General features: G+C 70.6%; 182 protein-coding genes, 1 tRNA gene, 5 pseudogenes and 2 riboswitches (1 of these 190 only partly in view). Of the genes and pseudogenes, 90 read left to right on the plus strand and 98 right to left on the minus strand.

Annotated features, from left to right (window positions below):
* The 4 genes from ABZV42_RS04215 to ssuE all read left to right on the plus strand — a co-directional run.
* A protein-coding gene (locus ABZV42_RS04215; protein ID WP_355979810.1) for an ABC transporter ATP-binding protein crosses the window boundary here: on the plus strand, nt 1-803 show its 3' portion. It extends 79 nt beyond the left edge of the window; only the last 803 of its 882 coding nucleotides appear in the window; its start codon lies beyond the left edge, outside the window; it ends in the stop codon at nt 801-803.
* 25 nt (nt 804-828) lie between these two features.
* On the plus strand, nt 829-2,169 hold the full coding sequence (locus ABZV42_RS04220) for an LLM class flavin-dependent oxidoreductase (protein ID WP_355979812.1): 1,341 nt from the start codon (nt 829-831) through the stop codon (nt 2,167-2,169).
* Between the two features lie 246 nt (nt 2,170-2,415).
* On the plus strand, nt 2,416-3,195 hold the full coding sequence (locus ABZV42_RS04225; protein WP_356050878.1) for an alpha/beta hydrolase: 780 nt from the start codon (nt 2,416-2,418) through the stop codon (nt 3,193-3,195).
* A 61-nt stretch (nt 3,196-3,256) separates the two neighbouring features.
* Nucleotides 3,257-3,814, plus strand: a complete 558-nt coding sequence (ssuE, locus tag ABZV42_RS04230; protein ID WP_355979818.1) for an NADPH-dependent FMN reductase — start codon at nt 3,257-3,259, stop codon at nt 3,812-3,814.
* Nucleotides 3,815-3,968: 154 nt separating this feature from the next.
* Here ssuE and ABZV42_RS04235 read toward each other — a convergent pair whose 3' ends face one another.
* From ABZV42_RS04235 to ABZV42_RS04265, 7 genes are all read right to left on the minus strand, one after another.
* Nucleotides 3,969-5,096: an LLM class flavin-dependent oxidoreductase gene (locus ABZV42_RS04235; RefSeq protein ID WP_356050879.1), complete on the minus strand. Its 1,128-nt coding sequence runs from the start codon at nt 5,094-5,096 to the stop codon at nt 3,969-3,971.
* A 128-nt stretch (nt 5,097-5,224) separates the two neighbouring features.
* Nucleotides 5,225-6,601, minus strand: coding sequence for an NtaA/DmoA family FMN-dependent monooxygenase (locus ABZV42_RS04240; protein ID WP_355979824.1), 1,377 nt, complete (start codon nt 6,599-6,601; stop codon nt 5,225-5,227).
* 18 nt (nt 6,602-6,619) lie between these two features.
* Nucleotides 6,620-7,828, minus strand: a complete 1,209-nt coding sequence (locus ABZV42_RS04245; RefSeq protein WP_356050880.1) for an LLM class flavin-dependent oxidoreductase — start codon at nt 7,826-7,828, stop codon at nt 6,620-6,622.
* Nucleotides 7,829-7,942: 114 nt separating this feature from the next.
* Nucleotides 7,943-8,968 (minus strand): ABC transporter substrate-binding protein, encoded by a 1,026-nt coding sequence (locus ABZV42_RS04250; protein ID WP_355979829.1) that lies wholly within the window; start codon nt 8,966-8,968, stop codon nt 7,943-7,945.
* A gap of 94 nt (nt 8,969-9,062) precedes the next feature.
* The gene (locus ABZV42_RS04255) at nt 9,063-9,848 is read right to left on the minus strand and encodes an amino acid ABC transporter ATP-binding protein (RefSeq protein WP_355979832.1); all 786 of its coding nucleotides are present in this window, start codon (nt 9,846-9,848) and stop codon (nt 9,063-9,065) included.
* A complete protein-coding gene (locus ABZV42_RS04260; RefSeq protein WP_356050881.1) occupies nt 9,845-10,849 on the minus strand; it encodes an amino acid ABC transporter permease in 1,005 nt (334 codons plus the stop codon). The genes ABZV42_RS04255 and ABZV42_RS04260 overlap by 4 nt, the downstream gene beginning before the upstream one ends.
* A gap of 166 nt (nt 10,850-11,015) precedes the next feature.
* Nucleotides 11,016-11,150 (minus strand): hypothetical protein, encoded by a 135-nt coding sequence (locus ABZV42_RS04265; RefSeq protein WP_356050882.1) that lies wholly within the window; start codon nt 11,148-11,150, stop codon nt 11,016-11,018.
* A gap of 154 nt (nt 11,151-11,304) precedes the next feature.
* Nucleotides 11,305-11,450: riboswitch (SAM riboswitch) on the plus strand.
* A gap of 36 nt (nt 11,451-11,486) precedes the next feature.
* Here ABZV42_RS04265 and ABZV42_RS04270 point away from each other — a divergent pair.
* From ABZV42_RS04270 to ABZV42_RS04290, 5 genes are all read left to right on the plus strand, one after another.
* Nucleotides 11,487-11,552, plus strand: a complete 66-nt coding sequence (locus ABZV42_RS04270; RefSeq protein WP_351121255.1) for a putative leader peptide — start codon at nt 11,487-11,489, stop codon at nt 11,550-11,552.
* A 311-nt stretch (nt 11,553-11,863) separates the two neighbouring features.
* Nucleotides 11,864-12,646 (plus strand): cell envelope biogenesis protein OmpA, encoded by a 783-nt coding sequence (locus tag ABZV42_RS04275; RefSeq protein ID WP_356050883.1) that lies wholly within the window; start codon nt 11,864-11,866, stop codon nt 12,644-12,646.
* A gap of 480 nt (nt 12,647-13,126) precedes the next feature.
* Nucleotides 13,127-14,548, plus strand: a complete 1,422-nt coding sequence (locus tag ABZV42_RS04280; RefSeq protein ID WP_356050884.1) for an MFS transporter — start codon at nt 13,127-13,129, stop codon at nt 14,546-14,548.
* 205 nt (nt 14,549-14,753) lie between these two features.
* A complete protein-coding gene (locus ABZV42_RS04285) occupies nt 14,754-15,932 on the plus strand; it encodes an acyltransferase (RefSeq protein ID WP_356050914.1) in 1,179 nt (392 codons plus the stop codon).
* Nucleotides 15,933-16,107: 175 nt separating this feature from the next.
* On the plus strand, nt 16,108-17,067 hold the full coding sequence (locus ABZV42_RS04290; protein ID WP_356050885.1) for an expansin EXLX1 family cellulose-binding protein: 960 nt from the start codon (nt 16,108-16,110) through the stop codon (nt 17,065-17,067).
* Between the two features lie 24 nt (nt 17,068-17,091).
* Here the strand turns inward: ABZV42_RS04290 and ABZV42_RS04295 are convergent, their stop codons facing one another.
* The 5 genes from ABZV42_RS04295 to ABZV42_RS04315 all read right to left on the minus strand — a co-directional run bounded on the left by ABZV42_RS04295 (nt 17,092) and on the right by ABZV42_RS04315 (nt 20,795).
* Nucleotides 17,092-18,351 carry a PP2C family protein-serine/threonine phosphatase gene (locus tag ABZV42_RS04295; protein ID WP_355979846.1) on the minus strand — a complete coding sequence of 420 codons (1,260 nt, stop codon included), beginning with the start codon at nt 18,349-18,351 and terminating at the stop codon, nt 17,092-17,094.
* Nucleotides 18,352-18,442: 91 nt separating this feature from the next.
* Complete coding sequence (locus tag ABZV42_RS04300) at nt 18,443-19,201, minus strand: IclR family transcriptional regulator C-terminal domain-containing protein (RefSeq protein WP_355979848.1); 759 nt, start codon at nt 19,199-19,201, stop codon at nt 18,443-18,445.
* 215 nt (nt 19,202-19,416) lie between these two features.
* The gene (locus tag ABZV42_RS04305) at nt 19,417-19,878 is read right to left on the minus strand and encodes a MarR family transcriptional regulator (RefSeq protein WP_355979850.1); all 462 of its coding nucleotides are present in this window, start codon (nt 19,876-19,878) and stop codon (nt 19,417-19,419) included.
* A 60-nt stretch (nt 19,879-19,938) separates the two neighbouring features.
* On the minus strand, nt 19,939-20,295 hold the full coding sequence (locus ABZV42_RS04310) for a DUF6204 family protein (protein WP_355979852.1): 357 nt from the start codon (nt 20,293-20,295) through the stop codon (nt 19,939-19,941).
* 140 nt (nt 20,296-20,435) lie between these two features.
* Complete coding sequence (locus tag ABZV42_RS04315) at nt 20,436-20,795, minus strand: hypothetical protein (protein WP_355979854.1); 360 nt, start codon at nt 20,793-20,795, stop codon at nt 20,436-20,438.
* Nucleotides 20,796-21,266: 471 nt separating this feature from the next.
* Between ABZV42_RS04315 and sigK the strand changes: the two genes are divergently transcribed.
* From sigK to ABZV42_RS04355, 8 genes are all read left to right on the plus strand, one after another.
* Nucleotides 21,267-21,863, plus strand: coding sequence for an ECF RNA polymerase sigma factor SigK (gene sigK / locus ABZV42_RS04320; RefSeq protein WP_355979856.1), 597 nt, complete (start codon nt 21,267-21,269; stop codon nt 21,861-21,863).
* The gene (locus ABZV42_RS04325; protein WP_355979858.1) at nt 21,860-22,594 is read left to right on the plus strand and encodes an anti-sigma factor; all 735 of its coding nucleotides are present in this window, start codon (nt 21,860-21,862) and stop codon (nt 22,592-22,594) included. Before sigK ends, ABZV42_RS04325 begins: the two co-directional genes overlap by 4 nt.
* Nucleotides 22,595-22,803: 209 nt before the next feature.
* Nucleotides 22,804-23,649, plus strand: a complete 846-nt coding sequence (locus ABZV42_RS04330; RefSeq protein WP_355979860.1) for an MIP/aquaporin family protein — start codon at nt 22,804-22,806, stop codon at nt 23,647-23,649.
* 24 nt (nt 23,650-23,673) lie between these two features.
* Nucleotides 23,674-25,191, plus strand: a complete 1,518-nt coding sequence (gene glpK / locus ABZV42_RS04335) for a glycerol kinase GlpK (protein WP_355979862.1) — start codon at nt 23,674-23,676, stop codon at nt 25,189-25,191.
* 286 nt (nt 25,192-25,477) lie between these two features.
* Nucleotides 25,478-25,969 (plus strand): peptidylprolyl isomerase, encoded by a 492-nt coding sequence (locus ABZV42_RS04340; protein ID WP_355979865.1) that lies wholly within the window; start codon nt 25,478-25,480, stop codon nt 25,967-25,969.
* Nucleotides 25,970-26,388: 419 nt separating this feature from the next.
* Nucleotides 26,389-26,952, plus strand: a complete 564-nt coding sequence (locus ABZV42_RS04345) for a hypothetical protein (protein ID WP_356050887.1) — start codon at nt 26,389-26,391, stop codon at nt 26,950-26,952.
* Between the two features lie 392 nt (nt 26,953-27,344).
* Nucleotides 27,345-27,782, plus strand: a complete 438-nt coding sequence (locus ABZV42_RS04350) for a DUF485 domain-containing protein (RefSeq protein WP_355979870.1) — start codon at nt 27,345-27,347, stop codon at nt 27,780-27,782.
* Nucleotides 27,779-29,389 (plus strand): cation acetate symporter, encoded by a 1,611-nt coding sequence (locus tag ABZV42_RS04355; RefSeq protein ID WP_355979873.1) that lies wholly within the window; start codon nt 27,779-27,781, stop codon nt 29,387-29,389. The genes ABZV42_RS04350 and ABZV42_RS04355 overlap by 4 nt, the downstream gene beginning before the upstream one ends.
* A 182-nt stretch (nt 29,390-29,571) precedes the next feature.
* Here ABZV42_RS04355 and ABZV42_RS04360 read toward each other — a convergent pair whose 3' ends face one another.
* Nucleotides 29,572-31,065, minus strand: a complete 1,494-nt coding sequence (locus tag ABZV42_RS04360) for a long-chain fatty acid--CoA ligase (RefSeq protein WP_356050888.1) — start codon at nt 31,063-31,065, stop codon at nt 29,572-29,574.
* Between the two features lie 283 nt (nt 31,066-31,348).
* On the opposite strand from ABZV42_RS04360, the gene ABZV42_RS04365 reads away from it, so the two are divergent.
* From ABZV42_RS04365 to ABZV42_RS04400, 8 genes are all read left to right on the plus strand, one after another.
* Complete coding sequence (locus tag ABZV42_RS04365; RefSeq protein WP_355979878.1) at nt 31,349-32,350, plus strand: AraC family transcriptional regulator; 1,002 nt, start codon at nt 31,349-31,351, stop codon at nt 32,348-32,350.
* Nucleotides 32,351-32,705: 355 nt separating this feature from the next.
* Entirely contained in the window at nt 32,706-33,758 is a 1,053-nt protein-coding gene (locus tag ABZV42_RS04370) for a 3-keto-5-aminohexanoate cleavage protein (RefSeq protein WP_355979881.1), read from the plus strand.
* A 410-nt stretch (nt 33,759-34,168) separates the two neighbouring features.
* Entirely contained in the window at nt 34,169-35,143 is a 975-nt protein-coding gene (locus tag ABZV42_RS04375; protein WP_355979884.1) for a quinone oxidoreductase, read from the plus strand.
* Between the two features lie 48 nt (nt 35,144-35,191).
* The gene (locus tag ABZV42_RS04380; RefSeq protein ID WP_355979886.1) at nt 35,192-36,100 is read left to right on the plus strand and encodes a TauD/TfdA family dioxygenase; all 909 of its coding nucleotides are present in this window, start codon (nt 35,192-35,194) and stop codon (nt 36,098-36,100) included.
* Nucleotides 36,101-36,133: 33 nt separating this feature from the next.
* Nucleotides 36,134-37,486, plus strand: a complete 1,353-nt coding sequence (locus tag ABZV42_RS04385) for an MFS transporter (RefSeq protein WP_355979889.1) — start codon at nt 36,134-36,136, stop codon at nt 37,484-37,486.
* The gene (locus ABZV42_RS04390; protein WP_356050889.1) at nt 37,483-38,061 is read left to right on the plus strand and encodes an alpha/beta hydrolase; all 579 of its coding nucleotides are present in this window, start codon (nt 37,483-37,485) and stop codon (nt 38,059-38,061) included. Before ABZV42_RS04385 ends, ABZV42_RS04390 begins: the two co-directional genes overlap by 4 nt.
* A 297-nt stretch (nt 38,062-38,358) precedes the next feature.
* Entirely contained in the window at nt 38,359-38,733 is a 375-nt protein-coding gene (locus ABZV42_RS04395; RefSeq protein WP_355979893.1) for a hypothetical protein, read from the plus strand.
* Between the two features lie 206 nt (nt 38,734-38,939).
* Entirely contained in the window at nt 38,940-39,353 is a 414-nt protein-coding gene (locus tag ABZV42_RS04400; protein WP_355979895.1) for a metalloregulator ArsR/SmtB family transcription factor, read from the plus strand.
* A gap of 27 nt (nt 39,354-39,380) precedes the next feature.
* Here the strand turns inward: ABZV42_RS04400 and ABZV42_RS04405 are convergent, their stop codons facing one another.
* Nucleotides 39,381-40,355 carry a helix-turn-helix domain-containing protein gene (locus tag ABZV42_RS04405; protein WP_355979897.1) on the minus strand — a complete coding sequence of 325 codons (975 nt, stop codon included), beginning with the start codon at nt 40,353-40,355 and terminating at the stop codon, nt 39,381-39,383.
* Nucleotides 40,356-40,559: 204 nt separating this feature from the next.
* On the opposite strand from ABZV42_RS04405, the gene ligA reads away from it, so the two are divergent.
* A complete protein-coding gene (gene ligA / locus ABZV42_RS04410; protein ID WP_356050890.1) occupies nt 40,560-42,653 on the plus strand; it encodes an NAD-dependent DNA ligase LigA in 2,094 nt (697 codons plus the stop codon).
* Here the strand turns inward: ligA and ABZV42_RS04415 are convergent.
* Nucleotides 42,641-43,132, minus strand: a complete 492-nt coding sequence (locus tag ABZV42_RS04415) for a GNAT family N-acetyltransferase (RefSeq protein ID WP_355979930.1) — start codon at nt 43,130-43,132, stop codon at nt 42,641-42,643. The two genes, ligA and ABZV42_RS04415, sit on opposite strands and share 13 nt — an antisense overlap.
* Before the next feature lie 283 nt (nt 43,133-43,415).
* Nucleotides 43,416-43,826, minus strand: coding sequence for a Fur family transcriptional regulator (locus tag ABZV42_RS04420; protein WP_355979901.1), 411 nt, complete (start codon nt 43,824-43,826; stop codon nt 43,416-43,418).
* A gap of 592 nt (nt 43,827-44,418) precedes the next feature.
* Between ABZV42_RS04420 and katG the strand changes: the two genes are divergently transcribed.
* The 8 genes and pseudogenes from katG (at nt 44,419) to ABZV42_RS04460 (ending at nt 54,500) form a co-directional block, all read left to right on the plus strand.
* A complete protein-coding gene (katG, locus tag ABZV42_RS04425) occupies nt 44,419-46,641 on the plus strand; it encodes a catalase/peroxidase HPI (protein WP_355979903.1) in 2,223 nt (740 codons plus the stop codon).
* Between the two features lie 128 nt (nt 46,642-46,769).
* Nucleotides 46,770-48,170 carry a dihydrolipoyl dehydrogenase gene (gene lpdA, locus ABZV42_RS04430; RefSeq protein ID WP_355979905.1) on the plus strand — a complete coding sequence of 467 codons (1,401 nt, stop codon included), beginning with the start codon at nt 46,770-46,772 and terminating at the stop codon, nt 48,168-48,170.
* Nucleotides 48,171-48,188: 18 nt separating this feature from the next.
* Complete coding sequence (locus ABZV42_RS04435) at nt 48,189-48,923, plus strand: hypothetical protein (RefSeq protein ID WP_355979907.1); 735 nt, start codon at nt 48,189-48,191, stop codon at nt 48,921-48,923.
* Nucleotides 48,924-49,088: 165 nt separating this feature from the next.
* A pseudogene (locus tag ABZV42_RS04440) lies at nt 49,089-49,376 on the plus strand (ATP-binding cassette domain-containing protein); the annotation flags it as partial.
* A gap of 332 nt (nt 49,377-49,708) precedes the next feature.
* Nucleotides 49,709-50,917 carry a transposase gene (locus tag ABZV42_RS04445; RefSeq protein WP_356050891.1) on the plus strand — a complete coding sequence of 403 codons (1,209 nt, stop codon included), beginning with the start codon at nt 49,709-49,711 and terminating at the stop codon, nt 50,915-50,917.
* A gap of 33 nt (nt 50,918-50,950) precedes the next feature.
* Nucleotides 50,951-51,499, plus strand: a pseudogene (locus ABZV42_RS04450) (ATP-binding cassette domain-containing protein); the annotation flags it as partial.
* 344 nt (nt 51,500-51,843) lie between these two features.
* On the plus strand, nt 51,844-52,566 hold the full coding sequence (locus tag ABZV42_RS04455) for an FAD binding domain-containing protein (protein ID WP_355989922.1): 723 nt from the start codon (nt 51,844-51,846) through the stop codon (nt 52,564-52,566).
* Between the two features lie 356 nt (nt 52,567-52,922).
* Complete coding sequence (locus ABZV42_RS04460; RefSeq protein ID WP_356050892.1) at nt 52,923-54,500, plus strand: MFS transporter; 1,578 nt, start codon at nt 52,923-52,925, stop codon at nt 54,498-54,500.
* Between the two features lie 201 nt (nt 54,501-54,701).
* Here ABZV42_RS04460 and ABZV42_RS04465 read toward each other — a convergent pair whose 3' ends face one another.
* The gene (locus ABZV42_RS04465) at nt 54,702-55,349 is read right to left on the minus strand and encodes a TetR family transcriptional regulator (protein ID WP_355989974.1); all 648 of its coding nucleotides are present in this window, start codon (nt 55,347-55,349) and stop codon (nt 54,702-54,704) included.
* A gap of 252 nt (nt 55,350-55,601) precedes the next feature.
* On the opposite strand from ABZV42_RS04465, the gene ABZV42_RS04470 reads away from it, so the two are divergent.
* From ABZV42_RS04470 to ABZV42_RS04480, 3 genes are all read left to right on the plus strand, one after another.
* Nucleotides 55,602-56,057 carry a hypothetical protein gene (locus tag ABZV42_RS04470; protein WP_355989926.1) on the plus strand — a complete coding sequence of 152 codons (456 nt, stop codon included), beginning with the start codon at nt 55,602-55,604 and terminating at the stop codon, nt 56,055-56,057.
* Between the two features lie 185 nt (nt 56,058-56,242).
* The gene (locus ABZV42_RS04475) at nt 56,243-57,403 is read left to right on the plus strand and encodes a PP2C family protein-serine/threonine phosphatase (protein WP_355989929.1); all 1,161 of its coding nucleotides are present in this window, start codon (nt 56,243-56,245) and stop codon (nt 57,401-57,403) included.
* 133 nt (nt 57,404-57,536) lie between these two features.
* Entirely contained in the window at nt 57,537-59,177 is a 1,641-nt protein-coding gene (locus ABZV42_RS04480) for an FAD-dependent monooxygenase (protein ID WP_355989931.1), read from the plus strand.
* Between the two features lie 34 nt (nt 59,178-59,211).
* Here the strand turns inward: ABZV42_RS04480 and ABZV42_RS04485 are convergent, their stop codons facing one another.
* The 9 genes from ABZV42_RS04485 to ABZV42_RS04525 form a co-directional block, all read right to left on the minus strand.
* Nucleotides 59,212-59,664 carry an NAD(P)H-dependent oxidoreductase gene (locus ABZV42_RS04485; RefSeq protein WP_355989933.1) on the minus strand — a complete coding sequence of 151 codons (453 nt, stop codon included), beginning with the start codon at nt 59,662-59,664 and terminating at the stop codon, nt 59,212-59,214.
* Between the two features lie 776 nt (nt 59,665-60,440).
* Complete coding sequence (locus ABZV42_RS04490; protein ID WP_355989935.1) at nt 60,441-60,998, minus strand: SRPBCC family protein; 558 nt, start codon at nt 60,996-60,998, stop codon at nt 60,441-60,443.
* Between the two features lie 19 nt (nt 60,999-61,017).
* On the minus strand, nt 61,018-61,635 hold the full coding sequence (locus ABZV42_RS04495) for an NAD(P)-binding oxidoreductase (RefSeq protein ID WP_355989937.1): 618 nt from the start codon (nt 61,633-61,635) through the stop codon (nt 61,018-61,020).
* Nucleotides 61,632-62,237 (minus strand): TetR family transcriptional regulator, encoded by a 606-nt coding sequence (locus tag ABZV42_RS04500; protein WP_355989939.1) that lies wholly within the window; start codon nt 62,235-62,237, stop codon nt 61,632-61,634. The genes ABZV42_RS04495 and ABZV42_RS04500 overlap by 4 nt, the downstream gene beginning before the upstream one ends.
* A 52-nt stretch (nt 62,238-62,289) precedes the next feature.
* Entirely contained in the window at nt 62,290-63,114 is an 825-nt protein-coding gene (locus tag ABZV42_RS04505; protein ID WP_355989941.1) for an SDR family NAD(P)-dependent oxidoreductase, read from the minus strand.
* Between the two features lie 152 nt (nt 63,115-63,266).
* Complete coding sequence (locus ABZV42_RS04510; RefSeq protein ID WP_355989943.1) at nt 63,267-63,860, minus strand: hypothetical protein; 594 nt, start codon at nt 63,858-63,860, stop codon at nt 63,267-63,269.
* A gap of 143 nt (nt 63,861-64,003) precedes the next feature.
* A tRNA-Met gene (locus ABZV42_RS04515) sits at nt 64,004-64,077 on the minus strand.
* An 85-nt stretch (nt 64,078-64,162) separates the two neighbouring features.
* Nucleotides 64,163-64,594: a hypothetical protein gene (locus ABZV42_RS04520; RefSeq protein WP_037624344.1), complete on the minus strand. Its 432-nt coding sequence runs from the start codon at nt 64,592-64,594 to the stop codon at nt 64,163-64,165.
* Between the two features lie 206 nt (nt 64,595-64,800).
* Nucleotides 64,801-66,906, minus strand: coding sequence for a DUF1996 domain-containing protein (locus ABZV42_RS04525; RefSeq protein ID WP_355989945.1), 2,106 nt, complete (start codon nt 66,904-66,906; stop codon nt 64,801-64,803).
* Nucleotides 66,907-67,258: 352 nt separating this feature from the next.
* Between ABZV42_RS04525 and ABZV42_RS04530 the strand changes: the two genes are divergently transcribed.
* Complete coding sequence (locus ABZV42_RS04530; protein ID WP_355989947.1) at nt 67,259-68,488, plus strand: SpoIIE family protein phosphatase; 1,230 nt, start codon at nt 67,259-67,261, stop codon at nt 68,486-68,488.
* A 108-nt stretch (nt 68,489-68,596) separates the two neighbouring features.
* On the opposite strand, the gene ABZV42_RS04535 is transcribed toward ABZV42_RS04530, so the two are convergent.
* The 4 genes from ABZV42_RS04535 to ABZV42_RS04550 all read right to left on the minus strand — a co-directional run bounded on the left by ABZV42_RS04535 (nt 68,597) and on the right by ABZV42_RS04550 (nt 72,287).
* Nucleotides 68,597-69,289, minus strand: coding sequence for a hypothetical protein (locus ABZV42_RS04535; protein ID WP_356050893.1), 693 nt, complete (start codon nt 69,287-69,289; stop codon nt 68,597-68,599).
* A 224-nt stretch (nt 69,290-69,513) separates the two neighbouring features.
* Nucleotides 69,514-70,401: a hypothetical protein gene (locus ABZV42_RS04540; RefSeq protein ID WP_356050894.1), complete on the minus strand. Its 888-nt coding sequence runs from the start codon at nt 70,399-70,401 to the stop codon at nt 69,514-69,516.
* A 95-nt stretch (nt 70,402-70,496) separates the two neighbouring features.
* A complete protein-coding gene (locus ABZV42_RS04545) occupies nt 70,497-71,672 on the minus strand; it encodes a DUF2306 domain-containing protein (protein WP_356050896.1) in 1,176 nt (391 codons plus the stop codon).
* Between the two features lie 84 nt (nt 71,673-71,756).
* Nucleotides 71,757-72,287 (minus strand): PadR family transcriptional regulator, encoded by a 531-nt coding sequence (locus ABZV42_RS04550; RefSeq protein ID WP_356050897.1) that lies wholly within the window; start codon nt 72,285-72,287, stop codon nt 71,757-71,759.
* Nucleotides 72,288-72,465: 178 nt separating this feature from the next.
* Here ABZV42_RS04550 and ABZV42_RS04555 point away from each other — a divergent pair, with 178 nt between their 5' ends.
* On the plus strand, nt 72,466-72,783 hold the full coding sequence (locus ABZV42_RS04555) for a hypothetical protein (protein WP_355989957.1): 318 nt from the start codon (nt 72,466-72,468) through the stop codon (nt 72,781-72,783).
* A gap of 142 nt (nt 72,784-72,925) precedes the next feature.
* Here the strand turns inward: ABZV42_RS04555 and ABZV42_RS04560 are convergent.
* Nucleotides 72,926-73,282, minus strand: a pseudogene (locus tag ABZV42_RS04560) (C40 family peptidase); the annotation flags it as partial.
* Nucleotides 73,283-74,816: 1,534 nt separating this feature from the next.
* Nucleotides 74,817-74,988, minus strand: a riboswitch (cyclic di-AMP (ydaO/yuaA leader).
* 499 nt (nt 74,989-75,487) lie between these two features.
* Between ABZV42_RS04560 and ABZV42_RS04565 the strand changes: the two are divergent.
* Nucleotides 75,488-75,718: a hypothetical protein gene (locus ABZV42_RS04565; protein WP_355989959.1), complete on the plus strand. Its 231-nt coding sequence runs from the start codon at nt 75,488-75,490 to the stop codon at nt 75,716-75,718.
* Here the strand turns inward: ABZV42_RS04565 and ABZV42_RS04570 are convergent.
* The 4 genes from ABZV42_RS04570 to ABZV42_RS04585 form a co-directional block, all read right to left on the minus strand.
* Nucleotides 75,715-76,461 (minus strand): alpha/beta fold hydrolase, encoded by a 747-nt coding sequence (locus tag ABZV42_RS04570; RefSeq protein ID WP_355989960.1) that lies wholly within the window; start codon nt 76,459-76,461, stop codon nt 75,715-75,717. The two genes, ABZV42_RS04565 and ABZV42_RS04570, sit on opposite strands and share 4 nt — an antisense overlap.
* 122 nt (nt 76,462-76,583) lie before the next feature.
* On the minus strand, nt 76,584-76,757 hold the full coding sequence (locus tag ABZV42_RS04575) for a hypothetical protein (protein ID WP_355989961.1): 174 nt from the start codon (nt 76,755-76,757) through the stop codon (nt 76,584-76,586).
* A gap of 128 nt (nt 76,758-76,885) precedes the next feature.
* On the minus strand, nt 76,886-77,590 hold the full coding sequence (locus tag ABZV42_RS04580; protein WP_355989962.1) for a beta-glucanase: 705 nt from the start codon (nt 77,588-77,590) through the stop codon (nt 76,886-76,888).
* 221 nt (nt 77,591-77,811) lie between these two features.
* Nucleotides 77,812-78,186, minus strand: coding sequence for a VOC family protein (locus ABZV42_RS04585; RefSeq protein WP_355989964.1), 375 nt, complete (start codon nt 78,184-78,186; stop codon nt 77,812-77,814).
* Nucleotides 78,187-78,435: 249 nt separating this feature from the next.
* On the opposite strand from ABZV42_RS04585, the gene ABZV42_RS04590 reads away from it, so the two are divergent.
* Nucleotides 78,436-79,029 carry a DinB family protein gene (locus ABZV42_RS04590; protein WP_355989966.1) on the plus strand — a complete coding sequence of 198 codons (594 nt, stop codon included), beginning with the start codon at nt 78,436-78,438 and terminating at the stop codon, nt 79,027-79,029.
* A 45-nt stretch (nt 79,030-79,074) separates the two neighbouring features.
* Here ABZV42_RS04590 and ABZV42_RS04595 read toward each other — a convergent pair whose 3' ends face one another.
* Both ABZV42_RS04595 and ABZV42_RS04600 read right to left on the minus strand, forming a co-directional pair.
* A complete protein-coding gene (locus ABZV42_RS04595) occupies nt 79,075-79,638 on the minus strand; it encodes a 3'-5' exonuclease (protein WP_355989968.1) in 564 nt (187 codons plus the stop codon).
* Between the two features lie 203 nt (nt 79,639-79,841).
* Entirely contained in the window at nt 79,842-80,297 is a 456-nt protein-coding gene (locus tag ABZV42_RS04600; protein WP_355989970.1) for a MarR family transcriptional regulator, read from the minus strand.
* Between the two features lie 185 nt (nt 80,298-80,482).
* Here ABZV42_RS04600 and ABZV42_RS04605 point away from each other — a divergent pair, with 185 nt between their 5' ends.
* Nucleotides 80,483-81,937 (plus strand): MFS transporter, encoded by a 1,455-nt coding sequence (locus tag ABZV42_RS04605; protein ID WP_355989972.1) that lies wholly within the window; start codon nt 80,483-80,485, stop codon nt 81,935-81,937.
* A gap of 193 nt (nt 81,938-82,130) precedes the next feature.
* On the opposite strand, the gene ABZV42_RS04610 is transcribed toward ABZV42_RS04605, so the two are convergent.
* On the minus strand, nt 82,131-82,769 hold the full coding sequence (locus ABZV42_RS04610; RefSeq protein WP_355990139.1) for a GNAT family N-acetyltransferase: 639 nt from the start codon (nt 82,767-82,769) through the stop codon (nt 82,131-82,133).
* A 257-nt stretch (nt 82,770-83,026) separates the two neighbouring features.
* Between ABZV42_RS04610 and ABZV42_RS04615 the strand changes: the two genes are divergently transcribed.
* Nucleotides 83,027-85,222 (plus strand): FUSC family protein, encoded by a 2,196-nt coding sequence (locus ABZV42_RS04615; RefSeq protein ID WP_355990200.1) that lies wholly within the window; start codon nt 83,027-83,029, stop codon nt 85,220-85,222.
* Between the two features lie 81 nt (nt 85,223-85,303).
* On the opposite strand, the gene ABZV42_RS04620 is transcribed toward ABZV42_RS04615, so the two are convergent.
* The 4 genes from ABZV42_RS04620 to ABZV42_RS04635 form a co-directional block, all read right to left on the minus strand.
* A complete protein-coding gene (locus ABZV42_RS04620) occupies nt 85,304-85,744 on the minus strand; it encodes an Lrp/AsnC family transcriptional regulator (protein WP_355990140.1) in 441 nt (146 codons plus the stop codon).
* Between the two features lie 44 nt (nt 85,745-85,788).
* Entirely contained in the window at nt 85,789-87,138 is a 1,350-nt protein-coding gene (locus tag ABZV42_RS04625) for a transaminase (protein WP_355990142.1), read from the minus strand.
* A gap of 247 nt (nt 87,139-87,385) precedes the next feature.
* Complete coding sequence (locus ABZV42_RS04630) at nt 87,386-88,462, minus strand: membrane dipeptidase (protein ID WP_355990145.1); 1,077 nt, start codon at nt 88,460-88,462, stop codon at nt 87,386-87,388.
* Nucleotides 88,459-89,886, minus strand: coding sequence for an amidohydrolase family protein (locus ABZV42_RS04635; protein ID WP_356050898.1), 1,428 nt, complete (start codon nt 89,884-89,886; stop codon nt 88,459-88,461). The genes ABZV42_RS04630 and ABZV42_RS04635 overlap by 4 nt, the downstream gene beginning before the upstream one ends.
* A 181-nt stretch (nt 89,887-90,067) precedes the next feature.
* Here ABZV42_RS04635 and ABZV42_RS04640 point away from each other — a divergent pair, with 181 nt between their 5' ends.
* The 5 genes from ABZV42_RS04640 to ABZV42_RS04660 all read left to right on the plus strand — a co-directional run bounded on the left by ABZV42_RS04640 (nt 90,068) and on the right by ABZV42_RS04660 (nt 96,333).
* A complete protein-coding gene (locus ABZV42_RS04640) occupies nt 90,068-90,847 on the plus strand; it encodes an IclR family transcriptional regulator (protein ID WP_355990151.1) in 780 nt (259 codons plus the stop codon).
* Nucleotides 90,844-91,794: an ornithine cyclodeaminase family protein gene (locus ABZV42_RS04645; RefSeq protein WP_355990154.1), complete on the plus strand. Its 951-nt coding sequence runs from the start codon at nt 90,844-90,846 to the stop codon at nt 91,792-91,794. The genes ABZV42_RS04640 and ABZV42_RS04645 overlap by 4 nt, the downstream gene beginning before the upstream one ends.
* A gap of 168 nt (nt 91,795-91,962) precedes the next feature.
* Entirely contained in the window at nt 91,963-92,862 is a 900-nt protein-coding gene (locus tag ABZV42_RS04650; RefSeq protein WP_355990156.1) for an oxygenase MpaB family protein, read from the plus strand.
* A gap of 111 nt (nt 92,863-92,973) precedes the next feature.
* Nucleotides 92,974-95,001: a regulator gene (locus ABZV42_RS04655; RefSeq protein ID WP_356050899.1), complete on the plus strand. Its 2,028-nt coding sequence runs from the start codon at nt 92,974-92,976 to the stop codon at nt 94,999-95,001.
* Nucleotides 95,002-95,238: 237 nt separating this feature from the next.
* Entirely contained in the window at nt 95,239-96,333 is a 1,095-nt protein-coding gene (locus tag ABZV42_RS04660) for a MerR family transcriptional regulator (protein WP_355990162.1), read from the plus strand.
* Nucleotides 96,334-96,437: 104 nt separating this feature from the next.
* On the opposite strand, the gene ABZV42_RS04665 is transcribed toward ABZV42_RS04660, so the two are convergent.
* The 8 genes from ABZV42_RS04665 to ABZV42_RS04700 form a co-directional block, all read right to left on the minus strand.
* Nucleotides 96,438-97,646 (minus strand): cysteine desulfurase-like protein, encoded by a 1,209-nt coding sequence (locus ABZV42_RS04665; RefSeq protein WP_355990165.1) that lies wholly within the window; start codon nt 97,644-97,646, stop codon nt 96,438-96,440.
* Nucleotides 97,647-97,932: 286 nt separating this feature from the next.
* Nucleotides 97,933-98,211, minus strand: a complete 279-nt coding sequence (locus tag ABZV42_RS04670) for a GlsB/YeaQ/YmgE family stress response membrane protein (RefSeq protein ID WP_339127434.1) — start codon at nt 98,209-98,211, stop codon at nt 97,933-97,935.
* Nucleotides 98,212-98,292: 81 nt separating this feature from the next.
* Nucleotides 98,293-99,216 (minus strand): YihY/virulence factor BrkB family protein, encoded by a 924-nt coding sequence (locus ABZV42_RS04675; RefSeq protein ID WP_355990168.1) that lies wholly within the window; start codon nt 99,214-99,216, stop codon nt 98,293-98,295.
* A 234-nt stretch (nt 99,217-99,450) separates the two neighbouring features.
* A complete protein-coding gene (locus tag ABZV42_RS04680) occupies nt 99,451-99,879 on the minus strand; it encodes an ATP-binding protein (protein WP_355990171.1) in 429 nt (142 codons plus the stop codon).
* A complete protein-coding gene (locus tag ABZV42_RS04685) occupies nt 99,876-100,247 on the minus strand; it encodes an STAS domain-containing protein (protein ID WP_355990174.1) in 372 nt (123 codons plus the stop codon). Before ABZV42_RS04685 ends, ABZV42_RS04680 begins: the two co-directional genes overlap by 4 nt.
* A gap of 100 nt (nt 100,248-100,347) precedes the next feature.
* Nucleotides 100,348-100,713, minus strand: a complete 366-nt coding sequence (locus ABZV42_RS04690) for a PRC-barrel domain containing protein (protein WP_355990177.1) — start codon at nt 100,711-100,713, stop codon at nt 100,348-100,350.
* A gap of 211 nt (nt 100,714-100,924) precedes the next feature.
* On the minus strand, nt 100,925-101,296 hold the full coding sequence (locus ABZV42_RS04695) for an STAS domain-containing protein (RefSeq protein ID WP_355990179.1): 372 nt from the start codon (nt 101,294-101,296) through the stop codon (nt 100,925-100,927).
* 321 nt (nt 101,297-101,617) lie between these two features.
* Nucleotides 101,618-101,794, minus strand: coding sequence for a hypothetical protein (locus ABZV42_RS04700; RefSeq protein WP_355990182.1), 177 nt, complete (start codon nt 101,792-101,794; stop codon nt 101,618-101,620).
* A 210-nt stretch (nt 101,795-102,004) separates the two neighbouring features.
* Here ABZV42_RS04700 and ABZV42_RS04705 point away from each other — a divergent pair, with 210 nt between their 5' ends.
* The gene (locus tag ABZV42_RS04705; RefSeq protein WP_355990185.1) at nt 102,005-102,586 is read left to right on the plus strand and encodes a DUF4383 domain-containing protein; all 582 of its coding nucleotides are present in this window, start codon (nt 102,005-102,007) and stop codon (nt 102,584-102,586) included.
* 71 nt (nt 102,587-102,657) lie between these two features.
* Here the strand turns inward: ABZV42_RS04705 and ABZV42_RS04710 are convergent, their stop codons facing one another.
* Both ABZV42_RS04710 and ABZV42_RS04715 read right to left on the minus strand, forming a co-directional pair.
* Nucleotides 102,658-103,101, minus strand: a complete 444-nt coding sequence (locus tag ABZV42_RS04710) for a hypothetical protein (protein WP_355990188.1) — start codon at nt 103,099-103,101, stop codon at nt 102,658-102,660.
* A gap of 223 nt (nt 103,102-103,324) precedes the next feature.
* Entirely contained in the window at nt 103,325-103,678 is a 354-nt protein-coding gene (locus tag ABZV42_RS04715; RefSeq protein ID WP_355990190.1) for a DUF5133 domain-containing protein, read from the minus strand.
* A gap of 310 nt (nt 103,679-103,988) precedes the next feature.
* Between ABZV42_RS04715 and ABZV42_RS04720 the strand changes: the two genes are divergently transcribed.
* Nucleotides 103,989-104,558 carry a DNA starvation/stationary phase protection protein gene (locus ABZV42_RS04720; RefSeq protein WP_355990192.1) on the plus strand — a complete coding sequence of 190 codons (570 nt, stop codon included), beginning with the start codon at nt 103,989-103,991 and terminating at the stop codon, nt 104,556-104,558.
* Between the two features lie 138 nt (nt 104,559-104,696).
* Here the strand turns inward: ABZV42_RS04720 and ABZV42_RS04725 are convergent, their stop codons facing one another.
* Entirely contained in the window at nt 104,697-105,632 is a 936-nt protein-coding gene (locus ABZV42_RS04725) for an anti-sigma factor RsbA family regulatory protein (RefSeq protein WP_355990195.1), read from the minus strand.
* Between the two features lie 381 nt (nt 105,633-106,013).
* Between ABZV42_RS04725 and ABZV42_RS04730 the strand changes: the two genes are divergently transcribed.
* The 3 genes from ABZV42_RS04730 to ABZV42_RS04740 all read left to right on the plus strand — a co-directional run bounded on the left by ABZV42_RS04730 (nt 106,014) and on the right by ABZV42_RS04740 (nt 114,047).
* On the plus strand, nt 106,014-106,895 hold the full coding sequence (locus tag ABZV42_RS04730) for an RNA polymerase sigma factor SigF (protein ID WP_355990197.1): 882 nt from the start codon (nt 106,014-106,016) through the stop codon (nt 106,893-106,895).
* A 357-nt stretch (nt 106,896-107,252) separates the two neighbouring features.
* Nucleotides 107,253-111,530: a HAMP domain-containing protein gene (locus ABZV42_RS04735; RefSeq protein WP_355987327.1), complete on the plus strand. Its 4,278-nt coding sequence runs from the start codon at nt 107,253-107,255 to the stop codon at nt 111,528-111,530.
* A 102-nt stretch (nt 111,531-111,632) separates the two neighbouring features.
* Entirely contained in the window at nt 111,633-114,047 is a 2,415-nt protein-coding gene (locus tag ABZV42_RS04740; protein ID WP_355987329.1) for a SpoIIE family protein phosphatase, read from the plus strand.
* 249 nt (nt 114,048-114,296) lie between these two features.
* On the opposite strand, the gene ABZV42_RS04745 is transcribed toward ABZV42_RS04740, so the two are convergent.
* Together ABZV42_RS04745 and ABZV42_RS04750 are read right to left on the minus strand one after the other, a co-directional pair.
* Nucleotides 114,297-115,040, minus strand: coding sequence for an HAD hydrolase-like protein (locus ABZV42_RS04745; protein WP_355987332.1), 744 nt, complete (start codon nt 115,038-115,040; stop codon nt 114,297-114,299).
* 102 nt (nt 115,041-115,142) lie between these two features.
* Entirely contained in the window at nt 115,143-116,000 is an 858-nt protein-coding gene (locus ABZV42_RS04750) for a DMT family transporter (protein ID WP_355987334.1), read from the minus strand.
* Nucleotides 116,001-116,390: 390 nt separating this feature from the next.
* On the opposite strand from ABZV42_RS04750, the gene ABZV42_RS04755 reads away from it, so the two are divergent.
* The gene (locus tag ABZV42_RS04755) at nt 116,391-117,557 is read left to right on the plus strand and encodes a PP2C family protein-serine/threonine phosphatase (protein ID WP_355987336.1); all 1,167 of its coding nucleotides are present in this window, start codon (nt 116,391-116,393) and stop codon (nt 117,555-117,557) included.
* A gap of 10 nt (nt 117,558-117,567) precedes the next feature.
* Here ABZV42_RS04755 and kstD read toward each other — a convergent pair whose 3' ends face one another.
* Complete coding sequence (gene kstD / locus ABZV42_RS04760) at nt 117,568-119,361, minus strand: 3-oxosteroid 1-dehydrogenase (protein WP_355987338.1); 1,794 nt, start codon at nt 119,359-119,361, stop codon at nt 117,568-117,570.
* 250 nt (nt 119,362-119,611) lie between these two features.
* Here kstD and ABZV42_RS04765 point away from each other — a divergent pair, with 250 nt between their 5' ends.
* On the plus strand, nt 119,612-121,255 hold the full coding sequence (locus tag ABZV42_RS04765) for a GMC oxidoreductase (protein ID WP_355987340.1): 1,644 nt from the start codon (nt 119,612-119,614) through the stop codon (nt 121,253-121,255).
* A gap of 67 nt (nt 121,256-121,322) precedes the next feature.
* On the opposite strand, the gene ABZV42_RS04770 is transcribed toward ABZV42_RS04765, so the two are convergent.
* Together ABZV42_RS04770 and ABZV42_RS04775 are read right to left on the minus strand one after the other, a co-directional pair.
* Nucleotides 121,323-121,802: a carboxymuconolactone decarboxylase family protein gene (locus tag ABZV42_RS04770; protein WP_355987471.1), complete on the minus strand. Its 480-nt coding sequence runs from the start codon at nt 121,800-121,802 to the stop codon at nt 121,323-121,325.
* 9 nt (nt 121,803-121,811) lie between these two features.
* Nucleotides 121,812-122,885, minus strand: a complete 1,074-nt coding sequence (locus ABZV42_RS04775) for a dihydrodipicolinate reductase (protein WP_355987342.1) — start codon at nt 122,883-122,885, stop codon at nt 121,812-121,814.
* Nucleotides 122,886-122,977: 92 nt separating this feature from the next.
* On the opposite strand from ABZV42_RS04775, the gene ABZV42_RS04780 reads away from it, so the two are divergent.
* On the plus strand, nt 122,978-123,598 hold the full coding sequence (locus tag ABZV42_RS04780) for an L-threonylcarbamoyladenylate synthase (protein WP_355987344.1): 621 nt from the start codon (nt 122,978-122,980) through the stop codon (nt 123,596-123,598).
* A gap of 86 nt (nt 123,599-123,684) precedes the next feature.
* On the opposite strand, the gene ABZV42_RS04785 is transcribed toward ABZV42_RS04780, so the two are convergent.
* On the minus strand, nt 123,685-126,078 hold the full coding sequence (locus ABZV42_RS04785; RefSeq protein WP_356050900.1) for a M4 family metallopeptidase: 2,394 nt from the start codon (nt 126,076-126,078) through the stop codon (nt 123,685-123,687).
* A gap of 491 nt (nt 126,079-126,569) precedes the next feature.
* A complete protein-coding gene (locus tag ABZV42_RS04790) occupies nt 126,570-127,421 on the minus strand; it encodes an SMP-30/gluconolactonase/LRE family protein (protein WP_355987349.1) in 852 nt (283 codons plus the stop codon).
* Between the two features lie 275 nt (nt 127,422-127,696).
* Between ABZV42_RS04790 and ABZV42_RS04795 the strand changes: the two genes are divergently transcribed.
* Nucleotides 127,697-129,940 (plus strand): MMPL family transporter, encoded by a 2,244-nt coding sequence (locus tag ABZV42_RS04795; protein WP_355987351.1) that lies wholly within the window; start codon nt 127,697-127,699, stop codon nt 129,938-129,940.
* A 123-nt stretch (nt 129,941-130,063) separates the two neighbouring features.
* Nucleotides 130,064-130,621, plus strand: coding sequence for a GNAT family N-acetyltransferase (locus ABZV42_RS04800; protein WP_355987352.1), 558 nt, complete (start codon nt 130,064-130,066; stop codon nt 130,619-130,621).
* Here ABZV42_RS04800 and ABZV42_RS04805 read toward each other — a convergent pair.
* Nucleotides 130,582-130,818, minus strand: coding sequence for a DUF6296 family protein (locus tag ABZV42_RS04805; RefSeq protein ID WP_355987354.1), 237 nt, complete (start codon nt 130,816-130,818; stop codon nt 130,582-130,584). The genes ABZV42_RS04800 and ABZV42_RS04805 overlap by 40 nt on opposite strands.
* A 188-nt stretch (nt 130,819-131,006) precedes the next feature.
* Here ABZV42_RS04805 and ABZV42_RS04810 point away from each other — a divergent pair, with 188 nt between their 5' ends.
* Nucleotides 131,007-133,739 carry a SpoIIE family protein phosphatase gene (locus tag ABZV42_RS04810; protein WP_355987356.1) on the plus strand — a complete coding sequence of 911 codons (2,733 nt, stop codon included), beginning with the start codon at nt 131,007-131,009 and terminating at the stop codon, nt 133,737-133,739.
* A 13-nt stretch (nt 133,740-133,752) separates the two neighbouring features.
* On the opposite strand, the gene ABZV42_RS04815 is transcribed toward ABZV42_RS04810, so the two are convergent.
* Nucleotides 133,753-135,390 carry an MFS transporter gene (locus ABZV42_RS04815; RefSeq protein ID WP_355987358.1) on the minus strand — a complete coding sequence of 546 codons (1,638 nt, stop codon included), beginning with the start codon at nt 135,388-135,390 and terminating at the stop codon, nt 133,753-133,755.
* A gap of 671 nt (nt 135,391-136,061) precedes the next feature.
* Between ABZV42_RS04815 and ABZV42_RS04820 the strand changes: the two genes are divergently transcribed.
* The 5 genes from ABZV42_RS04820 to ABZV42_RS04840 are packed head-to-tail and all read left to right on the plus strand — an operon-like array spanning nt 136,062 to nt 140,320.
* Entirely contained in the window at nt 136,062-136,916 is an 855-nt protein-coding gene (locus tag ABZV42_RS04820) for an STAS domain-containing protein (RefSeq protein WP_355987361.1), read from the plus strand.
* Nucleotides 136,913-137,353, plus strand: a complete 441-nt coding sequence (locus ABZV42_RS04825) for an STAS domain-containing protein (RefSeq protein ID WP_355987362.1) — start codon at nt 136,913-136,915, stop codon at nt 137,351-137,353. The genes ABZV42_RS04820 and ABZV42_RS04825 overlap by 4 nt, the downstream gene beginning before the upstream one ends.
* Entirely contained in the window at nt 137,350-137,763 is a 414-nt protein-coding gene (locus tag ABZV42_RS04830) for an anti-sigma regulatory factor (protein WP_355987364.1), read from the plus strand. The genes ABZV42_RS04825 and ABZV42_RS04830 overlap by 4 nt, the downstream gene beginning before the upstream one ends.
* Nucleotides 137,760-139,013 (plus strand): ATP-binding SpoIIE family protein phosphatase, encoded by a 1,254-nt coding sequence (locus ABZV42_RS04835; protein ID WP_355987366.1) that lies wholly within the window; start codon nt 137,760-137,762, stop codon nt 139,011-139,013. Before ABZV42_RS04830 ends, ABZV42_RS04835 begins: the two co-directional genes overlap by 4 nt.
* On the plus strand, nt 139,010-140,320 hold the full coding sequence (locus ABZV42_RS04840) for a SpoIIE family protein phosphatase (protein ID WP_356050901.1): 1,311 nt from the start codon (nt 139,010-139,012) through the stop codon (nt 140,318-140,320). Before ABZV42_RS04835 ends, ABZV42_RS04840 begins: the two co-directional genes overlap by 4 nt.
* A gap of 75 nt (nt 140,321-140,395) precedes the next feature.
* Here the strand turns inward: ABZV42_RS04840 and ABZV42_RS04845 are convergent, their stop codons facing one another.
* Both ABZV42_RS04845 and ABZV42_RS04850 read right to left on the minus strand, forming a co-directional pair.
* Nucleotides 140,396-140,704, minus strand: coding sequence for a hypothetical protein (locus tag ABZV42_RS04845; protein ID WP_355987370.1), 309 nt, complete (start codon nt 140,702-140,704; stop codon nt 140,396-140,398).
* A 305-nt stretch (nt 140,705-141,009) separates the two neighbouring features.
* Nucleotides 141,010-141,837, minus strand: a complete 828-nt coding sequence (locus ABZV42_RS04850) for an MBL fold metallo-hydrolase (protein ID WP_355987372.1) — start codon at nt 141,835-141,837, stop codon at nt 141,010-141,012.
* A 256-nt stretch (nt 141,838-142,093) separates the two neighbouring features.
* On the opposite strand from ABZV42_RS04850, the gene ABZV42_RS04855 reads away from it, so the two are divergent.
* The gene (locus ABZV42_RS04855) at nt 142,094-142,651 is read left to right on the plus strand and encodes a hypothetical protein (RefSeq protein WP_355987473.1); all 558 of its coding nucleotides are present in this window, start codon (nt 142,094-142,096) and stop codon (nt 142,649-142,651) included.
* Nucleotides 142,652-142,832: 181 nt separating this feature from the next.
* On the opposite strand, the gene ABZV42_RS04860 is transcribed toward ABZV42_RS04855, so the two are convergent.
* The 3 genes and pseudogenes from ABZV42_RS04860 to ABZV42_RS04870 form a co-directional block, all read right to left on the minus strand.
* The gene (locus tag ABZV42_RS04860) at nt 142,833-143,009 is read right to left on the minus strand and encodes a hypothetical protein (protein WP_355987374.1); all 177 of its coding nucleotides are present in this window, start codon (nt 143,007-143,009) and stop codon (nt 142,833-142,835) included.
* Nucleotides 143,010-143,018: 9 nt separating this feature from the next.
* Complete coding sequence (locus tag ABZV42_RS04865) at nt 143,019-143,363, minus strand: hypothetical protein (RefSeq protein ID WP_355987376.1); 345 nt, start codon at nt 143,361-143,363, stop codon at nt 143,019-143,021.
* Nucleotides 143,364-143,968: 605 nt separating this feature from the next.
* Nucleotides 143,969-144,205, minus strand: a pseudogene (locus ABZV42_RS04870) (ABC transporter permease); the annotation flags it as partial.
* A gap of 304 nt (nt 144,206-144,509) precedes the next feature.
* On the opposite strand from ABZV42_RS04870, the gene ABZV42_RS04875 reads away from it, so the two are divergent.
* Both ABZV42_RS04875 and ABZV42_RS04880 read left to right on the plus strand, forming a co-directional pair.
* Nucleotides 144,510-145,064 carry a hypothetical protein gene (locus tag ABZV42_RS04875; protein ID WP_355987378.1) on the plus strand — a complete coding sequence of 185 codons (555 nt, stop codon included), beginning with the start codon at nt 144,510-144,512 and terminating at the stop codon, nt 145,062-145,064.
* A 386-nt stretch (nt 145,065-145,450) separates the two neighbouring features.
* Nucleotides 145,451-145,735 (plus strand): hypothetical protein, encoded by a 285-nt coding sequence (locus ABZV42_RS04880; RefSeq protein ID WP_355987380.1) that lies wholly within the window; start codon nt 145,451-145,453, stop codon nt 145,733-145,735.
* A gap of 196 nt (nt 145,736-145,931) precedes the next feature.
* Here the strand turns inward: ABZV42_RS04880 and ABZV42_RS04885 are convergent, their stop codons facing one another.
* A complete protein-coding gene (locus tag ABZV42_RS04885; RefSeq protein ID WP_355987382.1) occupies nt 145,932-147,992 on the minus strand; it encodes a restriction endonuclease in 2,061 nt (686 codons plus the stop codon).
* Nucleotides 147,993-148,318: 326 nt separating this feature from the next.
* Complete coding sequence (locus ABZV42_RS04890; RefSeq protein WP_355987475.1) at nt 148,319-148,837, minus strand: tetratricopeptide repeat protein; 519 nt, start codon at nt 148,835-148,837, stop codon at nt 148,319-148,321.
* Here ABZV42_RS04890 and ABZV42_RS04895 point away from each other — a divergent pair.
* Together ABZV42_RS04895 and ABZV42_RS04900 are read left to right on the plus strand one after the other, a co-directional pair.
* Nucleotides 148,754-149,089 carry a hypothetical protein gene (locus tag ABZV42_RS04895; protein WP_355987483.1) on the plus strand — a complete coding sequence of 112 codons (336 nt, stop codon included), beginning with the start codon at nt 148,754-148,756 and terminating at the stop codon, nt 149,087-149,089. The two genes, ABZV42_RS04890 and ABZV42_RS04895, sit on opposite strands and share 84 nt — an antisense overlap.
* Before the next feature lie 469 nt (nt 149,090-149,558).
* On the plus strand, nt 149,559-149,711 hold the full coding sequence (locus tag ABZV42_RS04900) for a hypothetical protein (protein WP_356050902.1): 153 nt from the start codon (nt 149,559-149,561) through the stop codon (nt 149,709-149,711).
* Here the strand turns inward: ABZV42_RS04900 and ABZV42_RS04905 are convergent.
* From ABZV42_RS04905 to ABZV42_RS04925, 5 genes are all read right to left on the minus strand, one after another.
* A complete protein-coding gene (locus ABZV42_RS04905) occupies nt 149,660-150,895 on the minus strand; it encodes a TniQ family protein (protein WP_356050903.1) in 1,236 nt (411 codons plus the stop codon). The genes ABZV42_RS04900 and ABZV42_RS04905 overlap by 52 nt on opposite strands.
* 9 nt (nt 150,896-150,904) lie before the next feature.
* Complete coding sequence (locus tag ABZV42_RS04910) at nt 150,905-151,927, minus strand: TniB family NTP-binding protein (RefSeq protein WP_356050904.1); 1,023 nt, start codon at nt 151,925-151,927, stop codon at nt 150,905-150,907.
* Entirely contained in the window at nt 151,924-153,474 is a 1,551-nt protein-coding gene (locus tag ABZV42_RS04915; protein ID WP_356050915.1) for a Mu transposase C-terminal domain-containing protein, read from the minus strand. The genes ABZV42_RS04910 and ABZV42_RS04915 overlap by 4 nt, the downstream gene beginning before the upstream one ends.
* Nucleotides 153,475-154,016: 542 nt before the next feature.
* Complete coding sequence (locus ABZV42_RS04920) at nt 154,017-154,670, minus strand: TnsA-like heteromeric transposase endonuclease subunit (protein ID WP_356050916.1); 654 nt, start codon at nt 154,668-154,670, stop codon at nt 154,017-154,019.
* A gap of 107 nt (nt 154,671-154,777) precedes the next feature.
* A complete protein-coding gene (locus ABZV42_RS04925) occupies nt 154,778-155,143 on the minus strand; it encodes a hypothetical protein (RefSeq protein WP_356050905.1) in 366 nt (121 codons plus the stop codon).
* Nucleotides 155,144-155,649: 506 nt separating this feature from the next.
* Here ABZV42_RS04925 and ABZV42_RS04930 point away from each other — a divergent pair.
* The 3 genes from ABZV42_RS04930 (at nt 155,650) to ABZV42_RS04940 (ending at nt 158,249) form a co-directional block, all read left to right on the plus strand.
* Nucleotides 155,650-156,591 carry an SDR family oxidoreductase gene (locus ABZV42_RS04930; protein ID WP_355987386.1) on the plus strand — a complete coding sequence of 314 codons (942 nt, stop codon included), beginning with the start codon at nt 155,650-155,652 and terminating at the stop codon, nt 156,589-156,591.
* On the plus strand, nt 156,588-157,583 hold the full coding sequence (locus ABZV42_RS04935) for a 3-oxoacyl-[acyl-carrier-protein] synthase III C-terminal domain-containing protein (protein ID WP_355987388.1): 996 nt from the start codon (nt 156,588-156,590) through the stop codon (nt 157,581-157,583). Before ABZV42_RS04930 ends, ABZV42_RS04935 begins: the two co-directional genes overlap by 4 nt.
* Before the next feature lie 465 nt (nt 157,584-158,048).
* Nucleotides 158,049-158,249: a hypothetical protein gene (locus tag ABZV42_RS04940; RefSeq protein WP_355987390.1), complete on the plus strand. Its 201-nt coding sequence runs from the start codon at nt 158,049-158,051 to the stop codon at nt 158,247-158,249.
* 292 nt (nt 158,250-158,541) lie between these two features.
* Here the strand turns inward: ABZV42_RS04940 and ABZV42_RS04945 are convergent, their stop codons facing one another.
* From ABZV42_RS04945 to ABZV42_RS04955, 3 genes are all read right to left on the minus strand, one after another.
* Nucleotides 158,542-158,883 carry a hypothetical protein gene (locus ABZV42_RS04945; protein WP_355987392.1) on the minus strand — a complete coding sequence of 114 codons (342 nt, stop codon included), beginning with the start codon at nt 158,881-158,883 and terminating at the stop codon, nt 158,542-158,544.
* A gap of 234 nt (nt 158,884-159,117) precedes the next feature.
* On the minus strand, nt 159,118-159,615 hold the full coding sequence (locus ABZV42_RS04950; protein WP_355987394.1) for a hypothetical protein: 498 nt from the start codon (nt 159,613-159,615) through the stop codon (nt 159,118-159,120).
* A gap of 436 nt (nt 159,616-160,051) precedes the next feature.
* Nucleotides 160,052-161,422, minus strand: a complete 1,371-nt coding sequence (locus tag ABZV42_RS04955; RefSeq protein ID WP_355987396.1) for an aminotransferase class I/II-fold pyridoxal phosphate-dependent enzyme — start codon at nt 161,420-161,422, stop codon at nt 160,052-160,054.
* A 116-nt stretch (nt 161,423-161,538) separates the two neighbouring features.
* Between ABZV42_RS04955 and ABZV42_RS04960 the strand changes: the two genes are divergently transcribed.
* Nucleotides 161,539-162,027: a MarR family transcriptional regulator gene (locus ABZV42_RS04960; protein WP_355987398.1), complete on the plus strand. Its 489-nt coding sequence runs from the start codon at nt 161,539-161,541 to the stop codon at nt 162,025-162,027.
* A gap of 349 nt (nt 162,028-162,376) precedes the next feature.
* On the opposite strand, the gene ABZV42_RS04965 is transcribed toward ABZV42_RS04960, so the two are convergent.
* From ABZV42_RS04965 to ABZV42_RS04980, 4 genes are read right to left on the minus strand one after another with little or no spacing between them, the layout of a single operon-like run.
* Nucleotides 162,377-163,156, minus strand: a complete 780-nt coding sequence (locus ABZV42_RS04965) for a recombinase family protein (RefSeq protein WP_355987477.1) — start codon at nt 163,154-163,156, stop codon at nt 162,377-162,379.
* On the minus strand, nt 163,113-163,973 hold the full coding sequence (locus ABZV42_RS04970; protein ID WP_355987401.1) for an ABC transporter permease: 861 nt from the start codon (nt 163,971-163,973) through the stop codon (nt 163,113-163,115). Before ABZV42_RS04970 ends, ABZV42_RS04965 begins: the two co-directional genes overlap by 44 nt.
* Nucleotides 163,933-164,841: an ATP-binding cassette domain-containing protein gene (locus ABZV42_RS04975; RefSeq protein WP_355987403.1), complete on the minus strand. Its 909-nt coding sequence runs from the start codon at nt 164,839-164,841 to the stop codon at nt 163,933-163,935. Before ABZV42_RS04975 ends, ABZV42_RS04970 begins: the two co-directional genes overlap by 41 nt.
* Nucleotides 164,838-165,317, minus strand: coding sequence for a helix-turn-helix domain-containing protein (locus tag ABZV42_RS04980; RefSeq protein WP_355987405.1), 480 nt, complete (start codon nt 165,315-165,317; stop codon nt 164,838-164,840). Before ABZV42_RS04980 ends, ABZV42_RS04975 begins: the two co-directional genes overlap by 4 nt.
* A 175-nt stretch (nt 165,318-165,492) precedes the next feature.
* Between ABZV42_RS04980 and ABZV42_RS04985 the strand changes: the two genes are divergently transcribed.
* Nucleotides 165,493-165,870, plus strand: coding sequence for an STAS domain-containing protein (locus ABZV42_RS04985; RefSeq protein ID WP_355987407.1), 378 nt, complete (start codon nt 165,493-165,495; stop codon nt 165,868-165,870).
* A 33-nt stretch (nt 165,871-165,903) separates the two neighbouring features.
* Here the strand turns inward: ABZV42_RS04985 and ABZV42_RS04990 are convergent, their stop codons facing one another.
* Together ABZV42_RS04990 and ABZV42_RS04995 are read right to left on the minus strand one after the other, a co-directional pair.
* On the minus strand, nt 165,904-166,335 hold the full coding sequence (locus ABZV42_RS04990) for a MarR family transcriptional regulator (RefSeq protein WP_355987409.1): 432 nt from the start codon (nt 166,333-166,335) through the stop codon (nt 165,904-165,906).
* Nucleotides 166,336-166,411: 76 nt separating this feature from the next.
* Complete coding sequence (locus ABZV42_RS04995; RefSeq protein WP_355987411.1) at nt 166,412-166,636, minus strand: hypothetical protein; 225 nt, start codon at nt 166,634-166,636, stop codon at nt 166,412-166,414.
* A gap of 32 nt (nt 166,637-166,668) precedes the next feature.
* Here ABZV42_RS04995 and ABZV42_RS05000 point away from each other — a divergent pair, with 32 nt between their 5' ends.
* Nucleotides 166,669-167,844, plus strand: coding sequence for a PP2C family protein-serine/threonine phosphatase (locus tag ABZV42_RS05000; protein ID WP_355987413.1), 1,176 nt, complete (start codon nt 166,669-166,671; stop codon nt 167,842-167,844).
* Between the two features lie 67 nt (nt 167,845-167,911).
* Here ABZV42_RS05000 and ABZV42_RS05005 read toward each other — a convergent pair whose 3' ends face one another.
* Nucleotides 167,912-168,322 (minus strand): ATP-binding protein, encoded by a 411-nt coding sequence (locus ABZV42_RS05005; RefSeq protein ID WP_355987415.1) that lies wholly within the window; start codon nt 168,320-168,322, stop codon nt 167,912-167,914.
* Between the two features lie 459 nt (nt 168,323-168,781).
* Between ABZV42_RS05005 and ABZV42_RS05010 the strand changes: the two genes are divergently transcribed.
* Nucleotides 168,782-169,996, plus strand: coding sequence for a phospholipase D-like domain-containing protein (locus ABZV42_RS05010; RefSeq protein ID WP_355987417.1), 1,215 nt, complete (start codon nt 168,782-168,784; stop codon nt 169,994-169,996).
* Between the two features lie 113 nt (nt 169,997-170,109).
* Here ABZV42_RS05010 and ABZV42_RS05015 read toward each other — a convergent pair whose 3' ends face one another.
* Nucleotides 170,110-170,814 carry a GAF and ANTAR domain-containing protein gene (locus ABZV42_RS05015; protein ID WP_355987419.1) on the minus strand — a complete coding sequence of 235 codons (705 nt, stop codon included), beginning with the start codon at nt 170,812-170,814 and terminating at the stop codon, nt 170,110-170,112.
* Between the two features lie 264 nt (nt 170,815-171,078).
* On the opposite strand from ABZV42_RS05015, the gene ABZV42_RS05020 reads away from it, so the two are divergent.
* The 4 genes from ABZV42_RS05020 to ABZV42_RS05035 all read left to right on the plus strand — a co-directional run bounded on the left by ABZV42_RS05020 (nt 171,079) and on the right by ABZV42_RS05035 (nt 172,977).
* Complete coding sequence (locus ABZV42_RS05020; protein WP_355987421.1) at nt 171,079-171,339, plus strand: WhiB family transcriptional regulator; 261 nt, start codon at nt 171,079-171,081, stop codon at nt 171,337-171,339.
* Between the two features lie 107 nt (nt 171,340-171,446).
* Nucleotides 171,447-171,881 carry an ATP-binding protein gene (locus ABZV42_RS05025; protein ID WP_355987423.1) on the plus strand — a complete coding sequence of 145 codons (435 nt, stop codon included), beginning with the start codon at nt 171,447-171,449 and terminating at the stop codon, nt 171,879-171,881.
* Nucleotides 171,882-172,064: 183 nt separating this feature from the next.
* On the plus strand, nt 172,065-172,385 hold the full coding sequence (locus ABZV42_RS05030) for a hypothetical protein (RefSeq protein ID WP_355987425.1): 321 nt from the start codon (nt 172,065-172,067) through the stop codon (nt 172,383-172,385).
* A gap of 169 nt (nt 172,386-172,554) precedes the next feature.
* The gene (locus ABZV42_RS05035) at nt 172,555-172,977 is read left to right on the plus strand and encodes a hypothetical protein (protein WP_355987480.1); all 423 of its coding nucleotides are present in this window, start codon (nt 172,555-172,557) and stop codon (nt 172,975-172,977) included.
* Nucleotides 172,978-173,193: 216 nt separating this feature from the next.
* On the opposite strand, the gene ABZV42_RS05040 is transcribed toward ABZV42_RS05035, so the two are convergent.
* Nucleotides 173,194-173,649 carry an ATP-binding protein gene (locus ABZV42_RS05040; RefSeq protein ID WP_355987427.1) on the minus strand — a complete coding sequence of 152 codons (456 nt, stop codon included), beginning with the start codon at nt 173,647-173,649 and terminating at the stop codon, nt 173,194-173,196.
* A gap of 399 nt (nt 173,650-174,048) precedes the next feature.
* Here ABZV42_RS05040 and ABZV42_RS05045 point away from each other — a divergent pair, with 399 nt between their 5' ends.
* The 3 genes from ABZV42_RS05045 (at nt 174,049) to ABZV42_RS05055 (ending at nt 176,168) form a co-directional block, all read left to right on the plus strand.
* Entirely contained in the window at nt 174,049-174,429 is a 381-nt protein-coding gene (locus tag ABZV42_RS05045; RefSeq protein ID WP_355987429.1) for a MauE/DoxX family redox-associated membrane protein, read from the plus strand.
* A complete protein-coding gene (locus ABZV42_RS05050) occupies nt 174,426-174,893 on the plus strand; it encodes a peroxiredoxin (protein ID WP_355987431.1) in 468 nt (155 codons plus the stop codon). Before ABZV42_RS05045 ends, ABZV42_RS05050 begins: the two co-directional genes overlap by 4 nt.
* Before the next feature lie 327 nt (nt 174,894-175,220).
* Complete coding sequence (locus ABZV42_RS05055) at nt 175,221-176,168, plus strand: TauD/TfdA family dioxygenase (RefSeq protein ID WP_355987434.1); 948 nt, start codon at nt 175,221-175,223, stop codon at nt 176,166-176,168.
* 31 nt (nt 176,169-176,199) lie between these two features.
* Here the strand turns inward: ABZV42_RS05055 and ABZV42_RS05060 are convergent, their stop codons facing one another.
* The 5 genes from ABZV42_RS05060 to ABZV42_RS05080 form a co-directional block, all read right to left on the minus strand.
* On the minus strand, nt 176,200-177,669 hold the full coding sequence (locus ABZV42_RS05060) for an FAD-binding protein (RefSeq protein ID WP_355987436.1): 1,470 nt from the start codon (nt 177,667-177,669) through the stop codon (nt 176,200-176,202).
* Nucleotides 177,670-177,845: 176 nt separating this feature from the next.
* Entirely contained in the window at nt 177,846-179,033 is a 1,188-nt protein-coding gene (locus tag ABZV42_RS05065) for an SPFH domain-containing protein (protein ID WP_355987438.1), read from the minus strand.
* Nucleotides 179,034-179,044: 11 nt separating this feature from the next.
* Nucleotides 179,045-179,296, minus strand: a complete 252-nt coding sequence (locus tag ABZV42_RS05070; RefSeq protein WP_355987440.1) for a hypothetical protein — start codon at nt 179,294-179,296, stop codon at nt 179,045-179,047.
* A gap of 130 nt (nt 179,297-179,426) precedes the next feature.
* Nucleotides 179,427-180,308, minus strand: a complete 882-nt coding sequence (locus ABZV42_RS05075; RefSeq protein WP_355987442.1) for a hypothetical protein — start codon at nt 180,306-180,308, stop codon at nt 179,427-179,429.
* 252 nt (nt 180,309-180,560) lie between these two features.
* Nucleotides 180,561-180,797: a chaplin gene (locus ABZV42_RS05080; RefSeq protein WP_355987444.1), complete on the minus strand. Its 237-nt coding sequence runs from the start codon at nt 180,795-180,797 to the stop codon at nt 180,561-180,563.
* 196 nt (nt 180,798-180,993) lie between these two features.
* On the opposite strand from ABZV42_RS05080, the gene ABZV42_RS05085 reads away from it, so the two are divergent.
* Nucleotides 180,994-181,200: a hypothetical protein gene (locus ABZV42_RS05085; protein ID WP_355987447.1), complete on the plus strand. Its 207-nt coding sequence runs from the start codon at nt 180,994-180,996 to the stop codon at nt 181,198-181,200.
* An 82-nt stretch (nt 181,201-181,282) separates the two neighbouring features.
* Here the strand turns inward: ABZV42_RS05085 and ABZV42_RS05090 are convergent, their stop codons facing one another.
* A complete protein-coding gene (locus ABZV42_RS05090) occupies nt 181,283-181,933 on the minus strand; it encodes a DUF4360 domain-containing protein (RefSeq protein ID WP_355987449.1) in 651 nt (216 codons plus the stop codon).
* Between the two features lie 425 nt (nt 181,934-182,358).
* Between ABZV42_RS05090 and ABZV42_RS05095 the strand changes: the two genes are divergently transcribed.
* Nucleotides 182,359-182,901: a hypothetical protein gene (locus ABZV42_RS05095; protein WP_355987451.1), complete on the plus strand. Its 543-nt coding sequence runs from the start codon at nt 182,359-182,361 to the stop codon at nt 182,899-182,901.
* Between the two features lie 183 nt (nt 182,902-183,084).
* Here the strand turns inward: ABZV42_RS05095 and ABZV42_RS05100 are convergent, their stop codons facing one another.
* The 3 genes from ABZV42_RS05100 to ABZV42_RS05110 all read right to left on the minus strand — a co-directional run bounded on the left by ABZV42_RS05100 (nt 183,085) and on the right by ABZV42_RS05110 (nt 185,343).
* Nucleotides 183,085-183,921 carry a hypothetical protein gene (locus ABZV42_RS05100; protein ID WP_355987453.1) on the minus strand — a complete coding sequence of 279 codons (837 nt, stop codon included), beginning with the start codon at nt 183,919-183,921 and terminating at the stop codon, nt 183,085-183,087.
* Between the two features lie 112 nt (nt 183,922-184,033).
* Nucleotides 184,034-184,549 carry a hypothetical protein gene (locus ABZV42_RS05105; RefSeq protein ID WP_355987455.1) on the minus strand — a complete coding sequence of 172 codons (516 nt, stop codon included), beginning with the start codon at nt 184,547-184,549 and terminating at the stop codon, nt 184,034-184,036.
* A gap of 326 nt (nt 184,550-184,875) precedes the next feature.
* Nucleotides 184,876-185,343 carry an ATP-binding protein gene (locus ABZV42_RS05110; protein ID WP_355987457.1) on the minus strand — a complete coding sequence of 156 codons (468 nt, stop codon included), beginning with the start codon at nt 185,341-185,343 and terminating at the stop codon, nt 184,876-184,878.
* Between the two features lie 356 nt (nt 185,344-185,699).
* On the opposite strand from ABZV42_RS05110, the gene ABZV42_RS05115 reads away from it, so the two are divergent.
* On the plus strand, nt 185,700-186,521 hold the full coding sequence (locus ABZV42_RS05115; protein WP_355987459.1) for an SDR family oxidoreductase: 822 nt from the start codon (nt 185,700-185,702) through the stop codon (nt 186,519-186,521).
* 135 nt (nt 186,522-186,656) lie between these two features.
* Here the strand turns inward: ABZV42_RS05115 and ABZV42_RS05120 are convergent, their stop codons facing one another.
* Nucleotides 186,657-188,066 (minus strand): hypothetical protein, encoded by a 1,410-nt coding sequence (locus ABZV42_RS05120; protein WP_355987461.1) that lies wholly within the window; start codon nt 188,064-188,066, stop codon nt 186,657-186,659.
* Nucleotides 188,067-188,365: 299 nt separating this feature from the next.
* Here ABZV42_RS05120 and ABZV42_RS05125 point away from each other — a divergent pair, with 299 nt between their 5' ends.
* Together ABZV42_RS05125 and ABZV42_RS05130 are read left to right on the plus strand one after the other, a co-directional pair.
* Entirely contained in the window at nt 188,366-189,187 is an 822-nt protein-coding gene (locus ABZV42_RS05125) for a helix-turn-helix transcriptional regulator (protein ID WP_355987481.1), read from the plus strand.
* Between the two features lie 3 nt (nt 189,188-189,190).
* Nucleotides 189,191-189,427 (plus strand): DUF397 domain-containing protein, encoded by a 237-nt coding sequence (locus ABZV42_RS05130; protein ID WP_355987463.1) that lies wholly within the window; start codon nt 189,191-189,193, stop codon nt 189,425-189,427.
* A gap of 170 nt (nt 189,428-189,597) precedes the next feature.
* On the opposite strand, the gene ABZV42_RS05135 is transcribed toward ABZV42_RS05130, so the two are convergent.
* Together ABZV42_RS05135 and ABZV42_RS05140 are read right to left on the minus strand one after the other, a co-directional pair.
* Nucleotides 189,598-190,995, minus strand: coding sequence for an FAD-binding oxidoreductase (locus ABZV42_RS05135; protein WP_355987465.1), 1,398 nt, complete (start codon nt 190,993-190,995; stop codon nt 189,598-189,600).
* Between the two features lie 271 nt (nt 190,996-191,266).
* A complete protein-coding gene (locus tag ABZV42_RS05140) occupies nt 191,267-191,782 on the minus strand; it encodes a pep a2 (RefSeq protein ID WP_355987467.1) in 516 nt (171 codons plus the stop codon).
* A 304-nt stretch (nt 191,783-192,086) separates the two neighbouring features.
* On the opposite strand from ABZV42_RS05140, the pseudogene ABZV42_RS05145 reads away from it, so the two are divergent.
* Both ABZV42_RS05145 and ABZV42_RS05150 read left to right on the plus strand, forming a co-directional pair.
* A pseudogene (locus tag ABZV42_RS05145) lies at nt 192,087-192,278 on the plus strand (DUF5133 domain-containing protein); the annotation flags it as partial.
* A gap of 101 nt (nt 192,279-192,379) precedes the next feature.
* A partial coding sequence (locus ABZV42_RS05150; RefSeq protein WP_355987469.1) for a maltotransferase domain-containing protein occupies nt 192,380-193,047 on the plus strand: 668 nt, incomplete at its 3' end.

A 193,047-nucleotide genomic window follows, 5' to 3' on the forward strand; every position in this document is an offset into this window, starting at 1 on the left:
TCAGGGATCTCGAAGTGCGCTACGGACCGCGTCGGCGGCCCCGACGGGCGCTGCACGGCGTCTCGTTGAGCGTCGCACCGGGCGAGACCGTGGGGATCATCGGCGAGACGGGTTCCGGCAAGTCCACCCTGGCCCGGGCCGTGCTCGGTCTGGTACGCGCCTCGGCGGGGTCCGTCGTCGTCGACGGCGAGGACGTCAGCGCCCACGGCCGGCGGCAGTGGCGCGCGCTGCGCCGCCGCGGCCTGGTGCAGTACGTCTTCCAGGACCCCCTGCTCAGCCTGGACCCGGACCTCACCGTCGAAGCCTCGCTGAGCGAACCCCTGCTCGTGCGGGGTGTGTCCCGGGCCGAGGCGGCGCGCCGGGTCCGTGCCTTCCTCGCCCGTGTCCGGCTCTCCGAGGACCTGCTAGGCCGGCTGCCCGGTGAACTCTCCGGCGGCCAGCGCCAACGCGTCGCGGTGGCACGGGCGTTGGTCACCGAACCCCGGCTGGTCATCCTCGACGAGCCCGTGAGCGCCCTGGACTCCGCCAACCGCGTCCAGATCCTGCGGATCCTCGAGGAACTCCGTGACGACGGTGTCGCGCTCGTCTTCATCTCCCACGACCTCGGCTCCGTCGCCGGGATCGCCGACCGGATCGCCGTGCTGTACCGGGGCGAGCTGGTCGAGACCGGCGCCGCCCGCGATGTCATCGGCCGGCCCCGGCACGACTACACACGCCTGCTCGTCCGTTCCGCGCCCACCCTGCACTCCGCCCCGGCCGACCGGGCCGAACGCGCGGCCCTGCGCGCCCTGCTGAACGCCTGAAGCCTCGAAAGACAGGAAGAACACCATGACCCGTACGATCCATCTCGCCCTGCACCCCTACGGCGTCGGCGGTCCCGGCCAGCACGGGCTGTGGAAGGACCCGCGTGTGGCGAAGAACGCGAGCATCGACGTCGACTACTACATCCGGCTCGCAAAGGCGGCCGAACACGCCCTGTTCGACGCGCTGTTCATCGTCGACAGCCAGTTCATCAACGCCACCTATCCGGCCCACTACCTCAACCGCCTCGAACCGCTCACCCTGTTGTCCGCGGTCGCCACCCACACCCTGCACCTCGGCCTGGTCGGCACCGCGAGTTCGACGTACAACTCGCCGTTCAACCTGGCCCGCCGTTTCGCCTCCCTCGACCACATCAGCGGCGGCCGGGCCGGCTGGAACGTCGTCACCAGTTTCGACACCGGCACGTCCCGGAACTTCGGACTCGACGAACACCTCGACTACACGGCCCGGTACGGCCGCGCGCTGGAGTTCGTCCGCGTGGCCAGGGGCCTGTGGGACTCCTACGAGGACGACGCCTTCCCCGCGGACGTGGCCAGGGGAGTCTTCCTCGACCCGGCGAAACTGCACGCGCTCGACCACGAGGGCGAGCACTTCAAGGTGGCGGGACCGCTGAACCTCTCCCGCTCCCCGCAGGGCCAGCCCGTGATCTTCCAGGCCGGGGTCTCCGAGGAGGGACGCGACCTCGCCGCGCAGGTCGCCGAGGGCATCTACGCGCCGGGCGGCACGCTCCAGCAGGCTCAGGAGTACTACGCGGACATCAAGAAGCGCACCGCTTCCTACGGCCGCGACCCCGACCACATCAAGATCTTCATCCACGGGAGCCCGGTCGTGGCCGCCACCGACGAGGCGGCCCGGCGCCGCGAACGGGAGATCTTCGAGGAGGACAACGACTTCGTACGCAACCTCGCCCTGCTCGGACGCTCCTTCGGCGCCTACGACTTCAGCGCGCACGACCTGGACGCGCCCTTCCCCGATGTCGCCCACCTCGCGGAGAAGGGCGGCCGCACCGGGGCGGCGGCACTCATCGAGCGGGCCCGGACAGAGAAGCTGACACTGCGTCAAGTGGCGGAGTCCGTCAATCAGTTCCGCGGCTCACCGTTCGTCGGTGCGCCCGGGACCGTCGCCGACACCATCGAGAAGTGGTTCGACGCCGGCACCTTCGACGGCATCAACCTCGCGTTCCGCACCGAGGACGAACTGAACCTGTTCGTCGACGGCGTCGTCCCGATACTCCAGAAGCGCGGACTGTTCCGCACCGAGTACGCGGCCGACACCCTGCGCGGCAACCTCGGCCTGCCCGTCCCGGCCAACCGGCACACGCGCGAACCGCAGCTCGTGAACGACTGAGGTCCTCGCGGCGGCCGGCCGGTGGAACAAGCCCCCGCCTCCATCGGCCGGTCTCCCGGCAGCCGGCCGGCACCCCCGGCCGGCGCCCTCGGGCCCGGCAACGACCGGCCCCCGAAGGACACACCCGACCGCGGTACCGTCCGCGCCCCGCCCCCGCCCCCACCCTCGCCCCCGGCCGCCGCCGAGCCGGCGCCCCGGGGGCGGTGCACGCGCGCACGACCGAGCCCCCATCCGCAGGAGTATGAGATGTCCCAGTACAACGACCATCACGGCCCGGAGGGCCTCCGTGTCCGCGGCACGATCGTCGTGGTGCCCGGTCGCGGCGAGACCCGGGCGACCTACGACCGTCTCGGCGCACGGCTCGCCGCCGACGCCTATCGCGTCCGGATCCTCGACGCCCCGCCGCTCGACGCCGAGGACCCGGCCGCCTCGCTGACCACGTACGCCGGCCGGCTCGCCGACGCCGTCGAGGGCACCGCCTCCGAGAACGGTGTCGTGCGTCCGCTCGTCCTCGTCGGGGCGGACTCGGGGGCCGCCGCGCTGGCCGCCCTCCTGGGCGGGACACCGGATCCGGCCGCCGCCCCGCGGCCGGACGGGCTCGTCCTGGCCGGCCTCCCCGGCCCGTCCACCGAGGCCGGTACCGCCGTCGGCACGTGGAGCGAAGAGCTCGACCTGCGCACCTCGTGCCCCGCCCACCGCGGCACCCTCACCCAGGATCCCCAGGTGCGGCGCGGGTCACTGGCCGACCCGGTCCCGGACGGGATACTCGCCGCCGCCTACGACGGCGAAGTCCCGGTCCCCACCCTGCTCCTCGTCGGCGACGTCGATCCGCTCGCCGACCACGAGGCGCTCGCCCGCCTCGCCAAGTCGCTGCCCCGGGCCCGGCTCTCGGTGGTGCGCGACGCACGTCACGACGTCCTCAACGACCTCCAGCACCGCTCCGTGGCGGCCGAGACCGTCGGCTTCCTCGAAGCGCTGCGGGAGGGCCTGCGCCCGTCGGTCGCGGTCCGGTCGAGCGCCTGGTGAGCCACCGCCCGCCGCCGAACACCCCCTTCGAACAACCGAATCCCGCACCGGAAGGTCCACCATGGCCGTGATCGTGTCCATCTCCGGAAGCCCCTCCCCCACGTCCCGCACCACACGTCTTCTGCGTCACCTGGACGAGCGACTCCGCCGCCAGGGGCACGAGGTGATCCCGCTCGAGGTCCGCGCCCTTCCCGCCCAGGCGCTGCTCGGGGCGGACTTCCGGCATCCCGCGATCGTCGAGGTCGCGGCCCTGCTCGAGCGGGCGGACGGGGTGGTGATCGGCACACCCGTCTACAAGGCGGCCTACTCGGGCCTGCTGAAGTCGCTCCTCGACCTGCTCCCGCAATACGCGCTGAGCGGCAAGACCGTGCTCCCGCTCGCCACGGGCGGCAGCACGGCCCATGTCCTCGCCATCGACTACGCGTTGCGCCCGGTACTGAGCTCCATGGGCGCCTCGCACATCGTGCCGGGCTGGTTCACACTCGACAAGGACGTGACCGTCACCGAGGAAGGCGCCCCCGCCATCGCACCTGCCGCGGCCCAGGCTCTCGCCCAGGTGACGGACCACTTCTCCGCCGCGCTGGGAGGCCGCACGGCCGCGCTCGCTCCCACGGGCTGAACGCAGGAGGGTCCTCGTACGGAAGGGCCGGCCGGGAGCCGTGAACGCGGCTCCCGGCCGGCCCTTCCGCAGGAGGACCGTCAGCGCGAAGACCCGTCGGTCCGAGGACCGGCCGGTCACGGACCCGTCCGCTCCCGGACGCCGGGGTCCCGGTTCACGTCGTACGCCATTCCTCGGCCAGCAGCTCGTACGACCGGACCCGGTCCTCGTGTTCATGGGTGATGGTGGTGATCAGCAACTCGTCGGCTCCGGTGGCCTCTTGGAGCTGAGCCAACTGGGCGGCGACCCGCCTCGGGGAACCGACGAACCGGGTGTCGAGGCGGTCCTGGACGAGCGCCCGGTCGGCGTCCGACCAGACGTGGGCGCGCGCCTCGTCCGGGGTGGGGTACTCGATGGCTCCCTCGGCCGTACGGATGCTGCGGACCCAGAGGCCGTATCCCGTGGCGAGCTCGCGGGCCCGCTCGTCATCCTCGGCGACCACGACGTCCGCGGACACGCTGACGTACGGCTTGTCGAGGACCTCGGAGGGCTGGAACGCCGCGCGGTAGCCGTCCACCGCCTCCAGCACGGTGGCCGGGCTGACGTGGTAGTTCGCCGCGAACCTGAGCCCTCCGCGGCCCGCGACCTCGGCGCTCTGCCCGCCGCTGCTGCCGAGGATCCAGAGCTCCAGGTCCGCACCCTCGCCCGGGACGGCATGCGCCTCGACACCGTCCGCGGAGCGGTAGGTGCCCGCGAGCAACGCGAGGATGTCGCCGATCTGCTCGCCGTAGTCCTGCGAATCGGCGTTGGGCTGCTGGAGGAGTCCGCGCTGAAGGGCGACCCTCGGAGAGCCGAGCAGGTGCTCGAAGGAGAAGCGGGGCGGGATGCGGAGTCCGTTCGGAGCACGGCCGTCGACCACGGGGGTGGCGGTCACCGGCGGGGTGGCCGGCTTGCCGGACGGCCGGCCGCCGGAACGCCCGAGGCCCAGGTCGAGGCGCCCGGGATGCAGCGCGTCGATCAGGCCGAACTCCTCGACCGTGGACAGGGCCGTGCGGTGGCCGAGCTGCACGGCACCGGCACCGAGCCGGATGACCGAGGTCGCGGAGGCGGTCAGGGCGATCACGACCGCGGGCGAGGTTCCGGCCACGCCCGGGTTGAGATGGTGTTCGGCGAACCAGTAGCGGGCGTACCCGAGACTCTCGGCCCGCCGGGCCAGGTCGATGGAGTGGCGCAACGCGTCGGCGGCCGTGGAACCGGAGGAGATCGGGACGAGGTCGAGAACACCGAGTGGGATGTCGGACATACGGGTCAGCGCTCCTCAGCGATCGGCGGGCACGGGTACGGGCCCGGGTATGAGTACGGGTACGGGTGGGGCGGTGAACGGTTGACCGGGACCGCGTCGGCACGGCTCCCGGGTGAGGTCCGGGCACCTCATGACGCCACCCGGTCGCCGGGTGCCCTCGCGTCGGGATGCGCGAGACCGAGATGGTCGCGCAGGGTGCTGCCCTCGTATTCCGTACGGTGGACGCCGCGCTCCTGGAGGAGCGGGACGACGGTGTCCGCGAAGGAGTCCAGGCCACCCGGTGTGAGGTGCGGGACGAGGATGAAGCCGTCGGAGGCGTCGGCCTGGACGAAGTTGTCGATGGCCGCGGCGACCGTCGCCGGACTGCCCACGAAGGCCTGCCGGCTCCCGGTCTCTATGACGAGGTCACGGATGGACCAGTTGTTGGCCACCGCCCGCTCCCTCCACTCCCGGGCGGTGGCCAGCGGGTCGCGGTACATCCGGACCTGGGCGCGGCCGCGCGCGACGGTGTGTTCGCCGAGGTCCGGGTCGATGTCGGGCAGCGGTCCGTCCGGGTCGTACGCGGACAGGTCACGGTTCCAGACGAACTCCAGGTGCTTGATGGCGGTGGCGCCGCTGACCTGCCGGCGCCGCACCTCGCGGGCGTGCTCCTCGGCCTCGGCGTCGGTGTCCCCGAGCACGAAGGTCGCGGCGGGCAGGATCAGCAGCTCCTCGGGACGGCGGCCGTGGCGGGCGAGGCGCGCCTTGACGTCGGTGTAGAAGGCCTGGCCCTCCTTGAGGGTGGAGTACCGGCTGAAGATCGCGTCGGCGCTCGAAGCGGCGAATTCGCGGCCCTCCTCGGAGTCGCCGGCCTGGAAGATCACCGGGCGGCCCTGCGGGGAGCGCGGGACGTTGAACCGGCCCTCGATGTCGAAGTGCCGGCCCTCATGGACGAACGCTCCGGCCTTGGCGTCGCTCAGGAACGTTCCCGTCCCCTGGTCGGCGACGATCTCGTCCCCGCGCCAGGAGTCGAAGAGTTCGGTCGCCGTGCTCAGGAACTCCTTGGCCCGGGAATAGCGCTCGTCCTGCGCCAGGAAGCCGCCACGCCTGAAGTTCTCGCCGGTGAAGGCGTCCCAGGAGGTGACGACGTTCCAGGCGGCGCGGCCCCCGGAGAGATGGTCGAGGCTCGCGAACTGGCGGGCCACCTCGTAGGGCTCGTTGAAGGTGGAGTTGATGGTGCCGGTCAGGCCGAGGTGTTCGGTGACGGCGGCGAGCGCGCTGAGGACGGTGAAGGTGTCGGGGCGCCCCACGACGTCCAAGTCGTAGATGCGGCCGCCCTGTTCACGCAGGCGCAGGCCTTCGGCGAGGAACAGGAAGTCGAACCTGGCGCGCTCGGCGGTCCGGGCGAAATGCGCGAAGGAGCTGAACTCGATGTGGCTGCCCGCGTCGGGGTCGCTCCATACGGTGGTGTTGTTGACGCCGGGGAAGTGCGCCGCGAGGTGGATCTGCTTGAGCGGCTTGCTCATGGTCGGGTTCCTTCCGGCTCAGGCGGTCGTGGCGTAGCGGTTCGCGGGGCGGGACAGGCCGAGCAGCCCGCGCAGGGTGTCGGCCTCGTAGGCACGCCGGAACACGTCCCGGCGCTGGAGTTCGGGTACCAGAGCCCGGGTGATCGCGGGGAGGTCGTGCCCGACGACGGCGGGTCGCAGCCGGAAACCCGACAGCCCCGCCTCGCTCAGTTCCTGGAGCAGGTCGGCGAGTTGGGCGGGTGTTCCGGCGAAGATCCGGGCGTCGCTGCTGTACGGCCGCCCCGCGAGGGCGTCCAGTCGCTCGCGGCGGGCCTCGGCGGCCCCGGCGTCGTCGTCCAGGAAGACCACGAGGTCGCCGAAGACGTGCACGGTCTCCCCTGCCCGGCCGGCCGCGGTCTGCTCGGCGCGGATCTCCCGGACGATGGCACGGGCCTGGCCGGCGTCGTGCGGGGTGACATAGCCGACGTCGGCGGCGCGGGCCACCAGCCGGTACGGGACGGTGGCATGGGCCAGGGCGCTGACGATCGGCTGGCCCTGCGGCGGCCGGGGCGTGATCGAGGGACCCTTGACGCGGAAGTCCCTGCCCTCGAAGTCGATGTAGTGCAGCTTGTCGCGGTCGATGAAGCGGCCCGTGGTGACGTCGCGGATCTCCGCGTCGTCCTCCCAGCTGTCCCAGAGCCTGCGCACGACCTCGACATAGTCGGCGGCCTCGTCGAAGACGTCGGTCACCAACTTCTGCACGGCGGGTGTCTCGTAGTCCTCGAAGCGGAACGGCGGGAACGTGCGCCGCCCGAAGTGCGCGGCCTCGTTCTGGCGCGCGCTGATCTGCACACGCAGTCCCGCGCGGCCGGAACTCACATAGTCGAGGGTGGCGATCGCCTTGGATATGTGGAACGGCTCGGTGTGGGTGGCCACGACGGTCGGCACCACGCCGATGTGGCGCGTCAGCGGCGCGATCCGCGACGCGATGAGCACGGCGTCGAGACGGCCGCGGACCTGGTCGGTGCGCTCGTCGGGTCCGGTCGGCGAGGAGGACTGGAGGCCGAGCCCGTCCTCGATGGTCACGAAATCGAGCAGACCGCGCTCGGCCTCGGTGACCAGGCCGGTCCAGTAGGCGGCGGTCAGCAGGTCGCGGGGGCGGGCCACGGGCTCGCGCCAGGCGGCCGGATGCCAGCCCGCGCCGTCCAACGCGACGGCGAGGTGCAGGGAAGAGGGTGACGAGGACACGGGAGGTGCCTTCCTGATCGGCCGTACGAGGAGGTCCGGCGCCGGACGCGCCGCGGAACTCCGCCGCCCCGGGACTCCGCCGCCGCGCGACGGAGTCCCCGAGACGGCGATGGTTCAGGAGTTGTCGAGCGGGAGGCCGGGCGGGTTGACCTGGGAGGTCTCCACCGCCTCGTTCGAGAGGTTCCAGGCGGCCAGCCATTTGGCGTACTGGCCGTTCTTGATCAGGTAGTTGATGGCATCGGCGACCGGCTTCGCGAGCCCGCTGCCCTTCTTCGCGGTGGCCGCGATCAGCCCCTGGATCGTCGTGCCCGCGCCGGAGAACTGACCCGCGTTGCGCGTTGGGTTGGGCGACTTGGCGTTCTGGGTGACGTGGTACGCGACGGCGGGGTTCGGGCCGAAGGAGGCGTCGATCTTCCCGCTGTTCAGTGCCAGGGCCGTGGCGTTGTTGTCCTGGTAGTACTTGACGGTGAGCTTCTTGCCCTCCTTGGCCAGCTTCCCCTTCCACTCCAGGAGGATCTTCTCCTGGTTGGTGCCGGCGCCCACCGCGACGGTCCTGCCCGCCAGGTTCCGGTAGTCGCCGTCGAAGTTCCATGTGCTCTTCTTCAGAACCTCGAAGGCGAGGTTGTCCTTCCGGTACGAGGCGAACTCGTACTTTCTCTTGCGCTCCTCGGTGTCGGTGACGTTGGAGAAGGCGACGTCGACCTTGCCGCTGTCCACACCGACGAACAGGTTCTCCCAGGTCGAGTTCTTCACCACCGGCTTCAGCCCGAGGACCGCTGCGACCAGTTTGCCGAGGTCGGGTTCGCTGCCGGTGAGCGTCTTCTGGTCCTGTCCGACGAAGTTCAACGGCGGTGATCCGGCGGGCAGTGCGCCGATGCCCACCACCAACGTGCCTTTCGCTGCGACGGACTTGGGCAGCTCGGCACTGATCGACTTCACCTCGGACAACTTCAGCGTGGCCTCCTTGGCGGCCCCGTTGGAGAGCGCGCCCACGGTCACGGTTCCGGCCGCGTCGGCCTGCGTCCGAGTGGCGGCGTCGCTGTCTCCCCCGCACGCGGCGAGAGTGGCGGCGAGGGAGGCGACGGCGGCGGTGGCGGCGATGCCGCGGAGTGTCCTGCTGTTCGGGCTGAGGGTGCGCATGACTGTCCTTGTCGGGTGTGCGGTGTGAGATGTGGGGGAGCGGTCCCGGCGGGCCGCGGGTTTTCGGGGCGGGAGGGCCGGCCCGGGCTCGGGCTCAGAGCACCTTGCTCAGGAAGTCCCTGGTCCGTGCCTGTCGCGGGTGGTCCAACACCTCGGCGGGCGTGCCCTGTTCGACGACGCGGCCCTCGTCCATGAAGATCACGCGGTCGGCGATCTCGCGGGCGAAGGCGATCTCGTGGGTGACGATGACGAGGGTGGTGCCGCTGTGGGCCAGATCCTTGATGACGGCGAGGACTTCACCGACCAGTTCGGGATCGAGCGCGGACGTCGGCTCGTCGAAGAGGATGATTCCGGGCCGCAGAGCGAGGGCGCGGGCGATGGCGACGCGCTGTTGCTGGCCGCCCGACAACTGCCGTGGATAGGCGCCGGCCTTGTCCGAGAGCCCCACGCGGGCGAGCAGATCGCGCGCCAGCTGCCGGGCCTCGGGCCTGGAGAGCTTGCCGATCGCCACGGGAGCCGCGGCCACGTTGTCCAGCACGGTCAGATGCGGGAAGAGGTTGAAGTTCTGGAACACGAACCCGATGCGGCTGCGCTGGGCCAGGATGACCCGCTCGCTCAGCTCCTTCAGGCGCTCGCCCTGTCCGCGTACGCCGATGAGCTCGCCGTTCAGACGCACATGGCCGGACTCGGGCTTCTCCAGGTGGTTGATCACGCGAAGCAGGGTGGACTTGCCGGATCCGGACGGACCGACGACGACCGTCACCTCACCGGGCCGCACCGTCAACCGCACACCCCGCAGGACCTGTTGGGTGCCGTACCACTTGTGGACGTCGTGCACCTCCACGGCCGCGGGCCGTGGGCTCTTCGTCTCGCCGCTCATATCGCCGTCTCCCTGCGGACCCGCGCCCGTACGTCACGCAGACCGCCTCGCACCTTCTGCAACGGGGTCGGCGGCAGCGTGCGCAGCGCGCCCCGCGAGTAGTGCCGCTCGACGTAGAACTGGACGACGGACACGACGCTCGTGAGGATCAGGTACCAGGCGGTGGCGACGAGGAGCAGCGGCACGATGTCGCCGGGGTAGGTGCTGCCCATGCTCTGCACGGAGCCGAACAGGTCGAGCAGGGACACGTAGAAGACCAGCGAGGTGCCCTTGATCAGGCCGATCAGCTGGTTGACGTAGTTGGGGGTGATGGAGCGCAGCGCCTGCGGGAAGACGATCCTCGCGAACTGGTAGCGCTTCGGCAGTCCCAGGGCGGCGGCCGCCTCGTGCTGCCCCTGGTCGACGGAGAGAATTCCGCCGCGTACCACTTCGGAGGCGTAGGCCGCTTCGTTCAGGCTCAGCCCTACGACGGCGACGGCCATGTCGGTGGCCAGATGGGACTCGTCGAAGGTGAAGAAGGCCGGCCCGAAGGGAACGCCCACGCTCAGCGTCCGGTACAGCGCGCTGAAGTTGTAGAGGAACAGCAGCACCACGATCAGCGGCACCGACCGGAACAGCCAGGTGTAGACCCAGCTCACCGCGCGGAGCACCGGGCTCGGGGAGAGCCTGGCCAGAGCCAGCAGGACACCGCCCAGCAGGCCGAGCACCGCGCTGTAGAAGGCGACTTCGAGGGTGATGAGCAGGCCATCGAGAATGACCGGGCGAAAGAACCAGTAGGCGAAGCGGTCCCACTGGTAGAAGGGGTTGGTCACCAGGCCGTGGGTGACCTGTGCGACCAGGACGAGCACGACGGCCGTGACGATCCAGCGGCCGGGACGCCGGAGCGGAAGAACCCGCTGGGCCGACAGGGGTTCGGACGCGGCGGGGAAGTCGGTACGGGGGATGGCCTCGGCTGGGGGCGCTGATCCGAAGGACACAGCGCTGCCGGGAGGTTGGCTCATGGGGAGCTCCAGCGGATTCGGACAGCCCGGAAGCACGCGAGCGGCAGCGCCGTGCCGAACGGAGACGGCTCGGTACGAGGCGGTGCGCGGTTACACGCGAAACGGGTGCTGGACAGGGAACGGACGCACCGCGACAGCGGTGGTCGTCAGGGACTCGGAGGAACCGTCAGCCCTGACTGATGGGGTGACACGTACCCGTACACAGGGCGCTGTTGACGCGCAGCAGGTCCACGGAGCGGTCGGCGCAGAGCACATCGCGGCCGAGGCGCCGCCATGCGGCCGTCCCGTCAGCTGTGCGCATCGCCGTCACCATTTCTCTCCGGCCCGAAGGCATCCCTTGTGGGCCGCACGTTAGGGCTGCCCGGAAAAGAATGTCAATGCGCGTGACCACCAAGTGAGACCGCGCTACCGGCCTTCTTGACGGCGCGACAGAGCGCACCGAGACTGACATGGACGGTCACGATTGTCAGCGCCCACGGTGCGGGTCCGCCCCGCTCCAGTGGTCATCGGCCCCGGCCCGCTGACAGGCAACCCTTCCGCCGCGACGGGGTGCCCCGGGTGACGACCGGGTCCCGCCGGTGCGGCGGGGCAAGCGCGGTCTCGCTTCTCGCGAGCCCCGGAGTCGGGACCGGTGGGAATGCCAAGGAACGGCTTGACGAGGCGCCTGCACATCGATCTGTTGCGTGTCTCCAGCGCCTACTGATTCGCGACCGGTCCGCCAGGGCCTGTCGTTCGGATCATGTCGCGCGGCGCGGGTGTGACCCGCACTCCCCGAGGCTCTTCGAGCGCGGAGGACCCCAGCGACGGTGTGTCGTAGGTCGCCGACGTCCCCCGCCCCGCGGCCGCACGCACCACACCCCGCTCGGCCCGGCCGAGGGGGCGCCCTGCGTCAGGCCGACCTGATCCGAACGACAGTCCCTGGATCCGGACCGGCGCGACAAGCGCAGTCAATCCGCATCCGGCCGTCGGTGCCCACAAGGCGGCGGTGGCTTCCGTCTTCCTCCAGGGAGAGTCATGCCCGAGACAGCTTCGCGCAATTCCACCACTGCCAGCTCGCGCCCCTGTGAACAGATCTCGTTCCCCTCGGCCCTTCGGCTCAAGCCGGCGGCGACCCCGTCCGCGCTCCCCCACCGCGTCGACAGCCGCATCGGTGTGGGCCTGGCCGGCGGCTTCTACCCCGCTCCGCACCGCTACGAGCTCTACCTGTCACGGAGTTGTCCGCACTCGCTGCGGATCGCCATCACTCTCGGACTGCTCGGCCTGAAGGACTCGGTCGCCACCACCCTCCTGACGGACCCCGCCCGCACCCCCGACGCATTCGCGTCGCTGCGCCGCGCCTACGAGGCCACCGAGCATCACTTCGACGGGCCGCTCACGGCGCCCGCGCTGTGCGACCGCTGGAGCGGACGCATCGTCAGCAACCACACGCCCGACATCCTCCGCGATCTCGCCGGGCTGCTCTCCGGCCACACCACGACATGCCCGTCCACGCTCTGGCCTTCGTCCCTCACCGCCGACATCGAAGCCCTCCGCGATCTGCTGGACCGCGATGTCGTCCCGTCGGCCCGGCCCTCGGAACTCGCGGCGGCCCTGGACCTGCTCGACTGCCGACTCAGCGCGCGGCCCTACGTCCTGGGCGACTCCCTCACGGCGGCGGACGTCGACGTGTGGGTGGCCCTCACCGGTCTTGGCGGGCCGGAGGTCCTCCGCTCGCAACCCCGGCTCCTGGACTACGTACGCCGTCTCGGCGATCACCCCGCCTTTCGGCACGGGAGCGATGCGGCGTCGGACGCCTGACCCTCCCCTCGGAACTGGGGAGGCGGCCGGCCGGGGAGGCCGCCGGGCAGGTGGGCGGGCCCTCGCGCGGACGTCGTGCGCGGGACCGGCCCCGGCCACCGGCTCAGGTGGCCGGCCCCGGTTGTCTGCCCCGGTCCGCCCCGGTCCACCCCGGTGGCCTGTCCCGGTTGTCTGTCCCCAGTCCGCCTCCACCGCCGGGCGGAGCCGGCCGGCCAGAGCGCGGCAGGCCGCCTCCGCGTCGGCGACGTTCTGGCCGGCGCGCACCCGGCGCCCTCGATCGACCACGTCATCCACAGCCGTCCATGGCGTGACTCTGTCCCATCGCCGGGATCGACGCCCGCCCGTTCGGCCCGGAACACCTGCCGCGAGGGTCCACCCGGTCCGCCCCCGCCCACGTGCGGTCCCACGGTGTTCAGCGCACGCTATGAGCGTGGGAGGCCGACTCCCGCATCACACGTCCGGCGGCCAGAAGGAACGACGATGGCTGAAACCGGCCCCGCGAAACGGCCGTCGGCGGCGCAGCGACGAGTCCTCGCCCCGCTCGCCCTGGCCCAGTTCATCTGTAGTTTCGCCGGCTCCAACATGAACGTGATGATCAACGACATCAGCAACGATCTCGACACCACCGTTCAGGGCGTGCAGGTCGCGATCACGATCTTTCTGCTGGTGATGGCCGCGCTGATGATCCCCGGCGGGAAACTGACGGACCGCTACGGACGCAAGCGCTGCTTCCTCGCCGGTCTGACGGTGTACGGCGTCGGCGCCCTGCTGAGCGCCCTGTCCCCAGGACTGGGCGTCCTGATCGTCGGCAATTCGATCCTTGAAGGCATCGGAACGGCTCTGCTCATTCCGCCCGTCTACATCCTCACGACCCTCCTCTTCGAGGACATGACCTCCCGCGCGAGGGCCTTCGGGGTCATCATGGCGCTCGGCGGAATCGGCGCCGCGGCCGGTCCGCTCATCGGCGGGCTCATCACCTCGTGGATCAGCTGGCGGGCCGCCTTCGTGTTCCAGGCTCTCGTCGTCGCGGTCATCGTCGTGCTGAGCAGGCACATCGAGGACCCGCTGCCTGCGGACCCGGAACGCCCCTTCGACACGGTCGGCGCCGTCCTGTCGGCCGCGGGCCTCGTCCTCGTCGTCATGGGCATCCTGGCCGCCGACAACAACGTATGGCTGATGGCCGGACTGCTCGTCCTCGGTGGGCTGACACTGCTGTGGTTCTTCCGCCACGTGCGCGCCCTGGAGTCGGCGGGGAAGGAACCGCTGCTGTCCATCAGCCTGTTCCGCGACCGCACCTCCAACCTCGGGCTCATCACGCAGAACATCCAGTGGCTGCTGCTGATGGGGACCTCGTTCACCGTGGCCGCCTTCCTCCAGGTGGTACGCGGCTACGACGCCGTCGAGACCGGTGTCATCTTCACGGCCGCCACCCTGGGTCTGCTCGCGACCTCACTGGCCGCCCAGCGTCTCGCCGAGCGCCGCCCCCAGCGCTCCCTGATCATCGCGGGCTTCGTCGTCACGATCGCCGGCATCGTCGTGCTGATCGCGATGGTCGACAGCTTCTCCAGCGCCTGGGCCTTCGCTCCCGGACTGCTCCTGGTCGGACTGGGCCTGGGGGTGATGCTGACCCCGTCGGTCAACATCGTGCAGTCGAGCTTCCCCGAGGACCGCCAGGGCGAGATCTCCGGCCTGTCCCGCAGTGTGTCGAACCTCGGCTCCTCGCTGGGCACCGCCGTCGCCGGCACGATCCTCGTGGCCGGATTCACCACCCGTTCCTACGGCGCCGCCATGGTCACCCTCGCCGTCCTCGGACTCATCGGCCTCGCCGCCGCGGCTCTCCTCCCCCGCCCCGCCTCGATCGCACACGACGCGGTGGGCACCCGGGCCTCCGAGGGCGGCTGAACCCGGGCCCAGTGACGCGCTGTCCGCATCGCCGCCCCAGCACAGGCGAAGAGGCCCCGGTCCCTCCGAGAACCCCCACCCCGACGAACCGGTCCAGGCAGGCCATTCGATGGAACCCGCACCTCCCGTTCTCCGGCCGCCTTCGCGGTGGCCGTCCACTACGGCAACGCCACCCGCGTCCGGCGGAGCCGCCGGTCCCCCACGGCTGGGCTGGCTGGACGCGGTGCGCGGAATCGCGGCGCTTCTCGTGGCGGTCGACCACTCGTCATACGCCTTCCTGGCGGAGTCCCGTGAACACCTGATGCCCCAACTGAACATCGGCCGTTACGGCGTCATGCTGTTCTTCCTGGTGAGCGGCTATGTCATCCCCGCCTCGCTCGAGCGCCGGGGCTGCGTCCGGACCTTCTGGACGGGCCGGGCCTTCCGCGTCTACCCGCTGTGGGCCGCCGTGGTGGGAACGGTCGCACTGCTCGATCAGCTGGGCGTCGCGCAGGTGCGTGCCCGCTTCGCCGGGCGGGATCCCGTCACGGTGGCCGTCGCGCACCTCACCCTGCTCCAGGAACTGCTGGGGACACCGAGTGTCGTGCTCGTGCTGTGGACCTTGTCGTACGAGCTGGCCTTCTATCTGCTGGTCGTGGCCCTCTTCACGGTCCGGCTTCACCGTCGGCCGGCGACCGTCGCGGTGGTGCTGGCGATTTCGGCAGCGGTGAGCGCGACGGCGGCGTTCGTGCCACGCCCGTGGGCGCTGTCCTCCGTGATCGGCGCGGGCCCGCTCGTCGCGCTCGCTTCGGCGGCACTGGTGATCGCAGTCCGCCTGGGGAGTTCCGGGTCGTCCGCGCTGCGCGTGCCCGGAGCCGTGGCGGGAGGGGTGCTCGCGCTGGTCCTGGTCGCCTTCAACGGGACCGTTCCCCTCTGGGAAGGCCTGGTGATCCTGGCAGTGATGTTCCTCGGCACCGCCGTGCGGCGGGCGGAGAGCGGGGAGAGCACCTTGCCGCGCCTGGCCCGCACGACCGCCGTGGTCCTGGTCTGCGCGGTGGGGAGCGCGTACGCGCAGGGCGACGGCGACCATTTCGTACGGCGTGGCTGGATCACGGCCTTCCTGCTGGCCGCCCTCACCTTCGGCGTGGCTCTGGCGCTGCGCCGCCGGACGTTCCCGCGCGCGCTGACCTGGCTGGGGACGATCAGCTACTCGGTGTACCTGGTGCATCCGGTCCTGCTGGCGGTGAGCGACAGGGTGATCGGCCGGTGCCGACACGACAGTCTCCTGCTCGAAGCGGCGTTCTTCGCCGTGCTGCTGCCGCTGTCCGCGCTGACGTATCGCCTCATCGAGCTGCCGGGTCTGGCCAGGGGCCGGAGACGGATCAACCGGATTCGCTCGACGTGACCCCGCCAACCTGTCGTCCGTAGTAGACATGTCCCGCCCGTACGGGACGGCGGCGGCCGGAACACGAAGTGGGGCTCGGCGTCCGGTGGGTCCGGCACGGAACGGACGGCGGCCCCTTTCGCCTCCCGCTGGCGACGGACGGGCACACCGGGCTCGATCTCCCGAACGGATGCACATGAAGGAAAACAGGCAGGGCGCGCGGCGGCGGGGACATCGGCCGAGGCTGCAATTCATCGCACCGATCGCTCTGGTCGCGGTGGGCGCTCTGGTCTGTCTGATCATGGCGTTCCGGCCCGGTGCCGGGACCGACGCGGGGAACACCGCGGCGACGGCGGACGCCGGTTCCCGGGGGACCGCGGCTGGCGGCCCGTCGTCTCCGGCCGGAACCGCCTCCCCCTCCGCGTCGCGGTCGCCGAGCCCGGCCGCCTCCACGACCGCGACGGCCCGCCCCTCCACCACCTCGGCACGGCCGTCGGCCTCGGACACCTCCCGGACCCCGGTCACGGCCGCTTCCCTGGCGGGCCGGATCCGCCCGGGAACCGACTACCGGGGAGTGGCGACCACCTATGACGCCGGCACCGGGGACGGCGGCTCATGTTCCTACGGTCCGAGCGCCGACCTCATGACCGCCGCGATGAACCACACCGACTACGAGACCGCCAGGGCGTGCGGGGCGTACGTACTGGTGCGCGCGGCCGGGGGCGCGACCGTGACGGTACGGATCACCAACGAATGCCCGGCGGGCTGCGCCCCCGGGCAGCTCGACCTCAGCGCGCAGGCGTTCGCCCGGCTCGCGAACCCGGCGGCCGGCCGCATCCCGATCACCTGGAAGCTGCTGAGCCCGGCCGACCCGGGCACGATGTCGCTCCGCTACAAGAGCGGGTCCAGCCGCTACTGGTGCGCGGTTCAGGTGCTCGGGCACCGGAATCCGGTGGCCCGGATCGAACTGCGCGACGGCGGCGAATGGCGGCGGCTGCCCCGCACCGGCTACAACTACTTCCTCGCCGAGGACGGCGGCGGCTGCGGCGGTGCGATCAGGATCACCGACATCTACGGTGAACGGCTGACCGCCGAGGGCATCGCGGTGCGCCCCGACGCTGTGCAGACGACCCGGCTCCAGTTCGCCCGGCACTGACCCGTTCCGGCCGGACCGGAGCGGCTACTCCGTTCCCCTGCCGCAGCCCACACCGGCGACGGGCGGCCGCGGCGGAGCGGGGACGCCGACCGAGCCACCACCCAAAGCCGCGGAGTCACCGCCCGCACCGACCGCGATCGCGCGGTCGGCGGAGAGCGGCTTGCGGAGCAGCAGCAGCGCCGCGTCGTCGTGCAGACGCCCTCCCACGTGGGCCTGGAGCTCGGCGTCGAGCGCGTCGAGTGTGGCGGCCGGCTCGTCGGACACATGACGTGCCAGGCCCTCCGCGAGGGCGTAGAACTCGCGCCCGTGGTCGCGGGCCTCGGTGACTCCGTCGGTGTACAGCAGGAGCTGGTCGCCGTCTTCCAGCGGCAGCACCTGAAGGCTCGGGGACTCCCCTGTCAGGGCCCGCAGCCCGAGCGGCGGCGCGGGGTCGACGGGGTCGACCGACACGACACTCCCGGAGGCGCGGACATGCAGCGGAGGCGCGTGCCCGCAGTTGACGACCTCCAGCCGGCCCGGCTCCGGGTACCCGGCGACCACTGCGGTCACGAAGTCGTCGTGGCCCAGGTTGCGCGCCAGGCTCCGCTCGATCCTGGCGACTACGGCGAGGAGGTCGGGCTCGTCGTAGGCGGCCTCGCGGAAGACACCGAGCACGAGCGCGGCCGTCCCCACGGCCGGCAGGCCCTTGCCCCGGACATCTCCGATGATCATTCTGACGCCGTACGGTGTGGGCACCAGGGCGTAGAGATCTCCGCCGATCCGGGCCTCGGCCGCGGCGGCACTGTAGCGGACGGCGACCTGGAACGGTCCGACGTTCGACGGTATGGGCGCCAGGAGTGCTTGCTGGGCCGCCTCCGCGACCGAGCGGACGGCCGCGAGGACCCGCTCGCGGCGCCAGCGCAGCGCGCTGGCCAGGGCGCTGGCCAGGGTCACGGCCGCCAACGCGGACAGCACGGCGATGAGCTCGGCGCCCGGAACGCCGTCCCGGACGCCGAGCATCGCGCTCAGCGTCGCGGCCAGGAAGCCGACGCACAGAACCCCGTACGGCCTGCTGGTTGTGGCCGCCAGCGCGGGCCCGGCGGCCAGCAGCGGCAGCCAGATCATCCCCGCTCCGCCGGCCAGGTCGCCCAGCACGATGGCGCCCACGACCAGGACGGGCAGCGCCGACGTGCCGAGGGCGAGGTGAGCGGCGCGCCTGCGGCCCGCGGCCCCGAGACCGGAGGCTCGGTTCTTGAACGTCCGTCCGTGCCAGTGCTCGTTATCGTGCTCTCGGGCCCGACTCATGCTCGTACGTAGTCCTCACCTGGGTGCATCACGGAAATGTCCGGTTGGTTCAGGAAAGACGTTCGAGGCGTACGCCACAAGCGCGGAGATTTCAGATAGTGAGCGACAGGCCCCTGGTCACCCGGTTCGCGGTCGGGATCAGCCGCGCCAGGACTTCGTCGAGCCGGGACAGCCGCTCGGCGGGGAGCGAGACGCCGAGCGAGCCGAGCGTGTCCCCGCTGTAGACGGGTACGGCGACGCAGACCGTGCCGAGAGCGTACTCCTCCAGATCCGTGACGGCGGGGGCCACCGGCGACATGGCAAGGCGCCGCAGCAGCTCCGACCTGCTGGTGATGGTCCGCGGGGTGAGGTCGGCGAGGGTGTGCCGGGCGAGGTAGTCGTTGCGGGACTCCTCGTCCATTTCCCGCAGGACGGACTTGCCCAGCGCGGTGGCGTGCCCGGCGTCCTCGAATCCGACCCAGAGGTCGACCCGGGGTGCCCGGGGACCGTCGACGATCTCGGCGACCCTGATCTCGCCCTCCTCGTAGAAGGTGAGGTAGGCGGCCGAGGCGAGCTCGTCCCGCAGGGCTGCGAGAGTGGGACGGACGCGGCTGAGCAGGGCCTGCCCGCGGCCCTGGGTCCTGAGCGTCTGCATCTTGTCGCCCAGGATGAACCCGCCGTCGTCGAGCTTTCGTATGTATCCGTCGTGGACGAGGGTCCGCAGCAGGTGATAGGCGGTGGCCAGCGGCAGCTCGGTCTCGCGTGCCAGCTGTTTGGCGGGCGCGCCGGTCTCGTGCGCGCTCACCGCCTCCAGCAGGCGGAAGGCCCGCTGGACGGAGGTGATGAGCGTGGGCCCGTCGCGAGCTCCCATGCCACCAGCGTGCGCCGAGCTCACGGGACAGGCAAGGCGTCACCGGACGGCAGCGGTACCCGCACCCCGACGCGTGACGGAAGCGCAGCGCCCCTCACGCCCGGCCACCACGGTCCCCGTGCGGCCGCGGCCTGGCGGAAGGCCGGCCTCGGACCGACCGCCGGCCCCGGACAAGGCGCCCCGTGGGGCACCCCGTCCGTGACCCCATGGCTCGTTCAGGAGCCGCCGGACTCGCGCCGGGGGGTGAACCCGGTGCCGCCGAGGCGGCCGAGCAGACCGGCGAGCCGCGTCGTCTCCTCGGCCGTCCACGCCGGTTCGGCGAAGACCTCCTCCGCGACCCGCTCGGCGGTGTCGAGCATCTCCGCCAGGCGCTCCCGGCCGGTCTCCGTCAGGGCCGCGTAGGCCACCCGCGCGTCACGGGCGTCCGCGTCACGCCTGACCAGCCCGATGCGCTCCAGAGGCACGAGACCCCGCGTGACACCGGAAGCGGTCAGCCCCAGCGCCTCCGCCAGGTCCACCCGGCGCATGCGGTCGCCCGGGGCCTCGGACAGACGCAGCAGAATCGTGAAGTCCGCCAGACTCACCCCGTGCAGCCCGCCGAGGCTCGCGTCGAACCGCTTCACCAGGGCGGCCTGCGCCCTCATGAGACGCAGTGCCGCGTCCAGCCCGCCACTCATTGACACCTCCTTGACTACTCAAGCATATCCGCACGACGAAGCCCCCTGAGTTCGAGAAGGTCAGGGGGTCTGCGCGATGGCTCGTCGCCGGCGTTTGCCGAGCGGCGCCTGGGAGAGGTCCTCGGCCTGGGACTTGAGCCGCTTGAAGCCGTAGCCATGCTCGGTGAGCCAGGCCGTCGCGGCGGCCTCGGCCCGCTCGGCCGCCTCCAGGATGTCCTCCTCCGCCTCTCCCGAGTCCAGGAAGCGGAAGGTGAAGGCCGGCCGGGCGGCCACGTCGTAGCTGAGGTGCCCCTCGGGGGTGAAGGCCGCCCTCAGGACGTCGTGTTCCGGCGCGTTCGCCAGAAGCCGGTCGCGCTGGTCGGGGCCGAGCCCGTCGAAGACACCGCGAACGGTGATACGGAAAGTACGTGTGGTCATCGGGCGAGCCTAACCAACGGCATCGCCCCTGATCCAGCCCGTTTCCCGCACGCCCACCGTCGGCCGGCTGGGTGGCACCCCGACAAGGGCGGACCGGGAGCGGAGTGGCGCTCCCGGTCCCCACGGCTCGACCGGAGCGGTCAGTGGTCGTGGTGATGCCGGCAGTCCCAGTGCCCCTTGACCCACACATGGTCCCAGTGGCCGGGAACGAAGACCCACTTCATCGTCCAGCCCTGGTGGTGGTGACCGTGGTTCCAGGAGTCCTTGTGAACCCACTTCTTGACCCAGTGTCCGGGCACCCACTTCTTCTCCCAGTGACCCTTCTTCCACTCGCAGCGGTCGTGGTGACCGTGGTGGTCAGGGGCCGTCACCGAAGGCGTGGGCGAAGGTGCCGGGGTCGCGGCCGCCGTACCGGACATGCCCAGAGCGGCACCTCCGGCCAGCAGGCCTGTCGCGGTCGCTCCGGCGAGCAGGCGCCGGACGCTGATGCGTGTGGCCATCGGACTCAACCTCCCTCGAATTTGATGGATACACAACGGGAGCCGGCGTCACGGAAGTTCGCGCCGAAACGGTCGGCATACTCCAAGGCTCTCGAGGTGTGGGACATAAGCCATTCGGAGCAATCAAAGGTATGTATGAGGATAGACCCGGGTAAGTTTCCTCTACGAGTTTTCGGGTGGAGCCGACCGGCGCCGGCCCCTCGGGTGCGGGACCCCGGGCCCGGCACCGGGACTCGTGGCGCTCTTGCCTCATACGCGGGCCGGGGGGCTGCGAATAAACGGTGACGACGCCCGTTTCCTCCGCACACCACGCCGGCGATGTCGCCGGCACGGCGACCCGCGGGCCCCGCGTCGGAGAACGGCCCGGTCGCACCAGCGGAGGAGACCGCCACGACGGAGAGTCGCGCCACACGCGCCAGGCGAGACGGAAGCGACGGAAGCGACGGAAGCGACGGACGGATTCTGTGAGCGATGTCCAAAACCGGCCAGGACCGACACGGTTCGCGACGGCACCCATCGGCGGAACCATGGCTGGACGCCCGACTGGAGCGCGCCGCAGCAGGCGATCAGGACGCTTTCGCCGACGTCTACGACACGCTCGCGCGGCCGGTCAAGGGCCTGATCTGCCGGGTGCTGCGGGACGAGGCGCAGGCGGAGGAGGTGACGCAGGACGTGATGGTGGAGGTCTGGCGGACCGCGGGCCGCTATCGCCCCGAACTCGGCACCGCCCGGGGATGGGTACTGACCCTCGCGCACCGCAGAGCCGTCGACCGGGTCCGGCACGTCCAGGCCGGTACGGCACGTGAACGGCGCAGCGCCCTGCTCGCGGAGGACCCGCCCTTCGACGAGGTGGCCGAGGCCGTGGAGCGGCACGAGGATCATCATCGCGTGCGGCACTGTCTCGCCGCCCTGGAGCGGCATCAGCGCGTACCACTGGTGCTCGCCTACTACCAGGGCATGACCTATCTGGAGGTGGCCGCCTGCCTGGCCACTCCGGCGGGCACCGTGAAGTCCAGGATGCGTACCGGGCTGCGCCTGCTCCGCGCCTGTCTGGAGGCCGGGCGATGACGGCCGCCGAAGACCCGCACCAGCTCGTCGGCGCGTATGTTCTGCACGCCCTGCCGGCGGCCGAGGAAGCCTCCTTCAAGAACCACCTGGCGAGCTGCGCCGCGTGTCGGAACGAGGTGGCGGAGCTGTCCGAGGCCACGCTGCGACTCGCCTCGGCCGAGGACGCCACCCCCTCCCCCGAACTGCGCCGGCGCGTCCTCGACCGGATCGCCCACACACGCCAGGACCGCCTCCCGCCCGCTCTTCCGGTCCGCGAACGGGTGCTCCGGTGGGCTCTGGCCGCGTGTCTGGTTCTCGCGGCCGCGCTCGGCGGTGTCGCAACGTGGCAGCACACCCAGGCGGACGAGGCGCGCGCCGAAGTCGCCGCCGGAAAGGCACAAGCCTCCGTTCTGACCGACCTCCTCACCGCCCGGGACGCCACGATCAGCAGTCAGAAACTGGGCAACGGGGCCGACATCAGCGTGGTCGCCTCCCGGACTCGGGGCCGGGCGGCCTTCATCGCCTCGGACCTGCCCCGCCTCGGCGACGATCAGGTCTACGAGCTTTGGTACGCGGCGAAATCCGGCGACCTGCGCCCGGCGGGCCTGGTCCCCGGCTCAGGAGGCGGGTACACGGAACTGCTCCACGGGTCCCTGGACGACGTCTCCGCCGTGGGAATCACGGCGGAACCGGCGGGCGGATCGCGGCAGCCGACGAGCGAGCCTCTCGGCATCGTCACGGTGCCCGCCTGACACACCGTGCCGTACCGACCACACCAGACATATCGGGGAGCCGACCGCTTCCACCCCGGCGCGCCGATCAAACTTCATCAGCATATAGACCATCAAAACGGGATAGTTAACTTTTGATGCATTTCGTTCTTGATCACTCTATGCTGATGTCAGGGAGGGCTCGGGCGGCGGTCAACAGTCGGTCCTGGACCGGCGGGAAGCGGGCTTCCATGACTGGGCGGTTCAAGAAGTCGGGACTCGTCGGCGAGATGTCCGCCGAGTTTCTCGGCACGATGATTCTCATCCTCTTCGGTTGCGGCGTGGTGGCCCAGGTGGTCGCCGGCGGAGCACTCACGACACCCCCGGGCGGCCTGGGAAACCACGACAGCATCGCGTGGGCCTGGGGCATCGGCGTCACCATGGGCATCTACGTCGCGGCACGGCTGAGCGGCGCACACCTCAATCCCGCGGTGACGGTGGCCCTGGCCACGTTCAAGGGATTCCCCTGGCGCAAGGTGGCGCCCTACGTGGTGGCCCAGACCGTCGGCGCCTTCGTGGCGGCGATGATCGTGCGCTGGAACTACACGGAGGCACTGGCGAAGGTCGACCCCGGCCACACCATCAAGACCCAGGGCGTTTTCTCCACCCTGCCCGCCAACGGCAACCCGAATCTGCCGGTCCACGAGTGGGGCGCGTTCCGCGACCAGATCATCGGCACCGCGATCCTGCTGCTGGTGATCATGGCCGTCACCGACCTGCTCAACACCCCGCCCGGCGCGAACCTGGGCCCGTTCATCATCGGCCTGCTCGTCGTGGGCATCGGCATGGCCTGGGGCACCCTCGCGGGCTACGCGATCAACCCGGCCCGTGACTTCGGACCGCGACTGGCAAGCTTCCTCACGGGATACGGAGGAGCGTGGCGAGATCAGTACGGGAACTTCTACTTCTGGGTGCCGATCATCGGTCCACTGATCGGTGGTGTGCTCGGCGCCGGCATGTACAAGCTCTTCATCGGCCGGTTCCTGCCGATGGCGGAACCCGAACCCCCGGGACAGATCCCGATCCCCAAGGCCTGACACCCCCGGCAGAGGCGGCATCCCATGGCTGACTTCGTGGGCGCGGTGGACCAAGGGACCACCAGCACCCGATTCATGATCTTCGACCAAGCCGGCAACGAGGTGGCGAAGCATCAACTGGAACACGCCCAGATCCTTCCGCGCTCCGGATGGGTCGAGCACGACCCGGTGGAGATCTGGGAGCGCACCAACTCCGTGATCCAGAACGCCCTGCGGCACAAGAACCTGACCGCCGAGGACCTCGCGGCGATCGGCATCACCAACCAGCGGGAGACCACCGTCGTATGGGACCCGCGCAACGGCCGTCCCTACTACAACGCCATCGTCTGGCAGGACACCCGCACCGATTCCATCGCCGCGGCCCTGGAGCGTTCCGGCCGGGGCGACGTCATCCGCCGCAAGGCGGGGCTGCCGCCGGCGACCTACTTCTCCGGCGGCAAGATCCAGTGGATCCTGGAGAACGTCGACGGCGTCCGTGAAGCGGCGGAGCAGGGTCACGCCCTCTTCGGCAACACGGACGCCTGGGTCCTGTGGAACCTGACCGGCGGCCCCGACGGCGGCATCCACGCCACCGACGTGACCAACGCCAGCCGCACCATGCTCATGGATCTGGAGACCCTCGACTGGGACGAGGAACTGCTGGGCTTCTTCGGGGTGCCGAGGGCCATGCTGCCCAGCATCAACCCCTCGTCCGACCGCGAGGCGTACGGCACGACGCGCACCTCCCGGCCGTTGCGCGCCCCCATCCCCATCACCGGTGTGCTCGGCGACCAGCAGGCTGCCACCGTCGGGCAGGTCTGCTACGCGCCGGGCGAGGCCAAGAACACCTACGGCACCGGCAACTTCCTGGTCCTCAACACCGGTACGGAACTGGTCCGTTCGCAGCACGGCCTGCTGACCACCGTGGCCTACCGGTTCGGCGGCGAGCCGGCCGTGTACGCGCTGGAGGGCTCCATCGCGGTCACCGGATCCGCCGTCCAGTGGCTCCGCGACCAGATGAAGATCATCATCAACGCGGCCGAGAGCGAGACGCTGGCCCGCACCGTGGAGGACAACGGCGGGATGTACTTCGTTCCGGCGTTCTCGGGCCTGTTCGCCCCGTACTGGCGCTCCGACGCCCGCGGCGCGATCGTCGGCCTCGCCCGGTACAACAGCAACGCCCACCTGGCCCGGGCGACCCTGGAGGCGATCTGCTACCAGAGCCGCGATGTCGTCGAGGCCATGGAACAGGACTCCGGAGTCCATCTCGACGTGCTCAAGGTGGACGGCGGCGTGACCGCCAACGACCTGTGCATGCAGATCCAGGCAGACGTCCTCGGCGTACCGGTCAGCCGTCCCGTCGTCGCCGAGACCACCGCGCTCGGCGCCTCGTACGCGGCTGGTCTGGCCACCGGCTTCTGGCAGGACACCGACGAACTGCGGACCCACTGGCAGGAGTCCAAGCGCTGGGAGCCGCAGTGGTCCGAGGACCGGCGTCAACAGGGGTACGCGGACTGGAAGAGGGCAGTGGAACGCACGCTCGACTGGGCGAAAGTGGAATAGCCGGAGCGCCGGTCGCGCCGTGACCGGGGGCGCTCCATCCAGCCCCTGACACATGTCGCGTCGGGGGCCGGAGCCTTCGGGGGCTCCCGCTCGTGCGCGGTCGCGAACCGCGCCGGTCCCACCGCGGAACGCCCGGCTCCTCGGGACATCCGGGGCGTATGTCACCGGTGGCCCGCCGTTCCCTCCCTCCGGGCCACAGACCGAATGATCACCCCCGGTCACGCGCCCACCGCCTCAGCTTCTCTATGCTCGGAGGCGAACCTTCGCATCCATGAGGAGCAGAGCAATGAGCCAGAACGTCTTTTTCGAGGTCACCGCCGACGGCAAGCCGCTGGGCCGCATCGAGTTCAAGCTCTTCGACGACGTCGTCCCGAAGACCGCCAGGAACTTCCGTGAGCTCGCCACCGGTGAACACGGCTACGGTTACGAGGGCTCGCCGTTCCATCGGGTCATCCCGGACTTCATGCTCCAGGGCGGCGACTTCACGCGGCAGAACGGCACGGGCGGCAAGAGCATCTACGGCGAGAAGTTCGCCGATGAGAACTTCACGCTCAAGCACACCAAGCCGGGTCAGCTGTCGATGGCCAACGCGGGCCCGAACACCAACGGCTCGCAGTTCTTCATCACCACCATCGCCACCAACTGGCTGGACAACAAGCACGTCGTCTTCGGCGAGGTCGTCGAGGGCATGGACGTCGTGAAGGCGATCGAGGGGTTCGGCAGCGGTTCCGGCACCCCCTCCAAGAAGGTCGTCATCTCCAAGAGCGGCACCGTCTGAGCGGTCCGGCAGCCAGTGCCGGACCTTTCCCACGGACACGTGCCGGCGGGGGCCGCGGGTGACACACCCGCCGCCCCGGCCGGGCGGTCCGCCACCCCTCTCGGGCGATCGGCCACCCCTGCCCGGCGGTCCGCCGCACAGGACTCCGCGGCCACCGGAACCGATCACGCCTCACGCGTCCCGGCGCCTCGAAAGAGTTCGGCCGGATTCGTGGCCGGAACCCGTACTCCAGGGGACCCGCGGTCCCGCGAGGGGTAGCCCTACCCGAACACGCCGAAGCGCGTGAGGGTTGGGGGGAGCTGGCCCGAGTGATGTGGTGGGGGCGGGCACCGGGAAAACGCTTGTCAGGACGCGCGCTGCGGCGATCGGCTGTCCGCCGGCTGCGTGCGGAAGGGGCCTACGGGCCCGTACTTCGTGAAGTGCTGCCCGCCCTCGCGGCGGTCGTCGTCCTCCTCTGCGCGGTCGTCGCCGGCCTCGCCGTCGGTTACCGCGTGGCCGGCATCGGCGTACCTCTCGGCGCCCTGGTGGTCCTGGCCGTCGCCACTCCCGCCGCGATACGGCGGAACCGCCCGCCGGCCCGCCGTCGCCTCGGCTTCTACACACCCGAGGAACTCGCCGATCTCGACACCCAGGGACTGGCCCTGGCCGTCTCCCGGATGCTGCACCGGGACGGCTGGCGCGTGCTCCCGCCGCGCCGGATCGAGGACCGCGTCCGGGTCCGCGCGCGGGACGGACACGGGCGGCGTCTCGAGGTCGCGTTCCGGCCCGTGGCCGAGCCGCTGCCCGACGAGGACACGCCCTCGCGGTCGGGGCGTCCGGGCGGCCCGGGTCCGCCGCTCCGTCTCGTGGTGCACCGCGGGGCCTTCACCCGGCGTGACGTCCAGTGGGCACGGCGCCAGGGCGGTGTACGCCTGATCGACGGCTCGTGTCTGCGGCGCTGGGCGCACGGCACACCGCTGAACGAACTGAGCGGCTCCCCCTGAGTCCGTACGACCCGCCCCCGGCGCCCGCGATCCCCGTGCCGGGGACCACCGCTCCGAACCCGCGTCCGGTGACCCTCCGGACCGCTTCCCGGACCGCCTCGTCGACCTACGCGTACGCCCCCGGCGCCCCGCCCCGCGGCGGGACCCGCACCGGATCCGCGCGCACCGGACGTCCGTGTCACCCACACCACACTCCTCACTCCGAGCCCGGGCGCAACAGCGGTTTCTCCGACAACAGACGAGGTCAGCGAGGTGAACACGTTCCCACCAGGTAGTTGAAGGAAAGCCCTTCGCACGGGCCGACGAGCCGAATAGCGTGCGAGGACCCGAGCCGTCCCCCCACCGTCCCGCGGTCCGTGCACGCCGGGCCCGCACCCCATCAGGAGACCGGCATGTCGTACGACAGCTCCGCCCCCCGGCCCGCGCGACCGCCGCGGGGACACCACAACTCCTTCGCCGACCACGTCCCGGACCCCGCGGCCGCGGAACCATTACGCGGCGGGGCATCACCCCGCACCTGGACCGGGCACCACCGCGATCTGCGCATCCTGCGCCGCGCCTACCGCCGGCAACGGCGTGTGACCACCTTCGCGGTGCTCGGCTGCTTCACCATCTTCCTCGGCCTGTGCGCCGGCTGCCCCGGTCTGATGGACCGTCCCGTCACCGGTGGTCTCTCGACGGGCCTCGTGATCGCCCTCTCCCAGATCCCCGCGACCTGGCTCGCCGTGCTCGTCTACGAGCGCACCGCCCGCCGCTATGTCGACCCTCTCGCCCGCCGCGTGAACCGGAGCGTCCCCTGGGCCGGCAACGAGCAGGAGCGGAAGCGGTGAGCGCCTTCTCCGGCTCCACGCAGTCCTGGTCGCTCGTCGCCTTCTCCATCGCCGTAACGGTCACCCTGCTGCTGTGCGTGCTCACCGGCCCCGACAGCGACGATCTCGCCGAGTTCTACACCGGCTACCGCTCGCTCTCCCCGCTGCGCAACGGACTCGCCATCGCCGGCGACTACATCTCCGCCGCGACCGTGCTGACCATCGGCGGCGTGATCGCCCTGTGCGGATTCGACGGTGTCGTCCTGGCCCTGAGCACCCTGCTGTCCCTGCTGGTGCTGATGTTCCTGCTGGCCGAACCCCTGCGGAACACGGGCGAGTTCACCATGGGCGACGTACTGGCCCGCAGAATGCCCGGACGGTCCGTACGGATCACCGCGTGCGCCGTCACGATCGCCGCTCTCGTACCGATGATGCTCGTCCAACTCGCGAGCACAGGGCAACTGTTGGCGTTCATCCTCGGCTTCACCGACAGTTCCATGAAGACGGGCTGCATCGTGGGCGTCGGCACCTTGATGATCACCTACGCGGCCATCGGGGGCATGCGGGGCACGGCGTTGATCCAGCTCCTGAAGATGGTCGTGCTCCTCGGTTCCGGAATCGTCGTCGCGCTGCTGATCCTCGGCCGGTTCCACTGGAACCCCGGGGCGCTGTTCACCGCGGCCGCGAGGCGCAGCGGGTCACCGGACGCGTTCCTGCACGGCGGACTCCAGTTCGCCGGTGGCCCGCATCCACGGCTCGACATGATCAGCACCCAGTTCGCCATCGTGCTGGGCGGTGCCTGCCTACCGCACGTGACCATGCGGATGTTCACCGCCAACAGCGCCCGCCAGGTGCGGCGTTCGATGTCCTGGGCCGTTTCCTCGGTGGCGTTGTTCATGCTGGTGGCGGGTGTCGTCGCCATCGGCGCGACGGCGATGATCGGCCGGGCCGGCGTCACCGCCGCCGACCCGCGCGGGCACACCGCCTATCTGCTGGGCTCCCGTGCCGCGTTCGGCCCTGTGGTGTCCCGCGCGGAGACCCTCGTGTTCACCACCGTCACCACGGCGATCTTCCTCACCCTGCTCGCCTCGGTCGCCGGGATGACCCTCGCCTGCGCCAACTCGCTGGCCCACGACGTGTTCGCGGGCCGCCGCACCGCCATGTCGCCCCAGCGCGAGACCTCGTTCGCCCGCGCGTCGGCGATCGTCGTCGGCGCGCCCGTGATCGCCCTCGCGGTCCTCGTCCAGAACCGGAGTCTTCAACCGCTCGCTACCATGTCCTTCTGCGTGGGGGCCTCGGCGATCGCGCCCGCCCTGGTCTACAGCCTCTTCTGGCGTCGCTACACACGCGCCGGTCTGCTGAGCACGCTCATCGGCGGCACCCTCGCCGTCCTGGTCCTGATGCCGGGCACCCGGCTGGTGTCCGGCTCCCCGACGTCCGCCTTTCCCACCGCCGACTTCAACTGGTTCCCGTTCACGACCACGGGGCTGGTGTCCATCCCGCTGGGCTTCGCGTTCGGCTGGCTCGGCAGCATGCTGTCCGGACGCCGCGCGGCGGACCGCGAGCGCGGGGTGTACGAGAGTGTCGAGAGCCTGATCCTCGCGGGGCCGCGATCGAAGGGGCGGTGAGGGCGGCAGGGAGCCGTGACGGTGGCTGGGAGCCCTGCCGATGACAGGGAGCCGTGCCGATGGCTGGGAGCCGTGACGGTCACTGGACGCCGTGACGGTGGCTGGACGCCGTGACGGTCGGCGGGAGGCGTGACGGTGGCGGGGGTGCCGCCACCGTCACGAAGTCCTCCGCCGACATCGGTTCAGGGGGCGGCGACCACGATCTCACGCTTGAGGATCTTGCCCGTGGGGCCCTTGGGCAGCTCGGCCGCGATCTCGACGACCCGGGGGTACTTGTACGCCGCGACCCGTTCCTTGGCGTGGGCGCGGATCTCCTCGGCCGTGGCCTCGGCGCCGGGCCTGAGCGTGACCACGGCCGCGACCTCCTCACCGTGCAGGGGATGCGGCACCCCCACGACAGCGGCCTCGGCGACGGCGGGGTGCTCGTACAGCACCTCCTCGATCTCGCGCGGGTAGACGTTGTAGCCGCCGCGGATGATCATGTCCTTCTTGCGGTCGACGATGAAGTAGAAACCGTCCTCGTCCACCCGGGCCAGGTCTCCGCTGTGGAACCATCCGTCGCGGATCGCCTCCTCGGTGGCCTCCGGGCGGTTCCAGTACCCGGTCATGACGTTCTCGCCGCGGATGGCGATCTCGCCCACCTCTCCCGGAGCGGCCACGCCGCCGTCCTCGGCGACGAGCCGCATCTCAACCCCGCGAATGGGCACGCCGATCGAGCCCGCCTTGCGCGGACGGTCCGGGTGGTTGAACGCCGCGACCGGCGACGTCTCGGAGAGCCCGTAGCCCTCCAGCACCGCGGCGCCGAAACGCCGCTCGAATCCGTGCAGGACCTCGACCGGAAGGGCGGCCCCGCCCGAGACGGCCAGGCGCAGCGGGCCGGTGTGGAATCCGTCGGGAAGTTCGGCGTGCAGCAGGGCCGCGTACATCGTCGGCACGCCGAGGAAGACGGTGACCTTGTCCCGGACGAGGATCTCCAGGGCGCTTCGCGGGTCGAACCGGGGCAGCAGCGTCAGTGTGGCTCCGGCGGCGACGGCCGTGTTGAGCGCGCAGGTCTGGCCGAAGGCGTGGAAGAGGGGCAGGCCGCCGAAGAGGACGTCCTCCGGTCCGACCTGGAGGAGGGTCTCCGCCGTGGTGAGCGTGTTGCGGGCCAGGTTGCGGTGGGAGAGTTCGGCGCCCTTGGGTGTTCCGGTGGTGCCCGAGGTGTAGAGGATCAGGGCGGCATCGTCGCCGGCCCGGTCCGGGGTGTCGCGCAGGGGCTCGTGGCCACGCAGCAGGGTGTCGAAGTTCCCGGGGTCGGTGACCAGGCAGTCGGTGCCCGTCTCGGCGGCGGCCTTCGTCACCTCGTCGGCGAACAGCGGGGACACGAGCGCGATCCGCGCTCCGCAGTCGCGCAGGGTGAAGGCGACCTCGCGGGCCTTGAGCAGCGGATTCATCGGGACGACGACACCGCCGGCCCGCAGGATGCCGTAGTAGAGGACCGGGAACAGCGGGACGTTGGGCATGGTCAGCGTGACACGGTCGCCCGGCAGGAGGCCGTGGTCCCGCAGCAGGGCGGCCACCCGCGCACTGGCGTCGTCCAGTTCGGCGTAGGTGAGCGTGCTGTCGTCGAGCCGGACGGCGACGCGCTCGCCGTGGGCCACGACGGTGGCTGCCAGAAGGGTGACGAGGTCGGTCATGCCGGGTATCTCCTTGAGTTCGTCGCGCGGGGCGCGGCGGTGGCGCGCGGTCGGATCACATCGCGAAGCGTGACCCACGGGCGTGCGTGCCTGCGACCCGGGCCGCGTCCGCCTCTCCTGTCATGCTCGCATCCTGTCCGTCAGGTGTTCACCCGCCGGTGAGCGGCCGTCCCGATGGGGGCCCGGCAGGTGAACGGCGCCATGCTAGGTTCCTCGACCACCACCGCGCTTGTCGTGGCGGGACAGAAGACTTGGCTTCTCGGGACATTGCTGGAGCGTGCTCATGAGACCTCTGGTCCGTACCGCCGCGCTGAGCGGCTATGTCGAGCTGTGCCGCTCCCTCGGCATCGATCCTCAGGCGCTGCTCAAGCGGGTGGGTCTGGACACCGCCGCCCTCACCGTCCAGGACCGGTGGATCTCCGGCACGGCGGCCGTGCAGGTGCTGGAACTGTCGGCGGCCGAGTCCGGCCACGAGGATTTCGGCGTGCTGCTCGCGGGGTTCCGCCGCTTCTCCACGCTCGGCCCCATCAGTCTGGTCGTCCGCGAGGAACCGGACGTTCGCAGCGCGCTGGAACTGCTGATCCGTCATCAGTACATGTACAACGAGGTGTTGCACACCCGGCTGTCCGAAGGCGACGGACTGGCCACGCTGAAGGTGGATCTGCGGCTCGGTGAGGTGATGGAGTCCCGGCAGGCGACCGAGCTGGCCGTCGCCGCCCTGCACCGCATCCTGAGCGACTTCCTGCACGCGCGCTGGCAGCCCCTGTCCGTGTGGTTCCGGCACTCCGCACCGGCGGACACCTCGGCGCACCGCCACGCGTTCGGGCCCATCGTGGAGTTCGACCGCGAGATCGACGGGATCGTCTTCTACGCCGACGACCTCGACGCGCCCAACGCCATGGCGGACCCGCTGATGCGCGAGTACGCCCGCCAGTACTTCGACGCGATCGCCGTCCCGAAGGACACCACCGCGGCGGACCGGGTGCGCGAACTGATCGAGGTACTGCTGCCGACCGGCCGTTGCTCGATCGAACAGGTCGCGCGCAGCCTCGGCGTCGACCGGCGCACCGTCCACCGCCATCTGGCCGCGTCGGGCGAGACGTTCTCCTCTCTCCTCAACGTCACCCGCCGCCACCTCGCGGAGCAGTTCGTCGCGAATCCCCGGCGGTCGCTGACGGAGATCTCCGACCTGCTGGGGTTCTCTTCGCTGAGCGGTTTCTCCCGCTGGTTCCGCGAGCAGTTCGGGTGCAGCCCGCGAGCGTGGCGCGAGAGCCGGACTCCGTAGCAACTCCCGCTCTGTGACGGGAGCGACGAGGGAGGCAGGCGCCTCGGCCCTGTGCCGTCCCCGTCGGCGCCACACCCCACCGATGTCCCCAAATGACAAATCATCTGTCCCCTGACGGCAAGCACGGCCCTGAACTCGGCCCTACCTTTGCACCACCGCGCAGAAGACGCGGTCGGCCGTCGGAGGGAGCCGAGCCACTCCCCCTGGCTCCCTCCGGACCGGCCGATCGCGGCGGGCCGGCTCGCGCCCGCTGTCACCGGTGACCCGCATCGATCCCCGCCGGAATTCCCAGGCCCCGCGCAGCACGCGGCGATGCCCCGGCGAGTGATCACCGATCCGACGAAGGAGACGGACCGTGCACTTCCACGACGACTCGCTCTTCCCCGAGAACCAGGAAAAACTCGTCATCCAGGCCGCTCCGTACGGGCCCGAATGGCTTCCCGGCGACGCCGACGACCTTCCCCTGACGATGGACGAGCACGTGCAGGCGGCCGTCGACTGCTACAACGCCGGCGCCACCGTTCTCCACATCCACGTGCGTGAGCTGGACGGCAAGGGCTCCAAGCGGATGTCCAAGTTCAACGAGCTCATGGGCCGGCTGCGCGAGGCCGTGCCGGACATGGTGCTCCAGGTCGGCGGCTCGATCTCCTTCGCCCCCGAGGGTGAGGGCGGTGAGGCGAAGTGGCTGAGCTACGACACCCGTCACCTGCTGGCCGACCTGGACCCCGCGCCGGACCAGGTGACGATCGCGATCAACACCAGCCAGATGAACATCGTCGAGATCATGAACGACGACGATCTGGAGGGCACGTCGATCGCGAAGCCCGACTACTACAAGGCGTACCGCGACATGGTCGTCGAGGCCGGGCCGGACTTCTACCTGGAGCACCTCAAGCGGCTGCACGCGAAGGGCATCCAGCCGCACTTCCAGCTCGCCACCCTGGCCCAGCTCGAAACCGTGGAGCGGCTCATCAGGGCCGGCGTCCACACCGGTCCGCTGGTCCTCAACTACGTGGCGATCGGCGGCGGTTTCGCGGGCCGCCACCCCGCCGACCTCATCGAGTTCGTCCGTCGTGCCCCTGACGGCGCCGTCCTCACGATCGAGAGTTCCATGCGCGCCGTGGCGCCCATGAACGCGATCGGCATCGCGCTCGGTGTGCACGTCCGCGTGGGCAACGAGGACAACCTGTGGCGGCGCAAGGGCGAGCGCATGTCCAGCGTCGAGCAGGTCGAGCAGATGGTGCAGCTCTCCCAGGCTCTCGGCCGTGACATCGCCACCGGCGCGGAGGCCAGGAGGATTTACAGGATCGGCGAGACCTATTCGGGCACCGACGAGACGCTGGCCCAGCTCGGCATGGTGCCGAACCGCCGTCCCGGACAGCGCGGCTTCATGCTCCGCGACGCCTGACCGGAGGATTGGGCGACGCATGCCTCCCGGGGGGCTGCGACGCCGGGGCCGGACCCTTCGCGACGCCGCATCCGGGGGACCGCGACACGGGACCCTAACGTTCCGCAACGCCGGGACCGAACCTTCCGCAATGCCAGGACAGAACATTCCGCGACTCCCGACCCGAAAGCTCCGCAACACCAGGCCCCAAGGTTCCACAACGCCGGGCCCGAAAGCTCCGCAACACCAGGCCCGAACGCTTCGCGACTCCCTGCCCGAGAGTTCACCACCGCGTCGGACCCGACCCGCCACGCCATGGGGCCGCCGGGGCCAGACCCCCCGGCTCCGGCGGCCCCCTGCCCCCCACGTCGCCCCGTTCTCCCCTTCCTTCTCCCTCCCCAGCCACCCGACACGAACAACGGAGCGCCCCCGTGGCACACGCCATTCGATTCAAGGAGACCGGCGGTCCCGAGGTCCTGCGCCGGGAGGAGGTCGTCGTCGGCGACCCCGGCCCCGGCGAGGTCCGGATCCGTCACCACGCCGTCGGACTCAACTTCGCCGACACCTACTTCCGCACCGGGCTCTACCCCGCGCCGCTGCCGGCCGGGCTGGGCGTCGAGGCGGCGGGCGTGGTCGAGGCGGTGGGCGAGGGCGTCACCGCGTTCAGCGAGGGGGACCGGGTCACGTACACCGGAAGCCCACTCGGCGCGTACAGCACGGAGCGGGTCATGCCCGCCGGCTCCCTGATCCACCTGCCGGACGGCATCGGCTTCGAGACCGCCGCTGCGATGACCATGCGCGGTCTGACCTCCGCGTACCTGCTCCGCAGGATCCACCCCCTCGAGGAGGGTGACACGATCCTGCTGACCGCGGCGGCGGGCGGCGTCGGACTCATCGTCTGCCAGTGGGCCAAGCTGCTCGGACTGAACGTCATCGGCACCGTCTCCACCGAGGAAAAGGCCGAACTGGCCCGGGCGCACGGCTGCGACCACGTCATCAACCACAAGAGCGAGAACGTGGCCGAGCGGGTACGCGAACTCACCGACGGCGCCGGGGTCCCGGTCGCCTTCGACAGCGTCGGCAGGACCACGTACGCCTCCTCGCTCGCCTCGCTGCGCCGCCGGGGTCTGCTCGTCTGCTTCGGCACCGCCTCCGGTCCCGTCCCGCCCATCGACGCCATGCAACTCGCCGTCCAGGGCTCGTTGTTCGTCACCCGGCCCGCCCTCGCCGACTACATCGCCGACCCCGCGGAACGGGCGGAACTCGCCGCCGAACTCTTCGGCCACGTCACCTCCGGCCGCATCCGCATCCAGGTCAACCAGCACTACAGGCTCGAGGACGCCGCCCAGGCGCACCGCGACCTGGAGGCAGGACGTACCACCGGGTCGTCCGTCTTCGTCCTCTGAGCCCCGGCACTCCCCTCGGTCGACTCCACTCCCCCAGGAGGAAGCACCATGGAACACACGCTCGCTCCCCCGGAGGGCGCGCCGGTCCGCGCCCACCATCGCGGCTCGATCCGCGTCGAACCGCTGACCTGCACGCTCGGCGCGGAACTGTCCGGGGTGAACCTCGGCGACGCCGCACGTGACGACGACCTCTTCGACGAGATCAGGTCCCTGCTGCTCCAGTACAAGGTGCTGTTCCTGCGCGACCAGGACATCACGCGTGCCGAACACGTGGCCTTCGCCGAGCGCTTCGGCGCGCTGGAGGACCACCCGGTGGCCGGCAGCGACCCCGAGCACCCCGGCCTGGTGCGGATCTACAAGGACCTGGACAGCCCGGCCGAGCACTACGAGAACGCCCTGCACACGGACGGCACTTGGCGTGAGAACCCGTCAATGGGCGCCGTACTGCGCTGTGTCGAGGGACCGCCCGTCGGCGGGGACACAATCTGGGTCGACATGGCCGAGGCGTACCGCCGGCTGCCCGAGGACATCCGTACCAAGATCCGGGGGCTGCGGGCCCGGCACAGCATCGAGGCCACGTTCGGCGCCGTGATGCCCGAGGAGAAGCGGCACGCCCTCAAGGAGCGGTTCCCGGACGCCGAGCACCCGGTGGTGCGCGTCCACCCGGAGACCGGCGAGGAGATCCTCTTCGTCAACGCGTTCACCACCCACTTCGTCAACTACCACACGCCCGAGAACGTCCGGTTCGGACAGGACTTCGCCCCCGGCGCGAGCCTCCTGCTCAACTACCTGATCGGCCAGGCCGCGATCCCGGAGTACCAGGTGCGCTGGCGCTGGACCCCGAACAGCGTCGCCATCTGGGACAACCGTTCCACCCAGCACTACGCCGTACAGGACTACTGGCCCGCCGTCCGTCGCATGGAGCGCGCGGGAATCGTCGGCGACAGACCCTTCTAGACCCTTCCTCCAACTGCGCGTGAGGTGATGACGATGGAGTTGCACACCACTGCCGGCCCCGTCCCCGAGACGGACACGACCGCCTCGTCCGGATGGCCCGTGTCCCGACGCTATGCCTGGGTGGTCTTCGCCCTCAGTTTCGGCCTGCTGCTGTCCGACTACATGTCCCGGCAGGTCCTCAACGCCGTCTTCCCGATGCTCAAGAGCGAATGGCTGCTCTCGGACGCGAGGCTCGGCACCCTCAGCAGCGTCGTCGCCCTCATGGTCGGCCTGCTGACCTTCCCCATGTCGCTGATGGCCGACCGCTGGGGCCGGGTCAGGAGCCTGCTGCTCGCCGCGGCGTTGTGGAGCGTGGCGACGCTCGGCTGCGCGGTCTCCGCGAGCTACGGCCAGATGTTCGTCGGCCGGCTCTTCGTCGGCATCGGCGAGGCGGCGTACGGAAGCGTCGGCATCGCCGTCGTCCTGAGCATCTTCCCGATCGGTCTGCGCGCCACCCTCTCCGGCGCCTTCATCGCGGGCGGTGCCTTCGGCTCGGTCCTCGGCGTGTCGATCGGCGGAGCGGTCGCCCAACACCTCGGCTGGCGCTGGGCGTTCGGCATCATGGGCGTCTTCGGCCTGGTCCTGGCCGCGGTGTACGGCCTGGTCGTCACCGAGAAGAAGCTGGTGCCGGAAGCCGCATCCACCGACGCCGATCCCGATCCCGGACCGCGGGACCGGCTGCGCGCGCTGCTGCCCCGGCTGTTCTCCTCCGTCTCGGTGATCAGTGCCTACGTGGGCAGCGGCCTCCAGCTCTTCATCGCAGCCTCCCTGATGGCCTGGCTGCCCAGCTACTTCAACCGCTACTACGACATGCCCACCGCCAAGGCGGGCGCGACGGCCGGGATCTTCATCCTCGTCATAGGCATCGGCATGATCGGCGGCGGCATCGCCTCCGACCGCATCAGCCGGGCGTTCCCCATCCGCAAGTGGGCGGTCGCCATCGCGTGCAGCCTCGGCTCGCTCGCCCTGCTGATGACCGCCTTCCGGCTGCCGACCGGTGCGCTCCAGCTGGCGGTGCTGGCGGCCGGAGCCCTGCTGTCGGCCGGCACGGCGGGACCCGCGACCGCCATGGTGGCCAACCTGACCCCCACGTCCATCTCCGCGACGGCCTTCGCCACCCTGACCCTCGCCAACAGTCTGCTCGGACTGGCTCCGGGACCCGCCGTGACGGGCGCGCTCGCCGATCACATGGGGCTGCTCGGGGCCCTGCGGATCATCCCGCTCACGGCGCTCGCCGCCACCGTCGCCTTCCTGATCGGCCGCCACTTCTACGAGCGTGATCTGCGCCGTCCGACGAGCGGTCCCGCCCCTGCGGCGGAGCCCGAGGACGCGGTGGTGACCGCGTGAGCACCGCGACCGACCCCGTGATCGTGATCGTCCCGGGACTGCGCGATCACATCGCCGGCCACTGGCAGACCCTGCTGGCGAACCGGCTGGCCGAGGCCGGGCGCACCGTGCGCACCGTCCCGCCGCTCACCAAGAATCCGCTGAGCCGCGAGGCCCGCGTAGCGGCGCTCGGCGAAGTGGTCTCGCAGACCGCGGGCCCCGTGGTGCTCGTCGCGCACAGCGCCGGCGTCATCACCACGGTCCACTGGGCCCACGGAGGCACGGCACAGGTCCGCGGAGCGCTGCTCGTGACACCGCCGGACTTCGAGACCCCGCTGCCCGAGGGCTATCCGACCCCGGAGGCACTCGGCGAGAACGGCTGGACACCGGTGCCCAGGAGCCCGCTGCCCTTCCCCGCCATCGTCGCCTTCAGCTCGAACGACCCCCTCGGCACGCCCGGCCGGATCGCCCGGCTGGCACTCGACTGGGGCGCCACTCCGGTGGAACTCGGCGAGGTCGGCCATCTCAACCCCGCGTCCGGCTACGGCCCGTGGCCGCGCGCGGAAGAACTGCTCCGCGAAGTCGAAGCCGGCTGAAGGCCGCGCCCAGCCCGGGAAGACGACCGCGGCGAGTGCCGTTTCTTCGGCGGACGGGTGAGCCGCCGCGCCGTCGGCCACCGTCCCGCGCGTGTCGCGCCGGTCACCCGGAGGCGACATTCGTGATCACCGACCGGACAGCGACGATCAACTCCAAGCCTCCCGAGGCGCCGTTCAGGACTCCTTCCGTCAGTCCCGAAACATCCCGGCCGCCCGCGGCGGACGGTCCGTAGGGTCCGGGTCACCGGCCGGTCGGGAACTCCTCCGTCCGCGCGGTGACCCGAAGGAGACATCGGTATGGCAAATGTGGAGATCTCCCTCAAGGAGACGATGACGTCGATCGAGGGCTCGCTGGGCGTGGCTCTCGTCGACTACACGAGCGGCATGGCGCTGGGCACGCTGGGGGGCGGCAAGGATCTCGACCTGAACGTCGCCGCGGCCGGCAACACCGACGTCGTACGGGCCAAGGTGCGCACCATGGAACACCTCGGGCTCAAGAGCAAGATCGAGGACGTACTCATCACGCTCGAGAAGCAGTACCACCTGATCCGGCCGCTCACCGGCCGCGACGGCAACGGGCTGTTCCTGTACCTCGTGCTCAACAAGGCGACGTCCAACCTGGCCATGGCCCGCCACCAGCTCGCACGCATCGAAGCCGAACTAGAGGTGTAGACAGCCACGTTCTCCGCGCCTTCGCATGCCCACGACTTGAAGACTTCTTCAATTAGGTACATCCAGATCGAGTCAATCACGTGGGCGTGCGGAGGTGGAGCCGCCAGGATCGGTCCTTCGGGCACCGGTTCGCGGCGGGCACGCGGACAGCCACCGCACCAGCCGGAGAAACAAGCCCGTCCCCAGGCGGCAGGGAGCGAACGATTTTGACCAGGCAGGTTCCCCTCTACCAGGCCAAGGCCGAGTTCTTCCGGATGCTCGGGCACCCTGTGCGCATCCGCGTCCTGGAACTGCTCCAGAGCGGCCCCGTCTCGGTACGCGACCTGCTCACCGAGATCGAGGTCGAACCGTCCAACCTCTCGCAGCAACTGGCCGTGCTGCGCCGCTCGGGCATCGTGGTGTCCATCCGCGAGGGCTCGACCGTCAGTTACGCGCTCGCGGGCGGGGACGTCGCCGAACTGCTGCGCGCCGCCCGCCGCATTCTCACCGAACTGCTCTCCGGACAGACCGAGTTGCTGGCCGAACTACGACAGGCGGACGTCGGCACGGGCCTGCCTCCCGGTCCGCGGGAACCGGACCTGGTCATCACCCGGTCCGGGCCCGCCGTCCGGGAACACTGACGCCCGAGGCGGCGACCGGGCGGACCGTCAGGCCCAGCCCTTGCGCGCGGCGTGCCAGCCGAGCTGGATACGGCTCTCGGCGCCGGCCCGCGCCATGAGTTCACCGATGCGCCGCTGCACGGTGCGACGGGAGACGCCGAGCCGCGCGCCGACCGCCTGGTCGGTGAGTCCCGCGAGCACGAGGGCGAGCATCCGGGCGTCGAACTCGTCTATCGCGTCCGGGCGTTGCTCCACGAGACCGTCCCCCGCCGCCTGGGGCGACAGCGGATACGCCTGGTCCCAAGCCAGCTCGAAATAGGCGACGAGGGCGTCCAGCAGTCCGCCGGGGTGCACCAGCACCGAGGCGGCGGCCGTATTGCGGCCGCTGAACAGCGGAAGCATGGCCAGGTGACGGTCCGCGATCATGAGCTTGACCGGGACGGCGTCGGCGACCCCGACCTGCTGTCCGGCCGCCAGCACCGCGAGGGCCTGGGCGACCACTCCGGGCTCGGTCAGCGCGTCCCGGTGCAGGATCGTCCGGTAGAGCACGCCACGGCGGATACCGGCCCCCTCCGCGGTGTTGTCGTCACGCGACACGACCGTCTGTTCGGGCACCATCATCGACCGCACCTCGTGCCGAGCGGACTCCTGGAGCTGCCGGAACCGGTGCCGTACCGCGTCGATGTCGCTGATCACCTCCACCGCGCCGCCCTCGGCACCCGTGCGGTGCTGCTCCGCGAGAGTGAGCACCGCGTGCTCGGCCGCGCTCAACTCGTCGCGGCGGCGCCGCAGTTCCCCACCGAGCGCGACCGCGGGAGGAGCTGCCACGAACAGGGTGGCCGCGCCCTCGACCGTCTGGGCGACGACGAGGCCACGCCCTGCCAGAGCGGTGAGGATGTCACGCGCCTCCGGCTCGGGGCGGCCGCTGTCGGCCGCGAGTTCCTGGACGGCTGCCCGTCCACGCGCCACCAGGAGACGGTAGACCTCCTCCTCGGCCGGGCCGAGACCGAGCGCGGCGAGCATGGGCCACTCCTTGAAGTCGGCTGACGGAGCCCGGGCGGGACTCCGCGGGACAGACCCGGAACCTGCCCGGCCCCCACGGATACGGCAAGGTCTACTTCACCCCCCGGGCCCCTGTCACCTCCGCGTGACGCTGTTGCCCGTATCGCCCGAGTGCGTGCCCCGTCGAGGGCCGGCGGGAGGGCATTGTCAGTGGTGGCAGGCAGGATGGCGGGTATGACAACACCTGTTGCAGTGATCGTGGATGCCGTCGCCTACGCGCAGGCGGTCGAGGACGCACTGAAGGCATCGGCCGCCTACTACGAGGGCGGCACCTCCGTGCTGGACGACGACGCCTACGACCGGCTGGTGCGCGGCATCGCCGCGTACGAGGCAGCCCATCCCGAGCAGGTGCTGCCCGACTCGCCGAGCGGGAAGGTCGCCGGCGGCGCCGTCGAGGGGGACGTTCCGCACACGGTGCCGATGCTGAGCCTGGACAACGTCTTCTCCTCCGAGGAGTTCACCGCCTGGACGGCGTCGCTCGCCCGGCGGACCGGTCACGAGGTGGAGCGGTACAGCGTCGAGCCGAAGCTCGACGGCCTGGCCGTCGCCGCGCGCTACCGCCAGGGGCGGCTCACACGGCTGATCACCCGCGGGGACGGCACGGCGGGTGAGGACGTGTCGCACGCGATCGGGACGATCGTCGGCCTGCCCGGTGAGCTCGCCGAGCCCCTCACGCTCGAGGTGCGCGGCGAAGTCCTCATGACGACGGCACAGTTCGAGCACGCCAACGAGGTGCGCACCGCGCACGGCGGGCAGCCGTTCGCGAACCCGCGCAACGCCGCGGCGGGCACGCTGCGCGCCAAGGAGCGCGCCTACACCGTTCCGATGACCTTCTTCGGCTACGGCCTGCTGCCGGTGCCCGGCACCGACGCGGATTCGGCCGCCCGGCTCGACGAACTCGCGCACAGCGAACTCATGGCGCGGGCCGCCGAGCTGGGTGTGAACACCACCGCGAGCACGGCGGTCCCCGGCATCACGGCGGCGGACGCCGAGCAGGTGCTGGCCCGGGTCCAGGGGATCGGGGCGCTGCGCGCGGAACTGCCGTTCGGGATCGACGGGATCGTCGTCAAGGCCGATCTCGCCGCCGACCAGCGGGCCGCCGGGTCCGGTACACGGGCGCCACGCTGGGCGATCGCGTACAAGCTCCCGGCCGTCGAGAAGATCACCCGGCTGCTGGCGGTGGAGTGGAACGTGGGCCGCACCGGCATCATCGCCCCGCGCGCCGTGCTGGAGCCGGTCGAGATCGACGGCTCGACCATCACGTACGCCACCCTGCACAACCCGGCGGACATCACGCGGCGCGATCTGCGGCTGGGCGACCATGTGATGGTCCACCGCGCCGGGGACGTCATCCCCCGCGTCGAAGCGCCGGTCGCCCATCTGCGGACCGGCGAGGAACAGCCCGTCGTCTTCCCCGAGGCGTGCCCGAACTGCGGATCCGCCATCGACACCAGCGAGCAGCGCTGGCGCTGTGAGCAGGGCCGCAACTGCCATCTGGTGGCCGCGCTCTCGTACGCGGCGGGCCGCGACCAGCTCGACATCGAGGGCCTCGGCCACACTCGGGTCGTCCAGCTCGTCGAGGGGGGCCTGGTCACCGATCTCGCCGGTCTGTTCGGCCTGACCCGCGAGCAGCTCCTCGGCCTGGAGCGGATGGGCGAGACCAGCACCGACAACCTCCTCGCGGCGATCGAGGCGGCCAAGGGGAAGCCGCTGTCACGGGTGCTGTGCGCCCTCGGGGTCCGCGGCACCGGCCGTTCCATGTCCCGGCGCATCGCCCGGTTCTTCGCCACCATGGACGAGGTCCGGGCGGCGGACGCGGAATCGATGCAGCGGGTCGAGGGCATCGGTACGGAGAAGGCACCCTCGATCGTCTCGGAGCTGGCCGAACTCGCCCCGCTCATCGACAGACTCGTCGCCGCCGGGGTCAACATGACCGAGCCCGGTGCCACCCCGCCCCCCGCGCCCGGCGAGGACGGAGCGGACGCGGAGGCGGGCGAGAGCTCCGGTGGGCCGCTCGCCGGGATGACGGTGGTGGTGACCGGCGCCATGACCGGGGCCCTGGAACAGCTCAGCCGCAACCAGATGAACGAGCTCATCGAGCGCGCCGGCGGCCGTTCCTCCTCCAGCGTGTCGAAGAAGACGACGCTGGTCGTCGCCGGAGATGGCGCCGGGTCCAAGCGTGCCAAGGCCGAGAGCCTCGGGATCAGACTCGCGGCACCGGAGGAGTTCGCCGAGCTGGTCGCCGACTACCTCGCCTGATCGCTCCCCTCGCGGGGCATGCCGACCCGCCGGGCCAGCACCCGGCCCGGCCAGGTCCCGGACAGGAAGGATTCGGTGGAGGTGAACCCCTGGCGCTCGTAGTACGCGACCAGTTCACCCCCGGCGCCCGCCCAGCAGTCGACCCGCAGCAGCTCGACGCCGGCCCGCCGGGTCTCCTCGGCGGCGTGGGCCAGGAGCGCGGCCCCGATGCCATGGCCGGTGTGGCGGCGGTCGGACACCAGCAGCCGTACGTACCGCTCGGGTTCCCCCGCGGGCTCGATCGGCATCCGCGGGCTGGGCCCGGTGTCGAGGACCAAGGCCCCGACGGGTGTTCCGGCCGCCTCGGCGACGAAGGGGGTGTTCTCGGTCAGGTACCGATGGACGCGCTCCGCCCCGCCCGCCGTCTCCGAGTACGGGATCGTGCCCCACTGCTCGGTGTTGCCGCGGGCGTTCATCCAGCGCACCGCCGCGTCGAGCATGTCCAGAACGGCCGGCGCGTCGGCCGGGCCGCCCGGCCTGATCCGTATGGACTGTGAGGTGTCCCGCTCAATCTCGTTCACGCCGGGATCCTAAGGGCTGTCCCGTAATCCCCGGTGGATCAGCGCGCGGCGTCAGATGCGGTGCATCGCAAGGCGGAGGGTCGTCCTCATGCTGGGCGTATTCGGGCGATCCGACAACGCGGCGTGGGGGTACCCCCTGCTCGAAGAGCTTGGGGGAGCCGTAGCTGTCGTCGTGCGCCCGCCGGGGATTACGGGACAGCCCTTAGGCGCACGAAGGGCACAGCCCCCGGTACGTGACCTCGACGGCGGCCACCGTGAAACCGAATCGTTCCGTCGACGGCAGGTCGGCCAGCGGGTTGCCGGTCGGGTGGACGTCGCGGACCGTGCCGCAGCTGGAGCACACCAGATGCTGGTGCGGGTGGTGCGCGTTGGGGTCGTACCGCTTGGCACGGCCGTCGGTCGAGACCTCGATGACCTCGCCGAGCGAGACCAGTTCCCCCAGGGCGTTGTAGACGGTCGCCCGTGAGATCTCGGGCAGCCGCTCGACGGCGCGGGCATGCACCTCGTCGGCTGTGAGATGTACATGGTCGCCGTCGAGGACCTCCGCAACGACACGCCGCTGGGAAGTCATCCGCCAGCCACGCCCTCGCAGTCGCTCCAGCAGGTCACTCATATCGGTTCACCTTTTCAGGATCGGTGGGAACCCGCAGTTTATCGGTGCGCGTCCGGGGTCCGATCAAATATCGGTCTGGTGTCCTTCTTGACTTGGACTCTGTCCATCGTAGGATCGGTTTAGGCACTGGCCAAGGGACACGAAGACTTCGGTACGGGCAGGAGAGACAAAGATGTCGGGACCACCGCCGTGGGACCACACGGCGCCGGTCTGCGGGTGACGGCCGCCGTGACACGCAGCCCGGGACGCTCCCGGAGCCCGGAACCCCCTCGGCGACGACCCGGTCGCCGCCGTGGCGGGCACCCCGGCGCCGTACCTCCCAGCACGTCGCACACAGCCCTCCGTCCGCTCGCCGTGGCGGGATGCGTACCCCGAATCGGACCGGTCCAGCCGGTCCGGCGCGAGCCGTGTACCGCGTCCCGGCCCCCGGCCGTGCGGCCGGCCTCTCCCTTCGCCCGTTCCCGCCCGAACACCAAGGCCTCCCCGTCGACTCCGTCGACGGTTCCGGGGCCGGCCGCCGGGGCCCCGCCCCGGCTGTTCCCCCCACCCGCAGTCGCTGAGCACCGAGATCGGCCCGTCCGGAAGGATTCCCATGTCTGAGAACCATGACGCGATCGTCACCGACGCGAAAACGGAGGGCGCAGGCGGCTGCCCCGTCGCGCACGACCGCGCTCCGCACCCGACCCAGGGCGGCGGAAACCGCCAGTGGTGGCCGGAGCGGCTCAACCTGAAGATCCTCGCCAAGAACCCCGCCGTGGCGAACCCGCTCGGCGAGGACTTCGACTACGCCGCGGCCTTCGAGTCCCTCGACCTCCCTGCCGTGAAGCAGGACATCGCCGAGGTCCTCACCACCTCGCAGGACTGGTGGCCCGCCGACTTCGGCAACTACGGCCCCCTCATGATCCGCATGGCGTGGCACAGCGCGGGCACCTACCGCATCAGCGACGGCCGCGGCGGCGCCGGTGCCGGGCAGCAGCGCTTCGCCCCCCTCAACAGCTGGCCGGACAACGGCAACCTGGACAAGGCCCGCCGTCTGCTGTGGCCGGTCAAGAAGAAGTACGGCCAGAGCCTGTCCTGGGCCGACCTCATGATCCTCACCGGCAACGTCGCCCTGGAGCAGATGGGCTTCGACACCTTCGGCTTCGCCGGTGGCCGCGAGGACGTCTGGGAGTCCGAGGAGGACGTCTACTGGGGTCCCGAGACCACCTGGCTCGACGACGAGCGCTACACCGGCGACCGTGAGCTGGAGAACCCGCTCGGCGCCGTCCAGATGGGCCTCATCTACGTCAACCCCGAGGGCCCCAACGGCAACCCGGACCCGATCGCCGCGGCCCGCGACATCCGCGAGACGTTCCGCCGGATGGCGATGAACGACGAGGAGACGGTCGCCCTGATCGCGGGCGGTCACACCTTCGGCAAGACCCATGGCGCGGGCCCGGCCGAGAGCGTCGGCGACGACCCCGAGGCCGCCCCGATCGAGGCGCAGGGCCTCGGCTGGAAGAGCACGTACGGCACCGGCAAGGGCGGGGACGCCATCACGTCGGGCCTCGAGGTCACCTGGACCAACACGCCCACCCAGTGGGACAACAGCTTCTTCGACATCCTCTTCGGCTACGAGTGGGAGCTGACCCAGAGCCCCGCCGGCGCCAACCAGTGGAAGCCGAAGGACGGCGCGGGCGAGGGCACCGTTCCGCACGCCCACGACTCCTCGAAGAAGATCGCCCCGTCGATGCTCACGACGGACCTGTCGCTGCGCCTCGACCCGATCTACGGGCCGATCTCCCGCCGCTTCCACGAGAACCCCGCCGAGTTCGCGGACGCCTTCGCGCGGGCCTGGTACAAGCTGACCCACCGCGACATGGGCCCGAAGTCCCTCTACCTCGGCCCGGAGGTCCCCGAGGAGACCCTGCTGTGGCAGGACCCGCTGCCCCAGGCGGAGGGCGAGGTCATCGGCGCCGAGGACATCTCCGCCCTCAAGGCGAAGATCCTCGGCTCGGAGCTGACCGTCTCGCAGCTGGTATCCACCGCGTGGGCCTCGGCCTCGACGTTCCGCGGCAGCGACAAGCGTGGCGGCGCGAACGGCGCGCGCATCCGTCTGGAGCCGCAGCGCGGCTGGGCGGCCAACGACCCCGACCAGCTGGCGACGGTGCTGCGCACGCTGGAGAACATCCAGCGCGACTTCAACGCCGGTGACAAGAACGTCTCGCTGGCCGACCTGATCGTCCTCGGCGGCACCGCCGCCGTCGAGAAGGCCGCCAAGGACGCCGGTCACGACGTCGAGGTGCCCTTCACCCCGGGCCGCGTCGACGCGGCACAGGAGCAGACCGACGTGGAGTCGTTCGCCGCGCTGGAGCCGAACGCGGACGGCTTCCGCAACTACCTCGGGAAGGGCACCCGGCTGCCGGCCGAGTACCTGCTGCTCGACCGGGCGAACCTGCTGACCCTGAGCGCGCCGGAGCTGACGGTCCTCGTCGGCGGCCTGCGCGTCCTGGGCGCGACGCACCAGCAGTCCTCGCACGGTGTCCTCACCAAGGCCCCCGGGACTCTGACGAACGACTTCTTCGTCAACCTGCTCGACCTGGGCACGACGTGGAAGGCGACGTCGGAGGACGCGACCACCTTCGAGGGCCGCGACGACGCCACCGGCGAGATCAAGTGGACCGGCACTCGTGCCGACCTCGTCTTCGGCTCCAACTCCGAGCTGCGCGCGCTCGCCGAGGTCTACGCGAGCGACGACGCCGGGGCGAAGTTCGCGAAGGACTTCGTCGCCGCCTGGGACAAGGTCATGAACCTGGACCGGTTCGACCTCGTCTGACGCCTCGGGTGAGGGCCGGCTCCCGCCCGGGGGCCGGCCCTCACCCGTTCCACGGCGCGGGCGGCCACGGGCTCTCACAGCCGCGCCCGTCACCTCGCCGAGGGCGCCGGCGTTCTAGGCTGGCCGCCATGAGCGCACACTTTGACGTGGTGGTCCTGGGCGCCGGCCCGGGAGGATATGTCGCGGCGATCCGGGCCGCCCAGCTCGGACTCAGCACGGCGATCATCGAGGAGAAGTACTGGGGCGGTGTGTGCCTGAACGTGGGGTGCATCCCGTCGAAGGCGCTGCTGCGCAACGCCGAGCTCGCCCACATCTTCACCCAGGAGGCCAAGACCTTCGGCATCCGGGTGAACGGCGAGGTGAGCTTCGACTACGGCGCCGCCTTCACCCGCAGCCGCAAGGTCGCGGACGGACGCGTCAAGGGCGTCCACTACCTGATGAAGAAGAACAAGATCACCCAGTACGACGGCCGCGGCACCTTCCGCGACGACCGCACGCTCGACGTCGCCCTGGCCGACGGCGGCACGGAGACCGTCACCTTCGGAAACTGCGTCATCGCCGCGGGCGCCACCACCAAGCTGCTCCCCGGAACCTCGCTGAGCGAGCGGGTGGTGACGTACGAGGAGCAGATCCTGTCGGACACCCTCCCGGACAGCATCGTCATCGCGGGCGCCGGAGCCATCGGCGTCGAGTTCGCCTATGTGCTCCACAACTACGGCGTCCAGGTCACCCTCGTCGAATTCCTCGACCGGATCGTCCCGTTGGAGGACGAGGAGGTCTCCGCCGAACTGGCCCGCCGCTACAAGCGGCTCGGCATCAACGTGCTGACGTCCACCCGTGTCGAGGCGATCGACGACTCCGGGGACAGGGTCAAGATCATGGTGACCACGGGCGGCCAGCGCCAGACGCTGGAGGCCGGAAAGGTGCTCCAGGCGATCGGTTTCCAGCCGCGGGTGCGGGGCTACGGGCTGGAGAACACCGGTGTGAAGCTCACCGACCGGGGTGCGATCGACATCGACGGACGGTGCCGTACGAGCGTGCCGCACATCTACGCCATCGGTGACGTGACGGCGAAGCTGATGCTCGCCCACGCGGCCGAGTCGATGGGCATCGTGGCCGCCGAGACGATCGCCGACGCGGAGACGATGGAGCTCGACTACGTCATGATCCCGCGGGCGACCTACTGCCAGCCGCAGATCGCCAGTTTCGGCTGGACCGAGGCGCAGGCCCGCGAGCGGGGCTTCGACGTCCAGGTGGCGAAGTTCCCGTTCACGGCGAACGGCAAGGCCCACGGACTCGGCGAGACGGCGGGATTCGTCAAGCTCCTCAGCGACGCGCGCCACGGCGAACTCCTCGGCGCCCATCTCATCGGTCCCGAAGTCACCGAACTGCTGCCGGAGTTGACGCTCGCCCAGCAGTGGGACCTGACCGTCCACGAGGTCGCCCGGAACGTGCACGGGCACCCGACGCTCGGCGAAGCGGTCAAGGAGGCCGTTCACGGGCTGGCGGGTCACATGATCAACATGTGACGCGCGACAATCACCTCCATGAACGACAGATCCAACGACACCGAGAGCCGGCTGGTCCGGATCGAACGGCTCCTGGAGTCCGGCGAACGAGAGGTGGCGCCCGCCTGGCGGAGGGCGACGCACGGTGAGCCGCGCTGGGCGGTGACCGCCGCGGTCCTGGCGGCGGTCGCCCTCCAGCTGAAACTGCCGGAGCGGCTGACCCTGCTGCCGTTCGGGGTGCTGCCGGCCCTGGAGGTGGTCCTGCTGATAGGCCTGGCCGTCGCGAACCCGCGCCGCGTCGAACCCCGGAACAAGCGGCTGCGGTCGCTGGGCCTGGCGCTCATCGGCCTGATCAGCCTCACCAACGGCTGGGCCGCGGCCCAGCTGGTGAGAGAACTCGTCAACGGCAGCGCGGGGTCGGACCCCGCGAACCTGCTGCTGACCGGCGGCAACATCTGGCTGACGAACGTCATCGTGTTCGCCCTGTGGTACTGGGAGTTGGACCGGGGCGGACCGGCGAACCGGATGATGGGCCGGCACCAGTTCGCCGACTTCCTCTTCGTGCAGATGCAAAGCCCCGAATCCGCGCGCCCGGACTGGGAACCGGCGTTCCTGGACTACCTGTACCTCTCCTTCACCAACTCCACCGCGTTCAGCCCGACCGACGTGATGCCGCTCTCCCGCTGGGCCAAGATGCTGATGCTGCTCCAGTCCACCGTCTCCCTGATGACCGTGGTGCTGGTGGTGGCCCGCGCCGTCAACATCCTGAAGTGACCGTCGCCCGACACCGTCGGCAAGCCGCCGCTCGGCCCTCCGGCCGGCACCCGCGTCCCCCGCACCCGCACCCACGCCCCCGTCCGCGAAGCGGACACACGGGCGACAACATGCGCACCCCATCTAATGTGCGAGGCGCGCCGACCGATCGAGGGGAGCCCGGACATGGCACAGGTGCGGACCGAGCCGAACGTCGGGGACAGGGAGACGGTGGTCGCGCTCCGCGACGTGAGCGTCCACCGTCACACGAACCGCCAGGTGATCCTCGCGGAGATCGACTGGACGGTCCGGGCCGGTGAGCACTGGGCCCTGCTCGGAGCCAACGGCGCGGGCAAGACGACTCTGCTGCGCCTGCAGGGCGCTCTGATGCATCCGACGACAGGCAGCGTCGAGGTGCTCGGTTCCCGGCTCGGCCGGGTCGACGTGCGCGAGCTGCGCGCCCGCATCGGCCATCCTTTGTTCTTCGCAGGGAATCCCGGTCTTCAGGCCGGGCGGGAATGCGATCCTCGGCCTGGAGGCGCGAAGCGCCGGAGTTCTCTGCGTCTTGGGGGTGAGGGTCAGGCCGGGCGTTTCTGGTTCTCGATGTACTCCTGGACGATGCTGTCAGCATGTCGTCGTCGAAGACCTCTCGCCGGTACTTCGTGACAAACACCAAGTGTGCGTGGAGGTGGTGGACAAGTGGACAACATGATGTCCCCGGCTGTTGTCCGGTTCTGGTTCCCAGCGTGGTGACATGGGCCATGGGTAGTTAGGGTCGAGTGGACTCGGCTGGAGGGGTGGGCTGGATGATCCGTGCGTACAAGTTCCTTCTGCGGCCCACCGTCCGTCAGGCGCAGGCATTGGCGGAGATGCTGCAAGATCACTGCTCCCTCTACAACGGGGCCCTGCAAGAGCGCCGCGACGCCTGGCGGCACGTTTCGAGGACCAGCGTCGGGTACGGGATGCAGTCCGCGCAGCTCAAGGAGATCCGGGCGTTCGACCCGGAGCGTCAGGGCCGCTGGTCGTTCTCCTCGCAGCAGGCCACCTTGCGCCGTCTGGACAGGGCGTTCGCCGCGTTCTTCCGCCGGGTCAGGTCCGGCGACACCCCGGGGTATCCGCGTTTTCGTGGGGTGAACCGGTTCGACACGGTGGATTTCCCGAAGGACGGGGACGGCTGCCGGTGGGACTCCACCGCGCACGAGGCGGTCACCCGCGTCCGCCTCCAGGGTGTCGGGCATGTGAAGGTCAATCAGCACCGGCCGGTGCTCGGCAGGGTCAAGACCGTCTCCGTCAAGCGGGAGTGCCGCAGGTGGTTCGTCGTGCTCACCGCCGAACAGCCACAGCCGCTGCCGACGACCGGCTCCGTGGTGGGCATCGATCTGGGCATCGCGAACTTCCTCGCCGACTCGGGCGGCGCCTTCGTGCCCAACCCGCGCCACGGGCGTCGGGCCGCCGTCAAACTCCAGGCCGCGCAGCAGGCTCTGTCCCGGTTCCCGCGCTGCAAGGCCAAGGACCGCACCGCCAACCACCAACGTGCTGTGGATAAGGTCGCCCTGCTGCACGGCAGGGTGCGCCGCCGGCGGCTGGACCACGCACACAAGACCGCCCTGGACCTGGTCCGCAGGCATGATGTCATCGCGCACGAAGACCTCAAGATCCGCAACATGAGCACGGCCCCCGCCCCGAAGTCCGACCCCGACCGGGCAGGCGCATTCCTGCTCAACGGGGCAGCGGCCAAGTCGGGACTGAACCGTTCGATCGCCGATGCCGGTTGGGGGGTGTTCCTGAGGATCCTGCACGCCAAGGCTGAGAGTGCCGGACGGGAAGTGATCGCCGTGGACCCCCGCAACACCTCCCGCACCTGCCCCCACTGTGGGCACACCGCGAAGGAGAACCGGCCCAGCCAGGAAACATTCCACTGCGTCGCCTGCGGCCACACCGCGCACGCCGACACCGTCGCAGCCACCAACGTTCTACGGGCCGGGCTGGTCCGTCGCCACGCCAACACGGCATAGCGAGAAGCCCCGTTCTCCAAGACGGGGAGGAGTCACGTGAGTACGGCCCAGCGCGTGCCGCAGGACCTCGACGCGCACGCCGTCGTCCTGACGGGCCACACCGGCACCGTGCAGCCGCTGTGGCGGAAGTACGACGCCGAGGTGCGCCGGCGTGGCCACGAACTGCTCGCCGAGCTGGACATCAAGGAGCTGGCCGACCGGCCGTACGGGGTCTGCTCGGGCGGGCAGCGGGCCCGCGTCCTGATCGCCAGGGCGCTGATGGCCGAGCCGGCCCTGCTGCTGCTCGACGAGCCGTTCAACGCCCTGGATCTGCCCTCGCGCGAGGACCTCGTCGAGGCCATGCAACGGCTGGCCGAGAGCCGTCCGGACCTGGCCACCGTGACGGTCACCCACCATCTGGAGGAGCTGTCCCCGGCCGTCGGCCACACCCTGCTGCTGCGCGAGGGGCGCGTCCTCGCCCAGGGGCCCGTCGCCGAGACCCTGACCGACTCCTGGCTGACGGACTGCTTCGGACGGCGGATCAATGTGGTCCGGCACGGTGGGCGCTGGGCGGCCTATTCGGGTCCCCACCAGGGTAGTTGACAGCGGTACGAAGCAACTCGCGGCGCGGGAAAGGGATATGGCGGGCGCGTCACGGCGCCCAGTGATCTCGGACGACGGGTGCGGGCCGCTCCGGCGCGGCTCCCGGCCAGGACGCATCCGCACGGCGGGGCGCACCAGTTGGGGGAATGTGCCCTGTACGCGCCCCCGGCCGTACGGCGAAAATGCGCCTGTCGACGGTGATTTCGCCAAGACACCCAGGGCCTGCCGTTCGGATCGGGTCGCAGGACGTCGACGGGACCGATCAGACCCCGCGTCCGCGAACCGACCCGAACGCCGGCCCCGATACCCCGCCGCCAAGTCACCAGGAAAGCAGGTCGGCTGTCGTGCTGTTGCGTCTGCCCACGTCCGTGTCCGAAGCACAGGAGTACCTGACCGAGGGGGCGGTGCCGATCGGCGGCGCCACACTGGTGTGGGCCACCTGGCAGAGGGACGGTTTCCCCGACCACGCCATGTCGCTGCGCGACCTCCCGGAGGCCAACACGATCGAGCGCGAGGCCCTGGGCGCCGCCGTGGTGCTGAACCGGATAGACGACCGGGTGCCGGAGGTGCTGCGCGGGGCGGCCGCCGGTGTCGGGACCGGAGCCGTACGCCGGACGGCCACGGTGGGCGGCAACATCGTCGGCAGCACGCTGCGTTGTCTGCTGCCCGCGGCGCTCGTCCTGGACGCCCGAGCGGTGATCCTGGAACCGGAGGGCGTCACCGAGACCGATCTCGCCGAGGTGCTCGCCAAGCGCCAACTGCTTCTGAGCCTGCGGTGGCGCGCACCGATCACCAGCAGTCACCACAAGGGCGCGGCCGAGCCGGGCGGGGCGTCGCCGCTCGTCGTCGCCGCGGCCGTGCACTCCGTGGACGGCGGCACGACGCGCCTTCGCGTCGCGGTCCGTTGCGAGGACGAGGTGTTCAGCGAGAGTGCCGCGTGCCACAGCGATGCCGACGAGGTTCTGCGCATACTGCGGGACAGTTCCTTCGGCCGGCTTCCGGACTCGGCATGGGAGGTCGTCGGCCGCCAGGTGACCGGCCTGCTGGCCCGCCCCGGCATCTCGTAGCCCGGACCGCCGCCCCCGATCGCGGAAACCGGCACGCGCTCGCCCGGGCCCTGGAGCGCGGGGCACGGGGCACGGGGCACGGGGAAATTCAACAGGTGCCGGTCAGTTGCGGCGATCCGGGGGGCGCCGGCACTGGCCCTCTCGTCCCCGGCGGGTCGCCGTTCCGGGCTCCGCGGCCCCGCTGAACGGCACTTCCGCCCGGCTCCGTGGCGAGGGCCCGTGTTCGTACGCGGCCCCTCGCCACCGGCCGTCGGCCCGCCCTCTAATTCATCAACGTGGAAATCGCAGGACGGAGTCCCGACTCTGGGTCCAGGCACCGGGAACCCCCCGGACCGCTCGGACGAAGGACGGAGCACATGCCCTCCACGCGCGCCCCCGCCGCCGGTTCCACACCGGCCGCACGTCACAACCTGGTCCTGGTGGTCACCTGCCTCGCCCTCGGCACGGTGGTCGCCGCCATGGCATCGCTCAATGTGGCGCTGCCCGATCTCGCCCGCGAGACCCACGCCACACAGACGCAGCTTTCCTGGATCATCGACGCCTACAGCCTGGTCTTCGCCTCGCTGCTGCTCCCGGCCGGCGCCCTGGGCGACCGTTTCGGCCGCAGGCGGGCCCTGCTCGCGGGACTGACGATCTTCGGCGCCGGGTCCGCCGCCGCCGCGCTGACGACCGACCCTTCGGCCCTCATCGCGCTGCGGGGCGTCCTCGGGGTGGGCGCGGCGCTGGTCATGCCGGCCACGCTGTCGACCATCACCAGCACCTTCCCGCGCACCCAGCGGGCGCGGGCGGTGAGCGTCTGGGCCGCGGTCGCCGGAGCGAGCGCGCTCGTCGGCCTGTTCGCCACCGGGGCCCTGCTGGAGGGCTGGTCATGGCGCTCGGTGTTCCTGCTGAACGTCGCTCTCGCCCTGGTCGCCCTCATCGGGACCCTGCTGTTCGTGGCCGAGTCCGCGGAACCGAAGCAGCCGCGGCTGGACGTCGGCGGCGCGCTGCTCGCGGTGGTGGGCCTGGTCACGCTGGTCTACTCGGTCATCGAGGCGCCGACCCGGGGGTGGGCCGACCCGGTCACCCTCGCCGGCATCGGTCTCGGTCTGGCCGTGCTGACCGGATTCGTCCTCTTCGAACTGCGCCGCGAGAACCCGCTGCTGGACCCCCGGTTGTTCCGCAACCGCCACTTCGCCGCGGGCTCGCTGTCGATCATGCTTCAGTTCTTCGTGTTCTTCGGGTTCGTCTTCGTGATGATGCAGTACCTGCAACTGGTGCGGGGCGACAGCGCCTTGATGGCCGCGACCGCCATGCTGCCCATGGCCCTGACCATGGTGCCGGTCTCCCGCGCCGCCCCCGTGCTGGTCGGCCGGTTCGGCTTCCGCAGGCCATGGGTGGCCGGGCTCGTCGGCGTCGCGGCGGGCATGGGCGTCCTCTCCCGGCTCGACGCGTCCAGCCCGTACTGGCTGATCGCGACCGGACTCGTGCCGCTCGGCGCGGGGATGGGCCTGGCCATGACCCCGGCCACGACGGCCATCACGGACGCCCTGCCGCGCTCGCTCCAGAACGTGGGTTCGGCCATGAACGACCTGGCGCGCGAGCTGGGCGGCGCCCTGGGGATCGCGGTCCTCGGCAGCCTGCTCAGCGCCGCCTACCGCGACCACCTGAGTCTGCCCGGACTGCCGCAGCAGGTGGCGGACGCGGCCCGCTCCTCGCTGGCCGCCGCCCACGCCGTCGGCGGCCCGGTCTCCGACCGGGCGACGACCGCCTTCACCGACGGCATGCACGTGGCGCTCCTCGGCGCCGCCGCGGCCGCCGTGCTCGCCGCCGTCACCGTCGCGGCGCTGCTGCGTTCCGCTCCGGGTCCCGAGGTGTCCGCCGACGACCACGACCCGGACCACGAAGAGGTGCCGGGTGCCGTGGGCGCGCAGGAGCAGCCCTCGTACAACTGACACACCTCCGCGACACCTCGAAGGGCCCGGACCGGCGTCTCGCACCGTGCGAGGCGCCGGTCTTCGGTGCACGGTGCGAGGCGCCGGTCCTCTGTGCGCCGGGGGCTCGCCGGTCCTCTGTGCGCCGGGGACCTGCCCGTACGACCCCGGCGTACAACCCGCCAGAAGGGACCGGCCCCCGGGCCGGAACCGGGCCGCCGGTCAGGAACGCTGTGTCGGTCGCCCCGCCGGTCGGGCGTCCCGCGCGGGGCGTCCGGGGCCGCGCAGGGCCTGCCGCAGTTGCGGACTCACCAGGCGGACCACGTCGTCGGTCGCCATGGAGACGATCGGCTCCAGGCGCAGCAGGTAGCGGGTGGCGATCAGCCCGGCGACCACGGTGGTGAACGCGGCGGCGCGTTGCCGGGCGTCCCGTCCCGGCACGAGGCCGGCGATCCGCTCGACGATCTCGCGCTCGACAGCCTCCTTCACCAGAGCGCCGGATGCGTCGTCGTCGATCGCGGTCTTCAGCATCGCGATCAGGGGCGGCCCCGTCACGGGGTCGTCCCAGACGGCGACGACCTGACGGACGACCCGTTCGGGGAGCGTGGCGAGGTCGCCCTCCGCGACGGCCCGCGCGAGCAGCTCGGCCGGGTTCGCACCCAGCGCCAGAGCGGCGCCGAACAGCCCCTTCTTGGACCCGAAGTAATAGCTGATCAGAGCCAGGTCGACCCCGGCCTCCAGGGCGACGGACCGCAGGGTCACCGCGTGGTAGCCGTCCGCGAGGAACCGGCGCCGGGCGACGTCCAGGATCGCGGCCCGGGTGTCCGGGCTTCCCGGCCTGCGCCCGCGCTGCGAACCCGGGTTATTCATCACGGACGAATTCTACGGCTCCGACGAGAAGGGTCGCCGTGCGTTCGGACCCGGGCGTTCGGACCCGTCGCTCAGCGGAGCGAAAAATCACCCCGTGTCCTGATGCGTAGCCCTGCGTGCCGGTGTCGTCCGGTTCTCACGAAATGGCATCGTTAATCCGTATGAGTGGTACATCACACACCGAAGCCGTAGCGTCGAGGCAGAGCCGACACGCTGACGGCCACATGACAGAGCGTCCCGCACGGAGCTGATATGCGCACAAACTCGATCCGGACCGCGTTCACCGTCCTCGCGGCCGCGGCGCTCACAGCGGTGATGGGTACCGCCTCCGCAGCACCCGCCGCCCCGCACCCCGTGAAGCAGCGGCAGGCGACCCCCGTACTCGTGGACTGCCTCTGGCACCCGGACGTGCGCCCCACCGATTTCATCCTGGCCTGCGGTGACGGCAACAGCCGCCTCACCTCGCTCCACTGGTCGCACTGGAACCAGCACTCCGCCGTCGCCCAGGGCGTCAACCTGGTGAACGACTGCAAGCCGTACTGCGCGGCGGGCAAGTTCCACTCGTACCCGGTCGTCGTGGTGCTGGACCACGCGCAGCCGTGGAAGAAGAAGCCCCAGGTCCAGCACTACGCGCAGCTGACGCTGATCTACACCCACGACCACCCGGACGGATACGCGCACAAGGTCAGCTACCCGCTGTGGAACTGACGCCGGTTCCGCGCGGACCCGGCATCGCGCACTGACGGCCCCGCCCGAGGCCGCCCGAAGGGGCCCTGGGGACCGACTGTCCCGCCGGACTCGCCGACGGTGGACGCGCCCGGGAACCCCGTAGCCGCAGAAATAGGTACAAAATGGGGCATGTGGGTAACCGGCGCGTGTCAGTGGACCGTCTCGTGGAGCAACCGTCGGGCCGCGGTCTGGTGGCGATCCCGCTCGCGTTGATCGTCGTGATCACCGTGGTGGACATCCGCTCCCCCACCGACGTCCATCTGGGCCCCCTGCTGGTCATCGCGCCGACCCTCACCGCCTCGCTGGCGGGCCCCGGCCTGACGGCTCTGGTCGGCGCGCTCGCCGTCGCCGCCCAGGTCGTCATCGGGGTCCTGCACGGCGGACTCGGCACCACCAATCACATCGCGCAGCTCATCGCCCTGGTGGTGCTCTCCGCGCTGGTGGTGTTCGTGTGTCATGTACGGGAACGGCGCGCCCGGGAGCTGGTACGGGCGCGCTCGATCGCCGAGACGGCGCAACGGGTGCTGCTACGGCCGCCACCGCGCAGGATCGGTCCGCTGCGAGTGGCCTGGCTGTATCTGGCCGCCGATGACGACACCCAGATCGGCGGCGACCTGTTCGCGGTCACCCGGTCCGCCGACGGTTCCACCCGCGTCATCATCGGCGACGTCCGGGGCAAGGGCCTCGCCGCCATCGGCGAGGCCTCCGTGGTCCTTGGCGCCTTCCGCGAGGGTGCCCACCGGTACGCCACGCTGCCCGAGCTGACGGCGGCCCTGGAGGTGAGCGTGTGCCGGGACCTGGACGAGGTCGCCGACACCGAGCACGACCCGGGGGAACACTTCGTGACCGCGCTCGTCGTCGACATCCCCGACGACGGCACACAGGTCGAAATGATCAACTGCGGTCATCCACCGCCCCTGCTGCTGCGTGATCACCAGGTCACCGTCCTGTACGCACGACACCCCGTGCCCCCGCTGGGCATGTGCGAGCTGCCCGCCTCCAGCCACCACACCGACCCGTTCTCCTTCCAGCCCGGCGACTTCCTGCTGCTGTACACCGACGGGGTGATCGAGGCCCGCTCCCCCGACGGCACGTTCTACCCGCTGGCCGATCGGGTCGGTGCCTTCCCCACGTCCAGCCCCGACGTCCTGCTGCGCCACATCCAGGACGACCTCGTCCGGCACATCGGGGACCTGCCGGGCGACGACGCCGCCTTCCTGGTCATCGAACGCACGCCCGCGCACCACCTCCACCTCCCCCACCACCCGGTGGACGGCCATCACCGGCTCCCCACCGACGGATCACCGCCTGCCGCACCGCGCTGAACCCGCGGTGGACCGACATCGAACCGGCGGAGCCCGCCACGGTGCCGGATGCCCGAGTAGCGAGGCCGGTCGTCCCGGGGCCACGATGGGGAGAGATCGACTCGACCCAGGGGGCTTGCACAGGGAGGCTCCCGTGGCGCGCACCTTCGGAACCGACGTCGTGGTGGCGGGTGCGGGCCCGGTGGGTCTGACCGCGGCGGCGGAGCTGCGCAGACGCGGGGTCCGCTGCCGTATCGTCGACCGGCTCCCGGCCCGGCTCCCGTACGCGAAGGCGGTGGGCATCCAGCCGCGCACACTGGAGATCTGGGACCACATGGGGCTCATCCGCACGGTCCTGGAGGCGGCCGTTCCGATGTACGGGCAGCTGGCCTACGTCAACGGCGCCGAACAGGCCCGGATCGACCTCGTCCTGCCGCCCGAAGTACCGTACGGCTTCGCCGCGTTGCCCCAGTACGAGACCGAAAGCATCCTCGAAGGACACCTCGCCCGGTTCGGCACCGGGATCGAACGGGGAACGGAACTGGTCTCGTTCGGCCAGGACTCCGACGGGGTGACGGTCGCCCTGCGGTCGGTGTCCGGGGCCGAGGAAGAGGTCAGGGCACGCTATCTGGTGGGCTGCGACGGCGCGCACAGCGTCGTGCGCAAGCAACTGGGCCTCACCTTCGAGGGCAGCGCGTCCCCGGAGGAGTACATGCTGGGGGATGTGGAGGTGGACTGGGACCTGCCGCCGGGCTACGGCGTCCGCTCCACGCACCGGAACGCCGACGGCGCGGTGGACGACCTCCTGGTGTGCATCCCGCTGCCGGGCCGGAACCGGTACCGCATGTCGATGACCGTCCCGCCCGAGCTCTCCACCACGGGCCGGAACGACCGGCCGGCCGACGGCGTCGTCCACGGCCTCGAGGGCGGACAGGCGCCCTCGCTCCCGGACATCCAGGACGTGCTGGACCGGCTGTCCCCCCGGCCGACGAAAGCCTCCCGCCTGCGCTGGTCCTCGGTCTTCCGCATCAGCCACCGGATCGTCGACCGCTACGGCGACGGCCGGGTCTTCGTCGCCGGCGACGCGGCGCACATCCACCCCCCGACCGGCGCCCAGGGCATGAACACGGGCATCCAGGACGCCTGGAACCTGGCCTGGAAACTCGCCCTCGCCATCGAGGGCGGCGCGAGGCACGACCTGGCGGCGAGCTACGACGCCGAACGGCGGCCCGTCGGCGAGGAGGTCGTCGAGCGCACGGTCCGCCACGCGACCCGGGGAATCCAGGCCGACCGGACCGATCCGGAGACTCTCATGCTGCGCGAGGCCCAGCTCCTCGTCGGCTACCGCGGCAGCCCGCTGGTCGGACCGGCCTTCGAGGGACCGGGACCGCAGGCGGGCGACCGGGCACCGGACTGCGCCGGCCTCGCCACGCACATCGCCGTCTTCCCTCTGCGCCTGTACGACCTGCTGCGCGACCGCGGACACGTACTGCTGGTGTACGGGGACGGCGACCAGGGCGGCCAACTCGCCGAAGCGGCGGACGAGTTTTCCGGAGGACGGGTCGGCACCTGCGTGATCCGGCCCTCCGGCACCGCCATGGAGACCTCGGACCCGCCCGTGTACGTCGACACGCTCGGCGAGTTCGCCCGCCTCTACGGCGTCTCCGACGGACCGACCGCCTTCCTGGTCCGCCCCGACGGATACATCGGCGCCCGCCTCTGCCCGCCGACGGCAAAGGGGCTGACAGCCCAGCTCGCCCGCACCTTCGCCCCCGCCGGCTCCGGGACCGAGTGACGGCCTCGGTCCGCCGGCACCTCAACGGGTCTGATCAGTCCATCAGTTGGGCCGCGAGGGTCGCGCCGAGCTCCCAGCACGCCTCGATGTCGGCCTTGCCCGGCTCGCCCGTAACCTTCACCGCCCCGGCCGCACGGCGCCAGCCGAGGCCCGTCGTCACGGACTCGATGCCGCGCACGGCTCCCGTGACGTCGCTTCCGCCGTGCACGTAATAGCCGAAAGGGCGCGCCGTCGTCGTGTCCAGGCACGGGTAGTAGACCTGGTCGAAGAAATGCTTCAGCGCGCCCGACATGTAGCCGAGGTTGGCCGGGGTGCCGAGTACATAGCCGTCGGCGGCCAGCACGTCCGAGGCGGTCGCCTCCAGCGCCGCGCGCCGCACCACGTCCACGCCCTCGATCCCGGGCGCCGTCGCGCCGGAGAGCACGGCTTCGAACAGCGCCTGGCAGTTGGGCGAGGGCGTGTGATGGACGATCAGCAATGTGGGCACATCCCGCACCCTAGGGGATCCCCGTGTCGGCACCGTCCGTGACGTGCGACGGACGGCCCGGAGGCGGCCGCACGCCCGGCTGCACGATCGGGTGCGCGGTGCAAGGCAGGAAGTAATCCGGAGCTGCTGGAGCCCGGCTGTTTCGGCACACCGCGAGCGAAGGGTGATCCGATGACCAGCCGCCGGAAGAAGGACGGCCGGCACTCCTCCGGGACAGACGCACCCGGCGCCCGGTCCCGGATCCCCGGGGTCGAGCAGGACGTGGACGAACCGGTGGCAGAGTTCACCCTCGCCGAGACCCCGGTACCGACGTCCGCCCAAGTCGCCGGGGCACGCTCCCGGCCGCCGGGCATGCCCTGCGCTCCCGACTCAGGAGCCGCTGAACAGCTGATACGATCCACGCAGAGCACGCGCCGGACACCCGGTGACGAGCCAGGCGTTGGTGGTCCAAGGAAAGACGCCCCGCTTCCTGCGGGGAAATGCAGGTGCAAGGCCTGCCCGGCGCTCCACAGACACCGCCTCCGGTCGATGACCGGAGGCGGTGTTTTTTGTTCAGCCGCCTGCCCTTCGCGTCTTTCGCGCGGCCCCTGCTCTCTCTTCGCGCGGCCCCGGGGCCACGCGTTCCTCGCGTCAGCGACCCCGCGGCCCCGCGCTGATCGTCCTCCCCGCGCGCTGGACGACGTCCGCGAGGCGGTCCAGCCGGTGACCGGCATCCGCAGTCCGCCGCCGGCCGGGTCAGACTCGCGATCGGGGCCCGCAACGAGGGTGCTCGGGTCTCATCCCTGGTCGGGGTGTGCGACCGGCCGGGGGCCGGGTTCGGGGTGGTCGGGAACGGCCGGGCCGGGTTCTGGTGGGGGCAGGATCGTGGTGATGCCGGCCATGAGTTTGCGGCAGAGGGAGGTGACGGCGGGTCGCAGGCGGCGGGGGACGCGGACGACGCGCAGGAGCCGGTTGTCGATGGCCATGGTCCAGGTGAGCCTGGTTCCTCCGCCGGGGAGAGGTTCGAGGAGGAAGTCCTCGGCCCAGCCCTTGACGAGGGGCAGGGTGATGCCGGTGACGCGGAAGGTGGCCCGGCGAGGGGCGTCCCAGCGGTAGTACTCCTCCTGGAGGGTGACCAGGCGGGCGAGGCGGGCGCTGCGGCGGGCACCGGTGGTGTGGGGGCGGGGGGAGAGCCAGGTGGCCCGGTCCAGGACGGCCGTCCAGGAGCCCATGGCGTCGCTGCCCAGGGCGTCCCAGACCTGTTCAGGGCTGTGGGGCAGGTCGATGTGGGCGTTCAGGACCAGGGGGGCGGTGGTCAGGAAGTCGTCGCCGATCGGGGCGAGTGCGCGGGGCATGGCTGTCTCCAAGGGCGGGTCAGGGGTAGAGGCTGTGCCGGTAGGTGGCGGGGTCGTCCAGGGCGGCCAGCAGGAGGCCGACGAGGTCGCGCCGGCTGGTGCGGGCCAGCAGGGAGCGATGGGGGAAGAGCACGGGGGCGAGTGGGTGCGTGGCCGGGCCGTCGGTGAGGATGCCGGGCCGGATGACGGTCCAGTCGAGGTCCGAGGCGGCCAGGACCGCGTCCTGTCGCCGGCGTTCACGGATCACCGGCGCGCTGAACGCCCCGTAGAGCGCGCTGAGCAGGCGGCTGGGGATGCCGCTGGTGTGAGGGCTGTACGCCGCCTCGGACAGCAGCAGCAGCCGGCGCGCGCCGGCTGCCTGCATCGCGTCGGTGATGGTGCGGGTGCCGCGGGAGTAAAGAGGAGTGCGGCGGTCGCCTCTCAGCCCCAGGGCGATCAACGCGGCATCCGCACCGTCCAGGGACTGCCGGACAGCGACGGTGTCGAAGACGTCGCCCCGGATCACCTCGCGGGGTTGGACTCCGTGCAGGCGGGCCGGGTCGCGGACGAACGCGGTCGTCCGGTGACCGGCACGCTCGGCCGCTTCGACGAACACCCGTCCGGTGGCACTGGTGGCACCGAATACGGTGATCTTCACGCGCCGTCACCTCTCTCAGGAGCCGTCGGCGCGGGGCCGGGGCGGGTCAGTGCCGTCACGGCGACACCCAGATCGTGGCGCTGCTGGGCCGTCCATGCTTCGGCGTGGGAGGCGGCTGTGATGTTGCCGTGGGTCAAGGTGAGGATCTGGTCGAGCAGCCGGTCCGCCGGGACCGCCGAGGCGACGTGCCCTGCCTGCTGCGCGCGGCTGATCGCGGTCACCTTCGCGTCCATGGCCGTGACGACGACGGGCAGCGATTCCATGAGTTCCGGGCGCTCCAGTGACTGCCACAGGGCGAGGCGCACCAGGTGGGGGTGAGCGCGGTAGAAGTCGAAGACGCGCTGGGCGTAGCCGGGCAGATCACTCGCGTCCAGGGTGACCGCGTGCTGGGCCATGGTGATGTGGTGTTCCAGGACGGCGTCGAACAGGCCGTCCTTGTTGCCGAAGTAGGCGTAGATCATGCGCTGGTTGGCCTGGGCCGCCGCTGCGATACGGGCGGTGCGGGCGCCGGCCAGACCGAAGGCGGAGAATTCCGCCGTCGCGGCGTCGAGGATGCGGCGGCGGGTGGCCTCCGCGTCCCGGACCGGGGTCTCTTTCTGCATCAGCTGCCTCTCTAGCATCGCGGCATCGAGGTCCGGCAGGCCGCGGGCGCGCTCATGCGTCGACCGTGCGGCTGAGGGCTTCCCACCGGTCGAGTTCGGCGAGGCTCCTCTGCCCGGCGTCACGGATGTAGTCGACGGCGTCTCCCGACAGGGCCAGGCGCAGCGGCGGATCGGCGAGTTCCAGCACGGCGAGGATCGACTGGGCGACCTTCTCCGGGTCCGCACCGAGACCTGCGGCCGGGGCACTGCCGTACAGGTTGCGCATCGGGGCCACCACGTCCCGGTAGGGGGTACTGGGCTCGGGCAGCGACATCGAGGACGCCAGTGTCGTGGCGACCGCACCCGGCTGCACGATCGTCACTTTGACCCCGAACGGCGCCGCCTCCAGGGCCAGCGCCTCCGAGAAGCCCTCCAGTGCGAACTTCGCCGTGACGTAGGCGCCCAGCCCGGGCGCGGGTGCGAGCCGGCCACTGACCGACGACACCTGAAGAATGTGACCCGATCCCTGGGCGCGCAGCACGGGCAGCGCAGCCTTGGAGACGTGGATCGCACCCCATACGTTGGTTTCCACCTGTGCGCGGAAGTCCTCCAGACTGGTGTCCTCGATGCTGGAGACGTTCGCATAGCCGGCGTTGTTCACCACGACGTCCAAGCGGCCGAACCTCTCCACAGCGGCGGCCACCGCACGCTCGGCGGCACCGGCATCGGTGACGTCCAGCTCCACCGCGAGCGCCGCGTCCGGATACCGCTCGACCAGATCAGCCACCGCCTCCGGCCTGCGTACCGCCGCCACCACCTGCTGACCGGATGCCAGTGCCGCCTCTGCGAGCGACCGGCCCAGCCCACGCGAGCTCCCCGTGATCAAAAATGCCTTCACTGCCCTCTCCCACCATCAACGCGGTAACTAGTTACTTACCAGCGTACGACATAAGTGCGGATCCGCTCGGGCGGCACCCTGTCACCCCACCGGCCGGGCTCCGCCCTGGTCTGGGCCCGAGGCCCCGACGGGCGCCCGCACCCCTGCCCGTGTCAGTGCCCGGGAACCACGAGATCCGCGCGTTCCCGGGGGCGGGTCGCGCTCAGGTAGTGCTCCTCCGCCAGGCGCCAGCGGGCCTCCCAGTCGATGGGGCCGTGGTCGTCACCGCGGGCCCTGAGCCGGCGCATGGATTCGTCTGGCGGGGTGTCGACGTAGACGACCATGTCGTAGTGGTCGGCGAGTTCGGGCCGGGCGGTGTACACGCCCTCGACGAGGACGATGCCGTCGCAGGCGACGGCACACACCTCGTCCGTCACCAGGGACCCGCTCGGCCAGTCGTAGCGCCGGTAGTACGCGTCGTGGCCGGTGGCGAGCGGCGTGAGGACCTCGTCGCGCAGCCGCTCCCAGTCGAAGTAGCCGTCGTAGCCCTGGGCAGGGGTCAGCGCGGCGCGCGAGTCCGCGTCCATCGGACGGTAGAAGTCGTCCCCGTGCACGACCACGGCGTCGGCGAGCCGGGCCACGGCCGACGCCAGGGCCGACTTGCCCGAGCCGCCCAGGCCGTCGACCGCGATCAGCACCAGCCCTTGACCGTCGCGGGCACGCACCGCGGCCACGACGCGCTCCGCGACAGTTTCGATCTTCGTCATGGAGGTGATTGTGTCGGCTTCAAGCACTTGGCCTCTGCCGAATGCGCACACTCACATGTTCCGACGGCCCGTGTCTCCGGGCGGTCGGGGAGAGACGAAACGTCAGAGGGGCCGACATGAATGTCGGCCCCTCTGACTTCGAGTAGCGGGGACAGGATTTGAACCTGCGACCTCTGGGTTATGAGCCCAGCGAGCTACCGAGCTGCTCCACCCCGCGTCGGTGAACACAACTCTACGTCATCTTTTCCGGACCCACGACCATGATCGCCCGTCGACGGGCGACCAGGCCGCCCCGAGGTGGGTCACACGTCGGTGGGAAGACCGCTCACCTCGGCGATGCCCCGCAGTTCCTCGTCCTGGCGGTGCCGCTCTCCGATGAAGTCGGCGATCTCCCTGCACCGCTCGGGATCGTCCGCCGTACCCGAGTCCGTGACGACCCGGACGACGCCGATCTCCTCGGTCTCCAGCTCGACGATCCGGTTGTCCAGGCGTCCCGTGACGGCCACGGCGACCACGAGGGACGCCTCGTCACGGACCTCCTGCGGGACGCTCTCGGGTTCCGCGCCGTCGAGACACAGTTCGATGGCTCCCACCCTCTCCTCCCTGATCGCTTCGAGTACGGGCTCGACCATGCGCAGCAAGAGCGCGTAGTCCGCCGGAGCCATACGCAGGCGGAGCATTTCGAGGTACAGGTCGAGGGGCCGGTCATCCGGTGCCTGCTCTGATGCGTCCATGGAGCTTCGCCTTCCCCAATGTGGACGACATGATCGCGTCTCACACCAGCATGCTGTGAATCGGCGCACACCGCCGGTCGAGACGGCCGCCCGGAAGACGGCCGAGGGGGCCCGTGCCCTGTCCGCACAGGCCACGAGCCCCCTCGAAGTCATCCGTCAGGAATCGTCCGTCCCGGTCGGGAATCGTCCGTCCGGGCCTGTCCGCGTCACCCGTAGGTGCGCCGGATCCGGTAGAGCACGAAGATGCCGGCGAGCACGAAGACCCCGCCGATCACGCCCGGCCACAGGTTCGCCCCGGTCTCGGCGAGCCCGCCGGTCCCGACCGCCTGCGGCTCGATCCCCGAAGTGGCGGACGGGTAGGCCCCGGCCGCGGGCTCCGTCTGCGCGGGTGTTCCCACCTCGCCGCCCTGGTCGCCGCCCGGGGTCTCCTGCGAGGCGGACGAACCGTGTCCGGCCGACGACGTCACATCGGACTTCGGCTCCACGCTGACGGGCGGCGTGCCGCCGCCCGCGGGCTCGGTGCCCGGCGCTCCGGCCGTGGGCTCGTCCGTCCCGCCGCCGTTGTCACCGGAGCCCGTGCCGCCCTTGCCGCCCTTGCCGTCGGACGGGGCGTCCGCGGTGGGCGCCGGCTCCTCGGAGGGGTTCTCGGAGGGGTTCGGGGCTGCCTCGGACGGGTTCGGATCCGCTTCGGACGGATTCGGGGCCGCCTCGGAGGGCTGCGGCGGCTCGGCGCTCTGCGACGGCTTCTGCGGCTGGCCGTTGCCCGAGGGGTCGTCCTGCTGTCCGCCGCCGTTGCCGGCTCCGGCGCCGCACTTCCGGCCGCTGTTGATGCAGTCGACCATGTCCTTCATGAGGCCTTCGTCGAAGACGTTGATGAAGTCGCCGTGGTCCGTGACCGGCTTGTGCAGGTTCTCGGGGAAGGAGTCCACCGCGAACAGCGGCGAGGTGCGGCCGCCGTCCTGGAGGCTCGGCGCGTCGATGTCGTAGACGATGCGCTGCACCAGCTGCGGAATGGCCTTGAAATTGCCCGGGCAGTTGCCCTGGGCGTCCGCGAAGGCCACGTGGGTGCGGTGGTTGGCGCTGTCGATGTTCGCGCCGTCCCAGCAGCTCTGGAACTTGAAGGTGCGCACCACGTCACTGCCCTGCGGGCAGAGCGGGTACTTGTCCTTCAGCTGCCGGTCCTCGAAGCCGGTGCAGCTCCAGGAGGCGTTGGCATTGGCGTTGCCGTTGACGAACGCCTTGGCGTCACCGGTGATGATGCGCAGCAGACGGGGCATCGCCGTGACCTTGCCGCGCGGGCTGCCGACGAACGTCAGCGTGACCTGCTTGGGCGTGACGATCTGACCGGCGTTGCCCTCGGTCCCGCCGCCGGGGGCGCCTGCGTCGCGCTCCTGCTTTCCGTTCTGGAGGCGCACCACCGGCCAGTAGTACGTGGACTTGTCGCCCTTGTCCTGGCAGGAGGTGTCGGCCTTGGCCAGGTCGTCGTCACTGGCGAAGGCGTTGTTGGACTGGTTGCCGATGTAGTCGTGGAAGTGGTGGGCGCCGTTGGTGACACCGGGAGCCACGATCACGTTGTCCGAGTTGAACAGGCCGTTGGCGTTCACACCGCAGCTGGAGACGAACTCGCCCCGGGAGGCGTCGGCCTGGGGCTGCGGGTTCTGCACGTTGGGCTGGACGGACTTGATGTCGGCGTAGTCGCCGGCCACGGGCCCGTTGCCGGCCGCGGGGGTGCCCTGCTGGCCGCCCTGGCTCGGGGGCGCGGCGCTCGCACTCGGTGACGCGGCGCCCTGGTTCTGCGGCGCGGTGCTCTGACCGTTGTCCGCTCCGGTGCCGAGCTGGTTTCCGGAGGGGCGCAGCGTGCAGGCCGCGAACCCGTCGAGCCCGCTCGGCGGGTCGCCGGCGGCGTCGATGGCGGCCACGATGCGGCCGATCGACTCCGCCCGCTTCTCCTTCAGCGGATTCATGACGGCGTCGGCGCCGCTGTCGCCGTTCTGCTGCATCTGAGCGGCGTTCGCCTGGAGTTGCTGGTACGCCTCGGCGATCTGCTGGTCCAGATCGGCGAGTTCCTTGTCGACGTCTGCCTTGGCTGCGTCCGGGACCGTCTTCAACTGGTCGCCGACGTCAGGGCAGTCGATGGTGGCGGAACCGGCGGACAGGACGTGCGCGCCCATCGGGTCGCCACCCGCCCCGGTCTCGGTCGCCGATGCGTAGACGTTGACTGCCAGCAGTCCGCCTCCGCCCAATATCAGTGCGATGGCTGCAGAGGTCGCGCGGCGTGCGCCCGTGGGGCGTCTGCGCGTGTTGCGTCCCAAGGTGGTGCTCCTACGCGTCGTGGTCGGCTCGGCATGTAAATCCCCCGGCCCTATACGCACACGGGTCGCGTTGTGTTCAACCGTCTCCAGAATTCACAGTGACCCCGTACGGAGCAACTGGCCGCGGACGTCTCGGTGGACGCCGGGAGACCCGCTCGACCCGTGCGGAACCCCCGGCGTCGGTCCGCGCCGGGCCGGCTCTGCGGTTGCACCGGGCGCGGACCGGTGGCCTGATGGGAACACTGCACCACGGGTACGCCCCGGCCATGACCCGGGCCGGTGGGACAGGCAGGGTGCTCCGCCGCTTCCACCGTGGGCACGGCCAGGGCAGCGGCGTGAGGCGGGTGAACCGGTGACGGGAGCGGAGATCGACTTCGTCGGTGTCTTCCACGCCCTGCCCGGCATGGTCGCCCTGCTCACCCCTGACATGGTCTTCGTGGAGGCCAACGACGACTATCTGAGCAACTCCGGCCGCTCCCGCGAGCAGTTGGTCGGCCGGTACCTCTTCGACGTCTTCCCCGACCGGCCGGGCGACGCGGCCTCCACCGGGATGCGGAACCTGGAGGCGTCGCTGCGCCGGGTGGTGGAATCCGGGGAGCGCGACGCCATGGCCCTCCAGCGGTACGACGTGCAGTCCGTGGAACGGTCGGGTGTCTGGGAGGAGCGGTACTGGAGCCCGGTCAACGTGCCCGTGCTCGACGAGGACGGCGCCGTGGCGCTGGTGGTCCATCGGGTCGAGGAGGTCACCGAGTTCATCCGCGCCCGTGGCGGGCTCGACCAGAGCCGGCGGAGCCCGGTGCTGGAGGCCGAGCTGTACACGCGGGCCCGGGAGCTTCAGGAGCTCAACGATCGCCTGCGGCGCGCGCATGCCCGCGAACGGGAGGTCGCCGTCGCCCTCCAGGACGCGCTGCTGCCCTCCCCCGACCAGGTCGGCACGCACCACGCCGCCGTGCGCTACCGGCCGGCCACGAGTTCGCTGAACGTGTGCGGGGACTGGTACGACCTGGTGGCGCTGAGCGGCGACCGGATGGCGGTGGCGGTGGGCGACGTCGTGGGCCACGGTCTGACCGCCGCCTGTGTCATGGGCCAGTTGCGCAGCGCCCTCAGTGCCGCGTCCCGTGCCGCCGACGGCCCCGCCCGGGCGCTCGAGGTGCTCGGGCTGTACGCGCGCTCCGTCGAGGGCGCCGAGTCGACCACGGCGGTGACGGCCTGGATCGACTGGGAGACCCACACCATCACGTACAGCAGTGCCGGACATCCTCCGCCGGCCCTCCTGCGCCGCGACGGGAGCGTGGAGTTCCTGGACCGGGCGACGGACCCGCCGCTGGGGGCCCGGCCGGAGCATGTGGACCGCCCGGAGGCCGCGACGGACTTCGCCGCGGGCGACACCCTGGTCCTCTACACCGACGGGCTGATCGAACGACGCACCGAGGACATCGACGTGGGTCTCGGACGCCTCGCCGCGGCGCTGACCCACCACCGGGAGTCCGCGTCCGAGGCCCTCGCCGACGCGCTGCTGTCGGACCTGCTCCCGCCCGGTGGTATCACCGACGACACGGCCCTGGTCATCATCCCGTTGTGAACCCGCCCGGCGGGGACGGCCCCGGCCGCCGACGAGCCGCTGCGGCCGACAGATGCCTGCGGCGGTCGGCGTCACACGGTGGCGGCCGAGGGCGACCGCCGGCCCGCGTCACGCGGTGGAGGCCGCCAGGGTGAGGCGGTGGGAGCGGACGACCGCGAGCACACATCCGACGAGGAGAGCCACCGCGAGGCCGGCCAGACCGCGCAGCGGCCCCGCCGTCACCGGCCCGGCGGTCAGGGCATGCGGCGGGACGCGCCCCTCGGGGTCGTAGACGACGGCCACCACGTCCCCCGGCCGGGTGCTCATCCCGCATCCCCGACCTGTGCGGACCTTCAGCGGTGCGCCGTCCCGGGCGACCACCGAGCAGCGATAGCCGGTACGGCCCGCGCCCTCCCGCCCACCGCCCTCGACGGACGTGACGACCATGGGTGCCACCCGCTCCCCGTCGATCGACACCACCTCCGCCGCCGCCTGCGGGGCCTGGAGGGCGAGACAGACGCCGAGGACCGCGACGATGCCGACCAGCGCCCGCCCGGCCCGCAGGAGAACGAGGTGCAGCACGAGGACTCCGGCGCACACGAGGCCCGCCTCACCACTGGCCAGTACGGGCATCCCGGTCCGGTCGCCCGCGACCCCGGCGCCCACGATCGACCCGGCTCCGAGCGTTCCGGCGAGAATCCCCTCCCCGACCAGTCGCCGGGGCGGCCATCCGACGAACTCGGCGGGCCCCCACACCGTGCTCCGCACGTACTCCGTCAGGTCCGGCTCCTGGACGGGCGGAGGACGATCCCACCGGCGCATAGCTGTACCACCCCCGGCAACTCGACTGTCAACGCCTCGTATCCTCCCGCTCGCGCGCGGACCGCGGCCTTGCCTCCGCCCGGAACAGATGACGTGGACAACGTTGCCGGAAGTCGGCAGCGAAGCGCCCCTCCGCGCCTCTCCGGGAACGAGAGGGATCCGCGACGCGCAAGTGACGGGACATCAAATGTCTTTACTTGAAAGGTAGTTGGACTCGCCGGCTCTCAGCCGCGGGGTCGTGCCGCCAAGGGCCTCGCCAGGAGAGCGCGCCCGCCGAGGCCGGCCAGGAGGAGTCCGGCCACCATGGCGACGAGGCAGAGCGCGGGGCCCGAGGACCAGTCGACGGCGGAGGCGCGGCAGGCCAGGACGACGGTCACGGCGACAGCGGTGCCCGGCAGGGCGGTCAGGGCCGGACCGGTGCGGCCGAGGTCGTCGTCGGCGAGCGCGCCGAGGACGCCGACACCGAGGGCCAGTGCCCATACTCCGAGCGCCTGCGCGTCGAGGCGGTTGACGCTCCACGGCACGAAGCCGGCCCAGAATCCGGGCCGGACCAGCAGGCCCGTACCGATGCCGAGCCACGCAGAACCGAGCACGGCCAGCGCCGGCTTCGACCAGCCGGGCAGCGGCGCGCCGCGCGGTCCGGGCGGCCGGCCGGGCGTGAGGTACTGCCGGGCGAGCGCGATCACGGCGCACACGCACAGCGTGCCGAGCACGAAGAGCCAGCCGAGGCTGAACAGCACCGGGACGATGGAGCCGCCCCGGGCCATGTACAGATGCCCCGCGTCGAGCAGGCTCACGGTGAACAGCCCGACCAGGACCACGGCCATCGGCCGGACCAGCGAGCGGGCCTCGTGCCAGGCGCGGGCCCGGGCCACCGCGAAGAGGCCGGGCGCCGTGCCGAGCATGGCCGCGCCGATCAGCCCCGGCGTCAGCGACTCGGGGGAGCGCCACGCGCCGAAGACGTGTCCGGTGAGGGCGACGGCCGCCAGCAGCCCGCCGACGAGGACACTGACCACGGCGACCGCCGTGGCCAGCATCGCCACCCCCGCGGTCAGCGGCCGCCCGCCCGCCGCGACGGGCTCGGGCCTGGTCGGGTCGGACGTGTCGGCCATGGTGACTCCGTTTCCGGACGAGGGGCACGAGGAGGTGAGCGGGGGAATCAGAAGGCCCACGGGGCTGCATGGCCCGCGCAGGGAGGGGCGAGAGGCTACGAGACCGTCGCCGGGACGCGGGGCGGCGAACCGGGCGTGGGCACGGCCCTCTTGAGGACCTCCCGTGCGTACATGACGCGCATGCTCACCATCAGGGTCGCCAGGAACGCCGTCACACCGCAGCCGATCGCAGCGCCCGCGGCCGGCGCCGTGAGCCCGTCGAGCCCCAGGGACCGTTCGAAGAGCGGGGCGGCCCCGACCGACAGCACCGGCGCCAGACACAGGGCCACCCAGTGCAGGCGCCACTCCTCCCGCGCCCAGAGGCGTCCTTCCCGGCCGGCGCGCCGGGCACGCAGAGCTATCACCGCGTAGGTGACGGCGTACGGCAGGAGATAGGCGAGCAGGAGCCGTCGCCCCTGGGCGCCGTGCTCCAGGGAGGCGCGCGCGATCCAGGCCAGCGCGGCCGCTCCGGCCAGGTGCGCGAGAACCAGAACGGGCACGGGGGCCCACGACCCGGTCACCCCGGCGACCTTCGTGCGCCGGTCGAGGGAACGCGAGGCGACCAGGGCGCCGAACGCGACGACCGAGCCCAGGTGCATGGTGGCCACCTGATTGATCTCGGCCATGGACAGTCCGGGCAGGATCAGCGGCAGGCCACCCCACTCGAACCGGAGCAGCGGGGCGGTCAGCAGGAAGCCGTAGCACAGGAGCATCCAGCGCTGGTGCAGGTCGGGAAACCCGCCGACGGCGGCGAGCACTCCGAACGTCACGCTCATCACGGTGCCCACCAGGATGGTGGCGAGCACGATCCAGAAGGCGGCGCCGCTGAAGGCGTCCCGGGGCGCCGTTCGCGCCAGGTACAGCCCGGCGCCCGCCATCGAGGCGTACACCGTGACCGCGAAGACCACTCCGAGGACCCGGTGCAGCCGCGTGCGCCGCCGTACGGCGGTGAGTACCTGCGCGGGCCCCAGCAGCATCAGCACACCGCCGAGCACCGAGTGCACGATCATCGGCACGAGGCTGTGGCGGTACGGCCCGATCCGGGTGGCCAGCGCGTCGGCCACGTAACGCGGCGAGACCACGTGGGCCAGGATCCACTCGCCGAACGCGGGCGCGCCGGGGCTCGCGTACGGCCACAGCTCGGTCATCGCGATCGGCGCGTAGCCCACGCACACGGCCGACACGGCGATGACGGCGAGGCGGCGCCAGGTGGTGCCCGTTGGACGACGCACGACGACTCCCTGCCCGTGGCCGCGACCCGGCCATCAATAGTCTCGTTTGGACTATCGAGACGGTAGGGCCGTCCTCGGCCGGGGTCAACGGTCTGGCGTGTCCTCGTCCCGGCGCTGCACCCACTGCCAGAAATCGATCATCATCCGCTCGTACCGGATTCCGAACTCCAGCGCGTCCCGATGTCCGCGCGTCAGCAACTCCCCCACCGTCTCGGCGAGTTCCTCGTACTGGCCCAGGGTCCTGCGGTGCTCCTCGTGCTGTACCGGGGCCAGCACGTCGGGCGGGCCGCCGAACCACAGCTTGAGAATTCCGCGCTCACGGGCCTCCACCGGGACGAACGCCGGGTCGTCGAGCCAGCCGCGCAGGGCGGCCCTGCCCTCGTCCGTCAGGGTCAGCACCCTGCGGTTGCGGCCGCTCTCCTGCCGCACCTGCGACAACAGACCGGCGTCGAGGAGACGGTCGCACTGCGCGTAGACCTGCGCGTGCGGCACCGACCAGAAGGGCGCGACCGTCCGCGCCGCCTCCCCCTTCACGTCGTACGCGCTGGCCTCGCCCAGCTTGTCGATGATGCCGAGGACGAGATACGAGGCGGTGGTCAACCTAGCGTCAGCCATGGGGCGACCGTATCGCCACGCGATCACCGCACGGCAGGGACCGCCGGGCACGGTCACCACCCGGCGGGCTCCGCCCGACGCGAAGAAGATCCGGGTGCCCGGCACAATGCGGGGTATACGGGCGATCACACCGCCGGCCGCACCTCGGGGCCGCGCGCCATCCGCACTAGGAGTTCCTGTGACCACCTACGTCATCACCGTTCCCGGGACGTTCGTCCGCGGGGCCTCGGACGCTTCCCGTGCCGATGTGGAACGCAGGCTTCGCCCCCAGGACCCGCAGAACACGGACCTGGGCGAGAGCGAGGAGCTGAGCCTGCTGTCCGTGGACGAGGACAACAGGTTCTCCGTCCGGCTCGAGGTCGAGGCGGCGGACCGAAAGAGCGCCGAGGCCGAAGCCGTGCGGCTCGTCTCCGGGGCGCTCCGGGACAGCGGCCTGTCCGCGGACGACGCCCCGCTGGGGCCGGCCGCGGTCACGGGCATCGACCGGGAGTTCTGATGGCGCGCCGCCGTGGCGTCCGCGTGGACGACGGCGGCACTCCACTATCGGCGGTACTGCCCAAACGTCCCGGCGGTAGGGCCCGCAGGTCCTTGCCCGGACGCTGCGGCGGTACGGGCTCGGAGACCGGGCCCGGTCGCCCTCAGACCGGACGCACGACGCTGTGGATGGCCGCCCGCCCGGCATACTCGACCGACTCCTCCGCGATCCGGGCTCCGGGGCTCGGCGCGTGGACCATCATGCCGTCGCCGACGTAGAGGCCGACGTGGCTCACGTTGGCGTGGAAGAAGACCAGGTCACCGGGCTGGATACCGGTGAGGGCGACCGCGGGGCCGGCCTGCGCCTGGTCCTGCGTCGCGCGGGGGAGCATGACCCCGGCACTCTTCCAGGCGGCCTGGGTCAGACCGGAGGGGTCGTACGAACCCGGTCCGGACGCTCCCCACACGCACGGCCTGCCGAGCTGCGCACGGGCGAAGGCGACCGCCTGCGCGGCCCTGCTGTCGGGTCCGGCGGCCTGCGGGGCGGCGGCGACGAGGCTGTCGATGTCGAACCCCGGGTTCGTGCCGACGGCCGCGGGCGCGGCGGGCCACAGCTGTTGCTGCTCGCCGGTCGTCCGCAACGACTGCCGGTATACGGCCGCGCGCGGCGCCGGCTCGTAGGCCGGAGGCTGGGGCGCAGGCTCGCTGACCGGAGGCATGGGGGCCGAAGCGTAGGCGGCCGCCCGGGGCGCGGGCTCGTACGCGGGAGGCTGGGGCGCAGGCTCGTACGCGGGAGGCGTCGGCGCCGGCTCGTACGCGGGAGGCGTCGGCGCCGGCTCGTACGCGGGAGGCGTCGGCGCCGGCTGATATCCGCTGGGCCGGGTCGCCGTCTCGTAGGAGAGAGGCAGGAGCACCGACCTGTACTCGGAGGCCGGGGGCGCCGCCTCGTACGAAAGCGGCAGGAGCACCGACTTGTACTCGGCGGTCGGAGGCGCCGGCTCGTACGCACGGGGCATGGAGCCTGTCTCGTACACACGAGGCATCGAGCCCGTCTCGTAGGCACGGGGCATCGAGCCCGTCTCGTAGGCACGGGGCATCGAGCCCGTATCGAAGACCTGGGGCGTGGGTTGCGCCTGGAACGCGGCGGGCTGGGGTGCCTGTTCGTACGCGGTGAGCTGGGGCGTCGGCTGGAACGCGGCGGGTCTGGGCGCCGACGCGAACGCCGCGGCCTGGGGCGCCTGTTCGTACGCGGTCGGCTGATACGCGGGTGGCTGAGCGGCCGGCTGATACGTGGCGGCCTGCGGGGCCGAAGCGTAGGACGGGAACCGGGGCTCCGCCACCGGGCGGTACTCGATCGCCGGCGGCTGCGGCTGCTGCGGGACGGGCATGCTCTGCCGGGCCGCGTGCCGCGCCATCAGCTCACGCGCGGCGGCGAGCTTGCGCCGGGCGGTCTGCTTCCTGCCGTGCAGCGAGGACTTCTGCGACGCGGCGGCCGGAACGGCCCCCGCCGGGAGCGCCGCACCGGCCCCCGTCCCGGCTCCCGGTACCGCCGGGGCACGATCGGCCATGGTCTCGGCCACCGGACCCGCGGTCAGTTCCAGGACGGGGCGCGCGGCGGGTTCAGAAGCGGGGCCGGCGGTCAGCTCTCGCATCGGGGCCGCCGTCAACTCGGCGACGGGGCGGACGATCTGCTCCAGCTCGTACACCGTCGGAAGGTCGGACGAGGAACCCCTGGAACCTCTCGCGGCCTCCTTCGGCCGGGCGCCTTCGCCGCCGCGGTCCGGCATCCTGTCGGCCGGCAGGATGGCCGGAGCCGAGGGGCCGAACCGGGAACGCGCCCCGTCGAACCACTGCCGCATCAGGTCTTCCTGGGCCGGATCGGAACCCCCGCCACCCTGGGCGGCGCCGCGCCGGGCCGGCCTGCTCTTCGAATTCGCCAAGGCGCGGGTCCCGTTGAAGTTACCGGTGGCTATCTCCGCCTGGTCGTAGAGGGACGAGAGCCGTCGGGCGACTTCTTCGCCACTGGGCGGGGTGCGTTCCGGCGCCATGGAGTGGTGCTCCTTCCGTCGTCCGCCTACCGGGTTAGCTGTCGGGTTCGGGCGGACGATTCCGGAAGGTATGCCCTACGACCCCTGCCCCGAAAGGCAGTTGGCCGATTCACCCCAGGTTCGGTGGGTCCCCGGCTCCCGCTGCCATAAGGACGGACGGGACTCGGCGGAGGCCGCACCGCCCGGCGGGCTTCGCCGGAGGGAGTCGGGCGGCCTGGTCGCCAACTTAGCCATGTTGTGCACCCGATGTGAAGATCGACGTCCCAGATGTCCGATACATTTTCGTGACCTTTATCGCACCACCCCGTAGCGCGACGGTGAGGACACACGCCGTGCTCGAAAAGGCGACTGAGCACGGCCGTTGGGGCCATCAGGACCGGCTCCGCGCCCTCGGGTCCGGCCCGGACCCGCGTCCGGCCGGCCCGCGCCGCTCCGCCCCGATTCCCGTCCGGCCGGCGGACTCGGCCCGACCCGGCCCGTCGGTCGCGCACCCGGCCGTCCCGGATGTGTCGGAAGTGTGCACAGAACTGGCGTTCCCTGGCATGTCGTTCGACATCGACGGTGCCAGTCGGTCACAGCTTGACCGGTTCTGGCCGAACTGGCCGGATGACTGCTGCGGTCACCTACCGGCCGTACCTTCGAGGCACGTCAGACCCCGAGCGAGTCGAGGATCCCCACGTGCACGATGCGCCGATCTACGCCCAACTGATCTCCGAACGCGGTGACATACCGACGCTCGTACGGAGCGAAGCCCGTCGGCTGCAACGCGACTTCGAGTGGATCCTCAGCTGGGATCCGTCGACCGGCGCCCCGCTTCCCACCTCCGCCGCGCGGCCGGCGTCCGGAGCGCGCCGCCCCCTCTCCCCCACCCCGAACCCCGACGACCGGCTCGACGCACGCGGCCCCTAAATCACATCCGGTTCCCCGCCCAACCGTTCGGCGGGGAGCGGGTCGAGGCCGCCGCCGATCCGGGTGACCAGGCCGGCGACCGTCGCGCTCGTGGCCCGGTGCCAGGTCCGCGCCCGCCGGAGCATCGCGTGATCGCCGCCCTCGACCCGCACGGCACTGGCGGAGCAGCCCGACTCCACGGCCCGGCGGACGAGAGCGAACGACTCCGCGGGGTCGGTGATCCGGTCCCGGTCGCCGTGCAGCACGATCACCCGCGTGTCCCGGAGGTGGGCCACGGGCTCACCCTCCGGACACCAGGGCGCCAGCGCCACCACTGCGCGGACCTGCGGTGCGGCCGCGGCCCGCAGGGCGGCACGGCCGCCCATCGAGTGGCCCACGAGCACGACCGGCACCTCCCCGACCAGGGCGGCGAGTTCGTCCAGCGCCCGCAGGACATCGGCGACGGGGTCGGCGTCCGCGCCGTTCCATCCCCGGTGGCGGTAGCGCACCTGCCCGACGAACGTGTCCTCGTCCGGCAGGGCCCGCGCCACGGAGCGCACGAACGGCCGCATCCGGGCACGCGCGACGTTCCACGGCCGCAACGGGGCCTTGCTGTCGGCGCTGCCACCGTGAAGGACCAGTACGGCCGCCCGCGTCGGACCCGACCCGGGCCGGGCGACGTGGCACGGCATCAGCGCCACGGGGGCACCGGTCACCCCGGACCGCGACACGTCATCGCCGGACATCCGCGCAGAGCCTCGCATGACACCTCTCCACCCGCTCGGCGCATCTCCGCGCCTCGCGATCGACCATGAGGAGGGATCGTCTCACCGGCCACGGCTCGTCCGCAGCCGGGCGGGTCGTGCACGGCAACGGCCGCACACCTTCAATCCGCGTTCTCGGGCCGTGCGCGGTAGCCGTTGCGCCACTCCTGGTAGAAGCGCCAGAGACGAGCGGCCTGCGGGCAGCGCCCCGACTCCCGCCGGCACGTACGGCAGTTGCCCACATGGCTCACATAGGCGGTCTCGGGGGCGTCCCGCCCCGGTTGCGGATTCGGCATGACCCTCGGCACCTGTCGGCGCGACGCCCCCGAGCGCGGCGTCGCTTCTGATGCCGTGCTTCCGCCCCGAGGGCCCCGGCGGATGCACCTGCCGAGGACCGATTCCCGGTCGAGGGGCACGATGCGCGTCAGTCGACGAGGCCGGCCTCGTACTCCTCCGTCGCCGGGAACGGCCTGCCGATCTCGGGCCTGCGGACCGTCAGACCGGCCACCTCGAAGTCCATCTCGGAGGCCCCGGGAGGTGGCGGCGGATGGTATCGCCCGGCGCACACGGACAGGTTGACGATGAGATGGGCGTGCCACGATCTGCCCACTCCGCGCCGGTCGTCGAAGACCCGGATCCCGTTGACCCACCACACCACGCGATGGGCGCCGAACTCGACCTTGAGGTCGACCCAGGCACCCGGCCGAATGACGTGGTTCCGGTAGTAGTGCTGGGTGTCGCGTACGTGGTTGGACAGTTCCAGCAGGTCCGGGTTGTCGGGGTGGTACTCGAAGACGTCGATCTCCTGACCGCCGTCCCGCCATGTCCAGACGGCGGGCCAGGCCCCGGTCACCGTCGGCAGTTTGACCCGCGTCTCCAGGACGTCCCCCGCTCGGACCATGAACCCGTCCACGCTGCCCTCGGTGGTCAGCAGGCCCGCGTCCCAGTCGCCGTCCGGTCTTCTGGTGGCCCGGAAGCGGCCCGCCCGGCAGTAGGCGGGGTCGGTCACCAGATGGTCGAGTTTCCCGTCGTCCGGATTGACCGGACCGCCGTCGGGATAGGCCCAGGAACGGCCCGCGACCCATTGCCGGGCCGAGGCGAAATCCGCCGTGAAGACGACATCGGACACGCGGCACTCCTCGATGACGGCGTTTCGCGTACGTCCCACGTTCTCCCCGGACCACCGGCATCCACGCACCGATCTCGACAACCCGCCACAAAACAACCCATCGGGGTGAACCGGCCGTACTCCGGCGCACGGCACGCGTGGTGTACGGCGCCCCGCGCACCGGTCCGGCCGCCTGCCTGGCCGGGCGGCGCGGACCGCGTTCCCGGCCAGGCTCCACCCGGCTACAGATACGGGCGGGTGATCAACTCGATCGCGTGGCCGGCCTGGTCCTTGAAGTACACGCCCCGGCCGCCGTGTTCGGTGTTGGTCTCACCCCGGCGCCGCATCTGGGGATCCGCCCAGTGCTCGATGTCCAGGTCGCGGAGCCGCCGGTACGCGCGGTCGAACAGCTCGTCGTCGATCAGGAACGCGTAGTGCTGCATCTGGATGTCCACCGGGGGCTCGGCGAACTGGAGCAGCACGCCGTCGGACAACTGGACGTTGACGAACGGCCCCCAGGAGGGCGCCTCGGGAAGTTCCAGCAGTTCCCGGAAGAAGCGCGCCGACTCGTGGCGGTCCTTGGCTGCGACGATGGTGTGATTGAAGGTGACTGTCATTCGGCTGACCTCGGCATCGCTCGGCACGGAAAGGGAATCTCGGTGCACGAGCGCTCGGAGGTCCGCGTGCCGGACAGGGACGGTGCCTTCGGGGCACCGACCGCGAGGTCAGCCCTCCACCGGATGGCCGATCCGTGTGTGGCGTGGCGCCGGTCCGGTGTTCACGTCGGGTGACCTTACGCGATCCGGGTTCTTGGCGAAAGCGTGAAAGCGGTGGCCGTGGATCACGTGAACGGCAGACTGGGCGCCATGACTTCACCGGATGCCAAGGCCGACCTTCACCGCTATCTCCAGTCGGCCCGTGACGCCCTGCTGTGGAAGCTCGAGGGTCTCTCGGAGTACGACGTCCGGCGCCCGTTCACTCCGACCGGGACCAACCTCCTCGGCCTCGTCAAGCACGTGGCGACCATGGAACTGGGCTACCTCGGCGACACCTTCGGCCGCCCGTCCGGTGAGCCGCTGCCCTGGCTGGAGCACGCCGCCGAGACGAACGGGGACATGTGGGTCACCGCCGACGAGTCACGCGCGTTCGTCGTGGGGCTCTACCGCCGGGCGTGGACGCACGCGGACGCGACGATCGACGCGCTGCCTCTGGAGACGACCGGCACGGTGCCGTGGTGGCCCGCCGGGAAGAACGAGGTGACGTTGCACCACGCGGTCGTCCGCGTGATCGCCGACACGCAGCGGCACGCCGGGCACGCCGACATCATCCGCGAACTCATGGACGGCGCCGCCGGGATGGACGAGAAGAACGACAGCCTCATGCCGGGCGACTCGGCGTGGTGGGAGGACTATCGGGCCCGGCTCGAGCAGGCGGCCCGGGACGCCGACAAGAACGGGTGACGTCCGGCCGTACGCACCGCGCCGACGGTCCGGGCGCCAAGTCCCTCAGGCCTCCGGCCAGGACCCGCGCCCGGCCAGGCCGAGGACGAGTGCGGCGATGTTCCACGCGTCGTCCTCGCCCCGGTGATGCCTGCCCTCCAGGGGCAGTCGGGCCAGACGCAGCGCCTGCGCCATCCCGGGCCGTCGCCGCAGTCCGTGCGCGGCGGTGAAGGCCGCCTTGGCGTTGGTGTGCCGGTGGCCGAAGGGGTACGGAGTCGCCGTGGCGGCGCACTGACGGGTGAACTGGTGACGGTCGTAGTCGCCCCAACTCGCCCAAGGCCGCTCACCCGCACGATGCCGCGCGGCCAACTCGCGGCAGGCCTCGGCGAATTCGAGGCCCTGCTCGACCTCGTCCTGCGTCAGCCCGGTGAGCTCCGTACAGAAGTCGCCGACGGTCGAGCGCGCGGGTCTCACCAGAATGCGGTGCTTCTCCACCCGGACGCCCTCGTCCAGATCGACGACCGTCAGACCGATCTCGATGATCTCGCTCACCGCTCCGGGCGGGGGCTCGCCGTCCCAGCAGGTGGCCTCGACATCGACGACGTTCAGTAGTCCCTGTGCGCTGTTCATGCGTGTGAGCGTAGAAGCGGGCGCACCTGGGCGTCACCGGCATTTCCGCTCCGCCGCACCGGCCGACCCAGACCTTCGCCGCACCGGCCGACCCAGACCTTCGCCGCACCGGCCGACCCAGGTCTCCGCCGCGCCTGTCGACCCCAGGTCTTCGGCACGGCCGCCTGCCCTGGTCTTCGGCGCGGCGGCAGTCGGACCGCGGGTCAGGGGCGCGGCCAGGGGCGTCCGCCGATGCGCTCGATGTCGGTGTTGAAGCGCCGGAGGTAGGAGGCGAAGGCGGCGATGTCCTCCTCCGGCCAGTCGGCCATGACACGGTCCAGGGAACTGACGAGCCCATCCCGCTCCTCGTCGAGAAGCCGCGCCCCCTCGTCCGTGATGCGGAACTTGCGGGCCATGCCACCGTCGGGGTCGGGGATCCGCTCGACCAGCGCGGCGCGCATCGCCGCCGCCGTCTGCCGGTTGAGGGTGGAGGCGTCGAGACCGAAGGCGTCGCTCAGTTCACCGATCGACATCGGCCCCTGGATCCGGATACGGCTGAGCAGGATGTAGGCGCTGCGCTCCAGGACACCGTCCTTGGTTCGGCCGCCTCTGTGGTTCATCCATCCGTGGCGGCTGAGCAGCATCTGCTCGTACTCGACCTCGTGTGTGGGCCTGACCATCCGCCTGCTGCCTCCCGCCGTCATCTGAGCCGCGCGTCCCGCGCGAAGCGGTGCGGCCCGGCTCCATGCTCCCACATACCCATGCACAAGCCATATCGCATGTATGAGCCACATCACATGCGCAATACATAGGACATGTACGATGCACATCCCTTGCCCCGACAGACAGACCCCGAGGAGTCCCCATGGACGCCCCCCAGCCTTCCGCCCGAGCGGGAGGCGTGGTCGCCACGCTCGCCCTCGCCGGCACCGTGGCGGCGATCATGCAGACACTGGTCACTCCGCTCATCGCCGAGCTTCCCCAGATACTGCACACCACCCCCGCGAACTCCGCCTGGGTGATCACCGTGACCCTGCTGGTCGCCGCGGTCTGCGTCCCGGTCTCCGGCCGCCTGGGCGACCTGCTGGGCAAGCGGCGCATGCTGATCGCCTGTTCCGTCCCGCTCGTGGTCGGCTCCGTCGTCTGCGCACTCTCCTCGTCCGTCGTCCCGATGATCGTCGGACGTGGCCTCCAGGGAATGGGCATGGGCATGGTGCCGCTGGGCATCGCCCTGCTGCGTGACGTGGTGCCCGCGGAGAAGCTGAGCTCCTCCATCGCGCTGGTCAGCGCGTCGATGGGCATCGGCGGCGGCCTCGGCCTGCCCATCTCCGCCGCGGTCGCCCAGTACGCGAACTGGCGTGTGCTGTTCTGGGGCTCGGCGGTCCTCGCCGTGGCGATCGGAACCCTGATCTGGTTCCTCATCCCGGACGTGCCGGCCGGCGCCAAAGGTCAGCGCTTCGACGTCCTCGGCGCGCTCGGTCTCGGCGCGGGCCTGGTCTGCCTGCTCCTCGGGGTCTCCAAGGGTGCCGACTGGGGCTGGGGTTCCGCGATGACCGTCGGGCTGTTCACCGCCGCCGTGGCGCTCCTGATCGCCTGGGGCGCCTGGGAGATGCGCACCAAGGACCCGCTGATCGACCTGCGCACCACGGCCCGCCCCCGGGTCCTGCTCACCAACGTGGCCTCGATCTTCGTCGGCTTCGGCATGTACGCCAGCATGCTGATCATCCCGCAGCTGCTCCAGTTCCCCGAGGCCACCGGCTACGGCCTGGGCCAGTCGATGCTCGCGGCCGGCCTGTGGATGGCCCCCGGCGGCATCATGATGATGATCGTCTCGCCGCTCGGCGGGAAGCTGACGGACGCCCGCGGCCCCAAGTTCACGCTGGTCTGCGGCGTCCTCGTCATCGCTCTCGGCTACGGGCTGGCGCTGGCCCTCATGGGCTCGCCCTGGGGCCTCATGCTGACCGGCATGGTCATCAACAGCGGCGTCGGCCTCGCCTACGGTTCGATGCCGGCCCTGATCATGAGCTCGGTCCCGCTCTCCGAGACCGCCGCCGCGAACGGCTTCAACACGCTGATGCGCTCACTGGGCACCTCGGTCGGCTCGGCGGTCGTCGGCGTCATCCTCGCCCAGATGACGACCTCCGCGGCTGGCTACACCTTCACCTCCGAGGGCGGGTTCCGCACCGGCCTCGTCGTCGGCGGCTGCGTCGCCCTGGTGGCCGCCGCCATCGCCGCGGTCATCCCGGCGGCCCGCGCCGCCGCCGGAGGCGACAGGACCGGCCCGACGGCCACCCCGGAGACGGCCGCGGCCACGGCCTGACGCCCGGACCCCGCCCGTACCGGTTCCGGCGACCCACGGTCGCCGGAACCGGTACGGGCACGCCTGCTCACGGGACGCCGTCCGTGAGCCGTGGTGAGCCCGTGGGAGCCGTGCCGGTACGCCGGGCGCGAAGAGCTTCGACCGGCTCGTCCGACGGAGCGCGCACGCCCCCGCTCACGGTCGGCCGAGGCCTCTACGGTGCCCCCGCAGCGAGAACCGCCGTCGGCCGGCCCAGGTAGGTCAGTGGCCCCGGGTCGTTCACGGGGATCTCGTGGAAGCCGAGACGGTCGTAGAACGCCCGCGCGGATCTGTTCGCGGTGACCATGCCCAGGTGGACCATGGACACCCCACGGCCGTGCAGGGCCGCGAGGAAGGTGTTCATCAGCGCTCTTCCGTGGCCGCGCCGCTGGAAGGCGGGCAGCAGGTCGATGTGCAGGTGCGCCGGATAGCCGGTGAGTTCGGGCAGGATCATGCGCTCGGGGGTGTGCAGCAGCCCGACCATCACCTCGCCGGGCGTGCGGGGCGGCGTGGTGGGCTCGGGGTAGCGGTGCGCGACGCTCGGGATCCAGGTGTCGCGGAACCGCGCGACGAACTCCGCGGTGTCGGCCGTGCCGACGACATAGCCGACGGCCCGGCCGTTCCCGTCGTCGAGGACGAAGGCCAGTTCCGGCTCCAGCCGGCAGTAGGGCGCGGCGAAGAGGGTCGGCATCAGCTCCTCGTCGGGATACAGGCCCCGCGAATCACCTCCCTCGTCCGCGGTGCTCACGCACACGTCGGCGACGGCGGCACGGTCGGTGGGCCGGTAGGCGCGAATGATCGGCGATGGGTCCATGACCGGCATCCTGACGCCTTGGGAGCGCTCCCACAAGAGGTCCCACCCGGACGTGCCGGAAGCACCTCCACGGGATGCGGGAGACGACCGGAACCGGGGCCGGACGGTGAGCGCGGGGCGCCGCTTGATGCCATGCTGAAGTACCGGATCATGACCTGGGAGCAGGGAACGACGGCAGCGTGAGGACAGTGGCACGGCCGAATCGAGCGGCGGTCTGGAACCGGTTCGTGGCATCCGACCCGGGCCTGCTGCGGCTCATGGCCGGACTGCGGACGGTCGGCGCCATCGCTCTCACTCTCGTCGCCCTCGCCCTGCGCGGAGCCGGTCCCAGCCTCATGGTGAGCGGAGCCATGACCGCCATGGTCGCCACCTTCTCCATCAAGGAGAAGCACCGCGGCGAGCAGGCCGTGACCCTGGCGCTCGGACTGCCCGTGGCGATCACCTCGATGTCCCTGGGCGCCCTGCTGAGAAACCATACGGTCGCGGGCGACGCGTGCTTCGTCGCCCTCATCTTCACCGCGGTCTACTGCCGCCGGTTCGGTGACCGCGGCACGGCGCTCGGGCTGATCGCCTTCCAGATCTACTTCCTGTCCCTGTTCGGCGGAGCCTCCTACTCCACCCTTCCCGAGCTGTGCGCGGCGCTGGCCGTCGCCTTCGCGTGCAGTGCCGTGGTGCGCTTCGGCCTGGTCGCCGAGTCGACCGAGCGGGTCCTCAGACGGCTGCGCAAGGCGTTCCGGGCCCGCGTGGCGCAGCTGGTCTCGGTCCAGATCGACCTGCTCGACGCGGGTCCCGACGACGTCGAGAAGGCGCTGGACGACGTACGGCTGCACACCGCGCGGCTGCACGAGAGCGCGTTGATGATCCAGGACCGTCTGGACGAGGGAACCAGCGACAGCGCGACCGCCTCGCTGCTCCAGCGGCGCGTGGCCGAGACCGAGATCGCCGCCGAACGGCTCGGCATCCTCATCCTCACCGCGCGCAGCGCCGAACAGGCCGACACGCTCGCACTGCACCTTCCGGACGCGCCGCTGCCCGCACCGGGTGACCGGCTCCAGGAGCGCGACGACACCATCGCGACACTGCACCGCGATCTCGAAGCCCTGCGGGTGCTCGTGGCCGGTCCGGTCTCCGGTGGGCGCGGCGCCGGGGCGGCCCAGCTGCGCAACCGGCTGCTCGGCTACCGGGACGAGAAGAATCTGCCGTATGCCCCGGCGGCCGTCCAGGACGTCTTCCGCGGCATCGGGGAGGCGGCCCGTGCGGCCCTCGGCCTGCGGCTGGCACTCGACGGCACGGAGGACGAGGCCGACGAGTCCCCGGAGACGAAACGTTCCCGCGAGGAGCTGGACGCCGAGGACGTCTCCATCGCCGCCGAGGGCGAGGAACAGGACGAGCCCCACCCCACGGGTCTTGACCGGCCCACGACCCGGGCCGCCGTGCAGGTGTCCGTGGGTTCGACCCTGGCCATCGTCGGCGGGGAACTGCTCTCACCGCAGCGGTGGTACTGGGCGGTGCTGACCTGCTGGGTCGTCTTCCTGAACACCTCGTCGACCGGGGAGATCCTGGTCAAGGGCTATCGCCGGCTGCTGGGAACGGTCCTCGGCGTCGTCGCGGGTGTCATCCTGGCGGGTGTGGTGGGCAACCACACGTGGACCGCGTTCGCGCTGGTTCTGCTGTTTATCTTCGCCATGTACTTCACCGCCCCGGTGTCGTACGTCCTGATGTCGTTCTTCGTGACGGCGATGCTGGGGCTGCTCTACACGGTGCTCAACACCTACAGTCCGGCGGTGCTCGTCCTGCGGATCGAGGAGACGGCGCTCGGCGCCGTCTGCGGGATGGTCGCTGCCGTCGTGGTCCTTCCGGTGCAGACCGACCGCCGTACGGACGAGCTCCTCGCCACCGTGCTCGTCCGGCTCGGGGACGTCACCGGCGCGGCGGTGGAGCAGCTGAGCGGCGGGATCGCCCTCAATCTGCTGGATCAGGCCCGCGATCTCGACACGGCGCTGGACAAGCTGCGGGGCTCCACCAAACCGCTGACCCATCCGATCACTCCTTGGCGGGCCCGCCGTCGGACCGCCCGCTACGTCGTCGCGCTGCTGGAGACGTGCGCCTATCACGCGCGGTCGCTGGCGGCGACAGCCGAACTCCTCCCGTACAGCAAGTCGGTCGCGGCCGACCCCCGGCTCAAACTGGCGGGCCGCCGGATCAGCCACAACATCGACGCGCTCGTCGCCCGGGTCGCGAACGACTCCGCGAACGGCGTGGCGGAGACCGGGGCGAGCCTCGCCGCCATGCTGGAGCCGCAGGCCCCTGATTCGCCCCGCCACGACCGGGTCACGGGCCGGGTCCTGCGGCATCTTCAGCGTCTGGACGAAGGCGTGATCGGTCTGGCGCGGCCACTGGGCGTACGGATCTCGACGCCCGAGAAGAAGACGGCCCGGAGCGCGGCACAGTAGTCACGGCGGGCACGTCGTACGGGTGACCGCGGCGAGGGCGTGACGCGGCGCCGGAGCCGTGACTCCGGCGCCGTGCGGTGCTCAGCCCACGTTCCACAGGAACCGGTGCGTGTGGATCCCGAAGTAGGGGAACGACTGCACCTGCCGGACGCCTTCGAGCTGCCGTACGACGTCGTTGACGAAGTCCAGCAGATCCCGCGGCCCCGGGCAGACGACCTCGGCGAACAGGTCGAACCCACCCGAGGTCAGCACCGAATAGACGACCTCGGTCCGTTCGGCCAGCGCGTCGGCGACCGTCCGCGGGTCGCCGTCCACGGCGATGCCGAGCAGCGCCATCGCCTGTCCGCCCATGCCCATCGGATCGGTCACGCCGACGACCTGGACCGCCTGCGAGTCGAGCAGGCGTTGCAGGCGCTGGCGGGCCGCCGACGCGGACAGCCCGACCTTGGGGCCGAGTTCGGCATAGGCGATACGGCCGTCGATCTGCAGTTCACGCAGGATGGCCCGGTCGATCTCGTCCACGCTGTTCCTCTCCGGCTGACCGGTCCAAGGTTATCGGCGCCGTTTCAGCCCGCCAGTTCGGCCAGGGCGGCGGCGAAGACCTCGGTGTGCCGGTCGACGTCCTGCTCGGTGGTCGCCGGGCACATGAGCGCCATGTTGTGGAACGGGGTCAGCAGGATGCCCCGGTTGGCGAGATACAGATGGAGGAAGTCCTCCAGCTCCGTGTCGGCCGCCGCGGCCGATTCCGTTCCGGTACGCGGCGCGGGATCGGCGAACCGGTATTCCGTACGGGCTCCGAGCCGGCTCACCGACCACGGCAGGCCCCAGGCGTCGATGCCCGCCCGCACACCGGCCTCGAAGCGCTCGGAGAGCTTCGCCATCGTGTCGAACGCGGCGTCGGTGAGGACGTGTTCCAGGGTCGCGCGGGTCGCCGCGGTGGAGAGGGCGTTTCCGGCGAGGGTGCCGCCGACGCCGCCCATGTCGACCAGGTCCAGATCGGCGCGGCCGAGCAGCTTGTCGGCGAGTTCGGCCGAGAGCCCGTAGGCGCCCGCCGGGATCCCGCCACCGATCGCCTTGCCGATGGTGAGCATGTCCGGCTCCAGGTTCCAGGCGGCGGTGCAGCCACCGGGCCCGGCGGAGAAGGTGTGCGTCTCGTCGTTGATGAGGAGGGTGCCGTACCGGCGCGTCAGGGCGCGGACGCCCTCCAGATAGCCCGGCTCGGGCAGCACGATGCCGATGTTGGTGAGCGCGGGCTCCATGAGGACGGCGGCGACGTCGCCGTGGGCGAGTTCGCGCTCCAGCTGCGCCAGGTCGTTGAACTCCGCGACGCGGCTGGTGAGCGTGACGTCGCAGGGCGCGCCGACGTTTCCGGGGCGGGCCGCGCCGTGTCCGTCCGGGCCGACCACGATCAGCGACTCGTCGACGCTGCCGTGGTAGCTGTAGCTGTTCACCAGGATCTTCGGGCGGCCGGTGACCGCTCGTGCCAGACGGATGGACCAGCGGTTGGCGTCGGTCGCGGTGAGCGAGAAGCTCCAGCGCGCGAGCCCGAAGCGGCGGGTCAGTTCGGCACCCACCCATTCCGCGTCCTCGGTGGGCAGCATCGCGGTCGCGCCGCCGCTCTCGGCGAACCGGGTCCGGACCGCCTCGGCCACCACCTCGGGTGAGTGACCGGCCATCGCTCCCGTGTCGCCGAGACAGAAGTCGATGTACTCGTGGCCGTCGATGTCGGTGACACGGGCGCCGCGCGCGCTGTCCAGATAGCGCGGGAAGGCCCCGGCGGTCTTGTTCATCCAGGTCATCGGGACCCTTCCGAACAGGTGCTCCGCGCGCTCGTACGCGGCCCTGGACCGCGGGTTGCGGCGCTCGGCCTCGGCGCTCTCACGGGCCAGGAGCTGCTGAAGGCGAGTGCGGTCCATCGAGGGCTCCTCTGTCGGTGAACTCGGTCGGCGAACGCGGTCGACGACGTTCAGGACGGCGTGTACGACGACGTGTTCGGCGAGCGGATTCCGCAAGAGTACGAACGCATACGGCGCTGAAGCAAGGCCTGACAATCGATTCAGCCGTTCGAGCAACAGATTCGAGCGTCCGAATGCCGTGTGTTCGCCTGGCGCGGGTGGCGCGGACCGGAGGCCGGTCCGCGCCACCCCGGGCGCCAGAGAACGGCTACCGGTCGGCCTCCGCCCACACCCGGTCGGCGTAGTCCAGGAAGTTCCTGCCGAGGATCTTCTCGATGCGCTCCGAGCCGAAGCCGCGCGCCTCCAGAAGCCGGACGAGCTCGCGGAACTGGTCCACTCCGCGCAGATCGAGAACGAAGGGAAGCGTGTCGTCGCGCTCCCCCGCCGCGCCGACACCGGCCTCACGCCGCAGGGCCACGTGCTCGGCGAGATGTGCGCGGTATGCGTCGAGGTCGTCGATGGACGTCACGGTGCCGTCGGTGCCGATGCCGACGTGGTCCTCGCCGCACACGTCGACCGCGTGGACGATGTGCTCCACGACGTCCGCGGCGGTGGCATGGCCCGAGACGTTCAGGAAGGGCATGAAGTAGATGCCCACGAAGCCGCCGCGCGAGGCCACCAGGCGCAGTTCCTCGTCCGTCTTGTTGCGGGGGAGATCGGCGAGCGCCCGGCACCCGGTGTGGTTGATCGACACGGGGCGCCGCGCCACCTTGGCGGCCTCCAGACACGTGCGCTCACCACTGTGGGAGAGGTCGACCATGAGGCGGTGCTCGTCGAGGGCCTCCACGACGCTCCGGCCGAAGTCGGTCAGGCCCCGGTTCTCCGGCGCCATGGAGCCGTCGCCGATGTGATTGGCCTGGTTGTACGTGAGCTGGACGACCCGGACGCCGAGGTCGGCGAAGGTGGCGATGCGCCCGGTGTCCTCACCCACCGCGACGGCGTTCTGGAAGCCGTAGACGACACCGATCCGGCGCTCCTCCCGGGCCCGGCGGATGTCCGCGGCCGTACGGACCTTGAGCAGGTCGGCAGCGTTGTCACGGATGATCCCGTCCCAGACGTCGATCTCGTGCAGGGTGTGCTCGTAGGGCGGCAGATCACCCATCGTGTAGCCGAGCGTGATGTTCACGGCGGTGAGGCCGGAGGCGTGGGCGTCGGCCAACGTGCGATCGTCGACGGTCAGTTGCTCGCTGGACGGGTTGAGCTGGGCGGCGGCCTCGGCCGACTGGGGAGCGTTCGGATTGTCGAGCTGCCCGAGCGCGTTGATGATCATGGGGAGGTCGGTCATCGGGTCTCCTCGACAGGGTGGGTGGCATCGGCGGGGCGGGCCGCGGCGGCGGGTTCGGCCGGAGCGGGCTCCTCGGTCCCGGGGTGCTCGGCGCCCTCGGGCCGCCCGGCACCCGAGTCGTCGCCCCCGAAGTCCCCGCGTTCGAAGCGCCGGCCGCGCTTGACGGTCAGTGCGACGCTGCGCAGGTTCGCGATGTCCAGCAGCGGATCGTCCTCCAGGACGACGAAGTTGGCGAGCTTGCCCACCTCGACGCTGCCCATGACGTCCTCGGCGCCGGCGCTGCGGGCACCGATCAGCGTGGCCGAGCGCAGCACCTGCGCGGGCGACATCCCGCAGCGCCGCACGAGGAACGCCAGTTCCTCGAAAAGGGCGGGGAACGGGTCTCCGGGGTCGGTCTCGTAGTCCGTGCCGGTCGCGATCTCGACGCCGGCGCGGTGGGCCTGGGCGGTGAGCACGGCGGCGAGTTCGGTGTTGGCCGCCGCGCGCTCGGCGTCCTCGGGCCCCTCGCCCGCGAGGGCCTCGCTCGCCCACATGCCCGCGGTCGCGTCGAGGACCGTATCCCGTCGCCGCATCAGGGCGAAGAGTTCCTCGATACGGGGGTCGTCGCCGTCGGCGAACCGCTCGTGGTCGACCTTCGGCTTGGTCTTGTAACTGGTCAGCGGTTCGTCCGTGCCCTCGAAGGCGAGCAGGGTGACATGGGAGACGCTGTCCGCGCCGGCCGCGACGATCTCGCCGGGCGAGGCAGGGAAGATGGTGGCGTGGGCCCAGACGGGGACGCCCTGGCGGTGCGCCTCCGCGGTGATCGCGGCGACGGTGGCGTGGTCGAGATCCGCGTACACCTTGATCGCGGAGGCATGGGTCCCGCGGGCCAGCGCGACGGCGATCCGCAGGTCGGTGTCCGCCGTGATCGCCTGCATCCACGGAACGGCGCCGGGCGTCTCGCCCTGGGACACCTGATGGGTGCGCGGGTCGTCGAAGAAGCCGGGTCCCGCCATCAGCGCGGCGTAGCGGATGTCGGGGCCGGGGATCTCGCCGACGAGCGTCGCCCGCGCGAGGTCGCCCACCTGGCGCAGGTCGTCGGCCATGTCCCGGATGGCGGTGACCCCGCTGTGGACGAGCCGGCGCAGCACGGCCTCGGCGGCGGGACGGTCGGGTGGCGTCGCGATGTGCTGGTGGGCGTCGATCAGACCGGGGATGACGAAGCGACCGTCGAGATCGAAGACCTGGGCGTCGGCGGGCAGGTTCGCGGCGATCCGGTCATCGTCGCCGACGGCGAGGATGACCGGGCCGTCGATCACGATCGACGTCGACCTCCGGGCCGGGCCGCCGGTGCCGTCGAACAGTGTCGCGCCGCGGTACACCGCGACGGTTCCCTTCACCGCGGGCGCGTGCGGGGCCGGTGCGCCCGAAGTCTCGTCCGTCATCTTCACCTCAGTGGTAGCTCTGTCCGGGTCGGCGGCGGCTTCCGTCCGGGGCAGCGGCGCTGTTCCGGACCGGTGGGCCGCTCGATCGATCTTGTTACGCTCTACGTAACATACGTATCGTCTCTCGCAACATGCGCTACCGTACGCTCGCAGCTCACGACGTCACAAGGAGGGGCCGGAATTGCCCGAGGCACCCCGCACCGCGGTGGACAAGGCTCTGGACCTGGTCGAGGCCGTGGCCCGCGCGTCCCAGCCGCCGCGTCTCACGGACCTCGCCGAGGAGGTCGGCCTGCATCGCGCGACCGCCTACCGCGTGCTCGTCGATCTGGTCCGGCGCGGCTGGGTGCTGCGGGCCGGCGACCGCTATCTGCCCGGCACGGCGGTGCTTCAGCTGTCGTCCTCGGCGGCGAGGAACTCGCTCGGCGCGCTGGCACGGCCGGTTCTCGCGGCACTGTCCGAGCACACGGGCATGATGGTCAACCTTCAGGTGCCCGAGGTCGACCGGTCCCGTGTGATCGACGTCGTGCGCCCCGACCGTCTGGCGATGATCAGCAGTCTGACCGGGCAGGCCCTGCCCGTTCACCGGTTCGCCGGTCCGCTCGCCCTCGTCGCGACGCTCACCCCCGCCGACCGGGTCCCCTACCTGCGCGCCGCGGAGGAGTCCGGGTATCCGCTGGAGGGACCCGGCGGGCTGCTGGCCGACATCGAGGACGCCGAACGCACCGGATTCGCCGTCGAGTACGGGCGCAACGAACAGCCGGTCGCCTCGCTCGCCCGCGCCGTCGTCACCCGTCCGGGCGCGCCCGTCTGCGCCCTCACCCTGGTCGGCCTCGGCACCGACTTCGACGAGGCCCGGCTCCCCGTCCTGCGGGAGGGGCTGCGCGAGGCGACGGACGAACTGGCGCGGATCCTCTCCGGCCCCTCTCCCTCCCCCTCCCCGTCCACCGAAGGCCCGGCATGAGCGAGATCCTCTTCCTCGACGGGGCGCGGACGCGCGCCGCACTCGATCCGCACCGCGTCCTGGACGCCGTGGCCACGGCACTCGTCGCCATCGGCCGGGACGAGGTCTCCGTACCGCCGCGGATCGCCGCGCACACCCCGCACGGGCTCCTCGGCGCGATGCCAGGTCATGTGCCCGGTCTCGGGCTCGCGGCCAAACTGGTCTCCGTGTTCGCCGACCCGGAGCGGCCCGGTCGCAGCAGTCACCGGGGCATCGTCGCGCTCTTCGACGAGACCGACGGCCGCCCCCTGGCCCTGATGGACGCGGAACCCCTCACCGAGATCCGTACCGCGGCGACCGCCACACTGAGCGCCCGCGCCCTGGCCCGTCCGGACGTCACCGAGGTCGCCGTCATCGGAACAGGCGCCCAGGCACGCGCCCAGATCACGCTGCTCGCGGCCGTGGACCCCGAGACCCCCGTCCGCGTCGCGGGCCGCGATCCCGAGCGGGCCGGGAGCGCCGCCGCGCTCCACCCCGCAGGCCGGGTCGCGCGGAGCATCGAGGAGGCCGTGCGCGGGGCAGGCACCGTGTTCTGCTGCACCGGCGCCGTACGTCCGGTGATCGGCCGCTCATGGCTGGCCCCCGGCACGCACATCAGCTCGGTGGGCGGCTCCCACGGGCCGGAACTCGACGCCGACACCGTCCGGGACGCCACCCTCTTCGCCGAGTGGCCCGGCGCGGCCACGACCCGGCCCCCTTCCGGCGCCCACGAACTTCAGGACCTCCCGCCCGGGCGACGCGTGACGCTCCTCGGCTCGGTCCTGGGCGGCGAACACCCCGGCCGGCGCGACGACGGCGAACTCACCCTGTTCAAGTCGACCGGCCACGCCGCCCTCGACGTCGCGGCGGCCCACGTCGCCGACGCCGTGGCCCGCGCCGAGGGACGGGGCACCCGCATCGCCATGTGAGCGGGCGACCCGAAGGCACCGACGCGGGTGCCCGCGGCGGCGCCACCCGTGGGCCACGCCTGCCCGTGGATTTCCTCCCCCGGATCGACCATGCTGAAGGGTGCTTCCACCGGTCCTGGAGAGACCGCGGGCCCGGCGGAGCAGGACGCGAAGGGAGGCCGGCAGCCCATGGGACGGACCGGAGCGAACGGCGGAGTACGGGAGCGGCTGGGCAGCGCTCTGTTCACCCGGGTCGCGGGCCCGGACGGGCCGGAGAACCGCGCCCGAATCCACGGCACTCCCGGACCCCGCTGGTTCGGCCCGGACCGCCCCATCCGCACCGTCCACGGGGACGCGTCGATGTTCATCGGCGGCCTGTCCGCGCTGCTGCTCCAGTCGCTCCACCCGCTCGCCATGGCCGCCGTCTCCGCGCACTCGGGCTTCCGCGGGGACCCCTGGGGAAGGCTCCAGCGCACCAGCACCTTCCTCGCGGTGACGACGTACGGGACCGCCGACACCGCCCAGGAGGCCTGCGACCGGGTACGGGCCGTCCATCAGCAGGTGCGCGGTGTGACCGCGGAGGGCACGCCGTACCACGCGGCGGATCCGCACCTCCTCTGCTGGGTCCACGTCGCGGAGGTCGACAGCTTCCTGCGCGCGCACCGGCGGTACGGGGCGCGGCCGCTGTCCGGGGCCGACTACGACGCGTACGTGGCGGACACCGCTCGCGTCGCCGCCGCGCTCGGTGTCCTGGACCCGCCCACGAACCGTGCCGAGCTCGCCGAGCGGCTGGCCTCGTACAAGGGCGAGGTGCGGGCGACCCCCCAAGCACGCGACGCCGCCCGTTTCCTCCTGCTGAACCCGCCGGTGCCGCTCATCGCCCGCCTGCCGTACGGGGTGCTCGCCGCGAACGCGGTGTCCCTGCTGCCCCCTTGGGCCGCCGCCGAACTGCGGCTTCCCCGGCTCCAGTTGGTGGACAGTGTGTGCGTACGCCCACTCGGCTGCGCCTTCACCTCGGCCGTGCGCTGGGCGATGGCACCGCAGCGCGCCCGAACCGTCGAAGCGGTCACGTCGGGAACCCCCGGGTGAGAGGCGCCCGCACCGGCACCCTCTGACGTCCCTCTCCCGACGGCACACCGGCCCGGCACCAAGTCCGTCAAATCAGCACACAGCGGGGTCCCGGGCCGAAAGACTGTGCGTGTGCTGAGAAATCTGCCGGCGGTTCCTCCCGGTTTCGTCGGTCGCCTGGGAGAACTGGCTTACCTGGACGACGCGTTGCGCGACGAGCGGGTCGTGACACTGACCGGGGCCGGCGGTGTGGGCAAGAGCCGGCTGGCGCTGGAGGCGGCGGACCGGATTCTGCGCGCGGGAGAGCGGGGCGTGGCGTGGGCCGACCTGTGGCCGCTGCGGGACGACCGGCTGCTCGTCGCGTCCGTGGCCGACGCGGTGGACTTCGCGGACCACACGACGAACCAGGCGCTGCACTCCCTGATCGACTGGCTGGCCGCCCGGGACGCGCTGCTCGTCCTGGACTCCTGCGAGCACCTAGTCGACCCGTGCCGCCGTCTGGTCGCCCGCCTCGTCGCGGCCTGCCCGCGCCTGACCGTCCTCGCGACGAGCCGGGAGCCGCTCGGTGTCCCCGGTGAACACGTCGTCGCCGTAGGACCGTTGCCGCCCGCCACGGACGCCGTGGAGATGTTCCGTCTGCGCGCGGCGGCGGCCGGCACCCCGTTGTCCTCCCCGGCGGACATGGTGGCCGTCGCCCGTCTGTGCGCACGGCTCGAAAGCATGCCGCTGGCAGTGGAGTTGATCGCGGGACAGCTGGCGCACCGTACGGTCGAGGAGGTCGAGCTGGAGCTCGGCCCGCGCCTGGACATCACGGCGGACGGCACGCTCCCCGGGCCGCCGCGCCACCGGGCGGTACGGACGACGATCGGCTGGAGCCACGAACTGTGCGCGCCCGCCGAACGCCTGCTGTGGGCAAGGATGTCGGTGTTCCGGGAGCCGGTGGACGCACGCACCGTACGCCTCGTGTGCGGCGGAGGTCCGCTCCCCGCGGACGAGATCGACCTGGCGCTGGCGGGCCTGTCGAGGAAATCGGTGCTGTCGCACGCCGACGGCGAGTACCGGATGCTCGACACCGTCCGGGACTACGGCCGCATGTGGCTCGACCGGGTGGGCGAGAGCCACGAATCGGCGGACCGGCACGCCTGGCATTTCCTGGGGATGGCCCGCGACGCCCAGGACGGCTGGCTGGGAGAGCGGCAGGCGAGCTGGTACAAGCGGCTCGGCTCGGCGCACGCCGATCTGTGCGCGGCGCTCGACCATCTGCTCTCCGGACGACCGGACGACGCGCTCGAGTTGATCGGTCTGCTCACCTTCCCGTGGAGTTGCTGCGGACACCTCAGGGAGGCAGCGGCGTACCTGGAGGACGCCCTGGCACTGTCCGCCGCGTCCGGACCGGTCAGGACACGGGCGCTGTGGGCACTGGGTATCACCCGCGTGCTGCGCGGCGAGCACGAACACGCGGGGCGGCTGGCCGCGTTCTGCCGGGACCGCGCGGAACTCCAGGAAGACGTCGGGGGAACCCTGCGCGCCGCCTATCTCCTGGGCCTGACCCATCTGTTGCTGGGGCGGCCCATGGCGGCCAGGCACGAGGTCGAGACGGCTCTGCGCGGAGCCGGCGGAACGGCGTTCACCTCCGCGGGACACATCATGTGCGGGCTGGTCCGGGTGTTCGCCCTCACCGCGGAGGGACTCCTGGACGAGGCACGCCGGGAGGCGGAGGAACTGCGACGGGGCTGTGCCGCCCGCGGCGAGTGGTGGACACGCTCGTACACCGACTACCAGCTGGCGCTCATCGCCCTCTTCGAGGACCGCGCGGAGGACGCGACCGCCCACGCCCTGTCGATGCTGGACGGCAAGCGGCACATCGGTGACAGTTTCGGCATCGCGCTCGGCCTGGATCTGCTGGCCTCCGCACTCGCCGCGCAGGGGGCGGGCGAACGGGCGGTCGCGGCGTACGGGGCCGGGGAGACGTACTGGGGCGCGGTGGGCCATCCGCAGCGCGGCACGCCCGAGCTGGGCCCCGTACGCGAACGCTACGAGGACACCGCCCGCTCCCTCCTCGGCGACGACGGTTACGAACAGGCGCTGCTGCACTCGGCGCTCACCGACCCCGAGACGATCCTGCACCGCCTCCTGGACGGCCCTCGCCGGGGCTTCTGACACCGGTTCGCTGCATCCGGTGGGGTGCTCCGCGCCGAAGCACGGGTGAGCCCGGTGGACCGGCCGGGTGCCCGACGGCTCCGGAATCGAGGCGAGGCCCGTCATGATCTGCCGCCGCCGTACGTCGGGGCCCTCGGGCCGTGGGTGGGCCACGCCTTCCGCCGGAACGTGGTCCCGTGTTCTTCCGGGGGCGGGGCCGTGGAACTGAGCGCCGACGGGGGGACGGAGACCGCGGGGGTGGGAGTCACCACCGGATTTCTGGCGCGCAGGCTCGGAGTGTCGCCCACGACGCTGCGTTCCTGGGACCGGCGGTACGGTCTGGGGCCCGCCGTGCGGGCGGACGGGCGTCACCGCCGCTGGTCCCCCGACGACGTGGCCATGGTCCAGGAGATGTGCCGGCTGACCGCCGCCGGTCTGCCTCCCGCCGAGGCGGCCCGCGCCGCGAAGGAGACGGCTCGCGACCATGTCACGGCTTCACCGGCCATCGCCTCCCGGACGCGGACCACCGCCCTCACAGGCACCCCCGCCCCTACAGGCACCCCCGCCCGTACGCGCCCAGGCGTCCGGTTCCCGGATCGGTCGTCGAAGGCGGATCCGGGACCGGGGACACGGGGATCGCGGCCGGACACCGGGGTGCCGCCGGGAGACGCGGCGCGGGAGTGCCGGGGTCTCGCGCGTGCCGCCGTCCGGCTGGACGCCCTCGCCGTCCAGGAACGACTGGCGGCGGCCGTCCGCAACCACGGCCTGGCCGGGGCCTGGGAGGACGTGATGGTCCCCGCCCTGCGGGCCGTCGGCCGCAGGTGGGAGTCCTCGGGGGACCGTCACGTCGAGGTCGAGCACCTACTGACCTGGCACGTCTCCGCCACCCTGCGACACGTCTATGTTCGAGGGGCGGACCGCACAACGCCCGGCGCGGCGTCGCCCGTCGTACTCGCCTGCGTCCCGGGCGAACAGCACACCCTGCCCCTGGAGGCGCTGCACGCGGCACTGGCGGAACAGCGGGTACCCGCCCTGACGCTCGGTGCCTCCGTCCCGTCCGAGGCACTCGTCGCGGCGGTGCAACGCGTCGGTCCCCCGGCGGTCGTCCTGTGGTCCCAGGCGTGGTCCACGGCGAACCTTCCGCTCGCCCGCCACCTCGCCGAGACGCGCTGGGGTGTACGGGGGGCACGGACCCGGAGCCGGATCCTGCTGGGCGGACCGGGCTGGGGTACGCAGCAGGGCCCCGGACTCCTGCGCCCGAGGCACCTCGCCGAGGCACTCCGTATGATCACCGCGCCGGACGACCAGCCGGACGACCGGACAACGGGCCCGACGGCCCCGGAGCACTCCTGACCCGACGGCTCCATGGCGCCTCCGCCCCGGCCACACGCGCTCGCGTCCGGCGCCCTTCGGGCATGTCCCGACACCCCGAACAGCGACACCGTGGACCGGAGCACCTAGGACCGCAGGAATTCCGCCAGGCCCTCCAGCAGCCGGTCGACGTCGTCCTTGTCGCTGTACGGCGAGAGACCGACGCGCAGGCCCCCGGCGTCCCCGAGGCCGAGGTGCCGGGACGCCTCCAGCGCGTAGAACGATCCTGCGGGCGCGTGCACTCCGCGGCCCGCGAGGAACACGGAGGCGTCGGCCGCTTCCCGGCCCTCGAACGTCAGCAGCAGCGTGGGCGTGCGATCGGCCGACCGCGAGCGCAGGATGACACCGGGCAGTTCGGCGAGTCCCGCCTCCAACCGTTCGCGCAGGGCTCCCTCGTGTCGCTCGATCGCCGCGAAGGCCGTACGCAGACGGTCCCTGCGCCCGCCCGTCGTGTCGCCCCCGAGTCCGGCGAGGACGTCGATCGCGGCGGTGGTTCCGGCGAGCAACTCGCAGGGCAGCGTTCCCAGTTCGAACCGTTCGGGGACCGTGTCGGTGGACGGCAGCAGTTTGTCCGGGCGCAGTTGCTCCAGCAGCCGCGGGGAGGCGGTCAGGACGCCGTGGTGCGGACCGAGGAACTTGTAGGGGGAGCACACGAAGAAGTCGGCGCCGAGTCGCGCGAGATCCACGAAGGCGTGGGCCGCGTAGTGCACCCCGTCGACGTACAGCAGCGCGCGGGGGTGCCGGTGGACCAGACGGGCGATCTCGGCGATGTCCGGCACGGTGCCCAGCAGGTTGGAGGCGGCGGTGACGGCGACCAGCCGGGTGCGCTCCGTCAGCAGGGCGCCCACCGCGGAGGGCGGGAGTTCACCCGTCTCCGGATCGAAGTCCGCCCAGCGCACCCGGACACCGGCCCGCTCGGCCGCCTGGAGCCAGGGCCGGATGTTCGCGTCGTGGTCGAGACGGCTGACGACGACCTCGTCACCGGGCGCCCAGTCCTTCGCGAGCACGCGGCTGACGTCGTACGTGAGCTGGGTGGCGCTGCGGCCGAAGACGACCCCGGACGGATGTCCGCCCACCAGGTCGGCGACCGCCCGCCGGAACCCCTGGACGAGGTTCTCCGCGTTCACCTCTCCCGGAGTCAGACGCCCCCGGATCGACAGCGGGCCGGTGAGCGCTTCCGCGATCGCCCCGGCCACGCGGGCCGGGGTCTGGGTGCCGCCCGGCCCGTCGAAGTGCGCGACGCCGGACAGCAGGGCGGGGATCTCGGCACGCAGCGCGCCGACGTCGTACGTCACTCGGGCTCCTCACTGGCGGCGTCGCGGCCCGCACCGGCCGGCCGGGAACGGGTTCCGGCGGGCGGTGTCCCGTGACCGGTCGGGCCCGCGCGTTCTCCGGCGATCATGGCAGGCGGCCCGCCGCGGGGGAAGCCGGCGCTGGGGCCGGGCGCGGTCCAGGGCCCACGCCGCTCCCACCGGAGGGACTTGCGCCGATCCATGACGAACGGCCCGGGGCCGGCGACCGGTCACTCCGGTGCCGGCCCCAGGCCGTGAGTCAGGACGCGCCGAAGAGGCCGGGGCCCCTTCACGCGTGGCGGTGCGACCTGCTGTTGCCCGTCAGCACCCGGTACAGAATCAGGAGTATCAGCGATCCCGCGATGGCGGCGATCCAGGTCGACAGGTCGAAGAACCCGTCGATCGAGTCGACACCGAAGATGACCTTGCCCAGCCAGCCGCCGAGCAGACCGCCCGCGACGCCGATCAGCATGGTGATGATGATCCCGCCCGGGTCCTTGCCCGGCAGGAGCAGCTTGGCGATGGCACCGGCAAGCAACCCGATCAGAATCCAAGCGATGATGCCCACAGTTCCTCCGTCGTCCGTCCCTACAGGATGTGACTTCCTCAGTCCGTGTGCGCCGTCCCGGCCGGAACAAACCTGGGAACCTCAGACCGGAGTCCGATCCGCCGCCGCCGCGGCCCTGTTGAGTTCCGCCGTGAACTGGGCCCCGGCCAGCAGAGCGAGGTTGGAGAGCCACAGCCACACGAGGAACACGACGAGGCCCGCGAGGGAGCCGTAGAGCCTGCTGTAGGCGCCGAGGACGGAGGCGTACAGGGCGAACCCGGCGGAGACGGCCAGCCAGAGGAAGGCGGCCAGGATTCCGCCGGGCAGGCTGTGCCGACGACGGCGGGCGGCCTGCGGTCCCGTGTGGAACACGACGAGGACCAGCAGGGCCACCAGACACATCAACAGGGGCCAGCGGAGCAGGTTCCAGGCCAGGGCCACCTGGCCGTCCACGCCGAGGACACGGCCGGCGGCCTCCGCCACGGGGCCGGTCAGCAGCAGGACGAGCGCGCTGACGACGAGCAGCCCGAGAAGGGCCAGCGCGGTCAGCACCAGCCGGTGCGCGGTGCGCCAGGCCGAGCGGTGGTCCGCCACGCCGTGCATGCGGTGCAGGGCCCGGCGGAACACCGCGAGGTAGCTCGACGCGGACCACAGCGCGCTCGCCGCTCCGGTGACCAGCAGCGTCCAGGCGGCGGAGCGTCTGCGCAGCATCTCTCCGAGCGCCTGGTGCAGTTCCGTCCCCGCCTGTGCCGGCGCGTACGCCGTGACGTGCGCGATGAACTGCTCGGCGGTGTCGGGTCCGATCAGGCCGAAGGCGATGACCATGACCAGCAGGGCCGGCAGGACGGCCAGGATCGCGTAGTACGTCAGCGCGGCCGCCCAGTCGGACACGTCGTCGTTCCACATCGAGACGGGGGTGCGGCGCAGCGCCGGCCACCAGAAGGCGGGCAGCCGTGGCCCGTACCGGCGTGGCCGCGCCGGGCGGACCGTGTCGATGACGCCGTTCGGCCGGGACTCAGCGGACATGGGTGGTCCGTCCGTGGCTGCCGCCGTCGCGTTCAGGGCCGGGGCTCCGGCACGGGGCGGCGATGCCTCGTGCTCGCGGGAACCTCGCGACGATTCGTCTGTTCATGCCTCACCTCTCCGCGCCGGTCCGGCCGGCGTTCCCGGCCCCAGGTCCGGCGGGGTCGGTCGAGGCTCTTCTTCCACGCGCGACCGCCCCTACGCCTGCTCACCCGGGAGGTGTCGCGTGAGCCCGGTTCAGGTCAGCGGGACGAACACGTGGACCGTCTTGCCGCCCTCGGGGCGCGGTTCGACGGTGACGGCGCCGGAGAGCCGGATGATCAAGGGCCAGCCGTACCCGTTCGTCCGGTGCGTCCGGGGTATGTCACCGGTGCCGTAGGCCTGGGCGGGGACGGTGTCGCTGTTGTCGCGCACGGCGAGGCGTACGCCCCCGTCGGCCGGCGTCGCGTCGAACCCGGCGAGTCCGTCGCCGTGCCGGATCGCGTTGGTGACCAGTTCCGAGACCACCAGCAGGAGGTCGATGACCGCGTCCGGGTCCGGCCTGCCGGCACCGAAGTGCTCGCGCACCACCATCCGGACGTGGTCGCGTGCGGCCGCGGCGCTGGTGATCGCGCCGCCCGCTCCCGGATCCGGGCCCGCCACGGGTGTGCGGTCGGCCGGCGTCATCGCCCGGTCGCCGGGTCCGGGAGTTCCAGCGCCGCCCCGACGCTGTCCGCGAGGACGAAGAAGCCCTCGGTCCCTGTCACGTCGAAAAGCCTCCGGACGGTGTCGCCGAAGGGCCCGCAGACCACCATGAGAGTGCCGCGGGCCCGGTGTGCGCGCTGTGCTTCGAGCAGGACGTGCAGGATCGACGAGTCGGCGAAGCCGGTCCCCGACAGGTCGACCACCGTGCGTTCCGGGGCCGCCCGGTGCGACAGGCTCAGTGCCTCCTCCAGCCGGAAGGCGCTCTCGTGGTCGATGTCGCCGCCCACGCGCACGACGAACGCGTCCCCGACCGTCCCGTGGGTCACGGTGGCCTCCGGCCCGTCGGACATGTGCACACTCTTTCTCGTACGCTCCCGCGACGGAGCCGGGTCCGCGGGGTACGGCGGCCGGTCACCGCGCGCACTCCGCCACAGGTCACCTGACGACGGCTCATGCGAGCCGCCCCGGTGCAAGGTTTCGATAGTAGATCCCGACGCTGGACAGGTACGCGGGGTCCGAGGTCTCGCGGTCGGTTCTGAACACGGGCGCCGACTTGATCTCCTCGCGGGTGCACGCGACCGTGATCTTCTGGGACTCCGTGTCGATGCCGGCGACGACACCCACGGGAACCAGCACACTCTTTCCGAACACCCAGACTCCCGTGTCGACGACGAGGTGCCGCATCCCCGAGTCGTCGGCCTGACGGTCGACATGCCCGATGGTCCCGTCGGTCGCCTCGACGCTGTAGCCGGCCAGTTCGTTCGCCTCGGGGTGGTCGAACTCCGGCGCGTACGACCAGATGGTGTCGATCGTCATGTGTTCCTCCGTCAACTCGCTCGGTGTCCCCGGCGACGGCCCGCCCTCGGCGGGACGCGGCAGGCGCCGGGGCCCGACGACCGGAATCCGGTTCCGCGTCGTCCCACAGGGCTGCCAATACCCCGCTGTCCGGTGCGCATTCGGCGAAATCCGGCGAGGGACCCGCGAGCGCGGCTCCGTACACCCGAGCGCGCGAGCGGGGCGTACGACGTCAGCCGGCCCCGGGGCTCCGCGCCCCGCCGGACGCGTCGCGCGGCGCGGTGAGGTGCTCCAGCGTTCCCGTGATCTCCAGCAGCCGGTCCAGGCCGCGGGGCCGCCGATCGAGACGCAGGCGCACACCCGCGGCGTCGGTACGGCGCCTGATCATCAGCAGGGTGGACAGGCCCATGGAGTCGATGCTGCCGAGAGCCGCGAAGTCCACACGCAGCTCGAGGAAGCCTCGGAACCGGTCGAAGTTCTGGTCGACGGCCCTCATCAGCTCGTCGCACGTCTCGTGGTCGAGATCGCCGGCGACGTGGATCACGAGCGCGGTGGGCTCGACGTCGACGGTCAGGGTGAAGGCGGGGGGATGTGATGTCGTCATACGGGCTTTCCGGGACCGGGGATCGTGGTGAGCGGCGTTCGTTCTCGGAGGGCCTCCCGCGCGACGGTCTCGGCGTCGGCCGACGACTCCAGCGCGCCGGGGACGACGGCCACGGCACGGCGCTCGTCTGCCTGGTGGACCGCCGACCACGGATGGTCACGGGCCGGACCGAGCGACGGGGCGCCCGGGCGCGGACCGGGCCGCGGCAAGTCACCCCGGCGAGGTCACACGAATGCGACTGTTCCGGCCGGCGTGGTGCCGCCGCGCCCTCCGCGTTCGCGGCACCCGCCGCGTACATCCCGGGCGGGACGCCCACGCCCGTCAGCGGCGGCGGCTGCGCGTCGTCCAGCCCCCGCCGACGCCCGAGAGGTGAAGAGCGAGGAGCGCGAGCCCTATGAGCATGACATTGGTGGACGAGAAGACGTGATTGGTCGAGACCTCACCGGCGTTGATCAGGAACGCGATGAACAGCAGTACGGCGGCGGCGATGCCGAGCATGGGGACTCCTTCGTGAAGATCAGGTGGTCGAGCGATGGAGTCCGGATGCCCCGAGAAAGCCACCCGACACTACGTCGCGTGACGAATCCGCCGTTCCGCCGCCCGGCCGAAGAGTGCAACCACGGGGCGGCCTTCCACAGAAGAGGGGGCGAAAGTACAGGAAAGGGCGCGCCGTGGCAGCGCCCCTCCCGATGGGCGAAAGGACGGGCGATGAAGCTCCAGGACGAACTCCCCCTCGACCACCACCTGGCCGCCGTGTACCGCTGGGGGGCCGCCTTCTGCGGGGTGGTCCTGCTCGTCTTCGGCAGTCTCGGCTTCGCCGACGAACTCAGCCCGTTCGACACGAACGGGAGCGTCGCGGGGATGTCGACCAACGGCGCCCTCAGCCTGGTCTCGGTGACCGTCGGCCTGCTCCTGATCGCCGGAGCCGCCATCGGCGGGAACATCGCCTCCACGCTCAACATGGCGGTGGGAACGCTGTTCCTGCTCAGCGGATTCGTCCACATCTTCATCCTCGACCGGCCCGCCAACATCCTCGGCTTCGGGATGACGAACGTCGTCTTCAGCTTCGTCATGGGGCTGGTGATCCTGACGTTCGGCATGTACGGGCGCGTGTCGAGCAAGCTGTCCCACGACAATCCGTACTGGCAGCACCGCCACCCGCACGAGGCCGCCCGGGAATCCCTGGCCCACAACGGCCGGCGGACACCGGGAGGCGCGCTCACGGCCGGTACGAGGGCGACCGTCGCACGCGGCCCGGCAGAAGGACCCGGCCCGCACCGGGGCGGTTGAACGGTCCGCCCCGGACCCGCGGGCGGCGCTCGACCCGGGTCGCCGGGCAAGCGCCGCCACGGACCACCGCCCTAGGAAACGGTCCCGGCCGAGACCTCCACACGCTCACAGGCGACCGCGGCCTCCACCGGCCCGGTCGCCCGCCACACGCTCTCGTGGTCCTCGGCCAGCCCCAGTCCGGCCAGGCCCTTCAGATGCCCGAGCACGGTGGAGCGGCGGAAGCCCACGGCCGCGGTGAGTTCTGCGACCTCCACTCCCCCGGCGCCCGCTTCCGCCAGCCGCTCCCACGTACGCACGGCGTGACGGCTCAGTCCGCTCTCGCTCACCGTCCTGGACACGGCCTCGGCCCGCTCCCCGTTCTTGTCCTGCCCGGGAATGGGAGGACCTGCCTTCGCCGCCTGCGGGCCGGCCGCCCGCACCTGCTCCCGCACCTCACGCGGCGATCTCCTCGGTCCGACCGGACGGGGCGTCATGTTCACCTTGCGGTGCCTGCGGCCTTTGCTGTGTCGGCTCATCGATTCCTCATCTCCGCCTCGACGATGCTCACAGCAGGAGAACGAGCGAGAGCCGACCAGGTAGTTCAGCCGTTCGAAGGACAGGAACCGGCTGTCGTCGGGCCCTCGCCGCCCGGGCGCCGCCGCCCTCGGGACGGCTTCCCTCGCCGTACGCGGCTTCCCTCGCCGTACGCGCGCAGCGCCACCCGACCGGGCGGCGCCCCCGCGCGTACGCTCACCGCGGTCAGTGGAGCGGACCGGACATACCGACGCCCCGACTGTGCAGAGTCAGGACCTCGTGCGGCTGCGCGAGGGGCGGGGCGGCCGCGGCCGCCTTCGGCGAGACCGCCGGGGACATCCCGCTCCCCAGCAGTGCGGCCTGCCGCGCGCCCCGCCGCTCCTCCCCGGCCACGAGCAGGGCGTCGGCGGCGGCGACGGCCTCACGCACGCGGGTCGTCCCCGTCATCACACAGAGTGTGTACGTGACGTCCTCCAGGCCGCGGGCCGTCTCCGGGGTCTCCTTCTCGGCGTACGCGATCTTCAGGGCCGCGTAACGCGTCAGCAGCCTACGGACAACCTTCGGGTCGGGCACGAGCACGGCGAGGGCTCCTCTCTCGAGTTTTCGTCCGTGTGCCCGGGTTCGCGGCGGTTCATTCGCAACAACCGCCCCAGACAACCTATTTGGCCCAACGTGGCCTCGATGACGAAATCCCGCCCCCTTCAAGGTGTGCGCGGTGCGGACCGGCGTACCGCGAAAGGTGTGACGTAAGGGAAATAGGGCACTTGGGGATTCACGGCCTGTCCGGGCCGGTCCGGCGGCGGGCGCGGCCGCCGGTTGCGCCGGTGGTCGCATCGCGGCTGCCCGCGCCCGAGAACCCGCACGAGAAATCTGTGTGAAGGAAAGGAACATGGCGACTTCCACGAAACCGAATTACACGGTCCCCGGCATCAGCACGCACGACGGCGGCCGGATCATCGAGGTGCTGAGCATGCGACTGCACGCGCTCAACGACCTGTCGCTCACGCTGAAACACATCCACTGGAACGTGGTGGGCCCGCATTTCATCGCCGTGCACGAAATGCTCGACCCGCAGGTGGACCGCGTGCGAGAGATGGCGGACGACACCGCCGAAAGGATCTCCGCGCTCGGCGGGGTTCCGCACGGCACACCGGGGGCGCTCGTCGCCGAACGGACCTGGGACGACTACAGCGTCGGCCGCGCCGACGCCATCGCCCACCTCGGTGCCCTCGACCTCGTCTTCACCGGGATCGTGGAGGAACACCGCTCGGCCGTCGCCGAGGTCGGCAAGATCGATCCGGTGACCGAGGACCTCCTCATCGAACAGCTTCGCGCGCTCGAACATTTCCAGTGGTTCGTCCGGGCGCACCTGGAGAGTTCGGGCGGGTCCCTGTCGCAGGTCGGGGCGCGCACGGAGAACGAGGCCGCGCGATCGGCCCGGCAGGACGCCGCGCGTTAGGACCTGTCCGTCCCGATCAGGCAGCGGACGCGGGAAGCCGGCACGCGCCTGTGGGGCACGACGGCGGTACACGACGGTGCGGGGCCCGGACCGGGAGCGGAGGTCCGGGCCCCGCCGACGCGACCGCCGGGCCCCGTGTCACCCCCGGGCGAGGTAGCTGCGCACGGTCGTTCCGGACTCGTCGCTGTGCACACGTACGAGGTCCGAGAGGTAGTGCACGAGGAACAGGCCCCGTCCGCCGATCTGATCGGGACGTACGGGATGCCGGCCCGCCAGTGGGTCGCTCAGCCGTCCCTGGTCCTGTGCCTCGCACACGATCCGCTCGCTCTCGGCCCAGATCCGCAGGGTCCCCGAACCGCCCCCGTGCACCACGCTGTTGGTCGTCAGTTCCGCCACGACGAGGTTCAGGTCCTCCAGCCGGGCCCCTGACATCCCCCGGCTCCGGGCCTCGGTCAGGGCGAAGTCACGGGCGACGGGCAGGAGTTCGGCGTCGAAGCGGACAGTCGCGGCTCCCGGCGGATGGCGCAGCACCTGATTGAAGCGGGCCAGCACACCGTCCGGGTCGTAGGACGGGCCCGCGCACTGCCTCCCGGCGCCGATCACCACGGGGTGCGTGGCGTGGGCGTCGGCGATCACGTCCGGGGAGAGGGCGAGCGCGTCGTACGGGCAGAGGATCGTTACTTCCCGTCCCGCGAACGCCCGGTTGATCAAGGCTTCGTGCTGGACGCAGGCCGGGTACTCCTCCGCCGTGCGACCCGGCCAGATGGGCTCGCCGATGATACGTACGCGGACGCCTCGATGGGCGTCGGTGAACGCCCGCAGGACCGAGGGGATGATCCGGCCCGGGTTCCGGCCGGCCCGCGCCATGTCGATCCAGCGGACGCCGGCGCCGAGCGGTCCGAGCGCGTCGCGGACGAGTTCGAGGCGCGGGCGGGGAACGGCCACCGCCACCGGCTCCCCCGCGGCTACGCCGTCGGAGACGAAGCGTGTCGTCTCTTCCACGTACTCACGGTCGTCGCGGTAGATGAACGCCGGATGGACGAACGGTTCGCCGTGGAGTGCCGCCGTCGTCATGGCACGACCACCACGGCTCGGGGCCGGTGACCGCGGAGCGATGCCGCGCCGGGGTACGCCAGAGGCGAGCGCGACTGCGCCCGGCCGACTCTCCGCTCGATACCCACGGACTCACCCCGTGGGCCATTTTACGTCGCCGCTCCGACAGCGCGGCAGGCACCCGGCCGTGCCGGCGCCCCGCGACCGCGCCCGGTCCCCGAATGAACGCCTCCATCCCGCATCCGAACGGCGTCCGCGGCGGGAAGCAACCTTGCCCGCCGGTCAGGGGAGGCGAGGCGTTCGCGTCCCGCGGAATTTCGGAAACCGGGTGGCATGAGCGGTGTGATGCGGGGCAGACGGCCCCTGTCATCAATTTCCTGTGGACGATGTGGGGTGGACGGCATGGCAGCCGTGACGGCAGTGAGGGCAACGGACACGGCGCACCGGGCAGCGACGACCGTGGAGGGCACCCTTCCGCAGATCGACGAGCCGCTGAAGGTCAGTCCGAGGGACGCGCGGGAGCTGTCCCGCCAGTTCTTCGACCGGCTCTCCGTTCTGGAGGAGGGCACCCCTGAACACCAGTACGCGCGCAACACCCTGATCGAGATGAACCTCTCCCTCGTCCGCTACGCCGCCGCCCGCTTCCGCAGCCGCAGCCAGGGCGAGATGGAGGACATCGTCCAGGTCGGCACGATCGGGCTCATCAAGGCCATCGACCGTTTCGAGCTGTCCCGCGAGGTCGAGTTCACCTCCTTCGCGGTCCCTTACATCGTCGGTGAGATCAAGCGGTTCTTCCGCGACACGAGCTGGGCCGTCCATGTGCCCCGCCGGTTGCAGGAAGCGCGCGTCGAGCTCGCCAAGGCGACCGAGGAACTGCGCACCCGCCTCGGCCGTACGCCCACGACCCGTGAGCTGTCCGAGCTGATGTCCCTGTCCGAGGAAGAGGTCATCGAGGCCCGCAAGGCGTCGAACGGCTACAACTCCTCGTCCCTCGACGCCGCCCTCACGGCCGACGGCGGCGCGGACGGCGAGGCGGTCCTCGCGGACTTCATCGGTGCGGAGGACCCCTCGCTGGAACTGGTCGAGGACTTCAACTCCCTGGCACCGCTGATCGCCCAGCTCGACGAGCGTCAGCGCCGGATCATTCACCTGCGCTTCGTCGAGGAGCGCACCCAGGCGCAGATCGGTGAGGAGCTCGGCATCTCGCAGATGCACGTCTCCCGGCTGATCACCCGCATCATCAAGCGGCTGCGCACCGGGCTCCTCGACCCCGCGGTCGCCTGACACTCCCGCACGTCACCGCCCGTACGCCGATCCCGTCGGCCCGCCCCGGACTCCGGTCCGGGGGCGGGCCGACGGGATTTTCGTGTACGAGGTCCCGGCGATCCGGACCGAGAGGGTCCTGTGTATCCACTTCACTCCAAGTTATTCCTGCCACCGGCGACATTTTCGGGCCCCTGAAGAATTCCCTCCCGCGCTTTGTTCCGTCCCGGTCGTCTGGGTTAGCCTGCGGCGTATTTTCTTAACGGGACGTCCCGTGATCTGCGGGAATCCCACGGGCAGACGGGGGACCGTCCGTGGGCCCGGCGCGGTTCCGAGTTCCGTGTCACGGGACTCCAGGGGAGCGGAACGAGGGTGGCCATGACCAGGGCAGCGAGCGGGACGTCCGTACGGACGCCGGGTGAGCAGGAGTTGCGGCAACTGCTGGCCGGACTCACCGCCGTGCGCGACGGCGACTTCGGCACCCGGCTCCCCGACGAGGCCGGTGGCCTCCTGGGTGACATCGCCACCGTCTTCAACGGCATGGTCGACCAGTTGTCGGTGTTCACCTCGGAAGTGACCCGGGTGGCCCGCGAGGTGGGCACGGAGGGAACGCTCGGCGGTCAGGCGGAGGTACCGGGCGTTTCGGGCACCTGGGCCGACCTCACCGACTCGGTCAACGCCATGGCGGGAAATCTCACCACCCAGGTCCGCGACATCGCGCAGGTGGCCACCGCGGTCGCCAAGGGTGATCTCTCGCAGAAGATCGACGTGCCCGCGCGCGGTGAGATCCTCCAGCTGAAGGAGACCGTCAACACGATGGTCGACCAGCTCTCCGCGTTCGCCGACGAGGTCACCCGCGTCGCCCGCGAGGTCGGCACCGACGGACGCCTCGGCGGACAGGCCCAGGTTCCCGGGGTCGGCGGCGTCTGGCGCGACCTCACCGACTCGGTGAACTTCATGGCCGGCAACCTCACCGCCCAGGTCCGTAACGTGGCCCAGGTGACCACGGCGGTGGCCCAGGGAGATCTCTCCCAGAAGATCACCGTGGACGCGCGTGGCGAGATCCTGGAGCTGAAGAACACCATCAACACGATGGTCGACCAGCTCTCCGCCTTCGCCGACGAGGTCACCCGCGTCGCCCGCGAGGTCGGCACCGACGGCCGTCTCGGCGGACAGGCCGACGTCAAGGGCGTCAAGGGCACCTGGCGCGACCTCACCGACTCGGTGAACTTCATGGCGGGCAACCTCACCGCCCAGGTCCGCTCCATCGCCCAGGTGGCCACCGCGGTGGCCAAGGGCGACCTGTCGCAGAAGATCACCGTGGACGCGCGGGGCGAGATCCTGGAACTCAAGGAGACCATCAACACGATGGTCGAGCAGCTCTCGGCGTTCGCCGACGAGGTCACCCGCGTCGCCCGCGAGGTCGGCACGGCGGGCAACCTGGGCGGACAGGCCACCGTGCGGGGCGTCTCGGGCACCTGGAAGGACCTCACCGACAACGTCAACGTCATGGCGTCGAACCTGACCGGCCAGGTCCGCTCCATCGCGCAGGTGGCGACGGCCGTGGCCCGCGGCGACCTGTCGCAGAAGATCACCGTGGAGGCGGAGGGCGAGGTCGCGGCCCTGGCCGATGTCATCAACACGATGGTCGACACGCTGTCCGCGTTCGCCGACGAGGTCACCCGCGTCGCCCGCGAGGTCGGCACCGAGGGACGTCTCGGCGGCCAGGCCCACGTGCCCAATGTGGCGGGCACCTGGAAGGACCTGACCGACAACGTCAACTCGATGGCCAACAACCTCACCGGACAGGTGCGCAACATCGCCCTGGTGACGACGGCGGTGGCCAAGGGCGACCTGTCCAAGAAGATCGACGTCGACGCCCGGGGCGAGATCCTCGAACTCAAGACGACCATCAACACCATGGTCGACCAGCTCTCCGCCTTCGCCGCGGAGGTCACCCGCGTCGCGCGGGAGGTCGGCAGTGAGGGCAGGCTCGGCGGCCAGGCCGAGGTGGAGGGTGTCTCCGGCACCTGGAAGCGGCTGACCGAGAACGTGAACGAACTGGCCGGCAACCTCACGCGTCAGGTCCGCGCGATCGCCGAGGTCACCGGCGCCGTGGCCGAGGGCGACCTGACCCGGTCCATCACCGTGGAGGCCTCGGGCGAGGTCGCCGACCTGAAGGACAACATCAACTCCATGGTGGAGTCGCTGCGGGAGACCACGCGCGCCAACCAGGAGCAGGACTGGCTCAAGACGAACCTGGCCCGTATCTCCGGTCTCATGCAGGGATACCGCGACCTGGACGTGGTGGCCGACCTCATCATGGACGAGCTCACCCCGCTGGTCGCCGCGCAGTACGGCGCCTTCTACCTCGCCGAGGAGTCCGCGAAGGGCACGGAGCTCAGGCTGGTCGGCTCGTACGGATATCCCGACGAGGACGGGCGCCCCACCCGTATCCCCCTCGGCCGCTCGCTCGTCGGGCAGGCCGCCCGCAGCCGCCGGGCGATCACGGTGGACGACGTGCCGCCGGGCTACGTCACCATCTCCTCGGGTCTCGGACAGACCGCGCCGACGGCCCTGGTGGTGCTGCCCATCGTCGTCGAGGAGCAGGTGCTCGGCGTCATCGAGCTCGCTTCGGTCACCCGCTTCAAGCAGGGCCACCGGACGTTCCTGGAACAGCTGATGGAGACCATCGGCGTCAATGTCAGCACCATCGTGGCCAACGCCCGCACCGATGAGCTGCTGGGCGAGTCGCAGCGGCTGACCGCCGAACTCCAGGCCCGTTCCGAGGAGTTGCAGGTCCAGCAGGACGAACTCCAGCGCTCCAACGCCGAGCTGGAGGACAAAGCCTCGCTGCTCGCGACCCAGAACCGCGACATCGAGGCGAAGAACCTCCAGATCGAGCAGGCGCGGCAGGAACTGGAGGCACGGGCGCAGCAGTTGTCGCTGGCGTCCAAGTACAAGTCCGAGTTCCTCGCCAACATGAGCCACGAGCTGCGGACCCCGCTCAACAGCCTGCTCATCCTGGCCCAGTTGCTGGCGCAGAACCCCTCGCGCAATCTCACGCCGAAGCAGGTCGAGTACGCCGGCATCATCCACTCCGCTGGCTCCGATCTGCTCCAGCTCATCAACGACATCCTCGACCTCTCGAAGGTCGAGGCGGGCAAGATGGACGTGAGCCCCGAACGGGTCCCGCTGCGGCAGCTGCTCGAGTACGTCGAGGCCACCTTCCGCCCCATGACCTCGCAGAAGAGCCTGGAGTTCACGGTCAGCACGGCTCCCGGGGCCCCGGTCGACCTGCTCACCGACGACTCCCGGCTGCGCCAGGTACTGCGCAACCTGCTGTCGAACGCGGTCAAGTTCACCGAGCGGGGCCGGGTCGAGCTGCGTATCCAGCCGGCGGCCGACCACGAGATCCCCGCGGGTGTACCGCGCGGCGGCACGATCGCGGCCTTCCAGGTCAAGGACACCGGCATCGGCATCCCCGAGCAGCAGCTGGAGACGATCTTCGGCGCCTTCCAGCAGGCCGACGGCACCACGAGCCGCAAGTACGGCGGCACCGGTCTCGGTCTGTCCATCACCCGGGAGATCGCCCACCTGCTCGGCGGGGCGGTCACCGTCGACAGCACCCCCGGACAGGGCAGTACGTTCACGCTCTTCCTTCCGGTCGCACGGCCCGAGTTCGAGGAACTGCTGGCCGGCGGCCACGCGTCCGAGCCGGACCCGGAGGAGGGCACGGTGGCGCGGACCGAACCGCGGCACAGCGTCGCGGGTTCGACCGGCCTGCCCCGCCAACGGCGACGGCGGCTCCTGGTCGTAGAGGAGCGGCCGCGGGGGCTGCTGACGCTGGTGGCCGAGAGCGCGGTCGGGGATGTCGCGCGCAGCCGTGACGAGGGTGACGCGCGGGACAGCGTCGACGTCATCACCGTCGTCGGGGCGCAGGAGGCGGCGAGTGCCCTGGCCGCGGAACCCTGGCACTGCGTCGTGCTCGAACTGGGCATGCCCGAAGGCGAGACGGCCCGGTTCCTCGAAGCGGTCGAGGGGGACTCGGCCCTGGCGACCGTACCCGTCCTCGTCCACAACGGCAGCCGTGTCGACCTCGCGCAGGAACAGGCGCTCCAGTCCCGCTCGGGCGCACGGTCGCTGGAATTCCTGTCCAGCCTGGACGAGTTGCGCGAACGGATCGCCCTGCACCTGTCCGCGGAGCAGCCGGGGGACGTGGTGCCGCTCGTCCGGGCCGAGGAGGCCAGGCACCAGCCCGCGCGGCCGGTCGACGCCGCCTTCCAGGGCCGTACGGTGCTCGTCGTCGACGACGACGCCCGTAACCTCTTCGCCCTCAGCGGCATTCTGGAGCTGCACGGCTTCCAGGTGCTGCACGCGGAGAACGGCAGGAAGGGCATCGAGACGCTGCTCGGCCGGCCCGAGGTCTCGCTGATCCTGATGGACGTGATGATGCCCGAGATGGACGGGTACACCGCGACCGCCGAGATCCGCAAGATGCCCCGGTACGCCGACCTGCCGATCATCGCGGTGACGGCGAAGGCCATGCCCGGTGACCGGGAGAAGAGCCTGCTGTCGGGTGCCAGCGACCACGTCACCAAGCCGGTCGACACCGACGACCTCATCGCGTGTGTCCGACGCTGGCTCGGGGAGTGACATGACGCCCGGTATCCTCCGCCGCGGCCGTCCGGCGGGACACTCGCCGCCGCCGCCTCTCCCCCGCCCGCCCCAGGGTCCTTGCCGAGGAGTGGCCGCCCGATGAACAGTCCCGAGGCAACCGGCCCGGACGTCCCCGACTCCCCGGACGGCGTCACGGACGCCGGGCAGGCCGGCGACCACCCGGGCGTGGCCCGGACGTCCACGGTCGGCCGGCTGGCCGCCACCGTCGAACGGCTGCGCCGCGAGGTGCGGGCCGCCCAGGCGGAAGCCGACGGGCGGGCCCTCATCGAGCTGGCCAAGGGCATCCTGGTCGAGCGGCTGGGCTGCGGACCGGCGCAGGCCGCCCGCCAGCTCACCGAACTCGCCGAACAGGCCAAGGTGCCGCAGCTCCAGCTCGCGGTCGAGATCATCAACCAGGCGGCGCACGACCGGCTTTCGGAGGTGACCAGCGCCTTCCTCTCCACCACCGCGGACCCGCCGAAGGACGACGCTCCCGCCGTACGGCTGCGCGCGGCCGAGAGCGGCGCGCTGGCGGCCGGCGACACCCAGGCGGTGGCCGACTCCCTGCTCCAGCACGCGCTGACCCCGCTCGGCGCGGTCGCGGTGGCCATCTGGGCGGCGGACGCCGACGGCTCGCTCTCGCTGGCGGGCAGCGCGGGGTTCTCGGCGGCCGAGGCCCGGCGCTGGCGTTACGTTCCGCCGGGCGTGGCGACGATGGCACGCCGTGCTCTGTCCGACCGTACGGCGCACTGGGCCGGCTCGCTGGCGGACACCGGGCTGCCGTCGATCGGGCACGCGGAGTATCCGGACGGCGGACGGGTCGCGGTACCGGCGGGATCCGGGGGCCGGCTGCACGGTGTCCTGGAGATCGCCTGGCCCTCCGCCCTCGGACCTCAGCCACCGCAGGTGGTCCGTCAGGTCGAGGCGCTGGCCGAACTGTGCTCGCACACGCTGGAGACCCACCCGCGGCCGGGCGACCACCAGGACGTGCGGGGCACGGCCGACGTCTACGAACTGATCGACCTGGTGGACGGGCTGCACGATCCGGCCCTGGTCCTGGTGCCCCAGCTCGACGACAAGGGACGGCTCACCGACTTCCGCATCCGCCATGTGAACGGGCGCTTCCTCGATCCGGCCGGCCGGCCGCGCGGCACGGTTCAAGGGGCGCTGCTGCTCGAGGCCTACCCGCTGGCCGCAGGGGACAGCGGCCTGTTCCAGTGCGTCGAGCGCGTCTACGCCACCGGAGAGGCCTTCCGGGCCCGGCGCATGGATCTGACGGCACTGGTCGACCAGGTGCGGCTGTCGGCCGTGGCCGACATCAGCGTCAGCCGGCACGGTGGATGTGTGCTGCTCATCTGGCGCATAGAGGACGAGACGGCACGGCTGGCGAGCCTGCTCCAGCACGCCCAGCGGCTCGGCAGGATCGGCGGTTTCGAGGAGAACCTGCTGACCGGCGAGACCATCTGGAACGAGACGCTCCTCGATCTGTACGGCCGCTCCCCCTCGGGCGCTCCCGTCCCGCTGGAGGAACTGGCCGCCCACGCCCACCCCGACGACGCCGTCACCATCGGCCGCTTCCTGCGGACCGTCCTGCACCATCGCCGGCCGGCCACGGCCGCGTTCCGGTTGCAGCGCCCCGACGGGGTGACCCGGCACATCCGCGTGGTGGCCGAGCCGGTGCTGGACTCCGACGACCGGCTGTTCGTGGTCCGCGGGGCCTATCAGGACATCTCGGCGCAGCACTGGACCGAGGTGGCGCTGGCCGTGACCCGCGACCAGCTGGCGCACACCGAACAGCAGGCGCACGAGCGCAACCGGCTGACCCTCCAGCTCCAGCACGCGATCATGCCGCCGGCCCATGCGCCGTTGCGGGCCCCGGGCCTCGACGTGGCGGTGCGCTACCGGCCGGCGGAGACCGAGCAGCTCGTCGGCGGTGACTGGTACGACGCCGTCGTGCTGTCCTCGGGACTGGTCCTGCTGTGTGTCGGCGACGTCGCCGGCCACGGGATCGAGGCCGCGACCAGCATGGTGGTGCTGCGCAACGCGCTGCGCGGACTCGCCGTGACGGGTGCGGGGCCCGGGCAGCTGCTGTCCTGGCTCAACATCGTGGCGCACCATCTGACGGGCGGGATCACCGCCACCGCGGTCTGCGGGATCTACGATCCGCGCAGCCGCGTCCTTCGCTGGGCGAGGGCCGGACATCTGCCGCCGGTTCTGGTCCGGGACGAGGACGCCAATCCGCTGCCGCTCCTCAAGGGCATCCTGCTCGGCGCCGTCCCCGAGGCGACGTTCGAGGAGGACGAGGTGCAGCTGGAGGTCTCCGACACGCTGCTGATGTACACGGACGGTCTGATCGAACGCCGTGACCGCTCGGTGGAGGTGTCGCTGCGCCAGCTGCTCAACGCGGCCCGTACGACGTCCGGGACGCTGGACCATCAGCTCGACCGGCTCCTGACGTACAGCAGGTCCGACACCGACGACGACACCTGCATCGTCGGCATCCGGGTGGAGTAGGCCCGTACGAACGGGTGGATCAGCCCTGTACGAAGGGGTGGAGCGGGCCCGTACGAAGGGTGGAGTCGGCCGAAACGGATGCGGCCCCGCGGGCAGCCGGGGGGAGTGACTGCCTGCGGGGCCGTACAGCTCGGGCTTAGCCAGGGGGGTAGCTTCCCGAGCTGTCCCAGAATGCTGGTGCCCCGGTCTCGGCGAAGCATGCACACGAGTTTCCGGCGGGTTTTCCCCTCGTATGGCCGAGCGACGGGCTCAGGAACGTTCCCGCAGGACCCGCAGCAGCGGCTCCAGGGAGTCCGTGACACACCGCGCGGGGATCCCGGCCTCCTCCAGCGCCCGCGCTCGGTCGGGATGGCGGGCGTATCCGAGGAAGCGGACCCCCCGGCGGTGAGCGGCCGCGTGGTCCGCGGGAGTGCCGCCGATCAGCAGCGAGGCGTCCGGATCGGCCCCCATGGCGCTCAGGGCCAGGTCCAGCGCCGCCGGACGGGGCGTGAGCGTTCCCGGGCCGGGAGTCCGGCCGAATATGTGCGGGGCGAAGCAGGGCGTGAGACCTCGTGCGTCCAGGTACGAGGTGACGGCCGGGGCCGAGGTGCCGGTCGCCACGGCGAGCCTCGCCCCGACGGCCGCCCAGGTGTGGATCAGCGGGTCCGCGTACGCCGTCGGCATCGCGGTGCGCACCGCGTCCAGCTCGGTCCGGGTGAGCCACTCGTCGAGCCGGGCGACGGCCTCGCTGCCGGGACATCGACCGACCACCTCCGTCAGGGCGCGGTAGGGATCCGTACGGCCGCGCTCCTCCTCGGTGAGCACCGCGCGCAGGGCCGGTTCCGTCAGCCGGTCCAGCTGGGCCCGCGCCGCGGCCGTCGCCGAGGGGCCGGAGAACAGCCGGCAGATCGGGCCGTCGAAGCGGAACACGACATACCGGGTCCGCGCGACCAGTTCCCGAACGTTCTCGATCCGACTCGTCACCACCTTGGTCTGTCCAGTCCCGGCAGTCACCAATCGAACGAGTGTCGGCCAGTCACCGCCGACCGTCGCGGCTCCGGCTCCGCCACCGGTCCTCCGACGGGTCCGGCCCGGACGGGCGGGGCCGGGCGGGGGTCAATGGGCCATGTCCGCGAGGTGCGGAACCACGCGGGTCAGCCGCAGGACGCCCCACAGGACGATCCCGGCGCCGATCAGCTCGGGGACCAGCCACCAGCCCGTGCGGACGGTCTCGCCGAAGAGCGTGACACCGAGCACCAGGCTGAGCGTCGCGTCGCCGATGGTCAGCGCGGGCTGCGAGGCGGCCAGCGGGCCGGCCTGAAGGGCGTTCTCCAGCAGCAGGACGGCGGTGATCCCGGTCAGGGCGAATCCGTACGTCTGCCACGCGCCGAGGAACGCCGAGAAGCCGTCGTCCTCGAGCGTGCCCACGGCCGATTTGAGGAGGGCCGCGGTCAGCGCGTTGCTGATGGCCGACGCCGTTCCCAGCACGGCGGCGCGGAAGAGCGGCGGGCGGCCGGGGCGGGCCACGGCGACCGCGGCCGCCACTGTTCCCAGACACAGGATCAGTGCCGGGATCCAGCGCTCCATGGAGGCGTCGGACCGTGCTCCCGAGGGCGCGGCCGACAGCAGGACGAGACCGAGACCGGCCACGACCCCGGCGACGGCCTGCCACGCCGCCCGCGACAGACGGCGGTGCAGCAGCGGGACGGCGATCATCAGGGCGAGGGGCAGCTCCAGGATGAACAGGGGCTGCACCAGCGACAGTGGTCCGTTCGCCAGCGCGAGGGCCTGGAAGAGCGCCGCCCCGATCACCCCGGCGATGCCGATCAGCCAGGGCGGCTGCCGGGCCAGCCGGACGATGAGCCGCAGTCCGCCGCCTTCGGTGAGGCGGGAGGCCGCCTTGCGCTGGAACGCCGTGCCCATCGCGTTGCTGGCGGCCCCGAGGAGGGCGAACAGCACGGCCAGTCCTGTCACCCCTCCACCATGCCCCGGGACCGGTGTCCGGGCCTCTCTGGGCACGGGCCGCCGGGTCCGCCCCGGGACCGCGTCTGATTCAGCCGGCGATGCGGACAGCGGACAGCGGGCAGCGGGCAGCGGGCAGCGGGCAGCGGGTCGGCTGGACGAGGCGCGCCGGGGTGAAACACCGATGACGGGGCACACGCCCTCTGGAGCCCCGTCATCCCATCCCCGTGGTGACGGGGCTTCGCTCCGCTCGCGGCACCGGGGCCTCCCGCGTCGGCCGTCTCCCTTCCCCGTTCTCGAAGTCGCCGCTCCCCGCCCGTTCCGGCCCGCCCGCGTCCCCGGGCCGATCAAAATGCGCGACGGCATGGATGGGAGGAGCGTGGTGGCAAAGGGAGGAGTGCCATGGGCACGAAGGCCGCGCCCGCTCGGCGGGACGACCGCCTGGGATGGCTGCGCGGCTCGCCCCCTCCGCGCTGGGTACGGCTGCTGCCGCCCGTTCTGCTGGTGGGCGTCTGCGCGGGAGAACTCGCGAGCAGTGAGCCGCTGGACATCGGCTTCCTGCTGGGCGCCATCCCCTCCCTGGCCGTCCTCTCCTACGGCCCCCTGGCGACGGCCGCCTTCGGCGCGGTCGTCGTGGTCCTGCTGAACGTCCCCGCACTCCGGCTCAACCATCCGGGCAACGCGGACCTGCTCACCATCGGCTTCATCGCCGTGCTCAGCGTGTTCGTGGCCCTCGTCCGCACCCGCAGGGACGCCCATCTGGTCACCGTGCGCTCGGTGGCGGAGGCCGCCCAGCTCGCCGTGCTGCCGCCGCTGCCCGACCGCGTCGGCGCGGTCCGCTGCACCGCGCTGTACCGGCCCGCGCAGCAGGAGACGCTGGTCGGCGGTGACTTCTTCGACGTGCGGGACGGGCCTTTCGGGGTCCGGGCCGTGATGGGCGACGTACAGGGACACGGGCTGTCGGCCGTGGGAACGGTCGCCTCGCTGCTCGGGGCGTTCCGGGAGACGGTGCTGGACCAGCGTGATCTGGAGGCGGCCGCGGCCCGGCTCGATCGCAGGCTGGTCGTGGACTCCGCGTCGGTCGATCACGCCGAACTGTTCGCCACCGCGCTGCTCCTGGAGTTCCCGCCCGGGACCGGTACGGTGCGGCTGGTGTCCTGCGGGCATCCCTCACCCATGCTTCTGCGCGGCACGAAGGCCCTCGAACTCGACACCGAGCCTGGGTCCCCGCTGGGGCTCGGGTTCTTCGAGCTGTCCCCGCCGAAGGTGCGCACCGTCGAGCTGGAGCCCGGCGACCGGCTGTTCATCGCGTCGGACGGCGTGAGCGAGAGCCGGGACACCACCGGCGCCTTCTATCCACTGCCGGACCGGCTGGCCGGGTTCGTCGAGGAGTCGTCGGACGCGCTCGTCGACCGCGTGTGGGAGGACCTGGTCCGGTTCTGCCCGTCGATCCGCGACGACGTCTCCATCCTGGTCCTGTCGCCATGGCCCCGCGGTGACCGGGGCGGGCGCGCCGCCGGCGACACCGGCGCGGACGAGGACACCGGCGCGGAGGCCGACGGCGGCTGAGAGCTCTTCGTCAGGCCGCCGCGATGTCGAGTGCCGCGATGTACCCGAAGGTCATCGCGGGACCGATCGTCGAGCCCGCGCCCGCGTAACTGTGGCCCATGACGGCCGCGCTGGCGTTGCCCGCCGCGTACAGGCCGGGGATCACCGTGCCGTCCGGGCGCAGGACGCGGGCGCGGGCGTCGGTGCGCAGGCCGCCCTTGGTGCCGAGGTCGCCGGGGACGATCCTGAAGGCGTGGAACGGAGGGAGCCACAGCGGGGCGAGGCAGGAGTCGGGGAGGATCGCGGGGTCCGTGTAGTAGTGGTCGTAGGCGCTGGCGCCGCGGTGGAAGTCGGTGTCCTTGCCGCTGAGGGCCAGGCTGTTGAAGCGGCTGACGGTGGTGCGCAGTGCGGCGGCGGGGACACCGATCCGGCCGGCGAGGTCGTCCAGGGTCCATGCCTTGTACGCGGCGCCCGAGGTGTACCAGGAGTCGGGGAACGGGAAGGTCGGCGCGACGTCCTTGAACAGGTAGCGGTTGCGGTAGTTCTGGTCGACGACCAGCCACGCCGGGATGTCCGGAGCGCTCGGGTTGCGGTCGTACATGGTGTGCACGACGTCGCTGTAGGGCCCGGCCTCGTTGACGAAGCGCGCGCCGGCCGCGTTGACCAGCAGCCCTCCGGGCAGTGTGCGTTCGGCGAGGCAGAAGTAGGGCTGGTCGGGCAGCGGGACGGCCGGGCCCCACCAGGCGTCGTCCATCAGGTCCAGCGCCGCCCCGGCCCGGCGCCCCGCCTGGATGCCGTCGCCGGTGTTCTCCTTGGCGCCCACCGTCCAGGCGGTCCCGATGGGCTGCCGCTGGAACTCGGCGCGCATGGCCGCGTTGTGCTCGAAGCCGCCGGAACCGACGACGACCCCGCGCCGGGCCCTGAACAGGCCGGGCACGCCGTTCTGCGTGACCACCGCGCCCGTGACCGTGCCGTTCTCCACGAACAGGTCGGACAGCGGGGTGTTCAGCCGTACCGGGACCTGGGCGGCGAGCAGGCCGGCGCGCAGCCCGGCGGCGAGCGACTGGCCCATCGTCAGCGGCTTCTGGCCCAGCAGGGCCGCGCTGGTGCCGCGGGCCAGACACGCGGTGGCGACGGCCGCGCCCTTCGCGCTCACGGCGGCGAGGGTGAGCCACTTGTAGTCGGCGCTGAAGACGACCATGCCGGCCGGGACGGCCATGTACGCCGGGTTGAGGTGGGCGAGTTCGGCTCCGAGGATGTTGCCGTCGAGCTGGTCGGGCTCCATGGAGCGGCCGCCGGTCAGGCCGCCGGGGAGCTCCGGGTAGTAGTCGCTGTATCCCTCCATCCAGCGGAAGCGCAGCGGGCTGTTGGCCATGACGAAGGAGATCATGGCCGGTCCGTGGCCGAGGAAGGCCTGCTGCCGGTCGGCGGAGACGTCCGGGCCGACGACGGCCGCGAGGTAGGCGGCGGCCTTCGCCGGGGTGTCGGGGACGCCGGCGGCGAGGATCACCGGGTTGTTGGGGATCCAGATGCCCGCGCCGGAGCGGGCCGCGGAACCTCCGAAGGTGGCCGCCTTCTCCAGAACGACGCAGCTCAGTCCCTGTTTCGCGGCGGTGAGCGCCGCGGTCATCCCGGCGGCTCCCGAGCCGACCACGACGACGTCGTACGTGCCGAGCAGGGGCAGGTCGGCCGCCGTGGCGGAACCGGCGATGCCCGCGGCAAGCGCGAGAGCGGCTCCCGTGGCCGTGCCGAGCACCCCGCGCCGTGTGGGGCCTTGTGCCGGGAAGGAGTCGGTGCGTCCGACGGGGTCCGCGCTCGGGGACATGGCAGGGCTCTCCAGCGGGGCGAGGGAATGTGAGGCGTTCCGTTGCTCCGGGAGCCGACAGGCCCCCGCCGTACCGATTCTGATGCAGCGTCAGGAATGTCGCGCGAGGGTCTTGTGAAGTCAAGGGCAAGTCGGCCAGAGCTCGCCGATCACCGCAAGATCGGACAGAAGTTACCAACCGGTATGTAGTGACTTGACAAGCCGGTGACAGTAGAACCTGTTCCCACTCATCTAGAGTGAGGAGTGTCACGTGGGTGACATCAACCAGCACGAAAAGGATTCCAGAGGTGTCTCGCGCCGACGATTCATAGCTGGAACAGGTTCTATTCTTGGAGCAGTGAGCCTTGCCGGTCGCGCCGTCGCGGCCCCCGCTCAGATCGCCACGGCGGCCTCGGCGATCCCTTCCGGAGCACACGTCCCCGTCCTGGTGATCGGCACCGGGTACGGCGGTTCCGTCGCCGCCCTGCGGCTCGCCCAGGCGGGCGTCGACGTGCAGATGGTCGAGATGGGCATGGCCTGGGACACACCGGGCTCGGACGGCAAGATCTTCGCCAACACGACCAGCCCGGACCAGCGTTCGTACTGGCTGCGCACCAGGACCAAGCAGCCCCTCAGCAACTTCCTCGGCTTCCCGATCGACAAGGACATCCCCCGCTACACGGGGATCCTGGACGCCGAGGAGATGGGCCAGATCATCGTGTACCAGGGCCGGGGCGTCGGCGGCGGCTCCCTGGTCAACGGAGGCATGGCGGTCACCCCCAAACGGGAGAACTTCGGCGCCATCCTCCCGTCGGTGAACGCCGACGAGATGTACGCGACCTACTACCCGCGGGCCAACGCCACGCTCGGCACGGGCCTCATCGACCCGGCGTGGTTCGACACCACCGCCTGCTACCAGTACGCACGCCTCGGCCGCAAGCAGGCCCAGCGCTCCGGATTCCCCTTCGTCTTCGTGCCCGACGTGTACGACTGGGACTACATGAAGCAGGAGGCCGCGGGCAGCGTCACCAAATCGGCCCTCGCCGGAGAGATCCTCTACGGCAACAACTACGGCAAGAAGTCGCTCCAGAAGACCTATCTCGCCCAGGCCGCGGCCACCGGCAGGGTCACCGTCTCACCGCTGCACAAGGTCACTTCGGTCTCCCCCGCGGCCGGCGGCGGCTACACCGTCCTGATCGACCAGCTCAACACCAACGGCGACGCCACGGCTTCCAAGACGGTGACCGCCGACCGGGTGTTCTTCGCGGCCGGAAGCGTGGGGACCAGCAAGCTGCTGGTCAAGCTGAAGGCGACCGGCGCGCTGCCCGGGCTGAACGGCGAGATCGGCCAGGGCTGGGGCGACAACGGGAACGTCATGTGCGGCCGGGCGAACCAGATATGGGACCCGACCGGCTCGCTCCAGGCCAGTATCCCCTGCGGCGGCATCGACAACTGGACCGCGGGCGGCGCCTTCGCCGAGGTGGCACCGCTGCCCACCGGCATCGAGACCTGGGCCTCGTTCTACCTGTCCATCACCAAGAACCCGAACCGTGCCCGGTTCACCTGGAACGCCTCCACCGGCAACGTCGACCTCAACTGGCAGACCGCCTGGAAGCAGCCCGCCATCGACATGGCGAAGACGATCTTCGACAAGATCAACGCGAAGGAGGGCACGATCTACCGGACCGATCTCTTCGGTGTGTACAAGATCTGGGGCGACCACCTCACCTACCACCCGCTCGGCGGCGCCGTGCTCGACAAGGCCACCGACAACTACGGTCGCCTGCAAGGCTATTCGGGCCTGTACGTCATCGACGGCGCGCTGATTCCCGGCAACACCAGCGTCAATCCGTTCGTCACCATCACCGCACTCGCCGAAAGGAACATCGAGAACATCATCGCCGTGGACCTCTGAGGGGCGCGGGCCTCGTGAGAGGCCCGGAGCGGCTCGGCGGGCCTCGGTCGTACGGGTTCGGACGCGGTCAATGGGTCGGCAGCACGCACACGGCGTCGAGGCCGAGCACATGGTTGAGCCGGCCGAACGCCAGCCAGGAGCCGACGCTCATGGTCAGCTCCACGATCTCCCGCTGGCTGTACAGCGCCGTCATCCGGGTCCAGAACTCCTCGTCCAGACCATGGTGATCCAGGGCGTACCGCTCGGCGTACTCGGCGGCCAGTCGTGTCCGGTCGTCGAAGGCGTCGGCGGTACGCCACTGGGTCACCGCGTCCGCGAACTCCTCCTCGACCTTGTCGCCGTCCCGTTCCGTACGCCAGTCGAGGCAGAACAGACACCCGTTGATCTGCGCGATGCGCAGCCGGGCGGCCTCGAACTCGCGCAGCCCCAGCGTCGTGTGCTCGTACACCGACAGGGAGAAGTTCGCGGCGGCCATGCCGATGCCGGGCACCAACTCGCCCCACACGTATCCGATCGGTTCCTGCCCCTCGGGGATGTCGATGCGCAGGGTCATGGGTCACTTCCTTCCCAGTCGGCCGACTGCGGGACGCAGCGGGACGTCGAGTGCGTCGTAGAGCCCCGGTTCCGCGTCCACCAGCCAGTCGATGGCGCCGACCAGGCGGCCGACCGCGGTGGCGTTCCCGCCGGCGGAGCGGTTCTCGCCCTCGTCGGTGGCCGCGACGGTGACCTCGATGCGCGGGCGCCCCTCGATGATCACCCGGTGGGCACCGTCACCGTCCGGCGGCGACGGCCAGTCCGGGGCGCAGGAGGCATGGATCCGGGTGATGTGCTCGATGACGATCCGGGGCTCTCCCCCGACGATTCCCCGCACTTCGAAGCGGACCGCGCCCTGAGTGCCGGCCTCGAACTCGCCCATGGTGCGGGTGCTCACGGTGTCCGTCAGCGGGCGCCGCTCCAACGTCTCGCGGATGTCGTCGAGTTCGACGCCGAGGGCCCGCGCCATGAGCCGTATCTGGCCACCCCACACCATGGTCGGGATCGAGGGGGCGAGCATCGGCGGCTCGTAGTCCATCGGCTGCCCCATGCCGACCAAGTACCGTACGGATTCCTCCTGTTCGTACGTCGAGTAGTCGAAGATCTCCTGGCAGCGGATGGCGTCGATCGTGGTGCCCAGACCGCTGATCAGCAGCGGGAGGACGTCATTGCCCCAGCCCGGATCGACTCCGGAGACGAACAGGGAGCCGCCGCCTTCCGCGATGGCGGCGAGCACGGGGTCGCGGAACTCGGGCGGGGCGCTGCGCTGGTCGTAGAGCGGATAGAGGGCGGGGGTGACGACCACCGCACCGGCCCGGATCGCCCTGCCGATGTCGGCGAGGGCGTCGTCGGGGCGGATGTCGCCGGTGGCCGCGTAGACCACGGCTCCCGGGCGCGAGGCCAGGACCGCTTCGATGTCGTCGCTCGCCGCGACACCGAGGCCGTGGCCGAGTCCGGCGAGCTCGCCCGCGTCGCGGCCCACCTTGCCGGGGTCGTGGACGAGGACGGCCGCGAGTTTCAGTTCCGGGTGGGCCTCGACGGCGCGGATGGCCGCGCGGCCGACATTGCCGGTACCCCAGACCACCGTGGAAATCATGCGGCGGAGGGTAGCGAGAGCGCCGCGAGGTTCCTATAGCCGCGACCGCGGAGAATTCCGTCGAAAATCCGGCCACCCTCTAAGCTCGAACCATGGCCAAGTACTTCGACGTTCACCCGGAAAACCCGCAGCGCCGCATCATCGGCCAAGTGGTGGAGATCGTCCGCAGCGGCGGGCTGATCGTCTACCCGACGGACTCCTGCTTCGCGCTCGGCTGCGCGCTCGGCAACCGGGACGGGATCGACCGCATCCGCTCGATCCGCCAGTTGGACGAGCGCCACCACTTCACGCTGATGTGCGAGGACTTCGCCCAGCTGGGGCACTTCGTACGGATCGACAACGCGGTCTTCCGCACGGTCAAGGCGGCTACGCCCGGCAGTTACACCTTCATCCTCCCGGCGACGAAGGAGGCTCCGCGCCGGCTGCTGCACCCGAAGAAGAAAACCGTCGGGGTGCGGATTCCCGACCACGCCGTCGCGCAGGCGATCCTCGCCGAACTGGGCGAACCGCTGCTGTCGAGCACCCTGCTCCTGCCGGACGAGGACAAGCCGCTGACCCAGGGCTGGGAGATCAAGGACCGCCTCGACCACGTGGTGGACGCCGTCATCGACTCCGGCGACTGCGGCACCGAGCCGACGACCGTCGTCGACTTCTCCGGCGCGGAACCCGAGCTCGTACGCCTCGGAGCGGGTGACCCGTCCCGGTTCGAGTAGCCCCGGAAAGCGGCGTGCGACGTGGGTCGTCCTCACGGAGGACCCACGTCGCGGCCGTTGTGTGGGGGGATACCGGGTACTGAAGGTCAGCTGGTCGTCAGTGCGGTGTCATCCACGACGAAGCTGGTCTGGAGCGAGGAGTCCTCGACGCCGCTGAACTTCAGCGCGACGGTCGAACCGGCGAAGGAGGACAGGTCGAAGGTCTTCTGGGTGTAGCCGGTGGCCTTGTTGAGGTTGGAGTAGGTCGCCAGCGTGGTCGATCCGGCCGTGACCGTCAGCTTGTCGTACGCGGTGCTGGTGGTCGTCTCGGCCGTGTCGATGTGCAGGTAGAACGTCAGCGTGGCCTTGCAGCCGCTCGGGACGGCCACCGACTGGGACAGCGTGTCGGTGTGCGTCGAGCCGTAGCCGTCCATCCACGCCTTGTAGGAGCCACCGTGGGCCGCCTGGCTGCTGGAGTTGGTGATGACTCCGCTGGAGGCGGTCCAGGTGGTGCTGCCCGACTCGAAGCCGGGGTTGCCGAGGAGCTGCGCCGAGGTGCAGGTGCCACCACCGCCGGAGGTGCTGACCGTCCAGGTGAAGGTCGCGGTTCCGGTCGCGCCGGTGCTGTCCGTGACGGTGACGGTCGTGCTGTACGTCCCCGCCGTGGTCGGCGTACCGGTGATGGCGCCCGTCGAGCTGCTGATCGACAGACCGGTCGGCAGACCGGAGGCGGCGTAGGTCAGGGAGCCGCTGTTGGTGCTGCTGGCCGAGACCTGAAGGCTCACCGTGGTGCCGACGGTGGAGGACTGGCTGCCCGGGTTGGTGACGGTCACACCGCTGGTCGGCGGGGTGACGTGGCTGCCGACCGCGATGCCGGCGAACGCGTTCGCCACGCCCGCGTACTGGGTGGAGCTGGCGCCGTAGAGCGCCGTGGCGGCGTTCAGCGCGGCGGTGCGGGCACCCGCGTAGTTTGTGCTCGACGTCATGTACGTCGTCAGCGCCTTGTACCAGATCTGGAGGGCCGCGGCCCGGCCGATACCCGCGACGGCCACGCCGTCGGAGGTCGTGCTGTTGTAGGTGACGCCGTTGATCACCTTGCTGCCGCTGCCCTCGGAGAGCAGGTAGAACATGTGGTTCGCCGGGCCCGAGGAGTAGTGGACGTCGAGGTTGCCGACACCCGAGTACCAACTGTCCGCGGAACTGCCGTCCTTGCTCGGCTTGTCCATGTAACGCAGCGGCGAGCCGTCGCCGTTGATGTCGATCTTCTCACCGATGAGGTAGTCGCCCACGTCGGTCGAGTTGTTGGCGTAGAACTCCACGCCGGTGCCGAAGATGTCCGAGGTCGCCTCGTTCAGACCGCCGGACTCACCCGTGTAGTTCAGGCCCGCGGTGTTGGAGGTGACGCCGTGGCTCATCTCGTGGCCCGCGACGTCCAGCGAGGTCAGCGCGTGGGTGCTGCTGGTGCCGTCGCCGTACGTCATGCAGAAGCAGCTGTCGTCCCAGAAGGCGTTGACGTACGCCGAGCTGTAGTGGACGCGCGAGTAGGCGGCGACGCCGTCGTTCTTGATGCCGCTGCGGCCGAAGGTGTTCTTGTAGAAGTCCCAGGTCATCTGGGCGCCGTAGGCGGCGTCCGCTCCGGCCGTCTGCGTGTTGGAGCCCGCGCCGGTGCCCCAGACGTCGTCCGAGTCCGTCATCAGCGTGCCGGTGCCGGAGGTGCCGTTGTTCAGCGAGTACGTCTTGTGACCACCGCGTGTGGTGTCGTACAGCTGGTACGTCGACCCGGACAGCGTGGTGTTCAGCGTGACCGAACCGCTGTACTGGGTGTTGCCGGTGCCGGTCTCGATGCCCTCGTACCGGGTGAGTTCCTTGCCGGTGGTGGCGTCGGTGACGACGTGCAGCTTGCTCGGCGTACCGTCGTCCTGGACGCCGCTGACCACGGTCTCCCAGGCGAGCCTGGGGGTGCCGTTGCCGGCCCAGATGACCTTGCGGGCGCTCTCCGTGGCGGGCTTGTCCGCCTTGAGCGCCTTCGCCGCCTTGAGCGCCTGGGCCCCGGCGGTGGCCTTGGTGACGGACGCGGCGGTGCTCGCTACCTTGATGGTGTGCCTGTTGTTGAAGGTCGTGCTCACCGTGCCGGTGGCCTGCGAGGCCGGCGGGGTGTGGACCACGATGTCGCCGCCGAGCACCGGGAGGCCGGCGTAGGTGCGCTCGTAACGGGTGTGCAGGGTGCCGTCGTTGTCCTTGACGACGTCCTTGACGACCAGCTTCTCCTTCGAGCCGAGGCCCAGGGTTCCGGCGGTCGCGGTGGTCTGCTTCGATGCCTTCGTCAGCAGCGCCAGGTGCTGGGCCGTGGTGAGCTTGGCCTCAAGTCCCCCCGTGCGCAGGGGGGTTGTGTGGGGGGCGGGCTTGGCGACGGCCGGGACCGTCTGTATGCCGACAGCCAGGAACGCGGCGGTGGCCACCAGGGCTCCGGCCGCGGTCGCCTGACGGGGGAGGTGTCTCACTCGTACTCCTACTGCTTCGGCCGCGGTCGGCGGCCGGTGACAGACCGGGCAGACGGGATGTGCTGTCCGGGAAGAGCTGAGCAGGGGCGCGCGGGAACGCGGCTGTGGGCAGACCATGGACGACCTGTCCCACAGGTGTGGGAAGGATGGCACTTTTGACCTAGGCATGACATGGCCTTGGAGTCGATCGAGGGTTATCCCTACGCCCGCGCGCCGAAACCCCTGCGGCGCACCACGTTCCCCGCCCGCGCCACCGGCACCCACCGCCTCGGCGCGCCCAAGCACCGCGCACCGCACGGCAGTTGCCGCCCGGCACGCGGTTCACGTCATGCGTTGTTCGGCCCCGACGATAGGACGCCCGGGCCGCGGAGCGAAGGACGGGCGGGCGCGGTCGGCGGAGCGACGACCGGGCGAACGGCCGGGAGGCCCGAGCCGCGGCCGGGAGGCCGAACAGCTCCGCGCGGCTGAGCGAAGGCCCGGAGGCGGCCGGGTCAGGGCCGGCCCGCTCCCGGTACCTCGACCCGGGTGGCCAGCACCTGGCCGGAGCCGGGTGTCACCAACTCGGACTCGGTCATGCCGCGCCAGACGGCGGCCACGACGAACAGCGTCCGCCGGTCGTGCCCGCCCAGCACACAGGCGAACCCACCGCGGTCGAGGTCCACCCGGTCCAGCACCGCACCTCCCTCGGCGACACGCACACAGCGCCGGCCCGGTACGTCGGCGTACCAGACCGCGTTCTCCGCGTCGACGCAGATGCCGTCCGGAGTCCCCTCCCCCAGCTCGGCCCAGACACGCCGGCCCGACAGAGCGCCGTCCGGGCCGATGCCGAAGGCGACCAGAGCGTGCCGGTAGGAGTCGGCGACGATCAGGGTGGAGCCGTCGGCCGTCACGGCCATCCCGTTGGGAAACGCGATGTCGTCGGCCACCTCGCGCACCGAGCCGTCCGGGGTGACGAGCGAGACCGAGCCCGGCTCGAACACCTCGCCCTTCGTCGGGTCGAACCCGGCCCGGTTGACATAGGTGTTTCCGCGGCCGTCGACCACGATGTCGTTCCAGCCCGGCCGGCCCAGATCCGCGTACACGGCCAGGGAGCCGTCGGGCTCACGGCGCAGCAGCAGGCCGTCGGCCGAGGAGACGATCAGCATGCTGCCGTCGGGGTGCCGGTCGGTGCACAGCGGCAGCGACGCCACCCTCGCGACGACCTCGGCGCGCCCGTCCACCGGATCGAGGGCGACGACCTCGCCCGCGCTCCAGTCGGAGAAGTACAGCCGGTCCCCGTGCCAGCGCGGCGACTCGACCAGACCGCGCCCCTCGAGCAGCGTCCGTACCCCGTTCATCCTCATCACAGCCTTCGTTCCGCACCGGCCCACAACCGGTGTCCCACCATCCGAACGAACGGACACCCGCCGGATCGACAGATCCCGGCCCACCGGACGGCGGAACTTCCCCGGCGGCCCCCGCCCGTCCCGGCCCGGCGGCTGTCCCGGCGCCCACCCCCGACTGCCCCTACCGCCGCCCCGACGGCCGTCCCGGCGCCGCTCGTTCTCGGCGGGCCGCGATGATCGTCGCGTCGTTTAATGACGGAGTCGGAGGAGTCGTCCTCGAGCAGGAGCTGCCCATGTCGGCGACACAAGCCCCTTCAGCCAGCGGGCGGACCAGGCCCGGAAGACTGCAGCGGCTGGGCGAGTGGTGCGCCCGCCATTTCGTGATCGTCATCGTGGCGTGGCTCGTCGCCCTGGGTGTGCTCCAAGGGCTCAACCACTCGTTCGGCGGCCAGTACTCGGACAACTTCACACTGCCGGGGGTCCAGTCGACCGAAGGGCTGGACGTCCTCAAGGCGCACGATCCGGCCGCGGGCGGCTACAGCAGCCAGGTCGTGCTGCGTGACACGCAGAAGCCGCTGACCTCACTGAGCTCTCAGATGAGCCAGACCGTCGACTCCCTGGGGAAGCTGCCGCACGTGCTTTCGGCGCAGAACCCGCTGCCGCCGCCCGGGTCCCAGCCGTCCTCGGGCCAGTCCCAGCAGCAGAACGTGGGGCCGCTCTCCAGCGACGGGAAGACCGGCTACATCACCGTCCGCTTCGACGTGCAGCCCTCGACCCTCGGCGACGAGTACCTCCACGGGGTGGACAGCGCCGTCCAGCCGCTGCGGTCCGCGGGCGTCGACGTCGAGTACGGCGGCCCGCTGGGCGAACTGGCCAGGCCCGAGGCGAACGACCGGATCAGCGAGGCGATCGGCTTCGCGGTGGCGATCGTCGTCCTGCTCGTCGGGTTCGGCAGTGTCATCGCGGCGGCTCTGCCGCTGGTGACCGCCCTGGTCAGCGTGGTGGGCGGGCTGGCCATCCTCGGCCTGCTCGCCGCCGCGACCACCTTCGCGACGGTGTCGCCGACGCTGGCCACCATGATCGGACTCGGCGTCGGCATCGACTACGCCCTGTTCCTGATCACCCGTCACCGGCAGAACCTCGTCAACGGCGCCGATCCGGTGCGGGCGGCCGGCCGGGCCGCCACCACCAGTGGACGGGCCGTCCTGGTCTCGGGCTGCACCGTGATCATCGCCCTGGCCGGGCTGTCCGTCTCCGGTGTCTCGTTCATCAGCAAACTCGGCCTCGCGGCGGCCGTCACGGTCGTCTCGGCGGTCATCGGTGCGCTCACCCTCGTACCCGCCCTGCTCGGTCTCATCGGCAGGCGCATCGACCGGTACCACGTGCGCACCCCCGTCGCGGAGACGAACGCCGAGCCCGGCGCGCCGATCACCGGCACCTGGCACCGCTACGCACAGCGTGTCGAGCGGCGGCCCTGGTGGTTCCTGGCCGGCGGCCTCCTCACGGTGGTGATTCTGGCCATCCCCGTGTTCACCATCCAGCTCGGGCACATCGGTGACGGCGCCGACCCCACGTCCTTCACCGACCGACGGGCGTTCGACATCATGTCGGACTCCTTCGGGCCCGGCTCCAACGGCCCGCTGACCGTCGTCATCGACCAGACGAACGTACCGTCCGACAAGCGTTCCTCCCTGGCCTCGCAGGCGCAGAAGACGATCAACGGTGTCCAGGGCGCGGCCACGGTCACACCGCTGACGGCGACCCAGGACGGGGACGTGCTGGTGGGCACCGTCTACTCCAAGGTGTCCCCGCAGAACCAGGACACCACGGACCTGACGAACCGCCTGGTCGACGACACCCTGCCGCAGGCCGTGTCCGGAACCTCAGCCAAGGGCTACGTCACGGGCACGACCGCCGCCCAGGTCGACTTCCGTGACATCGTCTCGAGCCGGCTGCCCCTGATCATCCTCGTGGTGGTCGCACTGGCCTTCATCATCATCCTGATCGTCTTCCGCGGCATTCTCGTCGCGCTGAAGGCGGCGATCCTCAACGTGCTGTCCATCGCCGCCTCCTACGGCGTCGTCGTCGCCGTCTTCCAGTGGGGCTGGGGCGGGCCGGCACTCGGGGTGTCGGGCAAGGTGCCCATCGAAAGCTATGTGCCGATGATGATGTTCGCGATCATCTTCGGGCTCAGCATGGACTACGAGATCTTCCTGTTGTCCCGGGTGCACGAGTTCTGGCTGCGCAGCGGGGACGCGAAGGCGAGCGTCGCGCACGCCCTGGAGATCACCGCCCGGGTGATCACCTGCGCCGCTCTGATCATGATGAGCGTCTTCGCCGCGTTCATCGTGAGCGACAACATCGTGGTCAAGATGCTCGGTCTCGGCCTCGCCGTGAGCGTGCTGATCGACGCGACGGTCGTACGGCTCCTGATGGTCCCGGCGGTGATGACCCTGCTCGGCGCCCGCGCGTGGTGGACCCCGCGCTGGCTGGACCGGATCCTCCCGCACATCGACCCGGAGGGCGATGAGCCCTAGAACCGTTGCGGTCACGCCGGGCGGCCCGCGGCCCGGCGTGCGAGAGGCGGCCCGGCGCGCGGCGCTCTGGCGCGCGACGGGAATTCGCGTGCTCCGGACCGTACGGATACCTAGCATGGCGTGATGCCCCGGATCGAACGGCTCCGTCTCGACCACGCTCCCGCCCTGCTCTCGTTCGAGCTGGAGAACCGCGTCTATTTCGCCGCGTCGATCCCCGATCGCGGCGACGCCTGGTTCGCCGGCTTCGACGCCGTCCTCCGCGAGCGTCTGGCCGAACAGGACGCGGGGCAGGCCCACTTCCACCTCGCCGTGGACGACACCGGCGCGGTGCTGGCCCGCGTCAACCTGGTCGATGTGGCGGGCGGTTCGGCCGACCTCGGGTACCGCGTCGCCGAGCGGGCGGCGGGCCGGGGGCTCGCCACGGCAGCCGTACGGGAGGTGTGCGCGCTGGCCGCGAGCGCGTACGGCCTGACCACCCTGCGAGCGGCCGCGACCACCGACAACGCCGCGTCCCGGGCGGTCCTGGCCCGCACCGGGTTCCTCGTCACCGGCCCCACGGAGCTGAACGGGCGTCCGGCCCTCCGCTTCACACGAGACCTTCCGGCCGCGAGCACCGTGCCCGCGGCCGAGCGCGCGGCCGTTCAGGAAAGCGGTTCGGCGGCCGGGTTGATCGGCGACTGATAGGCGCCGCTGGCCAGCATGCGGACCTCGCCCGCGGGGCTGATCTCGGCGCGGAGGATGCCCGTGGGATCGCTGTACACCGGATGACCGCCCGGCCCATGGGCGGTCGTCCGCTCGACGACCACCTCATCCGTCACCATGCGTTCATCGGGTCCGGGGTGGGTGAAGGTCAGCCGGTAGCGGTCCACGGTCTTCATCAGGGCCTCCGCGCCGAAGCGACAAACGAACGTACAAGGGCCTACGTCTCCATCATGCGTCCACGCACCCGGGAGCCGCTCCGCCCGCGCCGGGCGGCTCCGCCCGCCACCCACGCGGCCGGGGCGACAGCCGGTCACCGTGCGTGACGCCTCTCGCCACCGGACGCCGGGCAGTGTAGACATAGCTCATGGTCGGACTATTGGGTCGAACCCGGGCTCAGTCGACCCGCCGCCCCAGTACAGCGCACCAGAAACGTGGGCCGCACGACGGCAAGCACAGGCACGGCCCGTCCAACGGGCTACGTTCCGCCCTCGGCGGGCGCAGTGTCGCCGGACAGGTCTTCGTCCTGCAAGTGGTGATCGTGCTGCTCCTGGTCGTCGCCGCGGTGGTCGCGCTGGTGCTCCAGGTGCGCCATGACACCACCCAGGAGGCCCGCAACCGCTCGCTCGCCGTCGCGGAGACGTTCGCCAACGCGCCCGGCACGCGCGCGGCCCTGAGCGCCCCCGATCCCACGGCCCTGCTCCAGCCCAGCGCGGAGGCCGCCCGCAAGGCGTCGGACGTGGACTTCATCGTCGTGCTGAACACCGACTCGATCCGCTACACGCACCCCAAGCCCGACCGGATCGGCAAGAAGTTCATCGGGACCACCGCACCGGTCCTGGCCGGCCACTCCGTCATCGAGCAGGTCAACGGGACACTCGGACCGCTGGTGCAGGCCACCGTCCCCGTCAAGGCACCCGACGGCAAGGTCGTCGGCATGGTCTCGGCCGGGATCACCACGGACAACGTGGGCGGCGCCGCCGACCACCAGCTGCCGCTCCTGCTGGGCGCCGCCGGCGTGGCACTGGCCCTGGCGACCGCGAGCACCGCGCTGGTCACCCGACGTCTGCTGCGCCAGACGCACGGCCTCGGCCCGTACGAGATGACCCGGATGTACGAGCACCACGACGCCGTGCTGCACTCCGTCCGGGAAGGAGTGATCATCGTCGGCGCGGAGGGACAGCTGCTGCTGGCCAACGACGAGGCGACCCGCCTGCTCGACCTGCCCGCGAACGCCGAGGGAGAGCACGTCCAGAAACTCGGCCTCGACTCGGGCACCGCCGAGCTGCTGGCCTCCGGGCGCGTGGCCACCGACGAGGTGCACCTCGTCGGGGACCAGCTCCTGGCCATCAACCAGCGGCCCACACACCTGCGGGGCGGGCCGGCCGGCAGCGTCGCCACCCTCCGTGACTCCACCGAACTGCGCGCGCTCTCGGGCCGGGCGGACATCGCCCGCGAACGCCTCAAACTCCTCTACGACGCCGGTGTGCGCATCGGCACGAGCCTGGACGTCGCCAGTACGGCCGAGGAACTGACAGCGGTCGCCGTCCCCCGCTTCGCGGACTTCGTCACGGTGGACCTGGCCGACGCCGTACTGACCGGGCAGGAGCCGGACGCGGGCAACGGCCTGCGCCGCACCGCCTCCGGCGGCATCCGCACGGACGCGCCGCTCTATCCGGTCGGCGAGCACATCGGCTTCGTACCGTCCTCGCCGCAGGCCCACAGTCTGCGCACCGGAGAGGCCGTGGTCGAGCCCGATCTCGGCGGTGCGCCGGGCTGGCTGGCCCAGGACCCGCAGCGCACCGCACAGGTCGTCGACTACGGAATCCACTCCCTCATCACCGTCCCCCTGCGGGTGGGCCCCCTGGTCATGGGCGTCGTCAACTTCTGGCGCTCCGAGAAGCCAGACCCCTTCGACGCGGACGATCTCGCCCTCGCCGAGGAACTGGTCGCCCGCGCTGCCGTCTCCATCGACAACGCCCGCCGCTACACCCGCGAGCACACGATGGCCGTGACCCTGCAACGCAGCCTGCTGCCGCGCACACTGCCCGACCAGAGCGCCCTCGACCTCGCCTACCGCTATCTGCCGGCGCAGGCGGGGGTCGGCGGCGACTGGTTCGACGTGCTGCCGCTGTCCGGCGCCCGGGTCGCGGTCGTCGTGGGCGATGTCGTCGGCCACGGACTGCTGGCCGCCGCGACGATGGGCCGGCTGCGCACGGCGGTCCACAACTTCGCCGCCCTCGATCTGCCGCCCGACGAACTGCTCGGGCTGCTGGACGAGCTGGTCGGCCGGATCGACCAGGACGAGCTGCCGGAGGACAGCAGGGCAGCCGTCACCGGTGCCACCTGCGTGTACGCCGTCTACGACCCGACGACCCGGCGCTGTACCGTCGCCCGCGCCGGACATCCGCCGCCCGCGTTGATCCATCCGGACGGCAGCGTGGAGTTCCCCGACGTGCCGGCCGGTCCCCCGCTCGGCCTCGGCGGTCTGCCGTTCGAGACGGCCGAGCTGGAACTGGCGGAGGGCAGCCGGCTGGTGCTCTACACGGACGGTCTGGTCGAGGACCGGGAACGGGACATCGACGTCGGGCTCGAACTGCTGCGCACGGCCCTGGCCGGGGCGGACCGCTCGCCGGAGGAGACCTGCCAGGCCGTGCTGAGCGCCCTGCTGCCGGCCCGGCCGAGCGACGACATCGCCCTGCTCGTGGCGCGTACCCACGCTCTCGACCCCGACCGGATCGCCTCCTGGGAGGTACCGTCCGAACCGGCCGCCGTGGGCAAGGTACGTGCCTCGGTCAGCCGGCAGCTGGAGCGGTGGGGGCTCGAGGAGATAGCGTTCACCACGGAGCTGATCCTCAGCGAGCTGGTGACCAACGCGATCCGCTACGGCAACGGGCCCATCGGGGTCCGCGTGCTGCTGGACCGGGCACTGATCTGCGAGGTCTTCGACGGCAGCAACACCTCACCGCATCTGCGGTACGCGGCGACGACGGACGAGGGCGGACGCGGTCTGTTCCTGGTCGCCCAGCTCACCGACCGCTGGGGCACCCGGTACACGCCCGAGGGCAAGGTCATCTGGGCGGAACAGCCGCTGCCCTGAGCGGGCGTACGGGTCAGCCGGGGGCGGACGGCCCGTCGCCCGCGTCGGGGTCCCCCACCGGGGTCGCTCCCGCCGACGCGCCCGCCTCGTCGCCGGCTCCGTCCACGGGAGTCATCGCGGCGGCGCCTCCCTGGAGCCGCTCCAGGTCGGAGGGGCGTACCTGGATGACGATCAGGGCCACGAGGGCGGCGAAGACCGCGAAGACGGCGGCGGCGACGAACGCTCCCGAGATGCCGGACGTCAGCACCTGGCCGCTCCAGGGCGCCGGCAGTTGTCCCGTCCTGCGGAACTGGAGCTTCTGCGCCGGGGTCGCGGTCGACAGGAAGTTCGCGACCTGGTTGGTGGCCTCGTTGCGGCTGGCGGTGCCGAAGACCGTGACCAGCACGGACAGGCCGAGGGATCCGCCGACCTGCTGGGTGGCGTTGAGGATGCCGGAGGCCGCGCCCGCGTCCTTGGGCCGGACTCCCGACACGGCCATCAGCGTCAGCGACACGAACTGAAGGCCCATGCCGAAGCCGAAGACGAGGGTGGGTCCGAGAATGCTGCCGAGATACGTGCTGTCGACGTCCGTCAGCGTCAGCCAGCCGAGGCCCAGCGCGGCGAGGATCGCGCCCACGGCCATGAAGGGCTTGGGACCCCACCTGGGCAGCAGGTTCGACGCGACACCCGCGCCGATCGCGATGATCACACTGATCGGCAGGAAGGCGATGCCTGCCTTGAGCGGGCTGAATCCGAGGATGTTCTGCACGAAGAGGGTCAGGAAGAAGAACATCCCGAAGATGGCGGCGGACAGGCTGAGCATCATCGCGTAGACACCCGCGCGGTTGCGGTCGCGGAACATCCACAGGGGCGTGATGGGCTGTCTCGACCTGCGTTCGACCGTGATGAACACGATCAGGAACACCAGCGCGGCCCCGAAGGACGCGAGGGTGAGGGGGTTGCTCCAGCCCTTCTCCGAGGCGCGGATGAAGCCGTAGACCAGCAGCACCATGCCGAGCGTGGAGGTGAGGGCGCCCAGGAGGTCGAAGCGGCCCGGATGGCGCTCGGACTCCTTGATGTAGCGGGGGGTCGCCAGCACGATCAACAGGCCGATGGGGATGTTCACGAAGAAGACCCAGCGCCAGTCGAGCCACTCGACGAGTATGCCGCCCGCGAGCAGCCCGATCGCGCTGCCGCCCGCGGAGACGGCGGCGAACACGCCGAACGCCCTGTTGCGCTCGGGTCCTTCACGGAAGGTGGTGGTGATCAGCGACAGGGCCGTGGGTGAGGCGATGGCCCCGCCGACGCCCTGGAGCGAGCGTGCGGCGAGCAACTGCCATGATTCCTGGGAGAGTCCGCCGAGCAGCGACGCGAACACGAAGAGCAGCACGCCGAAGATGAACATGCGGCGTCTGCCGAGGATGTCCCCGGAGCGTCCACCGAGCAGCAGCAGACCACCGAAGGTCAGTGTGTAGGCGTTGATCACCCAGGACAGGTTCTCGGTCGAGAAGCCGAGCGAGGTCTGGATGTGCGGAAGCGCGATGTTCACGATGGTGATGTCGAGAACCACCATCAGCTGGCACGAGGCGATGACGAGGAGTGCGATACCGCTGCCTCGGCCCCGCTTCGGGGACTCGGCAGACTCGGAGGATGTCACGTGATCGGCCGTCATCGTAGATGGCCCTGCATCGCGGGTCGGCGGTGAACGCGGACGTTCACTCCATCGACGTTAAGCCTGCCCGCCCCGCCTCACCAATCGATCAACGGGCCGGTCCCGAGTCACCGTCCCACCTGGCCGGCCGGACATGACGGCCACCGGATACAGGGGGTTGGAGCCGAAGGACAGCGGCATGGTGATGGCCCGGGTCAATGCCGGCTCACCAGTTGCCGCTGGTGCCTGCGCCACGCCTGCGGGCATGGATCAGCGGCGGCGCAGCATCAGGACGACAGCGACGACGACGGCGATGAGGACGACCGTACCCACGCTCACGTACACGGGTTTCTCCTTGCGTCGGGGAGCGGCACCCAGCGGTGCCGCAGGGAGCCGTGTGCCCCGGTCATGGCCTTTCAGTCCTCCGAGCCGACGCTGTGCCGCGCGGTGATCCGCGTCCGTGCCGAGGTCGGGAACTTCCGCATCAACTCGTCGGGACGGGGCAGTGGATTCGACGGTTGTCGTCCGGACCACCTGTCCCAACAGGGGCCCGGACTACTCGAGTCGAGTGCGCGAGGAGGGCCCAGGAGACTGAACATCCCAGTCCTTCACCGGACTCCGGCATCTCACCCGTACGACCTAAAGTGCGGGACACGTCGTCTGGTGGCCTCATGCGAAGAAGGAAGTGCTCTGTGGCTGGTGTTGAGGTTTCGGACCGTTTGATCGCCTTTCTGACGGTCCGCGGTGAGGATCTGGGCGGCGACTGGGCGGACAGGGTGACCGCCTCTCTGGGCGGGCGAATAAGCCGTGCGGAGGTTCACCGCGAGTTGCAGGAGATCTACTCGGCGCTCGTGGCCGCGCTGGGCAGCGGCAGTCTGGACGGACGCGGAGAGGCGTTCGGCGAGGTTCGCGCCCTGCTCACCGAACTGTCGCGCAACCGGGCCCGGCAGGGCTTCACTCCGAGTGAGACGGCCGTGAGCATGTTCGCTCTCAAGGAGGTCCTGGAACCGGCGCTGGAGGGCAAGGAAACCGACCTCCAGGCGTATCTCAAGTTCGCCACCCTGCTGGACACCCTGGGCTTGTTCACCATCGAGATCTACACCCGCACACGCGAGGAGCTGATCTCCGCACAGGCGGAGCAGCTGCTGGAGCTCTCCACACCCGTCGTGAAGCTGTGGGACGGGGTGATCGGCGTTCCCCTGGTGGGAACCCTGGACTCGGCCCGGACCATGGTCGTGATGGAGAAGATGCTCCAGGCGCTGATCGACACCGGTTCCGAGCAGGCCATCATCGACATCACCGGTGTCCCCGCAGTGGACACCGAGGTTGCTCAGCACCTGTTGAAGACCGTGGTCGCGGCCAGGTTGATGGGTGCCGAATGCACGATCTCCGGCATCCGTCCGCAGATCGCGCAGACGATCGTGGCACTCGGGATCGACTTCGGTGACATCGTCACCAAGGCCACCCTGGCCGATGCCCTGCGGCACGCGATGCGCCGTTCCGGCGTCGCCTTCTCGCAGTCGGTGCCGCAGGCCGGTGCCCGTTGAGCGAGCGTGTTCCCGTTCTGAAGATCGGGCAAGTGCTGCTCGTGTCCATCCAGACGGACCTGGACGACCAGGCGGTGATGGCCCTTCAGGACGACCTGGCGGCCACGGTGGTGGACTCCGGTGCACACGGAGTGGTCATCGACATCACGGCCGTGGACATCGTCGATTCCTTCGTAGGACGGATGCTGTCCACGATCGCCTCCATCTCCCGTCTGCTGGACGCGCAGACCGTGGTCGTGGGCATGCGGCCCGCGGTCGCCATCACTCTGGTCGAACTCGGGCTGTCGCTGGGCGGCGTGCGCACCGCACTGACCCTGGACAAGGGGCTTCGGGTACTGGAGAAGGCCCGTGCTGAGGCACTGGGGTACACGAACCTCCACTCGTCCGCCTCCTCCCGTGTCGAGGGCACCGTGCCGGATCTCGCGGCCGGCCTGTGAGCGGGCCCTCCAGCAACCCGGAGGTGCTGGAGATCAATGCCAACGCCGGGGTGGTTCAGGCCCGGCAGCTCGTGCGGGCCCTGGCTCAGGAGTGCCGGTTCTCCCTGGTGGAACAGACCAAATTGATCACTGCCGCCAGCGAACTGGCCCGGAACACCCTCGTCCACGGGGGCGGCGGCACGATGACCGCCCGTCTGGTGGAAGAACGAGGGCGACGCGGAGTGCGTCTTGCCTTCAGCGACCAGGGCCCCGGTATTCCGGACGTGGATCTGGCCCTGACGGACGGCTGGACCTCAGGCAGCGGCATGGGGCTGGGCCTGTCCGGTTCCCGGCGGCTGGTCGACGACTTCGTCCTGGACACGTCGGCCGGACAGGGCACCACCGTCACCATCACCAAGTGGGCTCGATGACCGCCATCAGCCCACCGCCGCTGGTGGACTGCGAGGATGTGGCCTGGTTCCGTGACCAGCCCGAAGCCGCCCGCGGCGCCGCCGCCGCCCTGGGCCGACGCATCGGACTGGGAGAGCAGCGCACCGCCGAACTCGTACTGGCCGTCGCCGAACTGGCGACCAACATCACCAAGCACGCCACCGACGGCTGCCTGCTCCTGCGAGTCCTGCGAAACCAGCACGTGGCCGGAGTGGAAGTGGTGGCCGTGGACAGCGGTCCGGGGATGGCGGACGTGCCCGCTGCGCTCCGGGACGGCATGTCGACAACCGGCACCCTGGGCATCGGTCTGGGCGCGGTCCGACGCTTGGCCGACACCTTCGACATCCACTCCCAGCCCAACGTGGGCAGCGTGCAACTCGCCCGTTTCTGGCCGCACCCTCTGGATCCTTCGATAGCCGGTGAGCCGGCCGTGGGTGGCATCACCCGCCCGATCGGAGGCGAGGAGGTCTGCGGCGACGCCTGGGCCGCACGCGTGGATTCCGGTGAACAGACGCCCCAGGCCGAGGACAGCGAGGGGACGCGACCGGGCCTGTCCAGTTCGGTCTACCCCAACTGGTCCGACCTCACGGCCCCCCGACCGTTCGGGGAGAGGACACACGCAGCTCCGCAGACCTCTCAGACCTCGAACACTTCTCAGACATCGAACACCTCGATTCGCTCGGGGATGCGTGGCCGCACCGTTCCGGTCCGCTCCGCTGTCCAGGGACCGGGGTCAGGGATGCTCGTCATGGCCTGCGACGGGCTGGGCCACGGACCGATGGCCGCCGTGGCTGCCCAGGCAGCCGTCCAGGCCTTCCGTACCGGCTCCGCCCGCACACCGGAACAGGCGGTGGAGCAGGTCCACCGGGCCCTGCGAGGAACCCGCGGAGCCGCGGTCGCCGTCGCCCGGCTGGAGCCCGACGGCCGGCTGCTCTTCTGCGGCGTCGGAAACATCGCCGCCGCTCTGGTCACCACCACGACCCGGGCGAGCCTGTTGTCCCATCCCGGGATCGCCGGCCACCAGATGCACCAACTGCGCACCTACGAGCACCACTTGCCGACCCATGGAGTCCTGGTGATGCACTCGGACGGCCTCAGCGACCGCTGGACTCCCGCAATCCTTGCCGGTCTGCTCCACCAGTCTCCGGCCCTGATCGCCGCCGCGCTGCTGCGTCACGCCGGAACCCGCCGCGACGACGCCAGCGCGGTGATCGCCAAGGCCGCGCGGTGAGCGCGTCCGTCTCCGGTGGTTACACAGCGCTGCAAGTGACGCCGCTGAGCAGCGAGCAGGACATCTTCGCGCTGCGCCGTCACGCCAAGACCATCGCCCAGGCCGTCGGGCTGGACAGCAGGGACCACGTGCGTCTGGCCACCGCGGTGAGCGAGCTGGGACGGGACCTGCTGCGTCCCGCTGTCATGACCGCCGCCTTCAGCCTCCAGCGGGAGCCGGCCGCACTCCAGGCGGTTCTTCAGTGGCGCGACGACCGTGCTCCCAGCAATGAGTCACTGACCGCGATCACGCGGCTGCTGCCACAGACCCGCCATGAACGCGGCCGGATCGAGATCACCTTCCTCATCCCCGAAGCGGCGGTCCGGGACCTGAAGGTGGAGGAAGTCCTCGCTCGCCTCGAGTCCGACAGCCCCGCGAGTGCCATCGACGACTTCCGGGCGCAGTCCCGGGACCTGATCGCCGCCCTTCAGGAAGCTCACGCCCAGCGTGACGAGCTGGAACGGCTCAACGAGGAACTGACAGAAACCAATGCGGGCGTGATGGCGCTCTACGCGGAACTGTCGGTCGAACACAAGGATGTCGTCGAACGCTTCGGCGAGGAACACGAACTGGCCCTGGCCTTGCAGCGCACCTTCCTGCCTGCGGGCCTGCCCGAGGTCGTCGGGGCCGAGCTCGCCGTGCGCTACCTGCCCGCTGCCTCGACGACCGAGATCGGCGGGGACTTCTACGAGGCGGTCAACACCTCGCACGGACTGCTCCTGGCGGTCGGAGACGTGGTCGGCCACTCCCTCCAGGCCGCCATGGTCATGGGTGAACTTCGGCACGCGCTGCGCGCCTACGCCGCCCAGAACCTCCCTCCCCACATCCTGCTGGAACACCTGGACCACCTCCTGACGCTGCACCAGCCCGGTTGGTCCGCGACCGTGTGCATCGTGCTGGTCGAACCCGGCAACGCCCGCCTGCACATAGCCAACGCCGGACACCTGCCACCTCTGCTCCTGCCCACCGGAGCGGCACCGCGCTACCTGAGAGAACACGGCCCGCTGCTGGGCCTTGGCCTGCCCCAGCCACCGGCCACCAGCCATCGCATCGAACCGGGCAGCCAACTCCTGCTGATCACGGACGGGCTCATCGAAACCCGGGGCAGCGACCTGCACGAGCGCCTGGAACTACTGAGTTCCTCCGCTGCGAACGGTCCCAAAGAACCCGACGCGTTGTGCACCAAACTGGTGGACGCCTTCGGTTCTGATCCCGAGGACGACATCATCGTCTTCGCGGCGCGCTTCCAACCACCGCGGGACCGGTAGCGAGGCGATTCTGTTCGTGGGCCCTTGGGCTACGGCGGAGTGGGCGGGCACGCACCGGGCGCGCCCGCCGCAGGGTCAGCAGGTCGCGCTGCTGGAGATCTTCACGCCGTTGACGGTGAGGCCGGAGCCCATCACGGTGGTCGTGTTCGGCCCGACGCAGAGCGTTCCCGCGTCGCTGCGCAGGTAGGCCACATCGTCGTTGCGGGTGTTGAGGACGATGTAGCCCTCGCGGGACGTGACGTCCTGGAATCCGCTGGTGACGACCTGGAACCTGGCGACGGGGTGGCCGGCCGTGACGGCGGCCTGGTTCACGTAGAAGCAGACGTACGGGTACGCGCAGCCGTGCTGGACCGGCTCCGCGTTCGCGGCCGGGGCACCGGCCATGGACGCGGCCGGCGATAGACCTCTTCAGCACTATGCCCGCGTGGCCGACCGGTCGCCGATGTGCCCCACCTGGTGGCCGTTGCTGACGGCCTCGAGCAGTACGTCCCACCCGGGCCGGATCCGGGTTCACCGTCTCACCTGCCCGGCCGCCCCAGCAGCGACGACACGGACAGGACGCCGAGGGCCGCGGCCACAGCCAGGACGCCGTAGTCGAGAGGTAGATGCGCGGACGCTGCGAGCAACAGGCCGCGCAAGGCGGCGACTTGGTAGCTGCTTACGCATTCCAGGGGCTTGTGCGGCCGAGTTCACGCGAGACCGCTGAGGGGAGCGCCGGGTTGCCAGGAGACGGGCAGGACAACGTCGACGCCGTCACGGCGGGCCAAGGGCAGCAGCCGGCTCATGGTGGTGTCGAGGTCGTCGAGCAGGTAGGGCATGGGGCGCAGTGGCCGGTCGAGGCCGAGGAAGAAGTCGTCCCAGTGCACCAGGACGACCCGCCTGGCCCCGGTCGCGACCACGACCTCGTCCCAGTAGGTGTGAAGGAACTCGGCGGGCTGTTTGCCCAGCATGCCGACGCCTAGGTAGACGACGTCGGCGTGGTGAGCGCGCAGCGCGCCGGGCCGGTAGTTGGCGCTGGCTTGCAGCAGCACGCGGCCGTGGGGGTGGGTGACGAGCACGGAGTAGGCGGTGCCGGTCCTCCAGGCACCGGCGCGGGCCGGCGGGACCAGGGGCTGATCGACGGTACCGGGATAGTGGTCGCCCGGGCTGTGCACGGATTCCAGGAAGGTCAGCGTGAAGCTGCCGTAGGTCGCGGTGTCGCCGTCGCCGACCACCCGCAAAGACGACTCGGGGACCCCCAGGCCGCGCCCGATATTGGCGGTGGACTCCGACCCGACCAACTCGGCGCCGGTCTCCAGCGCCCACACCGGTGCGTCCAGGGCGTGGTCGTAGTGGGAATGCGCGCACACCACGGCGGCGAGGGTGTCCACCCTCAGTCGCTCGATGGCGGCACGGACCAGTGCTCGGTCCGGGGCGATCTTGCCCATGCCCACGCGCAGCATCCCCGGACGGGTGACGAACCCGTCGCTGAGCACCGATGTCTGTCCGTCCGACAGCAGCACTGAACTCGTGCCCAAGAAATGAGCACGCAGCCCTTCACGGGGCGCTGCACCGCGCTGCTGGTAAGGCAGGTAGGGCCGCAGACTCGGGCGACCGATCGGCACCTTCATACGAGCATCCTCGGACCCCGGGGACGGGATTGCCACCTCCGGACGTCGTGGGCCCTCTCAAACTGCTCGCCAGGCGCGCCCCCTGTGCCATGCAAGCCGCTGGTCCACCTGCGTGTTCGGCTGTTCATGAAGGGCTGAAGCTGCGACGGTCACCGGCATGAACGTGGTTTTGGGAAACAAGCTCAGGTTCGCCGCCGAGGTCGGCGAGCTGGGCCCACTGTGCCGTGTCGACCTCTGGGCCGCCGGAAAATGGCTGACCTGCGACGACAACATGGCATACGTCCCGCAGTTCCGCCGTGATGTCGTGAACACCGCCCTTTTGCTCCGGTCGGGCGAAGACTCCCCCAGGCCGTTCACCGGCTTGTCCGCCGAAGCCACACACCGGCGCCTCGTACACCGCGCGGGGGACGACGACGAGCCCAGGGCCGACTACCGATTCCGCGGCCGGTTTCAGACCTTGCTCTGGGGCCCCACCACCGACAACGTGACGGCCTGCCTGTTCCGCGAAGGGGACGGCTTGGTGATCACTCTGGAGTTCTGGCGTGAGGAACACCTGATCAACCATCCCGAGGACGCCGGGGTGGTTTTCGTGGTGGAGATCCCGGCCGAGGAGTTCGTCGGGATCCTTGAGGGCGTTGCGGCCGCACTCGACATCGGGCCAGAGCCAAGGCAGTCCGTGATCGATCGGTGGCAGCAAGAGTGCCGCCCCGGTCGGTGCTGAGCTGAGCGGGAACTGACCCGCCAGGCTTCGGGACCGGGCTGGAGGAAGCGTCGGGTCTTGTCTGCGGTGGCGGCAGTTCAGAAGGCATGCGCCCCGCCTTCGAACGTTGTACGGGTGCGGCTGTGAAGTGGAGCGCCTCCGCAGTGGCTTTTCGCGGAGAGGCCCTGACGGTCCGCGTGCTTCAGTGGCGCTGCTCGCTGTTCTTCACCGGCCGGCGGAACACATCTCTGATACGCCACCACAGCTTGCGGGCGCGCGGGGTTTCGGTGGAGTAGCCGTTGCTCAACCAGACGCTGTCCGCGCTGCGGCCCAAGGGGGTGCCATCGGGTGAGTAACGCGTGGGGGGCTGTTCAACCATGCGCTTCTCCTACGGATTCGGAGACCTGGTCCCGCATCCCTCGCGCAGTTCATTGTCGGAGCGGGTCTTCGGGCCCCAGCCGATGCCGCTGGCGTAGCCCTGCATCACAGGGTAGTAGGTGTAGGTGCCGCCGCCGTCATTGCAGTCCGTCGACCATCCGTAGTCGATGAAGCTGTTCGAGATAAGGCCCGTGCCGTGCCAGTCGTTGTAGCCGCGCGGCCCGCTCCACGAGCTGCGCCACATCTGGGTCTGGAGCTTCTGCGAGCCGAAGGAGCCGCTACAGGCTTGTGAGGTCTCCCACTGGAACCACGCGCCTGCTCCGGCACCATGGAAGGAGACGTCCGAGATGTACACCGAACAGCGTGCCGTCGCAGGTGCGGCGAGCGTGGCGGGTTTGGCCTCCCCGGCCTTCTAGGTGAAGGAGTTCGACTCGCCGTTCCCCTTCCGCCCCCACTCCCCGATCGTGGTCCCCGCCACCACTCGGTGTCCGTCCACCATCACGTGCCGGGTCGCAGGCCCCGAATCGTCCGAAGCAGCCGACGCCGCCACCGAGACCGAGGTGCCTGATCCCAGGACAACGACTGTCGCCAGGCCAACCGCTTTGACCGACAGGGGCTTTACTGTGCCCATAGTGTTCCCTCCCGCTGTGTCGTCGGTCTGTCGAGCCGACAACGATGGAAACACTAGTTCGATATCAATCTTGGGCGGACACCCCACAACTCGCTGACCGGATCGCGACCTCCCGGCCTGCGCAAAAGTTGCACAACGGCTCAAAACGCGAGTCCGGCCGCCGGGCGGGCCGTGGGATGTTGTGGCGGTCGGCAAGGTGCAAAAGCTGTTCGAGACCGCGGGGTTGCCGCATCAGCCGGTCCAGATGACCGGTGGGGATGCGCCTCACCCGGCCGTTGCCGACGGTCTCAGGCAGCGCCCGTCCGGGGCCTGGCCCGGGGACCCTGCTCCTACCTGGCCAGCCGCCCCAGCAGCGACGACGCGGACAGGACACCCAGGGCCGCGGCCACGGCCAGGACGCCGTAGTCGAGGGGCAGGTGCGCGGGCGTTCCGAGCAACAGGCCGCGCAGGGCGTCGACCTGGTAGCTCAGCGGATTGACCAGGCTGACGGCCTGGAGCCAGCCGGGCATGACGGCCACCGGGTAGAGGGCGTTGGAGCCGAAGAACAGGGGCATGGTGATGGCCTGGGTCAATGCCGGTTGACAAGGTATTCACTGTCGACCGGCGTCCGGTTGATGGAGCGGCCGATGTAGCTCATGGGTGCACCGGCCTGGGTCCGAGGTGACAACGAATCCGATCTGAACGCACCACCTGGTACCAGCGTGTAGTCGTGACTCTCTAGACGTCGCCAAGAGCTTGGGCCTCGACTACACCTCTGATCGTAAGGGGATGCGGCCTTACAAATCGGCCTGACCAGCGAGAAGCTCCTGCCTCGGGTCTGCTGCACTGGCCCACTCGATGTCTTCATCGCGAGAGGGATGCCAAGTTGGCATGGCTGCGGCAGAATCTATCGTTATGGATCAGGGGGCTGCGGCAGTCTGGGCCGCCACGGTCGCCGGCTTTTCGAGTGCGGCGGGAGCAGCCATCGGATCAGCGCTTGCTGGCCGCTCTGCACGCTCCACAGCCGTGGTGACGGTTGAGGCAGAGAAAGCGGTCAGGTACGAGGACGGGCGTAAGCAGAGCTACACAGCTTTCAGAAGCAAAGTCAACACCGTCTTCGACTCTCTGACAGAACTCATTGATGACTTGCGTAACGATCGTGCCAATAGGGGCGATGAGGTCATGCGAGCGGTAGACGAAGTACGAAAGAGCCTCGTTGATGATGTCGTGCCTTGTCACGTGCCTGAAGTGGAGAACGTCGCAGACATCCTCTACGTTCGCTTACAAGAGGCATTGCCAGCTGTGCAGGCGCTTCTGAGCAGTCCGCAGGACGCTAAAGATGGCAGCTCACTGCTGATGCTGCACCTTGGCCAACGAACCGATGACGCTTGGGTGGCCTACAAGGCTTTCTCATCTGTATCTGGCAAAGCGATCTACGAGCGGTAGGCCGTCGCCGAAAGCGCAACACCTTGATGTAAGTAGCCGCTTGCGCCACGCCTCATCGTTCACCGTCCTCACTGGCCTGGCTACGTCTTGTTCCTCACCCGCATCCTCGTTACCTAGAGGCGGGACCGCATGACGTGGATCGTCATGCCGCGTTCACAGCCTCTTCCATACTGCGGGCCGTCACCGCCCGAGGCTGCTCTACTCCACGTCGATGCCGTCTCGAGGCAGACATGCGCAGGGCCGTGTGTCCGGGCCGGTGGCCGCCGTTCGGATCATCCAAGGCGGCCCTTCAGGTGACTGCCGGACGCCTCATGAGCCAGGCAGCCGTTGCAGGGGTACGACGTCTCGGCAGAGAACGAACCCAGAACGCCGTGAGGAGCTTGACGATGTACGCAGCAGTCCGGCGGTACGAAGGGGTGACCGATTCGGCTGAGGCGGCACGTCTCGTGAACGAGGGGTTCGTGCCGCTCATGCGCCAGGTCTCCGGCTTCGTGGCCTACTACTGGATCGATACCGGGGACGGAGTGATGGTCTCGACCAGCGTCTTCCAGGACCAGGCCGGTGCCGAGGAATCGATCTCGAGGGCTGCGGACTTCGTGCGGGACAACCTTGCGTCACTGCTCCCCAACCCTCCCCAGGTCATGGCCGGCGAGGTGGTGGCTTCCGCATGACAGCGTTCGGACCAGCCACATGAGATGGCCTCCAACGCTGTACCGGCGTGCAGCGCCCACATGATCGCCCTTCACAGCGTTGATCCCGCGAGGTGCGTCGGCCGCAAAGAGGACTGTGAACACGCCTTGACATGGATCATCAAGCCGCGTTCACAGCCATTACCGGTGTTGCTGGCGCCTCCGGACTCGGGCCGATCTAGTCCACCTCGATGCCGTAGTCCTGCACGAGTTCCTCCAGGCCCCCCGCGTAGCCCTTGCCGCCGAGGACGAAGTCCCAGTCTCCGTTGGACCTTCGACGGAAGGAGCCGAGCACCAAGGCGGTCTCGTGTGGCCGGCCGTCAGAGACCTCAAGCCGTCCCAGTTCGGCCATCCCTGGATCGAGCAGCCGGATGCCGGCGTCTGTGAAGCCCGAGAGGTCGGCGTTCGGGTTGACCTCTGGGTCAATGGCCGCCACAAGCACAAACCGGTCGGCTGCGTCTGGCAACCCGTCGAAGGAGACGCAGATCGCAGCCTTGTCCGGCATCGTTGCCGGAAGGGCCCGCACTGCGCCGTCCGGCGTCTGAGGGTTGTTGAAGAAGACGAAGTGATCGTCACTGAGGACGCGGTTGCCACGGCAGACGAGAGCGCACACGTCCAAGGCGACACTTCCCGTCCACGACATGCCCAGGACGTTGTAATCGTCTGGCAGGCGAGTGTCCGGCCCTGAGAGCGTCGGCTGTGCTGAGACTTGCCGACCACCCTCGCCCAGCCGCCCACGCAGCCCATGGCGATGCAGTAGATCAACGAGTTCAGGGCCCGAGATTAGTTCCAGCGGCTTGCCGTTGGCGAAGGTATGCGAGCCAGGGCCGAATCCTGACGTCGTCACGAGGACACCCTTGTTGGCGCCGGCGTCCTGCACGGTTCCGTACAAGTCACGCACAGCGGTGGGCGGCACCGTATTGCGGTAGCGCTTCACCTGCACGACGATCTTGCCGCCTCGGATCGGTGTCGGATCCAGCGCGTCGACGTCCACGCCGCCATCGTTGGAGCGTTGGGTGGTCACCGCCTGCATACCCATGGCACGGAAGAGATCGGCAACGAGATTCTCGAAGGCAATGGGATCCATGTCGTACAGGTCCGGTTCCTCATCGCTGCCGTAGGCGACAACGCGGCTCCCGACGTCCTGCGGCTGCCGACTCGGCCGCACTGATGTGAGTTGGTCCGGCCGAGTCGAGAGTTGCCCTCGCAGTGCGTCAGCCAGGCAACTACCAGCGTCAACCTGCGCCAGGTGCAGGTCACGGAACGTAGAGTGCGATGCCATGACAGTTGCGAGGAAGATCTGGCCCGGTCGGCCCGTCGTGGGGTCATGACCATCGACGAACCCGTTCAAGGCCACCGACTCCAGCGCACCCAATTCATCCGCGGCGAAGAGCTCATGTAGAACCAGCAGCATGCACTGCGAGAGTGCCTCCCTGTACAGAGGACGACGCTGGCCTACCGGGCGAGGGGTCTCCTTGTCCTGGTCAATCCCTGACATGTAGCGAATGGACTTGACCTCAGGGACGATGCTGTACGCGGGCAACTCCCAATCCAGCACCAACTGTCGGGCTGCCTGGTCGTAGGCTGCTGCAACCTGACGCGGGAAACCTTCCGGCCACGCCGTTGAGGCGTAGAGAGCAGCAGAGAAGTACTCGACCACGGAATCGGGATCCCGGCGCCTTACGCCTTCGGTTACCGCGACGACGCCAGCGTTGTGCCGCCGTACATCAGCAAGCTGAGCATCTGCCCACTGTTGGTACTCACGCTGGTACGACGCCAGCTGTTGCTGTCGGTGAGCCTCCGTGGCCTGGGCAGTCTGCCAGTCCCGCTCGAAGCGCGCCTGTGCTTCGGCCTGCGCCTGGGCCCGGCGACTCGCAGTCCAACCGCTCTGCGTTTGGTAGTGATTGAAATCTGGCATGGGCACGGGCTGCGCCAATGGTCCTGGAGCGAAGGGCTGCACCTCCTCAGGCCGCATGAGCGAGGAGGCCCTGAAAGCCGACGCCTGGCAACCCGAGACGAGAAGGCCTTGCAGCGACGCAACCTGTGCGTCCAGTTCCTCCGTCCGACGTTGCGCCTCTGCCTGCCTGTACTCGCGGTGGCTCTGAGCGGCTCGCCGCTGGTAGGCACGTGCTTGCTGTTCTTGCTGTCTCCGCTGTCTGGCTTCAGCCTCCAGCTGGCGCTGTTGCTGCCGTTGCACTTCAGCCCAGACGCCGACGAAACCAGTAGAGCGACGACTCATGTGCTCCAGGCCCTCCCCAGGACGTTGGCAGCCGAAAGGCATTTTGGTTGTCCCCACAACCAGTCGTGACGAGACGACTCTATCCAGCAATCGCCGTCTCGGATATCCACTCGTCAAAGGCAACCTGATCGGGCCATCCCCGCAGGTCAACATAACTGGAGGCTAGCCAAGACTGTGCTGTGCCGCAGTGCCCAAACGGTCGCTTTTCTCAACGTTGACCCCGCCAGGTACGGCACGCAGAAAGGGCTGTGAACGAGGCTTGACATGGATCACCAAGCCGCGTTGACAGACCTTTGGCTGTTGCTGCCCTCACCGTGTAGTGGCGGCTATGGACGCCGCGCAGTGATCAACGCTTCCGCCCACTCGGGTGAATGAGCCCGTCGTGCCGCGTCTCTGATCTGCTGGTCGCTCATGCCTGAGACGAGTTCGTGCGACTCATGTATGCCGTCTCCGTTGCCGACGTGCACCATCATCAGGAACCAGAAAAGCGAGCGAACCACGTCTTTGTCCGTACCGATCGCGTCTCGATATCTCACAGCGGTCGCGAACATCGAAGGGCCGTGTCCTCCCGCTGCCGCCCGCTCATACCACGTCAGGGCATCGGCCTCACGGCCGAGCTCGCTGAACCACTCACCGAGTGCGCCGGCAGCCTCCGGCACGTCTTGCTCCGCTGCCGTCACCAGCAACGTCATCACTGCCTGAGGACTCAGGGGCTCGGTCGCCGCGTCCACGAGGTGCATCATCGCCAGGTTGAACATGGCGTGGCCGTCACCTGCCTCGGCTGCCGAGGTAAAGAGTCGCTCCGCGCGTGCCGGGTCTCGCTGCGTCCCGCGGCCGGTTATCAACAGGTGGCCCAGACCGCGCTGCGCGGCAGGGTGGCCCTGCTCAGCCGCGAGTGTGAAATGCCGGAGCGCTGTCACAGCGTCTTCGTCGTATTCCAGCGCTACGCCACCCAACAGGCTTCGCGCTTCCAGGTCGCCCGCCTCCGCAAGCGCAGCGAGTGGGGCTCGCAGCTCATCAAGCCGTGCCTTCGCATCGCGGTCCCCCCGCTGAGCGGCGTCCAGAGCCCGTTGAGCGCTGCCCACAACGTCACATGAAGGTACTTCCGAAGGCATCTACGCTCCATCGGTCGGCGTCAGCGAAGAAGCACCGTAACAACCGCCGCCGACAACGCCCCAGTTGTGGTCGAGAGAACAGGGTCGGCATGCACGGCCTCGGAGGCCTTTCCCAGCGAGCCATGGTCTTGCGGGCACAATCCGGACACGAGCCTGTGCTGACAACGGCAGGGCCCTCGCAACGGTGAGTACCGGCGTCGACGCCAAGTCTGTGAACGCGGCTTGACATGAGTCGTCGAGCAGCGTTCACAGACCTCATCCACGCTGTCGGCCAGACTGAGAAACGACTGTCAGGGTGTTGCCCGCTTCGAGGGGTGAGCCGTCCGGAACCCGTCACGGGTGTCGGTGCTGTGGTCCCGATTAGGCTCCCTGCCCGTTAGGTACGACCTGACAGTCGGTTTGCCGGACGGATGCAGCCCGACCTACTCCGGACAGCGAGGGTCCACACGCCATGACCGACTACCTGCGAGCCGTACTCGACATGATCGGCCCACCCGAGAACCGCTACGCCGACCCGGCCGCCTGGGCCCGCCTGGAGGCCGATGTCCTGTGTCACGGAGTCGTCCCTGACGCGGTCGCTCTGACCTGCGACGAGGAATCTTGAGTGGCGAAGTGACCGTGACCCGCAGGTGCCACCGTTCGGAGATGCGGAGAGTTCTCGCCAGTGGATCTTGCTGGATCGCGAGGATGCTTGGCGAGTGCTGCTGCGGCGAGTTCGATGGCGTCGGGGTAGATCGCGGCGTCTGTGTAGGTGTCGAGTTCGGTCGAGATGCCGCGGTGGTGATTGTGGGTCTGCAGTGCGAGGAGCCGGTATCTCCAGTGGTGCGGAACAGCGACTGGGGAGGTTGGCCAGGGCGGGACGGCTTCGACCGCAGTTTGGTGGGCGAGGGTGAGTTGCTGCGGTGTGAAGCGGTGTAGGAGGCGGTTCACCCGGTGCTGGACGGTGGTGATCTCAGGGCATATAGAGAGGTCGAGGTGGGGTTCTCCGAGATCGCTGAGCCAGATTCCGTGCCGAGTGCAGACCTTGTGGTGAATCGGGAGGTGGACGGGGACGGGTTGGCGGATGCCGAGGCGGGCCGTGCACCGGTGGCAGGCGGTCGTGGCCCGGACGGGGCCTTCGTCGGTGCCAAAGGCGGGGAGTGCGTGAGCCAGGCTGGCGAGAGTAGTGCTGGTGAGGTGGGCGAGTTCGTGCAGGGCGTGGGTGGCGGCGGGGGCGAGCATGTGGTGCTGGGCTCGGTCGTCGAGGTTGTTGGTCTTCGTGGAGAACCAGGTGGGCAGTACTGCCAGTACCTCGGTGACGGTGAGGTGGTTGGCCCGGGCGATCCGGGCCAGGTAGGAGTTGAGGGTTTCTCCAGCGACCGGGGCGACTCGCTGTGGCAACACCGGTGTCCGCTTTTGCCTGCGGGCGAGCGTGCGGGACATCCCGGATGGGATCTGGGGATCTTCCTCCTGCGAGTTGGCTTCCCGGCGGCTGGCCGGGACCAGCACGCGGCGGTCCAGCTCGCGGTAGAAGGTTGCCCGGCTTCCCTGGAAGCCGAGCTCGGCTACTTCTTTGAACAGGGCACTGGGCCGCAGGTGCGGGTCCTCGGTGAGTCGCTGACGGCAGTAGCTGGCGAGGGGTTCGGTGAGGAGACTTGGCTGTGGTGCCCGAATCCCTGGCGTTCTGCGGCCGTTGATGTAATCGCGGACGGTTTGGTGGCTGTGTCCGATGTGATCAGCGATGGCCTGCACCGGCCATCCGGCCGCGTGCAGGGTGAGGATCTTCTCAGCTCGTTCTCGGGGCAGCATGAGTCTTGATCACGTGGCGGGTGGCCGTGGGGACTGGGAAGTGAAGTCGGCGTCGACGGCGTCGAGGGCCTTCTTGGTGATCTTCTCGGCGCCGTCCAGGACCGCGCTGATGGCAGCACCGCGGATCAGCCAGAGCAGGCTCCCGATCATCCCGTGGGTGCGCTGGTGCAGGTAGCGGTCGAGTCTGGTGAGGGCACCGGACCGGTGGCGGTGGAGCCTCAGACTGCCCTCCAGAGCTGCGATCAGCGCGGTCCACTGCTGGTCCTGGCCGAACGGTCCGGTGCGGACCATCCCGAACCGGCCCGCGATCTGTTCTCCGCGGGCGCCGGAGAGCAGTCCTGTGCGTTCCAGGCTGATTCCGGCGTAGACGAAGGTGGCCGGGATACGTTCGGAGAAGTACTTCAGGGTGTCGGAGGCTTCGGCGCCGGCGCGTGTGGCGGTGTTGAGGTTGTGGAGTTCGTCGACCGCGACGAGGGTCACATGGGCGTCGATGCTGACGCCGCAGACCGCATCGGCGATGTCGGTGATGTTGCTCCTGGTGGAGATCGGCAGGTCGAAGAACCGGGCGAACTCCATCGCGATCATCTTGGAGGTGGCGGCGGGCGGGACGGTGATGTAGATGACCGGGATGTTGCTGGAGGAGTTCGGGTGACGCCGTCGGTGGATCACCTCGACGGTCTTGCCGAGCTGGGTGAGCGCGGTGGTCTTGCCGGTTCTGGCGGGGCCGGACACCATCAGGCCGCATCGTCCGTAGTGGGCGTTCTTGTTCATCTGGATCAGGCGGCGGCCCGAGGTGATGACCTGGCGGATCGTGGGAGTCTGGACCACCAGCAACCGTGAGTGGTGGTCGATGCGGTCATCGTCGTAGCAGGCTCGTTTATCGTCCGCGAGACCCGACCAGATCGCCTCGGGCAGCAGTTCCGGCACTGCGGGTATCTCGGTGACGAACCCGCGCCAGCCCGGCAGGGTGGTCAGCTGCAGATGCCCGTACCCATCTTCGGGATCCCCGCCTTGCCCCGGCTGCTGGCTCACCACCGCTTGTCCGCTTCGGTGAACGGGTCGAAGATCGGCATCGGTATCACCTTGGCGATATTCTCCTCGGGAACGTCGTCGGCCGGGCCCGCTTCGCCGTCGGCAGCCCGGGCGGCAGGGGGCTCCTCCGGCGCGATGGGGGTGGAGGGCGGACTGGACTTGGTGCGGGCGGCGACGCGCCGGTCCCGGCGGCTGAGTCCGGCTCTGCTGCCCGCGTCACCACGGTCAGCGGGTCCCTGGTGGGCTCGTCGCAGCAGGTCGGCGACGGCGTCGGCGAGTTGCTCCTCACTCGCTCCGGGCAGGGTGCGGCGGGTGTGGTCCCAAGCGAGTTCGCCGAACGGGGCGGCGACGCGGTGCAGTTGTTTCCAGAACAGGGTGATCCAGCCGCCCTTCCGGTGGTCGCGGACCCAGATGCGGGACACGTCGTAGGGGTCGTAGTGGATCTCCCACAGATCCTTGTGGTCTTTGACGCCTGACCGCTGCTGCCGCAGCGGGTTGAGGGCCTGGTCGTCGTAGGTCCGGTGTTTGATCTTCACGCCGTAGGCGTTGATCGCTCGCCAGGTCGCGGGCAGCAGCTCGATGTAGTCGTCGGCCGACAACGCGACCGGGACATAGCCGGCCGTCTCGACGAGGGCGGCGTACTTCTCGTTCGGGCTGAACATCCGCCCCGGGTGAAGGGGGTCGCGCAGTCCGTCGTGGGGCCGGCTCTGCCAGACCACGATCCACTCGTCCAGGAGTTCCTGCAGCTCCAGCAAGGACCAGAGCGGCTGTTGTTCGACGTGCCGGCCGCGACGTTCGGCATTGAAGCCGGTGTAACCGGCCACGAACTGGGCGAACAGGGTTCCGACGGAACCCAGCATCCGCTCGATGTGGCCCTTCTCCCAGCCCGATGCGTCGTGTACCGGCTGGAAGTTGATGCCCAGGAAGTTGCAGGAGGCCCGGAAGTTGCGAGAGATGAACACTGTCCCCTGGTCGACCACGATGGTCTCGGGGACGATGACCGGCCGTGCGGCGGCGTGCTCCAGACGGGCGTCGATGTCCAGCAGCCGTCTGAACGGCAACGCCGAGCGTGACATCGCCAGCGCCTGGGCCCAGCCGGGCCGCATCGGCTCGGGGGTGACGGTGCGGGCCAGCAACACGCTGGCGTCCACGGACTTGGTCGTCGGCCGCAGCACCGCCGCGGTCAGGCTCCTGGTGGCGACATCGATCATGCCGGTCAGATCCACTCGGGCGGGGACTCCATCGTCCAGGCGGACCAGCACGTCCAGCGGGGTGGAGTCCATCTGCATCAGCTCGCCCGGCGCCGCCGCGCTTCTTTCGCCGAACGGGCCGTCGGGCCGGTCTGCCAGCGACCGGCGGGTGCGGGCCGATCCGGTGGTGTGCTTGCCCGCCGACAGTTTCTCCAGCAGCCGGTAGAGACTGCGCTGTGACGGCAACTCCACGGCACCCCGGCCGTGATCTGCCTCCAGGATCTGGCCGGTCCTCCAGAACAGGTAAGTCGCCGTCCGGGTGGAGCCCTGGGCGGCCTCCACGACCGCCTTCTGCATTGCCTCCACCACCAGCGGGTCCACCCGGCCGTGCGCGCTGATGGGCTTGGCGGACCGGTGGTCGGCCATCCCGACCACTCCGCGGGCTTCATAGCGGCGGCGTCGCTTGGTGATCGCACTTGGCGTCACCGGCCGTCCCGCAGCGGTCAGTTCCGCCGCCTTGGTCTGCTCGCGGCGGGTCAGCGACACCACTGCCGGGTCGTACTCCGGTTTCGGCTTCGTACCGGCAGGCGCCTGCGGCGGAACCCCGCGCAACACTTCCACGATGTGCTGTTCCCACCACAACGCCTCCGCCGCTACTGCCTCCGGCAGACCCTCCAACGGCGTCGTCGGTGGAACCGGTGTGCGCGACGACGCGCGTACCACCTCGAAGTCCTCGGCCGCCGACAACTCGATCAGACCGACGTCGGTGACCGCACCCTTCGTGTCCGCCAGACGCACGGTCGTGCCGGACACCGCGATCACCGTGTGCAGGACCTCGGCCACTCGTACTCGATCACCGATCGACACCCCGACAGGCCGCCGCAGCCGGCGTCCCGCGTTCACCACGAGCCCCCCGCTGGGCCAGCGGCCCGCACCAGCGTGGCGGGGCCCAGCCGCTCATGCGCGAGATCGGCCACCAGTTCCTGCCGCCACATCAGATGAAACAGCGCGGGCAGCACCGCCAGCCGATCCCCGACGTTCTCGGCTCCCGTCAGCAACGGCGTCGGCACTGCGAAGGTCTCCTGTAACCGGGCCGCGATCTCCGGTCTGCCGGCGCAGCGAGGATGCCGGTAGCGGGCCAGCCACCGCAGATTCGCCATTAGCGCAGGGTCCGGGACGCCGACGTGCCTGAACTCCCAGCCGACCGCGGAACAGGCCCGCTCGGTGGCTGCGAACGACTCGGCGGTCCGCTCGTCGACCTGGTCCTCGGCACGGACATCGACCACGCGAGCACGGCCGTCGGCAAGCCGAACGAAATAGTCCGGGGCATGGCGCCGCTTCTCTTTCCCGTCATGCCAGTGCAGCCAGAACGGCTGCGAGGCGATCCCCACAACATCAGGATCGAAGTCCAGCAGAATCAGCCGGTCCTGCTCCAGCCACGACTCGAACCCCACATGGCGTCCCGTTGATGCGGCCCACCACCAGCCTGGGAAATGTCCGAGTCCGCGAGACCAGCGAAACGTCCGTACCGGAGTTGCCTCTTCCCACGCCAGCCCGTGGCACTGAGGCAACGGAACAACCCGCTCGTGGCCTCCGGCACCGCCGAAGCGGAGCGTGAACCCACCTCCGGCCGCTTCACGCTCCGATGCAGCCACAGCGCTCACCGGATCAGCTCGCCCAGCAGTTCGTCATCCACCCGCAGCGGCGCGAGCAGGTCGCGGACGTATGCCTCCCGCTTGATGACGGACGCGACTGTCCACCACTCGCCCAGTCCGGCCAGGTGGCTCCGGATCCTCTCCACCTTCTCCGGGTGCCCGGCCGCGTCACGCCAAGCGGCCCAGTTCTTGGCCGGCTCCGCCGCTGCCAATGCGTCCACCAGCTTGTGCTGGACCGAGGCGATGAACGGGCTCCCGAAGTACACGTCCTCCGGACCATCGAACTTTCGATCGAACAGCATCTTGTGCACAGCACGGACCTCGTCGATCGAGTCCAGATGTACCAGCGGTATGACACCGTCTCCGGCCACGAGCCCACATCCCCGGTCCGAGCAACCACGTACCGAGGAAACCGTAGTGGCAACAGAGTGGGTTTGAGCAAGATTCACTGACAAAGAGGAAGATCGACTGTCACGGGACAGCCGAACTCGGTACGGAACTCCCCGCGGACTACAAGACTGTCCCGTCTCAAATGATCTGGTCTGTGAGTAGGGCTGTGAACTGCGGCGACCAGATCAATTGAGACGCCGGACCGCCGAAACTCTCAGGCGATCTGGTCTTGGATGTCTGGACGTCGGTTGTTGTCTCAGCTGATCTGGTTCGTCCGTGAACAGGGCACACAGCTCGACGTTGAGCCGGATGGGCGTGTCGAGGGGCAGACGATCTCCGAGGGCACGGAAGGCCGCCTTTGAGCCTCACCAACTCGCAGGGCGGGCGATCTTGTTGGTGCCCTCGGCGCAACCCGGCCGGACCGCAGTCGTTGATCAGCGGAGCGAGTGCCGTCGGTGCTGGCCATTGGGGAGTGCTGGGAGGGTCCGTGTTCGATCCGGCAAGCAAGGGGTCCGGTCGTCCTGTGGTGCGCAGCGTGGTGGTGACGGGGGCGACCGGGGGTATCGGGATGGTCACCGCACTGCGGCTGGCCCGGCGTGGTTTCGATGTGATCGGTACAGCGCGCAGCCAGGTGAAGGCGGATGTGCTGGTGGCTGCTGCGGCCGAGTTGGGGCTGGGCCTGCGGACGGTGGTGCTGGACGTGGCCGACCCGGTCTCGTGCGAGCAGGCGATGGCTCTGGTGGAGGAGATGACGGGGGGTGGCGCGTGGGCGGTGGTGAACAACGCCGGTGTGCCACAGGCGGGTTCCCTGGAGGACGTGAGCGATGAGCAGGCCCGTCATCTGCTGGAGGTGAACGTCCTGGGTGCGATGCGGATCTGCCGGCTGGCGCTGCCGCCGATGCACCGCCGGGGTACGGGGCGGATCGTAAACGTCTCCTCGGGCCTGGGGAGGGTGCCGTGGCCGCTGGGCGGCTGGTACAGCGCGAGCAAGCACGCGCTCAGCGCGCTCACCCACTGCCTGCGGGTGGAGAGCGCCCATGCCGGGGTGCGGGTGTGTCTGGTGGAACCGGGCGCGTTCGCGACCGCGATGCTGGACCGGGCGGTTGCCGACCTGTCCGCGGCCGGTGGCGGCGCGGGCTATGAGCGCACACGGAACCTGTTCACCACGGTCAACGGGCGTGTTCCGGGTCCGGAACCGGTCGCCCGGGTGATCGAGCGATCCCTGTCCTCCCGCCACCCCCGGGCCCGCTACACCGTCGGCCTCGACGCCCGCCTCCTGGTCCCGCTGCACAGCGTGTCGCCCCTGTGGCTCACCGACTGGGTCAAGCACACCGCCAGTGGCCTGCCCCGCACCCGCAGCGGCCAAGAAGCACACCTCCGCGACCCGGAACCCCAGCCCCGGGCCAACGCGGGACGGGAGACGGCATGAACCTTCACAGCCGCATCACCCAGGTCGCCGTCCACCTGCCCCCCGGCCGCCAGACCTCACAAGCCATCGAGGACCGGCTACGCCGCGACAGCCCCGCCTTGCGGATCCCCAACGGGCTGCTACGGCGGCTCTACGGACTTCAGGAACGCGTTCTCGCCGACGCCGACGCCTTGCCCTCCGACCTGGCCGCACACGCCCTCACCCAGGCTCTGACACAAGCACGACTGGATCCGGGCGACATTGACCTGCTGCTGTTCGCCGCCGTCAGCGCCGACGTCCAGGAACCCGCCAACGCCCACATCGTGGCCGCCAAGACCGGCCTGACCTGCCCGGTCCTCGATGTCTCCAACGCCTGCAACAGCGTCCTGAACGCGTTGGAGGTCGCTGACGCCCTCATCCGCACCGGCGCCTACCGCTGCGTCGCCATCGCCTGCGGCGAGACCCTGAGCCGCCTCAGCCGCTGGTCGCTGACCTGCCCCGCCGAGCTGCGCACCGCGCTCGCCTCCCTGACCGGCGGGGACATGGGCGCGGCCCTGCTCGTGGAAGCCAGCGCGGAACCGGGGATCATCGCCTCCACGTTCCTGGCGAACTCGTCCGGCTGGCCCGCCGCAACCCTCTTCAACCCCTATCAGGTTCCGGGTGCGACATCAGGGCTGAACATCGACTCCGAACGGCTGCTTGCCTCCTTCATCGGCCTGGACACCCGAGCCAAGCAGTGGCTCAAGCAGCGGGACGTCGACGCCGGCGGCCTGGACCTGGTCTGCGTCCACCAGCCCTCCGTCCCCTTCGTCCACACCTTCCGCGACCGCCTCGGCATCCACGCCGACAGCGTGCTGCCCACCTTCCACCGCACCGGCAACATGGCCGCCGCCACCATCCCCCTCCAACTGTCCCTCGCCACGGAGCAGGGACGGCTGCGCCCAGGCACGGACATCGCACTGTTCGGCCTGGCCAGCGGCGCAAGCGCCGGAGTCATGCTGATCAAGTGGTAACCCGGCCGGGTGCGCCGGTGAGTACGCGGATCACCATGAATCGCCCGGAACGACCATCAGCGGGAAGCTCGGCCAGGTCAAGTGAGAACGGACAGTTGAACCAGATCAATGGAGACGAGGAGCGAATCGGGCCAGGTCGCCTGAGACAGAGACCAGATCGTTCGAGACGGGACAAAGACCATCGTCGACGCATACTCGCCGATCCAGATCAACGGACACCTGTATCTGTCGCATCCGGCCACCGCTCGGTGGAACCTCCCGGAGAAGATCCGCGACACCTCCCAGGCGTACTCCCAGACTCGGTGGGAACTGGACTGGACGAATGATCCCGAATCCGACCCCCGTCAGATCTGCGGACTGCAGGACCTCGCCTTCGGTACCCCGCAAGGCCTGATTCCACTGGCTTCCACGGACCGGGGAGAGACCATCTTCCTGGCACCCCAGGTCTACGACGTCCCCGGCGGCATGTGCGTCGCGTGCGAGGACGGAGACTGGGCCGGCTATCCGATGCCGTTCGCCGAGTGGCTCTACCGCTTCCTGATCGGAGAGGACATGGCGGGATACAAGAGCGCGGCCTTCTACCCCGGCCCCGTGATGCTGGAGTACCCGCCCATGACGCCCGACGAGCGCACACGCGTCAGTCACGGCCCGGAACGCGGCATGTAGGGCGGGCTCGCCGGACAAGACGTCCCCAAGGGGCTGTGAACGCGGCTTGATATGAGTTATCAAGCCGCGTTCGCAAGGCGTCGAGGAAGGCCAGATCCTCAAGGTCACCGGACTGACCGCGTTCGCCTGGGTCAATCTCGGTTTGCAAGGTATCGGGGTACCGACGCCGCAGTTCCCGCACCACTGCCTCCGCCTCCCCGGCGATCCGGTGCGGGCGCGAGTCCGGACGGTGCCAGGCCCGCAAGGCCCGCCTCCCCGTACTCGCGCATTCCAGGGGCTTGTGCGGCCGCGTTCACGCGAGACCGGCGAGGGGAGCGCCGGGTTGCCAGGAGACGGGCAGGACAACGTCGACGCCGTCACGGCAGGCCAGGGGCAGCAGTCGGCTCATGGTGGTGTCGAGGTCGTCGAGCAGGTAGGGCATGGGGCGCAGTGGCCGGTCGAGGCCGAGGAAGAAGTCGTCCCAGTGCACCAGGACGACCCGCCTGGCTCCGGTCGCGACCACGACCTCGTCCCAGTAGGTGTGCAGGAACTCGGCGGGCTGTTTGCCCAGCATGCCGACGCCCAGGTAGACGACGTCGGCGTGGTGACCTCGCAGTGCTCCGGGCCGGTAGTTGGCGCTGGCTTGCAGCAGCACGCGGCCGTGGGGTGGGTGACGAGCACGGAGTAGGCGGTGCCGGTCCTCCAGGCACCGGCGCGGGCCGGCGGGACCAGGGGCTGATCGACGGTACCGGAGTAGTGGTCGCCCGGGCTGTGTGCAACATGAGGCATTGGGAGGCTCACTGCCGTCGATCCGTACGGGGATACGTTGATGAATGAGCAGGAGTCCGCCGCCGCCCTCCGGGAGATCCACGGTCTAAAGGCACTGCGGTCAGGTACCGCGGCGCTGCTCCTGGACGGCCTTCAAAAGGTCCTCGATGGCGGACTGGATGTCGCGGTCACGCAACTCGTCAATCGCTTCGAGAGCGGCGGCCGCGGCCTCACGAATGTGGTGGGGAAGCCCGTCGGAGGCCGTGAGTCGGTAGGCGGCCTTGCGGCGCGCCATGCGCTCGGCGGCGTCTACTGCGTCGGGGCCGGACAGCGGAAAGACGGAGGCACTGTATGCGGATATCCCCAGCACCATCATGTCCGCGATGCCGTCGGCGTACCCGAGCGCGGCGGCCTTCCCCTGGCCTTCCCGAATGGTTGCGACGATGCGACGGCGGGACAGGGCCGTGCCCACGACGGCGCCGCCTCCCAGGGAAAGGCCGCAGGTGACTGCGAGGAACGGCCCGCCCCAGGCGAAGCCGGTGAATCCTCCGAGGACCGCGAGCGCGACCGTCCATGCAGCTGCTGTCCGGGAGCCTATTTGCTCGGGTGTGGTGTCCATGTTGGCAGTGTGCCAGCCGGGACGGACAGCACCGGGGCCGCACAGGCCGTTGTCGGTCAGGGCCGGCCGGCCGCGCTTGCCCAGGGATGCCTGCCCATGTGCGACCAGTTCGAGGTCAGTTGGCTGGCGCGCACCTACCGCCTACGGCAACGTCGAACGGGCTAAGGACTCCAGAGCCATTGCTGTACAGGTGCTGGCGCTGACGAGGAACGTGCCAGTCGCGTGCCAGGTCGAGCGGGGAACCGCGGGGAATAGCGGGGACCCGGCCGCCGGCCGGCCAGGTCCCGTAGCCGCTCCGCCGCGGGTCAGCCCGGCAATTGGCCGTAGAAGACCCAAGCTTCCCAAGCTGAGAGCGTGGCCGCGTGCTCCGGCGCCCGGAGCAAACCGGGGCGGGCCCCTCTTGTTCCGTTTGTTCTCCGGGTCTGTCTGATGTGCCTCACTGTCGGTCGACATGGGCCAGCTGCTCGACTCGGTTGTGCAGGTGCTCGACGTGGTGTTCGGATTCCGGCTTCATCAGGACGCTGCGCAGTATCCGGGCGCCGTCGGTGTCTGCGGTGATCTTGGGGTGGCGGGCGGTGAACGCTTCGTGGCTGGCTTTGAGGGTGCTGAGGTAGACGGGGTCGGGGCTGGTCATGCCGTCGGCGAGGATGCGAGCGGAGGCTGCGTCAATGCCGGTGAGGGTCGCGGCGTCGACGGTGGGGAAGTAGGTGACGATGTCCAGCTGGGGTGGCTGATAGAGCTCCAAGAGGTCGGATGCGTTGATCAGGTCAGCCCACTTCAGGGCGGCTCGCCGACCGGCTGCCAGGACCTGGCCGAGGCCGTCGAGGGTGGGCGGCAGGAGCTGGAAGGTGAGCCACAGAGCAGCTGCGGAGGCGCCGGCGCGGGAGCATTCCAGGCTGATCTCGCCGAGGTGGAGCTCGGTGGAGGTGAAGTAGGTGTAGGGCGAGTCGTGGAGATAGAAGCGGCCCACCTCGGGGTCGCGGAAGAGGACGGCGCCGCAGCCGTACGGCTGTAGGCCATGCTTGTGCGGGTCGACCACGACTGAGTCGCACTGCGCGATGGCCCGCCACGGCTCGGGCGGCAGGCCCTCCGGGCCGTCGGCACCGGCGAGAAGGGTGAAGAAGCCGCCGTAGGCGGCATCGACGTGGATGCGGACGCCGTAGCGCTCGGCGAGGGTCAGGGCCTCGTGGACGGGGTCGACAGCGCCCAGTCCGGTGGTGCCGGTGGTGAGAACGACGGTGCCCACCTGCCCGGTGCGCAGTACGTCCTCCAGCGCGTCGAGGTCCATGCGGCCCTGGCTGTCGGTGCGGACGGGGTGGCTCGTCATGCCCAGGACGTGGCACATGCGGCCGTGGGTGTAGTGAGCGTCAGCGCTGTGGGCGATGCCCCGGCCGGGGTGGAGTTCGCGGGCAACGAAGAGCGCTTCGAGGTTGGCGATCGTGCCACTGGTGGTGAGGTGGCCGAGGTGGGTGTCGTAGCCGAACATCGCGGCGAGCTGCGCGACAGCCTCGCGTTCCATCACCGCAGTGGCAGGGCCACCGTCCAGGGCGTGGTTGTTGGGGTTGATCAGCATGGCGGTGAGGTAGCCGACCACCGCGGCGGGGTGCGGGGGCTTGAGCATCTGGCCCGCGTAGTGCGGGTGGAAGAAGGGGTAGTTGCCCTTCAGCCGCCCGGTGAGCTCTGCGAAGACTGACGCGAAGCGGTCATCGTCCACCTTCAGGGACGGGTGGGGCTGGTAGGGGCCGAAGGTGTCGGCCCAGTCCTGTATCGCGTGGGTGGCTCGGCCGAGCCAGTGCTGCAGATCCACTGATCTCCCTCTCGCTCGCGGGTGTGCGACCACCATAGGATTTAGTTGAGTAGTCAGCAATTGATTGCTCAGCAATTGAGACAGCAGTAGGTGAGGAAGCAGTAAGCTCGACGGCGATGAACGCCAACCCCCAGCGCAGCGACGAAGCTGCCCGCGCCGCCAACAGTCGGCTGGTCCGGGATTTCGGTCTGCTGATCAAGTCCGCCACCCGCCTCGAACAGCGCATCGACAGCGCGCTGCGACAGGAGTGCGGGATCAGCCACACCATGCTGGAGGTGCTGATAGGGCTCTGCCGTCGACCCGGCGAGGAGATCTCCCAGCGGCAATTGGCCGACGACCTCACCCTCACCAGCAGCGGCACCACCCGCCTGATCGACCGTATGGAGGAAGCCGGCCTGGTCCGCCGCGTACCGTCCCCCGCGGACAGGAGGGTGGCCCTGGTGGAACCGACCACTGAGGGACGTACGGCATTCCTGCGGGCCGCGGCCGTCCACGCCCACGTGGTGGAGGAGTACTTCGTCAAGCCGCTGGCAACCGACGACTACGCGCGCCTGACCAGCGCGCTGAGCAAGATCGACAAGGCACTTCGCGAAGAGGCCACGTGAGAGGTCCCGAGCGACACCGAGCCCCGACGGAGCACCGGAGGTGATCACGCCCTACCGGCCGTCTCAGTGTCTGTCTCATTCAGCACCGTTCACGGCCGTTCAGACGAGACCGCTGCCCGTGACCGACTCGGCGACCGGCCGCTCGTGAACGCAGGTGAACGCCCCTGCACACAGCCCACCACCCCACCAACATAGTTGGAAAGCGTGTTGCTCCTGGACCGTCTCCGGACCGTCCAAGGCGAGCCGACGCCGACCAACAGCGACAGAAGCGCACAGCGTCTGATCTGGTCGGAGCCGCGGGCGTCTTCTGACTCGCTGGTCAGTGGACTAGTTATTGAGACTCCGCCAGCTACGCGGTCTTCTGCCCGACTCGCGACCAAGCACCGCACCCGCTTGGAGGAGAAACTCCCGAACGCAGGTAGAAACGGCTGTCCTCGGCCTGGCCGCTCACGACGGCCGGGGCCCGGTACGTGCGTCGGTCGCGTACCTCCTGCCAGACGCCCTGGCTGATGATCGCGGGCCACTGACCCCGGCCGACTTCCTCCCCGCTGAAAACCCGTTCCCTGCTACGTGGCGACTCCAGAAGCGCTCGGACGGTATCGGCGTTCCACTCGCGGGCAAGCGCCGTCCGCTCGTCGCGTTCGTTGAGGTCGCGAGCCAGGGCGGTGGGGGTCTCGCCATCGAGATAGCGAGTGAAGACGTCTCGGACGATTGCAGCCTCCGCCGCGATGATCGCCGCTCCCGATGAGTCGCAGCCGTAGCGGCGCCTACCGCCGTGCGGATGGCCGTCCCGAGCACGGTCGACCGTGGCGTCCCACAGCCGCCGTGAGGTGTCATCACTGGAACGGCAGGCGTGTGCCACCTCGATGCGGAGGAAGAACCGGTCGTCGCGGTCCGCGAGATCGCGCCGGTCGGCCGGGCCGTACAGCGTGATGTCATGCCGGTCGGCAAGCTGTAAGAGCCGTTCAAAATCGTGGGGTTGCCTCATGAGCCGTTCCGGACGGTACGTGAGGATGTGCCTCACCTGGCCGTTGCCGACGGCCTCAAGCGGCACGTGACACGCGGGCCGGGCCCGGGTCGCCGTCTCACCTGGCCAGCCGGCCCAACAGCGACGAAGCGGACCACACACCAAGCGCCGCGGCCACGGCCAGGACGCCGTAGTCGAGGGGCAGGTGCGCGGGGGTTCCGAGCAACAGGCCGCGCAGGGCGTCGACCTGGTAGCTCAGCGGATTGACCAGGCTGACGACCTGGAGCCAGCCGGGCATGACGGCCACCGGGTAGAGGGCGTTGGAGCCGAAGAACAGGGGCATGGTGATCGCCTGCCCGATGCCCATCAGTCGGTCCCGGGTGAGGACGATGCCCGCGATCGTCATCGACAGGCAGGAGAAGAACGCGGAGCCGAGTACGACGGCCACGGCCACTCCGAGGAGCCGCAGCGGGTTCCAGGTCATCGCCACCCCGAGCAGCGCGGCGATCACGACGACGACCACGGCCTGGATCAGCGCCTTCACTCCGGCCGCGAACGCCTTGCCGGTGATGAGCGCGGAGCGGGGCGTGGGGGTGACCAGGAGCTTGGTGAGGATGCCGGCGTCCCGCTCCCAGATGATCATGATGCCGTAGAAGATGGCGATGAACATCGCGGACTGGGCGATGATGCCGGGCGCCAGATAGTCGAGGTAGGGGATTCCGCCGGTCGGGATCGCGTGGATCCGGGTGAACGTCTCGCCGAAGATCAGCAGCCAGAGGGCCGGCTGGATCGCCCGGGTGTACAGCTCGGTGCGGTCGTGGCGGAGCTTCTGGAGCTCGACCGCGCACATGGCGGCCACCCGGGCGGGCAGCACGCGCCAGCCCGTCCTGGCCCTCGGCGGGATCACGAGCAGGTCGAGACTCCCGGGGCGGACGCGCTCAGCCGACGCGGGAAGCGGTGCGGCGGGTGCTTCGGACATCGCTGAAGTCTCCTGAGTGGTCGTCGAGTCCGCTGCCGGCGACGTCGCGGAAGACGTCCTCCAGCGTGGGCAGTTCACCGTCGCCGGTGGTTCCGCGGCGCTCACCGAGGCCCACCCTCAGTTCCCGCGGTGTGCCGAGCGCGCGCACGCGGCCGCGGTGCATCAGCGCGACCCGGTCGCAGTACTGGTCGGCCTCGTCCATGTAGTGGGTCGTCACGAGGACGGTCATGCCGGTGGCGGCCCGTACGGCGTTGATGTGCTCCCACACGCTGGTGCGGGCGATCGGGTCGAGACCGATGGTCGGCTCGTCAAGGATGAGCAGCCGTGGCGCGCTGACCAGGGCCTGGGCGAGTTCCAGGCGGCGGACCATGCCTCCGGAGTACGTCTTGGCGAGCCGGTCGGCGGCATCGGTGAGTCCGACTGCGTCGAGCGCCTGGGCGACACGGGCCGCGCGTTCACGCCGGGACACGTCGAAGACGCGGGCGAACAGGACCACGTTCTCCCTGCCGGTGAGTCCGGAGTCGGCGGACAGTTGCTGCGGCACGTAGCCCAACAGGCGTCGTACGGGCATGCGTTCACGGGTGGCGTCGTGCCCGAAGACGCTCACCCTTCCCGAAGGGACCGGCAGCAGCGTGGTGATGCACCGGAGCGCGGTCGTCTTGCCGGCGCCGTTGGGCCCGAGCAGTCCGAACACCTCTCCGTCCCGGACGGCGAGGTCGAGACCGTCGACGGCGGTCATCTCACCGAAGGCGTAGACGAGTCCGGTGCAGGACACGGCGTCGGCGCGGCCGTCACCGTGGGTGTCGGGCTCGGGTCCGGGGTTCTCCGGCTGTGCGGGTTCGGTGCTTCCGTCGCTGTGCCGTGTCATGTCTCCTCGGCCTCCTCGTGCAGGTTCGCCGCCAGTTTGCGCAGGGCCGGCAGGGCGGCCTCCAGCGCGGCACGGTCGGCCGCGTCGAGGCGGGCCACCTGGCCGCGTACGAGCACCGCGCGCCGCCGCCGCCAGTCGCGCAGCCGGGCGTCGGCCGCGGGCGTGGACAGCAGTCGTGCGGCGCGCCGGTCGGCCGGGTCCGTCTCACGGATCAGATATCCGTCCCCGGCCAGGCGGTTGACGAGCGTCGAGACCGAATTGCCCGCCAGGTAGAGCTCCTTGGCCGCCTCCGACACACGGACGCCCGGCCGGTCGACGACCAGCCGCAGCAGGTCGACCTCGGCACCGCGCAGGCTCGGCCCGCTCGTTCCCGCGCGCAGCCGCCGCCTGATCAGCCGCTGAAGCCCGGCCAGGGCGTCGGCCAGGGCCTCGGGGAACCTCTCCGAATCCGAATCCGAATTCGTATCCGCCTTCACATTTCGAGATTACCTCTGAGTCAGAGGTAATTCGGGAAAGGGAGGGTCAAGAGGCCGGACCCGACGGTGAAACCGAAGGTGTGCAAGTCGATTCGGCGGGTAACCGTTGACCTGCTCACCGGTGTACCCCAGCGCCGGGTGAATCCCGACGGTCAGTACCAACTTGGAGGTAACCGTGCCGGCCGAAGAGGCTCCCGTGTCCATCGACGCGATCGTGTACGGCGAGGGCATCGCCCTGGTCACCGTCGCCGGGGAACTGGACGTCGAGACAGCTCCCGAGCTGCACAACCGGCTGGCCGACCAGGTCCGCGGCGGCAGGCGGCACCTGCTGCTCGATCTGTCGGCGGTCCCGTTCATGGACTCCTCCGGCATAAACGCCCTGCTCAAGGCGCACGATGCCGCCTCCCGCGCGGGAGGGGGCGTGTGTCTCGTGTCCCCGGCCCCGGCCGTCCAGCGCATTCTGGATCTCACGGGCGTCAGCCTCGCCATCCCCTCGGTGGACGACATCGACGCCGCCATGGTCCGGGTAAGGGAGGGAACCGCCCGGCACTAGACCCTGATCCGCCGGACAGGAGTCAGACAGGCCCTAGGCGGAGCGGACGCCCGCCGTGTCGCTCTCGTGGAGCTGTGCCGCCGCGGCCGCGCAGAAGGCCGCCAGGCCCTCCACGAGGGCCGCCCGCCCGGCGGGCGCCATCTGCGCGAGGACCGCTTCCACGGCGTACTCGCGTCGTGAGCGCAGCTCCGCGAGAAAGGTCCGGCCCTGGGGGCTCAGGAACAGGCGCAGCTCCCGGCGGCTGGTGGCGCTCGGTGCCCGTTCGAAGAACCCCACGGCCTGGAGCCGGTCGCAGAGCCTGCTGGTCGAGGGAGGCGTGGAGCCGAGCGCGTCGGCCAGGGTCCTCAGCTTTATGCCCTCGTCGTGTTCCAGGATGAACAGCACCCGCAACTGGGAGGCGGAGACCGGGGCCGTCGAGGCGCGGCCCCAGAGGATCTCCAGCAGCTCGGCCGCCTCGGCGGTCACGCGAGCCACCTCGTTCCGGTGCGGGCGCGGGCCTGAGGAAGTCACCGTCCAACTGTCCCAGCCTTCCCGGCCACTGTCAGCCTGTCGCAGCGGCGACAGCGGCGACAGCGGCGAATTGGTGGATACCGGCACTCGCGTCATCGAACTCGGCCAACCCGTCGAACTCGGCCAACCCGTCGGTCACGGTCAACCGCTCGAACTCGGGCAGCCCGTCGGTCCCGCCCGCCCCGTCGAACTTGGCCAACGCGTCGAACTTGGCCAGCCCATCGAACCCGTCGAACCATCCAACCCATCCACCCATCCAACCCATCGAAGATTGGTCTGCCCGACATCGTGAACAGATTCGTGGCCGCGGAGCGTGCCCTGCGCACCGCGGCGCCCCATGAGTTGCTGAACGCGGTCCGTGACGTGCTCAGCCGTCACTACGCGGCCGATTCCGTCGAACTCTTCATGGCCGACTACGGGCTCACCGTGTTGCAGCCCGTCTCGGTGCTTCCGCACACCCTGGAACCCATTCCGGTACACAGCAGCCCCGAGGGCCGGGCCTTCGGTGCCCAGGAGCCCTTCGTCGAGGAACGCGACGGCGGGGGCGTACGGGCACACTTCCCGGTGACCGTCCGCGGCGACCGACTCGGCGTCCTGGCGGTCGTCCTGCCCTCCGCGGCCCGCGACGGGGAGACGCTCGCCGAGCTCGCCGAGATCGCGGAGGTCCTCGGCCACGAGGTTCTCGTCGCCGAGCGCGACACCGACCTGTATCTCCAGGCACGCCGGAAGGACCGGCTCACCCTGGCCGCGGAGATGCAGTGGCAGTTGCTGCCTGGCCGCTCCTGCTCCCGGCGCGAGTACGAGGTCGGCGCCCAGCTGGAACCCGCCTACGCGATCTTCGGCGACAACTTCGACTGGTCGTCCGACGCCGAACGGCTCTCCCTCTACGTCACGAACGGGATGGGCGAGGGCATCGAGGCGTCGCTGCTGACCAATCTCGGCATCAACGCCCTGCGCAACGCGCGCCGGGCCGGCATCCCGCTCCAGGACCAGGCCGCCCTCGCCGACCAGGCGATCTACGCTCAGTACCGCGGCGACCGCTATCTGTCGGTGCTGATGCTCGACTTCGAGTTGTCCACGGGCCGGATGCGCGTGATCGACGCCGGCTCGCCCCAGATGCTGCGGCTGCGCGGCCGGACCGTCGAACGCGTCGACTTCGAGGCCCAGTTGCCCCTCGGCATGTTCGAGGAGACCGACTACCTCGTGCAGGAGTTCCAGGTGGAACCCGGCGACCGGCTCCTCTTCGTGAGCGACGGCGTCCACGCCGTCGCCGGACCCGGCGGGGAGAGGTACGGGGAGAGGGCCCTGGCCATGGCGATCAACTCGACCAGGCTGCTGCCCGCGACGGAGGTGCCCCGCGCCGTCCTGAGAGAGCTGACCGGCCACCGGGGCAGCCCCGGACCGGAGGACGACGCCCTCGTGGTGTGCCTCGACTGGCACGGTCCGGCGGGCGGCGGGCGCTAGCAGCACTGCGGGCCCGAATGCAGCGGGCGCGGGTACGGGCAGGACCCCGTGCCCGCGCCCCTGTCCGTCAGAAGCTGACGACCGCGTGGACGGTCTTGCCGTCGGGGCGGGAGAGCACGGTCAGCTCGGAGGACAGCCTGCGTACCAAGGGCCAGCCGAAGCCGCCCTGTCCGGTCAGGTCGAGACGCCGGGGACGCGGTGGCTCGGGATCGTCGTCCGAGACCGAGATGCCCACCCCGTGGCCCATGTCCCTCAGATGCAGGCTGCACAGCCGGCCGCGCGCGTGCCGCACCACGTTCGTGACGAGTTCCGAGACCACGAGCGTGACGGCCTCGGCGGTCTCTCTCGGCACCGTTCGCGGCAGGTCACCGAGGAACGTGTGGACGATCCGCCGTGCGTGCACTGCGGCCTGCGTATCCCGCTCCAGCTTCGCACCGAGATCAAGGCCGGATTCGCAGGGCGATTCGACGGTGGTCATGCCTTCGCCTCTCTTGCCGTACTCCCGCCCGCTCGTCGCGCAGCGGCGCCGTTCCGTGCGGTTCGATGTGCCGGGCAGGCTGTCTCCCCTTCTTCCCGGTCCGCCGCCGGCCATGTCACGGGTTCCCCCGCTTTCACACCACACCCACAGACACCCCGTCCGGGACGGCAACGGGGGGCCGGGCCGCACGCTGCCGCTGCCTTCCTGCGGCTGTATCTACGTAAAGGGATGGGACTGCCGCGGCGGATCGGGGGCACCAGGCACGCGTGCCGGACGCCCGCGGGTGGTTCGGCGACATCGCTCCCGCGGCGGTCGTACGGGGCCGGGCGACCCCGAGGCCGACGCGGTCGAGCGGCAGGGTGGTGGCCCCCGCCGGGCAGGGGCCGGCCGGGCCACCACCCCGGCACCGCTCCTCACCCACCCGGGGTGGAACGCGGCACGGACGACAGGAGGCGGCGGATGTCCCAGACCATCACGGCACGAGCAGAGGCCGGCGGGACGCTGGACCCGGCAGAGGCACTGCACCGCAAGCAGCGGTTCCGCAGACGCCTGGAGCGGCTCATCGGCATCGCGGCCACCGAGGGCAACGAACTGGTTCCCCTGCGCAACGGCGACCGGATCTTCGCCGCGATGCTCGACGCGGTCCGGTCCGCCGAGCACACCATCGACATGATGACGTTCGTCTACTGGCGCGGGGAGATAGCCCGCGAGTTCGCCGCCGCCCTGTCCGAGCGGGCCCACGCGGGTCTTCGCGTACGACTGCTGCTGGACGGATTCGGCGCGAAGCGGATCGAGGGGGACCTGCTGCGGTCCATGACCGACGCCGGTGTGCAGGTCGCGTGGTTCCGCAAACCCCTGTGGCTCTCGCCCCTGAAGCAGAACCACCGCTGCCACCGCAAGGCACTCGTCGTCGACGAGCACACCGCGTTCACCGGCGGAGTGGGCATCGCCGAGGAGTGGTGCGGTGACGCCCGCGGTCCCTCCGAGTGGCGGGACACCCACGTGAAGGTGCGCGGGCCCGCCGTGGACGGTATCGCCGCGGCGTTCGCGCAGAACTGGGCGGAGTGCCACGACGAGCTCTTCGACGACCGGGACCGCTTCACCGGACACGAACAGCCGGGCACGGCCACCGTGCAGGTGGTACGGGGATCCGCCAGTTTCGGCTGGCAGGACATGCAGACCCTCATCCGGGTGATGCTCGGCTCCGCCGAGGAACGCTTCCGTCTCGCCACGGCCTATTTCGCCCCCGACGCCTACTTCGTGGACCTGCTGTGCGCGACTGCGCGCCGCGGTGTCCGGGTGGAGATCCTGCTGCCCGGTCCGCACACCGACCAGCGTGCCTGTCAGCTGGCCGGCCAGCACTACTACGGCGCACTGCTGGCCGCGGGCGTCGAGATACGCCAGTACCAGCCGACCATGCTCCACACCAAGATCATGACGGTGGACGGCGTGGCCTCCCTGATCGGTTCCACCAACTTCAACCGCCGCTCGATGGAGCACGACGAGGAGGTCATGCTCGCCGTCCTCGACGAGACGTTCACCGCGGCCCTCGACCGGGACTTCGACGAGGACCGGGAGAACGCCGTGAGTATCGATGCGAGCCGCTGGCGGCGCAGGTCCCCGGTCCAGCGCGCCAAGGAACTGGCCGTCGCACCGCTGCGCCGCTTCCTCTAGGACCTGTCCGAGCAGGGCGGAACCGGCGGCGGCCGGCCCGGTCGAGCGGGGCGGAACCGGCGCGGCCTCCTTCGGCCTTCCCGAAGCGGGGCAGGGTGGGATCGCCCGCGAGGTCAGCGGGGCCGCTCGCCGGTCTCGCAGACCTTGCGGGCGATCTCCCGCAGTTTGATGTTGTGGTCCTGGGACGCCTTCTTCAGCACGGCGAACGCGTCCTCCTCGCCGAGGCCGTGGCGCTCCATGAGGATGCCCATCGCCTCGCCGATCTCGTGCCGCGTCTCCAGGGCGTGCCCGAGCTGCTGGTGCTTACGGGCCGAGGACAGGGCGACCGCGGCGTGCGAGGCCAGCACCCAGCCGGCGCTCTGAGCCGACTCGCCGAACATGTTCGGGCGGTGCGAGTACACGTTGAGGGCGCCGAGTTCGTCCTCGTCGGTGAACAGCAGGAAGCCCATCATGCTGCCCATGCCCAGCTTTCTCAGTTCGGGCGCGAAGCGGGACCACTTCGGGTGCGGCCGGCGCAGGTCCTCGATGGCGTAGAGCTGCTCCCGGTCGGTCACCGCGTCGAAGCACGGACCCTCCCGCAGGTCCTGCTGGATCCGGTCCGCCATGCGCACGACGTCACTGGTCGCGGCCAGCGCGCTGACCTCGCCGCGGCGGACCGTGAGGATGCCGCTCTCGTCGCAGCCGTTGATGAGCACCGTCGCGTGCTCCACGATCCGGTCCAAGGTGGCCTGCACCGAGTCCTGCGCCAGCAGGTCCCGTGCCATCTCCGCCAGAGCGACGGCAAACTTCTCCCAGACTTCGCCGGGCTCCTGCGCCATGGGCCATCCGTTCATCGGTCGAAACGAAACCAGCCTTCACCTGGGCTTCCATTTTGCCACCCCGTTCCGCCCCCGCCGAGGCGATCGTGTGTCGACGGTTCGCCGGCCCGCGGGAAATCCGGACGCGGAACGCGGTCGTCACGTGCGGGCACCGCATATCCACGGGATCTTTGCATGCCTCACCTGTTTCATCCGGTGGATCGAGGGTGACCCGACAGGAGACCGGATCCCGGAGAACGCGCTCGACCCGATCAGGAGGCTCGTATGGAGAACTGGCGCGAAGGCGCGTCTTGCCGCACCGTTGACCCCGATCTGTTCTTCCCCATCGGCAGTACCGGCCCCGCGGTGCTCCAGATCCAGGAGGCGAAGGCGGTCTGCACGGGCTGCCCGGTCCGTGAGCAGTGTCTGAGCTGGGCTCTGGACACGGGCCAGACCGTCGGCGTCTGGGGCGGTACGAGCGAGGCGGAACGGCGCGCGCTGGCACGACGCCGTTCCCGCCGGCGCTCAGGAAGCACCCCCGCGTAGATCAGGAGGCAGCACCGGGCCCGACCACGGGCCGGGTACGGACGCAGGTGACCGGGTCACGACGCGGCGAGAGACATTCCGCCGACGAGATCCGAACGAAGGGCACGATGGAGATCGATCCGAGCCGGAACAGGAAGTCGTCGTTCCAGGAACTGGGGACGCTCACCAGTGCGTTCGGCGGCGAGTTGCGCAATGTGACGGACGCGCGGCTGGCCGCGGACGGCTATCTGCGCGCCCTCTCGCGAATGACGCCGCCGTCGGCCGCCGAGCACTGGGACGACATCCTGCTGGTGGTCACCGAACTCGCCGCGAACACGATCCAGTACGCTCCCGGCCCCTTCGAACTCCAGATGCGTCCCACCATCGACGGTGTGCACGTGACGCTCCACGACAGCAGCACCATCGCACCCGCGCCCCGCCGCTTCCGCCCCTCCCAGGGCGGGGGCGGCATCGGGTGGCATCTGATCCACGCGCTCTGCGACCAGGTCAGTGTGATCGTGCGGCCCGACGGCAAGGACGTCCACGCGTTCCTGCCGTGGTGACGGGTCGGCACCCGCGTGACGCGCGCCGACCGGGAGTGCCGTGCCGACGCGGAGTTACCGCGCCGACGCTGAGGCGTGATGCCGGCGTGGAGTCGCCGTGCCGACGTGGAGGTGTCGTTCCGCTCGACATGGGCACCCGGTTCCGGTGAAGAAGCTGTCCCGTCGCACGATCGAGGTGGAGCGTTGAGTCCAGAGCCGGAACCGTCCGAACGGGAACCGTCCGAGCGGGAGCACGCCGTGTGGGACCGGGTGCGCCGCACCGCCACCGGAATGAATCATCATCAGGCGAAGGCGGCTCTCGGCGACGCGCGGAAGGCCGCCGAGGAGCGTCCGGAGGACGGTACGGCGGCACCCGACGCGCGGACGGAGGCGGACGAGTGGGAGCGGATCACCGACGCCCTGGCCGACCACGCCGGGGCGTACGACCCCGCCACGGACCCCTTCGTCCAGGGGCAGCTCGCCGCCCGGTCCAACCGCGCACGGGCATCGACGCCACGCGGCTGAGCAACACCCCTCGCCCGTTGTCAGTGGTTTACGGAACAATGCTGGTCAGCAACAGCGTCACCGGACCGGTGCCGTGTGATCCCGTCCGTCCGTCGAAAGGCCGCCTGCACATGACGTCGACCTCGCACCTTCGTGCCGTGCCGCGAGCGCCGATCGGAGGCCGGTGACCATGCTGCGGCCGCTGTCCCGCTCGCGCGCACCGCTGAGCCCCGAAGGTGCCGAGGTCCTGCGTCTGATCACCCAGCGACGTTTCCCCGTCCGCCTCACCGTGCATGCGAACGGCCGCCGCCGGTACGGCTACTGGCTGCCGTTCGATCCCACGACCGGACGCGGTGGCTGCTACGTGGCCCTGCCCACCGGCGAATGCGACGCGCTGCACGCGGCGGGCCTGATCGTGCTCGGCGATCCGCTCGTCGACCCCGGGAAGACCACGTACGCGGTCCAGGCCGCTGCGCGTACCGCCATCACGGGTCGGAGCGAGGCGCCCGGCCGGAGCGAGCCGGCTCGTGGCGACGCGACCGGCCGGAACGAGGCGACCGGTCGTGGCCGGGCCAGGGAATCGACCCTCTTTCGGCACGCCCTGACGGCCTGACCCCCGCTTCGGCGGCATGCCGTGCCGGGCTGAACCTCGCTTCGGCGGCATGCGGTCACGACCTGACCGCGCTTCTGCGGCATGCGGTCATGGCCTGAACCTCGCGCTGCCAGGCCGGAGTTCGAACGGGGACCCCGGAGTGCGAACGGGGGCGCCGCACCGCGGAAGCGCGCAAGCGGCGAGTCACGGAATCACCGAAGAGACGCCCGGTTCCGCTCAGCCGCTCGGGCCGGGCGAGAGCGGCACCTCGGCGGTGATGCGCTTGCCTCCGGCCCCCAGCCGCGAGATGACGACGTCGCTGGCCAGGGTGCAGACGATCATCCAGCCCCGGCCGCCGACCCGCATGCGGCCCACGGCGTCCAACTGATCGGCGCACACGGGCAGTCGGTCGCTTCGGTCGCTCACGGACAGACGTACCGCCCGCCCGGTCCGGGTCACGTCGAACCCGGTGACACCGCCCCCGTGGATCATCGCGTTGGTCACCAGCTCGGAGGCGACGAGCAGGGCGTCGCCGGCGGCGTCCTCGTCGTCACGGGCCAGGGCGCAGGGCCGCCCCGCGAGGGCACGCCTCACGACCTGACGCACCTCGGCGGGACTTCCGGGGCCCGGCGAGCCCCTGTGTCGCGAAACGGCCACCCTGTCGGTGGCGGACGTCTGACGCTGCCGGCACATTCCTCGCTCCTCCGATCCCGGCCGGAATTCCTCCGGGCCGGTCGCGCGGTCCCGCGTCGGCCCGGCGCGGGCGCGGCCATGTTCCGTGCCTCGACGCTCCGTTGGCCTTCACGCGGCCGCGTCGCGCCCTTCGCCCGTACGTCCTCGGCTCGGGCCATCCCGTTCCCGGCCGTCGCGATGTCGTACCCGCTTCCCGGCCGGGGCGATTCACTTCTACGGCTGACCGTGAACCGCGGCCCCAAACCTGGACGTTCGAGCACGCACCGGACCCCGACACGCCCAGCCGGCCCGGCGCCGACACGCGAACACCTCACGAACAACGGCCGACCGACGTGTCCCACCCGTACCGCGGTCACTTACTCTCAAGTAATATCCGCGGCAGACCCCTGAGGAGGAACCGTGCCACGGCCCGAACGATCGCCCTTGCTGCTCGCAGGCCTTCTGGCCACCGCGGGCGTCGCCCACTTCGCGGCGCCCCGGCAGTTCGACGCCATCGTCCCGCGCGCTCTTCCGGGAGCTCCCAGGACCTGGACGTACGCGAGCGGAGTCGCCGAACTCGCCCTGGCGGCAGGGGTGGCACTCCCCCGGACGCGCCGGGTCGCGGCGCTCGCCACCGCCGCGTTCTTCGTCGGGGTCTTCCCCGCCAACGTCCAGATGGCGGCGGACTGGCGCCGTCGCCCCGCGCCGCAGAGGGCCGCGGCTCTCGCACGGCTCCCGCTCCAGGTACCGCTCGTACTGTGGGCGCGCGGAGTCGCCCGGTCCGGAAAGGGACAGTCATGACATCTCAGGTGAACGTGGGCGACCAGGTCGAGGATTTCACGCTGCCGGACGAGACCGGGGCGGTCCGGAGCCTGTCCGGGCTGCTGGAGGAGGGGCCCGTGGTGCTCTTCTTCTATCCCGCCGCCCTCACCGCCGGATGCACCGCCGAGGCCTGCCATTTCCGCGATCTGGCCACCGAGTTCACGGCCGCCGGGGCGCGGCCGGTCGGGATCAGCGGTGACGCGGTCGACCGGCAGCAGGAGTTCGCCGACCGTCACACTCTCGGCTTCCCGCTGCTGTCCGACGCCGACGGAAGCGTTCGCGAGCGGTTCGGGGTGAAGCGCGGCTTCAGCCTGGCCCCCACCAAGCGCGTCACCTTCGTCATAGGGAAGGACCGCACCGTCATCGAGGTGGTCCGCAGCGAGCTTCGCATGAGCGCCCACGCCGACCGCGCCCTCGCCGCATTGCGCGAGCACAAGGCCTGAGACACCGGGGCCCGGTCGCGCACAGGGCCCGGACCGGAGTGAACAGGCCCCGCCCCTATGCGGATGGAGGGCGGGGCCCGTTCACTGTGGCCCATTCTCGACACGGTCCCCGTCCGCCGACAGGGAGTGCGACCCGGTGACGTGGGGGACACCGGACACACCCCGTGCGCGCCGCGCGCCTCCCGTGTGCGCCCTCCCTGGTCCGCCCCCGCCCCCGCTCTCCCCCGTCCGGCCCGCCCGCCGCCACTCGCGAGGCGGCCTGTCGGGTGCCCCGGCGAAGGGTCATGCTGGAGCCGACGAGACGGACCCAAGAACCACGGAGGCCCCATGACGGACCAGGTCGCATCCCTCGAAGTGAAGCCGGCGGCCGGACACATCGGCGCCGAGATCACGGGAGTCGACCTGGCGCAGCCGCTCACGGACGAGGTCGTGGGCGCGATCCGGGCGGCGCTGCTGCGCTGGAAGGTCCTGTTCTTCCGCGATCAGCGGCTGGACCACACCTCGCATGTCGCCTTCGCCCGCCGGTTCGGGACGCCCGTCCGCCTCCGGTCGCGGGGCAGCGCGTCCCCCGGAGAGTTCCCCGAGGTGGAGACCACGGCCGACCGGCTCGAACTGGGCGGGCGTTACGGCATGGACCACGAGGAGTGGCTGCGCAGGCGCCGTCATTCCCTGCTGCGCGGATGGCACTGCGACCACGGTGCCCGGGTCGATCCCCCGGCCGCGACGATTCTGCGCGCCGAGACCGTGCCCCCGTACGGCGGCGACACGACCTGGTCGAACCTGGCCGTCGCCTACGCGGGTCTCTCGGCTCCCGTGCGGGCCTTCGCCGACACCCTGCGCGCCGAGCACCGGCTCGGGGTCGGGTACCAGAGCCGGCCGGGCGACGACACGTACGTCCGTCATCTGCTGGACCGTCAGATCGCCACGGACCACCCGCTGGTGCGGGTGCACCCGGAGACGGGCGAGCGGCTGCTGTTCGTCAACGGCTACTACATCGAGCAGATCCTCCGGGTGTCCCGGCCGGAGAGCCGGGCGCTGCTCGACATGCTGCTGGAGCAGGCGACGCGGCCCGAGTACACGGTCCGCTTCCGGTGGGAGCCGGGCAGCGTCGCCTTCTGGGACAACCGGGCGACCATCCATCTGGCGCCGGGCGACACCGCCCACCTCGACCAGCCCCGGATCATGCACCGGGTGATGCTGGCCGGTGAGGTCCCGAGGGGGGTGGACGGTGTGCCGTCGGCGCCGATCGTGGGCAGCGAGCCCGGCCGCTGGTGAAGGCGGCCGGTCCGCCGGGAGCGGGATGCCGTCAGAAGATTCCCTGCCCGGGGACCAGGATTCCGCGCGGGTCGTAGGTGTGCCGGGCGGTGGCCAGCCGTCGGTAGGCGGGGCCGAAGTGCTCGCGCCAGTCGGCCGCCCCGAACGGTACCGAGCCGACCGGATAGTGGGTGCCGCCCGCCGCGTGGACGGTGTCGTAGGCCGCCCGGTTGGCCGCGAGGAGACGGTCGACCGTCGAGGTGTCGCCGGGCGGGGTCGTGCGCAGGACGGCCAGCAGATAGGACACCGGGTCGTCGGGGGTGCGCAGCAGCGGAGTGTGCAGCTTCTCGCGCAGCACCGGGTACAGCAGGACGACACCGGGCCCGAGGTCCGCCGGTGTGAGGTCCGCCAGCAGTGATTCGGCCAGTGTCGCCGCCGAACGGCCCGGCAGCAGCAGGTTGAGCCAGGGGTGGGCGAAGGCCCACAGGCCCGCTTCCTTGAGGGCGGCGACCGAGGCGGCCAGCCGGTCGAGGAAGTCGTAGTAGCCGAGGTCGCTCGACTGCACGCCGGCGGGGTCGTGCCGCAGTCCGCGCAGCAGCGCCGTGTCGTCGGGGGCGGGACCGACGGGCGGCCCGTAGGCGACGGCTTCGATGACATAGCCGCGGAAGGCACCGGCGGCGTCGGCGCTCACCTGGCCCTCGACATAGTCGAAACGGCCCTCCTCGACGAGCAGCCGCTGGTCGTCGAGGAAGGTGCGCAGGTCATCGTACGGAAGCAGGTAGTGGCGTACGGTCTCGGGCGCGGGGACCAGGCGCAGCGTGGCGCCGACGATGATCGCGCACTGGCCGAGTCCGGCGAGCACGGCGTGGAACAGCTCGGGGTGGTGGGCCGGGGAACAGCGGACGAGGTCGCCCGCGCCGGTGACGACCTCGAGTTCCCTCACGTTGTCGACCTGGGCGCCCCGGCGGTGGGTCTGGCCGCCGATGCCGCCGACCGACAGGGTTCCACCGACGGAGAGTTCGAGGTAGTCGGTGAAGGTCGGCGGGGTGAGTCCGTGGGCCAGGGTGGCCCGGGCGACCTCGCTCCACCTGGCGCCCGCGCCGACGGTGACCGTCGTGCTCGCGGGCCCGACCGGACCGATGGACGCGAGCGGGGTGGTCTCGACGACCAGGCCGCCGTCGACCTGTGCCTGGCCCTGTGTGGCGTGGCCCTGGCCGCGAGGCGCGACGGGCAGGCCGTGCCGGTTGCAGAAGCGGACCATCGCGACGATGTCGCGGACCGAGCCCGGTCTGAGGACCGCGGCCGGACGCCGGTGGACGATATGGCCGAAGTCGTCGGCGTCCGCCGCGAGCGAGGCTTCGTCGGTGTGCACGCTCCCGTCCAGCCGCGGGAGGCGGGCGAACGGCCTGCCGGTGGGGGCGGTGGCCGCCCAGCTCCGGGTGAAGGGATCGAAGCCGACGACGGCGGCGCCGGTGGCGGCGAGGCCCTTCAGTGCGGTGCGTCGCGAGGGTGTCCGGGGCATTGCGCTCCTCCTGGGACGACAACGTCAAACGATCAACTTCCGCAGATTGTATGGGACTTGAGGGACATCCGGGCCAGTTGATCCGAACGCGCGCACTGGTGCGCCGGTGCCGTGAGAAACGACCGCGTCCGCCGCCCCGGGAGGGACGGCGGACGCGGTGGAGCTGGACCCTCGGGTCACTTGGCCTGCGAGGTGGCCTCCGGCTCGTCACCGTCGACCGGCGTACGGCTGTATCCCTGGATTTCCAGGGCGCGGTTCGCCTTCGCGGCACCGTTCTCGGAGTTCTGTCCGCCCAGGTTCTGGCGGACCGAGTCGAGGATGGTCAGGCCCTGCGCGACCAGGCCGGCCGCTATCTCACCGAGGCCGTCGGCGCCGTTGAGGACGTTGACGTTGGCGCCGGCGAGACCGCCCGCCGCCTCCTTGACGATGAGGGGGAGCTGGTCGATCAGCATCCGGTCGAGCGCGACCCGGTCGTGCGAAGCCGCGGCCTCGGCCTGGATCTTCATGCGCTCGGCCTCGGCGATGGCGAGGACCTTGATCCGCTCGGCCTCGGCCTCGGCCGGCTTGACGACCTCGGCGACAAGCTGCTGTTGACGCAACTGGGCGGCACGCTGGGCGAGTTCGGTCTGCGCGGCAAGAACTTCCTGCTGGGCGTGGGCCTGAGCGAGCGGGCCCGCCTGGGCGGCCTGCGCCTGCGCCCGGTCCACCTCGGCCGAGTACTGCGCCTTGACGATCGCCGTCTGCCGGGCGTACTCGGCCTGGTTGCGCGCCGCGACCTGCTCCGCCTCGACGGATGCCTGCGTGGCCTGCGCCTGCGCGATCTGGGCCTGGCGCTGGATGGCGGCCTTGTGCGGCGCGGACATCGCGTCGATGTAGCCGGTTGCGCCGTCGTCGATCGACTGGATCTGGAGCGAGTCGACGATCAGGCCGATCTTCGCCATTTCCAGCTTCGAGGTGTCGAGGACCTCGGCGGCGAGCTTCTGGCGCTCGGTGACGATCTCCTCGACAGTCATCGAACCGATGATGGCGCGCAGATGGCCCGCGAAGATCCGGCCCGTCAGGACCGACATCTGTTCCTGGTCGGACAGGAACCGCTGGCCCGCATTGATGATGCTCTCGGTGTCGTTGCCGACCTTGAACGCGATCACGGCGCGGACGTGCAGCGAGATGCCCTGCTTGGTGACGCAGGTCTCGGTGACCTCCGCCTCGCACATGGACAGGGTCAGGAAGCGGGTCTTACGAAAGACGGGCAGCACGAACTTGCCGTGCCCCGTCACCACTCGGAACGGCGCGCCCCCCAGTCCCCGCCTGCCACCCGAGATCAACATCGCCTCATCGGGAGCGGGTACGCGATAACCGAACATGCTTCTCCTTCTCAACCGGCGCCGACGGCGTCGCCGTCCAGCGCGTCCAGCGGATCGGCCCACGCGATGACGTCGACCTCTCGGCATCCCCTGGACTCGATCACCAGCACGGTCGCCCCCTTCGGCAGGGGCTCCCGGGACCAGGCGTGGAAGGTCTCGGATCCGCCTCTCACATGCACCAGGATCTCGCCGGGACCGGCGGATCCCCGAGTGCCGATGAGCAGTTCCCCCGTGCAGCCGATCACGGCTTCGTCCTGCACCACAGCCGGCCACCCCCCATCACTCTGTATCTGTCTCCGACCATAGCCCCAGCCCTGTCCGGGCGCACACGCCCCCCGCCCTCAGTGAGCCGCGGGAGGAGTGCACGCCGGGGGCCTCACAAGAAGTGTGGGCTCAACCCTTGGTGAAGCGGTAGGTCTTGCTGTCGGTCAGTACACAGAAGCCCGGGGACACCACGATCACGCGCAGGGTGGCGGTGCGCCGGTCGTAGTCGATCCCCTCCGCCTCGAAGGTGCCCGAGCAGGAACTGCGCAGCGGGAGCGGGCGCAGCGCGGTGACGTGTCCGACGACGTCCGCCGAGCCGTTCGGCTCCCCGGAGAGGTCGATCCGGAGCAGCGGCTTGATCATGCCGAAGAGCGTTCCGGCCGGGTCGTCGGAGGAGCAGAGGAGCTGGGTCGCGGTGACGAAGTCGCAGCCCTGTACGTCCCGTACGGCATGGTCCAGACCGATGGTGGACGCCTGCGGAAGGTTGACGGAGGGGGAGGTCGCCGGGTTGACGCCGGGGGTCGGGAACACCAGGAGCCGGCTCATCGTGCCGTACTCGCCGGACACCATCCAGGAACCGCTCGGCGCGATGGTGACGAAGGAGTTGTTCAGCGCCTCACCGGCGCTCAGCGTGTGGACGTACTCCGACCAGGCGCCGCCGGGGGCCTGCACCCGGAACATCTTCGCGCTGCCGGAGTCGGCCTGATAGGGCTCCACGTAGTAGCCGTCGTACGAGGCGTCCGGGTCTCCGACATGGTTCCAGCCACGGCTGCTCACACCCACGGGGATCGTGCCGATGCCCGTGTAGTGGTTGGGACTGCCTGCCGGGACCTCGACGGAGGTCAGGCCCTGGCTCTCGGTCAGCGGGTCGGCGCGGTCCGAACCCACCTCGTTCCAGGTGTCGGCGGCCGAGGCGGGAGCGCCGGTGGCCATGGACAGGACGGCGGCGGTGGTGAGGGTGACGAGACCGGCCAGGACCGCGTGACAACGTTGCCGTGCGGGCATGCGCATGAGGGGTGCTCCTCGACAGGGGGTGTCTGGTCGGCGCACAGTCTGACCCGCCGAGATCGTCATGTACAGACCAACATGTGACACCTGGCGACGGGTCACCGGCGCTCGACCCTCCCCCGGCTCGATGCCGCCACCCCGAACGCGGCCGAGCCCGGCGGCACACTCGGGAGGACGAGTGCGCCGCCGGGCTCGGAGCGGGCCGCGGGGTACGGGGTACGGGCAGCGACCGCCCGTACCGCGAACCGTCGGCCGTCAGCTGTTCGTGCAGCTGTTTCCGGCCGTCGGGTTCAGCAGAGCCAGCACGTTGACCGTGTTGCCGCAAAGGTTGACGGGGATGTTGACGGGGATCTGGATGACGTTGCCGGACAGGACTCCGGGGCTGTTCGCAGCAGCACCGACCACCGGTCCGGGGTCGGCGGCGGCGGTCCCGGCGGTGGCCAGCAGGGCCACACTGGCAAGTCCGGCGGCGGCCATCAGACGAATACGCATTCCAAGCTCCGTTCATTCGCAGTGGTGCGAGCTCCTCCACCATCACCTCTGCAAACATTTGCCGACATTCCAGCGCAGCCGAACGGGGGTTCGCCCGCCGCGGCACTCCTGGAGCGGGACCGGCACAGGGCGCGTCGCGCGGGGCGTACGGAATGCCCGTAGCGTGAGTACAGACCCGGTGGAACAGGGAGAAACTATGACTTCGAGCCAGCCCGACGCGTCCACGCCCTCCGACGACAGGGTGACCCCCGACATGCTGCTGCACACCGGCACCGAGGGCCCGGTGACAGCCGAGGACCTGGTTCTCGCCGCGGGTCGCGACGTCACACCGCAGACCCTCGCCTGGGCCGAGCGCAAGCTCCAGGAGGAGGGTTCCGCGGCGGTGGACAAGCTGCTGCCGTAGGGCATCGCGGCAGGTCGGCCACGGGCCGGCTCGGCCGGCTCCGATGCGGCGGAGCCGACCGAGGGCCCGTGCGAAGGGCGGGTCAGGCGGCGGGGCAATCCTTCCATGCCAGGTGGTAGACGGTGCTGATGTCACCGTCCGTCGAGTCCATGGTCATGAAGCTGGAGCTGCCGGGCGTCGAGGTGCCCGCGTTGACGCGGAGCTCGGTGTTGATGTTGAAGTTGCGCTGAACACCACAGGGCGCCCAGACCAGTTGGGCCCAGTCCGTGGTGTCCGTGGACTGCCAGTCGTCGCTGTAGGGGCCACGGAAGGGGTGGGTGATGGAGGCCGTGTTCGGGGATCCCTGGAAGTAGTACGAGGCCTTCTCCGTGCTGCTCGCACCCGACTGGAGCGAGGCGAAGCCGCGGTAGTCCGCGCTGGCGATGGCATAGGTGAAGCCCTGCGGGACATGCACGTTCAGGTTGAGCTGGCAGTTCTTGCGGAAGGCGGTGGGGTCGGCGTTGCCTCCGACCTGGGCGAGGTAGGTGCTGTAGGTCACGGTGAAGGCGGTGTTGTCCGGGGAGACGGCGACAGCCGCGGTTCCCTGGGGACAGCCGGATCCGTTGACCGTGGCGACACTGATGACGATCTTGTCCGGGGGCGGGTTGTCGAACACGGGGTTCTGGCTCGACAGGGGAAGCGCTGTGGCGAACAGAGCGGCGATCGCGCCGCCCATGAACAGGCCACCGGCCATGGTGCTCCAATCCGTTGCGTCGGTGTTCCGGCGGCAGCACTCGGGCGTACCGCCATGAATGGGGGGTGCGGTTCCCCGAACGGACAGGGAACCGTCGCGGACCAGTGCGTTGGATCAAGCGCGGCTCGTTTGTACATGCGCATGACAAATACGCACGCGCGAGCCACTCCCGGTTGTAAAGGAGCCGTGAAGGAGCCGTGAAGGCCGGGAGCGACGAAATCGTACGTACGGGGGGCCGCGGCGGACAGGGCCATCTCCGGCCATTCGATACGCGCCGTTCACACCCGCCGCCACGGTCACGGGGCCCGTTCACCACGGTTCACGCCACCCACGGGCGCGTCCCCGGACCGGCCGGGGCGAGACGGGACCGCGCGAATCGCCCGCCCCCTCGGCGCGCCCCGGACACCCCTGCGACACTGAGACACATGGATCCACGACACCTGAGACTCGGCCGCCGCCGAATATGGATGAGCGGGGCCGTCTGTTTCCTGGTCTTCGGGCCGATCGCCTGGTTCTTCGGTGGCTGGATTCCCTTCACGCTGCTGGCCGTTGCCCTCGCCATCGCCACGGCGGTCCTGCACTGGCGGGCCCCCACCTGGCTCGCGCCGGCCATCGCCAAGGGCCAGTCGGAGAGCCGTCGGGACGTCGCCACCTTCTGCGTGGTCATAGCGGTGAGCGGCTACGCCCAGCCGCCGTCGCAGCCCGCGCCCTCGCCGTCGGCTCTCGCGGCCCTGCGCCTGGAGGCGTACCGGGCCGCGGCGGACGACGATCTCTCCGAGGACCTGCGGCTGCTCGCGGCCGACGCACTCGCCGCCGCGGACCAGGCCAACGCCGAGGACGCCCCCGCGGGCTGGCGGGCGGCACGCGCGAGCGCCGAGCGACTGGCGCACGCCGCCCAGGAGGGAAATCCGTACGTACGGCAGTTGCTCATCCAGTGGGTTGAGGGCAACCAGGCGAGCGACCGGTAGCCGATCGCCGGTTGTGCCGTTCCTGCGCACGGGCGCCGTCCGCACAGTCAGGAAGCGGATTCCCGGCGGCCTCTCCGGGCCGCCCGAGAAGCCTGCCGTCCCGCGGGACCCTCGCCCGCTCGAGAAGCCTGTTGCCCTGCGGCACCCTCAGGGCTCGAGAAGCCTGCTGCCCCACGCCACCCCTCAGGGCCGCTCGAAGAACTGGAGTACGCCTCCGGCCGAGAAGCACAACGCTCCGGCCAGCGTGCCCCAGTTGGCGATGTCGATGTTCACGAGACTGCCGGTCGCGGGCCGGGTGTAGGCGGCGAGCGCCGAGACGAAGAACAGCACGGACCCGAACTGGTTGACCGCGACGATCCACCAGCCGAGGTCGCCGGCCAGAACGCGCGGACGCCCGTGGCAGACCTCGACGACCGCGAGGTGCCCGGAGACCAGGAACAGGACGCACCCCACCAGGTCGGGGGCCCAGATGAGCCGGTCCACCTGCTGGACCGAGAGTCCCTTGATCAGCGAGTCCACGAGATTGACGCCGAACACGAGCGTTCCCACGAACAGCAGGAAGGTGCTGAGCCAGTCGATCCGGCCCGGCTCGTAGCTCCACCACCTCCAGCGCCGCCCGGCCAGCGAATCCGATTCGCTGTCGCGACGAGGAGCGTTCACCGCCTGGAGCAGTGACGCGTAACCCCCGGTGTTGAAGAACAGTCCGCCCGCGAAGTAGATCCAGGCGCCCGTCACGCCGCGCGAGCCGAACTCGGCGACCCCGGCCCCCAGAGCGAACAGCAGCCCGCCGACCGTGAACGCGGTCGCGGCGACGGCGTTCAGCCGGCGCAGCCGGGCGATGGACACGGTGTCCGCCCGCCGGGACCGGGCCTCGTCCTCTCCCGGGGCACGCACGGTGAGCAGGCCGCGCTTGCGAGCCCGGCGCGATTCCCAGACCGCGGTACGCCCGTCCATGAGACGCCAGGTCAGCCGGGTCGTGAAGGGACCCGCCCCTTCGGAGCGCGCTTCGGTTCGACTCACCCGGCGACCTTAGCCCGCCATGGAGAAATCCGGCATTCGCCGACCTTGTCACCTTTTGGACGTTTCACTCCGCCCGTGGGTGTCCTCGCCGGCGGCATCCGAGCCGGTGGGCTCAGGACTCCGCCTCGCGCCTCAGGAAGTTGCTGACCTGGCAGGCGAGACTGTCCCGGGCCGGGTCGGGACGCGCACCCGCGTCGACGGGCATGTCGTTCTCGATGCCGCCCGCCCAGAGGTAGCGCTCGGTCCACTCGTCGTCGACCTTCAGCTGGATCTGGATGTCCATCCGGTTCAGGACGGCGCCGGGGCCGGCCGCGAAGAGGACCGCGGTGGCCCGGCGCAGGGGGTAGATGTCGTAGCCCTCGATGAACTGCGAGTTCCGCCAGTCGAGGAAGGCGCTCTCGCCGTCGGCGCCGACGCGGATATCGATCTGGCCGTCTTCCAGATGGATCCCGAAATGCTCGGTGGCGCGGTTCTCGACGGTCACCCGCAATCTGAAGTAGGTGAGCTCGTCGGCGGCGTCGTCGCGCCCCTTCGGTGGCTCCGCCTTTTCCACTCCATGAACGCGAACACGCAGGCCGGCCTGCTCGTCGTACTCCTGCCAGTCCCCGACCACGTTCGGCTTGCGCACAGTCCACCTCTCCACTTCAGAGAGTTGTTCCTATCTGTGCCCTCAACGAAGTGTCAAATGCACCGAACATGCCTTGGCCAGCAATTTCTCCCTTCTTGATCGGTGATCAAGCCGTGCCCAGGCAGAACCTTTCCGCGCCACCCCGGCGGGGTATTTCCGTGCGTGCTGCACATCACGTTTCCCCGGCGCCTCACCCGCCGCTCCACAGCCGCCGCCGCTGTTCGCCGAGCGGGCCCGTCCGACGTCCCGGCGCCGCCGTCGGCGGTCTCGGGGCCGGTACCTGGGCGACTGTCGACGGTCCCCGGACCGGTGACACGGCGCGACCCCTACGGCATCCCCTGAAGCACCATCGAGAACCACACCTTCTTTCCCGTGGTGCCCGGGTCGGCCGGAGCGACGCCCCAGTCGTCGCTCAGAGCGGCGACGACCGTCAGTCCGCGTCCCGACTCCTCCGACCCGTCCGCCGCGCGCCGCACCGGCAGGGCGGACGAGCGGTCGGCGACGGACACCCGCAGCTCGCGCGGGCCGCACTCGATGCCGACGGTGACGGTGTCGCCGCGGTCCGGGCTGCCGTGTCTGAGGGCGTTGGTGAAGAGTTCCCCGGCGGCGAGCACCGCGTCGTCGACGCGCTGGGCCGGCAGCCGCAGCCGGGTGAGGTACTCGGCGACCATGGCCCGCACACCGGGCACGCGCGAGGGGTGCGCCGGGACGGTGGTCCGCAGGCTGTGCGCCCCGCGCACCCGGCTCGCCTCGGTGTTCCCGGACCCGGCGCTCCCCGAGGGCACGGCACGCACGTGTACGGGCTCGGCCGGTGCCGGGGGCTCAGCCGGTATCGGAGGTTCGGCCGGTGCCGGAGGTTCGGCCCGTTCGGGGAGGTGGGTGCGCGGGGGCTGGCCGTCCGCCGGGTGCACCCCCTGTTCCGGTACCCGCCTCTCGTGCCCCGGAGCCCGGCTGCGGTGGGCCGGTGCGGGCGACGGCTCGCGGCGCGAAGCCCTGGATGCCGGCATCGGTCCTCCTTCGGGTGCGGCCCGGGGGCGGCTGTCTCGGCGGCTGCCCGTGCAGCCAACCTGCCGGACTGCCACGGCGACCAGGGGGTATTCGGGTTGTCCGGTTGCAAGCACGTAGTGGTGCGGGATGTATGTTCGATCTTGTGAGGAACGGGAACGGGGGCGGGGCGACGGTGTCCCTCGACAGTGACACCGTCCGGGCGGGACTGCGTGGCAAGCGGGTCCTGGTGACCGGTGGCACGCGGGGGCTCGGTGAACAGATCGTGCGGCTGCTGTCCGCCGAGGGTGTGCGGGTGGCCACCTGTGCGCGCACCGCGCGGGATCTGGAGGCGCTGGCCGTCTCGATGGGCCCCGGTCTCCTCACCCGGCGGCTCGACGTCACGACGCCCGGGGACCTGGAGGGGTTCGTGGCGGACGCGGCGGAACTCTTCGGGGGCCTGGACGGGGTGGTGGCCTGCACCGGCGGTTCTCGCGGCGGCGGCTTCGAGGAGGCGGACGCGGAGGACTGGGCGGCGACCTGGGCCGTGAACGTCGGTCACGCGACCCGGCTGGTACGGGCGGCGGTCCCGCATCTGCGGGCGGCGGGCGGCGGCTCCGTCGTGGTGATCTCCTCGATCTCCGGCTGGAAGCCGGGCCCGCCCGCGCAGTACTCGGTGGCGAAGTCCGCGCAGATCCAGCTGGCCGCCTCGCTCGCCCGCGAGCTCGGTCCGGACGGGATCCGGGTGAACGCGGTCTCCCCCGGCTCCATGCTGATACCCGGCCGGCGCTGGGACCGGATGCGCCGGGAGGAACCGGAGGCGTTCGCCCGTTTCGTGGCGGCGGAACTGCCGGGCGGCGCGCCGGTCGCACCGCAGGAGGTGGCCCGGGTCGTGGCGTTCCTGCTGTCGGACTGGTCGAGCGGGATCTCCGGCGCGCACCTCCCGGTCGACCGCGCCCAGAACGCCCCCTCCCCCGAGGGGTACTGAGCCCCGCGGCCAACCGACTGCGGCGCTCCCTGCCCCTGCGACTCAGCGACCGCGGCGCTCCCTCATGCCACCGCGCCGCCCCTGCCGGCTGCCCGCCCCTGTCTCACCCGCCCGTCCCTGTCAGCTGCCCGTCCCTCAGGCCGCCGTCCCGAGGACGCCGCGGGAGCGGCGCTCGAATTCCTGCACGACGGGTTCGGTGCGTCGCGGTTCGAGGCGTCTGCGGAAGTCGCGCAGGGCCTGGACGGAGCGTTCGCTGTGGACGGCGCCGAGGGTCTCAAGTGCCAGGGTCGCGGTGCCGACCGCCTCGTCCAGGCGGTCCTGCTGAAGGTGCGCGGTGGCGAGGACGGAGCGGCTGATGGTCTGACGCCTGCGCCGGTCAGCACCCGAGCCGAGCGACTCGCTCGCCGTGCGCTCGGCCTGGCGGGCGAGCCCCAGGTCGCGGAAGCACAGCGCGGACTCGGCCTGAAGGTAGTGGTGGTCCAGATAGCGCACCCAGGGCGACTCCTGCTCGGCGCCCTTGCTCGCCGCCAGTTGCCGCTCCGCCAGCCGCAGCGCCTCGGCGGTGTCGTCCGAGCCGCCCTGGGCCGCATGTCCGCGCGCCGACATGGCGTACAGCCGCATCAGGCCGAGGGGGCTGCCCGCCCCCTGTGCCGTGACGATTCCGGCACGGGCGAGCGCCACCCCCTCGTCGGGGCGGCCGAGGCTGGTGGCGAGGTGGGAGAGCCCGGCGAGGATCTGGCCGCCCAGCACCCGGTCCCGGCCCTCGGCACACAGGCGCAGGCCCTGTGTCATGTAGCGCTGGGCGAGGCCGTACTCCCCCGCGTCGTACGAGCTCCAGCCGGCCATCGCGGCCAGGCGAGCGGCGGCTGCGTAGAGCCGGCGGCGCTGCCCGGACGGCGCTCCGCGCCGCTGGAGCATGGGGACGACCTCGGTGGACAGGTAGTGCACGATGCTGGTGCGGACCCCGCCGCCGCCGTAGTGGTTGTCCATCTGGTCGAACACGGCGATCATCGCGTGCACCTGCTCGACGGGTCCGCCGTTCACCGGGAGGGCCGAGGCGACCGTTTCCCGGTGTTCCAACAGCCATAGCAACCACTCGCGTTGAGGGTGGGTGAGGGCCGAGGCGACGAAGGGGACAGCGCCGAGGAGACTGCGCCGGGAGATGTCGGTGGAGCCGAGTTCCGCGAGCGTGTGCAGGGTCTCCGCCACGTCCTCGCCGTAGACGAGCGCTCGGCTCGCGACCGGGCGCTGCGGATCGGAGTGGAAGCCGAGGTCCGCGGGGGACATGGCGCGGCCGAGCCGCTCGGACAGTACGGCGGCGATCAACTCCGGTGTGTTCCCCCGGGGTTGCTGCCCCTGGAGCCAGCGAGTGACCGACGCCTTGTCGTAGTGGGAGTCACCGCCCTGACGGCGCCCCAGTTCGTTGACCCGCAGGGCGAAGGAGGCATAGGAGCAGCCGGCTTCCTTGAGAGCGGCCCCCAGCACCCGATTGCCCCCGGCGGTCCTGCCGGCGCCCCTCGCCTGTCCCTCGGTCACGGCGGCCATCCCGTATCGCCTCACATCCGCGTGCGGCTGCGCTGCGGCACATAGCTGACGAGACGTCAATCACAGTACGATCAAGCGCAGTTGAGCGTGATCGTCGCCGAATGTGCGACAGGTCACTCGATCACTATGGTGGCCCGCCGACCGCCTGTGCAACCGGCGTCCTGATAATTTCGGAACGATCCGTATCGCTCTGTCCCTGTCGGCGACCGCGTGCCACACTGCCCCCTGGAACGGCCCTTCCCGGGAGGTGGGACGTGGGCGAGAACCGCTCCGGCGGCAGCGCGCCGACCGTCCTGCGCATGGTCCTCGGGAAACGGCTGCGTCTTCTGCGGGAACGCGCGGGCCTCTCCTACGAGCAGGCGGCACAGGCCATCGAGGTCACGGCCCTGACGGTCCGCAGGATCGAGAAGGCCGAGGTCGGGCTCCGCATCCCGTACGTGCGGGAACTGCTGCGCGCGTACGGGGTCCCGGCACCGGAGTCCGACGACTTCCTCGCCCTGGCCAGGGAGGCCAACCAACCGGGCTGGTGGTACACGTACCGCGACGTGCTGCCGGACTGGTTCAGCGCCTACGTCAGCCTGGAGAGCGAGGCCTGCGTCATCCGTCTCTACGAACCCCACTACGTGCCGGGCCTGTTGCAGACCCGCGACTACGCCACGGCCCTGATGCGTGTGGGTTTCCCGAACGAGCCGAAGGAGGACGTCGCCCGCCGCGTGGCCCTGCGGATGAAGCGCCAGGACCTGCTCGCCGGACCCGAGGCACCGGCCGTCTGGGCGATCCTGGACGAGACGGTGCTGCGCCGGCCCGTGGGCGGACCCGCCGTGATGCGGGCGCAGTTCGACCGGCTGGCCGAGGCCCTGGACCTGCCGAAGGTGCGGATCCAGATCATGCGCTTCGGCGCCGGCGCCCACCCGGGCGCGTTCGGCCCATTCCACCACTTCCGCTTCGGGTTCTCCGAACTCCCCGACATCGTCTACACGGAGAACCTGGTCGGCGCGGCCTACGTCGACCGGCCCGACGACGTCGTCAGCCATCTCGAAGTACTGGACCGGATGTCCGTGCAGGCGGAGCCGGTCGCCCGGACCAGGGCCATCCTGGGTGAACTGCGTAAGGAGTTGTGATCCATGGGACCCGTGCACAACGGCATGTCCGCGGCCCGGCTGGGAACCGAGGGCTGGCACAAGCCATGGAGCGGCACCAACGGCGGAAGCTGCGTCGAGGCCAAGCGGCTTCCCGACGGAAGTGTCGCGCTGCGCCAGTCGCGGGACCCCGAGGGACCGGCGCTGATCTGTTCGCGCGAGGAGATGGCCGCGTTCATCGAGGGCGCCAAGTCGGGACAGGCCGACTTCCTGATCGCCTGAACGAGACGCGCGCACCTCCCGAGGCGCAACCACGCCCCCACAACCGGACAACCCGCACGCACACTCCCGCCGTGCGGGTTGTCCCCCCTCCCCCAGACTGTCCGCGCCGGCGCCGCCCACGATCCCCGGCTACCTCATCCGCTCGGTGACGTTCGTGGCGGGCGAGACGGTCAGTCGGTCGTCGCCGGCTCGATGTTCTGGTTGAGGTGGAACAGGTTGGCCGGGTCGCGTTCGGCCTTCACCTGCGACAGGCGCGTGTAGTTGCCGCTGTAGCTCGCCCGGACGCTTTCCTGGTCCTCGGCCATCACCATGTTGACGTACGCGCCGCCCGCGGAGTACGGCTGGAGCGCGTCGGAGTAGTCGACGCTCCACCGCTTGACGGCCTCGGCGTTGGCCGGGTCGGGGTCCACGCCGGCGTAGACGGCTGCCCAGCCGGAATTGCGGTAGCCCCACGCGGTGTCCGTCGGGCCGACGTCATGGACGGCTCCGTCGATGGGGTACATGTGCATCGTCGACTTCCAGGTCGGCATCGCGGCGCCGAACTTGGCGTGCAGGTCGACGGCCTCGGCCGGGATCTCGTCCACGAAGCCCGCGCGCCAGTACCACTGGTCGCCGGGCGGGTAGACGCCGTCGAAGGCGGACTGGATGGCCGGGTGCGGCATCGGCGCGGGGCCGTGCAGCAGCGGCTCGGGCAGGGCGGCGAGCAGCGGCGCCATGTCCCGGGCCGCGACCTCGGCGTCGCCTCCGGTGTGGCACCACAGCACACCGCAGACCTTCTTCAGATGGATCTCCTCCGGGAACGGCGGCCCTGGCGGGACCGAGGCGAAGAGGAAGAAGCCGCCGAGTTCCCGGGGTGCGTTCGGAATGAAGTCACGGTAGGCGGCGAGGACTTCGGCGCCGAGTTCGACGGGCCAGAAGGTGGGCCCCGCGACGACCGTGTTCACCTCGTGCAGCCGGAAGACGAATGAGGTGACGACGCCGAAGTTGCCGCCGCCTCCGCGGATCGCCCAGTAGAGGTCGGTGTTCTCGTCGGCGTTCGCCCGGACGTGTTCGCCGTCGGCCAGGACCAGCTCGGCCTCCAGCAGGTTGTCGACGGCCAGCCCGAACTTGCGGGTCAGGTGGCCGAGGCCGCCGCCGAGGGTGATGCCGCCGACGCCCGTGGTGGAGATGATGCCGCTCGGCGTGGCCAGGCCGTGTTCGTTGGTGGCGCGGTCGACCTCGCCCAGCAGACAGCCGCCGCCGACGCGTACCGTCCGCGCCGAAGGATCGACCGCGATGTCCTTGAGCGGGGAGAGGTCCAGGACCACTCCGTCGTCACAGGTGCTCAGGCCGGCGCCGTGATGGCCGCCACCGCGCACCGCGAGCGGAAGCGCGTGGTCGCGCGCGAAGCCGATGACCTGGGCGACGTCCTCCGTGGAGGTACAGCGCGCCACCAGGGCGGGCCGCCGGTCGATCATCGCGTTGTAGACGGCACGGGCCTCGTCGTACCCGGAGTCCTCCGGGCCTGTCAACTGCCCTTTGAATCCAGAGAGTTCCTGGTGTGCCGCTTGTACCGGTGTGATGGACATGTGTATCCCCGTATCTGGAGGCCGCCCCCAGATCCCGGCGTCACAGCCGGGGAGCCGGCTCCCGCCGATGGGTCCGATGTGCCCGTTTCAGCCCGATCAATGACCAGCCTAACCCCGCGCCAACCGCCTAGCTCGGCGACCCGTGCCGCCCGCGGGCACCGGTCGACGGCAGTACCCGCGGACGCGCCGAGCGCGTCGATCCGTACGGGACCGACGCGCTCGGCGACTTGACGCGGGGCCGGACCCGCTCGGGGCCCGGCCCGTCCTGCGGTCACCCGTGGGAGGCGACCGCCTCGGTCACGCCACGCCCTGCGGCGAGCGCGGGTTCCGGCAGCACCGCGTACAGGGGCGTCGCACGCGCCACCCGCAGACAGGGCGCGGGCACCGGCGGGTCCAGCGGTGCACGATCGGCGGCACGGGCCCGCCACGAGGACCAGATGATCTTCCCGCCGGCGTCCGTGGCGCAGCAGCCCCAGCCGTCGCTGAGAGCGGCGATCTGGGCCAGACATCCCTGCGGCGCCCGGTGCGGGCCGATGTCCTGGCTGTTGTCCGAGACGGCGGCGAAGAGTCGCCGGCCGTTCCACCACATCTCGATCGTGGTGTTCTTGTCCGCCGAGTGCTGCTCGATGGTGCTGAGCAGCGCTTCCGCACAATGGCAGACGGACTCGACGAGATTCTCCAGGTTCCAGTACCTGAGGTGCGCGGCCAGGATCCGCCTGACCTGCCCGACCTTCTCCTGGCTGAGCTCCACATCTAGGTGGTAGTAGCAGGGGACTGCGGCTTTCATCGTCGTTGGCTCCTCACCGGCGCGGCTCTCGCTCCTCCTCGCCCCCTGCGGGACCTGGCCCCGATTGCGAAGCGTGAGCGCCGATCGCTCCTGAGTCACCCTCAGCATGAGAGGGCTACTCCATTCGTGCAACACGAGCGCGACCCCAATGTGGTTGAAGAACCAACAAGACGCTCGGTCGCCGTACAGGCACCATGAGTGAGGGTGTCGCTCCGTGGCGGACCGGCTCCCCTTCGCGTACGGCCCTCATCCGCCGGCCAGGCGAGCCGTGCGCGGTCGAGAGATCGGGAAGGTGACCAGCGTGATGCTGCTGCCTGCCAAAGCCGAGGTCGCCAGGCATCTGGAGCGCTACCGGGCGTGGGAACGCCTGCTTCTCGCGACTCCCGCCGACCGTGTGGTCCGGGGGAACTTCGAGAACACCGGATACACCCTGTGCGTCCTGATGGGGAAGCGCTGCGCGCGGGAGGCGGCGAACGCCGCCGAGGTCTACCTGCAGGACGTTCCGGCACGGATCTGAAACGACGGTCCCAGGGACCGCACCGAAAGGGCCTTTCGCGGCGACGACGATTCGGGCCCAGAACCGCGGAGGCGAGACGCATGGACGCGAACACGGACGCGAACACGACGACCGGCCGTATACCCGTCAGGGATGTGCGGCCGGTCGTCGATTGCGGCAGGCGGCCCGCCAAAGCGGTTGTGGGCGAGACCTTCCAGGTCACCGCCACTCTTTTCGGTGAAGGCCATGACGTGGTCGGCGCCAATGTCGTCCTGCGCGACCCGGACGGCCGACCCGGCCCGTGGACGCCGATGCGCGAGGCGGCCCCCGGAAGCGACCGCTGGGGCGCCCATGTCACTCCATGGGAAACGGGCCACGGCACCTACCTGGTGGAGGCGTGGAGCGACCCCGTGACCGGGTGGCGGCGTTCCGCCGAGATCAAGATTCCCGCCGGAATCGATGTCGGGCTGGTCCTGGAGGAGGGCGCCGGCCTTCACGAACGGGCCGCCGCGGGTGTGCCCGACGCCGCCGGCCGGAACACGGTGCTGGCGGCCGCGAACACTCTGCGAGACGACTCCCTGCCGCCTGCCGAGCGGTTCGCGGCGGCCCTGGCCCCCGAGGTGGCGGCCACTCTGGCGGAGCATCCGCTGCGTGAACGGCTCACCCGCTCCCTCCCGTTGCCGTTGCTGGTGGAGCGGGAGCGGGCGTTGTTCGGGGCGTGGTACGAGTTCTTCCCGCGCTCGGAGAGCGGGGTGCTGGATCCGTCGGT

Source organism: Streptomyces sp. NPDC005281 (assembly GCF_040607495.1).
Taxonomy (GTDB): Bacteria; Actinomycetota; Actinomycetes; order Streptomycetales; family Streptomycetaceae; genus Streptomyces.

What these genes read in the sequence shown, in the direction of transcription:
- ABZV42_RS04365 (WP_355979878.1), top strand. Translation starts at nt 31,349, where the DNA reads ATGAGACCTCTGGTCCGTACCGCCGCGCTGAGCGGCTATGTCGAGCTG.
- ABZV42_RS04460 (WP_356050892.1), top strand. Translation starts at nt 52,923, where the DNA reads ATGCCCTCCACGCGCGCCCCCGCCGCCGGTTCCACACCGGCCGCACGT.
- ABZV42_RS04795 (WP_355987351.1), top strand. Translation starts at nt 127,697, where the DNA reads ATGTCGGCGACACAAGCCCCTTCAGCCAGCGGGCGGACCAGGCCCGGA.
- ABZV42_RS04420 (WP_355979901.1), bottom strand. Translation starts at nt 43,826, where the DNA reads ATGAGTGACCTGCTGGAGCGACTGCGAGGGCGTGGCTGGCGGATGACT.
- ABZV42_RS05140 (WP_355987467.1), bottom strand. Translation starts at nt 191,782, where the DNA reads ATGAAAGCCGCAGTCCCCTGCTACTACCACCTAGATGTGGAGCTCAGC.
- ABZV42_RS04380 (WP_355979886.1), top strand. Translation starts at nt 35,192, where the DNA reads ATGGAACACACGCTCGCTCCCCCGGAGGGCGCGCCGGTCCGCGCCCAC.
- ABZV42_RS04570 (WP_355989960.1), bottom strand. Translation starts at nt 76,461, where the DNA reads ATGCGAGGCTCTGCGCGGATGTCCGGCGATGACGTGTCGCGGTCCGGG.
- ABZV42_RS04225 (WP_356050878.1), top strand. Translation starts at nt 2,416, where the DNA reads ATGTCCCAGTACAACGACCATCACGGCCCGGAGGGCCTCCGTGTCCGC.
- ABZV42_RS05035 (WP_355987480.1), top strand. Translation starts at nt 172,555, where the DNA reads ATGCTGCGGCCGCTGTCCCGCTCGCGCGCACCGCTGAGCCCCGAAGGT.
- ABZV42_RS04845 (WP_355987370.1), bottom strand. Translation starts at nt 140,704, where the DNA reads ATGGCCGGTGCCCCGGCCGCGAACGCGGAGCCGGTCCAGCACGGCTGC.
- ABZV42_RS04325 (WP_355979858.1), top strand. Translation starts at nt 21,860, where the DNA reads ATGACGGCCGCCGAAGACCCGCACCAGCTCGTCGGCGCGTATGTTCTG.
- ABZV42_RS04435 (WP_355979907.1), top strand. Translation starts at nt 48,189, where the DNA reads ATGAACGACAGATCCAACGACACCGAGAGCCGGCTGGTCCGGATCGAA.
- ABZV42_RS04915 (WP_356050915.1), bottom strand. Translation starts at nt 153,474, where the DNA reads ATGCAGAAGGCGGTCGTGGAGGCCGCCCAGGGCTCCACCCGGACGGCG.
- ABZV42_RS04500 (WP_355989939.1), bottom strand. Translation starts at nt 62,237, where the DNA reads ATGCAGAAAGAGACCCCGGTCCGGGACGCGGAGGCCACCCGCCGCCGC.
- ABZV42_RS05085 (WP_355987447.1), top strand. Translation starts at nt 180,994, where the DNA reads ATGACTTCGAGCCAGCCCGACGCGTCCACGCCCTCCGACGACAGGGTG.
- ABZV42_RS05050 (WP_355987431.1), top strand. Translation starts at nt 174,426, where the DNA reads ATGACATCTCAGGTGAACGTGGGCGACCAGGTCGAGGATTTCACGCTG.
- ABZV42_RS04635 (WP_356050898.1), bottom strand. Translation starts at nt 89,886, where the DNA reads ATGACGGACGAGACTTCGGGCGCACCGGCCCCGCACGCGCCCGCGGTG.
- ABZV42_RS04490 (WP_355989935.1), bottom strand. Translation starts at nt 60,998, where the DNA reads ATGCCCCGCGCACTCGCCCCGATCGGCGACGACTTCCTGACCACCGCC.
- ABZV42_RS04775 (WP_355987342.1), bottom strand. Translation starts at nt 122,885, where the DNA reads ATGATTTCCACGGTGGTCTGGGGTACCGGCAATGTCGGCCGCGCGGCC.
- ABZV42_RS04790 (WP_355987349.1), bottom strand. Translation starts at nt 127,421, where the DNA reads ATGAGGATGAACGGGGTACGGACGCTGCTCGAGGGGCGCGGTCTGGTC.
- ABZV42_RS04465 (WP_355989974.1), bottom strand. Translation starts at nt 55,349, where the DNA reads ATGAATAACCCGGGTTCGCAGCGCGGGCGCAGGCCGGGAAGCCCGGAC.
- ABZV42_RS04360 (WP_356050888.1), bottom strand. Translation starts at nt 31,065, where the DNA reads ATGACCGACCTCGTCACCCTTCTGGCAGCCACCGTCGTGGCCCACGGC.
- ABZV42_RS04385 (WP_355979889.1), top strand. Translation starts at nt 36,134, where the DNA reads ATGGAGTTGCACACCACTGCCGGCCCCGTCCCCGAGACGGACACGACC.
- ABZV42_RS04630 (WP_355990145.1), bottom strand. Translation starts at nt 88,462, where the DNA reads ATGACCGACCTCCCCATGATCATCAACGCGCTCGGGCAGCTCGACAAT.
- ABZV42_RS04900 (WP_356050902.1), top strand. Translation starts at nt 149,559, where the DNA reads ATGACCGACTACCTGCGAGCCGTACTCGACATGATCGGCCCACCCGAG.
- ABZV42_RS04815 (WP_355987358.1), bottom strand. Translation starts at nt 135,390, where the DNA reads ATGACGGCCGATCACGTGACATCCTCCGAGTCTGCCGAGTCCCCGAAG.
- ABZV42_RS04885 (WP_355987382.1), bottom strand. Translation starts at nt 147,992, where the DNA reads ATGAGTCGTCGCTCTACTGGTTTCGTCGGCGTCTGGGCTGAAGTGCAA.
- ABZV42_RS04935 (WP_355987388.1), top strand. Translation starts at nt 156,588, where the DNA reads ATGAACCTTCACAGCCGCATCACCCAGGTCGCCGTCCACCTGCCCCCC.
- ABZV42_RS04680 (WP_355990171.1), bottom strand. Translation starts at nt 99,879, where the DNA reads ATGACGCCGGCCGACCGCACACCCGTGGCGGGCCCGGATCCGGGAGCG.
- ABZV42_RS04290 (WP_356050885.1), top strand. Translation starts at nt 16,108, where the DNA reads ATGAAGGAAAACAGGCAGGGCGCGCGGCGGCGGGGACATCGGCCGAGG.
- ABZV42_RS04705 (WP_355990185.1), top strand. Translation starts at nt 102,005, where the DNA reads ATGAAGCTCCAGGACGAACTCCCCCTCGACCACCACCTGGCCGCCGTG.
- ABZV42_RS04395 (WP_355979893.1), top strand. Translation starts at nt 38,359, where the DNA reads ATGGCAAATGTGGAGATCTCCCTCAAGGAGACGATGACGTCGATCGAG.
- ABZV42_RS04340 (WP_355979865.1), top strand. Translation starts at nt 25,478, where the DNA reads ATGAGCCAGAACGTCTTTTTCGAGGTCACCGCCGACGGCAAGCCGCTG.
- ABZV42_RS04255 (WP_355979832.1), bottom strand. Translation starts at nt 9,848, where the DNA reads ATGAGCGGCGAGACGAAGAGCCCACGGCCCGCGGCCGTGGAGGTGCAC.
- ABZV42_RS04650 (WP_355990156.1), top strand. Translation starts at nt 91,963, where the DNA reads ATGGGACGGACCGGAGCGAACGGCGGAGTACGGGAGCGGCTGGGCAGC.
- ABZV42_RS04310 (WP_355979852.1), bottom strand. Translation starts at nt 20,295, where the DNA reads ATGACCACACGTACTTTCCGTATCACCGTTCGCGGTGTCTTCGACGGG.
- ABZV42_RS04960 (WP_355987398.1), top strand. Translation starts at nt 161,539, where the DNA reads ATGAACGCCAACCCCCAGCGCAGCGACGAAGCTGCCCGCGCCGCCAAC.
- ABZV42_RS04330 (WP_355979860.1), top strand. Translation starts at nt 22,804, where the DNA reads ATGACTGGGCGGTTCAAGAAGTCGGGACTCGTCGGCGAGATGTCCGCC.
- ABZV42_RS04265 (WP_356050882.1), bottom strand. Translation starts at nt 11,150, where the DNA reads ATGCGCACAGCTGACGGGACGGCCGCATGGCGGCGCCTCGGCCGCGAT.
- ABZV42_RS04615 (WP_355990200.1), top strand. Translation starts at nt 83,027, where the DNA reads ATGGCCGGACTGCGGACGGTCGGCGCCATCGCTCTCACTCTCGTCGCC.
- glpK (WP_355979862.1), top strand. Translation starts at nt 23,674, where the DNA reads ATGGCTGACTTCGTGGGCGCGGTGGACCAAGGGACCACCAGCACCCGA.
- ABZV42_RS04610 (WP_355990139.1), bottom strand. Translation starts at nt 82,769, where the DNA reads ATGGACCCATCGCCGATCATTCGCGCCTACCGGCCCACCGACCGTGCC.
- ABZV42_RS04780 (WP_355987344.1), top strand. Translation starts at nt 122,978, where the DNA reads ATGGCCAAGTACTTCGACGTTCACCCGGAAAACCCGCAGCGCCGCATC.
- ABZV42_RS04520 (WP_037624344.1), bottom strand. Translation starts at nt 64,594, where the DNA reads ATGGACGCATCAGAGCAGGCACCGGATGACCGGCCCCTCGACCTGTAC.
- ABZV42_RS04295 (WP_355979846.1), bottom strand. Translation starts at nt 18,351, where the DNA reads ATGAGTCGGGCCCGAGAGCACGATAACGAGCACTGGCACGGACGGACG.
- ABZV42_RS04240 (WP_355979824.1), bottom strand. Translation starts at nt 6,601, where the DNA reads ATGAGCAAGCCGCTCAAGCAGATCCACCTCGCGGCGCACTTCCCCGGC.
- ABZV42_RS05125 (WP_355987481.1), top strand. Translation starts at nt 188,366, where the DNA reads ATGGTCCTCGGGAAACGGCTGCGTCTTCTGCGGGAACGCGCGGGCCTC.
- ABZV42_RS04695 (WP_355990179.1), bottom strand. Translation starts at nt 101,296, where the DNA reads ATGACGACATCACATCCCCCCGCCTTCACCCTGACCGTCGACGTCGAG.
- ABZV42_RS04735 (WP_355987327.1), top strand. Translation starts at nt 107,253, where the DNA reads ATGACCAGGGCAGCGAGCGGGACGTCCGTACGGACGCCGGGTGAGCAG.
- ABZV42_RS04970 (WP_355987401.1), bottom strand. Translation starts at nt 163,973, where the DNA reads ATGTCCGAAGCACCCGCCGCACCGCTTCCCGCGTCGGCTGAGCGCGTC.
- ABZV42_RS04575 (WP_355989961.1), bottom strand. Translation starts at nt 76,757, where the DNA reads ATGCCGAATCCGCAACCGGGGCGGGACGCCCCCGAGACCGCCTATGTG.
- ABZV42_RS05015 (WP_355987419.1), bottom strand. Translation starts at nt 170,814, where the DNA reads ATGGCGCAGGAGCCCGGCGAAGTCTGGGAGAAGTTTGCCGTCGCTCTG.
- ABZV42_RS05010 (WP_355987417.1), top strand. Translation starts at nt 168,782, where the DNA reads ATGTCCCAGACCATCACGGCACGAGCAGAGGCCGGCGGGACGCTGGAC.
- ligA (WP_356050890.1), top strand. Translation starts at nt 40,560, where the DNA reads ATGGCGGGTATGACAACACCTGTTGCAGTGATCGTGGATGCCGTCGCC.
- ABZV42_RS04675 (WP_355990168.1), bottom strand. Translation starts at nt 99,216, where the DNA reads ATGTCCGCTGAGTCCCGGCCGAACGGCGTCATCGACACGGTCCGCCCG.
- ABZV42_RS04415 (WP_355979930.1), bottom strand. Translation starts at nt 43,132, where the DNA reads ATGCTCGACGCGGCGGTGCGCTGGATGAACGCCCGCGGCAACACCGAG.
- ABZV42_RS05130 (WP_355987463.1), top strand. Translation starts at nt 189,191, where the DNA reads ATGGGACCCGTGCACAACGGCATGTCCGCGGCCCGGCTGGGAACCGAG.
- ABZV42_RS04510 (WP_355989943.1), bottom strand. Translation starts at nt 63,860, where the DNA reads ATGACGAAGATCGAAACTGTCGCGGAGCGCGTCGTGGCCGCGGTGCGT.
- ABZV42_RS04260 (WP_356050881.1), bottom strand. Translation starts at nt 10,849, where the DNA reads ATGAGCCAACCTCCCGGCAGCGCTGTGTCCTTCGGATCAGCGCCCCCA.
- ABZV42_RS04550 (WP_356050897.1), bottom strand. Translation starts at nt 72,287, where the DNA reads ATGGCTGACGCTAGGTTGACCACCGCCTCGTATCTCGTCCTCGGCATC.
- lpdA (WP_355979905.1), top strand. Translation starts at nt 46,770, where the DNA reads ATGAGCGCACACTTTGACGTGGTGGTCCTGGGCGCCGGCCCGGGAGGA.
- ABZV42_RS04725 (WP_355990195.1), bottom strand. Translation starts at nt 105,632, where the DNA reads ATGACGACGGCGGCACTCCACGGCGAACCGTTCGTCCATCCGGCGTTC.
- ABZV42_RS05120 (WP_355987461.1), bottom strand. Translation starts at nt 188,066, where the DNA reads ATGGCCGCCGTGACCGAGGGACAGGCGAGGGGCGCCGGCAGGACCGCC.
- ABZV42_RS05055 (WP_355987434.1), top strand. Translation starts at nt 175,221, where the DNA reads ATGACGGACCAGGTCGCATCCCTCGAAGTGAAGCCGGCGGCCGGACAC.
- ABZV42_RS04590 (WP_355989966.1), top strand. Translation starts at nt 78,436, where the DNA reads ATGACTTCACCGGATGCCAAGGCCGACCTTCACCGCTATCTCCAGTCG.
- ABZV42_RS04700 (WP_355990182.1), bottom strand. Translation starts at nt 101,794, where the DNA reads ATGCTCGGCATCGCCGCCGCCGTACTGCTGTTCATCGCGTTCCTGATC.
- sigK (WP_355979856.1), top strand. Translation starts at nt 21,267, where the DNA reads ATGTCCAAAACCGGCCAGGACCGACACGGTTCGCGACGGCACCCATCG.
- ABZV42_RS04220 (WP_355979812.1), top strand. Translation starts at nt 829, where the DNA reads ATGACCCGTACGATCCATCTCGCCCTGCACCCCTACGGCGTCGGCGGT.
- ABZV42_RS04860 (WP_355987374.1), bottom strand. Translation starts at nt 143,009, where the DNA reads ATGGTTGAACAGCCCCCCACGCGTTACTCACCCGATGGCACCCCCTTG.
- ABZV42_RS04315 (WP_355979854.1), bottom strand. Translation starts at nt 20,795, where the DNA reads ATGGCCACACGCATCAGCGTCCGGCGCCTGCTCGCCGGAGCGACCGCG.
- ABZV42_RS05005 (WP_355987415.1), bottom strand. Translation starts at nt 168,322, where the DNA reads ATGACCACCGTCGAATCGCCCTGCGAATCCGGCCTTGATCTCGGTGCG.
- ABZV42_RS04625 (WP_355990142.1), bottom strand. Translation starts at nt 87,138, where the DNA reads ATGGACCGCACTCGCCTTCAGCAGCTCCTGGCCCGTGAGAGCGCCGAG.
- kstD (WP_355987338.1), bottom strand. Translation starts at nt 119,361, where the DNA reads ATGTCCCCGAGCGCGGACCCCGTCGGACGCACCGACTCCTTCCCGGCA.
- ABZV42_RS04280 (WP_356050884.1), top strand. Translation starts at nt 13,127, where the DNA reads ATGGCTGAAACCGGCCCCGCGAAACGGCCGTCGGCGGCGCAGCGACGA.
- ABZV42_RS05060 (WP_355987436.1), bottom strand. Translation starts at nt 177,669, where the DNA reads ATGCCCCGGACACCCTCGCGACGCACCGCACTGAAGGGCCTCGCCGCC.
- ABZV42_RS05090 (WP_355987449.1), bottom strand. Translation starts at nt 181,933, where the DNA reads ATGGCCGGTGGCCTGTTCATGGGCGGCGCGATCGCCGCTCTGTTCGCC.
- ABZV42_RS04800 (WP_355987352.1), top strand. Translation starts at nt 130,064, where the DNA reads ATGCCCCGGATCGAACGGCTCCGTCTCGACCACGCTCCCGCCCTGCTC.
- ABZV42_RS04880 (WP_355987380.1), top strand. Translation starts at nt 145,451, where the DNA reads ATGTACGCAGCAGTCCGGCGGTACGAAGGGGTGACCGATTCGGCTGAG.
- ABZV42_RS04940 (WP_355987390.1), top strand. Translation starts at nt 158,049, where the DNA reads ATGTGCGTCGCGTGCGAGGACGGAGACTGGGCCGGCTATCCGATGCCG.
- ABZV42_RS04235 (WP_356050879.1), bottom strand. Translation starts at nt 5,096, where the DNA reads ATGTCCGACATCCCACTCGGTGTTCTCGACCTCGTCCCGATCTCCTCC.
- ABZV42_RS04350 (WP_355979870.1), top strand. Translation starts at nt 27,345, where the DNA reads ATGTCGTACGACAGCTCCGCCCCCCGGCCCGCGCGACCGCCGCGGGGA.
- ABZV42_RS04690 (WP_355990177.1), bottom strand. Translation starts at nt 100,713, where the DNA reads ATGACGATCGACACCATCTGGTCGTACGCGCCGGAGTTCGACCACCCC.
- ABZV42_RS04275 (WP_356050883.1), top strand. Translation starts at nt 11,864, where the DNA reads ATGCCCGAGACAGCTTCGCGCAATTCCACCACTGCCAGCTCGCGCCCC.
- ABZV42_RS04600 (WP_355989970.1), bottom strand. Translation starts at nt 80,297, where the DNA reads ATGGTCAGGCCCACACACGAGGTCGAGTACGAGCAGATGCTGCTCAGC.
- ABZV42_RS04720 (WP_355990192.1), top strand. Translation starts at nt 103,989, where the DNA reads ATGGCGACTTCCACGAAACCGAATTACACGGTCCCCGGCATCAGCACG.
- ABZV42_RS04740 (WP_355987329.1), top strand. Translation starts at nt 111,633, where the DNA reads ATGAACAGTCCCGAGGCAACCGGCCCGGACGTCCCCGACTCCCCGGAC.
- ABZV42_RS05040 (WP_355987427.1), bottom strand. Translation starts at nt 173,649, where the DNA reads ATGTGCCGGCAGCGTCAGACGTCCGCCACCGACAGGGTGGCCGTTTCG.
- ABZV42_RS04605 (WP_355989972.1), top strand. Translation starts at nt 80,483, where the DNA reads ATGGACGCCCCCCAGCCTTCCGCCCGAGCGGGAGGCGTGGTCGCCACG.
- katG (WP_355979903.1), top strand. Translation starts at nt 44,419, where the DNA reads ATGTCTGAGAACCATGACGCGATCGTCACCGACGCGAAAACGGAGGGC.
- ABZV42_RS04730 (WP_355990197.1), top strand. Translation starts at nt 106,014, where the DNA reads ATGGCAGCCGTGACGGCAGTGAGGGCAACGGACACGGCGCACCGGGCA.
- ABZV42_RS04535 (WP_356050893.1), bottom strand. Translation starts at nt 69,289, where the DNA reads ATGCGCCGGTGGGATCGTCCTCCGCCCGTCCAGGAGCCGGACCTGACG.
- ABZV42_RS05020 (WP_355987421.1), top strand. Translation starts at nt 171,079, where the DNA reads ATGGAGAACTGGCGCGAAGGCGCGTCTTGCCGCACCGTTGACCCCGAT.
- ABZV42_RS04835 (WP_355987366.1), top strand. Translation starts at nt 137,760, where the DNA reads ATGACCGCCATCAGCCCACCGCCGCTGGTGGACTGCGAGGATGTGGCC.
- ABZV42_RS04585 (WP_355989964.1), bottom strand. Translation starts at nt 78,186, where the DNA reads ATGACAGTCACCTTCAATCACACCATCGTCGCAGCCAAGGACCGCCAC.
- ABZV42_RS04875 (WP_355987378.1), top strand. Translation starts at nt 144,510, where the DNA reads ATGGCTGCGGCAGAATCTATCGTTATGGATCAGGGGGCTGCGGCAGTC.
- ABZV42_RS04405 (WP_355979897.1), bottom strand. Translation starts at nt 40,355, where the DNA reads ATGCTCGCCGCGCTCGGTCTCGGCCCGGCCGAGGAGGAGGTCTACCGT.
- ABZV42_RS04755 (WP_355987336.1), top strand. Translation starts at nt 116,391, where the DNA reads ATGGGCACGAAGGCCGCGCCCGCTCGGCGGGACGACCGCCTGGGATGG.
- ABZV42_RS05075 (WP_355987442.1), bottom strand. Translation starts at nt 180,308, where the DNA reads ATGCGCATGCCCGCACGGCAACGTTGTCACGCGGTCCTGGCCGGTCTC.
- ABZV42_RS05095 (WP_355987451.1), top strand. Translation starts at nt 182,359, where the DNA reads ATGGATCCACGACACCTGAGACTCGGCCGCCGCCGAATATGGATGAGC.
- ABZV42_RS04905 (WP_356050903.1), bottom strand. Translation starts at nt 150,895, where the DNA reads ATGCTGCCCCGAGAACGAGCTGAGAAGATCCTCACCCTGCACGCGGCC.
- ABZV42_RS04975 (WP_355987403.1), bottom strand. Translation starts at nt 164,841, where the DNA reads ATGACACGGCACAGCGACGGAAGCACCGAACCCGCACAGCCGGAGAAC.
- ABZV42_RS04645 (WP_355990154.1), top strand. Translation starts at nt 90,844, where the DNA reads ATGAGCGAGATCCTCTTCCTCGACGGGGCGCGGACGCGCGCCGCACTC.
- ABZV42_RS05065 (WP_355987438.1), bottom strand. Translation starts at nt 179,033, where the DNA reads ATGTTCGGTTATCGCGTACCCGCTCCCGATGAGGCGATGTTGATCTCG.
- ABZV42_RS04305 (WP_355979850.1), bottom strand. Translation starts at nt 19,878, where the DNA reads ATGAGTGGCGGGCTGGACGCGGCACTGCGTCTCATGAGGGCGCAGGCC.
- ABZV42_RS04685 (WP_355990174.1), bottom strand. Translation starts at nt 100,247, where the DNA reads ATGTCCGACGGGCCGGAGGCCACCGTGACCCACGGGACGGTCGGGGAC.
- ABZV42_RS04250 (WP_355979829.1), bottom strand. Translation starts at nt 8,968, where the DNA reads ATGCGCACCCTCAGCCCGAACAGCAGGACACTCCGCGGCATCGCCGCC.
- ABZV42_RS04950 (WP_355987394.1), bottom strand. Translation starts at nt 159,615, where the DNA reads ATGGACACCACACCCGAGCAAATAGGCTCCCGGACAGCAGCTGCATGG.
- ABZV42_RS04710 (WP_355990188.1), bottom strand. Translation starts at nt 103,101, where the DNA reads ATGAGCCGACACAGCAAAGGCCGCAGGCACCGCAAGGTGAACATGACG.
- ABZV42_RS04540 (WP_356050894.1), bottom strand. Translation starts at nt 70,401, where the DNA reads ATGGCCGACACGTCCGACCCGACCAGGCCCGAGCCCGTCGCGGCGGGC.
- ABZV42_RS05080 (WP_355987444.1), bottom strand. Translation starts at nt 180,797, where the DNA reads ATGCGTATTCGTCTGATGGCCGCCGCCGGACTTGCCAGTGTGGCCCTG.
- ABZV42_RS04995 (WP_355987411.1), bottom strand. Translation starts at nt 166,636, where the DNA reads ATGGGTGGATGGGTTGGATGGTTCGACGGGTTCGATGGGCTGGCCAAG.
- ABZV42_RS04595 (WP_355989968.1), bottom strand. Translation starts at nt 79,638, where the DNA reads ATGAACAGCGCACAGGGACTACTGAACGTCGTCGATGTCGAGGCCACC.
- ssuE (WP_355979818.1), top strand. Translation starts at nt 3,257, where the DNA reads ATGGCCGTGATCGTGTCCATCTCCGGAAGCCCCTCCCCCACGTCCCGC.
- ABZV42_RS05025 (WP_355987423.1), top strand. Translation starts at nt 171,447, where the DNA reads ATGGAGATCGATCCGAGCCGGAACAGGAAGTCGTCGTTCCAGGAACTG.
- ABZV42_RS04810 (WP_355987356.1), top strand. Translation starts at nt 131,007, where the DNA reads ATGGTCGGACTATTGGGTCGAACCCGGGCTCAGTCGACCCGCCGCCCC.
- ABZV42_RS04470 (WP_355989926.1), top strand. Translation starts at nt 55,602, where the DNA reads ATGCGCACAAACTCGATCCGGACCGCGTTCACCGTCCTCGCGGCCGCG.
- ABZV42_RS05135 (WP_355987465.1), bottom strand. Translation starts at nt 190,995, where the DNA reads ATGTCCATCACACCGGTACAAGCGGCACACCAGGAACTCTCTGGATTC.
- ABZV42_RS04805 (WP_355987354.1), bottom strand. Translation starts at nt 130,818, where the DNA reads ATGAAGACCGTGGACCGCTACCGGCTGACCTTCACCCACCCCGGACCC.
- ABZV42_RS04300 (WP_355979848.1), bottom strand. Translation starts at nt 19,201, where the DNA reads ATGGGAGCTCGCGACGGGCCCACGCTCATCACCTCCGTCCAGCGGGCC.
- ABZV42_RS04445 (WP_356050891.1), top strand. Translation starts at nt 49,709, where the DNA reads ATGATCCGTGCGTACAAGTTCCTTCTGCGGCCCACCGTCCGTCAGGCG.